Annotated in this window: 171 protein-coding genes, 15 tRNA genes and 2 pseudogenes (1 of these 188 running past the window's edge); 87 read left to right on the plus strand and 101 right to left on the minus strand. The window is 71.2% G+C overall.

Translation table 11 applies throughout. The annotated features are described in order from the left end of the window. A protein-coding gene (locus tag WMF45_RS30925; RefSeq protein WP_437708637.1) for a zinc-dependent alcohol dehydrogenase crosses the window boundary here: on the plus strand, positions 1-48 show its end. The gene continues 1,122 nt to the left of window position 1, outside the view; only the last 48 of its 1,170 coding nucleotides appear in the window; its start codon lies off the left edge, out of view; it ends in the stop codon at positions 46-48. A gap of 33 nt (positions 49-81) precedes the next feature. Here the strand turns inward: WMF45_RS30925 and WMF45_RS30930 are convergent, their stop codons facing one another. Next, positions 82-717, minus strand: a complete 636-nt coding sequence (locus tag WMF45_RS30930; RefSeq protein ID WP_437708639.1) for a DUF4142 domain-containing protein — start codon at positions 715-717, stop codon at positions 82-84. A 471-nt stretch (positions 718-1,188) separates the two neighbouring features. Here WMF45_RS30930 and WMF45_RS30935 point away from each other — a divergent pair, with 471 nt between their 5' ends. Continuing rightward, positions 1,189-3,543 (plus strand): DNA polymerase II, encoded by a 2,355-nt coding sequence (locus tag WMF45_RS30935; RefSeq protein ID WP_437708641.1) that lies wholly within the window; start codon positions 1,189-1,191, stop codon positions 3,541-3,543. A 98-nt stretch (positions 3,544-3,641) separates the two neighbouring features. On the opposite strand, the gene pgm is transcribed toward WMF45_RS30935, so the two are convergent. Next, positions 3,642-5,288: a phosphoglucomutase (alpha-D-glucose-1,6-bisphosphate-dependent) gene (pgm, locus tag WMF45_RS30940; RefSeq protein WP_437708643.1), complete on the minus strand. Its 1,647-nt coding sequence runs from the start codon at positions 5,286-5,288 to the stop codon at positions 3,642-3,644. Between the two features lie 197 nt (positions 5,289-5,485). Between pgm and WMF45_RS30945 the strand changes: the two genes are divergently transcribed. Then, complete coding sequence (locus WMF45_RS30945) at positions 5,486-6,487, plus strand: alpha/beta hydrolase fold domain-containing protein (RefSeq protein ID WP_437708645.1); 1,002 nt, start codon at positions 5,486-5,488, stop codon at positions 6,485-6,487. 6 nt (positions 6,488-6,493) lie between these two features. Continuing rightward, positions 6,494-7,222 (plus strand): alpha/beta fold hydrolase, encoded by a 729-nt coding sequence (locus WMF45_RS30950; RefSeq protein ID WP_437708647.1) that lies wholly within the window; start codon positions 6,494-6,496, stop codon positions 7,220-7,222. Positions 7,223-7,306: 84 nt separating this feature from the next. On the opposite strand, the gene WMF45_RS30955 is transcribed toward WMF45_RS30950, so the two are convergent. The 5 genes from WMF45_RS30955 to WMF45_RS30975 form a co-directional block, all read right to left on the minus strand. Beyond that, positions 7,307-8,209: a hypothetical protein gene (locus WMF45_RS30955; protein ID WP_437708649.1), complete on the minus strand. Its 903-nt coding sequence runs from the start codon at positions 8,207-8,209 to the stop codon at positions 7,307-7,309. Between the two features lie 113 nt (positions 8,210-8,322). Then, positions 8,323-9,519, minus strand: a complete 1,197-nt coding sequence (locus WMF45_RS30960; RefSeq protein ID WP_437708650.1) for an oxygenase MpaB family protein — start codon at positions 9,517-9,519, stop codon at positions 8,323-8,325. Positions 9,520-9,596: 77 nt separating this feature from the next. Beyond that, the gene (locus WMF45_RS30965; protein WP_437708651.1) at positions 9,597-10,220 is read right to left on the minus strand and encodes an STAS domain-containing protein; all 624 of its coding nucleotides are present in this window, start codon (positions 10,218-10,220) and stop codon (positions 9,597-9,599) included. 325 nt (positions 10,221-10,545) lie between these two features. Next, complete coding sequence (locus WMF45_RS30970) at positions 10,546-12,504, minus strand: bifunctional serine/threonine-protein kinase/formylglycine-generating enzyme family protein (protein ID WP_437708652.1); 1,959 nt, start codon at positions 12,502-12,504, stop codon at positions 10,546-10,548. A 142-nt stretch (positions 12,505-12,646) separates the two neighbouring features. Further along, positions 12,647-13,924 carry a patatin-like phospholipase family protein gene (locus WMF45_RS30975; protein ID WP_437708653.1) on the minus strand — a complete coding sequence of 426 codons (1,278 nt, stop codon included), beginning with the start codon at positions 13,922-13,924 and terminating at the stop codon, positions 12,647-12,649. A 127-nt stretch (positions 13,925-14,051) separates the two neighbouring features. On the opposite strand from WMF45_RS30975, the gene plsY reads away from it, so the two are divergent. After that, positions 14,052-14,699: a glycerol-3-phosphate 1-O-acyltransferase PlsY gene (plsY, locus tag WMF45_RS30980; protein WP_437708654.1), complete on the plus strand. Its 648-nt coding sequence runs from the start codon at positions 14,052-14,054 to the stop codon at positions 14,697-14,699. Between the two features lie 39 nt (positions 14,700-14,738). Here plsY and WMF45_RS30985 read toward each other — a convergent pair whose 3' ends face one another. The 6 genes from WMF45_RS30985 to WMF45_RS31010 form a co-directional block, all read right to left on the minus strand. Then, the gene (locus WMF45_RS30985; RefSeq protein WP_437708655.1) at positions 14,739-15,881 is read right to left on the minus strand and encodes a purple acid phosphatase family protein; all 1,143 of its coding nucleotides are present in this window, start codon (positions 15,879-15,881) and stop codon (positions 14,739-14,741) included. 443 nt (positions 15,882-16,324) lie between these two features. Further along, the gene (locus WMF45_RS30990) at positions 16,325-17,596 is read right to left on the minus strand and encodes a glycosyl hydrolase family 8 (RefSeq protein ID WP_437708656.1); all 1,272 of its coding nucleotides are present in this window, start codon (positions 17,594-17,596) and stop codon (positions 16,325-16,327) included. Between the two features lie 10 nt (positions 17,597-17,606). Further along, positions 17,607-18,371, minus strand: a complete 765-nt coding sequence (locus tag WMF45_RS30995; RefSeq protein ID WP_437708657.1) for a hypothetical protein — start codon at positions 18,369-18,371, stop codon at positions 17,607-17,609. Further along, positions 18,368-18,895: an RNA polymerase sigma factor gene (locus tag WMF45_RS31000; protein WP_437708658.1), complete on the minus strand. Its 528-nt coding sequence runs from the start codon at positions 18,893-18,895 to the stop codon at positions 18,368-18,370. Before WMF45_RS31000 ends, WMF45_RS30995 begins: the two co-directional genes overlap by 4 nt. Before the next feature lie 258 nt (positions 18,896-19,153). Then, a complete protein-coding gene (locus tag WMF45_RS31005; protein WP_437708659.1) occupies positions 19,154-20,122 on the minus strand; it encodes a hypothetical protein in 969 nt (322 codons plus the stop codon). A gap of 156 nt (positions 20,123-20,278) precedes the next feature. After that, on the minus strand, positions 20,279-20,920 hold the full coding sequence (locus WMF45_RS31010) for an HAD family hydrolase (RefSeq protein WP_437708660.1): 642 nt from the start codon (positions 20,918-20,920) through the stop codon (positions 20,279-20,281). 389 nt (positions 20,921-21,309) lie between these two features. Between WMF45_RS31010 and WMF45_RS31015 the strand changes: the two genes are divergently transcribed. From WMF45_RS31015 to WMF45_RS31035, 5 genes are all read left to right on the plus strand, one after another. Next, complete coding sequence (locus tag WMF45_RS31015; RefSeq protein ID WP_269454198.1) at positions 21,310-21,441, plus strand: hypothetical protein; 132 nt, start codon at positions 21,310-21,312, stop codon at positions 21,439-21,441. 180 nt (positions 21,442-21,621) lie between these two features. Then, on the plus strand, positions 21,622-22,404 hold the full coding sequence (locus WMF45_RS31020) for an ABC transporter permease (protein ID WP_437708661.1): 783 nt from the start codon (positions 21,622-21,624) through the stop codon (positions 22,402-22,404). Continuing rightward, positions 22,404-23,486, plus strand: a complete 1,083-nt coding sequence (locus WMF45_RS31025; protein WP_437708662.1) for an ABC transporter substrate-binding protein — start codon at positions 22,404-22,406, stop codon at positions 23,484-23,486. The genes WMF45_RS31020 and WMF45_RS31025 overlap by 1 nt, the downstream gene beginning before the upstream one ends. A gap of 132 nt (positions 23,487-23,618) precedes the next feature. Beyond that, positions 23,619-25,172: a hypothetical protein gene (locus WMF45_RS31030; RefSeq protein WP_437708663.1), complete on the plus strand. Its 1,554-nt coding sequence runs from the start codon at positions 23,619-23,621 to the stop codon at positions 25,170-25,172. Positions 25,173-25,986: 814 nt separating this feature from the next. Further along, positions 25,987-27,072, plus strand: a complete 1,086-nt coding sequence (locus WMF45_RS31035; protein ID WP_437708664.1) for an SMP-30/gluconolactonase/LRE family protein — start codon at positions 25,987-25,989, stop codon at positions 27,070-27,072. Between the two features lie 33 nt (positions 27,073-27,105). Here the strand turns inward: WMF45_RS31035 and WMF45_RS31040 are convergent, their stop codons facing one another. Next, positions 27,106-29,481 (minus strand): glutamine amidotransferase, encoded by a 2,376-nt coding sequence (locus WMF45_RS31040; protein WP_437708665.1) that lies wholly within the window; start codon positions 29,479-29,481, stop codon positions 27,106-27,108. 247 nt (positions 29,482-29,728) lie between these two features. Between WMF45_RS31040 and WMF45_RS31045 the strand changes: the two genes are divergently transcribed. After that, positions 29,729-31,042 carry a PAS domain-containing protein gene (locus tag WMF45_RS31045; RefSeq protein ID WP_437708666.1) on the plus strand — a complete coding sequence of 438 codons (1,314 nt, stop codon included), beginning with the start codon at positions 29,729-29,731 and terminating at the stop codon, positions 31,040-31,042. Between the two features lie 34 nt (positions 31,043-31,076). On the opposite strand, the gene WMF45_RS31050 is transcribed toward WMF45_RS31045, so the two are convergent. The 3 genes from WMF45_RS31050 to WMF45_RS31060 are packed head-to-tail and all read right to left on the minus strand — an operon-like array spanning position 31,077 to position 33,097. Then, positions 31,077-31,499: a hypothetical protein gene (locus tag WMF45_RS31050; RefSeq protein WP_437708667.1), complete on the minus strand. Its 423-nt coding sequence runs from the start codon at positions 31,497-31,499 to the stop codon at positions 31,077-31,079. A 6-nt stretch (positions 31,500-31,505) separates the two neighbouring features. Further along, positions 31,506-32,396: a DUF4159 domain-containing protein gene (locus tag WMF45_RS31055; RefSeq protein WP_437708668.1), complete on the minus strand. Its 891-nt coding sequence runs from the start codon at positions 32,394-32,396 to the stop codon at positions 31,506-31,508. Then, entirely contained in the window at positions 32,393-33,097 is a 705-nt protein-coding gene (locus tag WMF45_RS31060) for a hypothetical protein (RefSeq protein ID WP_437708669.1), read from the minus strand. The genes WMF45_RS31055 and WMF45_RS31060 overlap by 4 nt, the downstream gene beginning before the upstream one ends. A 143-nt stretch (positions 33,098-33,240) precedes the next feature. Here WMF45_RS31060 and WMF45_RS31065 point away from each other — a divergent pair, with 143 nt between their 5' ends. The 4 genes from WMF45_RS31065 (at position 33,241) to WMF45_RS31080 (ending at position 39,855) form a co-directional block, all read left to right on the plus strand. Further along, positions 33,241-34,704 (plus strand): N-6 DNA methylase, encoded by a 1,464-nt coding sequence (locus WMF45_RS31065; RefSeq protein WP_437708670.1) that lies wholly within the window; start codon positions 33,241-33,243, stop codon positions 34,702-34,704. Continuing rightward, positions 34,701-36,023: a restriction endonuclease subunit S gene (locus tag WMF45_RS31070; protein ID WP_437708671.1), complete on the plus strand. Its 1,323-nt coding sequence runs from the start codon at positions 34,701-34,703 to the stop codon at positions 36,021-36,023. Before WMF45_RS31065 ends, WMF45_RS31070 begins: the two co-directional genes overlap by 4 nt. A gap of 124 nt (positions 36,024-36,147) precedes the next feature. Next, positions 36,148-38,172, plus strand: a complete 2,025-nt coding sequence (locus WMF45_RS31075; protein WP_437708672.1) for a CocE/NonD family hydrolase — start codon at positions 36,148-36,150, stop codon at positions 38,170-38,172. 252 nt (positions 38,173-38,424) lie between these two features. Next, entirely contained in the window at positions 38,425-39,855 is a 1,431-nt protein-coding gene (locus tag WMF45_RS31080; RefSeq protein WP_437708673.1) for a B12-binding domain-containing radical SAM protein, read from the plus strand. Positions 39,856-40,013: 158 nt separating this feature from the next. On the opposite strand, the gene WMF45_RS31085 is transcribed toward WMF45_RS31080, so the two are convergent. Then, positions 40,014-40,631 (minus strand): hypothetical protein, encoded by a 618-nt coding sequence (locus WMF45_RS31085; protein ID WP_437708674.1) that lies wholly within the window; start codon positions 40,629-40,631, stop codon positions 40,014-40,016. Between the two features lie 300 nt (positions 40,632-40,931). After that, positions 40,932-42,122, minus strand: a complete 1,191-nt coding sequence (locus tag WMF45_RS31090) for a hypothetical protein (protein ID WP_437708675.1) — start codon at positions 42,120-42,122, stop codon at positions 40,932-40,934. A 354-nt stretch (positions 42,123-42,476) separates the two neighbouring features. On the opposite strand from WMF45_RS31090, the gene WMF45_RS31095 reads away from it, so the two are divergent. The 6 genes from WMF45_RS31095 (at position 42,477) to WMF45_RS31120 (ending at position 53,750) form a co-directional block, all read left to right on the plus strand. Next, positions 42,477-43,934, plus strand: a complete 1,458-nt coding sequence (locus WMF45_RS31095; protein ID WP_437708676.1) for a hypothetical protein — start codon at positions 42,477-42,479, stop codon at positions 43,932-43,934. Between the two features lie 532 nt (positions 43,935-44,466). After that, the gene (locus tag WMF45_RS31100; RefSeq protein ID WP_437708677.1) at positions 44,467-45,906 is read left to right on the plus strand and encodes a S1 family peptidase; all 1,440 of its coding nucleotides are present in this window, start codon (positions 44,467-44,469) and stop codon (positions 45,904-45,906) included. A gap of 2 nt (positions 45,907-45,908) precedes the next feature. Then, complete coding sequence (locus tag WMF45_RS31105) at positions 45,909-46,814, plus strand: AAA family ATPase (protein ID WP_437708678.1); 906 nt, start codon at positions 45,909-45,911, stop codon at positions 46,812-46,814. Continuing rightward, on the plus strand, positions 46,798-50,424 hold the full coding sequence (locus tag WMF45_RS31110) for a hypothetical protein (RefSeq protein ID WP_437708679.1): 3,627 nt from the start codon (positions 46,798-46,800) through the stop codon (positions 50,422-50,424). Before WMF45_RS31105 ends, WMF45_RS31110 begins: the two co-directional genes overlap by 17 nt. A 13-nt stretch (positions 50,425-50,437) precedes the next feature. Then, entirely contained in the window at positions 50,438-51,958 is a 1,521-nt protein-coding gene (locus WMF45_RS31115; RefSeq protein ID WP_437708680.1) for a hypothetical protein, read from the plus strand. 412 nt (positions 51,959-52,370) lie between these two features. Then, a complete protein-coding gene (locus WMF45_RS31120) occupies positions 52,371-53,750 on the plus strand; it encodes a cytochrome P450 (RefSeq protein ID WP_437708681.1) in 1,380 nt (459 codons plus the stop codon). A gap of 400 nt (positions 53,751-54,150) precedes the next feature. On the opposite strand, the gene WMF45_RS31125 is transcribed toward WMF45_RS31120, so the two are convergent. Beyond that, a complete protein-coding gene (locus tag WMF45_RS31125) occupies positions 54,151-56,304 on the minus strand; it encodes a DUF2169 domain-containing protein (RefSeq protein ID WP_437708682.1) in 2,154 nt (717 codons plus the stop codon). A gap of 256 nt (positions 56,305-56,560) precedes the next feature. On the opposite strand from WMF45_RS31125, the gene WMF45_RS31130 reads away from it, so the two are divergent. From WMF45_RS31130 to WMF45_RS31145, 4 genes are all read left to right on the plus strand, one after another. After that, on the plus strand, positions 56,561-58,471 hold the full coding sequence (locus WMF45_RS31130; RefSeq protein WP_437708683.1) for a type VI secretion system Vgr family protein: 1,911 nt from the start codon (positions 56,561-56,563) through the stop codon (positions 58,469-58,471). Positions 58,472-58,567: 96 nt separating this feature from the next. Then, positions 58,568-59,641, plus strand: a complete 1,074-nt coding sequence (locus WMF45_RS31135; protein ID WP_437708684.1) for a DUF2169 family type VI secretion system accessory protein — start codon at positions 58,568-58,570, stop codon at positions 59,639-59,641. After that, complete coding sequence (locus WMF45_RS31140) at positions 59,638-61,047, plus strand: DUF4150 domain-containing protein (RefSeq protein ID WP_437708685.1); 1,410 nt, start codon at positions 59,638-59,640, stop codon at positions 61,045-61,047. Before WMF45_RS31135 ends, WMF45_RS31140 begins: the two co-directional genes overlap by 4 nt. 19 nt (positions 61,048-61,066) lie before the next feature. Further along, positions 61,067-62,077 carry a hypothetical protein gene (locus WMF45_RS31145; RefSeq protein ID WP_437708686.1) on the plus strand — a complete coding sequence of 337 codons (1,011 nt, stop codon included), beginning with the start codon at positions 61,067-61,069 and terminating at the stop codon, positions 62,075-62,077. Positions 62,078-62,239: 162 nt separating this feature from the next. Here WMF45_RS31145 and WMF45_RS31150 read toward each other — a convergent pair whose 3' ends face one another. Together WMF45_RS31150 and WMF45_RS31155 are read right to left on the minus strand one after the other, a co-directional pair. Beyond that, entirely contained in the window at positions 62,240-63,826 is a 1,587-nt protein-coding gene (locus WMF45_RS31150) for an SNF2-related protein (RefSeq protein WP_437708687.1), read from the minus strand. A gap of 140 nt (positions 63,827-63,966) precedes the next feature. Beyond that, positions 63,967-64,599, minus strand: a complete 633-nt coding sequence (locus WMF45_RS31155) for a hypothetical protein (RefSeq protein ID WP_437708688.1) — start codon at positions 64,597-64,599, stop codon at positions 63,967-63,969. A 119-nt stretch (positions 64,600-64,718) separates the two neighbouring features. Here WMF45_RS31155 and WMF45_RS31160 point away from each other — a divergent pair, with 119 nt between their 5' ends. After that, positions 64,719-66,089: a TolB family protein gene (locus WMF45_RS31160; RefSeq protein WP_437708689.1), complete on the plus strand. Its 1,371-nt coding sequence runs from the start codon at positions 64,719-64,721 to the stop codon at positions 66,087-66,089. 80 nt (positions 66,090-66,169) lie between these two features. On the opposite strand, the gene WMF45_RS31165 is transcribed toward WMF45_RS31160, so the two are convergent. Beyond that, positions 66,170-67,045 carry a hypothetical protein gene (locus tag WMF45_RS31165; RefSeq protein ID WP_437708690.1) on the minus strand — a complete coding sequence of 292 codons (876 nt, stop codon included), beginning with the start codon at positions 67,043-67,045 and terminating at the stop codon, positions 66,170-66,172. A 194-nt stretch (positions 67,046-67,239) separates the two neighbouring features. After that, positions 67,240-71,223 carry a protein kinase domain-containing protein gene (locus WMF45_RS31170; RefSeq protein WP_437708691.1) on the minus strand — a complete coding sequence of 1,328 codons (3,984 nt, stop codon included), beginning with the start codon at positions 71,221-71,223 and terminating at the stop codon, positions 67,240-67,242. 115 nt (positions 71,224-71,338) lie between these two features. Between WMF45_RS31170 and WMF45_RS31175 the strand changes: the two genes are divergently transcribed. Next, a complete protein-coding gene (locus WMF45_RS31175) occupies positions 71,339-72,832 on the plus strand; it encodes a serine/threonine-protein kinase (RefSeq protein ID WP_437708692.1) in 1,494 nt (497 codons plus the stop codon). A gap of 73 nt (positions 72,833-72,905) precedes the next feature. Here the strand turns inward: WMF45_RS31175 and WMF45_RS31180 are convergent, their stop codons facing one another. The 6 genes from WMF45_RS31180 to WMF45_RS31205 form a co-directional block, all read right to left on the minus strand. After that, the gene (locus WMF45_RS31180) at positions 72,906-73,853 is read right to left on the minus strand and encodes a hypothetical protein (RefSeq protein WP_437708693.1); all 948 of its coding nucleotides are present in this window, start codon (positions 73,851-73,853) and stop codon (positions 72,906-72,908) included. A 397-nt stretch (positions 73,854-74,250) separates the two neighbouring features. Then, complete coding sequence (locus WMF45_RS31185; RefSeq protein WP_437708694.1) at positions 74,251-74,907, minus strand: FMN-binding negative transcriptional regulator; 657 nt, start codon at positions 74,905-74,907, stop codon at positions 74,251-74,253. Positions 74,908-75,052: 145 nt separating this feature from the next. Continuing rightward, positions 75,053-75,730, minus strand: coding sequence for a hypothetical protein (locus WMF45_RS31190; protein WP_437708695.1), 678 nt, complete (start codon positions 75,728-75,730; stop codon positions 75,053-75,055). 70 nt (positions 75,731-75,800) lie between these two features. Then, positions 75,801-76,343 (minus strand): hypothetical protein, encoded by a 543-nt coding sequence (locus tag WMF45_RS31195; RefSeq protein WP_437708696.1) that lies wholly within the window; start codon positions 76,341-76,343, stop codon positions 75,801-75,803. Then, the gene (locus WMF45_RS31200; RefSeq protein WP_437708697.1) at positions 76,340-77,035 is read right to left on the minus strand and encodes a hypothetical protein; all 696 of its coding nucleotides are present in this window, start codon (positions 77,033-77,035) and stop codon (positions 76,340-76,342) included. The genes WMF45_RS31195 and WMF45_RS31200 overlap by 4 nt, the downstream gene beginning before the upstream one ends. 109 nt (positions 77,036-77,144) lie before the next feature. Continuing rightward, positions 77,145-77,468, minus strand: coding sequence for a 4Fe-4S dicluster domain-containing protein (locus WMF45_RS31205; protein WP_437708698.1), 324 nt, complete (start codon positions 77,466-77,468; stop codon positions 77,145-77,147). A 188-nt stretch (positions 77,469-77,656) separates the two neighbouring features. On the opposite strand from WMF45_RS31205, the gene WMF45_RS31210 reads away from it, so the two are divergent. The 4 genes and pseudogenes from WMF45_RS31210 (at position 77,657) to WMF45_RS31225 (ending at position 82,377) form a co-directional block, all read left to right on the plus strand. Next, positions 77,657-79,024 carry a sigma-54 interaction domain-containing protein gene (locus WMF45_RS31210; protein WP_437708699.1) on the plus strand — a complete coding sequence of 456 codons (1,368 nt, stop codon included), beginning with the start codon at positions 77,657-77,659 and terminating at the stop codon, positions 79,022-79,024. A 27-nt stretch (positions 79,025-79,051) separates the two neighbouring features. Beyond that, a pseudogene (locus tag WMF45_RS31215) lies at positions 79,052-79,198 on the plus strand (hypothetical protein); the annotation flags it as partial. A gap of 674 nt (positions 79,199-79,872) precedes the next feature. Beyond that, positions 79,873-81,078 (plus strand): glycoside hydrolase family 11 protein, encoded by a 1,206-nt coding sequence (locus WMF45_RS31220; RefSeq protein ID WP_437708700.1) that lies wholly within the window; start codon positions 79,873-79,875, stop codon positions 81,076-81,078. A 525-nt stretch (positions 81,079-81,603) separates the two neighbouring features. After that, positions 81,604-82,377 carry a hypothetical protein gene (locus WMF45_RS31225; RefSeq protein WP_437708701.1) on the plus strand — a complete coding sequence of 258 codons (774 nt, stop codon included), beginning with the start codon at positions 81,604-81,606 and terminating at the stop codon, positions 82,375-82,377. Between the two features lie 328 nt (positions 82,378-82,705). Here the strand turns inward: WMF45_RS31225 and WMF45_RS31230 are convergent, their stop codons facing one another. Then, entirely contained in the window at positions 82,706-83,197 is a 492-nt protein-coding gene (locus WMF45_RS31230) for a hypothetical protein (protein WP_437708702.1), read from the minus strand. Here WMF45_RS31230 and WMF45_RS31235 point away from each other — a divergent pair. The 4 genes from WMF45_RS31235 (at position 83,196) to lysA (ending at position 87,314) form a co-directional block, all read left to right on the plus strand. Next, complete coding sequence (locus WMF45_RS31235; protein WP_437708703.1) at positions 83,196-83,738, plus strand: hypothetical protein; 543 nt, start codon at positions 83,196-83,198, stop codon at positions 83,736-83,738. The two genes, WMF45_RS31230 and WMF45_RS31235, sit on opposite strands and share 2 nt — an antisense overlap. Positions 83,739-84,015: 277 nt before the next feature. Continuing rightward, positions 84,016-84,237: a hypothetical protein gene (locus tag WMF45_RS31240; protein ID WP_437708704.1), complete on the plus strand. Its 222-nt coding sequence runs from the start codon at positions 84,016-84,018 to the stop codon at positions 84,235-84,237. A gap of 13 nt (positions 84,238-84,250) precedes the next feature. Continuing rightward, positions 84,251-85,807 carry a phospholipase D-like domain-containing protein gene (locus WMF45_RS31245; protein ID WP_437708705.1) on the plus strand — a complete coding sequence of 519 codons (1,557 nt, stop codon included), beginning with the start codon at positions 84,251-84,253 and terminating at the stop codon, positions 85,805-85,807. A 199-nt stretch (positions 85,808-86,006) separates the two neighbouring features. Further along, the gene (lysA, locus tag WMF45_RS31250) at positions 86,007-87,314 is read left to right on the plus strand and encodes a diaminopimelate decarboxylase (protein ID WP_437708706.1); all 1,308 of its coding nucleotides are present in this window, start codon (positions 86,007-86,009) and stop codon (positions 87,312-87,314) included. Between the two features lie 54 nt (positions 87,315-87,368). Here the strand turns inward: lysA and WMF45_RS31255 are convergent, their stop codons facing one another. Both WMF45_RS31255 and WMF45_RS31260 read right to left on the minus strand, forming a co-directional pair. Beyond that, entirely contained in the window at positions 87,369-88,637 is a 1,269-nt protein-coding gene (locus WMF45_RS31255) for an AAA family ATPase (protein ID WP_437708707.1), read from the minus strand. A gap of 139 nt (positions 88,638-88,776) precedes the next feature. Further along, positions 88,777-89,658 carry a CPBP family intramembrane glutamic endopeptidase gene (locus WMF45_RS31260; RefSeq protein WP_437708708.1) on the minus strand — a complete coding sequence of 294 codons (882 nt, stop codon included), beginning with the start codon at positions 89,656-89,658 and terminating at the stop codon, positions 88,777-88,779. A 47-nt stretch (positions 89,659-89,705) separates the two neighbouring features. Here WMF45_RS31260 and WMF45_RS31265 point away from each other — a divergent pair, with 47 nt between their 5' ends. Further along, positions 89,706-90,365 carry a TetR family transcriptional regulator gene (locus tag WMF45_RS31265; RefSeq protein ID WP_437708709.1) on the plus strand — a complete coding sequence of 220 codons (660 nt, stop codon included), beginning with the start codon at positions 89,706-89,708 and terminating at the stop codon, positions 90,363-90,365. Positions 90,366-90,422: 57 nt separating this feature from the next. On the opposite strand, the gene WMF45_RS31270 is transcribed toward WMF45_RS31265, so the two are convergent. The 7 genes and pseudogenes from WMF45_RS31270 to WMF45_RS31300 all read right to left on the minus strand — a co-directional run. Further along, complete coding sequence (locus WMF45_RS31270) at positions 90,423-91,781, minus strand: LLM class flavin-dependent oxidoreductase (protein WP_437708710.1); 1,359 nt, start codon at positions 91,779-91,781, stop codon at positions 90,423-90,425. A gap of 281 nt (positions 91,782-92,062) precedes the next feature. Beyond that, positions 92,063-94,822, minus strand: coding sequence for a beta-propeller fold lactonase family protein (locus WMF45_RS31275; RefSeq protein WP_437708711.1), 2,760 nt, complete (start codon positions 94,820-94,822; stop codon positions 92,063-92,065). Between the two features lie 276 nt (positions 94,823-95,098). Continuing rightward, complete coding sequence (locus WMF45_RS31280; protein ID WP_437708712.1) at positions 95,099-96,166, minus strand: response regulator; 1,068 nt, start codon at positions 96,164-96,166, stop codon at positions 95,099-95,101. Between the two features lie 90 nt (positions 96,167-96,256). Further along, positions 96,257-99,124, minus strand: coding sequence for an ATP-binding protein (locus tag WMF45_RS31285; protein WP_437708713.1), 2,868 nt, complete (start codon positions 99,122-99,124; stop codon positions 96,257-96,259). 222 nt (positions 99,125-99,346) lie between these two features. Continuing rightward, positions 99,347-100,405 carry an ABC transporter permease gene (locus WMF45_RS31290; protein ID WP_437708714.1) on the minus strand — a complete coding sequence of 353 codons (1,059 nt, stop codon included), beginning with the start codon at positions 100,403-100,405 and terminating at the stop codon, positions 99,347-99,349. Further along, positions 100,405-100,623 carry a hypothetical protein gene (locus WMF45_RS31295; protein ID WP_437708715.1) on the minus strand — a complete coding sequence of 73 codons (219 nt, stop codon included), beginning with the start codon at positions 100,621-100,623 and terminating at the stop codon, positions 100,405-100,407. Before WMF45_RS31295 ends, WMF45_RS31290 begins: the two co-directional genes overlap by 1 nt. Before the next feature lie 50 nt (positions 100,624-100,673). Next, positions 100,674-100,940: pseudogene (locus WMF45_RS31300) on the minus strand (ATP-binding cassette domain-containing protein); the annotation flags it as partial. 343 nt (positions 100,941-101,283) lie between these two features. On the opposite strand from WMF45_RS31300, the gene WMF45_RS31305 reads away from it, so the two are divergent. The 3 genes from WMF45_RS31305 to WMF45_RS31315 are packed head-to-tail and all read left to right on the plus strand — an operon-like array spanning position 101,284 to position 105,876. Further along, positions 101,284-102,930 carry a protein kinase domain-containing protein gene (locus tag WMF45_RS31305; protein WP_437708716.1) on the plus strand — a complete coding sequence of 549 codons (1,647 nt, stop codon included), beginning with the start codon at positions 101,284-101,286 and terminating at the stop codon, positions 102,928-102,930. A 5-nt stretch (positions 102,931-102,935) separates the two neighbouring features. After that, entirely contained in the window at positions 102,936-104,063 is a 1,128-nt protein-coding gene (locus WMF45_RS31310) for a tetratricopeptide repeat protein (protein ID WP_437708717.1), read from the plus strand. Between the two features lies 1 nt (position 104,064). Next, the gene (locus tag WMF45_RS31315; protein WP_437708718.1) at positions 104,065-105,876 is read left to right on the plus strand and encodes a hypothetical protein; all 1,812 of its coding nucleotides are present in this window, start codon (positions 104,065-104,067) and stop codon (positions 105,874-105,876) included. A gap of 206 nt (positions 105,877-106,082) precedes the next feature. On the opposite strand, the gene WMF45_RS31320 is transcribed toward WMF45_RS31315, so the two are convergent. Together WMF45_RS31320 and WMF45_RS31325 are read right to left on the minus strand one after the other, a co-directional pair. Next, on the minus strand, positions 106,083-106,613 hold the full coding sequence (locus tag WMF45_RS31320) for a hypothetical protein (RefSeq protein ID WP_437708719.1): 531 nt from the start codon (positions 106,611-106,613) through the stop codon (positions 106,083-106,085). 491 nt (positions 106,614-107,104) lie between these two features. Further along, positions 107,105-107,878, minus strand: a complete 774-nt coding sequence (locus WMF45_RS31325; RefSeq protein ID WP_437708720.1) for a hypothetical protein — start codon at positions 107,876-107,878, stop codon at positions 107,105-107,107. Between the two features lie 771 nt (positions 107,879-108,649). Here WMF45_RS31325 and urtA point away from each other — a divergent pair. The 5 genes from urtA (at position 108,650) to urtE (ending at position 113,673) form a co-directional block, all read left to right on the plus strand. Continuing rightward, positions 108,650-109,879: an urea ABC transporter substrate-binding protein gene (urtA, locus tag WMF45_RS31330; RefSeq protein ID WP_437708721.1), complete on the plus strand. Its 1,230-nt coding sequence runs from the start codon at positions 108,650-108,652 to the stop codon at positions 109,877-109,879. 134 nt (positions 109,880-110,013) lie between these two features. Next, positions 110,014-110,910 (plus strand): urea ABC transporter permease subunit UrtB, encoded by an 897-nt coding sequence (gene urtB / locus WMF45_RS31335; RefSeq protein WP_437708722.1) that lies wholly within the window; start codon positions 110,014-110,016, stop codon positions 110,908-110,910. Between the two features lie 14 nt (positions 110,911-110,924). Further along, a complete protein-coding gene (gene urtC / locus WMF45_RS31340; protein ID WP_437708723.1) occupies positions 110,925-112,058 on the plus strand; it encodes an urea ABC transporter permease subunit UrtC in 1,134 nt (377 codons plus the stop codon). Positions 112,059-112,139: 81 nt separating this feature from the next. Continuing rightward, positions 112,140-112,967: an urea ABC transporter ATP-binding protein UrtD gene (urtD, locus tag WMF45_RS31345; protein ID WP_437708724.1), complete on the plus strand. Its 828-nt coding sequence runs from the start codon at positions 112,140-112,142 to the stop codon at positions 112,965-112,967. A gap of 4 nt (positions 112,968-112,971) precedes the next feature. Then, complete coding sequence (gene urtE, locus WMF45_RS31350; protein WP_437708725.1) at positions 112,972-113,673, plus strand: urea ABC transporter ATP-binding subunit UrtE; 702 nt, start codon at positions 112,972-112,974, stop codon at positions 113,671-113,673. A 59-nt stretch (positions 113,674-113,732) separates the two neighbouring features. Here the strand turns inward: urtE and WMF45_RS31355 are convergent, their stop codons facing one another. Continuing rightward, entirely contained in the window at positions 113,733-114,083 is a 351-nt protein-coding gene (locus tag WMF45_RS31355) for a hypothetical protein (RefSeq protein WP_437708726.1), read from the minus strand. Positions 114,084-114,286: 203 nt separating this feature from the next. On the opposite strand from WMF45_RS31355, the gene WMF45_RS31360 reads away from it, so the two are divergent. Continuing rightward, complete coding sequence (locus WMF45_RS31360) at positions 114,287-114,574, plus strand: hypothetical protein (protein WP_437708727.1); 288 nt, start codon at positions 114,287-114,289, stop codon at positions 114,572-114,574. A gap of 422 nt (positions 114,575-114,996) precedes the next feature. On the opposite strand, the gene WMF45_RS31365 is transcribed toward WMF45_RS31360, so the two are convergent. Continuing rightward, on the minus strand, positions 114,997-115,845 hold the full coding sequence (locus WMF45_RS31365; protein ID WP_437708728.1) for a DUF4351 domain-containing protein: 849 nt from the start codon (positions 115,843-115,845) through the stop codon (positions 114,997-114,999). A 966-nt stretch (positions 115,846-116,811) separates the two neighbouring features. On the opposite strand from WMF45_RS31365, the gene WMF45_RS31370 reads away from it, so the two are divergent. The 4 genes from WMF45_RS31370 (at position 116,812) to WMF45_RS31385 (ending at position 120,867) form a co-directional block, all read left to right on the plus strand. Further along, positions 116,812-117,684 (plus strand): formylglycine-generating enzyme family protein, encoded by an 873-nt coding sequence (locus WMF45_RS31370; RefSeq protein ID WP_437708729.1) that lies wholly within the window; start codon positions 116,812-116,814, stop codon positions 117,682-117,684. An 84-nt stretch (positions 117,685-117,768) separates the two neighbouring features. Then, entirely contained in the window at positions 117,769-118,005 is a 237-nt protein-coding gene (locus WMF45_RS31375) for a hypothetical protein (RefSeq protein WP_437708730.1), read from the plus strand. 31 nt (positions 118,006-118,036) lie between these two features. Continuing rightward, the gene (locus tag WMF45_RS31380) at positions 118,037-119,581 is read left to right on the plus strand and encodes a protein kinase domain-containing protein (protein WP_437708731.1); all 1,545 of its coding nucleotides are present in this window, start codon (positions 118,037-118,039) and stop codon (positions 119,579-119,581) included. A gap of 221 nt (positions 119,582-119,802) precedes the next feature. Beyond that, positions 119,803-120,867, plus strand: coding sequence for a hypothetical protein (locus WMF45_RS31385; RefSeq protein WP_437708732.1), 1,065 nt, complete (start codon positions 119,803-119,805; stop codon positions 120,865-120,867). Positions 120,868-121,085: 218 nt separating this feature from the next. Here the strand turns inward: WMF45_RS31385 and WMF45_RS31390 are convergent, their stop codons facing one another. After that, a complete protein-coding gene (locus WMF45_RS31390; RefSeq protein ID WP_437708733.1) occupies positions 121,086-121,529 on the minus strand; it encodes a hypothetical protein in 444 nt (147 codons plus the stop codon). Positions 121,530-121,590: 61 nt separating this feature from the next. Between WMF45_RS31390 and WMF45_RS31395 the strand changes: the two genes are divergently transcribed. The 6 genes from WMF45_RS31395 (at position 121,591) to WMF45_RS31420 (ending at position 129,827) form a co-directional block, all read left to right on the plus strand. Then, positions 121,591-122,475: a formylglycine-generating enzyme family protein gene (locus tag WMF45_RS31395; RefSeq protein WP_437708734.1), complete on the plus strand. Its 885-nt coding sequence runs from the start codon at positions 121,591-121,593 to the stop codon at positions 122,473-122,475. Positions 122,476-122,672: 197 nt separating this feature from the next. Then, the gene (locus WMF45_RS31400; protein WP_437708735.1) at positions 122,673-123,761 is read left to right on the plus strand and encodes a hypothetical protein; all 1,089 of its coding nucleotides are present in this window, start codon (positions 122,673-122,675) and stop codon (positions 123,759-123,761) included. A 228-nt stretch (positions 123,762-123,989) separates the two neighbouring features. Beyond that, positions 123,990-125,642, plus strand: coding sequence for a serine/threonine-protein kinase (locus WMF45_RS31405; protein ID WP_437708736.1), 1,653 nt, complete (start codon positions 123,990-123,992; stop codon positions 125,640-125,642). A 378-nt stretch (positions 125,643-126,020) separates the two neighbouring features. Beyond that, entirely contained in the window at positions 126,021-127,241 is a 1,221-nt protein-coding gene (locus tag WMF45_RS31410; RefSeq protein ID WP_437708737.1) for a formylglycine-generating enzyme family protein, read from the plus strand. Between the two features lie 216 nt (positions 127,242-127,457). After that, the gene (locus tag WMF45_RS31415) at positions 127,458-128,510 is read left to right on the plus strand and encodes a hypothetical protein (protein ID WP_437708738.1); all 1,053 of its coding nucleotides are present in this window, start codon (positions 127,458-127,460) and stop codon (positions 128,508-128,510) included. A 741-nt stretch (positions 128,511-129,251) separates the two neighbouring features. Continuing rightward, on the plus strand, positions 129,252-129,827 hold the full coding sequence (locus WMF45_RS31420; RefSeq protein WP_437708739.1) for an HPF/RaiA family ribosome-associated protein: 576 nt from the start codon (positions 129,252-129,254) through the stop codon (positions 129,825-129,827). 69 nt (positions 129,828-129,896) lie between these two features. Here the strand turns inward: WMF45_RS31420 and WMF45_RS31425 are convergent, their stop codons facing one another. The 21 genes from WMF45_RS31425 to WMF45_RS31525 all read right to left on the minus strand — a co-directional run bounded on the left by WMF45_RS31425 (position 129,897) and on the right by WMF45_RS31525 (position 140,135). After that, complete coding sequence (locus WMF45_RS31425) at positions 129,897-132,113, minus strand: protein kinase domain-containing protein (protein WP_437708740.1); 2,217 nt, start codon at positions 132,111-132,113, stop codon at positions 129,897-129,899. 113 nt (positions 132,114-132,226) lie between these two features. After that, a complete protein-coding gene (locus tag WMF45_RS31430; RefSeq protein WP_437708741.1) occupies positions 132,227-132,745 on the minus strand; it encodes an HNH endonuclease in 519 nt (172 codons plus the stop codon). Positions 132,746-132,805: 60 nt separating this feature from the next. Then, positions 132,806-132,878, minus strand: a tRNA-Leu gene (locus WMF45_RS31435). A 4-nt stretch (positions 132,879-132,882) separates the two neighbouring features. After that, positions 132,883-132,964, minus strand: a tRNA-Leu gene (locus WMF45_RS31440). Positions 132,965-132,979: 15 nt separating this feature from the next. Next, a tRNA-Pro gene (locus tag WMF45_RS31445) sits at positions 132,980-133,053 on the minus strand. A gap of 45 nt (positions 133,054-133,098) precedes the next feature. Further along, positions 133,099-133,172, minus strand: a tRNA-Pro gene (locus tag WMF45_RS31450). Between the two features lie 86 nt (positions 133,173-133,258). Further along, positions 133,259-133,332, minus strand: a tRNA-Glu gene (locus WMF45_RS31455). Positions 133,333-133,432: 100 nt separating this feature from the next. Next, positions 133,433-133,503 (minus strand) — tRNA-Gly (locus WMF45_RS31460). A 177-nt stretch (positions 133,504-133,680) separates the two neighbouring features. Continuing rightward, positions 133,681-133,752 (minus strand) — tRNA-Ala (locus tag WMF45_RS31465). A 159-nt stretch (positions 133,753-133,911) separates the two neighbouring features. After that, positions 133,912-133,981 (minus strand) — tRNA-Trp (locus tag WMF45_RS31470). Between the two features lie 4 nt (positions 133,982-133,985). Beyond that, positions 133,986-134,057: transfer RNA gene (locus WMF45_RS31475), tRNA-Asp, on the minus strand. Positions 134,058-134,064: 7 nt separating this feature from the next. Continuing rightward, positions 134,065-134,187: transfer RNA gene (locus WMF45_RS31480), tRNA-OTHER, on the minus strand. 75 nt (positions 134,188-134,262) lie between these two features. Then, a tRNA-Arg gene (locus tag WMF45_RS31485) sits at positions 134,263-134,334 on the minus strand. 184 nt (positions 134,335-134,518) lie between these two features. Next, positions 134,519-136,198 carry a TROVE domain-containing protein gene (locus WMF45_RS31490; RefSeq protein ID WP_437708742.1) on the minus strand — a complete coding sequence of 560 codons (1,680 nt, stop codon included), beginning with the start codon at positions 136,196-136,198 and terminating at the stop codon, positions 134,519-134,521. 98 nt (positions 136,199-136,296) lie between these two features. After that, positions 136,297-136,371 (minus strand) — tRNA-His (locus WMF45_RS31495). Positions 136,372-136,383: 12 nt separating this feature from the next. Next, positions 136,384-136,456 (minus strand) — tRNA-Pro (locus tag WMF45_RS31500). Between the two features lie 99 nt (positions 136,457-136,555). Further along, positions 136,556-136,627: transfer RNA gene (locus WMF45_RS31505), tRNA-Asn, on the minus strand. 95 nt (positions 136,628-136,722) lie between these two features. Beyond that, positions 136,723-136,796 (minus strand) — tRNA-Lys (locus WMF45_RS31510). A gap of 441 nt (positions 136,797-137,237) precedes the next feature. Beyond that, positions 137,238-137,420: a hypothetical protein gene (locus WMF45_RS31515; RefSeq protein WP_437708743.1), complete on the minus strand. Its 183-nt coding sequence runs from the start codon at positions 137,418-137,420 to the stop codon at positions 137,238-137,240. A 304-nt stretch (positions 137,421-137,724) separates the two neighbouring features. Then, positions 137,725-138,975 carry a tetratricopeptide repeat protein gene (locus tag WMF45_RS31520; RefSeq protein WP_437708744.1) on the minus strand — a complete coding sequence of 417 codons (1,251 nt, stop codon included), beginning with the start codon at positions 138,973-138,975 and terminating at the stop codon, positions 137,725-137,727. Between the two features lie 92 nt (positions 138,976-139,067). Next, positions 139,068-140,135 (minus strand): protoporphyrinogen/coproporphyrinogen oxidase, encoded by a 1,068-nt coding sequence (locus WMF45_RS31525; protein ID WP_437708745.1) that lies wholly within the window; start codon positions 140,133-140,135, stop codon positions 139,068-139,070. Positions 140,136-140,331: 196 nt separating this feature from the next. Here WMF45_RS31525 and WMF45_RS31530 point away from each other — a divergent pair, with 196 nt between their 5' ends. Beyond that, positions 140,332-142,050, plus strand: a complete 1,719-nt coding sequence (locus WMF45_RS31530) for an NAD-dependent malic enzyme (protein WP_437719599.1) — start codon at positions 140,332-140,334, stop codon at positions 142,048-142,050. 53 nt (positions 142,051-142,103) lie between these two features. Here the strand turns inward: WMF45_RS31530 and WMF45_RS31535 are convergent, their stop codons facing one another. From WMF45_RS31535 to WMF45_RS31545, 3 genes are all read right to left on the minus strand, one after another. After that, positions 142,104-142,517, minus strand: coding sequence for a hypothetical protein (locus WMF45_RS31535; RefSeq protein WP_437708746.1), 414 nt, complete (start codon positions 142,515-142,517; stop codon positions 142,104-142,106). 153 nt (positions 142,518-142,670) lie between these two features. Further along, positions 142,671-144,149 carry a hypothetical protein gene (locus tag WMF45_RS31540; RefSeq protein ID WP_437708747.1) on the minus strand — a complete coding sequence of 493 codons (1,479 nt, stop codon included), beginning with the start codon at positions 144,147-144,149 and terminating at the stop codon, positions 142,671-142,673. 214 nt (positions 144,150-144,363) lie between these two features. Next, complete coding sequence (locus tag WMF45_RS31545) at positions 144,364-146,025, minus strand: Ppx/GppA phosphatase family protein (protein ID WP_437708748.1); 1,662 nt, start codon at positions 146,023-146,025, stop codon at positions 144,364-144,366. 50 nt (positions 146,026-146,075) lie between these two features. Between WMF45_RS31545 and WMF45_RS31550 the strand changes: the two genes are divergently transcribed. The 8 genes from WMF45_RS31550 to WMF45_RS31585 all read left to right on the plus strand — a co-directional run bounded on the left by WMF45_RS31550 (position 146,076) and on the right by WMF45_RS31585 (position 154,835). Continuing rightward, the gene (locus WMF45_RS31550) at positions 146,076-146,696 is read left to right on the plus strand and encodes a hypothetical protein (protein ID WP_437708749.1); all 621 of its coding nucleotides are present in this window, start codon (positions 146,076-146,078) and stop codon (positions 146,694-146,696) included. After that, complete coding sequence (locus WMF45_RS31555; RefSeq protein ID WP_437708750.1) at positions 146,693-146,959, plus strand: hypothetical protein; 267 nt, start codon at positions 146,693-146,695, stop codon at positions 146,957-146,959. Before WMF45_RS31550 ends, WMF45_RS31555 begins: the two co-directional genes overlap by 4 nt. 40 nt (positions 146,960-146,999) lie before the next feature. Then, positions 147,000-147,176, plus strand: a complete 177-nt coding sequence (locus tag WMF45_RS31560; protein ID WP_437542522.1) for a hypothetical protein — start codon at positions 147,000-147,002, stop codon at positions 147,174-147,176. A gap of 420 nt (positions 147,177-147,596) precedes the next feature. Beyond that, the gene (locus WMF45_RS31565; RefSeq protein WP_437708751.1) at positions 147,597-149,966 is read left to right on the plus strand and encodes a hypothetical protein; all 2,370 of its coding nucleotides are present in this window, start codon (positions 147,597-147,599) and stop codon (positions 149,964-149,966) included. Between the two features lie 176 nt (positions 149,967-150,142). Next, on the plus strand, positions 150,143-152,209 hold the full coding sequence (locus tag WMF45_RS31570; RefSeq protein ID WP_437708752.1) for a toxin-antitoxin system YwqK family antitoxin: 2,067 nt from the start codon (positions 150,143-150,145) through the stop codon (positions 152,207-152,209). Positions 152,210-152,365: 156 nt separating this feature from the next. Beyond that, entirely contained in the window at positions 152,366-153,775 is a 1,410-nt protein-coding gene (locus tag WMF45_RS31575) for an MBL fold metallo-hydrolase (protein WP_437708753.1), read from the plus strand. Next, complete coding sequence (locus tag WMF45_RS31580; protein WP_437708754.1) at positions 153,772-154,296, plus strand: YeeE/YedE thiosulfate transporter family protein; 525 nt, start codon at positions 153,772-153,774, stop codon at positions 154,294-154,296. Before WMF45_RS31575 ends, WMF45_RS31580 begins: the two co-directional genes overlap by 4 nt. After that, positions 154,293-154,835 carry a DUF6691 family protein gene (locus WMF45_RS31585; protein ID WP_437708755.1) on the plus strand — a complete coding sequence of 181 codons (543 nt, stop codon included), beginning with the start codon at positions 154,293-154,295 and terminating at the stop codon, positions 154,833-154,835. The genes WMF45_RS31580 and WMF45_RS31585 overlap by 4 nt, the downstream gene beginning before the upstream one ends. Positions 154,836-154,857: 22 nt before the next feature. On the opposite strand, the gene WMF45_RS31590 is transcribed toward WMF45_RS31585, so the two are convergent. The 17 genes from WMF45_RS31590 to WMF45_RS31670 form a co-directional block, all read right to left on the minus strand. After that, the gene (locus WMF45_RS31590) at positions 154,858-155,802 is read right to left on the minus strand and encodes a hypothetical protein (protein ID WP_437708756.1); all 945 of its coding nucleotides are present in this window, start codon (positions 155,800-155,802) and stop codon (positions 154,858-154,860) included. 343 nt (positions 155,803-156,145) lie between these two features. Then, positions 156,146-157,198: a class I SAM-dependent methyltransferase gene (locus WMF45_RS31595; protein WP_437708757.1), complete on the minus strand. Its 1,053-nt coding sequence runs from the start codon at positions 157,196-157,198 to the stop codon at positions 156,146-156,148. A 50-nt stretch (positions 157,199-157,248) separates the two neighbouring features. Further along, on the minus strand, positions 157,249-159,276 hold the full coding sequence (locus tag WMF45_RS31600; RefSeq protein ID WP_437708758.1) for a hypothetical protein: 2,028 nt from the start codon (positions 159,274-159,276) through the stop codon (positions 157,249-157,251). A 76-nt stretch (positions 159,277-159,352) separates the two neighbouring features. Continuing rightward, complete coding sequence (locus WMF45_RS31605) at positions 159,353-159,727, minus strand: PAAR-like domain-containing protein (protein ID WP_437708759.1); 375 nt, start codon at positions 159,725-159,727, stop codon at positions 159,353-159,355. Next, positions 159,724-160,764 (minus strand): beta-ketoacyl synthase N-terminal-like domain-containing protein, encoded by a 1,041-nt coding sequence (locus WMF45_RS31610; protein ID WP_437708760.1) that lies wholly within the window; start codon positions 160,762-160,764, stop codon positions 159,724-159,726. The genes WMF45_RS31605 and WMF45_RS31610 overlap by 4 nt, the downstream gene beginning before the upstream one ends. Further along, positions 160,761-161,789 carry a DUF2169 family type VI secretion system accessory protein gene (locus WMF45_RS31615; RefSeq protein WP_437708761.1) on the minus strand — a complete coding sequence of 343 codons (1,029 nt, stop codon included), beginning with the start codon at positions 161,787-161,789 and terminating at the stop codon, positions 160,761-160,763. The genes WMF45_RS31610 and WMF45_RS31615 overlap by 4 nt, the downstream gene beginning before the upstream one ends. 7 nt (positions 161,790-161,796) lie before the next feature. Further along, positions 161,797-164,484 (minus strand): type VI secretion system Vgr family protein, encoded by a 2,688-nt coding sequence (locus WMF45_RS31620; protein WP_437708762.1) that lies wholly within the window; start codon positions 164,482-164,484, stop codon positions 161,797-161,799. A gap of 3 nt (positions 164,485-164,487) precedes the next feature. After that, entirely contained in the window at positions 164,488-166,728 is a 2,241-nt protein-coding gene (locus tag WMF45_RS31625) for a type VI secretion system Vgr family protein (RefSeq protein WP_437708763.1), read from the minus strand. Between the two features lie 12 nt (positions 166,729-166,740). Then, positions 166,741-168,945 (minus strand): type VI secretion system Vgr family protein, encoded by a 2,205-nt coding sequence (locus WMF45_RS31630; RefSeq protein ID WP_437719600.1) that lies wholly within the window; start codon positions 168,943-168,945, stop codon positions 166,741-166,743. A 118-nt stretch (positions 168,946-169,063) separates the two neighbouring features. Next, positions 169,064-169,645, minus strand: coding sequence for a hypothetical protein (locus tag WMF45_RS31635; protein WP_437708764.1), 582 nt, complete (start codon positions 169,643-169,645; stop codon positions 169,064-169,066). A 182-nt stretch (positions 169,646-169,827) separates the two neighbouring features. After that, a complete protein-coding gene (locus tag WMF45_RS31640) occupies positions 169,828-170,283 on the minus strand; it encodes a hypothetical protein (protein ID WP_437708765.1) in 456 nt (151 codons plus the stop codon). A gap of 17 nt (positions 170,284-170,300) precedes the next feature. Then, positions 170,301-174,188 carry an RHS repeat-associated core domain-containing protein gene (locus tag WMF45_RS31645; protein ID WP_437708766.1) on the minus strand — a complete coding sequence of 1,296 codons (3,888 nt, stop codon included), beginning with the start codon at positions 174,186-174,188 and terminating at the stop codon, positions 170,301-170,303. A 3-nt stretch (positions 174,189-174,191) separates the two neighbouring features. After that, positions 174,192-174,647: a hypothetical protein gene (locus WMF45_RS31650; protein WP_437708767.1), complete on the minus strand. Its 456-nt coding sequence runs from the start codon at positions 174,645-174,647 to the stop codon at positions 174,192-174,194. Positions 174,648-174,724: 77 nt separating this feature from the next. Beyond that, positions 174,725-175,333 carry a hypothetical protein gene (locus tag WMF45_RS31655; RefSeq protein WP_437708768.1) on the minus strand — a complete coding sequence of 203 codons (609 nt, stop codon included), beginning with the start codon at positions 175,331-175,333 and terminating at the stop codon, positions 174,725-174,727. Beyond that, on the minus strand, positions 175,330-175,626 hold the full coding sequence (locus WMF45_RS31660; protein WP_437708769.1) for a hypothetical protein: 297 nt from the start codon (positions 175,624-175,626) through the stop codon (positions 175,330-175,332). Before WMF45_RS31660 ends, WMF45_RS31655 begins: the two co-directional genes overlap by 4 nt. Next, the gene (locus tag WMF45_RS31665) at positions 175,613-176,182 is read right to left on the minus strand and encodes a hypothetical protein (RefSeq protein WP_437708770.1); all 570 of its coding nucleotides are present in this window, start codon (positions 176,180-176,182) and stop codon (positions 175,613-175,615) included. Before WMF45_RS31665 ends, WMF45_RS31660 begins: the two co-directional genes overlap by 14 nt. Positions 176,183-176,232: 50 nt before the next feature. After that, the gene (locus WMF45_RS31670; protein WP_437708771.1) at positions 176,233-180,033 is read right to left on the minus strand and encodes an RHS repeat-associated core domain-containing protein; all 3,801 of its coding nucleotides are present in this window, start codon (positions 180,031-180,033) and stop codon (positions 176,233-176,235) included. 265 nt (positions 180,034-180,298) lie between these two features. Between WMF45_RS31670 and WMF45_RS31675 the strand changes: the two genes are divergently transcribed. The 3 genes from WMF45_RS31675 to WMF45_RS31685 all read left to right on the plus strand — a co-directional run bounded on the left by WMF45_RS31675 (position 180,299) and on the right by WMF45_RS31685 (position 183,040). After that, positions 180,299-181,249 carry a hypothetical protein gene (locus WMF45_RS31675; RefSeq protein ID WP_437708772.1) on the plus strand — a complete coding sequence of 317 codons (951 nt, stop codon included), beginning with the start codon at positions 180,299-180,301 and terminating at the stop codon, positions 181,247-181,249. A gap of 262 nt (positions 181,250-181,511) precedes the next feature. Then, complete coding sequence (locus WMF45_RS31680) at positions 181,512-182,042, plus strand: Lrp/AsnC family transcriptional regulator (RefSeq protein ID WP_437708773.1); 531 nt, start codon at positions 181,512-181,514, stop codon at positions 182,040-182,042. Further along, positions 182,039-183,040 (plus strand): N-acetyltransferase family protein, encoded by a 1,002-nt coding sequence (locus WMF45_RS31685; protein ID WP_437708774.1) that lies wholly within the window; start codon positions 182,039-182,041, stop codon positions 183,038-183,040. Before WMF45_RS31680 ends, WMF45_RS31685 begins: the two co-directional genes overlap by 4 nt. A gap of 60 nt (positions 183,041-183,100) precedes the next feature. On the opposite strand, the gene WMF45_RS31690 is transcribed toward WMF45_RS31685, so the two are convergent. Further along, entirely contained in the window at positions 183,101-184,720 is a 1,620-nt protein-coding gene (locus tag WMF45_RS31690) for an ABC-F family ATP-binding cassette domain-containing protein (RefSeq protein WP_437708775.1), read from the minus strand. 81 nt (positions 184,721-184,801) lie between these two features. Then, positions 184,802-185,467: an FmdE family protein gene (locus tag WMF45_RS31695; RefSeq protein ID WP_437708776.1), complete on the minus strand. Its 666-nt coding sequence runs from the start codon at positions 185,465-185,467 to the stop codon at positions 184,802-184,804. A 312-nt stretch (positions 185,468-185,779) separates the two neighbouring features. Here WMF45_RS31695 and WMF45_RS31700 point away from each other — a divergent pair, with 312 nt between their 5' ends. The 9 genes from WMF45_RS31700 to WMF45_RS31740 all read left to right on the plus strand — a co-directional run bounded on the left by WMF45_RS31700 (position 185,780) and on the right by WMF45_RS31740 (position 199,046). After that, a complete protein-coding gene (locus WMF45_RS31700) occupies positions 185,780-187,393 on the plus strand; it encodes a protein kinase domain-containing protein (RefSeq protein WP_437708777.1) in 1,614 nt (537 codons plus the stop codon). 70 nt (positions 187,394-187,463) lie between these two features. Next, positions 187,464-188,387 carry a tetratricopeptide repeat protein gene (locus tag WMF45_RS31705; RefSeq protein ID WP_437708778.1) on the plus strand — a complete coding sequence of 308 codons (924 nt, stop codon included), beginning with the start codon at positions 187,464-187,466 and terminating at the stop codon, positions 188,385-188,387. A gap of 38 nt (positions 188,388-188,425) precedes the next feature. Then, positions 188,426-190,054, plus strand: a complete 1,629-nt coding sequence (locus WMF45_RS31710; RefSeq protein WP_437708779.1) for a hypothetical protein — start codon at positions 188,426-188,428, stop codon at positions 190,052-190,054. 240 nt (positions 190,055-190,294) lie between these two features. Next, positions 190,295-191,962 carry a hypothetical protein gene (locus WMF45_RS31715; RefSeq protein WP_437708780.1) on the plus strand — a complete coding sequence of 556 codons (1,668 nt, stop codon included), beginning with the start codon at positions 190,295-190,297 and terminating at the stop codon, positions 191,960-191,962. Positions 191,963-192,102: 140 nt separating this feature from the next. After that, positions 192,103-192,864: a hypothetical protein gene (locus WMF45_RS31720; RefSeq protein WP_437708781.1), complete on the plus strand. Its 762-nt coding sequence runs from the start codon at positions 192,103-192,105 to the stop codon at positions 192,862-192,864. A gap of 56 nt (positions 192,865-192,920) precedes the next feature. Further along, entirely contained in the window at positions 192,921-194,648 is a 1,728-nt protein-coding gene (locus WMF45_RS31725; RefSeq protein ID WP_437708782.1) for a hypothetical protein, read from the plus strand. Between the two features lie 50 nt (positions 194,649-194,698). Further along, positions 194,699-195,310, plus strand: a complete 612-nt coding sequence (locus WMF45_RS31730; protein ID WP_437708783.1) for a TetR/AcrR family transcriptional regulator — start codon at positions 194,699-194,701, stop codon at positions 195,308-195,310. Beyond that, positions 195,304-197,037: an ABC transporter ATP-binding protein gene (locus WMF45_RS31735; RefSeq protein WP_437708784.1), complete on the plus strand. Its 1,734-nt coding sequence runs from the start codon at positions 195,304-195,306 to the stop codon at positions 197,035-197,037. Before WMF45_RS31730 ends, WMF45_RS31735 begins: the two co-directional genes overlap by 7 nt. Next, positions 197,034-199,046 carry an ABC transporter ATP-binding protein gene (locus WMF45_RS31740; protein WP_437708785.1) on the plus strand — a complete coding sequence of 671 codons (2,013 nt, stop codon included), beginning with the start codon at positions 197,034-197,036 and terminating at the stop codon, positions 199,044-199,046. The genes WMF45_RS31735 and WMF45_RS31740 overlap by 4 nt, the downstream gene beginning before the upstream one ends. Here the strand turns inward: WMF45_RS31740 and WMF45_RS31745 are convergent. Further along, a complete protein-coding gene (locus WMF45_RS31745) occupies positions 199,036-199,443 on the minus strand; it encodes a RidA family protein (protein ID WP_437708786.1) in 408 nt (135 codons plus the stop codon). The two genes, WMF45_RS31740 and WMF45_RS31745, sit on opposite strands and share 11 nt — an antisense overlap. A 134-nt stretch (positions 199,444-199,577) precedes the next feature. Here WMF45_RS31745 and WMF45_RS31750 point away from each other — a divergent pair, with 134 nt between their 5' ends. Continuing rightward, on the plus strand, positions 199,578-200,519 hold the full coding sequence (locus WMF45_RS31750; RefSeq protein WP_437708787.1) for a LysR family transcriptional regulator: 942 nt from the start codon (positions 199,578-199,580) through the stop codon (positions 200,517-200,519). Positions 200,520-200,552: 33 nt separating this feature from the next. Here the strand turns inward: WMF45_RS31750 and WMF45_RS31755 are convergent, their stop codons facing one another. From WMF45_RS31755 to WMF45_RS31770, 4 genes are all read right to left on the minus strand, one after another. Continuing rightward, the gene (locus WMF45_RS31755; protein WP_437708788.1) at positions 200,553-201,722 is read right to left on the minus strand and encodes a pyridoxal phosphate-dependent aminotransferase; all 1,170 of its coding nucleotides are present in this window, start codon (positions 201,720-201,722) and stop codon (positions 200,553-200,555) included. Between the two features lie 176 nt (positions 201,723-201,898). Further along, on the minus strand, positions 201,899-203,953 hold the full coding sequence (locus WMF45_RS31760) for a sodium-translocating pyrophosphatase (RefSeq protein WP_437708789.1): 2,055 nt from the start codon (positions 203,951-203,953) through the stop codon (positions 201,899-201,901). Between the two features lie 300 nt (positions 203,954-204,253). Further along, positions 204,254-204,676 (minus strand): DUF1810 domain-containing protein, encoded by a 423-nt coding sequence (locus WMF45_RS31765; RefSeq protein WP_437708790.1) that lies wholly within the window; start codon positions 204,674-204,676, stop codon positions 204,254-204,256. A 145-nt stretch (positions 204,677-204,821) separates the two neighbouring features. Further along, entirely contained in the window at positions 204,822-205,502 is a 681-nt protein-coding gene (locus WMF45_RS31770) for a hypothetical protein (RefSeq protein ID WP_437708791.1), read from the minus strand. 480 nt (positions 205,503-205,982) lie between these two features. On the opposite strand from WMF45_RS31770, the gene WMF45_RS31775 reads away from it, so the two are divergent. Further along, on the plus strand, positions 205,983-207,092 hold the full coding sequence (locus WMF45_RS31775; RefSeq protein WP_437708792.1) for a hypothetical protein: 1,110 nt from the start codon (positions 205,983-205,985) through the stop codon (positions 207,090-207,092). Continuing rightward, positions 207,089-207,343 (plus strand): hypothetical protein, encoded by a 255-nt coding sequence (locus WMF45_RS31780; protein WP_437708793.1) that lies wholly within the window; start codon positions 207,089-207,091, stop codon positions 207,341-207,343. Before WMF45_RS31775 ends, WMF45_RS31780 begins: the two co-directional genes overlap by 4 nt. 107 nt (positions 207,344-207,450) lie before the next feature. Here WMF45_RS31780 and WMF45_RS31785 read toward each other — a convergent pair whose 3' ends face one another. Continuing rightward, complete coding sequence (locus WMF45_RS31785) at positions 207,451-208,953, minus strand: DUF5050 domain-containing protein (RefSeq protein WP_437708794.1); 1,503 nt, start codon at positions 208,951-208,953, stop codon at positions 207,451-207,453. Positions 208,954-209,634: 681 nt separating this feature from the next. Between WMF45_RS31785 and WMF45_RS31790 the strand changes: the two genes are divergently transcribed. Further along, the gene (locus WMF45_RS31790; RefSeq protein ID WP_437708795.1) at positions 209,635-210,492 is read left to right on the plus strand and encodes a hypothetical protein; all 858 of its coding nucleotides are present in this window, start codon (positions 209,635-209,637) and stop codon (positions 210,490-210,492) included. Positions 210,493-210,538: 46 nt separating this feature from the next. Beyond that, the gene (locus WMF45_RS31795; protein ID WP_437708796.1) at positions 210,539-211,282 is read left to right on the plus strand and encodes a hypothetical protein; all 744 of its coding nucleotides are present in this window, start codon (positions 210,539-210,541) and stop codon (positions 211,280-211,282) included. A gap of 57 nt (positions 211,283-211,339) precedes the next feature. On the opposite strand, the gene WMF45_RS31800 is transcribed toward WMF45_RS31795, so the two are convergent. Beyond that, positions 211,340-213,010, minus strand: coding sequence for a hypothetical protein (locus WMF45_RS31800; protein ID WP_437708797.1), 1,671 nt, complete (start codon positions 213,008-213,010; stop codon positions 211,340-211,342). A 528-nt stretch (positions 213,011-213,538) separates the two neighbouring features. After that, positions 213,539-215,176, minus strand: a complete 1,638-nt coding sequence (locus tag WMF45_RS31805; protein ID WP_437708798.1) for a glucose-6-phosphate isomerase — start codon at positions 215,174-215,176, stop codon at positions 213,539-213,541. A gap of 143 nt (positions 215,177-215,319) precedes the next feature. On the opposite strand from WMF45_RS31805, the gene WMF45_RS31810 reads away from it, so the two are divergent. The 3 genes from WMF45_RS31810 to WMF45_RS31820 all read left to right on the plus strand — a co-directional run bounded on the left by WMF45_RS31810 (position 215,320) and on the right by WMF45_RS31820 (position 219,180). Beyond that, positions 215,320-218,259, plus strand: coding sequence for a 2-oxoglutarate dehydrogenase E1 component (locus WMF45_RS31810; RefSeq protein WP_437708799.1), 2,940 nt, complete (start codon positions 215,320-215,322; stop codon positions 218,257-218,259). Then, positions 218,256-218,726: a PaaI family thioesterase gene (locus tag WMF45_RS31815; RefSeq protein WP_437708800.1), complete on the plus strand. Its 471-nt coding sequence runs from the start codon at positions 218,256-218,258 to the stop codon at positions 218,724-218,726. The genes WMF45_RS31810 and WMF45_RS31815 overlap by 4 nt, the downstream gene beginning before the upstream one ends. Before the next feature lie 94 nt (positions 218,727-218,820). After that, positions 218,821-219,180: an S-adenosylmethionine decarboxylase family protein gene (locus WMF45_RS31820; RefSeq protein ID WP_437708801.1), complete on the plus strand. Its 360-nt coding sequence runs from the start codon at positions 218,821-218,823 to the stop codon at positions 219,178-219,180. 55 nt (positions 219,181-219,235) lie between these two features. On the opposite strand, the gene WMF45_RS31825 is transcribed toward WMF45_RS31820, so the two are convergent. Continuing rightward, a complete protein-coding gene (locus tag WMF45_RS31825; protein WP_437708802.1) occupies positions 219,236-220,660 on the minus strand; it encodes a peptide MFS transporter in 1,425 nt (474 codons plus the stop codon). 489 nt (positions 220,661-221,149) lie between these two features. On the opposite strand from WMF45_RS31825, the gene WMF45_RS31830 reads away from it, so the two are divergent. Further along, a complete protein-coding gene (locus WMF45_RS31830; protein WP_437708803.1) occupies positions 221,150-222,283 on the plus strand; it encodes a hypothetical protein in 1,134 nt (377 codons plus the stop codon). A gap of 245 nt (positions 222,284-222,528) precedes the next feature. After that, positions 222,529-223,953: a proteinase inhibitor gene (locus WMF45_RS31835; protein WP_437708804.1), complete on the plus strand. Its 1,425-nt coding sequence runs from the start codon at positions 222,529-222,531 to the stop codon at positions 223,951-223,953. A gap of 46 nt (positions 223,954-223,999) precedes the next feature. Here WMF45_RS31835 and WMF45_RS31840 read toward each other — a convergent pair whose 3' ends face one another. The 4 genes from WMF45_RS31840 to WMF45_RS31855 all read right to left on the minus strand — a co-directional run bounded on the left by WMF45_RS31840 (position 224,000) and on the right by WMF45_RS31855 (position 230,060). Then, positions 224,000-225,775: a CotH kinase family protein gene (locus WMF45_RS31840; protein WP_437708805.1), complete on the minus strand. Its 1,776-nt coding sequence runs from the start codon at positions 225,773-225,775 to the stop codon at positions 224,000-224,002. A gap of 1,047 nt (positions 225,776-226,822) precedes the next feature. Further along, a complete protein-coding gene (locus WMF45_RS31845) occupies positions 226,823-227,149 on the minus strand; it encodes a hypothetical protein (RefSeq protein ID WP_437708806.1) in 327 nt (108 codons plus the stop codon). Between the two features lie 254 nt (positions 227,150-227,403). After that, complete coding sequence (locus WMF45_RS31850; protein ID WP_437708807.1) at positions 227,404-228,897, minus strand: hypothetical protein; 1,494 nt, start codon at positions 228,895-228,897, stop codon at positions 227,404-227,406. Positions 228,898-228,905: 8 nt separating this feature from the next. Further along, positions 228,906-230,060 (minus strand): multiheme c-type cytochrome, encoded by a 1,155-nt coding sequence (locus WMF45_RS31855; protein WP_437708808.1) that lies wholly within the window; start codon positions 230,058-230,060, stop codon positions 228,906-228,908. A 104-nt stretch (positions 230,061-230,164) separates the two neighbouring features. Here WMF45_RS31855 and WMF45_RS31860 point away from each other — a divergent pair, with 104 nt between their 5' ends. Then, on the plus strand, positions 230,165-230,668 hold the full coding sequence (locus WMF45_RS31860) for a DUF6368 family protein (protein ID WP_437708809.1): 504 nt from the start codon (positions 230,165-230,167) through the stop codon (positions 230,666-230,668). The last annotated feature ends 18 nt before the right edge of the window (positions 230,669-230,686 follow it).

Genomic DNA, 230,686 nt, shown 5'->3' on the forward strand with positions numbered 1-230,686 from the left:
TTCGAGGCGCGCGCGGAGGCGTGCGTGCGCGCGGTGTTCGCCCCCTGACCCGGGCGAGGCCGCCGCCCCCGACCGCGAGCGCTAGCGCTCCTGCCCCTTCTCCAGCGTCGCCTGGATGGCCTGCGCCCGCTTCAGGTGGCTCGCCGTCTCGTCGCGAATGCGCTGGAGCTCCTGCTTCAGCTCCTGGCTCTTCACCCTCGGGATGGCCTTCTCGTCCAGCATCCGCAGGGCATGGGCATGCATCCTCACCTGGACGGCGATGTACGTCTGGTCGAACTTCTCGGCCGGCAGCTTCTGGAGGTACGCCGCGATGATGGCCGAGTGCCCGGCGATCATCGCGCTCGCCCGCGTCGGCTCCGCCTTGATCCGGAGACGCCGGAGGAGCGCGCTCAGGCGGATGTCCCCCTGGGTGTGGGCCTCGAGCATCTCCCCAGCGAAATCCTTCACCTCGCGCGACCGCGCCTGTTTGCGGGCGATCATCGCAAGGGAGATCTCAACGTGGTTGGCCACGGAGATCACCTTGACGAGGGCGCCGTCCGAGACCTGTGTCTCCTCGGACCGCGGGCTCACCTCCTCCAGCCCCTGCTGCTGCTGGGAGATCTGCGCGCCCTGATGGACGTAACCGCCTCGCCCCCCCGCGTGCGCGGAGCTGCCGATGACGCTCGCGGCGAGCGCGGCGATCACCGCGACGCGATGCTTGAAATGATGGCGCATCATGGTGGATTCCCTTCCTGGATTTCCGCGGCGCGCTTCACCGGCCGATCCGTGGATGCCCGCGGCTCACGACGTCTCGAACGTCAAGCAAGCGGCGGACCCGCTCTCGACGTAATCCGAGGGACTGCCCTGCTCATGGCGCTGCGCGCGGGCGCGCTCGCGGGGCGATCGACGCACACCCGGGGAGTCGTCCTCGCCGCATCTCGGGATTCCACGTCAAACCCATCAAGCTGGCCATCCCCCGTCGAATCGAGCGTGCAACCCCACAAAGGCGCTCGCCTCCTCGAAAGGCGCCCTCTCCGGCGTAGGCCCGGCTTCCTCGGCAATCGCGCTCCTCCGGGAAATCCCCTGCGCCCGGGGTGAGAGGGGCTTGCGGGGCGCCGGTCCCGGTGGTCAAGTGAAGCGTGGAGCGGCCCCCGGGCCGCCTCGCGCGCTGGCGAAGAGCTCGCCCGGGGGGCCTCCGCGAATTCGCACATGCCTGACCGCGGCTTCATCCTCACGCCCACGACCCGGGTCGTCGCCGGGTGCCCGGAGATCCATCTCCACGCGGTGATGGAGGACGGCGCGCCGGCGCTCCTCATCGAGGACAGGTTCAGGCCCTACTTCTTCGTGCGCGCCCGCGACGAGGACGTCGCGCGGCGGCTCGCGGACCGCCGCGTCTCTCCGCAAGCGCTCGAGACGCTCGACGGAGAGCCGGTCCTGCGCGTCGAGGCCGCGCTCCCGCGGGACGTCGCGGCGCTGCGCGACAGGCTGGCCGAGGCCGGCGCCGACGCCCTCGAGGCGGACGTGCGCTTTCCCTACCGCTTTCTCATCGATCGCGGCATCCGCGGGGCGTTCGCGGTCTCCGGGCCTTTCGAGCTCCACCCGGGCGTCGGGCGCGTGTACCGCAATCCCACGCTCGTCCCCGCGAGCTTCGTCCCCCGCCTCCGCGTGCTCTCGCTCGATATCGAGACGAGCCTCGACGGCGAGCACCTCTATGCGATCAGCCTCGCGGGGGCGGGCGCCGTGGCGGGCGCGGGCGGCGAGCGCTGCCTCCTCGTCCGCGACGAGCCGGTGCCCGGCGGGCTCCCCGCCTTCGTCGAGCGCTTCCCTGACGAGCGGACGCTCCTCGAGCGCTTCCTCGAGCTCGTCGCGCAGGCGGACCCCGACGTCCTCACCGGCTGGAACATCCCGGATTTCGATCTGCCCGCGCTCCAGCGTTATTGCCGGCGCGCCGGGCTCCTGTGCGCGCTCGGGAGGGGCGATGACGAGATCGCGATCCTGCGCGATCCGGGCTTCTCGCGCGAGGCGCGCGCCGTCCTGCCGGGGCGGGTGGTGCTCGACGGCCTCGCGCTCCTCCGCGGCGCCTTCCTGCGGCTCGACGATTACCGTCTGGAGACCGCCGCTCGGACGATCCTCGGGCGCGGCAAGCTGTTCGGGCCAGACGACCGGGGCGAGCAGATCGAGGCGTCGTACCGCGACGACCCGGCGCGGCTCGCGGAGTACAACCTCGAGGACGCGCGCCTCGTCCGGGATCTGCTGGAGAAGACGGGGCTCATCGAGCTCTCGGTGCGGAGGAGCCTGCTCACCGGCATGCAGGTCGACCGGGTGGGGGCGCAGATCGCCGCGATCGACTCGCTCTACCTTCCCGCGCTCCGCGCCCGCGGCAAGGTCGCGCCCTCGGTGTCGAGGGAGGGGCCGGAGGGAGAGACGGAGATCGCCGGCGGCCTGGTGCTCGATTCGCTCCCGGGGCTCTACCGCAACATCGTTGTGTACGATTACAAGAGCCTCTATCCGAGCCTCATTCGCACCTTCAACATCGACCCGCTGACGTTCGTCGCCGGGGGCGCCGGGCCGCCCGAGGCGCTCATCGTGACGCCGGGCGGCGCGGCCTTCCGGCGCGGAGAGCCGGGCATCTTGCCCGAGCTCGTCGCGCGCCTCTGGGACGAGCGGACCGAGGCGCGGCGGGCGGGCGACGAGCGGGGCGCGATGGCCATCAAGATCCTCATGAACTCGCTCTTCGGCGTGCTCGGCTCCCCCGCGTCGCGCCTGTTCTCCCCGGAGGTCGCGAACGCCATCACGCGCGCCGGGCAGCACGTCATCAGGCTCACGGCCGAGGCGGTGCGGAGGGCCGGGCACAGGGTGCTTTACGGGGACACCGACTCTCTCTTCGTCGACATCGGCGAGCCGGACGCGGCGCGCGCCGTCGCCCGGGCCGAGGAGCTCCGCGACGCCATCTCCGGGTCGGTCGCCGCCGAGATCGCGAGGACGTTCGGCTGCGAGAGCCGGCTGGAGCTCGAGTTCGAGAAGGTCTATGCCCGCTTCCTCCTGCCCGAGCTGCGCGGCGCCGCGCAGGGCAGCAAGAAGCGCTATGCCGGCCTCGTCGCCGGGGAGGGCGGCGACAAGCTCGAGATCGTCGGGCTCGAGGCGGTCCGGCGGGACGCGAGCGCGGTCGCGCGGCGCTTCCAGCGGGAGCTGCTCGAGCTGGTCTTCCACGATCGCCCGGTGGAGGGCTTCGTGCGGAGCTTCGTGACGGACCTCCGCGCGGGGCGGTTCGACGCGGAGCTCGTCTACAAGAAGGCGCTGAGGAAGCCGCTCGGCGCTTACACGAAGACGACGCCGCCGCACGTGAAGGCGGCCCGCAAGCTGGGCGGGGACGCGGGGCGGATCGTGGCCTATGTGATCACGCGCGCTGGCCCCGAGCCGGCGGGCCGGACGACGGCGCCGCCGGACTACGATCATTACGTGTCGCAGCAGCTCAAGCCGATCGCGGACTCGGTGCTGCGGTGGCTGGGCGGGGCCGATTTCGATGAGATGACGGGCGCGCGGCGGCAGCTCTCGCTGTTCTGACCCGGCGCTTGTCGCGCGAGGCGAACCCGGGGGCGGGCGGCCGCGAGGTCCCGGGGGCGCCCCGGGAGATCAAGAGCTCTCGGGCGCGCCCGGAAAGCTCACTTGGCCGACAGCGCGTCGGAGACCATCGCGCGCGCCTCGTCGAGCACGCGATCGAGGTGCGCCTGGTCCTTGAAGCTCTCCGCGTAGATCTTGTAGACGTCCTCGGTGCCCGAGGGCCGCGCGGCGAACCAGCCGTTCTCCGCGACGACCTTGAGCCCGCCGATCTCGCCGCCGTTGCCGGGCGCGCGCGTGAGCTTGGCGGTGATCGGCTCGCCCGCGAGGGTCTCGGCGCGCACCGCGTCGGGGGAGAGCTTCTTGAGCACGCTCTTCTGGCTCGGCGTGGCCGGCGCGTCGATGCGCGTGTAGATCGGCGCGCCGAACCGCGCGGTGAGGTCGCGGTAGTGCTCGGCCGGGTCGCGCCCGGTGCGGGCGAGGATCTCGGCGGCGAGCAGGTCGAGGAGGATACCGTCCTTGTCCGTCGACCACACCTGCCCGTTCTTCCGCAGGAACGAGGCGCCCGCGCTCTCCTCGCCGCCGAAGCCGAGCGAGCCGTCGAGCAGCCCGTCGACGAACCACTTGAAGCCGACCGGCACCTCGCGGAGCGGGCGGCCGAGGTCCTTCGCCACCCGATCGATCATGCTGCTCGAGACGAGCGTCTTGCCCACGGCCGCGTCGGACCGCCAGAGCGGGCGGTTCCGGAAGAGGTAGGACACCGCCACGGCGAGGTAATGGTTCGGGTTCATCAGCCCGGCGCTGCGGGTGACGATGCCGTGGCGATCCGAGTCGGCGTCGTTGCCGAACGCGAGATCGTAGTCGTCCTTGAGCGCGATGAGGTTCGCCATCGCGTGCGGCGACGAGCAATCCATGCGGATCTTGCCGTCGTGATCGAGGGGCATGAAGCTGAAGGTGGGGTCGACGGCCTGGTTCACCACCGTGATATCCAGCCCGAATTTCTCGGCGATCGGCGCCCAGTACGCGATGTTCGAGCCGCCGAGCGGGTCGACGCCGATGCGCAGCTTCGCGCCGCGGACGGCCTCGAGATCGACGACGTTGCCGAGATCGGCGACGTAGGGGCCGATGAAATCGTACGGGTGGGTCGTCGGCGCGCGCAGCGCGGCCTCGTAGGGCGTGCGCTTCACGCCCGCGTTGTCGGCGCGGAGCAGCTCGTTGGCGCGCGCCTCGATCCAGCCGGTGACGGCGGTGTCGGCCGGCCCGCCGTTCGGCGGGTTGTACTTGATGCCGCCGTCGTCGGGCGGGTTGTGCGACGGCGTGATCACCACGCCGTCCGCGAGCCCCGAGGTGCGCCCGCGGTTGGCGGTGAGGATCGCGTGCGAGATGGCCGGCGTCGGCGTGACGCCGTTCCGCTCGGCGATGAGGACGTCGACGCCGTTGGCCGCGAAGACCTCGATCACGCTGCGCTGCGCCGGCTCCGAGAGCGCGTGCGTGTCCATGCCGAGGTAGAGCGAGCCCGTCGTTCCCTCCTTCGCGCGGTAGTCGCAGATGGCCTGCGCGACCGCGAGGACGTGCGCCTCGTTGAAGCTGCGCCGCGCGGCCGAGCCGCGGTGGCCGGAGGTGCCGAAGGCGACGCGCTGCTGCGGATCGCCCATGTCGGGGCGCTCGCTGTAGTACTGCGCGCGCAGCGCGTCGGGATCGATCAGCACATCGGGAGGGGCCTTGCGGCCTGCGAGCGGGTGGAGCGGCATGAGCCTCCGCATAGTCGAGCGCGCGGGACGAACAAAGCCCTCCGCAGCGCGCGGCGGGTGCTCCGCGCCTTTCCGCTCGCGGGTGCGCGGCGCCTCGGAGTCCCTTCCTTCCTGCTGCTGCGCCTCCTGTGCCACGGTATGCTCGCCTGGCAGATGACGGGGGACAGCCGATGACACGGGGTAACGGAGACCGCACGATGCGCCTGCGCGGCCGCGCCGTCGCTGCCGCGCTGGTGCTCCTCGCGTCGCTCTCCGGCTGCGCCGGCGCGCAGGCCGCCGCCGGCGCGCCGGCCCCGCGGAAGCCCGCCTCGACCGCTGCGCGCCGGAGCTCCGTCGTCGTCGAGCGCGGCGTCGAGTACAGCCTCGCCGGCGGCCAGCGGCTCCTGGCCGACGTCCTCCGGCCCGATCCGCCGCGCGCGGCCCGCCTGCCGGCCGTCGTGTACCTCCACGGCGGGAGCTGGAGGCGGGGCTCGCGGGAGCAAGGCCACGAGCTCCTCCCGCAGCTCGTCGCGACGGGCCGGTACGTCGGGATCACCATCGACTACCGCTTCACGCCGGCCTTCCCCTGGCCCGCGCAGCTCCGCGACGCGGAGGCCGCCGTCCGCTGGGCGCGCGCGGCGGCGGACCGCTATGGCATCGATCCGGAGCGAATCGCCGTCTGGGGAGAGTCCTCCGGCGGCCAGATCGCGAGCGTGCTCGGCACGACGGCCGGCGATGCTGCGATCGAGGGAGAGCCTCCTCCGGGCGGCCCCCGGCCGCCGACGAGCCGTGTCGAGGCCGTCATCAACTTCTGCGGACCGACGGACATGGCGGCTTTCTTCGCCTCGGCGACGACGCCCGACGCGATCGCCGAGATGCACGGCCGGCTCGATCCGCTCTTCGACGGCCCTCCGCCGGAGCGCGCGGACCTCGTGCGCTCGGCCTCCGCGATCCACCACGTCGACGCGCAGGATCCCCCGTTCCTGTTGATGCACGGCACGCGCGACGAGGTGGTCCCGTTCCGCCTCTCCGTCGCCATGCACGGCGCGCTCTTGAGCGCGGACGTGCCGAGCGTGCTCGTCCCCGTCGCCGCGTGGGGGCACGGCTTCCGCGGCGCCGAGATCGACCGGCGCGTGCTGGCGTTCCTCGACAGGGTCCTCTGGCGCGCGCCCATCGTCGTCTCCAGCGAGCCCGTGCGCGCCGAGCGGCCCCCCGACTGACGGCCCATGGCGACCCGCGACGCGCCGCTCCGGCTGCTGCTCCTCCCCGGTCTCGACGGCACTGGCGCGCTCTTCGAGCCCTTTCTCTCGACGCTGTCCGCCGACATCGCGCCGGAGGTCGTCTCCTACCCCGCGGACAGGGCGCTCGATTACGGCGCGCTCGAGGAGCTGGTCGCGGCGCGCCTGCCCGCGGACGGGCCGTATGCGCTGCTCGGCGAGTCGTTCTCGGGGCCGCTCGCGCTCCGCCTGGCCTGCCGGAGCGCCGGCCAGCTCGTCGGCGTGGTGCTCGTGGCCACCTTCGTCACGAACCCGGTGTGGCTCGTGCCGTCGCTGGCGCGGCACCTCGTCGGCCCGTGGCTCTTCCGGCGCCGCGCGCCGGAGCTCGTGTCGCGCCGCTACCTCGTCGGCGCGCGCGCCTCCGCCGCGTGGCTGGAGCGCGTGGCCGCGAACGTCGAGACCGTCGATCCCGCGGTGATGGCGGCGCGCGTGCGCGAGGTGCTCTCGGTGGACGCGCGCGCGGCGCTCCAGGGCTGCGCCGCGCCGCTGCTCTACCTGGGCGCCGCGGGCGACGCGCTGGTGCCACCGCGCGTGCTGCGCGAGCTCCGCCGCATGCGGCCCGACCTGGAGTACGTCACGGTCGACGCTCCGCACCTCGTGCTGCAGCTCGCGCCGGAGGCGTCGGCGCGCGCGATCGAGGGCTTCCTGAGGCGCGCGGCCGACAAGGTGGAGACCTGAGCGCCGCCCGCCTCGCCGTCCCCCGCGGGAGGCCGTGGCGGTGGCGAGGAGGGCCCCGCCCCCCTCGCGCTCAGGATCGGCGGTTCACAGCGGCCTGTCCTTCGCCGTCGCCTCGAGCCAGTCCGCGCACGCGCCTTCCTCGGCGGGCGGCTGAGCGCCCTTGAGGAGATACCACGCCTCCCGGTGCTCCGCGCGGGCGCCGGGCGAAACGCGCTGCAGCGGGCCGAGCGACTCGATCTCGAGCATGTCCGCGTTCGTGAACGTCTCGAAGTTGCACCCCATGTCCGGGTACGTGGCGCCCTCGACGAACGGGAACCGCTTCAGGAACACGTTCCCGTGGTTCGCGTACGCCGCGTAGCCCTGGGTCACGAGCGCACCCACCTTCTGCGGCCCCTTGCCCGCGACCTGCCGCAGGCGGATCACGCGCTTGCCCCAGGTCCACCGGGGCTCGGCCATGTCGGTGTACGACCACAGCACGAGCGGCCGCGCCGGCAGGACGCGATCGGGGTGCGGGACGAACGGCGCCTGCGGGAACAGGCACTCGCCGCCGCCCGCCATCACGGAGAGCGACCACGGGGCGAACTCGACCGCATAGGCGCTGTGGTTCTCGATCGCATGATCGATGACGAACCTGCCCGCCGCCGCGTCCGCCGCGATGCGGACCTCCTTCTGCATTCCGTACCTGTCCGGCGCGGTCCGGAGCACGAGCGCGCCGTTCTCCTCCCGGTGGTCGACCGGATCGTTGTCGGGCTGCAACGTCCGCTGCTCGTCCTCGGGGCCGATCCAGAGCCGGTGACCGCCGTAGAACCTGTACTTGGTCCCGCCTGTCGCGCCCTGGTCCTCGGGGATCTCGGAGAACTCGTTCGGACCGCCGATGACGCCGTACCGGATGATGCGCGGGCCGATGTCGAGCGTGACGATGAGCTCCGTGTCGCCGCAGACGAGGCGCGCGGCACGCTTCCAACCACCGTAAGGGATGATCTCCATGCCGGCGGTCTCGTACCGCAGAACCGGAGGGCGGTTCAACCCCGACTGCCGCGCCCGCTCCCGCGCCATCGCCCTGGACATCCGGCGCCGGGGCCGCCTGGCCCCGCGACCGCTCAGGTGCCGCTGCCGGCGAGGCGCTCCGGAGGCGCGAAGTCGGCCGGGCGGCCGCCGAGGCCCATCGAGATGACGCGCCGCCAGCGGAGGTCGCCGAGGTCGAGCGCGAGATCCTGCAGGTGCGGCAGCGCGTGCGCGCGGCTCGACGCGGCGGCGACGGCGCGGAGCAGCGGCACGACGAGGTGCGAGCGCTGCCGGGGCACGCCGAGCTGCTCGGCAAGCTCGTCGCCCAGCACGGCCCGGGAGAGGCCGCAGGAGATGGCCATGAACCGCTCGGCGCTCCGGCGCTCGCCGTCGGTCCGCGCGCTGCGCACCCTGCGGGTGAGCAGCGCGTCCACGAGCATGCGCGAGTCGTGGTCCGGCGCGCCCTGCGTCGCGAAGATCATCTCGGCCAGCCGTCGCGCCTGGACATAGGAGCCGGGGATGAGCTCCGGCTCGACGCCGATGACGTGGGCCACGTAGCGCCAGAGGTGGACGAGGTCCTCCCTCTGGTCGGGCGCGAAGCGGTAAGCGAGCTTGTCGAGGCCGTCGATGACCGCGACCGAGAAGAGCAGCGCCGTCGCCACCATGTCGTGCTGGTTGATCGGCTCGCCCCAGAGGGCCGCCTGCCACCGGCCGCTCGCGCGGATGAGGCGCCGCACCTGCGCGTGCATGACACGCACCTTGACGGTGATCGCGAAGCCCTCGCCGGAGCGGCGCATTCCGTTCGCCTGGCTCACCGCATAGACGAACCGGCTCGTCTCGGCGAGGCGGCGCTCGGCCTGCTCGCGGAGCCTCCCCGAGAAGACGAGCGGCTTGTTCCCGCCGGGCGACGCGTACCCGAGGATGAGCGACTGCATCGCGAGCAAGATCCCGCCGAGGACGCCCGTTCGCAGGAACGCCGCCCCGCCGCGGTTCACCGCCTCCCAGTCGACCCAGAGGGGCACGTGATCGACCGACGCGAAGAGCGCCCGCAGCTCGGCCGGGGCCTCTTTCGCCGTGCGGTCATCGTCCATGCCGCGCATGCCGCGCGCGAGGGCAGCCTCCAGGAGGCGAAAGCCCTGGCCCGGCGGCATCGACGCGAACGCGTCCACGAGGGCGTCGGCGACCGGATCGACGCGGAGCAGGAAGGGCCCCAGGCGATCGAGCTGGTCGCCGAAGCGACGGCGGGCGTCTGCGGTGTCCTGGAAGCGAGCGGGGATCGTCGCGTTCTCCATGGGCTGCAACAGGATACCCCTTGGCACATCGGCCGCGCTCCGCAAAGGCGACGCCGCACGAAGCGGAGCTCCGCGGATCACCGCGGTGAGATCGCGCGCCCCCGCTGCGCAAGGCAGAACCTGAGCCCCTCCCGCAGGCTGCGCATCGGGTTCAGCTCATCGAACGCGACGCCGATCGCGACGAGCGTCTCCGCGACATGACCGCCCAGGCCGGTGAGGACGCAGCGCGCGCCGAGGAGCTGCACCGCCTGAGCCAGCTTGATGAGGTGCTGGGCGGTCATGGAGTCGATGAGCGTGACGCCGGTCAGATCGAGGATCACCCACTCGACGTCGCTGTCTTCCGCCACGCGCACGAGGAGCCGCTCGGTCACCTCGACCGCGCGCACCGAGTCGAACAGCCCGACGAGCGGGAGCGTGAGGATGCCGTGCCATATGTCGATGATCGGCACCGAGAGCTCCCGGATCGCGCACTCCTGGCGCTGGATGGTGTCCAGCTGATGCTCGAGCTCGCGCTTCGAGGCGGCGAGCGCGGCGAGCGCCTGGCTCTTCTGCTGCGTGGTCGCGGAGAGCTCGGAGAGAAAGACGCGCAGAGCCTCCTCGATCACCCCGAAGGCGTCGTGTTCGACCGCCGCCAGCTGCTTCAGCGCGAGCTCGACCTCTCCCGTGGACGCGAGCGCAACCGCATCGATGACGCGTTGCATCCGGCTTTCCTCGATGGAGATCAACTTCTCGGATTCTTGCATGGGCTCCTGTGGGCGCAGCAGGGATGGATCGGTGAGGAAGCGGGGTCACCGGGCTCATGCGCGGGGTGGACCTCGCCGGCCCGCATGGGAGGACGTGCTGGCGGTGACCTGGTCTTGTGCGCCCGATCGCACGGCTCTACGTGTCCCAACATCCTACCTCGCGTTCGGGCATGTGAACCGACGTTCGACCAAGATGGGATAGATAGCCTATCCCCGGCGCGGCTGAAATGAGCCTGGCCGGCTGATGCGCGCTTCCCCGCTGCCCGCTCTCGGGACCTCGTGTTCAATCGACCGAGCGAACGCAACGAAACCCGGTGGAGACGTCACCTGCCTCACGATCATACGCGAGCCGGAAGGTCGCTTTTGCCGTGCTGGCGGAGAAGTCCCACGATCCCCCCCGGAGCACGCCCCTGCTCCCGGTCGCCGGCACCTGGGGATCTGTCTGGGCGCCTCTGGCATACACACCTGGGTCCCAGCCGTCAGCCACCCACTCCCAGACGTTGCCCGCCATGTCGAGCGCGCCCGATGAGCTCGCTCCGGCCTTGGCCGAGCCGACCTCCTGGGTGCCCCGGCCGCGCCCGCCGCAGCCCTGCCCGGGAGGCCGAGACACGACCGCGTGCGCGCACCCCGGAGGCTCGTTGCCCCACGGATACTCGCGCCCGTCGGCGCCGCGCGCGGCGTATTCCCACTCGGCCTCGGTCGGGAGCCGCTTGCCAGCGAAGGCGCAGTACGCGGCCGCCTGCGCCTGGTCGACGCACGAGATCGGGTGTTGCGACTTCGCGGGATCCGCCGCGGTGCAGAGCGCGCCGCGCTGCTCGACGTCGGCGTCGGTCGTGCGGGGGCCGTGCAGGCCGCTGGGCGTGCACCGGCCCGCCTCGACGCAGCGCTGGTAGGCCGCGACCGTCACCTCGGTGCGATCGACGTCGAACGCGCGGGTCAGCGTCACCTCGTGGGGCGGGCGCTCGGATTTGCCGCCCTTCGCGCTGCCCATCGTGAAGCGGCCTGCCGGCATCCGGACCATGTCCGGCGCGGGCGGCGCCTTCATCGGGGGCGCGGTCAGGCCGCCGAGCGCACGTGCCGGTCGCGCGCCGTCGGGGGCGCGGTGGCGGACGAACGCGACGGCCCCTGCGCCGGCCACGGCCAGCGCGGCCGCCGAGACCAGCGCGGGCAACAGGCGCCGCCGCGGAGCGGCCCTGGTGGCCTGGGGCGTGGGAGGGGGCGACGCCGGTTGCGGGGCTGCCTGCGGCGGCGCGCTCGTCGCCAGGCCACGCATCGTCGTGAGGGATGGCTCGGGCGGCGCGCCGGCGGGCGCGGCCGTCGCCATCGCGGCCTCGAGCGCTCCCCAGAGCTCGCCTGCCGTGCGGTAGCGCTCCCGCGGGTCGATCGCGAGCGCGCGGCGCACCACCGCCTCGACGGCGTCGGGCGCGCTCACGCCCGCGCCGCCCAGGCTCGGGCGGAACGCCGGATCGGTCGCGGCGATGTACAGCTGCGTGACGTCGCTGCCGAGGAGGGCGCGGTTGCCCGAGGCCACCTCGATGAGCACCAGGGCGAGCGCGAAGACGTCGGTCCACGGCCCGGTCGCGCCGAAGCGGTGGTGAAACTGCTCCGGCGCGCCGTAATGGACGGTGAAGGCCCGGAGCGCGCTCCCTGTCTCGGCCATCGCCTGCGTCATGCTCGAGAGCTCGCCGAGCACCTTGGCGATGCCGAAGTCCAGCACCTTCAGCGTGCGCCGGCCGCCGATCTCCGCGAGGAACAGGTTGGCCGGCTTGACGTCGCGGTGGGCGACGCCCTGCGCGTGCGCGACATCGAGCGCGTACGCCGCGGGCGCGAGCAGGGCGACCGCCTCGGCGAGCGGGCGCGCCGCCTCGCCGCGAGCGCGCCGCTCGGCGATCTCGCGGTCGAGCGGCACGCCATGGAGCCACTCGAGCACGAGATAAGGCGTCCACTCGCCCGACGGCGAGACCGCGGCGCCGGTGTCGAGGGCCTGCACGATGCCGGCGCTCGCCCGGGAGAGGCGGTGGAGGAGCCGCCCCTCGTCGAGGAGCATCCGCTGGAACGACGCGCGCTCCGCCGGGGCCAGCGATCCGAGCAGCTTCAGGCACTTGACCGCGACCGGCTCGTCGAACCCGAGGTGCTGGCCGCGGTAGACGACGCCGAACCCGCCCTCGCCGACCACGGCGTCGAGCCGGTACTTGCCGCCGATCGTCGCGCCCACCCAGCCGAAGGGATCCGAAGGTGCCATCTCGCGGCGCGAGTCTACACCGGGCGCCGCGGCCGCGCGGAGCTCGCGCCGAGAGTGGCGCCGAGCGCCCCGACGCCGTCTGAGCCCCAGCGCCCGAGAGGATCCGGACGGATCCAGAGCGTGCCTGTGTCTCCAGGCCCCCTCAGGGCGCCCGCTCCTCGAACCCGCCCGGCCTCAGCGCCCGCTCGAAGAACGCGCACAGCTCCTCGTGCCGCGCGCGCGCGTCCGCGCGGCCTATCTCGATGAGCCGCCCCGCGAACTCCCCCTCGAACAGCAGGTAGGACAGGAAGTCGGCCTCGCGCTGCTCGTCTCCCTCGGCGAGGCGCCGCATCACGCGGCCGAGCACGCTCGTGGCCCGCGCGCGGAACGCCGGGGATCGCACGAACTCCGCCGCCAGGCTGCCGATGTCCTTGGAGGCGCGGATGAGCAGCGACCGCATCGGCCGGAGCGCGCGCCCCGGCGGCAGCCCGAGCTCGTCGTTGAGCTCGCCGATGAAGCCCTCGCCATAGCGCCGCCGCCCCGCCTCCAGGATCCCGTTGATGCTCTCGAGGCGCGCCAGGTCGTTGTCGATCCGGTCGAGCATCAGCGCGTTCAGCGTCTTGCCGAGCAGGAAGAGGGGCCCGGGGAAGCCCGGCGCGTCGCGCTCGGCCGCGCTCGACGCGGGCTCGATGTACCGCGGATTGACCACGATCACGCCGTCGGCCCCGAGGCGCCGCGCGGGCGACAGCGGGACGTTCTGGCGCAGCCCGCCATCGCAGTAGAGCTCTCCGTCGATGTTCACCGGGCGGAACAGGATGGGGAGCGCGGACGAGGCGAGCGCGTGCTGCGCGCGGATCGCGGTGGCGCGGGGGGAGATCGTCGGGTCGTGGCTCCAGGGCGGCAGGCCGGGCTCGCGGCGGTGGACGAAGACGACGGTGCGGCCGCTCTTGACCAGCGTCGTCGACACGGTCAGCGCCGACAGGAGCCCCCTCTCGAGGTGGCCGTCGATCCGCTCGAAGGGCACGGCCTCCGCGATCTGCCGCTCGAGGCCCGACGTGTCGAGGAGCGCGGCGCGTCCGCCGCTCGCGGGCGCGCTCGCGGCGCCCCCGCGGAGCAGATCGTGCCCGACCGCGAGCACGCCGCGCACGTCGAGGCGCACGAGATCGTCGATGCGCAGGCGCGTCCACACCCCGGCGAGCCGCCGCGCGCGGCTCCGCGCCTCGTCCGCGAACGCGGCGAGCCCACAGACGTTGATGGCGCCGACCGAGGTGCCGCACAGGATATCGAGCGGCGCCTCGCGGCCGAGATCGCGAGAGACGTCCTCGAGGATGTGCTGCACCACGCCGACCTCGTAAGCGCCGCGCGCGGCGCCGCCGGCCAGGACGAGCGCGATCTTGGGGGCGCGGCCACTCCGGGTCGAGACGGGCGCCAGGTCAGCCATGTTCGCAGAATACCATGATCGCCACCGTGACATGGTCTCTTTGGCGCGCGCTCAAGCCCGGCGCGCGTGCCGGCGCGCGTGCTACACCCGCCGTGAGCGCGGGCATGGAGGCGCGCGGTGACGGCAGATGACGGCAATCTACCTGGCCCTTGCCTACCTCCTCGGAGCGATCCCGACAGGCTACCTCTTCGGCCGGTTCGTCAAAGGGGTCGACCTCCGCGAGGTCGGCTCGGGGAACATCGGCGCGACGAACGTCCTGCGCGCCTTCGGCTGGGGGCCTGGCCTGGCCGTCCTCGCCGCGGATGTGGCGAAGGGCGCGCTCGTCGCCGGGCCCCTCGCGTCGTGGCTCTCCGTCGCGCCGGGCGGGTGGGTCGCCGCGGCGGGCGGCCTCACCGCGGTGCTGGGCCACGACTACACGGTCTTCCTCGGGATGCGGGGCGGCAAGGGCGTCGCGACGTCCTGCGGTGTCCTGCTGGTGCTGGCGCCGCGGTCCACGCTCGCCACGCTGGCCGTCTTCGCGGTCATCGTGCGGGTGACCCGCATGGTCTCGGCGGGCTCCCTCGCCGGGGCCCTCGCCCTGCCCCTCTTCCTCTGGCTCCTCGGCGAGCGGGGCGCCCCGGCCCTCTCCCTCTCGCTGCTCCTCGCCGCGCTCGTCTGGCTCAAGCACATCCCGAACATCCGGCGGATGCTCGCGGGCACCGAGAGCACGATCTCGTTCGGGAGGCGGCGCCACGACGAGCACGACGGCCCGCCGCGCGACGGCGAGCGCCGCTGACGGCCGCGGCGTCGCTCGGCCGCCGAGCGCGGCGCTCGCTCACTTGGTCATGGTCTTCGTGAAGATCACCACGCCTTGTTTGTCGATGAACTCGAACAGCAGGTTCCTCCCCTCGAACCGCAGGTAGGCGAAGCCCTCGGTCTTGTCCGTGAAGAAGAGCTGCCCCGGCTCGGTCGGGATCGAGGAGGAGACCGGGCGGATCTTCGAGCCGGCCCCGCTGACGGCGAAATAGGTGTTCGGGCAGCCCTCGTCTCGCCCCTTGTCGATGAACTCGAGGTTGTGGTCGTGGCCGGCCATGTACATGTCGGTCCCGCAGTAGATGGCCTGCTGCATGGCGAACATCCCGCTCATCCCGAGCGACGGGTTGTCCGAGGCGTGAGCTCCGGACGTGTAGCGGGGGTGATGGCCAAAGGCGATCTTCCACGTGGCGTCCGAGGCGGCGACCCGCGCGCTCATGTAGCGCGCCTGGTCATCGGAGGTGAAGTCGACGGTATCGATCCCGAAGAGATGGACGTCGCCGACGCGAACGTCGTAATACGAGGCGGGCATGTGCCACTTGTCGGTCAGCCGCATGCCGGACCCGTCGCCCACGGGCAGCCGCGAGTAGTCGATCTGCGCTTGCCGCACGCCGCTGCTGCTGGGGCCGTAGTCGTGGTTCCCCAGCACCGCGTAGAACGGGAGGCCGTTCAGCCCCGGTCTGTCGTAGGGCTGCTCGAACTTGGGGCCCCACTGCGTATCGATCGTGTCGACCACGCCGTGATCGTAGAAATTGTCGCCGTTCATCATGACGGCGTGACAGCCCCCGACCTCGATGCACTTCTCGCTCATCCGATCGGCGACCTGGTTCTGCGCGAGGTTTCCCTCGCCGGTGTCGCCGATCGCGAGGATCCTGACGACATCATGGCGAGAGACGACGGTCCCGATGGCCTGTTCGCGCCCCGCGCCCGAGCCCGCTCCGGGGTCCCCGGCGCTCCCGCCGCTCGGCCCGGCGCCGATGCTCGCGGCGCCCGTGCTGGTCAGCTCATCGCCTGTCCCGTCGTGCGCTCCGGCGATCGGGATCGGCACGCTGTCCGCCACGCCGCAGCCCGCGCCGACCGCGACGGCCGGCGACGCGGAGAGGACGAGGGCAACAACGGACTTCGTGGAGATCGCGAGAGGACGAGCTGCGCGGAGAGGCTTCATCTGGCGCTCATTGTAACCAACGCCGGTCTCCGAGGATCACCCGCCCAAAGCTTTGTTCGCCCCGGCGCGCCAGCAGCCCCGAGCACGCAAGCGCTTCCACCCAGACCGGACACAGGCGTCAACACGGTATCCGCGCCGCGGCCCGGCCGGAACCACCGCCACGACGGGCGCTGAGCCCGATCCGCCCCCCCAGCATCAACCTCCCCTTCCGACAGACCACATATAGAATTTGAATATCATTTTCAAATTTGACAACGGAGCCAACATGATCCGAGAGACGCCTCCTGCCCCGAGCCTGTACCGATGCGCAGCGCTCGCCGCTTTCCTCTGGCCGACGCTCGCCAGGGAGAAGCCTCGTGCGCTCTCGCACGCCGCCTTCTGTCGTCCGCCCGCTCCATCGAGAAGAGCCCCCGCGCGCCGCGCGGAGACGCCCGCGCGCCGGCTCAGTACACGCGAAACTGCCCGCTCAGCACCAGCAGCGAGAGCATGTGGAGCAACCTCGAGAAGTAGCGGGTCTCCCCGGTCGCCGGCGGCGTCGTCCACACCGCCTCGATGTAGTCGGCGCGATCGTCGTTCGTCGCGATCAGCCCGGTGACCCCGTTCATGAAGATGAGCGCCGACTCCGGCGTGGCGTTGAGCATCGCGCCGTTGATCTTGAAGACCGCGCCGTACTTGTCGATGCCCAGCTTCGAGAAGAACCCGAGCAGCCGGTCCGCCTCCTCCACTTGCCACGGGTCGACGCCGAACCAGACGTGGTCGAGCGCGAGGCTCAGCTGCGTGCGGTAGGCCTCGGAGCCGAAGTAGTCCCAGTTGAGCACCGGCGTGCCGTCGAAGTGGGCGCGCACCGGGATGAGCCCGGTGCTCGGGTGCGCGGCCCCCTGCCAGTGGATGCGCGCGCTGGCGGCGGCCTCGGACCAGAAGGGGTCGCGCATGGCCTGCGCCCAGAGCTCGTAATAGGCGGGCATCTCGATGGAGGGACGGGTGACGTCCGCCACCGAGACGTGCGGGTAGTCGTAGACGAGCTTCGTCGTCGAATCGAACGTGTTGGTAAACCCCGAGACGACCCCCCCGTTCAGGGCCTCCTTGTGGCGCATCACCTCGAGCAGGCCGATCGCGTCCAGCCCGTAGTCGATGGTCCCGGTGTCGCTCCCCCAGCGGCCGTGGGCGAAGAACAGCGCCATCGCGACCTGCTGGAGGCCAAAGGGATCGAAGCACGCCACCGCCATGCCCCCCGGGACGTCGCACCAGGACACGAGATATCCCTGGCCGGGACCGGACTTGAGCTGGAGAGTGGACTTGGCGTATCTCCAGATCCGGTCGAACTCGTCTCGCTTGTCGAGCTCGACGGTGATGATCATCCCGAGGCCGATGCCCTCGGAGCGCACGCTATTGTGGTAGTCGTCCCAGATGTAGGCCTGTTCGGTGCCGGGCACCGGGTAGTAGACGGTCTCTTCGTCGCGATCGCCGTAGAAGAGCTGATCGAAGCTGTCCTCGATCTTGGCCGCGATCTCCTCGTCCGTCTTGCCGAGCACGTCGCGGAACGCGTTGGGGTACTCGGAGGGGCCCGTCAGCGGACCGAGCTCATCGCTGCTCATCCGGTCGTAGCCGAGCGAATCCACCGTGGTCACACACCCAGGCAGCACACACACCGCCATCCAGGCACCGGCGACGCCGGAAGCTGCGCGGAACGAACGGAGGAGGGCAGGGCGACGCATGACCCAGAGTTTAGTTGTTTACATAGCGCCGTACCCGGGAAGCAAGCACGCTGTTCGGATGCCGGCGAAGAAACGCCGCGGCGCGCTGCGAGGCAGCGTCGGAGCGGCCGCTCTTCGCGAGCGCGTCGATCCGCAGGACCTCGGCCTCGAGGCTCAGCCGCCCGCGCGGATGCGCCCTGGAGTAGGCGTCCAGGAGCGAGAGCGCGCCTCGCGCGTTCCCGCTCGCGAGCATCGTGCGCGCCGCGTCCAGCGCGCCGAGCTCCGCCTCCAGGGCGCGGGGACCGGACGGCTTCGGATCGAGCTTCGTGGCCGCAGCGCTGCTGCCACCCGCGAGCGCCGGGGCCATCGTGTCCTCCGCGAGAGCCTCCTCCGGCGCCGGCGCCTGTGCAGGCGGCCGCGCCCCCGTCTGCGCGGCAGGATCGGCGAGCGCGGGGCCGAAGCGGTGCGCCGCGGCGACGTCCGGCGCGTCTTGCCCGCGCCAGGCGAGGTAGCCCGCCGGGATGCCGGCGAGCATGCCCACCGTCGAGAGCGCGACGAGGATCTTGGTCCAGCCGAGCTTCACGGCGAGCGACGAGGACGTCGCGGACACCCCTGCCGCAGAGAGCGCCGCAGGCGCCGCCACGCTGGCCGACAGGGCTGCAGCGCCGGCGAGTCCCAGCGCGGCCAGCGTCTTCGCGCGCGTCTCCGGTGACGTGGGATACGACGCGCCTGCGCTCAGCAGCGCGCGTTCGAGCGGGTTGTCGCTCTCCTCCAGTAGGCGACGTGGTTCCATCATCGTCTCACCTCGCTCGTCGAAACGAGCTCCAGCGCGCGGACGCGCTCACGAAAATCGGCCCTGGCCCTTCGCAGCCGAGAGGCCACGGTGCCCTGCGGGATCCCCAGCACGCCGGCGATCTCCACCATGCTCATCTCCTCGAACTCGTACAGCACGAACACGGTCCGCAGATCGGACTCCATCTGGTCGAGGACCTGATCGAGCATCTGTCGCGCGTGTTTCTGGCTGGTGAGCTGCTCGGGTGTCGCAGCGTCCACTACCTCCGGCGGCTCGGCCGCGGGGAACTCTCGCCGGCGCGCGGCGCTGCGGCGCGCGTGGGCGGCTACGTGAAGCGCGGTCTGGAGAAGAAAACTCTTCTCGGCGCCCGGCCGGACGTCGTCCAGCCGCTGCGCGGCGGCGATGAAGGTGCGCTGCACCGCATCGTCGATCTCGGCAGCAGGGGTCCCCGCGTTGCGGAGCACCCGCCCGATGAAGTCAAGATGAGCGTCCACCATCCGTCGCAGGCGCGCGTCCCGCTGCTTCACGTTTGCCGCCGATGGAGCAACGCTCGCCGGCTCGCTGTCAGGCAAAGCAGGCGATGTCATGACGTCGGCAACCATGCTCACCGCGAGGCGAGGCATGAGACCAGTGAAGAACGGACTCTACCCGGAAGCAACGGGCGACAGCCAGAGCGGAACATTGTCCTCGGGTCGGGGGGGGCAGCGCGCCTGCGGCCCAGCTTCCGGATGCCGTGCATGGGTCATAATTCCCAGCGCGAGTCGGAGTGATCACAGAATCCTGGCTTAGAAGTTGTGCACGATTCCAACGCCAACGAGCGGCGAGATCACCGGCGTCTCGCCGACCGTTTCTGCAGACCACCCCATCGTGAACCGCCGGTGAACGAGCGGCACGAGGACGCCGGCCTCGAGCTCGAGGGCGGTCCCCCCGCCGAGGAGCGCAGCGGCGCGCGCGAAGCCTCCCACGCTCCACCACGATCGCACGACGGACTCCGGGTTCGAGATACCTCGTCCCGCCGCCGCGAGCCAGCCGCCGGCGGCCACGACGCACGGCTCTGCGCTGACGACAGGGCCGAGCTGCCAGCGCACCGGGCACGCGGAGAGGGCCGCGGCCGCCCACTGGATGAGGACGCTGTCGCCGCCCGACAGCAGGTCGTTCCGCGCGTACATCAGCGAGAGGCCGAACGAGGGGCTCAACGGGCCCTCGACGTGCGGGGTCACCCGGGCACCGACGGCGCCGCCCAGGCTCGCATGAGGTGCGACGACCTGGGTCACCACCACGTGCGCGCCGAGCGCGAACTTGAGCGGCGGCGCCTCTCGCGGGGCGACCGGTGGCGCCGGGGGGGCAGCGGGCGGCGGCGGCGCAGGGGGAGCGAGGGGCGCGGTCACCTCGACCACCTCGTCGAGCGAGAGCGCCGCGGTGAGCGAGAGCGCCTGGACCACGACGTCGCACGATGTGGCATCGACGATCCGCGTGTCGGTCTCGCCGCCTGCGTGAACGACGCGCAGCTCGCCGTGGACCCCGGCCCCGCCGCGGCTCAGCCGGACGCGGACCCCCCAGCCGTCCTCTCCGTCCGCCGCGAGGCGCACGCGGTCCGACCGGGCACGGAGGCCCTCGTAGAACTGGTCGGCGGTCGAGCAGTCCGCCGGGGCATCGAAGTCGATGCGAATAGGGATCGGCGCCGGCGCCGCGGTGGCCGAGGACCAACCGAGGACGACGAGCTCGATGAGCGAGATGCCGTCACCGGAAGCCACGGGCCCGAAGGTGCCACGAACTGTTCGCGAACCGCCAGATGGTCATGCACCCAGCCGATGTGCAGCGTGCAAAAATCCAGGGGGCGACGCGGCGCGGCGGCGGCGCGCACACACAGGCGCTGTGAGCTACCTCATCGCGCGAGCGTGAGGTCGCGCTCACGCTCCTCGGAGGCGAGCGAGCACCTCGCGCAGCGATCCGAGCTCCGCGTCCGCGCCGGTGAAGTCCGACGACGCCGTGAGCGGCGACGGGACGACCCAGCACGTCAGGCCCGCGGCCCTGGCCGACCGGAGGCCGCGCTCGGAGTCCTCGATCACGAGGACATCGCGCGCGGCGAGCCCCAGCCGCTCGCAGGCGATCCGGTACGGCTCGGGATCCGGCTTGGCGCGCGCGTACTGATCCCGCGTGAGCGCGAACTCGAACCACCGCAGGAGGCCCGTCGCCGCGTGCGCTCGGTGGAACGGCTCGGGCTTGCTGCTCGTGACGATCGCCATGCGGAAGCGCGCGGCGAGCTCCGTGACGACCTCCCGCACGCCCGGCAACAGCGTGTCTCCGCCCGCGACGAGCTCGAGGTACCGCCGATCCCGCTCGTCGGCCAGCCGCCGCACGCCCGCCTCGTCGACCCCGCGAGCGCTGGCGAGGTGCCAGGCGCCGCGCGCCTCGACGAGGAACAGCTGGCGATAGTCGTCGAGGGTGAGATCGACGCCGACCGACGCAATCGTCTCGCGCGTTGCCTGGAAGTAAAGCCCTTCGGTGTCGACGAGGACTCCATCGTTGTCCCAGAGGATGGCCTTGAACACGCGGGGCCTTCGTAGCGCCGCTCCTCGATGCCGGCAAGCGAGCCCGGCGGCAGCGGGCGCCACGCCTCGGCCTCTCACCGTTCGGAAGGACGCGCGCACGCGAGCGCCAGGCCGGCGCGATTCACGTCGTGGACGCCCGCGGCGGCCACCCATCCGCCGGAACCAGCAAGGGTCCCAGCCGAACGCATCGACGGTTTCCCTGCCGCCTGACGGTGGGCGAGGCAACCCAGAGACACACCGACAAGGCGGCGAGACGGGGCGAGACGAGACGCGGAGAAGCCGAGACATAAGCGCTCGCGAAGTACAAAGTTCGTGACTGCGCCACGAGAGATGGTGCTAGCCTCGGCCAAGGCGGATAACACCAACACATCCACCGAGGCGGTGCTCCCATGGGTGACAAATCTCCGAAGGCCAAAGAGCGACAGAAGAAGCAGGACACGGCGGAGAAGAACCAGAAGAAGGCAGCCGCGACCGCCAAGGCGTCGCCTGCTCCGGCCGCGCCCGCCAAGAAGGGCAAGTAGCCGGACCGAGCGGGGCCGCGCTCGGCGCGGTGCATACCCCGCTTCGACAGAGCTCTCCACCCCACCTCGCCTCTCCCGGGGCTCGGCGCGCGCGTCGCTCGGCGCCGGGCCACGGACGAGCCTGATTTCTTCCACCGCATCTTCCTGGCGCGGCGGCCTCGCGCTAGAGAGGGCCGAGCCGTGCGACTCACCCCGCTCCAAGCCGTCGCGCCGCCGCTCGCCGCGCTCGTGATCCTGCTGGCGCTCTGGGAGGCGCTCGCCCGAGCGCTCAGCATCCCCGCCTACCTCCTGCCGCCCCCTTCGGACGTGGCGCGGGCGGGCGCGGTGAACGCCGCCACCCTGCTCGCCGGCGCCGTCACGACGGCGAAGGCCGCGCTCGCCGGCTTCTTCCTCAGCGCCGCGGTCGGCGTGCTCGCCGCCATCGCGCTCGCCTCGTCGCGCCCGCTCGAGAGGGCGCTCTATCCCTATACCGTCTTCCTGCAGACCGTCCCGATCGTCGCCATCGCCCCGCTGCTCGTGCTCTGGTGCGGCCCCGGCCTGCGCGCGGTCGCGGTCTCGGCGTTCATCGTCTCGGTGTTCCCTGTCATCGCGAACACGCTCACGGGCCTGCGCTCCGTCGAGCCCGCGCTGCGGGATCTCTTCCGGCTCTACGGGGCGGGCCGCTTCGCCACGCTCCGCAAGCTCGAGCTGCCCTCGGCGCTCCCCCACCTCGTGACGGGGCTCCGGATCGCGGCGGGCCTCGCCGTCATCGGCGCGATCGTCGGGGAGTTCGTCGCCGGCTTCTCGGAGGACGCCGCCGGCCTGGGCATCCTGGTCCTCTCCGCCTACCGCCAGCTGCGCACGGATCTGCTCTTCGCCGCCGTGCTGCTCGCCTCCGGGCTCGGCCTCGCGCTGTTCGGCGCCGTCGACCTCGCCGGCAGGCGGCTCTTGCGGCGCTGGCATCCTTCGGAGATCAATCGCTGATGGACTTCCCCGACAGCCGCCGGTCGTTCCTTCGACAGCTCGCCTCCCTCGCCGCCGTCCCCCTCCTCGCCCCCGCCTGCTCGCGCTCGCAGTCGACGGAAGGCGACGGGCGCGCCTCGTCCGCGTCCCCGCAAGGAAGCGCGCCGGCCGCGCCTTCGCAGAGCGCGCCGGGCGCGGCCGGCGCGGCTGCCCCCGCTGCGCCGGCCGCGAAGGTGAAGCTCGCCCTCAACTGGGTCCCGGAGCCCGAGTTCGGCGGGTTCTACGCCGCGCGCGAGTCGGGCGCGTTCGCCAAGGAGGGGCTCGATGTCGAGATCCTCGGCGGCGGCGCCGGCGTGCCGGTCGTCCAGATGGTGGCCGGCGGGCAGGTGGATTTCGGCATCTCCGGCGCCGACGAGGTGCTCACCGCCCGCGCCCGCGGCGCGGACGTGCTCCCCCTCTTCGCCGTGTTCCAGACCTCGCCGCAGGCCATCATGACCCACGAGAGCCGCGGCGCGAAGAGCATCGCCGACATCCTCAAGTCGGGCACGCTCGCGATCGAGCCGGGGCTGCCTTACGCCGCGTACCTCAAGAAGAAGTACGGGTTCAACAAGGTGAAGGTCGTGCCGTACGACGGCGGCGTCGCCCGCTTCGTCGCCGACAAGGACTTCTCCCAGCAGTGCTTCATCACCGCCGAGCCGATCGCGGCCAAGCGCAAGGGGAGCGATCCCGCCGCGTTCCTGGTGGCCAGCGAGGGGTTCAACCCGTACGTCGTGGTCGTGATCACGCGCGCAGCCCTCTGGAAGGAGAACCCGGAGCGCGTCCGCGCGTTCGTCCGCGCGACGCGCGAGGGCTGGCGCACATACCTCCAGGATCCGACGCGGTCCAACGAGATCATGGCCAAGCTCAACACCTCGATGGACGCGGAGACCTTCGTCTCCGCGGCCGAGGCGCAGCGGCCGCTGATCGAGACCACCGAGACCAAGGAGAAGGGCCTCGGCGTGATGACCAGCGAGCGCTGGGAGACGCTCGCGAAGCAGCTCGTGGACCTCGGCGTGCTCGAGAAGGCGCCGCCGATCGACGAGGTGCTCGTCGCGACGCGCTGATCGGCGCGACAGGCGCGCGGCGCGACAGGCGCGGCGCGCGGCGAGAGATCCCGGCCCGCGACTTCGTCTAGAATGTCGCACGCCGCGCCTCGTGGCGCAGCCGCGCCTCAACGCAAGGGAAGAACGCCCTCCATGGCTTCCACGCATCGACCTCGGGCCAGCCGGCTCCCGTTCGCCTCGCTGCCCCTCGCGGCGGCGTACGTGCCTGCCGCCGTCGCCGCCGCCGCCATCGCTTTTGCCGCGTGCGGCGACGAGTTCACGGCGCGCCCGCCCGACGCGTCGACGAGCTCGAGCACCGGCGGCGGGAGCGGCGGGAGCGGCGGGAGCGGCGGCGGGTGTCCTGGGGGCGGCATGGTCTGCGGCGACGCATGCGTCGACCCGATGACGGACGCGCAGCACTGCGGCGAGTGCGACGTCGCCTGCCCGGCCTTCGGCGGCGAGCCGACCTGCCTGGACGGGGTCTGCCAGTCGCCGGCGTGCGAGGAGAACCGCGGCAACTGCGACAAGGACCCCGAGAACGCCTGCGAGGTGGACCTCCTCACGAGCACCGCGCACTGCGGCAGGTGCGACAAGCCCTGCGGCGGCCAGTGCGTGCGGGGCGCCTGCGTCGTGCCCACGCACATCGCGGCCGGCACGGATTACACGTGCGCGGTGCTCAGCGACAGCTCGGTCTGGTGCTGGGGCAGGAACACCTGGGGCAACCTCGGCGACGGGACGCTGCAGCAGGATCGACCGATCCCGAGGCCGGTCACGGGCCTCAGCGGCGCCACCAGGGTCGCGGCGAGCGTCTCGTCGGGGCGCGCGCACACCTGCGCGGTGCTGACCGACGGCGCTGTGGCGTGCTGGGGCGCGGGCAACAGCGGGCAGCTCGGCGACGGCGAGGCGACGAACTCCCCTTCCCCCGTGCGCGCGAAGGAGCTCGCGGGCGCGACCCAGGTCGCCGTCGGCGGGACCCATACCTGCGCGGTGACGGCGTCGCACGAGCTCTATTGCTGGGGCGAGGGCAGCTCCGGCCAGCTGGGCTACGGCGACGAGGTCGATCGGGTCGAGCCCACCGTGATGCTGGACGGCGTGGACTCGGTGAGCGCCGGACTCTCGCACACCTGCGCGGGCATGATGGAGCGGATGGGCGAGCGCACGATGAACTGCTGGGGCCACAACGAGAGCGGCCAGCTCGGCCTCGGCAACTTCAACCAGCAGAACACCCCGCAGCCCGTCGCGGGCCTCACCAGCGTCGCGCTCACGGCCGCGGGCGCCTTGCACACGTGCGCCGCGCCGGCGCGCGGCGTGGCCTCCTGCTGGGGCAAGGGGGAGCAGTTCCGCCTGGGGACTGGCCTCGTGAACCCTGAGGCGGTTCCCCGGAAGATCCCGGACCTCGTGGACGTGACCCGGATCTCGCTCGGCGCGAGGCACTCCGGCGCGGTGCTGGCGGGCGGCGAGGTGCTCCTGTGGGGCGACAACGCGAAGGGTCAGCTCGGCAACGGCACGCAGGATCCGGGGCTCCTTCCGGAGACGATCGGGCTGACCGACGTGGTCGAGCTGGCCCTCGGCGATGACCACAGCTGCGCGCTCAAGCGCACGGGCGAGATGCTCTGCTGGGGTGACAACAGGAACGGGGAGCTGGGCGACGGGACCGTCGAGCCCCGGCTCGTGCCGACGCGCGTCGCCTGGCCGACGCAGCCCTAGGACGCCGATCACGTTGATCGAGCAAGAAATTAGCCGCCAAGGCGCCAAGGACGCCAAGAACAAAACAGAATCTTGGCGTCCTTGGCGCGCTTGGCGGTTCAAATTCCTGTTCTTTTCCGGGGTTTCAACCCGTTTGTCGCTCTAGCGCGACGCCTCGACCGCGCGGCCCCCCCCCGCGCGCCAGATGCTGCGCAGTCCCACCGAGCCGTCGAGTCGACGGCGACGCCCTCGCGCCGCCGTCTCGCGGACGAACCGACGCGCGCGTTCCCGCCGGTGCCCCCGCGGCGGGCCGGCAGGGCATCGCCCGACGCGCATCAACGGCCTTCGGGAACATTCGGCAGCATTCACCAACACGCCACCAGGACGCGATCTCCGCCCGTTGCACACATTCGTCGCCACGTGCACTACGTAACTAACGTGGACTGACGTGGATTGACGTGGACTGACGTGGACTGACGTGGACTGACGTGACCGCGCTGTGCAGTCAGGGCGCAAGCGCGCAACCACGCGGACACACATGTGAAACATGACGCGCGCGACACGGGCGACGCGGGAGACGCGGGCGACGCAACGCAGCTCAGCAGCCTCCCCGATATTTCATGAACCGAAGAATTTCGACTCGACAGCCAATCAGGTCAACCGCATATACTCCAGCTATCTTGGCCGCATCGTCAGCCTGACGAAGCCAGGCAATTTTCACTTTGGCTTCTCGACGCGGCCTATTTCGACAACTCCGGTCCCGCAACCATGGACCCCTGGAGGGCACATGCCGCATCCCGTCACGTCAAAATCATCGCATTCCAACGGAAAATGGTTGGCTTGCGGCGCGCTGGCGCTCCTCTCCGCGGTGTCGCCGCTGATCCCGGGTCCGGCGCTGGCGCAGGGGGGATGCTACGGCGAGATCAAGACGTTCGCGACGGTTCCGGCGGCTCCGGGGTTCCCCGAAGGCATCGCGGTCCATGGGAATCGGGTCTACGTCTCCGGCCCGGCGACGTTCGGCACCGCAGGTCAAGGCCCGTCGAAGATCGTCGTATTCGACAGGGACACCAAAATCCTGAAGAACACGATCGTGGTGGCGGGCGAAACGCTCGCCGCCGAGCATGCGCTGAGCTGCATCGCCGTCGACGATGACGGCCGCGTCTACGCGCTCAGCACGCAGCTCGGCCTTCTGCGCTTCACGAAGACTGGACACGGATATGTCCAGGAGAGCTACGGCGACCCGCTGCCGGATCTGCCGGCGTGCGTGATGGCCGCGCCGGGAGAGGCGTGCTCGCCGACGCCCTTCCCGACGCCGCCGATACCGAACGATATCGCCTTCGACGAGGAGGGTTACGCGTATGTGACCGACTCGCTGCAGGCGACGATCTTCCGCTACCCGCCCGGGGGCGGCGCGCCGGAGATCTGGTTCCAGAGCGCCGCGCTCGTCGGCAGCGGCGACCTGCCGATCGGCGTGAACGGCATCCGGCTCGATCCGGAGCGGGAGCACGTCTATTTCTCGGTGTCGTTCTCCCCGTCGGACCCGAGCCTGGGGTCCATCTACCGGCTCCCCCTCGTCGACGCCCCCGAAGAGGCCGATCTGGAGCTGGTCCACGACTACGATGCTGGCGAGGCGCCCGACGGGTTCGCGTTCGGCAAGTCGGGGAAGCTCTATGTCACGCTCGCGGCGGCCAACGCGATCTCGGTGCTCGACGAGGACGGGGTCGAGGAATCGCGCATCGAGAGCGCACCAGGGGACGACATTCCCCTCGACGCCCCCGCCAACGTGGCGTTCAACGACCCGGCGCAGACGCTGCTCATCGTGAATCACGCGAGCTTCACCAGGAACGCCGCGCACTTCGGGGTGCTGAGGGTCTGGGTCGGCGACAAGGCCGATCCGCTCGAGAAGCCGTCGCTCCCTTGAGATGAGGCGAGGGCTCCGGCCGGCGCCCTCGCCTCAGGCGAGGCCCCCGCGCCGGCGCACGATCCAGTGCGCGCCGAGCGCCGCGGCCGCCGCCAGCGTCCAGGCCCAGGGGGGCAGGAGCGGCGCGACGTGGCGCTCGGCCGCCACCTGCGTCGCGGCAGGCAGCGACAGCGAGCCGGCGCCCGACGGGAGCACCGACGCGCCGCCCGTCGCGCGGGCGATCTCCTCCAGGCGGGCGACGTCGGGGCGGGGATCGGCCCACTCGTCGCCGCCGCGCTCGCACGCGAAGTCGCGCCGCGTCGTCGCCCGCTTCTGGTCGCCTCCGTCGCCGGCGGCGCCTTCCGGGACGATCTCCACCGTGGCCGAATACCCCCCGGGCTCGAGGCGACCGGCGGCGAGCTCGACCGGCTCGCCGCCCTCGCCGATCGGCGCGGTCAACGTCTTCACGACCGCGCCGCTGCCGAGGCGCGCGATGGTCACCCTGGCCTCGCCGCGCTGCCCGGCGAGGGGGCGCAGCACGAGCGCCGTCTCCTCGCCCGCGAGGCACCCGCCGCGCGGCTCGATCGCGGCAGGCTCGAAGCGCGGATCGCGCATGAGCCAGCCGAGCAGGGCGTCCCAGAACGCGCCGTGCGCGCGGCCCGCGGAGCTCGAGGCGAACGCGCTGAAGAGCAGGCGGTGGCTGCCGTCGAGCGTCAGCGCGATCGTCCGGCCGCTCTCGTGCTCGCCCAGCGAGAGCACCGGCATCGGCGCGCCCGAGGCCGTCGTGCGGGTCGGGTGCGTCATGAGCACCGTCGCCCCGGGGAGCGGATCGCCGACGACGTTGGTCCCCGGCATCTCCGGCATCTCGTCGCCGATCAGCGCGAGCAGCGGCGCGAGCACCGGCGCCGCGCGGCCGGCGGCGGTGATGCGCGGCACGAAGGCGCCGAGATCCACCTTGGGCGCGCGGCCGATGTCGAGATCCACCGGCAGGACGCGGGCGAGCCGCGTGCGCGCATAGTTGCCCGACACGAAGGCGTTCGGGCCGCCCACCATGATGAGCCCGCCGCCCTTGTCGACATACTGGGCCAGCGCCGGGAGGTGCTTGGTCAGGCCGTACGGCGCGGCGTCGAAGTCCTGCAGGACGACCGCATCGAAGCTCGAGAGGTGGACGCTGAAGAGCTCGTCGACCGGGAACGGGATCAGCGCGAGCTCGTCCGACGACGCGTTCACCTCGTCGCCGGGGGTGCGCAGGATGAAGAAGGCCACGACGTCGACCGAGGCGTCGGCCTTGAGCCACATCCGGAGCGCGCGCACGTCGTACGTCGGTCGGCCCGCCACGTGGAGCACCCGGATGCGGTCGCGCGCGACGTCGAGCGTGATGTACCGGACGTCGTTCTCGGGGAGCTCGTCGCCGTCCGGCGCCTTGATCGACACCTCCAGGATGCGGGTGCCGGCGCGGTCGAGCGTCACGCCGAGCTCGACCGTGCCGACGCCGCCCTCGACGTGCGCCGTGCCCGTGGCGAGCGTCGTGGGCGCGCCCTGCTCGCGCAGCTCGCGGGCCACGACAGGGACGGCGTCGCACGCGAGGCCGCCGCTGCAGCCGATGTCGATGCGGAGCGAGAGCGGCTGGTGGGCGACCGCGGCGCCGGAGGTCCGGACCGCGCGGACGCCGGCGTCGCGCACGGACTCGGTCGCCACCGCGACCGTGTGCACCGGGACGTCGAGCCCCTCCAGCGCGGCCCGCGTCGCCGCGGCGGTGTCGTCGGGGCCCGGGCGGTCGAGCCGGCCATCGGAGACGACGACGAACGCCGACGGCCGCTCGTCGGCGGCGCGGGCGAGCGCCTCGAGCGCGGCGCTGAGATCCGAGCGGCGCTGCGGCCGGCCTCGCGCGGGCGACGCGGGCGCCGCGGCCGAACCGGGCGCTGCGGCCGGCGCCCCCGCGTCCCTGTCGGGCGCCGTCGCGGCGCCAGCGCTCGCGCCCGGCGCGGCGCCGCCGCCTTCGCCTGCCTGCCCGTCGGCCGGCAGCGGCGCCCCTTCGCCGAACACGTAGCGGGAGAGCCGGACGTCGGCGCGCTTCCCGAGCTCCGCGAGCGCGCGCTCGGCGCTCTCGCGGCGGGTCCCCGCGACGCCCGGCAGGTCCATGGATCGGGAGCCGTCGACGAGCACCACGACCTTGGGGCCGACGAGGCTCCCGCGCGACGTGACCGCGACCGGGCGGAGGATGGCGGCGAGCAGGCCGAGCACGGCGAGCGCGCCCGTGAGCGCCGTGCCGAGCGCCGCGCGCGCGGGCGCGGCGCTCGGCACGGCGGCGCGTCCGCGCGCGCGGACGAGCTCGAGCACGAGCAGGCCGAAGCTCAGGGCCGCGATGACGCAGGCGACGGCGACGACCGGCGACGAGAGGTCGCCCGAGGGCGCGAAGCTCCGGGTCACGGCCGCTCCGGGAGCGAGAGGAGCGCGGGAAGCGCGCGAGAAGAGGGGGTCCCGCTCGCAGCGCCGGCGTGGGAGAGCGACAGCGCGGGCAGCGAGTCGAGGGCGCGTGGCACGCGCGGAGCCTAGTACATCGGAGCGGAGTGTCCCAGCCCGGCGCCGTTGCTGCGACCTCTCGGGCGACCTCGAACAACGGTGAGCCACCTTGAAACGCCGGGTACGCCGCGCGTAGGCTCGAACCCTCGTGACGATGCGCGAAGAGCTGGACGAGGCCGGGCGGCTCAGGGCAGAGAACGCAGCGCTGCGCGCGCGGGTCGAGGCGCTGGAGAAGGCGCAGGCGGAGCGCTCCAACGGTCATGCACAGAACGGAGCCGCGCCGGAAGGCACGGCAGACGTGGAGGCCCTCGACGCGCTCGAGGGGCTGCCCACGGCGGTGCCGGCGGTGATCCACTGGCGCCTGGACGGCGCGGTGACGCACTGGAACGACAGCGCCGAGCGCCTCTTCGGCTGGAGCGCGAGCGAGGCCATCGGCCGCCAGCTGACCGACCTCGTGGGCGTGGCCCCCGTGTCCGCCGGCGCGGCGCAGGCGTTCAACTTCGCCCGGGAGGAGAGCCGCTTCGCCGCGACCACGAGCGAGTGCACGACGAAGGGAGGTCACGCGCTCCTCTGCCGGTGGACCTACGCCGTGCTGCGCGACGGCCAAGGCGACGCGCACGAGATCGCGGCGCTCGTCGACGACATCGGCGACCGGCAGCGGAGGGAGAAGACGGTGCAGGGGCGGTACCAGCTGCTCCTGCAGCTGGTGGACAACGCGCGCAGCTCCATCTTCGTCAAGGACACCGCGGGGCGCTACGTCCTCGCCAACCGTCTGCATGCGCAAATGATGCAGAGGCACGTCCTCGAGGTCATCGGCCGGGATGAGTTCGAGCTGGCCGCCGTGGACCCCGCGGCCACCGAGATGATCGTGGGTAAGGAGCGCGAGGTGATGACCGGCGGGCAGGTCATGCAGTTCGAGGAGGTGGTGCCGATAGACGGCGCTCAACACCATTTCTTCACGGTCAAATTCCCGATCCACGACGAGCGCGGGACGCCGATAGGCATGGGCGGCATCGTGACCGAGATCACGTCGCTGAAGCGCGCGGAGGCGGAGCGGGCCTCGCTGCAGGAGGAGATCATCTTCGCGCAGCAGACCGCCCTCCGGGAGCTGTCGACGCCGCTCATCCCGCTCGCCGACCGGGTGGTCGCGATGCCGCTCGTCGGGACGATCGACAGCGGGCGCGCGGAGCAGATCATGGAGACGTTGCTCTCCGGCATCAGCAGCCAGGGCGCCCACACGGCGATCCTGGACATCACCGGCGTGCGCGCCGTCGACACGCACGTCGCGGACGCGCTGACGCGCACCGCGCGCGCCGCCCAGCTGCTCGGCACCCGCGTGGTGCTCACCGGCGTCCGCCCGGAGGTGGCGCAGACGCTCGTCACACTCGGCGTGGATCTCTCCGGGATCACGACGCTGAGCACGCTGCAGAGCGGCATCGCGCACGCCCTCCGCCACGCCAGACGGTAGCGGCGCGCGGCCAGACACCGGAGCTCCTGGCCGCTCAGCCCTCCTGCGTGAGGTACTGGAGGAGCGCGGCCTCATCGCTCGAGATCAGCCGCTCGATGCCGTCCTCCCGCGCGAAGCGCTGGATCTGGAGCGCGCCGACGACGCTCTGCACGAGCACGCCGACCCGCCGGAAGCCCCGCAGCCAGTGCGGCCGGAGGCGCTTCATCGTCGCCTCGAACGACGGATCGTTCCTGCCGGGGACGGCGCGGACGTCGACGAAGAGGGCGTGATGGGAGCGGCCCAGCCGGTCGAGGACGCGGATGAGCTCTCCCATCACGGCCTCGATCTCCTCCGGCGACACGAACGGCCTGGAGCTGCGGACGGTCCAGACGACGCGCAGGGACGCGTCGAACAGCACGGTGAAGTGGTCGTCCTGCCAGACCAGCTTCGGCGCAACGGCGAGGCGACCCGAGGTCATCGCGCCTCACGGCCGCGCAGGCGCGGAGCGGGGTCGATTGTCGTCGACGGCGCGGCGGCGCATCAGGAACGGCGCGTGCACCTGATCGTCCTTGTAGTTCGAGCAGAGCACGTACATCGCGATGTTCACGGCCAGGCGGAACGCGCGCTCCCGCTGCGCCTCGCCCCCGGGCGTGACCTCGACGCTCGGCCCTCCGCCCTCCGAGCGCGCCAGGGCGCCGGCGAGGTCGTGGTCGGAGAAGATCACCTGCGGCATGCCGCCGCGCACGATCGCCGAGAGCTTCGGCGGGCCCTCGACGCGGCCGACGGCGCGCGGGAGGAGATAGAAGGAGCGGAAGACGACGTTCTCCGTGCCGATCGGGATGGGAGAGCCCTCCGGCAGGACGCGGGCGAGCTCGCGCCGCGCGGCGCGGCCGAACGCGCCGCTGCCCGGGGCGAAGTCGTCGACGAGGAGCACGCCGCCGAGCGCGAGGAAGCGGCGCAGGCCGAAGACCTCGCGCTCGGTGAGCGGCGGGAGGTCGGCCTCGCCGCCCCAGAGCGCGAACGGCTCGGCGAGCAGCGCCGGGTCGTCGGCGCGGACCGTGGTCGGGTTGCGGCGCGCCGGCGCGCTCGTCCGCCGCTCCAGCTCGAACGACCAGCGCGCGGGGGCGGTGGCGCGCACCCCCTCCCATCGGGCGTCGCCCGTCAGCAGCGGCCGCGGGTTCCACGCCCCCTCCTCGCCGAAGGCGCGCACCGGGCGCGGCACCGCGAGGAGGAGCAGCGCGGAGACGAGCACCAGCGCCAAGACCGCGAGGCGCCGCGGCCGCGCCGGGGCCGTGGGGCGCGAGGGCGGCGGCGCCGCCTCACCGCCCCGGCCGCGCGGCCGGCGAGCGCCGAGCCGGCCGAGCCATCGTCTCAATCGAAGTCCTCGACCCGCCATACGCCCGCCTCGCGCCGGAGCTTCACCTCGTGCCCACCCGGGATCTGCACCGTCGCGGAGTCGCCGGCAATCCGGACCTCGAGCCCCTCGGGCTGAGCGAGCCCCTCGACGAGCGAGCGGAGGTCGCTCTCGATGGCGGCGCGCGTGGCCGGCGTGAGGACGCGCAGCAGGCCGGCGTAGCTGCGGCGCGCGAGGACGCGGCGGAGCTGCTCGAGGGCCTGCTCGGGGGTGCGGCCGCCCGCGGGAAGCGCGTCGGCGGCCGAGATCCGGAAGGCGCGCTCGCGCTCGTCGAGCTCGAGGGTCGCGATCTCGCCGTCCGGGTAGCGGACGCGGGCGCGGGTCTTGACCACGACCCCGGGCGCCGTGACGCTCCGCGCCTGCTCCGCGAGCTCGGCGCGCGCCTCGGCGACGCGCCGCCGCACCTCGTCGCGCGACATCGCGGTGCGGCTCTTGTCGCTCAGCATGCCGTAGATGGCGTCGGCGTCGCCGCGCGCCGCCGCGTCGGCGTAGACCTGCACCGCCTCCTTGGGATCGGGGAGCGAGGACGACGCGCAGGCGAGGCCGGACAGCGGCAAGAGCGACAGGAGCGGCAGCGGCAGCCGCGGCGGCAGCGACGGCAGCGACGATCGGGGCGATCGCGGCAAGAACAGCGCGAGCAGCGAGGTGAGGGCGCGCGGCACGGGACGAGCCTAGTACATCGGCGGCGGCGCGTCCCAGCGCCATGGACGAGCGCGGCGGCCGCCGTGAGGCGCCCGGCCGTGGTAAGCCGGCTCCTCCCGCGCCTCGCCTTCCCGCTCCACGACCCGAACGAAGCCGCCGCCGCATGATCGACGTTGTTGGAAAGCTCTGGGGGTTCTGCCACACGCTCCGCCACGACGGCATCGATCACGGGGACTACATCGAGCAGATCACCTACCTGCTCTTCCTGAAGATGGCCGCCGAGCGAGGCATCGATCTCTCGCGCGTCGAGCACAGGACGCCCCGCGGCGAGGTCGACGCGACCGACTGCTCCTGGCCCGCGCTGCGCGCGCGCAGCGGGCAGGCGCTGCTCGACCGCTACGCCGATGTCCTCCGATCCCTCGACGGGGCCGCCGGCGTCCTCGGGGAGATCTACGCGGGCTCGCAGCCGCGCTTCAAGAGCCCCGCGAGCCTCGGGAAGCTCGTCGACCTCATCGACGAGATCGCGTGGACGCGCCTCGGCGTGGACATCCAGGCCGCGGCGTACGAGGGCCTCCTGGAGAAGGCCGCCGCCGAGGGGAAGAAGGGCGCGGGGCAGTACTTCACGCCCCGCGCCCTGATCCAGTCGATCGTGCGGTGCATCAGGCCCGATCCGCAGGGGAAGCCGGGCTTCGCCCTGTGCGACCCGGCGTGCGGCACCGGCGGCTTCCTCGTCGCCGCCTGGGAGTGGATCGAGGCCGAGGCGCGGGGAGCGCTCGACCGGGAGGCGGCGCGCCGGATCAAGGCCGGGGCGTTCTTCGGCCAGGAGCTCGTCGCGCGCCCCCGCCGGCTCGCCCTGATGAACCTGTACCTCCACGGGATCGAGCCGAGGATCACCCTCGGCGACTCGCTCGACGCCCCGCCGCCGGACGAGCGGTTCGACGTGATCCTGACGAACCCGCCGTTCGGCACGAAGGGGGCCTACGAGACGCCGCGCCGCGAGGATTTCGCGATCGCGACAGCGAACAAGCAGCTCAACTTCATCCAGCACGTGCTGACGATCCTGAGGCCGGGCGGCCGGGCGGCGATGGTCCTGCCGGACCATTGCCTGTTCGCCGACCAGGCAGGCGCGGTGCTCGAGATCCTCGCCAGGGGCTGCGACCTGCACACGGTGCTCCGCCTGCCGCACGGGACCTTCACGCCGTACAGCGCCGGGGTGAAGGCCAACGTCGTCTTCTTCACGAAGGGCCGCGCGACGGAGAGGGTCTGGATCTACGACGCCCGGACGGGCGTCCCGTCGATCACCAAGAAGGGCCGGCCGCTCTCCCCGGCGCACTTCGCGGAGTTCGAGCGGTGCTACGGCGACGACCCCGACGGGCGCGGCGCGCGCGAGGCGGCGAGCTCCGGCGAGGGGCGATTCCGCGGCTTCGAGCTCCGCGAGGTGAAGGAGCGAGAGTTCAAGCTCGACGGGCTGAGGTGGCTCAAGGAAGAGTCGCTCGACGAGGCCGGCGAGATGCCCGAGCCGGAGGAGCTGGCGACCGACGCCCTCCAGGAGCTGACGGAGGCGGTCGCCGCGCTGAACCGCGTGCTCGCGCTGCTCGAGGGCGGGGCGAAGGCGGCGGAGGGGTGAGCGGGCCGCTGCCCGAGGGGTGGGCCGAGACGACGCTCGCGTCGATCTGCTCGCACCGGAGCGGGAGCTCGAAGCTCATCAAGGGGAAGCTCCACGCCGAGCAGCGGCCAGGGCGCTACCAGGGGTTCAGCGCGGCCGGCCCCGACGTGTGGTGCGACGGCTGGGAGCACGAGGGCGAGGCGATCGTGGTCTCCGCCGTGGGCACGCGGTGCGGGAAGGCGTTCAAGGCCCGCGGGCGGTGGTCGGCGATCGCGAACACCCATGTGGTCTGGCCGGATGAGCGGGCCATCGACGTCGGTTACCTGTTCCTCCACCTCAACGACGAGGGATTCTGGGTGAAGGGCGGCTCCGCGCAGCCGTTCGTGAAGGTGCGCGAGACGCTCGAGCGGCCCTTCGCGCTGCCTCCCCTCCCCGAGCAGCGCCGCATCGTCGCGAAGGCCGAGGCCCTGCTCGGCGAGGTGGACGCGGCGAAGGCCCGGCTGGCGAGGTCGTCGCTGCTCCTCCGGCGGCTCCGGCAGGCCGTGCTGGCGGCGGCGTGCTCGGGGAGGCTCACCGAGGACCTGCGCGCGCCGGGCGCCGCCGCGCCGGCCGCGGGACCGGCGGAGCCCCCGCCGCGCTGCTCGACGTCGGCGCCGGCCGCGCCCGCGGCGAGCAGCGAGGGTCCGGAGCGTCCCCTGCCGCCGTCCTGGGTCCGCTGCCCGTTCGGCGCCCTGGTGGACAACCACGATGGCCGACGCGTCCCCGTGAGCTCCGCGGTTCGAGCGAGGCGCCGGGGGCCGTATCCGTATTACGGCGCGTCGGGGGTCATCGACTCGATCGATGGCTACCTGTTCGACGGCGACTACCTGCTGATCGCCGAGGACGGCGCGAACCTCCTGTCGAGGAATACCCGGGTGGCGTTCGCCGCGAGCGGGAGGTTCTGGGTGAACAACCATGCGCATGTGGTCCAGCCGAAGGCCGGCGTGGTCCTCGGGTACCTCGAGCTGCTCCTGAACTCGCTCGATCTGCAGCACCACGTGACCGGCTCGGCCCAGCCGAAGCTCACGCAGGCGGCGCTCAACGGCATCCCCGTGCCGGTGCCGCCGGCGGAGGAGCAGGCGGAGATCGTCCGCCGCGCACAGGCGCTCTTCGCGCTCGCCAGCGAGGTCGAGGAGCGCGTGGCCCGCGCCGCGGCCCGGGCCGACAGGCTCCCACACACGATCCTCGCCAGGGCGTTCGCCGGAGAGCTCGTCCCCACCGAGGCGGCGCTGGCCCGCGCGGAGGGGCGCGGCTACGAGCCGGCGGAGGCGCTGCTGCGCCGCGTCCGGGGGATGGGGTGAGCGGCTAGCTGCGCCCCCGTATCCCGCCTATCCTGAACTCCTGTTGTTGTCGGTCCGGAGTTGGATCCCGACTGGCGGATGAACCTCCTTGCCAAGAGGAGGGTCGCGAACCAGTGAGTGACACATGGCGACCGCGGTCGAAACGCCCCTGAAGGTCGAGATGACCGAGCATCTCTGGATCACCTTGAGGGATGGCTGCCGTCTCGCGGCGCGCCTATGGCTGCCAGAAGAAGCGCAAAGAAAGCCGGCGCCGGCCATCCTGGAGTACATCCCCTATCGCAAGCGGGACGGAACCCGCGCCCGTGACGAGCCGATGCATGGATATTTCGCCGGCCACGGTTATGCCGTGCTGCGGGTCGACATGCGCGGATCCGGCGAGAGCGACGGGCTGCTGCGGGACGAGTACCTGAAGCAGGAGCAGGACGATGCCCTCGAGGTGATCGCCTGGATGGCGGCACAACCCTGGTGCAACGGCCATGTCGGCATGATGGGCAAGTCCTGGGGCGGGTTCAACTGCCTGCAGGTGGCGGCGCTCAGGCCGCCGGCCTTGAAGGCGGTGCTCTCGGTTTGCTCGACCGACGACCGCTACGTCGACGACATCCATTACATGGGCGGGTGCCTGCTCAACGACAACCTGTGGTGGGGCACCATCATGCTGGTTTATCAGTCCCGCCCCGCCGACCCGGAGCTCTTCGGCGAGAGCTGGCGCGACAACTGGCGGGAAAGGCTGGAGCGGATGCCGTTCTGGCCGGCGCTTGCGATGGCCCATCCGCGGCGCGACGATTACTGGCGGCACGGGTCGATCTGCGAGGATTGGAGCGCTGTCCAGGTGCCGGTCTGCCTGATCGGCGGCTGGGTCGATGCCTATACCAACACGGTGCCGAGGATGCTGGAGCACCTCAAGGTGCCGCGGAAGGGCATCATCGGGCCCTGGGCCCACGTCTACCCGCACGACGGAACGCCGGGCCCGGCGATCGGCTTTCTGCAGGATGCCATCGCCTGGTGGGATCGCTGGCTGAACGGCGTCGAGAACGGCGTCGACGAGGAGCCGATGCTGCGCGCCTGGCTGCAGGACTACACGGCGCCGGAGACGACACGAAGTCACCATCCGGGACGCTGGGTGGCCGAGCAGAGCTGGCCGTCGCCGGACATCCAACCCTGTATTCTCTATCTCGACAGGGACGGCCTCGCCCCGGTGAGCGGCGCCGAGGAGATCTTGGCGCTGCGCTCGCCCCAGCATGTCGGCCTTCAGGGCGGGGAGTGGATGGCGGCCGGCTGCGTCGGGGAGCTGCCGGGCGACCAGCGGATCGACGATCTCGGCTCGCTCACCTTCGACACCGCGCCGCTCGAGGAGGCGATGCAGGTCGTCGGCGCCCCGGAGCTGGAGCTGGAGTTCACCAGCGATAAGCCGGTGGCGCAGCTCTGTGCCAGGCTGTGCGACGTGGCGCCCGATGGCGAGGCGCTGCGGGTCAGCTTCCAGGTCATCAACCTCACCCACCGCGACAGCCACGCGGAGCCGACCCCGCTCGAGCCCGGCAAGCGCTACAAGCTGAAACTGGTATTGAATGCCTGCGCGCATCGCTTTGCAGCCGGCCATCGCCTGCGGATATCGCTCTCCAGCGCCTACTGGCCGCTGATCTGGCCGGCTCCCGAGCGGGCGACGCTCGGCGTCGTCACCGGCACCAGCCGCCTCATGCTGCCGCACCGAAGGCCGCAAGCGACCGACGGCGGCGAACCGTTCCTGCAGCCGGAAGCGGCGCGAGCGACGCCGATCACCCGGGTGAACGGGGGCAGCGTCACGCGCTCGGTGACCTTCGACGTCACCTCGGGTGCGGTCACGACCGTGACGGATACAGTGGGCGTCTTCGGAGAAGGGCGCCAGCGCCTCGACGAGATCGGCACCGAGGTGCTGCACCAACTCCGCCGCGAGCTCCGCATCGCGCCGGACGATCCGCTCCGCGCTTCCTTCACCTGCCGGCAGACGTATGTGCAGTCGCGCCCGGGGTGGGACATCCGCATCGAGGTGACGACCAGGCTCCACGCCGACCGCGACCATTTCTATATCAGCGGCGAGCTCGACGCCTTCGAGGACGACATCCGCTTCGCAAGCCGTGAATGGCGGGAGAAGATCAAGCGGGATCTGATCTGAGGCTCAACCGGGAGCAAATGCGGAAGCGGCGGCGGCGGCGCGGCCGGCAGCGGGCCCCATGAGGCTCTCGCTTCCTCCACCCCCGCACGCATCCACCACCGTCCCTCCACGGTAGCTCCTCTCCCTTCTGGAATCGACGCCGGCCGCCTTCCGTTATTCTCGGCGTCTCTCATCGGATCGCCTTCCGCCCTCGGATCCGCGCCGTCATCGCGGGTCCGATCCGATGAGACCCATGATCCCGAGGAGGCGCTGATGAAGGTGAGGATCGTCGTGAGTTACGTCCCCCGCTATCGCCGGGGCCACCGCTTCCATTTCGTCCCGCCGGTCACCGGGATCCACCTCGCGGCGATCACCCCGCCGGAGCACGAGGTCGAGCTCTTCCACGAGCAGGTGCGCCCCGTCCCCATCGACGCCTCGCCGGACGTCGTCGCGCTCTCGTTCTTCTCCGGCTTCGCGCGCCGCGCCTACGCGCTCGCCGATCGCTACCGCGCCCTCGGCGTGCGCGTCGTCGCCGGCGGTCCGCATGTCTCGTACTGGATCGAGGAGGCGCTCCAGCACGTGGACGTGGTGGTCACCGGGGAGGCCGAGGCGGTCTGGCCCTCGGTCCTGCGCGATCTCGCGCGAGGCACGCAGCGCCGCGTCTATCACGGCGAACCGGCGTCGCTCTCCGGGCTGCCGACCCCTCGCTACGATCTGCTCGAAGAGCGCTTCCTGGTCCCCCGCGTGCTCCAGGCGACGCGCGGCTGCCCGTTCACGTGCAGCTTCTGCACGGTGCCCGACCTCAACCCCGGCTTCCGCGTGCGCCCCGTCGACGAGGTGATCCGCGACATCGCCACCACGCATTTCCCCCGCTTCTGGCAGGAGAAGATCGCGTGGTTCTGGGACGACAACCTGCTCGTCCAGCGCCGCTGGGCCAAGGAGCTCCTGCGCGAGCTCGCCGGGCTCGATCGCTGGTGGCTCACGCAGGCATCCATCGATATCGTCAAGGACCGGGAGCTCCTCGACGCGATGGAGCGGTCCGGCTGTATCGGCATCTTCCTCGGCATCGAGAGCCTCGACGAGGCCGATCTCAAGAGCGTCGACAAGCGCCAGAACCGCGCGCGCGAGTACCGCGAGGCCATCCGCAAGCTGCACGATCGCGGGATCTGCGTGATGGCGGGCTTCATCTCGGGCTTCGACGATCAGACGCCGGAGGTCATCGCCTCCACGGCCGATCGGCTGAACGAGATCGGCGTCGACGTCCCGTTCCTGAGCATCCTCACGCCGTTCCGGGGCACGCCGCTGTACGACGAGCACCGGCGAGACGGGCGCATCCTGGAGGAGCGTGACTGGCCCCATTACAGCGGCTACGGCGTCGCCTTCCGGCCGGCGCGCATGTCCCCCGAGCAGCTCCTCGCCGCCCACCGCCAGATGTGGAATCGCGCCTTCGGCCCCGCGGCGGTGCTCGAGCGCCTCGCGCGCGGCGCGCGGTCGCTGAGCCGCGGCGCCATGATGCTCTCGGCGGCGATGAACGGCTTTTACGGCCTCAAGCAGATCACCGGCAACGAGCCGGCCGCGCCTCCGCTCGAGCCGGAAGGGACGATCCGGCACCCCGCGCCCGGGGACGCCCCGGCCCGGCTCTCGCGCCTCGGCCTGAAGCGGTCCGCGAGCGCGGCCGACGGCTCGGTGGAACGCACGGCGTAGCGGCGCGCGGGCGAACGCGCACCAAGCGTCTCGCCGTCGAGCCACTCCATCGCGAGGCAGGGGCACCCCGCGGCGGTCGCGGCGGTCGCGATGTACCGCGCGACACCCGGGCTCTGGAGTGACGCCAGCACCTCGTGTCCCCGCGAACGAAGGTCGAGCTAGGGCAGATCTCTGATCTCCGACATGCAGGCGCCCTCATCGCAGCGCACCGCGACCGCCTGCTCGCTCTCTCTCTCGAGCCGCCGGCCGTCCTCCGCGAGAGACGGACGCGACGGGCAATCGCACAGCGGCGAGCCTGCGAGGCACGCCGCCTCGGCGGCCTCGAACGCTTCCTTGTCGTCCGCGTCGACGCCGACGAACAGGATGTCTCCGCAGCAGGTCGTGACGTGCGGCAGCACGACGCAGTCGCTCGCCTGTTCGCAGGCCTTGCTGAACGCCGGAAAGCTCGACTCGCGGCACGTCAGGCCATGGCTGCTCCCGCCCTCGGAGCCGCCGGCCCCGCCGCTGGCGGCGCTGCCGCCGCCGCCCCCGGAGCCGCCGGCGCTCGCGGCGCCGCCGCCCCCGCCCCCGGAGCCGCCGGCTCCACCGCTCACGGCGCTGCCGCCCCCGCCCCCGGAGCCGCCAGCGCCGGCGCTGCCGCTCGCGCCCGCTCCGCTGGTGCTGGTGGATTCCGCGCTCGCAGGTCCATGGTCCTCTTCGCCGCACGCCGCGCCGCCCAGCGTCGCCCACGCAAGGAAAGAACCACGAGCCAACCAGAGAAAGCACTTGTGTGTCATCGCCGCCGCGTCGAGCACGGGACATGCCCGCTCCGGCACGAGAGAAACACGCTGGTTTTCTGTGCCATGGCGAGCCACGACGTCGCAGCGCACGGCAGGGCGATCAGGCCGAGTTCACGCGCGGCGGTCATGCGTGCCGGCGTCCATGAACATGCGATTACTACGATTGCAACAGACTTGGAGTGCAACGACTGCCTCGCCTCTGCGGCCGCCGAGGTGGAGGGCGAGTGTGCGCCGGAGGTCGCCGCGTGCGAGTTCGACACGGGCGAGTGATCTCGGCCCCCCGGTATCAGCGCTCGCTCAGCAGGGCGTGAACATCTCGGCGCCGAGATACGTACTCGTGAACTGGCTGTTGACCGGGTTGCCGAGATAGTCGTAGCACTGCACGTTCACCTGGGTGTCCGCGCCGACGCCGGTCCAGTACGAGACCTTGCAATACTGATTGCTGTAGCCGTACGCCGTCACCATCGTGGTCGAGTTGTACGACAGCAGGTTCGGGTACCGGACGAAATGCGAGCCGACGGGCGCGTTGTGCCCCGCGCTGATGCCCGGGCCGAAGTAGCAAGGATGCAGCGTGTTGTACAGACCCGTGTAGCTCGCGGGCGGGGTGTACGACGACGACACCGGGTCGCTCGCCCAAGCGAAGCCGCCCACGCGGCCGGTGCTCGGCATGCCGAGGTGATAGCTGAGGCTGAACAGGCTGTCGGCGGACGCGCCCGCCGCGCCCCAGCAGCCCACGTCGATGACGGTGTCGGCGCCGCTCTGGTTCCAGCCCGAGACGTTGCAGTACTCCATCCCGCCGCCGTACGCGGTGACATGCACGGTGCCGCCGGTGGCGGACATGCCCGGGACGCGGACGGTGTACCGGCCCGTGTTCACGTGGGTGACGGTGCTGTACTGGCTGCCGCTCGTGTACTGGTACGTCGTCGAGGGCGTGTACGGCGCGTTGAGCGGGGCGGACGCCTGGTCGTTCCAGAGGTACGCGCCGCCATGGCTGTTGTTCTCGCGCGAATAGAGGGCGACGAAATACGTGTTCACCGGGGCGCCGCCCGCCGTGTGGCAGCGGACGTTCACGCGGAGCGTGGTGGCGAGGGCGCCGGTGCCCCACGACGCCACCTTGCAGCGGTCGCTGCCGCTGCCGTAGCTCGTGACTTGCACGTTGCCGCCGGCGCCGGCGAGGTTCGGGAAATCGACGGAATAGACGCCCGTGCTCGTGCTGGTGATCGTGTTGGTGCCGCCCGCCGAATTGTAGGAATACGAGCTGTTGGCGTTGAGGGTGCCCGCGCCGAGCAGGGTCGACCATACCCAGCCGAAGCCCTGGGTGGACGAGCTGGAGAGCATCGCCGCCTCGGCGCTGCCGGTGTCCTCTCCGGAGAGGTCCGCGACCTCGGGATCCTGCGTGTCCGCGACACAGCCGGCCCCGACCGTGACGGCGAGCGAGGCGAAGGAGGACACGAGCACAGCCAAGATGCCGTTCTTGAGCGTCGACATGGGGAGACCTCTCGGGGTGAAATAGGGACTGGAGTGCGCGCCCTCTCTGGCGGCGCGCAGCCTCGTGGCGGCGCGGGGGGCTCATTGCAGCGCGCGGGCCAGACGCCGGGCGCGCGAGCTGCAGCGGATCTTCGAGGGTTCTCTCGTGGAGAAGGGGGCCGCCGGTGGTCTGGGCGTCACACGCGGCGACGGGACTGTCGCCTGGCAGAGGACAAGGGCCTGTCAGGAAGGACCCCGGCGCGCGCTCGTCATCGGCTCCGGCGGACGACAAGCGACGAGCTCCAGTCGTCCTCGCGCCGGGCGCATGACCTCATGGCTTGTGGCGCGGCGACCACGAGGGCATGAAGCCCGCTCATGCCCCTTCGAGAGCTCCTCCCCATCGTCCTCCTCGGCGCAGGAATCGCGCTCGGGGCGGGGAGCGCGGCCTGCGCCGCGCGACAAGGCTCGACCGGCGCGAGCCCGTCGAGCGCCGCCGCGCAGCCGGCGCGGCCAGGCGCACCGGCGGGCGCCTCCACAGCGGCACCGGCGCAAGCGGCGGCGGGCGACCCGGCCGCGCCCGGGGGAGCTACGCCCGAGCCGCCATCCGCGTCGGCCGAGCAGATCGCGCGCCTCCCGCCGGGCGCCGCGATCTACGCCTCGCTTCGCAACAGCGCCCTCGACGTCGCCGTCCAGTACGTGCCCCAGATCGCCGAGGTCCTGATCGAGGCGAACCGCGCGCTCGGCAGCCAGGACCCGCCGGACGTGACGCTCGCGAAGGCCGGCGTCGATCCGCGACGGCCGATCCTGGGCGCCGTGGTCCCCGCGTCCGAGAAGAGCGCGCGCGCGGTCGTCGACGCCATGGCCAAGGGGGCCTCGGGCAAGGCGCTCGAGAAGGTCGTCCTCGGGCACGCGGGGGACGTGACGCGGGTGCGGCTCCTCGTTCCGCTCGTGAGCGGGGCGGACCCGCGGCGCGCCCTGGCGGGCGTGGTGGACGTCCTCGCGGGCGGCGCCCCGCTGGAGGCGTGCCCGGGCGCAGCGCGCTGCGCCGGCTTCGGCGCCCGCGCGCCGCTCGGCGTGGCGCAGGGCGGGATCGCCGCCGTCGCGATCTACGCGGACGGCGCCGACCTCCGGCTCGACGTCGTGATGTCGCTCTTCGGGTCCGGCGCCGATCCGGCCGCCCTGAAGGAGCTCGTCGCGTTCGGCGAAGAGGTCGGGGGCCCGGAGGGCCGGTGCTCCAGGTTCGACGCGAGCCCCGTTGTGTCGGTGTGCCTCGATCCCGAGCGGATGGGCGAGCTGGGCGCGACGGACGGCTACGGCAAGATCGCGAGGGCGCTCTCCGGAGGCCACGTCGATCCAAGGGTGATCCCGACGATCGCCGCCCAGGGCTTCGCCGAGGCCCGGCAGAACCTCTGGCTCGCCGCGCCGGCGCGCAGGCTCGCCGGCGACGGCACCCTCGGGGTCACCGTGCAGGGCAAGCGGAGCCGCTTCGTCGCGTCGTGGGCCCTGACGGACGCCTCGCGCGCCGGCGTCGAGAGGGCGTTCGCCGCCGAGCGATGCGCCGCCGGCGATGCGGCGGTCACGGAGCTCTTGCCGGCGCTCCGCGCGGCGGTCGGCGATCCGGGGAAGGGCTTCGACGACCGGAAGAAGGTCGTCACCGCGTTCGAGGAGGCAGGCTGGTCTGCCTATCTGATCGCCGCCGCCGGCACATGGCCAAACCTGCTCGGCGTGATCGCAAGTGTGCTCGAGCAGGGCCCCGGGACCGACCCCGACTACCATGTGTGCGCCAGCTACGAAGACGGGCGGCTCGTCCTCGTGTCCGAGATCCGCAGATGACAGCGGGGTGGTGAGGTCATTTGCTTGGAGAGGTCCCACATGAAGGCAGGAAATCATTCAGGTTTTCTTCCCGCCTTCACGTTCAAATGACCCCACCGCCCAAGCGCACGCAGGCCCTGTTCGCCAAGGGGTTGGGCGGTGCCCCAATTGGCCCCTTTCTCTTCCAATTCGCCATGCGCAACCTCGCGAAACTACTCGGGTCCGGAGACCGTCGAGTGCCCTAATCAGGATACCACCAGGGGTTGAGGCCCGCGAGGGTCGCCTCCTTCGACCCATTGACTTCGCGGGCCTGCCGCGCCCGACGGCGGCACCCACGAGGGCTGCCTCCTCACCGAGGACCGCGGCACGTGCGTCTTCGGGCGCCAGAGCGTCGTCGTCGGCGGCGATCCCTCCGTCATGGCATCGGGGAACCGGCTCGTTCCTCCCAACCGCGAGGTCCACATCGCGTTCAACAACGCGAAAGACGCTGTGCCGACGGCTCCCCGATCCTGGTATTCTCCGCGTGCTCAAACGGCGGACATCCAGATCGGTGATGGAACCAAAGCAGAAGGCATCGATCGCGCGCATCCTCGTGGGCGGCGAGCGCGGGACGGGGTTCCTCGTCAGCCGGGAAGGGCTCGTCCTCACGGCGCTTCACTGCGTGGCATTCGCGGACTCGTTCAAGACCGGCAAGCCCGAGTTCCTTCCGGGCATCATCAAGGTCCGGTTCGGCGATCCCCTCGACCCGGCAGTCGGGCCTCCCGGTGCGGACGGCAAGCTGTTCGCCACCACGGCGACGGTCGTCCAGCACTCGGTGGAGCACGACATCGCGCTCCTCGAATGCAACGAGACACCGGACGTCGAGCCGCTCGTGCTCGCTCCCAGCCCGTTCGGCGTCGCGCGCTGGTCGACGTTCGGCTTTCCAGAAGCGTCGGGCGCGGTCGCGGACGGGTCGCGGGAAGTGAACGGACAGCCCTTGGACGGCCGCATCACGTCGATGTCGACGCGGATCGCGCTCGCGCTGAACCAGGTCGGGGCGATGGACCTGCGCGGGATCTCGGGCGCGCCGATCCTCGTGGGCGGGGTGGTCGTTGGCGTGGTGCAGCAGACGCTCACGAAGGACGGCGTGGTCACCCAGAACTCGCTGTTCGGGGTCCACGTCGCGACCTTCGCTTCGGCCCTCACGCCGAGCAGCCCTACGCCGAACGGCTCGCCCCCGAAGAAGCTGCCGTGGAAGGCGCAGCCACTCCCCGAACAGGCCCACCTGCTGGCGACGCTCAGCGAGCTCAAGGCAGCGCAGCTCGTCCTCGCGGCAAAGAAGCTCCGGCTGTCGACAGAGCTCGACGGGCTGGACGAGCGGACGACGATCGGCCTGCTCACGTGTCCGCTCATGGACGCGCTCAACGCGCTCAAGGGCACCCTCGGGACGTTCCTCCCCACGAAGCCGCCGCGCGAGGTGTTCGGGCTCATGCTCTGCTCGTCGCGCCTCCCGGTGCACGTCGCGGAGACCGCGGCGCCCGCGCTCGATGGAGATCAGCCGCCCGGGAAATCGGTCTGGGTCGGGGCCAGGGAGGCGGCGACCGCACGATCGCTCGCCTTCCGCTTCGCGGTCCAAGCCGGGCTCGGCGAGGTCCACGAGGCGCTCGCGGATCTCGGCGCCCTCGCCGGCGCCGAGGATGGCGAGGCCGAAGCAAAGAAGGTCTTCAAGAGCGAGCTCATGGGACGGATGGCGTGCGAGGAGGCTGGGTTCGAGGCGACGCGAGCGCGTTGGGTGAAGCGCAACCGCGACATCTACGTGCTGGCCGAGATCGGCTCTCCTCCGAACCTCGCGGAGATCCTGAAGGAGATCTACCCGCGGGTGAGGGTCGTCTTGCGGGGCCCGCCGCCGATCGAGAGCACGGAAGCTCTGCCGTCCGACGTCATCACCATTCCCGAGTGTGCCCCCGCAGAGCTCGAAAGCGACTTCCAGACGATCCTGGATGACCTGAGGTGATCATGCAGAACGAGGACAAGGCCGAGTCGCCGTTTCGGACGCTGGAGGCGCGCGTCGCGAAGAACGACAAGCTTCCACCCTATGTCTACGAGCCGCACGTCCTCCGCGCCGTGAAGGTGGCGGGTGCCATCGGACGCGTACTGCTCCTGCGCGGCGATCCCGGGACGGGCAAGTCCACGCTCGCGCGGAATGTCGCGAACGCGCTCGGCTGGGATTACTTCGAGTCCGTCATCACATCGCGAAGCCAGGCGCGCGATCTCTTGTGGACCTTCGATCAGGTCGAGCGGCTGAACGACGCATACGACAGCGCCGTCGATCGCTCGAACCGCGTCCGCGAGAAGAGGAACTACGTCGAGCCCCAGGCGCTGTGGTGGGCGTTCCATCCGGCGCTCGCGGCTGAGCTGCGGCCTCCAGCGAGCCCCACGGTTCCTCGCACCGGCGCGGTCGTGCTCATCGACGAGATCGACAAGGCCGATCCCGACTTGCCCAACGATCTGCTCGTCCCGCTCGAAGCGCAGCGCTTCTGGGCCGAGCCCCTCGGGCGCGAGGTGGTGGCGATGCGCCCGGTGTTCGTCGTGGTGTCGACGAACGAGGAGCGCGATCTTCCTCAGGCGTTCTTGCGCCGCGCGATTGTGGTGAAGCTGGAGCGGCCCGTGGATCCTGCGCGACTGAAGCAGATCGTGGGCAAGCACTTCGCCAAGATCCCGGGCGTCTTCGACGCGACGGTGCAGGCGTACCTCGCCGCGGGCGATAGGGCGAAGTCGCAGGACCTCCGCGCTCCCGGGACGGCCGAGCTGCTCGACGCGCTCCGTGCGTGCGAGGAGCTGCACATCGAGCGCAGCGACCACCCGGAATTCGAGCTCGTCGTGGAAGCGGCGCTCTGGAAACACGGTGAGCAGCAGGCCTGATCCTTCGAGCCCGGCGCGCGGTGACCGGCCGCAGCTCTGGCTGGGCGACGCCTTGAGGGCGATCCGCGCGCTCGGGGTCCACGACCCGGAGGAGGCGCGCTCCATCTGCGCGCTGGTGCTCGGCACGGACACCGCGGCGGCGGAGCGGCGGGACGCGGCGCCCCCTTCGTCGATCGAACGTCTCGCGCCTCCGGTCCCCCTTCCGAAGGTGGAGGTAAACGGTGTCGGGGTGATCCCGGAGGCGTCCGGCGCGGCGATCGGCGTGCCGTCGCAGCTCGTCGAGATCCATCGTCCGCCGGCGGACGAGGAGACCGGCGCGGCTCGCAGCGGATCGGTGACGGCGCTCGCTCTGGAGACCGCCGTGGAGTGGCGGAAGGCGCCCGAGCCCCTCTTCCGCACCCCGGTGGAGCGCTCGATCCTGCGCGAGATTGCGGCAGCCCTTCTGCCGTCAGCGAGGATCGACGTCGATCGGCTCGTCGAATCCATGGCGAAGCTCGATCTCCCCCTCGTCGTCCCGTTCCTCGACGAGTCGACGACGCGGAGAGGCGTGCAGTTCCTGGTCGATCGGAGCGCGCGGCTGGACGGCTTCGCGTTCGACATGCGGCAGATCAAGGCGCGGTTCGTCTCGCTCCTCGGCGGGGCGAGCGTCGAGACGCTGCAGTTTCACGAGTTCCCTTCGACCGCGGGACCGGGCCCATCGGACACGTGGACGCGGTACCGCGCGCCTGCGCCGTTCGTGCCCATCGTGGTCGTGACCGCGTTCTCGACGGTGAGCGCGCGGGCCTGGGAGGCGCTGGTGGCGCGCTGGGCTCGCGAGCAGCGATACGTGACGTTCCTGGTTCCGCACGGGGCGGAGCGCGTTCCGCCGAGAGTCGCGGCCGCGGCGCGCGTCGTCCTGTGGGATCGGGCCACGACCGCGCGGAGCGCTCGCCGCTCGAAGCCAGCGCGGCCTGCGATGGCGGCCGTGAAGCGGCCCGGCGCGGAGCGACACGACACGGATCCGCTCGACCGCCTCTGGCGAAGGAACCGCGACGCCGCGAGGCTGGCGCGCTACGCGTCGCTCGCGGCCCACGTCGAGCCGGCGCTGCTCCGCGAGTTGCGCCATCGGCTGCTGCCGGACGCGACGCCGGCCGCCGAGCTCGACCTGTGGACGAGCGATGTCGCTTCCTCGAAGACCCGCGACGGCTTCACGCTGTCCCCGCGCGTCCTCGATCGGCTCCGCCGAGAGGCGGCCGCCAGCGGAAAGATGGCCTCAGTGCTCGCCATCGTGAAGCGGCTCCACGCCGGTGCTCCCCCGCTCTTGCAGCTCGAAGAGCGGCTGATCGCACTCTCGCTCGGCCCCTCGGGCCAGCTCATGGAGCAGCGCATCCAGAGCGAGCTGGAGCCCGTGCTCGCCGCGATGGAGCGGTCGTCGGCCCGGACGAAGAACCTCGCTGGGTGGTTCGCGCGCACGGTCGCCCGCCTGCCGCCGGCCGTGGTGAGCTCCGACGTGGGGCGGCTGCTCGGCTTCGTCGCGGCGTCGCACGTGCCAGGGGCTGCGGCGGTGAAGGCGCTGCCGAGCGAGGGCGCGCTCCGGCGGGCCGCGGCGCTCCTGCCGAAGGAGCGGGAGGTGGCGATCGGTGTGCGGTGGCGAACGGCCAGGTCGAGGACCGTACTCGATCTCGTGCGCTTCCCGGAGACCGGGCGCGCCGGCGATGCGTGGCACGTTCTTCACGTGACGAAGTGCGATCCGCTCGTGGTGTGGGTCGACGACAGACCGATCTCTGTCGGCTCCGAGCCTGTGGAGGTCGATCTCTCCGCGCCGGAGGGTGAGCCCATCACGAGGATCCGCGACATCTCGGGAAAGCGGTGGGAGCTCGCGTCGCCGGACGATCGCTCGCACGCCGTCGCCGTCGTGCGCGGCCGCGAAAGGCAAGGGATCGCGTACCTCGTCGACGCCGACCTCTGCATGACGGCGATCTACGCGGTCGACACCGATGAGGTTCATCTGCAGTTCCCGTGGGGGAAGGTGCGGGGGCGCGTGGTCGCGCGGGGCAAGCCGGCGATCCACTGGGCGATGATCCGGCTCGACGCTCCGGTCACGCTGGCGCCGCTCGTGCTCGGCGCCGACCTGCGGCCGGACGACGCGTGGGAGATCGCGGCCTCGGCGTCCCTGCGGATGCACGGCCGCGGCAGCGTGCTTCTTCGAAATGACGTGGGCATGCGGCTGCCCATCGCGCAGCCGATCACGGATCACGCGAAGGCAGAGGCCATGCGGGGCGCGCCGGTGTTCGTCGGGGGCCACGTCGCGGGGCACGTGGCGTTCGTGGATCCTCCCGGCGACGGGCAGGGGATCGTGGTGTGTCCTTCGAGCGCGCTGCGGGCGGGGTGGGCGGCGTCGCGGATCACGAGCGTTCCGGGGGTCGAGCAGCGCCTGGCGGCGGCACAGGACAGCCGAGACGAGCCCGCTCCGGGCATCGCGGTGGGACGGCGGACCTTCCTCTTCGCGGATGTGCTTCCGGACGAGACCGTGGTGAGGCCGCGGTGGCAGTATTTCCGCCAGGCACGCTGCCATTCGTTCGGCGAACACACATGGCTCGCGGTATCCATCACAGAGGATGCGCGGGCTGGCCGGTTCATCGGGTTCGGCCCGGCCGTGGACCTCTGGGCCGGCAGTTCCCGCCCGGACGTCGAGGCCGCGCCTGGCGCGAGAACGCCCCATGTGTTCGTTGACTTCTTGAGAACGAGCTATCGCCCGGCGTTCGTGTGCGTTCCAGCCGATGGCGAGGGGTTCGAGCTCCTGCCCTACCCCCTTCTGCAACGGGACGGCGAAGCGCCGCAGGTCATCAATGTCGATATGCGACGCATCGACGCCGGGCTGCCAGTCTTCGTGAATGGCCATCTGGTGGGTGTGACGCTGCCCGGACACTTCCCACCCCAGCGGAGGCTCGCCCAGCAAGCGCAGGAGCCGCTCGACGTGCCCGAATTCGTGCCCCTTCGCACGATATTCGACGTCGTGAGCGACCTCGCCGTCCGCCTCCTGCAGCCACGCGACTGGACGCGCCTCGCGAGGAGGCTCCGCGAGGATCGCTTGGCGGACGACGTAACCGGCGACCTCACCCAGCCCCACGCGGTGCTCGCCGCGATCCGGCGATCCGGCTCGCGCGACCTCCTTCAGTTCGCGCTCGATCAATCCATCCGGCGCCTCGAAGCGGGCGTGCCGCCCCGCGAGCCGAGCCCGTGGATACGCGCCGAGCTCGATATCGAGAAGCTCCGTTCGGCGGGCAGCACGGCGGAGTTGGCGATCCGGCTCTCCATCGTGGACCTGAGCTCGCACCCGGCGGCCTCGTCGGCCACCTACACGCTGGACACCCCGTTGATGGAGGACATGCCGTCGTTCAGCGTGGATCGCCAGCGCGGGTTCCCGATCGAGGTCGTCGTGCCGGGCGACTGCGATGTGAGCGTCGAGGTCGGCCGCGAGCCGGTACTCGACCTGCGCGCGCGGCTCGGGGATCTCCTTGACGAGAAATACCTGTACTTCCTGCGCGATGAACCTTGGTCCCGCAACTGGGTGAGCGACGAGGACATCGCTCTCATCGAGGACGCGATCGACGATCTGAGGAGACGCTGACAGGAGGCGCTGAATGGCCATCACCCGAAAGGTTTACGTTATCTCCGATCTGCACCTCGGCGGCCGCCCCGCGACGGCGCAGGACCGCGGCTTTCGCATGATGAAGCACCCGGACGAGCTCGCCGCCTTCATCCGCGGGCTCCCGGCCAAACGAACGGCGACGACGGCGGTCGAGCTCGTCATCAACGGCGACTTCGTCGACTTCCTTGCGCACGACCACGGCGGAGCCAAGCCGTGGAAGGCATTCGCGTATGAGAAGGGCGAGGCTCTACGCGCCTTCGAGGCGATCGCGGGCGGCGCCGACAAGCCTGTCTTCGAGGCCTTGGCCGAGCTCACGAAGACGTGCCGGCTCACCGTGATGCTCGGCAACCACGACCTGGAGCTGTCGCTGCCCGAGGTGCGCGAGGCGCTCCTGAAGAAGCTCGGTGACGCGCCTTCGGCCAATGTCCGGTTCCAGTACGACGGCGAGGCGCTCGAGGTGGGTGACGCCCTCATCGAGCACGGAAACGCCCACGATCCGTCGAACGCCGTCGACTTCAACGGCCTGCGCTACCTGCGCGCGATCCGGAGCCGGGGGCACCTCGATCCGGACATGCAGCGGCGCGCGTTCCGGGCGCCTCCGGGCAGCGAGCTCGTCGCGAGCGTCATGAACCCGCTCAAGGAGCGGTATGCGTTCATCGACCTGCTCAAGCCCGAGTCCGAGGCGCTGTTCTCGCTGCTCGTCGCGATCGAGCCCGACGCGCGGGGTGAGCTCGACAAGCTGGCGAAGCTCATCCGGGGCGTGGCGCAGAACCTCATCCCGAAGCCCGGTTTTCCGGTCCACCTCGCGAACGTCAGCGCGTCCGCGGCGGAAGCTATGGCAAAGGAGGCGGCCGAGGAGGGCGCGCTCGACGCGCTCATGGCCAAGGCGGTGCCGCCTGGGGCTGCCGTGCCCGCCGCCGCTGCGCCGCACGCGGGTGTGACGCTCACCGACGTCTCGTTCGCGTCGTGGATGGACTCGAAGATCGGCTTCTGGCGCTCCTTCGTAGAGCGCGGCGAGGCCTCGCTGCCAGAGCGGCTCCCGGCGCTGCGGAGGGCGTTCCGCGCGCTGGAAGGCGACCCCACGTGGCGCACGGACGTCGAGTCGGGCAAACGGTACCAGGACGCCGCCTGCGAGCTCGCCAGGAGTTCGGGCAACCGTCGCGGCTATCGTTTCGTCGTCTTCGGGCACACGCACCACGCGAAGCGCCAGGACCTGCCGAACGAAGGCGCTGTGTACCTCAACTCCGGGACCTGGGCGAACCTCCTCCGGTTCCCGGTGCTGCCGGACGACGACGTCGGCGCGCTCGCCACCATCTTGAAGTTCGCCGAGGACGTGAAGGCCAACAACTTCGACACCGAGGACGGGACGATCGATGGCCCCATGCACGGGGCGGACAATCGGCTCCGGCAGATCTTCCACCCCACGTACGTGCGGCTCGACGTGCGCGACGACGACAAGGTCGATGACGGGAAGCTCGGCGTGTATGACTGGAAGGCCGACAAGCTCGAGTAGCCCGAGCGTAGACACGGAGCGTGGGCAACCCGCGGCGCGTGCTGGTCCCACGCAAGCCGTCATGGCAGCTGCCCGCTGACTCCGGCGGATAGCTCTCGAACAGCACATCGGCCTGGTTCAAGGAGGCTGGCTGGCCTGTACTTGATTGCTGCCGCCGGCACGTTGCCGAACCTGCTCGGCATGATCGCGAGCGCGTTCGATCAGGGCCCCGGGACCGACCCCGACGACCATGTCGTGCGCCCGCCATGACGACGAACGGCTCGTCCTCGTGGCCCAGATCCGGAGATGACAGCGCGCGTCTCGCCGCGGCGCCTCGCGGGCGCCCCGGTCGCTCCGGGAAGGACCTCACGATCCCGGCGCCCAGGCCGCGCCGGAGCGATGGTAGATGGTACAAGAGGGGAACGCACCCGCCATGACCACCGCCCTCCCCGCTTCCTTCGCCGATCTCCCGCTCCTTCAGGGCCGCAACCCCCTCGCCCGCCGCATCGAGACCCGGCATGGATTCCCCATCCTCCCCGGCCGCTTCCCGGTCGTGGGCCACATGCCGGCGATCGCCGTCGACGAGCTCGGCCTGCTCCGCGAGGGCCAGCGCCGCTTCGGCTCCCTCTTCTTCTGGGCTCCCGGCGTCGACGCCTGGCAGCTCATCTACGCATCGAACGAGGCCTTCTCGCTCTTCAAGAGCAAGGCCGTCGACTCCTCGTACCTGACCGAGGGCGGCGTCGGCTACCTCTTCGGTCAGACGCTGATGGCCCACGACGGCGCCTCGCACCGCCGCCTCCGGACAGCGATGAACGGGCCCTTCTCGCCGAAGGGCCTCGACGCCGCGGAGGTCGGCGCGATCGTCGCGACCAGCGTCGAGCGCAAGGTCCGCTCGTGGCTCGGCCGTCGCGACGTCCAGCTGCTGCGCGAGACCCGCGAGCTGGCCCTGGAGGTGATGTTCAAGATCACCGGCGTCGAGGACGACGAGCTGCCCGAGTGGCGCCACTATTACGAGGATCTGATGCTCGTGATCCTCAGCCTGCCCTTCGACGTGCCGGGCTCGCCGCGGCGCCGCGGCCTCCGCGCCCGCGCCTGGCTCGACGAGCGCATCGGCCGGATCCTCGCCGGCGTGCGCGCCCGGGGCGACGCGAAGGGCCTCCTGCCGGCGCTGCTGGACGCCCGCGACGAGCAGGGCGAGCCGCTCTCGGAGCAGGATCTCGTGGGCAACCTGCGCCTGCTCCTCCTCGCCGGCCACGAGACCTCGGCCTCGGTCATGGCCTGGTGCGTCGCCCACCTCGCCGAGAGCCCCGCGGTCTGGCGCGCGCTCCGCGAGGAGGCGTCGAGCGCGGCGGATCTCCCGCGCTCGCCCGCGGATCTCCGCCGCTTCCCCTACGCCGAGGCCGTGTTCCGCGAGGCGCTCCGCCTCCATCCGCCGGTGCCGCACGACGCCCGCCGCGCCGTCGCCGATTTCGAGCTCGACGGCCGCGCCATCCCCGCGGGGACCCACGTGGCGATCCCGCTGATCCTGCTCTCCCGCGATCCTGAGCTCTACCCGGATCCGGACAGCTACCGCCCCGAGCGCTGGCTCGGCCGCAACGAGGCGCTCTCGCCGCTCGAGATCGCCCAGTTCGGCGGCGGCGCGCACTTCTGCCTCGGCTATCACCTCGCCTGGATGGAGATCGTCCAGTTCCTCGTCGCGCTCGGGCGGGAGCTCCCGGCCTCGGGTCCCAGGCTCCAGGGCGGATTCCCCGCCTCGCGCTACCTCCCGGTGCTCCGCCCCTCGGGGAGCACGCGCGTCCGATTCGACGGCTGAAGCGCCGCGTCGTGCGACATCGTGACAAGCGGTCTGTCGCGCGGTCGATGGCGCGATTGTATAGCAGCGCTCATCGGACCGTTTCGCCCTTCGATCTGCCGTTCCATGACCAACGCCTCCAGAGCCGGCCGCATGGGCTCACGCAACCCGCTCCAGATGACCTGAAAGTAGACCATCGCGTGCTCCTGGTCGAGGCGGCCAAGCGCAATTTGCGGTGGCGAACCGTCGCGTTCCGTCACTTTCGTCGAGATTTCGGGGGAGCGTGACGACGGATCGCACCCCTCCGCGGAGAGGCATAACGTGCTCTTGATGGGTACGATGGGCTCCGGTCGAGCCGGAGGACCCAGGCCCATGCGGTTGTGCCTATCTTAGAAGCTCCCGCCGCTCAGCGCGCCCGCCTTCAAGCTTCGTCCGCCTTCCGCATGGCAGCCCGCACCGCTGCCGCCGCCTTCTTGTCTTTCACGATCCTCTCCAGCCACACCCGCCGGATCCGCATCATCGACTCATCCGGCAGGCCCAGCTCGGCCAGTGCCGCCTGGCCCTGCCCCTGCTCGGCCGAGATCACAAGCTGTGCGTACTCGCCCGCTGTGATCGGCCCGCGCTCCTTCTCGAGTGCCGCCACGTAGGCCGCGTCGTAAGCTGACAGGAGCTTCTTCTTCCGGCGCGCGATCTCGTCCTGGATCTCGTCAAGCCACTGTTCGTGCAGCGACTGCCAATTCTTCGGCGTGAGCTCCTCCGCTTTGAGGATGGTGTCGCAGTCCGCCGGCCGCTGCGCGAGCTTGGCCGCAATGACTGCGCAACGCTCGATGGGGTAGGCCGCGAGAGGCGGTGCGGGCTCCTCCGGCGCGGGGAGCGGATCAGGCTTTTTCGCCTGGGTGTCAGGCTCGGGCGCCTCCTCTGCCGAGGGCTCCATCACCCCCATGTCTGGCCTCGCCAGTGGGCCGAGCATGGCAGGAGGGGCGGGCTCCTTTGCCGTCAGGGGCGGAGACCTCGCATCGCGCTCAGGCGCAGGCGGCGCGTGCAGCGCAGGCGACAGCGCTGGAGGGATCGCGACAAGCGGCGGACGCAGCACCTCGTCAGGAGCCTCTGCTGGCTCCGCCCCTCGCGGCGAAGACTCTGCTTGGTGACGTAGCGCAGGCTCAGCTCGCTCGCCCTGCACGAATGGCAACGCGGGTTTCGCGGCGACCAGTGAAGCCGCGCTGGTGGCAGTGGGCGCATCGGCGGGCGGCTGCGCCGCGGCTGCCGGAGTGGGTACCGCGGCTGCTCGTGGCGCGGCCTGAACGAACGCAGCGGCCCCGGCCTCGAGGTGCTGTGCCCGACTCGACGGGGGTACCGCGGCCGCCGGCGGCGCGGACAGCACGAAGGGGGGGACTGCGAGGCGCTGCGCCGGGCTCGACGGGGGAGCAGGTTGGCCCGCGGGCACTGTGGGGAACGGTAGGGCCGGCCCGGAGACGGCGAGATCCTGATTCACGTCCAACGGCAGGGTGCAGGCCTCAGGGTCATCCTCGTTGTGCACGGCGCTATCGCCATCGTGCGCCTGGTCGTAGGGCGCTTGGAGCCCGATCTCGCTCATCGCGCCGCCGCCGGCCCGGCCGCTCGCGAGCCCCACTCCAGAACTGCTGGGCACGCCCTCGCTGTCGTTACTTACGAGGGTCTGATAAGGCTCCTCCAGCGCGACCAGGATCTGCCCGGCCTCTTCCGGCTCTCGGAGCGGGACCTGGCCGCGCCAGGTCACCGTGCAGATGCAGCGGTCGGTGTTGATCCAGAGCAGATCGGGCCACATGGCGACGCCCTGCAAGGGCTCGCCGGGGCGGTCGACGTAGGCGCGGGGGTGGAGCCCCGGGAGGCTCGTGACGAGGTGCGGGTGCTCGGGGTGGAGATGCTCGAGGATGAGCCGCTCGTCATTGCGGAGCGCGGTGGTCTGCTGGTCGACCGGCGCGGCGTTGAAGTAGCTGACGTCGAGGTCCGGGGGCAGGGGCTGGCGGTGCCAGTCGTTGCCGGGGAACGTGGCCGCGTAGCGCCCCAGCTTCTGCCGGCGGGTGGGCCATCCGGAGGCAACGGGTCCAAATCCCACGGGCTCGATGACGTCGTCCGGCCCGATGACGACAACGCCTGGACGCTGGAGGTTGGGGAGGTTGCGTCGCCCGTGGATGTCGCGAGCATGGGGGGGCATGCCGACGGGGTTGGAGGTGCCGGGGCCGCCGCCCGCGTACTCCCAGAGCAGCGGCATCCTGGTGAAGCGCGAGCTCTGATCGAGGACGCCGTGCTGCGTGAAGCTGCGAGCTCCATAGACCTCGATGGCCTTGTCGATGTCATTCACGATCACGCGGGCAGTGAGGGATCGGACTGCCGTGCCGTTGGGCGAGAAGGCGTGGCCAACGAGGACGACGTCCGCCCGGGCGCGGTGGGGGACGACGTCGGAGGCCGCATAGAGACTCCAGCACGCGTCGTCGCGCCAGTGGCGGTCGGATAGGTGGAGCGGCTCCTGCTCGGCCGCGAGGGCACACACACCGGGGTACAGCTTGAACGTGCTTTTACAGACGAACGTCTGCATCCAGGCGCCTGGATGGGGTTGCCACACGACCAGGCCAACGGGGAGCTGCGAAAGGGAGACGACCTTCACTCCGCCGGCGATACTGCAACCATCAACACGAGGCGTCAATGTGTGGGCGTTCGACCGTCTGAACGGCCGCACTGGCGGAGCCCTGAGCGTACAACGCGCGCGGGCCCCTCTTGCGGACAGGGATGGCTGCCGGATAGCATCGGCTGTCCGCTCTACAAGCGCAGGGTAGACCGGGCTAGGAATGCCCATGGCCGACACGCACCCGAGCATGCGAAACAAGGGAACCGGACTGAGCTCGGGGGTCTACCGAGTCGAGGCGGAGATCGCGTCGGGCGACATGCTCGATGTGCGTCGCTTCCATGTCACCGAGCGGATGTCCTCGCTCTTCGAGGTCCAGATCGTCGCCGTATCGGACAACCCGGATATCGACTTCGAAGCCGTCATCGGCCAGCCCATGACCTTCACCGCGCACGCGAATCAGACCCGCGTCTGGTCCGGACTGTGCAGTCACCTCCAGCAGGTGGCCGTCGAGGAGCGCGACCTCTCCACCTACGAGCTGACCCTGGTCCCGCGGCTCTGGCTCGCCACCCAGCGCCGCAACTACCGCATGTTCCAGCACAAGTCGGAGGTCGACATCGTGCTGCAGCTCCTCGGCGAGTGGGGCATCTCCCCCACGCGGCGGCTTGCCGGCGAGTACAAGAAGCGCAAGTACCGCGTCCAGTACGGCGAGAGCGACTACACCTTCATCAGCCGCATGCTGGAGGACGCCGGGGTGAGCTTCTACTTCGACAACGGCGGAGAGAGCCGGCTCGTCCTCGACGACCGCCCCCAGGCGAACGTCGCCCGCGTGCCCATCACGTACCGCGATCACCCGACCGACGCCGACCGCGAGCACGTCACCAAGGTCGTCGTCGGCCGCCGCCTGCGACCCGGCAAGTACACGGTGCGCGACCACGACCACCGGAGGCCCGCGAACTACAAGCTCCTGGCCACCGCCTCCGGCGCCGGCCCCGTGGAAGATCAGCTGGAGCGCTTCCATTATGTGCCTGGCGCGTTCCTGTTCGAAAGTCAAAAGGGCGAGAGCTCGCCGACAGCCGACGATCAGGGCAAGTACCGCGCGGACGAGTCCGAGGGCGAGGCGCTCGCTCAGCGTCGGCTGGAGGCGAAGCGCGCCTCGGCACGGGAGATCGTGTTCAAGACCAATGTCATCGATCCCGCACCGGGCGCCGTCCTCTCGTTCCTCGAGCACCCGAAGAGCGAGCTCGGTCCCGACAAGAAGCTGCTCGTCCTCGAGTCCCGGCTCTCCGGCGAGGTACCGGCCGAGTGGGAGCACTCCTGCGTCGCCGTGAGCGCCGACGCGCCCTACCGACCGCCGCTGCGCACGCGCAAGCCCCGCGCGCAGGGCGTCGAGAGCGCCACGGTCGTCGGTCCGCCCGGCGAGGAGATCCACGTCGACGAGTTCGGCCGCGTGCGCGCCCACTTCCACTGGGACCGCGAGAGCAAGATGAACAACGACTCGTCGTGCTGGATCCACGTCAGCCAGCCCTGGGGCGGCGCCGGCTTCGGCGGGACCAACCTGCCGCGCATCGGACAGGAGGTCATCGTGGACTTCCTCGGCGGCGATCCCGACCGGCCCATCATCGTCGGCCGCGTGTACACCAACCTCCAGAAGACGCCCTACTCGCTGCCCATGAACAAGACGCAGAGCGGCTGGAAGAGCAACTCGAGCCCGTCCACGTACGGCTACAACGAGATCATGTTCGAGGACAAGGCCGGTAGCGAGCTCGTCAGGATGCAAGCCGAGAAGGACCTCCACAAGCTGGTCAAGAACGATCAGGAGACGACGATCGGCCGCGACCGGACGACGGGGATCGGCCACAACGAGGACGTCACGGTCGGCAACAACGCCACGAAGAGCGTGCTGAATAGCCTGCGCGAAGCGGTGGGGATGATCCGCGCCCGCGCCGTGGGTGTCGACGAGGTAGTGCAGATTGGCCGGAATCAGACCATCGACGTCGGGGAGAAGATCGAAATCACGTGCGGCAAATCGAAGTTCGTGATGGACAAGGACGGCAATATCACGCTCAAGGGCGTTAGGATCCTGGTCGATGGGAGCGAGCATGTCCAGGTCTTCGGCGATCCGATCGATCTCAACTAGCCCTGAATGCGGTCGCAGAAAGGCCGTGAATCGAACCGCCTTTGCTGCGACGCACCTCATCGACGGCCCCCGCGTCGCCGTCCACCGCCGCTAGCCATGTTGGCCGCCAACGCGACCCCCTTCGCCGCGCTAGGGTTCGAGCAGAAGCACCGTGACGGCGCAGCCATGGCCGTCGTCGCGGCAAGGGGCACGCTTCTACTCTCGCCCGAAGGCCGGCTGTCGATCGCCCCCGATCAATCCTTGATCCTCGTCGACGAGTACGAGGGTGATCCGCATGCGACACCGATGCTCCGGGTCGGCCTGCTCATCCCTTTCAAGCCCGCGGCCGACGTCACCCTCCTCGCTGATGGCCACGCCCCCGGGGGCGTGGCCGCGCACGTCTGGCAGGTGGGCGCGCGCGTCGGGGAATACACGCGCTTCCTGAGGGCGTATGCGCCGCGCGCGTTCGAGCCGAACGCCGGCGGGTTTCGGCTTTCCACGGGAGAGCCGGCGGCCCGCGCGTCCATCGACTACCGATCGGCCGCCGGCGGCGTCGTCATCGGCGATCCCGAGGGCAACGTCGACGCGCGCAACCCCATCGGCCGGGGCGTCCTCGATCGCCGCCACACGCCGGCCGATCGCGCCTACCCCGCGCCCACCATCGACAGCGAGGCCGAGCCTGTGGGCGACCCGGCGGCGCGGCCAGAACCGCAGGGCTTCGGGCCCGTGCCGCCCTGGTGGCAGTTTCGCAGCCGCTTCGCCGGCACCTACGACGACGCCTGGCTGGCGACTCGCCACCCTCAGCTCCCCTCGGATTTCGACTATCGCTTCTACCAGACCGCGCACCCCGGCCTCGTCTTGCCCGGCCATCTCCGCGGCGACGAGCGCGTCGAGCTCCAGGGCCTCACGCCGGGGGGCGGCGCGCTCGCGTTCACGCTGCCCGGCCACTCGCTCTGGGCCTGGTTCAAGTGGGAGCGGGGGCGCCGCGTCCCGGTGCGCCTCCACCTCGATGGCATGCACATCGATGTCCGCGGCGAGCCGCCTTGGTCTGTCCAGCTCACCTGGCGCGCCTGGGTGGCCATGTCGCAGGGCTTCGATCGTATCGATCTCGCTACCGCGAGCCTCGAAGAGGCCGCGGCGCTGCCGTGGTGTGACGAGCGAGGGCTCGTGAGCCCGGGGAGCGACGCATGAGCATCCCGCGCGAGGGCAGCCGCGACATAGGCGAAGGCATCATCGTCTCGACCTGCCCGGATGTCTGCAAGACGCCGGTCGGCCCGGCGCTCGTCCCCATCCCTTATTCGATCTACGCAAGGCAGAACCAGGCGGCCGTGGACACCGCGACCACCGTGCTGCAGACCGGCGATCGGTCGCACAACATGGGATCGAAGGTGACGACGTGCCAGGGTGATGAGCCGGGCAGCGGGCTCGGGGTCAAATCGGGCACGGTGGGCAGCGTCTGCGAGCCCAAGACCTACTCGCCCACCGTGCGCATCGAGGGCAGAAACGCGATCCGCCACGACGACGCCTGGTGGATGAACGACCGCAACACCGAGGGGAAGCTCATCTTCGTGCGGGACACGCGGGTGATGAGCGCCGGCGACCGCCCGGTCCAGGTCGCCTTTCTCGACACGACGGGGGCCTACACGGGCACGGGCACGGCCACGACGCCGGGGAGCGCGCCCGCCGCGGGGCCCATGGGGGCGGCCGCCAGGCTCAACGCGCTGCTCGGCCTCGGTGCGCTGGGAGCAGGCCTCGGGGAGATGGCCGGTCAGTATTACATCGGCGATGAAGGCATGTTCGCCCGGAGCATCGATCAGCACCTTTATGGCCAGATGAGCGCCGACCAGCGGAGTGCCGCCTATGGATCGAGCGGCTGGTACTGGAACCAGGTAGATAGCACCAACAATCAGCTCTCGCTCAAGGCGGGCAACCTCGTCGACTTCCGCCAGATGACGCCCGAGCAGCTCGAGCAGCTCGTGAGGCAGCCGTGGCCCTCGGCCGAGAAGATCCGGCAGAACGCCGAGCGCCTGCGGGCGCAGCGCGCGCGACAGGAGGAAAATGCGCGGCTCGCCGCCGCAGCGGGCAACGTGCGCGTGACGCGCGAGCGAGACCGGCCTTGCAACGTCGGCCCATACAGGGCTATCCGCGGCACGTGCGAACCCGGCTACCAGGCGCACCACATCGTGCCCGACTACACCCTTCGTTATGGCACGAGGGCCGAGGGCGAGGCGGGGATGAAGCGCATCCCCAACTTCCCGTCATTCGGCGACGGGCCCGCCATCTGCCTCCAGGGCAACGCCGGCGACGACGGCTCGGAGCACTGGGAGGCGCACGGCGTGGACGCGAGCATCGCCCAGCTGGGCGTGAACGGCACGCCGCCGGGGACGACCGCCATCGGCAACATCATCGACGTCTCGGAGAATCAGGTCGTCAACCTCCGCCGGGAGTGCGAGGCGCAGATCCGCGCCGCGGTGCAGGCGGGCTTCGCCGGGGTTGACCGCGCGCAGCTCGGCCGCACCACCCTCATGCCGACCGTGGCCGGGAGCCCGCAGTACGAGGCGCTCAGCACCGGCATGCGCCCGGGCGGTCGCTACTGAGGTCGAGGGAGACATCACCATGACGACGCCGCTCACCTTCACCCGCGCCAAGGCCGCTGCCGCGGACTTCCTCTGTGTCGCCGGCGTGCCAGACGGCCAGGAGCCCTTCACGCCGTTCACCCGGCTCTGCCGTTACGATGCCGGCGATCCGGGGCCGGTGAAGTGGTTCTACGGCGACCTCCAGGTCGCGGTCACCTCGATCGCCCGCTTCACCCCCGCGCCCGGCGCGCCGACCTCGTTCTGCGTGCTCTCCGCCGAGGGAGACGTCGTGCTCGTGCGGCCACCGTTCCCGCGCGAGAAGATCCCCGGCGCCGGCATCACCTCGCCCGACGCCGAGCGCTGGGGGCGCCTCGCGCGCCTCCGCCCTGTCGGCGACCACCTCTACGCCTGCGGCGACGGGGGGCAGGTCTATCGCCGTGTCGGCGGAGACTTCGGCGCCGGCCGCTGGGAGCACCTCGATCGCTCGCTCTTGCAAGATCCCGAGGAGCGGGCCCGGGCGCTCCTGCGCGCGCCGAGCTCGCCGGCCGCGGAGCACAAGGTCTTTTACTGCGTCGACGGTCCACGCGAGGACGAGATCTACGTCACCGGGACGCGCGGCACGATCCTCGTCTGGGACGGCGCCACGTTCACCGCTCTCCCGCCCGTCACGGCCGCGGCGCTGGTGAGCATCTTCGTCGAGGACGAGAAGCGCATCTGGATCTGCGGGCGCGAAGGCACGCTCCTCCGCGGCAACCGGCGCGAAGGCTTCCGCGCGGTCGCGGTCTCGGGCCGGCGCCAGATGTTCACGTCGATCACCAGGCACGACGGCCGGATCTACCTGGCAAGCGGCGCCAATCCGCGCGGCCTCTTCACCTACGAGCGCGGCAGCCTCCGGCGAGTCTCGACCGGGCTCGTGCCCGAGATCGAGGACGCGCACACGGTCGACAGCGTCGGCGGCGCGCTCTGGGTCGTCGGCTCGAAGGACATCGTGCGCCTCGAGGGCAGCCGCTGGGAGCGGATCGACCACGTCGACAACGCTCCCATCCGTTGACACGTGACGGTCATCGTCATCGGATGATGTGCGCGTGGTTAGCGCGGGATGCCCCGCGAGCGCTGACGTCTCGGCGCCGGAGAGGTCCTCGCGGAACATCTCGACGCGGGCGTTGTGCTCGAGCGTCGGCATGACGCTCGGCCTCGTGCACCCCCGCGTCTCTCACGCGGCTCCGGCGAGCAAGCGCTCGATCTCGTGCATCGTCTCGACGTCATCGCCGACCATGGCCTTCATCGACCGGATCCTGCGGCTCACGATCGCGGCGATCTTGTCTTCAACGGTATCGTCGGCATACGCCCAGTAGACCTGCGCAAAGCGTCCATCGCGGTGGCAGCGGCCCTCGATCTGCGCCATCTGGATCGCCGACCACCGCAGATCGTGGATCACCGCCGAGCGCGGCACCTCGTTGTGCTCGCCCTGGTGGAGCGAGATCCCCTCTTCCACGGTGAAGAGCACCACGCGCGGCTCGCCGCGCTGGAAGCGGAGGCGCTCGGCCTCCTTCTCGCCGGCCGGCAGCGCGCCGTGGATCAGCGCGCACGGGACGCGCTCCCGGGCCAGCGCGGCCTCCACAGCCTCGAGCGTCTCCATGAAGGCGACGGAGACCGCGACCTGATGCCCGTTGTCGAGCAGCTCATGCACCAGCTCCACGGTGCTGCCCACGCGGATGAGCGAGCTCTTCTGTCGCAGGCGCAGCATCGCGGCGAGCGCCGACCTCGGGTTCGCGCCCTTGGGCAGGAGATCCATCTCCCGGCGGAACGCGGTCCACGCCTGCGCGTAGAGCTCGCGCGCGGAGGCGTCGAGCTCGAGCGGGGTGAGGATGCGGTTGATCTCGGGCCAGCCGGCCACGTCCTCCGGGCGACGCCGCATCCCGACCGCGGGACGGCCGTCGAACAGGAGGGCACGCACCTTCTCGCAGTCCGCCGGATCGCCGCGCCAGTCCCACCTGCCGAACGCGCCGCGCGCAACCCCGAGCCCCTGGCCTTCGCACCACTGCTCGAAGTCCTTCAGATCCGCGGAGCGGCTCCCGGTTGCGCTCGCCAGGAGCGGCGCGAGATACGACAGCTCCAGCGGGTTCTGGCCCGCGGTGGCCGAGAGCCACAGCGCGAACCGTGCGCGTGCGTTGAGCTTGACCGCGAGCTTGGAGCGCGCCGCCGCCGGGTTCTTGCAGCGATGGCTCTCGTCCCAGATCACCACGTCGAACTCCGCGGCGCTGCCGGCGCGCGCGAGGCCCTTCTTCGATCGGATCCTTCGCCGCGCCTCCGGGGTCACCTCGAAGAGCTTGCCCAGCCGATCATAGTTGATGATCACGATCTCTTTGCCTGCGTCGCCCATGGCCTGGACCGTGCGGCGCCAGTGCGCGACGACGGCGAGCGGACAGACGATCAGCACCGTCGTGACGTCCGGCATCTGGAGGACCGCTGCCCAGGCGGTGATCGTCTTGCCGAGGCCGACGTCGTCGGCAAGGAGGAACCCGGCGCGCCTGGCGGCCTTCGCGGCGGCGATGGCCCGCACGCCGTCCAGCTGGTGCGGGCGGAGGATCATCGCCCCGGCGGGGGCGGCCGGCGCGGGCGCAGGGTCGTCGTTGAGCTCGTGCTCGATGCGTCGCTCCCACGAGTACGGCGCGGCGCGGAACGGCGCGAGGGCCGGCGGGAGCGTCTCTGCGCGAACGACGAACACGCCGTGCTCCGCGTCCCAGCGCGCGCCGCTCGCCGACGCGACCGCGCGCATCGCGAACGGGACGTCGAGCACATGGGCTCGCTCCGGCGCCGCACGCGGAGCGGGGGCCGCTGGAGGGGCCGCTCTGGGAGCTCTGCGCGGGGCCGACACCGTTCGCTTGGCACGCATCGTCGTCATGACGCCCCTGATACCAGCGCGGACGCGCGCCCGCGCTAGAAGACGCCGCGCATGGCGGCGCCGAGGTGCAGGATCTGGAGCGGCGTGTCCGAGGGCGTGCGGAGGGGGCGGAGCTGGTATTCGAGGACGAGCGCAGGCTGGGCGTCCTCCTCGGGGAAGAGGACGAAATCGAGGCCAGCGCCCACGTAGAGGTCGGCGCGAAGCGCGTCTTGCTCGCCGCCGACCTCGCCGCCCAGGCTCAGAAAGGGATCGATCCGCTCATAGGCCGTCATCTGGGCGAAGGCGAGCGGCCGGAGCTGCCCGCCGAGCGCGAGCACGCCGCCGCCGCGGCCCTCCACCTGCTCATAGCGGAGCGCGCCGGCGAGCCCGATTCCGCGCACGCTCATCGAGGCGCGCAGGCTCACCCCGCCCGGCTCCTCCCAATCGCTGATCGCGCCAGTGGCGCCTATCTGTGCCTGGCCCCAGAAGCGGAGCTCGTTGAGCGCCTCGACGACGGCGGAGCCCATGCCGGTGAACGCGGGCGCCGAGTCCGAGGCGCTCGCCGCGGCCGGAAACGCGAGCGCGGCGGCCATGGTCGCGGCGCCGAGCGCGCGCCCCGCGGGCGAGCGCGCGCGGACGAGGGGGCGCGGGAGGGCCTCGTCCAGGGTGGGCGGCGCGGCGGCGCTCATCGCGCGAGCCTATCACCGCTCGCGCGGGCGCCAGAAGGAGCCCTGCCCTTCGAGCGGCGCGCGGCGCAGCGCTCCGAGAACGGGATGAGCGCCCCCTGCCGCGGCGTTCTCCCATGATCATGCACGAACGAACGCCGCGCACCGCGATCGCGTGGCTCCTGCTCGCCGCCTGCACGCCCAGACCGGCGGGCGACAGCGACTCCCCTCCCCCGCCCAGCGCCCCGAGCGCGGCGGCCTCGCTCCAGTGCGACGACACGCCTCCGCCCGCCCCCCCTGCCCTCGCGGCGTCGCCGGCGCCGAGCGCGGAGCCTCCGACGGCTCCCTACCAGCCGCCCCCCGACCCAACCGCGGAATCGACGGACCCTGCCCCGCGCAAGACGATCGGCACCTTCGACGACTGGGTGAAGGCCTACGAGGGGCTCGGCGTGCCCGAGGCGGAGAAGAGGCCTCCGCGGCTCCGCCGCGCCAAGGAGCTCGCCCTGGCGTCCGGGCGCATCATCTTCGTGCGCTCGGGCGATGTCTTCACGATGGACCTCGCGACGGGCGTCGAGGCGCAGCTCACGCAAAAGACGCAACGCAACATCGCGCCCACCTTCCTCGGCGACGGCCGGCGGATCGCCTTTCTCAGCAACCGCGACGGGATGGCCTGGCGCGTCTTCCTCATGAACGCGGACGGCACGGAGCAGCGGCCGATCACCGGCAAATTCGCCGCATGGTACGGCGAGCCCTCGTTCGCCGTCTCGCCGGACGGCGCCCGCGTCGCCTACGTCGCCAGGGCGCGACCGCCTGCGGACGAAGGCCTGGAAGAGCTCCACCTCGTCGAGGTCGCGAGCGGCGACGACCAGCGCATCGGCCAGCCGGGGGCGCTGGGCGAATGCACGTTCTCGCCGGGCGGCGACGCGATTCATTGCGTCGCAGGCGAGTTCGACGCGGAGCACCTCCTCTCGGTGGACATCGCCACGAGGCGCGTCAGGCGCTTGCCGGACGCGGGCAACCACATGTTCAGCGCCGCCCGCTTTCTCGGCGATCGCCTGCTCTTCTCGGCGAGCGAGACGGAGGCCTTGTGCTGCCAGCGGTCGCAGCTCTACACGACGGCCCTCGACGGCACCGGGATCAAGGGGCTCGGCTCGTTCTGGGTCTCGGGCTCGATGCACCCGGAGGTCTCGCCGAAGGGCTCGAAGATCGCCGTCGCGTGGTCCGTCCGCGTGGGAGGGTTCGGCGCGGATTACTGGAACGAGATCACGCTGCTCGACGCGAACGGCGGCGCCGACCGCCCGCTCACCAGCGCGTTTCCGCGCCCCTTCTACAGCGCCTACGGGCCTGCCTGGGCGCCCGACGATCACCACCTCGCCTTCACGCTCTCGCTATGCCCTTATTACGGCTGCGAGCCGACGATTCGGAGCGTCGTCGTCGTCGACACCCGGGACGCCAAGGCCGTGCCCGCGTTCATCGCCTACGGCGGCAGCGCGTCGTGGAGCCCCGTTCCCTAGAGAGACGCCCCTGCGTCGACAGCGCTGCACCGGCGGCTCGGGCCGCGGCGATGCCCTTGGTCGACGAGGGGCGCCGGGCCTCATGGCTGGCAGCTCGGGTAGAGGTTGAAGACCCCCTCCGCGTCGAGCTTCGACGAGATCGACTCCAGGTACGACACACCGTCCGCGTGGCACGTCGGATGACCAGCGGCGTTCGTTACGCAGTCCGTCTCGTTCGGGAGCGAGCCCTTGCACGGTCCGAGGGGGGTGAGCTTGCACGTCGGCGACGAGTCGCAGATCCGCAGCTTCGCGAACGTGCTCCACACATCGCCGCACGCGAGCTGCGCACCCTCATCCGCGCAGGCATAAGCGACTTCCTGGCCCGGGACGAAGATGTTGCCGAACATCGTCGCGTCCGGGAACGTGTACTGCGCCGGGTTCATCCACGGCGCGTCCGCGAGGCCCGGGTGCTTGCCCACCATGCGGATCGGCACCTCCTCCAGGAAGGCGTTCAAGGTCTGGAGGAGACACGCCGTCACCCAGCGCTGCGGGGAGGAGAGGGACAGCGCCTGACTCCGCCACGGCGCCGCGAGGCCGAGCGCCCCCTTGTACACATAGGAGGACGCGCCCACCACGCCCGTCACCGTCATGTCCGGGCGGAGCGCGCAGCCCACGACATAGTGGAGGAGCTTGCGGCCCTGCGCTGTCTCCAGGAGCGGCGTGTTCGCGAGCTTGCCAGCGCCGTCCGCGAGCGGCGCCAGGGCGAGCCGCTGGAGCATCTGTATCGTCCGCGGCTCCCAGAAGAACTCCGGATCGTCGCCGTTGGGAAAGACATACGCCTGCTCGACCGACGCCACATCCTCCTCGGCCGCGATGTCCTCCTCGTTGTCGTCGGCCGGCGCCGGCGTCACCACGCATCCAAGGGCGAACAGGCACGTACCGAGAAGCGCTGCAACCGGGGCTCCAAAGCTCGACATAATTTTCTCCTGAGGCGACGCGTGCGACGCGCTCTGACCGGCTATCTCCAGGTTTCGTGCCAGGCGGCCGGCCCCCTCCCGCACGGGACGCCGGCGCGCTCGTTCACGAATAATTTCAAATAATATCCGATACTTACAATCCGGATCCGGCGCGAAGGCGGGCGCCAGGGGGCATCGGATGGAGGCTCTGCCCCTCACCCGCTGATGCCCGGAGCCGCCATCCGATCCAGCTGAGCCGCGAGCCGCGCGAGCCGCGCACGGAAGCCCGGCGCCTCGTCGAGCCGCGCCTCCGCTTCCTGGAGAGCGCAGGCCGCCTCCCGTGGCCGCCCGCCGGCGATCGCCATCTCGGCGCGCATCGAGAGCAGCTCGACGAGCTCGATAGCCAGGAGCCCGCCCTGGCACCGCGACAGCACGTCCTCCCATGGTTCGGCGCTCGCGGAGGGCTCGCGTGCGCGGAGGCCCTGCTCGCAGAGCACCAGGTGGAGCGCGCGGTAGAACGCCCACAGGGAGGGCGCCGAGGGGTCGGGCGGGCAGCTCCGCTCGATCCACGAGAGGTGGCGGCTCGCCTCGTCGTGGCAGCGCCTCGAGACGAGGATGCGCGCAAGGAGCAGGGAGCACTCGGGCGCGGCGTGCTCGAAGAACCGCCGCTCGAGCACGTGCGCGCGGCGGGCCAGCTCCAGCGCCTCGTCCCCGTGGTCGCTCGCGTGGAGCAGCTCCGCCGCGTTCAGCGTCACGTGGCGCTCCAGGACGGGGTTTCCGAGCTCGCGCGCCAGCGCGATGGCGTGGCGCATGTCCGCCATGGCGAGGTCGAGCTCGCGCCGCATGGCCCTCAGCGGGATGCGGCACGTGCAGGCGGCGCAGAGGTGAGGCCAGTCCTCGGCGGACGACGCCAGGGCGAACGTCTCGTCGAAGCGGGCGTTCGAGAGGTCGAGCTCTCCCAGCCACATCAAGGCCGGCGACAGCAGGAGGAGGGCGACGATCCTGGTCCCGTAATCGCCCTCGGCCTCCGCGCTGGCGGCGCCTCGCGTGAGCAGCTCGACGGCCTCGGCGACCCGGCCGCGCCGGAAGCAGGTGCGCCCCTCGGCGACGAGCATGCGGCCCTCGAGAGAGAAAGAGCGCGCGCCGAGCCGGTCGACGAGCGCGCGCGCCTCCTCGACGCGCTCGGCCGAGCGATCGAACTCGCCCGCCCAGTCGAGCGCGGCCGCCTCCTCGAGCAGCACGTCCGCGAGGGAGGCGTCGTCGCCGAGCTCCGCGGCCAGCGCCCGCGCGGCCGCGAGGTCGTCCGTGGCCTCGCGCGTCCGGTCGACGCGGTAGCGGCTCTTGCCCCGCCCCGCCAGCGCGCGCGCCCGCCGGCGGGCGTCGTCCGCCGCCGCGAACGAGAGCGCCGCCGTGTAGTGCCGGTCCGCCTCGACGTGGCGGTGCCGCGCGAACGCGAGATCGGCGAGCGTGAGGCACGCGTCCGCCGCCGCCTCCCGCGCCCCGCACCCGCCGGCGTGCCGCGCGAGCGGCGCGAGGAGCTCCGGGCGAGGCCCCTCCGCCTCCACCCTGGCGGTGAAGTAGGCGAGCGCGCGCCGGTGGATCTGCGCGCGCTCCGCCGGGTCGAGCAGCTCGACCACCGCGTCCTGGAAGACGGCGCTCAGGAACGAATATCGCTCGCCAGCGCCGCGCTCCAGGATCCTGTGCTCGACGAGGGCGCTCAGGCCGTAGCCCGCGTCGATGGGCGTGCCGGCCTCCCCCGCCCGGGCGATCGAGTCGAGGATCTGCTCGAGCTCCGCGCGGGCGAACGAGTCGCCGAGCACCCCGCAGAGCCGGACGCACGCCGCGAGCTCCGGCGAGAGCGCGTCGAGCCGCCGCTCCGCGAGCCATTGCCACGCGGGCGACGGGGGGAGGTTGTCGAGCTCGGCCGTGGCGACGTAGTGGCTGCCGGCGTTCACGCGGCGCTTCACGACGCCGGCCCGCTTGAGCGAGCGCACGAGCTCCACGAGGCACGCCGGGTTGTTGCCCGCCCAGCGCGCGAGCCGGCGCAGCGTCTCGGCAGGGGGGTACTCCGCCGGCCGCAGCAGCTCGGCGGCGAGCGCCATCGCCGCCCCGTCGTCGAGCGGCGCGAGCGCCGCGCGGTCGTGGCGCTGGGTGCGCGCGCCCCAGGCGCGGCGCACCTGCTCGAAGCGGGGGTGCGCGGCGACGAGCACCCACAGCGCGACGCCGGAGCCGTCGAGCGTGGCGTACTCGAGCGCGTCGACAAGCGCGTCGTCGGCCCAGTGCGCGTCGTCGACGATCACCGCGACCGGCCCGCGCTGGGCGCGCCGGCGCAGCGCCTCGCCGAGCGCCTGGACCACGCCGTGGTGGAGCGAAGCGGGCGCGCCGCGCGCGGGCAGCGGCGACCAGCCGAGCGCCGCGGCGACCGACGGCCACGTCGCCTCGCCGAGCGCGGCGCCGAGCCGCTCGCGGCAGAACGCGGCGACGTCCGGCGGCGCCTCCGCGGGCGCGTCGAGGACACGGCCGAGGAGCTCGGCCGCGCCGCGCGCCGCGTCGCCGAGCAGCGGCTGCGCCGCGCGGAGCGAGACAACGAGCGCTCCGGCGTCGCAGCGGAGGGCCGCCGAGGCGGCCTCCGCCGCGAGTCGGCTCTTCCCGAGCCCGGTATCGCCGATCAGCGTGAACAGCCCCGGGCACGTGCCGTCGAAGGCCGCGCGCGCGCTCTCCGCGATCGCCGCGAGGACGTCGTCGCGGCCGGCGAGCGGGACCTCGATCTCGACGGACGGCTCGGCCTCGGCCGAGGCGGGCCGGCCGTCGCTGTCCTCGCGCGCCGGCAGGGCGCGCTCGATCTCGGCGGAGAGGGCGACGCCCGACCACGGCTCCGGCGGCAGCCAGGTCTCGGGTCGCTCGACGGCGGCGCCGTACGCCGAGACGGCGCCGCGCGCCCTGCGGCGGAGGGTGACCGACGCGAGGTGCAGCGCCGCCCGCGCCCCGTGCTTCCCGGCGAGCTCGCGCGCGGCGGCGAGCGCGGACTGCGCCGGATGATCGCTGTCCTTGCCGGAGAAGACCGCCACGTAGCGGCTGCCGCGCTGCCGTGTGATGAACCCCTTGCGGCCGGTCACGGAGGCGATGACGGGCGACGCCGCGGCCGTCGTGTCGGCGACGAGCAGCACGACCGAGCTCCGCCCCCCGGCGATCAGCCTGGCGCTCGTCGAGTCCGCCGGCGCCGCGGCGCGCGCGGGCGGCGCGCCCGGCTCGGCCGGCGCAGCGGCGCGGTTGCGCGGCGCGCCCGGCTCGGCCGGCGCGAAGGTGGCGCGCGCCGCGGCGAGGGCGCGCCGCAGCGAGGGCGCGTCCGCCGGGCGGCGCTCGCGATCCTTGGCGAGGCACGCCAGCGTGAGCTCCTCGAGCGCGGCGGGCACCGGCGCGAGCTCGCCCGGGCGCTCGGGGCGCAGCGTGAGGTGCGCATGCTCGAGCGAGGCGCCGTCGCCCGCGAAGGGCAGCCGCAGGGTGAGCAGCTCGAAGAGGATGACGCCGAACGCGTAGACGTCGGCGCGCACGTCGACCGCCTCGCCGCGGAACTGCTCCGGCGCCATGTACTCGGGCGTCCCCAGGACCACGCCGCTGCGGGTGAGCAGCGCCTCGCGCGCCGCGTCGCCGGGCGTGCGCTCGGCGCGCTTCGTGAGCCCGAAGTCGAGCAGCACGACCCGCTCGTCCGCCGCCCCGGAGCGGCGCTCGATGAAGAGGTTCTCCGGCTTCAGATCCCTGTGGATCGCCCCCCTGGCGTGAGCGGCCTCGAGCGCGGCGAGCACGGCGTCGGCCCGCGCCGCGACCCAGCCCGGATCGGGCGGTGCGGCGAGGGCGGCGAGCTCCGAGGCGAGGGTGCGGCCGCAGAGCCGCTCCATCACGAGGTAGGGGCGACCATCGTCGAGCAGGCCGCACCTGTGGAATCGCGCCACGTGCGGCGGGCCGATGCGCTCGAGCGCGTCGGCCTCCCGGCGGAAGCGCTCGTCCAGCATCGGCGTGGTGGACATGCCGACCTTGACGGCGACCGGGGCGCCGTCCTCGTCCGAGATCCCCGCCCACACGATGGCGAAGCCGCCCTGCCCCAGGCGCTCGCCGAGCGAGACACCGGGGACGCGCGGCGGAGCGGGCGCGGAGGGCTCGCCGGGCGGCGGCGTCCATCCGTCGAAGGGGCACGGCGCCACGCCCTCGCGACGCCGGTGACACAAAGGACAGCGATGCACTCGGCCTCTCTCTGACGCAGGCGCGCCTGCGCGCCTGCGAGCGCGCATCACGCCTATGCTATCGTCGCGGACTAGCATGGTACACGTCGATGACGACACCATCCCCAGCGCGCCGCGCGGGGTGGTGAGCTCCACCGACGAGACGGTCACCCTCTCGGCCGGGGAGGAATCCACCGCGGGTGGCCGGCGCAGCGCCGAGGTGCCCTCGCGCGCCGGCGACTATGTGCTCCAGGGCGTCCTCGGCGAGGGCGGCTTCGGCGTCGTCTACCGCGGCGAGCACGTGACGCGCGGCACGAAGGCGGCGATCAAGGTCCTGCACGCCGAGCTCGCGCTGCACCCTGACGTGTGCCTCCGCTTCGAGCGCGAGGTCGTGGTGATGCAGCGGGTGCGGCACCCGAACGTGGTCGAGGTGCTCGACGTCGGCAGGCTCGAGGATGGCCGCCCCTACTTCGTCATGGAGCTGCTCGACGGCGTCAGCCTGGAGAGTCACCTCGAGGCCCGCGGCCGGCTCCCGCTGGAGGAGGCGCTCGCCCTCCTGGAGCCGCTCTGCAGCGCGCTCGACGCGGCCCACGCGCAGGCGATCGTGCACCGCGACGTGAAGCCGTCCAACGTCTTTTTGTGCTCGGGCGACATGCAGCGACGCGGCCCCCGCGTGGTCCTGCTCGATTTCGGCGTGGCGAAGCTGCTCGACGCGCCGGGGCCCGCGCTGACCACGTCGCGGCACGTCCTGGGCTCGCCCTCCAGCATGTCGCCCGAGCAGCTCACGGGCCGCCCCGTCGACGCGCGGACGGACGTCTACGCGCTCGGCGCGCTGGCGTACGCGATGCTCACGGGAGAGCCGCCGTTCGCCGGCGCGTCGTTCCCGGTCCTGCGCCAGCTCCACCTCTTCGCGAGCCCGCCCCGCCCGAGCGCGCAGGCGCGCGTGAGCCCGTCGCTCGACGACGTGGTGCTGCGGGCGCTCAGCAAGGACCCGGCAGAGCGCCAGCCGTCGGCGGGGCAGCTGCTCACCGAGCTGCGCGCGGCCGTCGCGGCGCCGTGGGCGGCGGGCGGGGCGGCCGCGGCGCCGCGGCGATCGGCCATCGGCATCCACGTGGAGGTGCAGGCCGACCCGGGCGCGCTCGATGAGCCGACGCCGGAGCTGCTCGACGACTTCGAGTCCGTCGTGCCCTTCGCGCTGTCCGAGCTCACGAACGCGGGGTTCTCGACCGCGGTCGAGACGGGCACGACCGCGCTGGTCACGGCCGACCGGCCCCTCGATCCGGCGCGTGACGAGGCCGCGCGCCGCGATGCGCTCGGCGCGGCGCTGTCGCTGAAGCGGCGGATCGAGGTGCGCGCGGGGCGCGACCGGCGGGTGCACGTCCGCCTCTGCGTGCACGTCGGCGAGCTCCAGGCGAGCGGCGAAGGCACGCTGACGGGCGGCGACTTGCTGGAGCTCTCCGGGTGGGTGCCCGAGGGAGCGGCGGAGGGGCTCTTCGCGTCGCCCGCCCTGCTCGACGGGCTCGGCGTCACAGCGCACCCCGCGCCCGTCTCGCCGGGGTCGAGCGCGCTGCTCCGGGTGCTGGACCCTTAGCAGCGGGCGCAGCCTTCGGCGCCCGCGCCGAGGCGGACCCGACAGGGCGCTCCCGGCGGGCGGCGGCGGAAGCTCACCAGCAGTCGCGGGTGCTCCAACCGTTCTGAACCACGGTCGTACATGCCCGACCGATGTTGTTCTCGATGAAGGTACGGTTGCTGTTGATGGGCGCCCAGAGGTTACCCACATTGGCGCCGCTGCACCCTCCCTTGGAGTTGACTCCCAGGAGGACCCCCGAACGAACGGTGCTTTCTGGAGTGGTCGCTGCGCTGGTCAGGAAGCGCAGCGGCCCGCCCGAATCGCCGCCGCACAGGTGCGGGTCGGCCTGCGGGACAGTCTTTGTGTAGGCTCCGCCGCTCAAGGCAATACCAGAGAAATTTCCCCCGCGAAGCCTGCCGTCGCTCGCCGGCGAGTCTGCGTAGCCGTAGGCGGTCGCGACGGTCGAGTCACCGCCCGAGTTCAGATAGGCTGCGTCCTTCTGCACGACGTTCGCGAAGTTCGTGCCAAAGTTCAGCGTGGCGACATCGCGATCCGCGTTGTCACCGGTCCATGCTTGCGTCGCCGTGTGGTACACGCCCAGGTACGTCGACGGCACCGCCCAGCTTGCCTGCAGCTGACAACCCCCGGCAGGATCCGTGATGCACGTCCAGGTGCCGTCTTCGTTCATTCGGTAGGCCGCGAACCACGTGCTCCCGGTATCCGGCGGATTGTAGTTGAGGTTCGGCGGATTGGCCGTATCCGGCGTCAGCCAGCGACGAACACAGTGGGCGGCGAGCACTATCGCATCACGAGACACGACCTGCCCGCTGCAGCCGGACATGATCCACTGACTCCCGTCCCAGAAACCCACATCGACGATGCCGCCTGCCCAGCGATTCGAGACGAGCGTTCCATTCGCCAGCCCTTGTTCCGCTTCATCGAGATCCATCCCGACGACGGCCGGTTCATCACCTGCGACGTGGTCGCCGCAGGACGTAAGTCCGACCGACAACAAGCCCATCCCTGCCAACACCTTGTTCACTCTAAACCTTCTGAACATTCGTATCTCCCGTACCTGGAGAGGAACCGCCCCTCCACGACCGCCACCCGGAGCGCCGAGCAGGTTAGAAATTCCCTGAATCCGATGAGCTGCGAAGCCCGATCGCGCTGCCGGGACGCAAGCTCCAGGGGCAAGGAATGAAGCGCCTCATGACAAGGCCTCCCGCCGCACTATCTCCGGGTTCCGTCTCCGCGATCACAAATTCGTCGCGCGCAGATCCCGGCGCCCGCTTCGATGCGGCCGGCGTGGGGGCTGCCCGGGCGCGCGTCGAGGAAGCGCCGCCTCACGTCGAACGCCGCTCCGCCGTGAGCCCGGCGGGCTGGAAGGGCGGCGCGGAGCGTCTCCGGGAGGAGATCGCTAGCGCGCGAAGCCTGACGGCTCAGCGGGGGCGGGCGCGCTCCATCGCCTCCGCGAGCGCGAGGTCGTCGGGCGTGCCCCGCGCGCGCAGCCCGGCGATGGCGCCGTCGCGATCCTCGGGGCGGCGGTTCTGCGAGAGCTTGAGCTTCGCCTCGGTCCGCGTGATCTCCATCGAGAAGCCGACGATCGCGGGGAGCAGCGCGGCTCCCTTCTCCGGCGAGAGCTCCGCGACGCTCCAGGGCTCGGGCTGCCCGCGCTCGTTGACGTCGGAGAGGCGCGCGAGCAGCGCGAGGAGCGCCTCGTGGTCCTCGATGGCCCGCGGCGCGCCGTGCGCGTGGACGACGGCGTAGTTCCAGGTCGGCACGTCGTCGCGCGAGGCGTACCACCCGGGCGAGATGTACCCGTGCGGCCCGCGGAAGACGGCCAGGACCGGCGTGCTCCCGTCGAGCGCGCGCCGGATCGGGTTGGCCCGCGCGACGTGCGCGAGCAAGGCGCCGTGAGGGCCGCTGTCGCGCTCCAGAAGGAACGGCAGGTGCGCGATCATGGGCACCCCGTCCTCCCCGGGCGCGATGAGCATGCCGAAGGGATGCGCGTCGATGAGATCGTGGAGGTCCGCGAGGTCGGGTGCCTCGAAGGCTCTGGGGAGATAGATGGATCGCGGCGCGGCCGTCGTCGTCATGACGGCAGTGTGTACCACTGCCCGCGCCGGCCGCCCTTGTCGACGCGACCGCGCCGTCGGTGTGAGCACCGGCACGATCAAGGACTGGTTCGCGGAGGGTCTGATGGACAAGCCCGCGTTCCACGGCGAGGAAGGGCGGCGCTGGCTAGCCGCGCGCCTTCTGCGCTCCCAGCGCCATCATCGCGTCCCAGAACATCTTCTCATACGCCTGAAATAGCCTGGTCGTGCGGCGGATCGCCCGGGGCTCCACGCCGCGGTCGAGCCCGTCCTGCACGATGGCGACCGCGGTGTCCTCGAACGATGGCAGGGCCGCGAACGCGTCCAGGAAGGCGGTCTGCTCCGGGCCGAAGCCGTACCGGTCGCGGAGCGCCTTCCCCATCCTGCCGCAGTTGAACCCCCAGGCAGGGAAGTTGATGAGCAGGGCGCACGCGATCTCGGCCGCCGAGGCGTTGGCCGCCGCCCAGGCCATCTGGACGGCATACGCGAACCCCTCCGCGGTGACCTCGTACCGATCCAGGTCGTCCTTCGTCATGCCGAGCTTCCGGCCCATGGCGGCGATCCCGTCCGGCGCCACGAGCTCGCCCTGGAGGACACCGCTCCAGAAATCGCGCCAGGGCGTGTCCCCGAAGCGCTGGAGCATCATCGCCATCGAGCGCAGGTCGCTGAGCACCACGTGGTGCTGGTGGCCCGGGAAGGCCTTCAATCCTTCCACCGTGACCTCTCCCCGTTCGATGGCGTCCGGATAGGGGTGAGCCCTCAGCTGATCGTCGATGCTCCGGAGCTCTTCGTGAATGTCCTTCACCAGCGCGGCCGCGGCCTTCATGAGTGCCTCCTCGTGATCGCGCGCCATCCTACTACCGCCTCGCGGCAGAGATCCGACGACCTGCGGCGCGCTACCCGCGGGCGCGCTGCCCCGCTTGCGACCCCCGCACCCGCGCGATGATCGCGCCGGCGACCTCCTCGGCCGACCTGCCCCTGGGAAGCCAGCGCTGCGGAATATTATGGGAGCGATCGTCCTCGCGGATCACCAGCGTGATCGGCTTGGCCGGCGGCTGCAGCTCCACGGACTCGACGCGATCGAGCGGCACGGTGACCTCCCGCGCGCCACGGAGCGGATGCATCGACGGCAAGGTGATCGATCGAGGGCCAAGGACGATCCGGAACTCCTTGAGCGCCGCGAACCGCGCGGCGGCGAGGACGCCGAGCGCGCAGAAGGCCCCTGACAGGGTCGCCAGCACCGCGTAGAACACGTCGGCGCCTCCGGCCTCGAAATGGAGGATCCCGTTCAGGATCAGGCCGCGGTCGTTCGTCTGGGCCCGGTAGGAGAGGACCGCCGCGCAGACCGCAAAGAAGAAGGCGCTCAGGAGGAGCTCCAGGTAGGGACGGCGGAGCGGGATCTCGAGAGCGTCGTCCGCCGCGTGTTCGCTCGCCTTCATCGATAGTCCCCTCCGCTGGCGGAAGCCGCCTCGTGCAGCCGCACGGCCAGGACCTCCGCGTCGAGCCCCGCCTGGTGCTCGGTCAAAACGAAGGTATCGCCGTCCCGATGGGCGGCGACCCAGGGCAGCGCGCGCGCGTCGCCGATCACCTTGTCCCGGCTGCCGACGAGGACGAAGACGCATCGCCCTTCAAGGCTGGCGCCGAGGCTCACGCCGCGGATCTGGGCGGCGGGGACGGTGACCGGAGCCCCGTTGGCGGTGAGACGAACGGCGTCGGCCGAGATCGACTCCAGGCGGACGGATTGACCGTGACGCGGATCGCGGAAGACGGCGATGTCGCGCCGGAGCGCGAGGGCGACGCCGATCGCGCCGGCGCCATAAAGAAGCCAGGCGAACCAGGCGAGCGACGGCTCGAGCGCGGGCAGCGCAGCGCCCCACAGCGCGCCGGCCGCGACGAGCGCGCCGGCCGCGATACAGAGGCCCACGCCGGCGCGGATGCGCCGGATCCTGCCGAGGTCCTCGATCGACGTCCCCAGCGCCATGAGCGCCAGCGCGGCGACGCCCAGCCCCGCCGGAGACGCGAGGAAGGGAAGCACGCCCTTCGGGCCGGGCGGCGCCATGCACGCGAGCGCCGCACAGCAGAGCCCGATGCACATCGCGCGCGCCTGGAAGCTGACCGGTGGGCGGAGCACGTGGAAGAGAGGCTCATGACATCGCGGCGACTCCGGGCTGTCAACGCCCCGCGGCCACCTCCGCCTCTCCTTGCGTCGATCCTCGATATCGGCCGCTCCCGGGCCGCGCTCAGGTCCCCTCCGGAGCGCGCTCCTTCGCGCGATCGTCGAAGAAGCGCGCGTTGATCTCCCGGTAGCCCTGCCACTCGGGCGGCAGCTCGTCTTCATCGAAGATGGCGCCCACCGGGCACTCGTTCTCGCAGGCGCCGCAGCAGATGCACGACTCGGGATCGATGTAGAGCTGGAGACCGGCGAGGCGTGTCTTCCGCTCTCCCTCGGGGATGCGCGAGATCTCGTCCGCCGCGAGCGGGCCGTGGATGCAGTCCACGGGGCAGACAGGGACACAGGCGGTGTCACACGTGGCGACGCAGGGCTCGGCGATGACGTAGGCCATGAGGGTTCCTTTCCTTCTCCGTGGCGCGCGGTCGTCCGCGCGCTCTCCTCTCCCTCCTCCGGCAGGGAGCAGGGCGCGTGCCCGCGGCCCGAGCGGCTTTTCCCGGGCTTTTCGCCGGCCTTGTGCGGTCCAGGCAACGCCCCTACGGTGCCGCGCAACGCCATTTCGTCGGCCTCGCTCCGCGCACGATGACCGCCTCCGCCGATCACGCCCTCCTCCTGCTCGCCGACCTCGGCGAGGCCTCGGCCCGCGCGCACACCGAGGCGACGCTCGTCCCCGCGGTGAGCGCCGCGCTCTCGCGCCACCTGCCGCTGCTGCGGCTCGATCTGCGCCGCGGCGCGGCCGCGCCGGGCGCGCCGGAGGTCCGGCGCGGCGCGGGCGGCGAGACGATCGCCGTCTTCGCGCTCCGCGACGCGGAGGGCGCCGTCGGCTGCGCCACCATGGCGCTCGGCGGCGGCGCGGCGCTCGACGTCTCGCCCGCCCTGCTCGAGGCGGCAGGTCGCCTGCTCGCCGTGGCGCTGCGGCAGGTGCAGGTCCTCGGGCGCGTCGCGGCCATCGCGCGCCGCGCGCAGGGGGAGAAGCGGACGCTCAGGGAGGAGCTCGACCGCGTCGCCCTGCCGAGGGAGGTGGTCGCGGTGGGCCCGGCGATGCGGGCGATCTTCCAGCAGATGGTGCCGCTCGTCGCGCGGCAGGACACGACCGTGCTGGTGCGCGGCGAGACGGGCACGGGCAAGGAGGTGATCGCGCGCCGCATCCACGCGCTGTCGCGCCGCGCGGAGCGGCCGTTCCTCGCGGTCAACTGCGGAGCGCTGCCCGAGGGGCTCGTCGAGAGCGCCCTGTTCGGCCACGAGCGCGGCGCGTTCACGGGCGCCGCGGCGCGGCACCTCGGGCTGTTCGAGCGCGCGAGCGGCGGGACGCTGCTGCTCGACGAGGTCGGCGAGCTGCCCAGGGCGGCGCAGGCGAAGCTCCTGCGCGTGCTCCAGGAGGGCGAGATCGAGCGCGTCGGCGGCGAGGGCGCGGTGCGCGTCTCGGTGCGCGTGATCGCCGCGACGCACCGGCCGCTCGAGGACATGGTGGCGAGCGGGGCGTTCCGCGACGACCTCTATTATCGACTGCAGGTATTCCCCATCATCGTCCCCCCGCTCCGGGAGCGGCCAGAGGACCTGGAGCCGCTCACGCGCGTCATCGTGGAGAAGGTGGCGGCGAGCTTCGGCCGGACGCCGCCGCGGGTGAGCGCCGAGTCGATGGCGCGGCTGCGGGCGCACGGCTGGCCGGGCAACGTGCGGGAGCTGGAGAACGTCATCGAGCGGTCGATGGTGATGTCGACAGGAGACGAGCTCATCCTGTCAGCGCCGCTCTCCGCGACGCCCGGCGCGACAGGGCGCGTGATGACGTACCGAGAGGCGGCTCAGCGCTGCATCGAGGACGCGCTGCGGGCCGCGGGCGGGAAGATCTACGGAGAGGACGGGGCCGCGGCGGCGCTGGGGCTGAAGCCGACGACGCTGCAAAGCAAGATGCGGAAGCTCGGGATCCGGAAGGACGGAGAGAAGGGCTGACGGCCGAGAGGCTCGTCAAACCATGCGACCAGCCCCGGTGTGTGGGGCGTGATCCACATGGTCTCCGGGCGGCTCCGCTATCGCACCGACAGGCCCGGCGATCGAGAGATCGCCGCGCGATCCGGGGCGCCCCGGGAACGTCGTATCAAAGACGCTGCATCAGTTCGACGCTGACGGTCAGACACCGTTCCTCGTGGAGTTTCACCGCAAGACCGGATGACCAAGCTCGGCCGGAGGTCGTTTTTTTCTCGAGAGTTCGTCGCTTTTCCAGGAGAGATGAACAAATCGAGGTTCTATCCTCGGACCTCCACGCGCAACGTGGCTGGATCTTGCTCTTACAAAAACAAAACAAGACAATACAAACAGCGCGCCAAGGCGCTGCCGGGCAAGCCGTGCAAAAGCAAATGCGACTTAGAAAAGAGTCTTGACTTTGACCCCCTGTTTGTGTGAAGATGCCAATCTCCCTTGGCGATCCGGACCGCTCTCGGCCGGGGGCCGCAGACGGTTGCAGGATCGTACAGGGGCTTACTCCGGGTGAATCTGCCGGGGCTACTTGCTTCTTTCGGCTACGCGTTCGAGCAGTTCTTGCTTTTTCCGAGTTGATGCCCGGCCCCCGTCACACCGGGTGTTCGCATGTGAGCATCTGTCCGACAAACATCGTGATTGCCAGGCATGTGGTCGGCGCAGGCCCGCGGGCGCATCCGTGATCTCCGGATCACGAGCACGTTGGCCGGAAATTTTGAACTTTAAACCAATGGCTCGGAGGGCTCGCGTCTGTCTCGATGGTTCATAGATCCATCTCGAACAGAGTCCCGCGACTCCGCCGATCCGATCATGGAGAATCTTAAATGCGCATCGTTCCCTTACTTGGCTACCTATCCGCTTCGATCGCGTGCGGCCTGCTGGCGTGCAGCGTCGAGAACATCGTCGACGAGGACATCGAGGCTCAGGAGGGCGCGCTGGACAGCGCGGACCGCTCGATGTCGGCGAGCGTTGCCGTCACCTCGGACTGGGGAAACGGCTACTGCGCGAACGTGAAGGTGAACAACAACTCCCGCGGCCCGGCGACCACCGGCTGGAACGTCGTCGTCGCGCTCAACGGCTCGACGAGGAGCAACTCGTGGAACGTGAACGTCGCGGAGTCGAACGGCCAGTTCAGCGCCACGAACGTGAGCCATAACGGCGCGATCGCCAAGGGCTCCTCGACGGAGTGGGGGTTCTGCGCGAACGGCAGCGGGCGGCCCACGATCGCCTCGGTCACCGGCTCCGGCGGCACGCTCACCGACTCGAACTCGGCCTCGTCGTCGAGCAGCAGCTCGAGCTCGGCCAGCAGCTCGAGCTCGTCGAGCAGCAGCTCGAGCTCGTCGAGCAGCAGCTCGGGCGCGGGAGGTGCCGGCGGCGGCGGCGGGTCGGGCGGCTCCGGCGGGACGGGCGGCTCCGGCGGCTCCGGCGGCGGCAGCACGTGCACGTCACCCAACCAGCAGGTCTGCGGCAACCAGACGGGCACCCACTGCGGCTACACCTTCGAGTACTGGAAGGACACCGGGAGCGGATGCCAGACCAACACGGCGACTGGCTTCAACGTCGAGTGGAGCAACATCAACAACCTGCTGGGCCGTAAAGGCCTGAGGCCCGGGTCGAAGAACCAGGTCGTGACCTACTCGGCCGACTACAGGCCGAACGGCAACTCGTACCTCGGCGTCTACGGGTGGACGAAGGGCCCGCTCATCGAGTATTACATCATCGACAGCTGGGGCACCTGGCGTCCGCCGGGCGGCCAGGGGTTCATGGGCACCGTCACCAGCGACGGGGGCACCTATGACATCTATCGGACCCAGCGGGTCAACCAGCCGTCGATCGAAGGCAACACGACCTTCTATCAGTTCTGGAGCGTCCGGCAGCAGAAGCGCACGAGCGGGACCATCAGCGTCGCCAACCACTTCAACGCGTGGGATCGCCTGGGGATGAAGCTGGGGAACCTGTACGAGGTCTCGATGCTCGTGGAGGGCTATCAGAGCAGCGGGAGCGCCAGCGTGAACGTGTCGATGAAGTGAGCGCTCGGCCCTGAGCATCGCATGATGACGCGCGCGGGATGATCATCCCGCGCGCCACGTGCCCGGGCTTCTTCTGCCCCAGGCACGACTCCCCACCCCTCTGACAGACACGCGGCGCACGCTCGATCAGCGGGCGGGCGCCCGGCAGCTTCCGGCGCGGATCGAGCCGGCGCTCGGGCTGCGTCCCGCGGCGCGACGAGAACGCAGCGCTCCCGGCGAGGCTCGCGGGCGCGCCGGGCGAGCTGTGCGGCAGCGAGAGCCGGACACCCCGCGTCACCCGAGCGAGATGCGGAGGCACGCAAGGGCCCCTCCCCGCGGCGTCGCAGCTCCGCCATGGCGTTGCCATGCATCTGCGGCGAGAGGGGCGTCGCCCGCGCACGCCCCGGCCCCTTGCCTGCCCGGCAACGGCCTGCCGCTCGCCGGCAACGCTTTCGCGAAGGCCTTCGAGGCGAGGTTCAGGTTCCTTCCGGCCATTCTCGCGGGTATGGTCACGCCGGATGTCTTCATCCGCCACGGGAGCTTCTGATGAGAGAACACGCAGCAGTCCGGACGACGAAGCCTCTCGCGACGGTCACGGCCGCGGCGCTCGCCTTCGTCTGCTGGAGCGCGGCATGCAACGCGATCTCCGGGGTCGACGCTCTCGACTTCTCGGGCACCGCCGGCGCGACGGGCGGCGGCGCCGGTGGCAGCGGCGGTGGCGCAGCCGGCGGTGACGCGGGCGACGGCGGCATGGGCGGCACCGGCGGCGCGGGCGGCACCGGCGGCGTGGGCGGCACCGGCGGCGTGGGCGGCGCTGGCGGCAGCGGCGGCGCTGGCGGCATGGGCGGAGCCGGCGGCGCTGGCGGCGCTGGCGGCACGGGCAGCGACATCTCTTACGACATCGCCTGTGGGAACGGCAACGTGGCTGTCGGCGTCCACGGCCGGAGCGGCGGCTCGATCGATCAGATCGGCCTGATCTGCGCGCCGCTCGCCGGCGACGGCACCCTGGGCACCGCCTTCCAGACCGTGACCGCCGGCGGCAACGGCGGTGGGCCGGGCAGCGTGATCTGCCCTGCGAGCCAGGTCCTGGTCGGGATCAACATCTGGGTCGACACTTACGTTTACCGGGTCGAGCTGCTGTGCCAGACGGTCGAGGCGTGGAAGACGGGCGACGGCAACGTCAATGTCGGCCCCAGCATCGGCAACGTGCACAGCACGGGTTTCGGGGTCAAATGCCCGACGGGGAGCGCCGTCGTTCAGATCACCGGCGACGCCGACGAGTTTGTGCGCTCCGTGAATCCACGCTGTCTCCGGCTGTGACCGGCGCGGTCGCGGTGAGCGCCGCTGTCGCCGCGAGCGCCGTGCGCCAGGGCTGCGCCGGCGAGACGCTCGCCGCGGTGCTGGCGGCCGAGCAGCTGGGTCACGCCCAGGCTCACGCGGTCCGCGCCACGCCGTCCGCGCCCGCCGCTCCGCTGAGAAGTTTACGGTCCATCTGGACCCGGAAGAACACCTCCCGAGCTGCGGCGAATTCTGCTAGAGCTGTGAGCCGCGTCGAGCGCTGGTCGCGCCTCGGCGCTGCGGCAGTTTCTTAAGATCACCGGCAGACGTGCCGCGCTGCGGCAGCGCGCAGCTCCGGCGAACGGGCCTATCACCCTTCGGGCATCAACATGACTTTCGATCGCGAAATCGCACGCTTCACCTGGGTTGGGATCTCCTGTCTGGCCCTGTCCGCCGCGGCGGCGGGCTGCTCAGGCAGCGCAATTGACGCCTCGGAGACGGGGGGCGCGGGCGGCAGCGGCGCGGGGACCGGCGGCGCCTCGAGCGTGAGCTCGGGCACGGGCAATCCCGCCGCGAGCAGCAGCAACGGCAGCACCAGCAACGGCAGCACCAGCAACGGCAGCACCACCAGCAACGGCAGCACCAGCAGCAGCAGCGGCGGCGGCGGCGACACCAGCGGCAGCACCAGCACCACGAGCACCGGGACGCCCGAGACGAGCGCCACGGCGAGCACCGGCAGCGGGACGCCGACCGGCGGGTGCCCGGCGAGCGCAACGTTCTGCTCCGACTTCGAGGGCGCCGGGCTCCCCGACGGCGCGACGTACCGTCCCTCGTACCAGGCGGCAGATGCGCTGAAGAACATGGCGATCGACTCCTCGATCTTCCACGCCGGCACGCGCGCGCTGCGCGTGAACCCGGGGGCCAGCGGCTACGACTGGAGGATGCTCTCCGTCCCGTCGCCCGGCTCGACGTTCTGGGTCCGGCTCTACGTGCGCAGCAGCGTCGATCTCGGCCAGTCCGACCACAACGCCTACTTCCAGGCCATGACGGGCGACGGCGAGCCGAACCTGGGCGACAACATGGAAATCGCCGAGCAGTACTGCCAGATCGTGCTGAACCTGCACGACGACGTCACCCTGTCCACGGGCGGCGAGGCCCGGTGCGGGAGCAACGGTGTGAAGCTCCCCAAGGACCAGTGGCACTGCATGGAGGCCTACTTCGACGGCGCCAAGGGCGGCGTCCAGGTCTACGCCAACGGCACCAAGATCATCGACAAGACCGGCGTGAAGACGCTCAACTACAAGACGTTCAGCTTCGGCTACCTCGGCTTCCACGGCCCCGCGCGGACGATGTGGTACGACGACGTGGCGGTCGCGCCCGAGCGGATCGGCTGCGCCCCCTGATGCGCGGCCGAACGCCGGCGCGCAGGTGATGCCAGCGCGATCGCCTGATCGCCGTCGCGCGCGCCACGCGGCCTCCCTCCTGCTTCTCCCCTGAACGCGCACCGCCCCCCCCACCCCGAGCACGGCCCGCCGGCGAAGCGGCCCCGGACACGCTTGCTCCCTGGCTCCGCCGGCGCCATAGCCGAGGTGGCGAGCGCTCCGCTTACGCGCGCGAGCGCGAGCCGCGGTGACGACGCGATGGCGACGCGACCGCGATCCCGGCACGAAGGTAGATGCAATGCCGTACCTGGTTTTCCGGAATTTCCCCGACAATACACCCATCCCCGATGACTGCTATAGCTGCGACGGTGCGCCGGACTGGGCAGCGTTGCTGGAGTGGATATGCCCCGATCTCTCGCGCGACGAGGCGGAGCGGCTCGCCGTCATCGGCGAAGCGAGCGGGACCCGGCCCGACCTGGCGGGCCTGAAGCGGCTCATCGAGGAGCACCTGAAGCCGTAGGCGCGCGATCGCGATGAGGAGCGCACGGACGATCATCGATCCTCGCCGCCACACGTGGTGCGACACCCCGGTGGACGACATCGGCCTGCTTGTCGACGCCGACGAGTATTACCCCGAGTTCTACCGGGTCGCGTCCAGGGCGCGGCGGTACCTGCTCCTCGCCGGCTGGCAGTTCGACAGCGACGTCGCCCTGCTCCGGGGCGGGAGGGAGGAGCAGGTGTCGAGCCCGATCACGCTGCTCAAGTTCCTGAACCACCTCTGCGAGGCGAGCCCCGATCTCCAGATCTTCATCCTCGCGTGGGACTTCCACCTCGTGTTCGCGCTCGAGCGCGAGTGGCTCCAGCAGCTCGTCTTCGAGTGGACGAACCATCGCCTGCGCTTCCTCTTCGACGCCACCCACGTCGAGCGCGCCTCGCACCACCAGAAGTTCGTGGTGGTGGACGGCGAGCTCTCGTTCCTCGGCGGCCTCGACCTCTGCGATCACCGCTGGGACGACCGCAGCCACGCGAACAAGAACCCGCTCCGCGTCAGCCGAGGAGAGCCGCACAAGCCGTTTCACGACGTGCAGGCCTATCTGCGCAGCCGCTCGGTCGCGCGGGCGCTGACCGAGATCTTCACGGATCGCTGGCGGCGCGCGGGCGGCGTGGACATGACGCTGCCGGACCTCGACGAGGCCGATCCGACGTTCCCCGACTACCGGCCCGAGGGCGGCATCCCGCTCGCGGCGGCGCGCGTCACGCTGAGCCGCACCGATCCGCACGGCGCGCCCACCGGCGCCCCGCACCGCACGGAGATACGCGACCTCTTCCTCGACGCCATCGACGCCGCCGAGCGCTTCATCTACATCGAGACCCAGTACTTCAGCTCTCACGTCATCGCCGAGGCGATCGCGCAGCGGATGCGCGCCGAGGGCCGGCCGCTCCTCGACGTGGTGCTCCTGCTCAACATGGAGGCCGAGACGATGAAGGAGCAGATCGCCGTCGGCCTCTCCCAGGCCAAGGTGCTCGGCGGGCTGCGCGACGTGGCGGCCGAGACCGGCCATCGCCTCGGCGTCTACTACACCCTGCCGGCGTGCGGCGAGGACGAGACCGCCGAGCGCGCCACGTACATCCACTCGAAGGTGATGATCGTCGACGACCGCTTCCTCACCGTGGGCTCCGCCAACCTGACGAACCGCAGCCTCTCGATCGACACGGAGATCAACGCCTCGGTCGAGACCGACGACCCCGACGACGCGCTGGGCCGGTCGATCCGCGCGGTGCGCGCGTCGCTCATCGGCGAGCACCTGGGGGACGCCGACTTCGATCGGGTGGACGACCTCGTCGCCTGCCTCGACGGGCTGGCGAGCCCGGCGACCGGGCCGCGCACGCCCGGGAGCTCGTGCCGGCTCCGGCTCCACCCCTCGCCCACGGCGGACGAGCGCGCCCTGCTCGCGGTGATCGACCCGCAGCAGCTGCCGTTCGACCCCGCCGCGGCCGAGGACATCGACCAGCGCCAGGGCTCGCTCTTCGTGGGCGGGCTCGGCGCGCTCTGGCGGCACCTGTTCATCAGCCGGGACCCGGCGAAGTAGCCGCGCGCGAGGCGCTCCGGGCGAGCGCGCCTGGGAGGCGCGGCGCCGGCGCCGGCGCGGGGACCGCCGGCCTCCCTGGACCCGGAGGCAGGGCGCGCCCCTTCCGGCCGCCAGGGGCGCATGGTAGGCTGTGCCGCGGAATTGCGAACGGTTTCTTCAGGTTGTCTCTCAAAGTTGAAGCGTTGACGCCACGAGGAGTATGCAAGAGGCAGAGATCAAGATCGGGGGCATTTCGGTCCGCGACCTCGCGGAGCAATACGGAACACCGCTCTATGCCTACGATGCCGAGCGCATCCGGGAGAACTTCCGTCGACTCACGCGGGCGCTGCGCGGCAATTACCCGGAGGTGTCCGTCTTCTATGCCATCAAGGCGTGCAACAACCTGGAGATAGCGAAGCTCCTGGTCGACGAGGGCTCGGGCGTGGACGCCGCGAGCCCCAACGAGATCCGCCTGGCGCAGGCGCTCGGGCTGTCGGGCGAGCGGATCATCTACACGGGCAACAGCCTGTCGGACGAGGACCTGGCCGCGGGGCTGCGCGCCGGGGTGAACTTCAACGTGGATGATCACGGCATCCTGAAGCGCCTGTTCTCGCTCGGGAAGCCGCGCTGTATGTCGTTCCGGATCAACCCGAGCGGCGAGGACATCGCGACCCCCGATCTGAAGCCGTTCGCGGGCCCGTCCGCGAAGTTCGGGATCCATCCGCGCCACGTGGAGGAGGCCTATCGCACCGCGCTCGAGAACGGGGTCGAGCGGCTCGGGGTGCACATGATGCCTCACTCGCAGGCGAACAAGCCGGAGAACTTCGCGCACGTCACGGGCAAGCTGCTCGATCTGATCGGCCCGGTGGCCCGGAAGCTCGGCTTCGACCTCGCGTTCGTGGACATCGGCGGCGGGCTCGGCATCCCCTACCGGCGGGAGCAGCCGCCGCTCGACGTGGAGGCCGTCGCCCGCGGGATCGCCGCGATGGTCCGGAAGAAGTGCGCGGAGCACGGCCTGAAGGAGCCGCGCCTCGTCATGGAGCCGGGGCGTTACTTCGTCGGGGACGCGGGCTACGTGCTCGGTCGGGTGATCTCGATCAAGCAGGGATACAAGACGATCATCGGCACGGACATCTCGATGAACACGATGGCGCGCCCGGTGATGTACGGCGCTTACCACGAGGTGCGGATCAACGGCCGCCGCGGCCAGACGGCCCCGATGGCGATGACGGGCCAGGTCTGTGAGAACACGGACATGTGGATCGCGGAGCGCGAGTTCCCCGCGGACGTCGCCGAGGGGGACGTTGTCGTCCTGATGGACGCGGGCGCGTATGGCCACGTGATGAGCTACGACTACAACGGCCGGCTGCGGCCGGCCGAGGTGCTCGTCGACGGCGGGAAGAGCCGGCTGATCCGGCGGCGCGACACGTTCGAGGACATGGTCTCGCGGATGTGCCTGTCCGATGAGATCAAGGAGCGCCTGCGCGCGGCGGCGGGAGAGCCGGCCGGCGCGAGCGGCTGCGGCTGAGCGGTACACCCCTGGGGCGCACGAAGGTGCGTCCCGCTCCCGCGGACCTGAGCTTCACGGCGAGACCGCTACAGGGACGCTCGCTGCACCCGGCTCAACGCACCGCCGAAAGATCGTCGAGTACACGCCACGTACCTCGCGGTTCGGGATCGAGAGCAGGTGTGAAGGCTGCTCCATCGGCCCGCGCGAGCGCTTCTCGGCCCTGAGATACCCCGTGAAGACGAGGAGGCTCCACAGCACCTCGTCGCTCCGGTTTAGATCCTCGAGCGACACGCTCTCGTCGAGCACGCGCTCGATGCTGCCGCCGTCTAGCAGCGTCGCGAACGCCGGCTCGAGCGCGAGCGCGCGCCGCTCGATCTGCTCCCGCACCAGATCGTTCGAGCTCGTGTTCACCCAGTAGGGCTGCGGCGCGCCGTCTTCGCGGGAGAGGAAGTTCAGGACGCTCCACGGGTTGTAGACGACGGTGCCGCCGAAGAGATACCCGTTGTACCAGGCGCGCAGGGACGGGAGCCGCTCGGGCCGGCCGAACCTCGCGAGGAGAGACTCGACCTCGGGCTCGGTGAACCCGAAGCAGGTGTCGAACTCCGGCGCGAGCAGCGAGTAGACAGCCACGTTGTTGAGACCTGAAAAGATGCTCTCCCGGGCCACGCGCAGGACGCCCGTGAGCACCGCCTTGAACAGGTGCGGATTGCCCTTTAGGCCCTCGGTAAGGAACGCGCGGAAGAAGCCGATGACCTGCGCGGCGTAGCCGTGGAGATACCCGGCGTGGAGGGGCTCGTCATACTCGTCGAGGAGGATGACAACACGCTCGCCGTGGAAGCGGTGGAGATAGCTCGACAGGTCGAGCAGCGCTGTCTCGTACGCGATCCTGCCGGCCGTGCCCTCGAGGACTTCGCGGTACCGCCGGGCCTCACGCTCGCTCAGCACGCCGCTCTCGAGCAGGTCACGGTGCTCGTCGAAGAGGCGCGCGATCCTGTCCTGCACACCCTCCCAGAACGCATCGAAGCTCTCGGCCTTCACACCCTTGAAGGTCAGGTGGAGCACCGGGTAGCGCTGGAAGTGCGCGCGGTACTGTTCGCCGGCCTGCCAGATCCGAAGATCACGAAACAGCGGTGAGAGATCCTGTGCGCGCCGCTCGAAGAAGCAGCGCAGCATCGAGAGGTTGAGCGTCTTGCCGAAGCGCCGCGGGCGCGGGAGCAGGACGACCTCGGTGCCCGGCCTGTCGACGAGCTCCTGGATCAGGTGCGACTTGTCGACGTATTCGAGCCCCAGCTCGCGGAGCCGGCGGAAGTCGTCGATGCCGATGGGGACCTGGATGCTCATGGTGCCTCGGGCGGGGCGGCGTGCCCTCACGGACGCTACTCCGCCGCCGGTCAGCGGCAAGGGCTCCGAACGGCCTGAGCAGGCACCCAGGCGTCCTGCTTCTCCGCCGCACCCGCCGGCGGAGCGGCGGAGCCGCGGGTCACCGCGTCCAGGTCAGGAGCAGGGCGAAGATGGTGAGATCGGCGGCGACGTGCGCCACGTACGGCGCGAGGAGGCCGCCCGCGCGGCGCCGGAGCACGCCGAGCATCACGGCGTAAATCGCCGCCAGGCCGACGCCGACGGCCCCGCTCGGGAAGCCGCTCAGGTGGAGGAGCCCGAAGGCGGCCGCCTGGACGAGCACCGCGGTCCAGCCGGAGGTCGTCACGGCGTCCAGCGAGCCGAGGAACACCAGGCGGAAGACCGCCTCCTCGAGGAGCGCGTTGAAGAGCGCGAACCCCAGGCCGCCGAGGAGCAACAGCGGCAGCGAGACGGGCGGGAGCAGGGCCCGCATCTGCGACAGATCGGGCCGCATCAGCCGGACCCAGAGCACGAGCGCGAGCGCGGAGACGAGGACGACCGCCGCGATCCAACCGAGGACCGCGGGCCCGAACGCCCCACGCCGCAGCGGCGGCATCGACGACCGCAGGGCTGGCACGGCGCGCGCGAGCAGCGCGAGCACGACGAGCGGCGCGGCCAGGGAGAGCGGCCAGGGCGCGGCGAGCCCCACCGCGGCAGGCGCGAGCGTGAGCACCGCCAGGAGAGGCGCCTGGAGCGCCGCCCGGTCCGGCGCGCGCGCCACGGCGAGCAGGGAGGCGAGCGCGACGCCGAAGCAGGCGACGCCGATGGCGCGCTCCTCCGCGGCAGACGGGTACGCGGCGTAGGCGAGCGTCGCGGCAGAGACAGCGCAGAGCCCCGGCCAGCCAAGGCGAGGCACCCCCACCCGCCCGGCAGCCTCGCCGACCGGCGTGGCGCCGGCCGGCGCGGCGCCAGACGGTTCGATCTGCCCCAACTGACCGAGCCGCTCCAGAAGTTGAGCTTTCACTCGGATATAGTCGAGCTTTTGCTCAGGTTGTCAAGTACGCTCGGCGCATGGCCACGAAGCGCAAGAAGCCGCCGTCGACCGCGCCCCGCCGGGTGCCGCTGCAGGCGAGGAGCCAGCGGCGCAAGGAGCGGATCCTCGACGCGACGGCGGCGCTGCTCGCGTCGCGCGGGCTCGACGCGGTCACCACGAACGCCATCGCGGCGCGGGCGCGGACGTCCATCGGCTCGGTCTACGAGTTCTTCCCGAACAAGGAGGCCGTGCTCCACGCGCTGACGGGGCGCTACCTGGAGCGGCTGCGGGCGCGGACCGAGGCGGCGCTCGCGGAGTCGCCGCCGGGCTCGTGGCGCGCGCTGACCGAGCGCTGGATGGACGCGCTCGCGGCGTTCTACCGGATGGAGCCCGGCTACCGGGAGCTATGGTTCGGCGTGCAGCTGTCCGGCGCGCTGCTCTCGACGGCCGCGGCGTGGGGAGACGAGTTCTCTGGGCGGGTCGAAGCGCTCCTCTCGCCGCTGACGCCGGCGCTCGCGCCCGCCGAGCGGCGCGTCGTCGCGCGGAGCACGCTGTACATGACCTCGACGCTGCTCGCCCTCGCCACACAGCAGGACGAGCAGCAGGGCGCGCTCTATGTCGAGGAGGCGAAGAAGGCAGTCTGTCGCTACCTCGCGCCGTACATCGAGCCGCCGTTCCGGCCGGGGGAGAGCGCGTGACGCGATGAGGCGCGCCGGCGCGCGCGGCCAGGCGCCCCTCGCACCGGACCGGCGCCTTCAGGCCGCCGACGCCCGCGGCTTCGCGCCGGCCGCGTGGCGGTTTGCCGGTCGCGCCAGCCCGAGGTTCTCGCGCAGCGTGCGCCCCTCGTACTCCGTTCGGAACAACCCGCGTCGGCGCAGCTCCGGGATCACCAGCTCGATGAAGTCGTCCAGCCCGCCCGGGAGCCACGGCGGCATCACGTTGAACCCGTCGGCGCCGCCCTGCGTGAACCACGCCTCCAGCTGATCCGCGACCTGCTCCACCGAGCCCACGATCGTCCAGTGCCCGCGCGCCCCAGCCACCCAGAGGTAGAGCTCCCGGATGGAGAGATTGCGCTTGCGCGCGATGTCGAACATCAGCGCTTGCCGGCTCTTGTTGTTGTTGGTCTCGGGCAGCTCGGGGAGCGGCCCGTCCACCGGATACGCGGACAGATCGACCCCGCCCGACAGGCCCGAGAGCAGCGACAGCCCGACCTCCGGCAAGATGAGGTCCTGCAGCTCCTGGTACTTCGCCCTGGCCTCCGACTCCGTCCTGGCGACGACGGGGAACACCCCCGGCATGATCTTCAGCTGGTCGGGGTGCCGCCCATACTTGGCCATCCGGCCTTTGACGTCGGCGTAGAAGGCCTGCGCGTCTTCCAGCGTTTGCTGCGCGGTGAAGATCACCTCGGCGGTCTCGGCCGCGAGCTCCCTGCCCGCCTCCGACGATCCCGCCTGCACGATCACCGGGTGTCCCTGGGGTGGACGCGGGATGTTGAGCGGCCCTCGAACGGAGAAGAACTTCCCCTTGTGATCGAGCGTGTGCAGCTTTGCCGGGTCGTAGTAAGCCCCCGACGCCTTGTCGCGGAGGAACGCGTCGTCCTCCCAGCTGTCCCAGAGGCCGGTGACCACATCGACGAACTCGCGCGCCCGGACATAGCGCTGCGCGTGGTCGGGGTGGGCGTCGAGCCCGAAGTTCCCCGCCGCCTCGCCCCCGCCGGTGGTGACCACGTTCCAGCCTGCCCGCCCCTGGCTGATATGATCGAGCGAGGCGAACTTGCGGGCCAGCAGATAAGGCTCCTCGTACGTGGTGGACGCGGTGGCGATGAAGCCGATGCGCTCGGTGACGACCGCGAGCGCGGAGAACAACGTGACCGGCTCGAAGCTGGCCCCATAGGCGGTGCGGCCCTGCGCTCCGGGCCGGTTCTGCAAGGCGAGCCCGTCCGCCAGGAACACGGCGTCGAACTTGGCCCGCTCCGCCGCCTGCGCAATGCGCTTGTAATGCGCGAAGTTGATGCCTCCGTCCGCCTGCGCCTGCGGGTGCCGCCAGGCCGCCACGTGGTGGCCTGCGCCAGGCAAAAAGGCGCCCAAACGGATCTTCCGCTGATTGTCGCTCATGGGGTGTCCTCGGTCTCGGTCCTTCACGTGCGCGCGCGGGCACGTCGCCGCACGACCACCGCACGCGCTCACCACGGCCAGAGCGCAAGCGCCGTGCCCGGCGCCGGAGCCACAGGCGCAGCGGCGGAGATCGAAGCGCCGCCCCTCCCCTGCCCCCGCGATGTGCTGCGAGGGCAGCAACGGACCACCAGCGCTGCGGAAGTATTGCTGTCAGGGAAGCACCCGTCCGCGGCAACTCACCGGTCGATGGGCGGGTGGGCGCGCAGGCGCGATCGTTCCGCTCAGTGATGCGGGTGCGGCCACGGGGGCGGCCCGTGCGGTCCCCGCCGCGGAACGCTCTCCGGGTCGGCCGGGTCGCTGCCGGCGTCCCGCTCGTCACCGTCGAGGAAGCCGTCGCCGTCGCGGTCGACGCCGATGCGCTCGCCCGACCCGGGCGGCACGCAGGTATACGTCAGCTCGCTCCCGCCTCTCGTGGCCAGCCAGCGGAGCTCGCTGTCCGACCGCCACTGCGCGCGCGCGCGGTCGGCGTCGAAACGGCCATCGCCGGTGTACAGAAAGCCCAGCTCGTCCCCATGGGACCAGCCCTTGACCACGAGATCGCAGTCGCCGGCGTCGGCGCGCGCCACGAGCAGATCGACGCGCGGGCCGGCCACCGCCGCGTTCGACGGCGTGAGCGTGATCTGCTGGCCCACGATGGGCTTCAGGTTCGACTCCAGCGCCAGCATGTACTCCGCCACCTGGCGCTTCAGGAGCTCCCCCTCGGGGTCGACGGGGAAGCCGCCGGGGTTCTCCGGCGTCTGGACGAAATCGGAGAACGCGTTGAAGCGGACGAGCGTATCGACGGCGCCGTCGTGGAGAAAGCCAAAGCCGCGGACCTGGTCGCCCATGTGCGCGTTGGAGCCGCCGAACGGGAACACGAACGACTCTGCCATGCCGAACATCCCGACCTTCTGGTACTGATTGCGCAGGTGCGGGACCTTGAAGAGCTGGGTCTCGTTGGCGTTGGCCGATCCGCCGTCGCTGCCGAAGAAGCCCGGCGCGAAGTCGTCGGGGTTGGCGTCGGGATCGACGGTGTGGCACCCGATGCACGAGGCGCCGAGGATGCTCGACACGGGCCCCCCGAAGAAGTCGCGCCCCGCGCTCTGATCGGGCGTGAGCGAGTCGTCGAGCGCGCGGATGGGGTTGGGTGGATACGTGACCTGGAGGATGAAGTCCGTGAAATCGTCCATCTCCTCCTCCGGGATCGTCTCGTCTCGCCCGAGCAGATCGACGAACGCCACGCTGAATTTCTTGAACGCCGCCCGCTCATCGAACACCCCGCTGTCCGGCTGCGACGTGGGCGCATCATGGCCGCCCGTGCGGTCGCCGCGCCAGTGCATCGGCCCGTGGTTCGCCATGCCGCGCAGGCTCTGGGTCGTCATCGGCCCCTTCATCGGGTGCAAGCTCGTGTCCTGGCCGAAGAGATCGGTGCAGAACGGTCCCGGGTTCTCCACCGCGGTGCCGTCCGGGTTCCCGAGGTCCCACGAGAGGCTGTCGAAGTCGCCGAAGATATGGCAGCTCGCGCAGGACGAGTCGCCGTGGCTCGAGCTCCGCGACGCGTCGTAGAGGACGCGGCGCCCACGGACGACGCTCGGAGGCTCCGGGTTGTGCATCGGCACGTGCGCGACCTCGCGGCGGGTCCGGGTGTCGATGACCGAGATCGCGTTGTCGAAGCGCGCGAGCACGTAGAGCCGATGCCTGTCTTCATCGAGGACGAGGCCGGTCGGCCCGCCTCCAGGGACGCGGATCTGGTTCGCGGCGCTGGGCACGAACGTGTCGTTCTCGAGCTTCGCTGTGTCGAAGACGCCGATCTTGTCCGAGCCGAGCGCCGCGACATACAGGGTCGCTCCGTTGCGCGTCACGGCCATCTGCGTCGGTTGCGCGAGGCTCTTCTCGCTCTCGTCGTTCGGGACCGGCGCGCAGCAGCTGCTGTAATCGATGTGTTTGTTGAGGTGCCTCGGTGCGACGCCGCTTGGACCGAGGACGGTGATCCTGCTCTCGTGCAGGTGGCCGCGCACGCTGTGGCCGGCGAAGATGCCCGGCCCCTCGAAGCGCTCCTCGTTCCGGGCGTCGGTGTTGGACACATAGACCTTCCCGTTCACCGGGTTCACGACCATGTTGAACAGGATGGTCCCGACGCCCGTGAAGAAGCCGCCTGGCCCGGCCACCTGGCGCGGCGGGTTGGCGAGCGCGTCGATGACGAAGACGTCCTTGTCGGGCAGCGAGAGGCGCACCGCGTCGTCGAAGGGGCGTCCCAGCTCGTCGACCCAGTGGGCCCCGTCGAACTTGAGAATGAGCCCGACCTCCGGCCGGGGGACTCCCTCGAAGTTGGTGTCGGGCCCGGGCAGTCCGCCCGCGGCCTCCCCGCCGTCCGGCACGAGGCTCTCGTCGATGACGGTCGTGCGGTTGCCCGAGTGGAAGGCGGCGGCGTAGACCCGGCTGCCGTCCGGCGTCACCGCGAGCGCGCGCGGCGTATCGCTGAAGAGCGTCACGATGGAGAGCGGCGTCCCGCCGAGCGACGTCCCGGGCCGCCTCGCGTCGAACACCCAGACGTCGGCGCGCCCTATGCCGGGCGTCAGGAGCTGCGGATCGAAGGGGGCGTTCTGCCCGCGGTGGGCCGTGGTGATGAAGGCCCGCGAGCGCTGCGGCCCGGCGAACACGATGTCGCGCGGCTCATCACCCACCAGCAGCGTGCGGACGACGCGCGCTTTGGCGGGGTCTCGAACGTCGACGACGCTCACGCTATCGGAGAGGTGGTTCACCACCCAGACTTCATCGTCGCCCCGGGCAGCCACGGCGACCGGCTCGAGCCCCACGGGCACAGACGCCTTGAGCTGCAGACGATGGGCTTCGACGCGGAAGATCTCCAGCCGGTTGTCGGGCGTGTTCACCGCGAAGAGCAGCTTGCCGTTCGCCGACAGGGCCAGGGGGCGGACCTGGCCCGATTCGAATGTCGTGAACGACGTGGCGGCCGCCGCGGGGAGAGCGGCGGCGAGGGACATGGCCGTAGCACCTACGCTGACAGCCAGGAAACGGCGCAGACAGCATGATGGCAGCATGCTTTCAAGCTATGTAAAACAAATACGTTTAACAACAAAAAAGCGGACGGGCGGTCTCGACGTCTCAACGTCATGGCCAGCTCGCTGGCGGTGTTCTGGGCTACGTGGTCGCACAGGGTGACTGTCATGATATCGAGTCATCGTGTCATCGTGCGCCACCGTCGCCCGCCGTGTGCCGCCTCACCCGCGCGGCCCCGCAGGCGCGCTGGCATCACGGCGTCAGCGGACCTGTCGCAGCGCGTAGTCGATGCCGCTCCGGAGCGTCCCCCGGGTGACCACGGTGCTGAGATCGATCTCGAGCGAGACGAGCGTTTGCGCCAGGTCGGGGCGCAGGCCGGTGATCACCGTCGTCGCGCCGAGCAGCCGGAGCGCCGCCGCCGTGCGCATCAGCGTGGTCGCGACCGCGGTGTCGATGAGCCTCACGCCCGTGACGTCGATGATCACGACGTCCGTCCGGTTCATGTGCACGCAGCTCAGCGCCGCTTCGAGCGCCTGCTGCGCCCGGCTGGCGTCGATCGTCCCGATCAGCGGCATCACCATGATCCGCTCGGTGATCGGAATGAGCGGCGTGGAGAGCTCCGCCAGCCGCTCCTTCTGCGCCCGGATGATCTCCTCCTGCAGCGCCGCGCGCGCCAGCTCCGCGCGCTCGCGCTCGGTGAGCTCCAGCGTCAGCCGCTCGTTCGTCCTGCGGAGCTCCTCGGTCTGGCGCGCGACCTCGGTCTCCAGCTGCTCGTTCGACCCGCGGAGGGCGGCTTGCGCCTGCGTGAGCTCCGAAAGGGCCCGCTCGAGCTCGGCCGTCCGCTCCGCCACGCGTCGCTCCAGCTCGTGCGTGAGCTCCTGCAGCGCCGCCTCGGCGGCGACGCGCTCCTCGACCTGCGCCGCGAGGCTCTTCATCAGCTGCCTGAGCTTCGTTTGCACCCGGACGCGCGCGAGCAGCTCCTCGCTCTGGAACGGCTTGAGGAGGAACTCCACGGCGCCGAGGTTCAGCCCCTTCACCTTGTCCGCGTTCATCTCCGTGCTCGCCGTCATGAAGATGACAGGGATGTCGCTCGTGACCGGGTCCGTCTTGAGCCGCCGGCACGTCTCGAAGCCGTCGATCCCTTCCATCTTCACGTCCAGCAAGATGAGATCCGGCGCCACCTCCTTCGCGAGCTGGATGGCTCGCAGGCCGTTCGTCGCGGCCGCGATCTCGAACCCCCAACCCGAGAGGTTGTCGCGGAGCAACCTCAGGTTTCGCGGCTCGTCGTCGACGATCAGGACCGTTCCGGTATCACTCACGTTCGTCACACTGCCCTCTCCAGCGGATGACCTCACCCTTCGCGCCAGCGACGCTGCATGAGGATGACTGCGCTCACAACAGATCTCAACCCGGCGCGCTCATCGGGCGCCACCGTCGATACGCTCGCCGGCGAGCTCTTCTATCGACTCCAGCCGGAAGTCCTCGGAGAGCTCGCGCAGGTGCTTCGCGAAAGGCGCGAGCCGGGCGTCGCCCAGCTCGAGCTTGTCCGCGTATTTCTGGATGTGATTGACGAGCCCCTTGCGCGCGAGATCGCGCAGGGCCTTGAGGTCCTCGTCCGGGGGCAGGACGACATCGCGGATGCTGGTCACACCCGAGCTGGGGCTCGGCTCCGTCTCCTGGCTGGCGCCGTCCTGCCGCTCGTAGATCCACTCCAGCTCGAGGTGTCGCTGGAGCTTCTCGAGCAGCTCATCCATCTGCAGCGGCTTGGCCACGAAATCGTCCGCGCCCGCCTCCAGGCTCTTGTCCTGGTCGGTGATGAACGCGCTGGCGGAGGACGCGATGATGACCGTCCCCGCGAGCTCCGGCGCCTTTCGCATGCGGCGCATCATCTCCCAGCCGTCGAGCACGGGCATCGCGAGGTCGGTGATGATCAGATCGAACCTCTCGCTCGCCGTCCTGTCCAGGCCCTCCTGGCCGTCGTTCGCCTCCGCCAGCTCGAACCCGAGGGTCGAGAGCATGCTGATGACCACGGCGCGGTTCTCCGGCTTGTCGTCCACCACGAGGAGCCTCCGTCGCGCGCCCTTGTAGCCGACGATCTGCCCCTGCTCGGTGCGCCTCACGGTGTCCGTCCAGTCGGGCGCCTCGGCGAGCGTCAGGTCCATCCAGAAGACGCTGCCCTTCCCGAGCTCGCTCCTGACCTGGATGGAGCTGCCCATCAGCGTGACGATGCGCTGGCTGATCGCCAGCCCGAGCCCGGTGCCCTCGCGGTGGCGACTCTTGTCTCCGACCTGCTTGAAGGGCAGGAATATCTGGTCCAGGTGCTCGGCGTCGATGCCAGTCCCCGTGTCCTCGATCTCGAAGCGTATCCTGTGCGTCCTGGTCCGCGATGCGGGGCTCGCGCCGTCCTCCGGGAGGTCCTTGCGCGCGCCCTGTGACCCGCCGGGCACCTCGACGACCGTGAAGGTGACGCTGCCGTTCTCGGTGAACTTGATGGCGTTGCCGAGCAGATTGAGCAGGATCTGACGCAGGCGCCGCTGGTCGACGCGCACCCCCTCGGGCAGCGCGGGGCCGGGCTTGAACACGAACGCGATCTTCTTCTGCTCCGCGCGGATCCGGCAGATCTCGGCCGTCGCGTTCAAGAACGACGGGAAATGGAAATCGTTGGGGTGAATCTCCATCGTCCGCGACTCGATCTTCGCCAGATCGAGGACGTCGTTGATGAGGGTCAACAGGTGAGAGCCGGACTCGGCGATGACCTCGACGCCGCGCAGATCCTGCTCGCCCAGGCTCCTCGAGCGCCTCAGGATCTGGGCGTACCCGAGGATGCCGTTGAGCGGTGTCCGCAGCTCGTGGCTCATGTTGGCGAGGAAGTCGCTCTTCGCCCTGTTGGCCGCGTCCGCGGCCGCCGTGGCCTCCTTGAGCTCGGCGGTGCGCTGCTCGACACGCTGCTCGAGGTCCTCGTTCGTCTTCGCCAGCGCGGCGAACGTCTCGCGGAGCTGCTGGGCCATGCCGTTCAGCGCGTCGCCGATGTGCACGAACTCCCGGGTGCCTGACGCCTCGAAGCGCTGCTCGAGATCACCGCCCCGGATCCGCTCGGCCGCCGTGACGAGCTGCCGCACGGACGGCAAGGTCACGCGCATGATCACGAGCACGGGCAGCGCCACGAGCGCCAGGATCGAGAACGCCGCGATCAGCCAGTAATCCCAGTACAGCCCCTTCACCGACGAGAGCAGCGCCGCGCGGGGGACGTCGGTGAGCAGGTACCAGTCCGGCGCCGCGATGCGCGCCGCCACGATCACGCGCTGATCCGTGCGGCCGACCACGCGCGCCGCCGCGGCGTCGTCGCGCTTCGCGGCCTCGAACGCGCGCTTGAGATCGTCGTCGCCGATGGAGTCGACCGTCAGCGTGCCTTTGCTCCCGTGGATCTTGTCCTGGTTCACGCTCGAGACGAGCACCGTCCCATCGCCCCTCACGAGGGCGTGCTCCGTCCCCGGATACAGCGAGAGCTCCTCGAAGCTGTTCATCACCGCGTTGACCGTGACATCGTGCCCGGCGCTCCCCGCGAACACCCCGTCGCGGAAGAACGGCACCACGACGCTCACCATCCACTCGCGCGCCCCCGGGTCGTAGCTCGTCGGCGTCCAGCGCGGCTTTCCTTCCGGGTTGTTCGCCGGGAGCGCGAGCGTCGTCCACTCCGAGTTGACGAAATCGACGGTCGTGTCGACCTGTTCGATGTAGCTCGTGTAGCTGGGCCAGTACATCACGAGCCCGTTCCGCCTGGGGATGAGCCAGGTGTTGATGGGCTCCCCCGGCGCCCCCGCCGAGTACAGCTCGGTCATGCGCTTCAGCTGCAGGAGAAAGACCTTCTCCCGGTCGTCGAGCGGGTACCCCGCGGGCAGCCACACGACGGCGTCGCGCCTGGGCTCGAAGCCCGCGTTGCGCGACACCATGCCGCCGTCGCGCGACGGCCCGACGAGGGCGTCGAACTTCTGCGGGGTCTCTCCCTCGACCTCATGCAATGCCGAGGTGAGCATGCGGCCGTACCGCGCGACGCTCGCCTCCGCCTGGATCAGGCGGTCGTTCATGCGGCGGGTCCACTCGTCATGGGTCCGCGCGAGGACGCCCAGCTCATTCTTCAGGATCGCGCCCTCGATGGCCCACGCCGCGATCCACAGCCCCGGCCCCACGAACACGAGCAGCGCGACGGCCAGCGGCCCCGCGACCCAGAAGGACAGACTCGGCGCGGTGCGAGGGCGTCGGCGGCTCCGCTCCCCCCGTTCATTCATGCGGTCATCGTACACGAATACAGGACCGCGCCACTTTGGAAGGTCAATGTCCTGAACAGAAAATATGGACACACGGTAGGATCATGCGAGCCTCACGAGGACTGCGCCGCCACCTCGACGCAGATTGACTGACATGCTCCCGGAGCGAGGATCGATTGGCGCACAGCGTGCGCCGGTGAGCTCACGCACCGCGGCCCTCTGGCGCTGGCCGCGGCGCGGGGGCTACTCCCAGCGGAAGAGCTTGAGGGCGAGCGCGAAGGTGGCGACGCCCCAGACGGCGAGCAGCGCGAGCTCGGGCGCGATCACGGCGAGCGGCGCCCCCTCGAGCATCACGCCGCGGAGCGCGTCGTTCAGGGCGGTGAGGGGCAAGGCCTGGACGAACGGCTGGATCGCGTCGGGGAAGCGATCGGCCGAGAAGAAGACACCGGAGCAGATCCACATCGGGAACGTGATGAGGTTGCCCAGGCCCGAGATGCCCTCGAGGGTCCGCGGCCGCGCCGCGATGAGCAGGCCGACCCCGGCGAACGCCAGCGCGCCGACCACGGCGACCACCGCAAGCGCCGCGAGCGAGCCGGCGATCGGCACGCCGAGCACGAGGGCCGCGAACAGGAGCAGGGCCGCGACCTCGAGCGCCAGGAACACGAGCCGCGCGCCGAGGTGCGACGCGAGGAGCTGCCACCGCGGCATGGGCGCCGCGACGAACAGCTTCAGGAGCTTGCCGATGCGCTGCTGCACGATCGCGACGCCGATCCCCCAGATCCCGGTCAGCATCACGTTCATGCCGAGCAGCCCGGGCACAAGGAAGTCGACGTAACGGGAGCCCCTCTCGGCCTCGGTCACCTCGAGCGCGGCCGGGCGGAAGGCGTCGGCGCGCCCCGCGGCGCGCTGGAGCGCCTGGTCCACCTCGAGCCGGGCGAGGCGACTCTCCGGCCGCGCCGGATCGAACCAGTACGTGGGCGGATCGGTGGCGAGCACGACGAGCGCGACCTTGCCCGTCCGGAGCTCCTGCTGCGCCTGCGCCCGCGGGACCACCCGCGGGACGACCTGCCCCGACGCCTCGAGCGCCGCGCGCCGCGGCTCGGCCCCGGCGCCCTCCTCGACGCTCACCCGCACGGGCTCCGCGGGCTGGTCCCTGAACGCGACGGCCAGCGCCGACGAGAGCAGGATCGGGAACACGAACATCCAGAAGATCGCCTCGGGCTCGCGCAGGAACTCCGCGACCCGCGCCCGGATGAGGAGCGCCAGCGACGAGGCGCGCAGGGAGCGGAGCCACCCCGCCATCACGCGGCCTCGTCGTCCGCTAGCGTCCGCAGCGTCCGCCCGGCGAGCGCCATGAACACGTCTTCCAGGCTCGCGTGGTGCGTCGCGAGCCGCTTCGGCGTGGCCCCGCGCGCCGCGCAGAGCGCGAGCAGCGGCGGGAGCACGCGCGCGACGTCGCGCACCGTCAGCCGGAGCGCCCCCTGCGCGGAGCGCACGGCCTCCACGCCCGGCAGCCCCATGAGCTCCTCCTCGGCGATCTCCGCGTCCACCTCGACCTCCACGACGGGAAGCGCGTCTCCTGGAGCTGGATGCCGAGCCGGGCGCGCAGCGCGATGCCGTCCCCCACCCAGCGCTCGCCCAGCACCTCGACCTCGCCGGCGTCGGGGCGGGTCAGCCCCTCGAGGATCTCCACCGTGGTCGTCTTGCCCGCGCCGTTCGGGCCGAGCAGGCCGAAGCACTCGCCGCGCCGCACCTCGAGGTCGAGCCCGTTCACGGCCACGACGTCCCCATAACGCTTGACCAGGCCGCGACAGACCAGGGCGGGAGAGGCAGACACGGCAGGTCTGTATCGCAGAGGACCGCAGAAAGGAACCGGGACACTTGAATCCAGCGCGGCCTTGCGCGGCCCATCACGGCCTCCGGCGCCCTCCGGCGCGGCGACGCGTGCAGGGCGGAGGCGCCCTCGGATCGCCCTCAGCAGATGAAGCACACCTCCACGCGCCCACAGGAGCGCCGGAAAATTCGACAGACGACGCGACGTATCGCCTCTCCGGAGAATCGAATCTCCCCAGAGACCTGCGGCGAGCGCGTCGAGCGCGGCCCTGCAAGGAACCATCCGGTCCGAGATCGTGGCTGGCCGGTCTGCAATCTCAGAGCGACGGAGTGGGGGGGGGCGCGTGGTGAGCGATGAAGAAGGAGTGGTGCCCGTGCACTGCGGCGAGGTCATCGCAGACCGCTACCGGGTCGAGCGGCCTCTCGGCATCGGCGGGATGGGGGCTGTCGTCGCGGCGCGGCACCTGTCGCTGGGCGAGCTGGTGGCCGTCAAATTCATGCGGCCGGAGCACTGCGGCAACGCGGCGCTGCTGAGGCGGTTCCAGCGCGAGGCGCGCGGGATGTTCCGGATGAAGACGGAGCACGTGCCGCGGATCTACGACCTGGGCGCGCTCGCGCCGAGGCCGGGGATCGCGCTGCCGGTGCCGTACATCGTGATGGAGCACCTGTCGGGCAACGATCTCCGCTCGATCCTCGAGCGCCGCGGGCGGCTGCCGGTCGACGAGGCGGCGGAGTACGTCCGTCAGGCCTGCGTTGCCCTGACGGAGGCGCACGCGCTCGGGATGGTGCACCGGGACCTCAAGCCCGCGAACCTGTTCCTGACGTACCGGACCGACGGCACGCCGCTCCTCAAGGTGCTCGACTTCGGCGTCGCGAAGTTCATGAGCTCGAAGCCGGAGCACGACGGGCTCGAGATGACGACGGCGCGGTCGGTCATGGGGTCCCGCCGCTACATGGCGCCGGAGCAGATGCTGACGCCCAAGGACATCGATCTGCGCGCGGATCTGTGGGCGCTCGGGGTCGTGCTCTACCAGCTCGTGAGCGGCACGCTGCCGTTCGGCGCGGAGACGCTGGAGCAGTTCGTGCTGGTCGTGTCGGAGAAGGCGCCCCGGCCGCTCCGGAGCGTGTGCGCCGATCTGCCCGAGGGGTTCGAGGAGATCGTGATGCGCTGCCTCGAGAAGGACCGGACGCGCCGCCCGGCCTCGGCCCGCGAGCTCGCCGCCGCGCTCGCGCCGTTCGCGCTGCGCGGAGCGCCCGACGCGACGCTGCCCACGGGGGTGCACCGGAGCCAGCCGACGTTCACGTGGCTGGACGACGGGCCGCCCACGACCGCCGCGCGGCCGCCCGCGACCTCCGCTCGGCCGGCCGCGACCTCCGTTCGGCCGCCCACGACGGCCTCCGGGCCGGCCGAGACGAGGCGCGAGGGCCGCCGCCCCAGGCGAACCTGGCTGGCGGCCACGGCGGGCGCGGTCTCCGCGAGCGCCACGCTGGCGGCGATCCTCCTTTCGCCCGGGTGGCCGCGGGCAGCGGGATTGACCTGGGCCGACGGCGCCGGTGCACAGCACCTCGCGGGGGTGCCGCAGGGGCTCGCCGCGGAGCCGAAGGGGAACGCGGTGGCGGCCAGGTCGTTCCAGGGCCCCGATGACGGGGACGAAGGTGCGCTGCACGACGGCGCTGCCAGCGCGTGCGACGCGCCTCAGGTCGACGCCAGAGGCGCGCGCTCGGCCGCGCGCAGCGGAGCCGGCGCCGTCCTGTCCACGAGGACCGCGCCGCCCGCGCGGGCGAACGTGGGGAGTCCGCAGCGCGCGGCGGCGCGCGGGGTGCACGCGTCCGGGTCCTCGGCGGCGCCCGCCGCTGGCGCCGCGGTGCGGACGGCGGCGGATGCGCCGGCGCCCATCCGGGGCGCGGCGGCAGGCGCGCCGTCCCTCGGGGCGACGCCCGGCAGCGGCGCTGAAGCCGCGACGCCGGCGGGCGCGCCGGACAGCCCGTGGTGATCGCCATGCCCCGAGGAGCCCTGCCGAAGATCCCCTGCTGCTCGCGCCCGCGCGGGCTCGCTTCCGCCCTCGCGGCCCTGTCGCTGTCGCTCGCGCCGGCGAGCGGCCAGGCCGGCGAGCCCGGTCCGGCGCAGCGCACCCTGGAGCAGCCCGGACCCAACCCGGGACCGCCGGGCGGAAACAAGGAGCAGGTGCTCGCGCTCTATCAGGCCGCGGCGCGCCTGCTCGAGGCGGGCCGCATCGCCGAGGCGTGTGCCATGCTCGAGCAGGGCCGGACGCTCGATCCGACCGCCCTCAACCTCCTCCTGCGGCTCGGCGAGTGCCTCGCGCGCACGGGCAGGACCGCGGGCGCCTGGAACGTCTTCAGCGAGACCGCGGCCATCGCGAAGAGCGCGGGAGACCCCCGCGCCGCGCGCGCGGCCGCGCTCGCGGCGGCGCTCGAGCCGCGGCTCTCGCGGATGGCGATCACCGTGCCCCCCGGGAGCGCCGCGCCGGGGCTCGAGATCCGCCGCAACGGCGTGCTGCTCCTGCCTTCCCAGTGGGGACAGGCGCTCCCGGTCGACCCGGGGACGCACACGATCGAGGCGCAGGCGCCCGGCAGGAAGCGCTGGTCGGTCGAGCGCGTCGTCCCGCCCGACGGCGCGGGCGTCGTCATCGACGTGCCCCTCCTCCCGGCGCAAGAGCCGCCTCCGCGCGCGCTCGCCGCCGCGCCGAAAGGCCAGAGGACGCAGGCGCCTCCCGTCCCGCCGCTCGACGACCGCGCAGGCGGCGCCGGCGCAGGGCGCGCGCAGCGCGTGATCGCGCTCGTGACCGGCGGCGCCGGCCTCGTCGGGCTCGGCCTTGGCACCGTGTTCGGCGCCGAGGCGATCGCCCGCAGGGACGCCTCGAACCGCGGCCACTGCGACGCGCGGAGCCGCTGCGACGCCGTCGGGGTCTCGCTGCGAGAGGACGCGCAGAAGGCCGGCACCGCCTCGACGATCGCGTTCTCGACCGGCACCGCCGCGCTGCTCGCGGCCGGCCTGCTCCTCTGGACGGCCCCGCCCAGCGCCGCCGGCCCGCCCTCGCGCCGCGCCACGGCGGCGGCCGCCGTCGGCCCCGGCGGCTTCTCCCTCGTCGTGGGCGGGAGGTACTGACGTGGGCGCGCGCGGCTCGGCCGGGCTCGGCCTGCGGTTCACCCTCGTGGCGCTCGGCTGCGCCGGCTGCAACGCGCTGCTCGGGCTCGAGGACGGCATCCTCGTGAAGGATGGCTGCCCGCCGCTCTCGACCATCGCCTGCTACAGCGGGCCGCCGGCGACCGAGGGGGTCGGCGCCTGCCAGACCGGCCTCATGCGGTGCAACGCCGCCGGCGACGGCTACGGCCCCTGCGAGGGCGAGGTGACGCCTGCGCCGGAGCGCTGCGGCAACGCGGCCGACGACGACTGCGACGGCGCCATCGACGAGGCGGCCGGCGACGGCGGCCGGCCCGAGGATCCCGCGGCCGACGGCGGCAGCGCCGTCTGCGCCTGCGCCCCCGGGACCGTCGAGCCCTGCCCGTACGGAGGACCGCCGGGCACCGTGGGCGTCGGCGCCTGCAGCGCCGGCCGGCGGACGTGCGGGCTCGACAGCCGGTGGGGCGCCTGCGCCGGCGAGGTCACGCCGCGGATCGAGGACTGCACGACGCCGGCCGACGAGGACTGCAACGGCGGATGGGACTGCGGCGCGGTGCTCCCCGGCGGACCGCTCGGCGCCCTCCTCGGCGGCGCGGGCCAGGAGCGGGCGCGCGCGCTCGCGGCGGGCCCCGGCGGCTCCGCGATCCTGGGCGGCGAGTTCGCGGGCTCCCTCGATCTCGGCGCGGGGCAGTTCTCGACCAACGCCGAGCAGGACGTCTTCGTCGCGCGGCTCGATCCGGACGGCAGGGTGACGTGGATGCACCAGCTCGTCACCGAGGGGCGAGGCTCGCTGCAGGCGCTCGCGGTGGATACCGAGGGCAACGTCGCGATCACGGGCGAGCTCGTGGGGAAGATGAACGACGTGGGGCTCGCGACCGACGCGCCGCTCGGGTTCGTGATCAAGCTGGACGACTGGGGCGAGCCGCAGTGGAGCGCGGTGCTCCCTGGCAGGCCGCAGGACATCGCGGTCTCGGCGCGGGGCGAGTTCGTGGTCGTGTCGACGCTGATGGATCCCGGCGGGACCGACGTGGCGGTGGCCAAGCTCGACACGTCGGGCGAGCTGCTCTGGAGGCGGGAGTTCCGCGGCGCGGGGAACCAGGAGCCGACCGGTGTGGCGGTGGACCCGCGCGGGGAAGTGGTCATGACAGGGAGCTTCGAGGGCGAGCTCCAGCTCGGCGACAACGCGCCCCGGCTCCTGTCCAGGGGGATGAGCGACGTGTTCCTGGCCAAGCTCGACGAGGGCGGCGAGCACATCGCGTCGCTGGCCTTCGGAGACGGCCGCCAGCAGCGCGGCGGCGACATCGAGATCGGGCCGGGCGGCGAGATCGCGCTGAGCGGGACCTTCGACGGGATCCTCGATCTGGGCGGCCCCGATCTGTTCTCGGAGGGGATGTCGGCGTTCGTGGCCGAGCTCGGGCCTGCGCGAGAGCACCGCTTCAGCCGGGCTTACCCCGCGGAGCGTCCGCCGCGCCTCGCGCTCGAGGCGGACGGCGGGCTCGTCCTGGCGGGCGACGTCGATGGCCCGACCCACCTCGGCGGGGAGCCGCTCTACGGCGCCGGCGGCGGCGGCGACATCGTCGTGGCGCGGTTCGACGCCGGGGGGCGCCACGTCTGGAGCAAGCGGCTCGGCCCGGGCGCCGGGAGCAGCGGCGGGCGCCGGTCCGCGGCGGGGGTCGCGTCGTTCGTGGACCGCGGCCACGTCCTGCTCGCCGGGACCGTGGAGGGCAGCGTGGACCTCGACGGCGCCACGGCGCAGTCGACCTGGTCCGACATCCTGGTGGTGCGGCTCTCGCCGTAGGGCGCCGGCGATCCCTGGCAGGTTCGCATCCGCCAGGACCGCTCATCGCAGGGGGCCGCTCGACGCGCGCCCCTCGATGGTCGCCGGCAGGACGGTATGCGACAAAACAGGACAGGCGATCTCGTCGAGATCGCCTGTCCCGCCCGGCCGGCTCGGATCACCTCAGGATCGATGGCGCACGACGCCGGCTCGGCGCCTGAGAGCCATCACGGGCAGGTGTCCAGGCACTCGAGGTACGGGAGGCACGTCTCATCGTCTTCGCAGGCGGCCGCGGCGACCTCGATGCAGGCATCGTCGTCGGCGAGCTCTTGCAGGCACGCGATGCAGTCCGCGTTGTTCGCCGTATCGTTGATGCTGCCGTCATCATTGCAGACGTCGGTCGTGGCATCGGTGGTATCGCACACGCTGGCGCACGTGGCGTCAGCCGTGCAACCGCACGCCTCGAACCCGTGAATCGTGAGGGCCGCCAGCCCGTCCTCGTACGTCTCATCACAGCAGGTGAAGCACTCGTTCGCGGTCCCGGCGTCGGAGCACTCCTCGGCCCCGCCCGTGCCCGAGCCGCCCTCGCCCGTGCCGCCTGATCCGCCCTCGCCCGTGGAGGTCGACGACGTGGTGGTCGTGGAGCCCGTGCCGCCCGAGCCGCCGTCGCCGCTCGTGTCGCTATTACCGCTCGTGACCGTACAGGCCGCCATCATACCCACGCTGATCAGGATCGCTGCGAAACCGAAAGCTTTCATGAATCCACCTCCAGACGAGTAGGGTCGCGCCGCGCGGCTCGTAACTCGGCACTACACGTCGAGCGACGTCGCCGGGCCACGCTTCCTGTGCACTTCAACGCCACCGTCGGCGCCGGGCGCTGTTCCTACACCAGAATTTTACGTGATGGTATCTGCTTCGTGACTACAGCTGCGCCTCTGCGCCCCGAGCGGTCGCGCGAGGAGCACGCATGTCTCTGCACAATGTGCGCGCAATCCACCGGGACAGATCGGTTGTCAGCAGTTTTGTGCAACAGGAGCAGACCCTAGCACAGGGCAGGTGCGGGAGATCAAGCGGCTCCGCGTGGATAACCTGCTCCAGGGGAACGCGCTGGGCACGCGGGCGACCTCAACGGCAGAAGTGAGACAGGAGGCGCCCACCAGAGCTCGCTGGTGGCCTGTCGCACTCCGAACGATCGAGATCTCGATGGATCAGCGGTGAGCTCTCGGCCCTTTTGCTTGCGGGGGCGGTGTCACGAGCCGCCCGCGGCGCGCCGCATGGCGCAGTCGAGGTCGCCTTTGCAGGGGTCGCCCGCTGTTCGCGCCCCGCCCGGGCTCGCCGGCGGCGCGGCGGTCGCCGGTCCACTGCTCTCCGCGGCGCGCCTCGCCGACGCCTTTCCCCCGGCTGCGGGGGCGGCGGCTGGGGCCTTCGCCCCGCGCTCGCGCGTCTTGTCGCCCTTCTTCTTCTTGGCCGGAGGCGCCTCGGCGGGCGCGGCCGCGGCCTTTGCCTCGACCTTCGGCAGCTGCGCCAGCGCCGCGCTCGCCGCGTGCCGCACGCCGGGCTGCGCAGCCGCCTGGAGCGTCTCGCGCGGGGCGCCGAGCCACACCGCGCCGGCGACGACCGCCGCCCCGAGGACGCCCGCGATTTTGTAGCGCACGCCCGCCACCCGCCGCGCGCGCGGCGGGCGCAGGTCGATCGGGACCTCGGAGGGCACGGGCGTGAGATCCGGCGGCCTGAACGCCGGCAGCTCGGAGGGCACGCCGAACGGAAAGATCTCGAGGTAGCTGCTGCGCTCTCCGTCGCTTGCGGCAGACCCGCGGCCATCCTCCATCCCGGAGCTCCTCGCGCCGCGATCGGCCCGCGCGCCGCTCTTGATGGAGGCGTCCTTCTCCACCGCGAGCAGCGCGCTCAGGGAGATCACCACCGAGTTCTCGTCCCGCGGCCCGGCCGCGACGCCGTCCGGTGCCGCTCCGCCGCTCGTGGATCGGCCATCCGTCTCGCCGGGCAAGTGATTCGTGCTTCTCATAGGCTCCACCCCGCCTGCCCTCCGTGTCGACCGAGCACAGGGCGCAGACAGCATCTATCAGTGTACCCGCCATCTACCGCTCTTGATACAAGTTTTTTACTGCACTGGAGAGCGCACCTGGTCCCTACTGCTCCCAACTGCTCGCCACAGCGCCGGAGCTCTCAGCTCTCGTGCGCGCAGCGGCCAGGGCGCCCCACACCGTGTCGGCTCAAGCGACATCGGGCGTGACGACCCCGGGCGAGGTCGCGCGTGCGCGCGCGCCCAACGGCGCCCCGCGCTCGACGCCTCGCCCCGCGCCCGGCGCCCCGCGTGCGGTGCATCACACCGGAGCCGTAACCGGGGCGAAAACTCGAGCCGAACGAGAACAACGATGGATCGCTCGACGCGCTTTGTGGTCAGAAATCCAGACGGCCTGCGGAAAATGCACGGCGCCTGCCGGCCGGGCGACATTTCACGTCGACGAAACCTCGACGAAACATGGCACTCGGCATAAGGCCTTTCACCACGACGTCGTGTGGCTGGCCCTTGTCCGGGGACCGCGTTCTGCTGCGCAGGGCGGCCATCCGGTGTGTCCAGCCGGGAGTCTTCACTGGCCGGCTCCCGAACTCCCAACGGCTCTTGTGCAGTCGAATCGCCGCGCCGCGTCGATGCAGGGCATTGGACGCGCCCTCGGCACCCAAGGAGGATGCGTTGAATATGTACACGTCTGGGTTGGACGTTGAGGATCGGCCGGCGGCGGGCACCTCTCGGCGTCGTACGCTCTGCGTCGCGATGGCGGCGCTCGCCGGCGCGGCCCTGCTCTCTGGCTGCGGCAAGGCGAACGACGAGGCTCCCGCGCCCGGGGCTGCGGCGCCCGGGGCGCCCGCCTCGGACAGCGGCTCCATCAAGGTCGGCGTGCTCCACTCGCTGAGCGGCACCATGTCGATCAGCGAGGTGGCCGTGAAGGACGCGACGCTGCTCGCCATCGAGGAGATCAACAAGGCGGGCGGCGTGCTCGGCAAGCAGCTCGTGCCCGTGGTCGAGGACGGCGCCAGCGACTGGCCCACGTTCAACGAGAAGGCCAGGAAGCTCGTGCAGCAGGACGCCGTGGCGGTCGTGTTCGGCGGCTGGACCAGCGCCAGCCGCAAGGCGATGCTGCCCTCGTTCGAGGAGCTGAACGGCCTGCTCTTCTACCCGGTCCAGTACGAGGGGCTGGAGCAGTCGCCCAACATCTTCTACACCGGCGCCGAGCCGAGCCAGCAGATCGTCCCCGCGGTCGACTACCTTCTCGAGAAGGGCAAGAAGCGCATTTACCTGCTCGGCTCCGACTACGTCTTTCCGCGCACGGCCAACAAGATCATCAAGGCCCAGCTCGCGGCGAAGGGCGGAGAGCTCGCCGGCGAGGAGTACCTGCCCCTCGGCGGGACCGAGGTCAGCACGATCATCAGCAAGATCAGCGCGGCCAAGCCCGACGCGATCTTCAACACGCTGAACGGCGACAGCAACGTGGCGTTCTTCAAGCAGTTCAAGGACGCCGGCTACACCGCCGACAAGCTGCCGGTCCTCTCGGTGAGCGTCGCCGAGGAGGAGGTGCGCGGCATCGGCGCCGAGAACATCGCCGGACACCTCGTCTCGTGGAACTACTACCAGACAACGGACACCCCCGAGAACAAGAAGTTCGTCGACGCGTACAAGGCCAAGTACGGCGCCACGCGCGTCACGGACGACCCCATCGAGGCGGGCTACTTCGGGGTCTACCTGTGGAAGATGGCCGTCGAGAAGGCGAAGTCGACCGAGGTCGCCAAGGTGAAGGAGGCCGTGAAGGCCGGAGGCATCGAGTACAACGCGCCCGAGGGCCTGGTCCGGCTCGACGGGAAGAACCAGCACACCTGGAAGACGGTCCGCATCGGCGCGGTCCGGAAGGACGGCCTCATCGACGAGGTGTGGAGCTCGGGCAAGCCGGTCCAGCCGGATCCGTACCTGAGCGCGTACCCCTGGGCGAAGGAGCTGGCCGCGAAGTAGCGGAGCGCGAGCGCGAAGCCCGAAGCCCGGATTACAGAGCCACGGAGGGCGCGGGGGCTCGTCAGGATGCCCTCCGCGCCTCCGCGGCTCGAACCTCTCTGTGCGCGGCGTCTCGATCGGTTGGGTGCTCTAGAATGAACGAAGTTCTCCTCCATGCCTTCAATGGCCTGAGCCTGGGCTCGATCCTCCTGCTCATCTCGATGGGCCTCGCGTTCTCCTTCGGGCTCATGAACGTGATCAACATGGCCCACGGCGAGTTCATCATGGCGGGGGCCTACACGACGTACGTCGTCGGGCACCACGTCGCGCCGCTCGTCGGGGGGACCGAGGCCGGGCTCTGGTTCCTGCTCGCGCTGCCGGCCTCGTTCCTCGTGGCCGGCGTGCTCGGGCTCGTGCTCGAGCTCACGATCGTTCGCTTCCTCTACGGCAGGCCGCTCGACACGCTGCTCGCCACGTGGGGGGTCGGGCTCGTGCTGCAGCAGGCCGCGCGGAGCCTGTTCGGCGCGTCCAACGTGCAGGTCTCGAGCCCCTCGTGGCTGAGCGGCGGCGTGGCGCTGTCGGGCGGCGTGCAGCTGCCTTACAAGCGGGTCTTCCTCATCGCGCTCGTGGTCGCGTGCATCGCCGCGGTCTACACGTACCTCCACCGCTCCGCGGGCGGCAGGCGGCTGCGGGCCGTCATGCAGAACCGCGAGATGGCCTCGTGCCTCGGCGTCCGCGCGCGCCGGGTCGACGCCGCGACGTTCGCGCTCGGCGCCGGGCTCGCCGGGATCGCGGGGTGCGCGCTGACGCAGCTCGGCTCGATCGGGCCGTCGCTCGGGACGAACTACATCGTCGACGCCTTCATGGTGGTCATCCTCGGGGGCCTCGGGCGGCTGCCTGGCACGGTGGTGGCCGCGCTCGTGATCGGCGTCGCGAACACGCTGCTCGAGCTCTCGACGACGGCGTCGCTCGGCAAGGCGCTCGTGTTCGCGCTGGTGATCGCCTTCTTGCAGTGGCGTCCGACAGGCCTGCTCGCCCTGCGCACACGATAGGAGAGGACACGGACATGGCCCCTCGAGACTCTGCCCTTCGCAATTTCGTCTGGACCTGGGGAGCGCCGCTCGCCGTGGCGTTGCCGCTCCTCGTCGCGCCGCTCGTGCTCTCCGATTTCCGCCTGAACCTGCTCGGCAAGTTCCTCACGTACGCCATCGTCGCCCTGGGGCTCGATCTCATCTGGGGCTACGGCGGGATGCTGAGCCTCGGGCAGGGGCTCTTCTTCGGCCTCGGCGGCTACGCGATGGCGATGTACCTGAAGCTGGAGACGTCCGGCTCGCGCCTGCCCGATTTCATGAGCTGGAGCGGCCTCGAGGCGCTGCCGATCTTCTGGGAGCCGTTCCGCTCGCCGGTCGTGGCCCTCTGCGCCGTCGTCCTCCTGCCGATGGCGATCGCGTCCGCGGTGGGTTATCTCGTCTTCCGGAGCCGCGTCCAGGGGGTCTATTTCTCGCTGATCACCCAGGGGCTCACGCTGATCGCGTCGATCCTCTTCATCGGCCAGCAGGCGGTGACGGGCGGCACGAACGGGATCACGAACCTGAAGACGATCTTCGGCTTCGCGCGGGGGGCGGCCGGGACGCAGACGGTGCTCTATTTCGTGACGCTCTTCTGCCTCGGGGCGCTCTATCTCCTGTGCCGGAAGCTCACCCAGTCGCGCTTCGGGCGCCTGCTCGTGGCGATGCGGGACGACGAGAACCGGGTGCGCTTCCTCGGCTACAACCCGGTCACGCTGAAGACGCTGGTGTTCGCGCTGTCGGCGGGCATGGCGGGCATCGCGGGCGCGCTGTTCGTCTGCCAGGTCGGCCTCATCTCGCCCTCCTCGATGGGCGTGATCCCGTCGGTCGAGATGGTGACCTGGGTGGCTGTCGGCGGGCGCGGCACGCTGATCGGCGCGGCCGTCGGGGCGATCCTTGTCAGCCTGGGCAAGAGCGCGCTGAGCGAGTCGTACCCCGAGGTGTGGCAGCTCGGCTTCGGCGCGCTCTTCGCGGCGTCCGTCATGCTGCTCCCGAAGGGCGTGTCGGGCTTCCTGCAGCGGCACGCCGCGAAGCTCTCGCGCCGCGCCACGGGCGGCGCGGCGGGGCCGGCGAGCGGGGATGAGGTCGATCCGGCGGCGGGCCCAGAGGCGCCGGCGACGACCGGTCGCTGAGGGGGAGGCGCGGAGATGAGCGGGAGCGAGCACGGAAACGAGCGCGGAAACGAACGCGGAGACGAGGAGAGGAGCAGCGCGATGAGCCGCGGCAACATCGTCGAGGTCCAGCGGGTGACGGTGAGCTTCGACGGCTTCAAGGTGCTGGACGAGCTCGACTTTTCCATCCAGCGCGGGGAGCTCCGGTTCCTGATCGGGCCGAACGGCGCGGGGAAGACGACGCTGCTCGACATCCTGACCGGCAAGACGAAGCCGTCGAGCGGACGAGTGGTGTTCCACGGAGGTGGGGAGTCCGGACAGGAGGCCGTCGAGGTGAATCGCCTGCCGGAGCACGCCCTCGTGCGGCTCGGGATCGGGCGGAAGTTCCAGACGCCGGCGGTGTTCGGGAGCCTCACGGTGCTCGAGAACCTGGAGGCGGCGATGGGCTTCCGGGAGAGCGCGCCGGGGCTGCTCCGCGGGCTGTCAGCGCCGCAAGAGAGGGAGATCGCCGACACGCTCGATCGGGTCGGGCTCCGGCGGCGCGCGGACGTGCGGGCCGCGGTGCTCGCGCACGGGGAGCGGCAATGGCTGGAGATCGGTATGCTGCTCGTGCAGCAGCCGAAGCTGCTCCTGCTCGACGAACCGGTGGCGGGGATGACCCGGCGCGAGCGCGACCGCACGGGGGAGCTCGTCCAGGAGATCGCGAAGCAGCGGTCGGTGCTGGTGGTGGAGCACGACATGGAGTTCGTGCGGCGCTACGCGAGCACGGTGACGGTGCTGCACGCCGGCAGGCGGCTGTGCGAGGGGCCGGTCGAGGAGGTCCAGGGGAATTCAAAGGTGATCGAGGTCTATCTCGGGCGGGCGCACGACGCGGGGCACGCGCGCGGCGGGGCCAAGGCGCCGGCCGAGGCTCGGGCGGAGGAGCGGTAGCAGCATGCTGGTTGTCGAGGATCTCGCGGTCTATTACGAGGAGAGCTGCATCCTGTCGCAGGTCAGCCTGGACGTCGCGCCAGGGCGGGTGTCGTGCCTGCTGGGCCGCAACGGGGTCGGCAAGACGACGTTGCTCAAGGCGATCATGGGCGTGCTGAAGCCGCGGCGCGGCAAGGTGACGCTCGACGGGGCGGACCTCACGGCGAGGTCGCCGAGCGACAGGGCGCGCGCGGGGATAGGTTATGTGCCGCAGGGGCGAGGGATCTTCCCCTACCTGACGGTGCGAGAGAACCTGCTCATGGGCTTCGAGGCGAAGAGCGATTCGACGCCTAGCCCGGCGGCGCTGGAAGAGATGATGGAGATGTTCCCCATCCTCAAGAAGTTTCACGCGCGGGCGGCCGGGACGCTGAGCGGCGGGCAGCAACAGCAGCTCTCCCTCGCGCGCGTGCTGCTGAGGAAGCCGAAGCTGCTCTTGCTCGACGAGCCGACGGAGGGGATCCAGCCGTCGATCATGCAGGAGATCGGGGAGGTGATCAAGGGGCTCGGGAAGAAGGGGGATATGGCGATCTTGCTCGTGGAGCAGTTCCTGGACTTCGCGCTCTCGACGGCGAGCGAGTACCTCATCATGGATAACGGGGGGATCGTGCGGCGGGGGAGCGTGGCGGAGTTCGACGACGAGATCGCGAGGGAGTTTTTGGCGGTGTGACGGGATTGCCAAACGGCCCGGCCCAGGGAGAGGGAGTTCGCGGCGGGGCGCACCCAGATCTACACCAATGCGTCGTCTGCCCTCGTCGCCGTCACCGCCTGGTCGAGCCATCGCTCGAGCGTGGCCAGCTCGGAACAGGCGTCAATCTGAGCCTCGAGCGGCGCGCTGAGCGCAAGCCCACGCCGCGCCAAGACCCTGCGCAGCGCCGCGCGCGCTCCGATAAGCTGGCCCCTCTCGATCGCATGCTCGATGAGCAACTTCTTGCCCTCCGGGCTGTGGGCGAGCAGGAACCGGAGAATCCACCGCCTGCGCGCCTCGATCTCCGGGTCGTCGGAGCGAGCGAACCGCCGAAGCAAGTCGTCGCTCACCCCCGCTGATATCGGCATATGTTGTACGTGCGGATCACCCATTTCACATCCCGCCGCGGTGCCACCCACCGGGCGAGCTCGTCGAGGGCCTGTCCTGAGCGAGCGATCAGGAACGGCACCAGCTCGTCGCGCAGCGGCAGCTCGTTGGCCGCGATCCAGAGGAACTGAAAACGGCGAGGGTCCGACCCGGTAACAGCCCGGGGCGAACTTCTCCAGCGTCCGGACGGAGTGCTGCACGACGGCAGGTGGGGAGCGACGACCCAGATCGGCTCCTCGCCATCCAGGGCGGCTCGCGCTCCTCGATGCGCTCGATCTCGCGCGCCAGCCTGCGCAGCGTCGCGCGCTTGATCTCCCCGATGCCGACGTGGTCGCCGGCCATCTTGATCTCGACGAGCACCGGGCGGCCGGTGCCATGCGGCGGAGCCGGCGGTGACGCGCGGGGTGTCCTCGGCGAAGGTCAGCTTCGCGAACCCGTCAAGCTTGCCCACGGCGGTCTTGATATCAACTCACCGACGGCGACGCACTTCAAATAAGCGATCTGCACGGCAGATAAAGAGAGATGAATTCGCACCCCTGTGCGCAAGAGCGTGAGAGAGGGTGCCCCGACCCCGGCGCCGCGGACGACACGTCACGCTCGGTCGGAGCGGCCGCGGAGCGACAGCGCCCGAGCGCAGCGCGACGGTAGGCCTCGATGAGGCGCGCGCCGTCGAGCCGGCCAAGGCACTGCGCAGCAGCCTGGGTGTGCCGTCCCTGCTCTCGTCCGTTCTCAGCTGCGGGATCCCATCGGATCATGCAAACGGCGTCGGGGTCCGGTGCGCGAGGACGCCGGCGCCACCCGACAGGGCGATCGCTACGCGCGACACGCTCGGCCCTCGCGGCGCGCCGCTCGCTCCCCTGGACCGAGACGGCGCGCCGGCCCCATCGCCTTGTCGGGCGATATTCCCAGCAGCGATCCTCAGCTCGGCACGTCGAGCACGTCGGCGAGGGTCTTCGCGCTGAGCACCCGCTCGGCCCACTGCTCGAGCACGGCGATCTCGGCCCCCTCGACTCGGGCGACGGCGGCTTCCGGCAGCTCACCGAAGCGAGCCCGCAGCTGCCGCAGCAGGATGGCACGCTCTCCTTCGTGGCGTCCCTGCGCGACGTACTTCTTGGCGAAATCGCTCTGGTATTCGTAGCCCTTCACCATCGCCTCCAGGGCCCGCCGGGCCGCATCGTCCAGGGAATTTAGCACGAGATCGCCGTAGAACCTGGCCCTGTCCTCGTCGAGCTCTCGGATGGCGGGCAGGACGGCGGCGGCGATGTTCGCGCCCTGCTCGCCCGCGCCGTGCGCGAGGGCGGAGAGCACGCCCAGCTCGGGGCGTCGGGCCGCCTCGGCCGTGTCCGTCACGATCGGAACCGCCTCATGCCCGAGCACGGGCGGTCGCAGGACGAAGCCCGGGATGCCGGTCTCGATGGGCTGTGCGCACCAGGCGGCGACGTCGGGGTCGGGAGCGACGACGAGCAGGCCGGCCGGGCATCGGTGAATGGCGCGGGCGCCCATGGTGTACTCGGGCCAGGTGAAGCGCTTTCGAGGATCGATGGCGAGCTGGACCTCGACGACGAGCACCGAGACGGGGAGTTCGTCGCCGAGCAAGAGGACGACGACGTCGGCGCGGTACTCGGCAGGCTGGATCTGGGTGAGATCGATCGAGGTGGTGCGCGCTCCGGAATGTGGCGGCAGCGGGACGCCCAGCACCTCGACGAGGAGCTCAGCGGCGAGCGACGGGCGGTTCTTGAAGAGATCGACGAGGATCTCGTGGTCCATGGACGGCATCGTGCGGTGGCTCGCAGGTGCTTGAGTTCCGGGAGCGCGCGGGGCCTCGCCGGCGAAGGTCTCGCTTCGCAAACCGCATCCCGATGGCGCGCGGAGGAGTTGATATCAGCGCTCCGGGAGGAGCGCACTCGAAATATCGACGTTGAGCAGAAGAAATAGAGACATCATGATGGCGACCTGCGCGTAATGCCGTGAGTCTGCGCGCCCTGCTGCCCCCTCTCATCGAGGCCGCGGAGGGCGGGCGGCACGGCTGCGGCGATCGCAGCGCCCTGCTCGCCAGCGCCGTGCGCGAGGGCGGATAGGACAGCGAACTCGGGGCGTCGTGCCGCCGCGTCGGTGTCCGTCACGCTCGAAACCGCCTGCCGCCCCAGCACGGGCGTGCGCGGGTCGAGCGTGCGGCGGCGCAGCAGGGCAAGAGGGGGAGGACGCGCGTGGGTGGACAGCGGAAGCGTGTCAGCAGTAGGACGAGGCATGGCGAAGCGGACGGGCGCGACATGGCTTTGGGCGGCGTGGGCGGCGACGGCGGGCGGCTGTGCGCTGGTGGCGGGGCTGGAGGACGGATATTACATCCAGAAAGAAGGCAGTGGCGGGAGCGGAACCGGAGGCGAAGCCGGCGCCGGAGGGGAGGCTGGAGGCGGGATGGGAGGCGCCGGGGGAGCTGGAAGCGGGATGGGAGGCGCCGGGGGAACTGGAGGCGCCGGGGGAACTGGAGGCGCCGGGGGAGCTGGAGGCGGGATGGGAGGCGCCGGGGGAACTGGAGGCGGGGACCAGTGTACGCCGGCCGGGAAGGAGTGCGTCAGGCAGACCTGCGTCGACGGGAAGTGCGTTGGGGAGTGCGGCCCGGAGGACGTGCGTTGCTCGGAGGAGAATCGCCCGCAGCGGTGCGGAGAGCGCGGGGCGTGGGAGGACGCCGAGCCGTGTGGTGCGGCGGCGCCCGTCTGCAGTCGAGGGGCATGCGTGACGCCGCCGAGCTGTGTCGGCCTGGCCCAGACGTGCGGTCGTGACAGCGACGAGAGCTGTTGCGCGACGGGGGAGGCGGTGCCCACGGGCAAGTTCAACCGGAGCAACGACACCGCGTATCCAGCGACGGTTAGCGGATTCCTCCTGGATCGGTTCGAGGTGACGGTGGGTCGCTTCCGGAAGTTCGTGGAGGCGTATCCCGGGAGCAAGCCTGGGGCGGGAGCGGGAGCGCACCCGAAGAACATCGCAGGGAGCGGGTGGGACGCGGCGTGGGACAGCAGCCTGCCCGCGGATGCTGCGGCATTGAAGGCCGCGGTGAAGTGCAACTCGACCTACCGGACCTGGACGGATGTAGCAGCGGAGAACGAGCATCTTCCGATGAACTGCCTGAGCTGGTACGTGGCGTTCGCGTTCTGCGCGTGGGACGGAGGCCGACTGCCGACGGAGGCGGAGTGGAACTACGCGGCAGCGGGAGGCGGAGGAGCAGACGGTCAGCGGGAGTATCCGTGGTCGAAGCCGCCGAGCTCGACGACGATCGACAGCATGTACGCGGGGTATGAGTGCGGGCCTGACGGCTCGTGCGCATTCAGCGACATCCAAGCGGTGGGGTCGAAGTCGCCGAAAGGGGATGGCAAGTGGGGTCAGGCGGACCTGTCCGGGAGCCTGTGGGAGTGGGTCTTGGATTGGTACAAGGACCCGTACGACTCGCAATGCGACGATTGTGCCAATTTAGCATCTACCTCGTCCCGGGTGCTCCGGGGCGGGAGCTGGGGCTACGGTGCGTCGTACCTGCTCTCTTCCCGCCGCGGCTACGACGTCCCGTCGGGCCGCGGCGGCGGCGTCGGGGTCAGGTGCACGAGGACACCGTAGCAACATGGCACAAGTATCGCTTACATGTATCATTTCCCTTGAAACTTGATCCTTGAACCCTTGTTCAAACAAGGCTCCCCACCGATGTCGGGCGATAGCAGCCGCAACGCAGGGAGCCGGGGGTCCGGGGACGGAGCCCCCGGCCCCGCCGCAGCGCCGGTGATCGCCGTCCGCATGGAAGCGCTGCTCGCCTGGGTCGCCGAGCGGGTCGCCAGGTTCCCCCGCGAGCACCGCTTCACGGTCGGCGACCGCCTCCTCCATGCCTGCGTCGACGTCACCGAGCACCTCGTCGAGGCCTCGTACCGGCTCCCGTCCCCTTGACGCCGCCCGCCCGGCGCGTGAGCCTCGGCTCGTGTCGGTCATCCTTGCGGAGGGGACGGTCTTCGCGCGCCGCTACCGCGTCGAGCGCCTCATCGCCGCCGGCGCGATGGGGGCCGTCCACGAGGTGATTCACCTCGAGACCGAGCGCCGCCGCGCGCTCAAGGTCATGCACGCTCACCTCTTCCAGAGCGAGCAGATGCGCGCCCGCTTCAAGCAAGAGGCGCGCATCGCGGCGAAGATCGAGAGCGAGCACATCGTCGATGTGTTCGACGCGGGCATCGACGAGGCGACCGGCATGCCCTTCCTGGTCATGGAGCTGCTCCGCGGCGAGGAGCTCGGCGAGCGCATCAAGCGCGCCGGCCGCCTGCAGCCCGCCGAGGCCGTCACCTACCTCCACCAGACCGCGCTGGCCCTCGACCGTACCCACGCGGCGAACATCGTGCACCGCGACCTCAAGCCCGCGAACCTCTTCCTGTCGCAGCGCGAGGACGGCTCGGTCCGCGTGAAGATCCTCGACTTCGGCATCGCCAAGCTCGTCGCCGACGGCGCGACCGCGGCGGGCACCACGAGCAGCCTCGGCACGCCGCTCTACATGCCCCCCGAGCAGTTCCACGGCCGCGCGAGGCTCACCGGCGCCGCGGACGTCTTCGCGCTCGGCATGATGGCCTATACGCTGCTCGTGGGCACCTCGTACTGGGATCCCGAGGCGAGCAGCGTCGACGGCGTGTTCGCGTTCGCGATGATCGCCGTCTTTGGCCCGCAAGAGCCGCCGGTGCAGCGGGCGCGCTCGATGGGCGTGACGCTGCCGCCGGCCTTCGACGCGTGGTTCGCCCGGGCCACGGCCGTCGATCCCGCGGCGCGGTTCCAGCGGGCCACGGAGGCGGTGCGGGCCCTCGGCGAGGCGCTCGGCGTCCCGGCGGTCGGCAGCCGGGCGACGTTCCCGAGCGCGCCGTCCTGGCCCGGAACCGCCCCCGCCACCGCGGTGGTGGCCCCCGCCCTCTTCACGGCCGAGCCGGCCCCGGCGGCGGCGAGGAGCGCGGGCCCGGAGCGCGACGCGAGCTCGTCCGGTCCGGCGCACGTGGGGAGCTCGACCGGCGCCGCGGTGTCCGGCATGCTGTCCATGCCGTCGAGACCGAGCCGCGCCCCGCTCGCCGTCGGGCTTTCGGGGCTGGGGCTCCTCGTGCTGCTGGGCGGCGGCTGGCTCGCGCTGCGCGCCAGCCGCGGCGGCGAGCCAGCGGCGGCTGCCGTCACGACGGCCGCTTCGACGCCGGAGACGACGTCGGCAGCGCCCGAGCCGACCCTCGCGCAGGCGCCCGTGCCGGCCCCCACGGCGCCGGAACCGACCGCCGCAGCGACGCCTCCTCCCCCCTCGGCGACGGCGCTGCACGCGCCGTCCAGGGCGGTGGCGCAAGCCTCCACGGCCCCCGCGCCGACAACGCTCCGCGCGGGCGCGCCGCCACGGGAGCCCGCGGCCAAGCCATCGGCATCGGGCTCCAGGCCGCCCCCGGGCAACAAGAAGCCGCCCGCGCCGCAGCAAACGACGTCCACCTCCCCCTCCCCGTACGGCCGGTATTGAGCTGCACCTCGGTGGCAGCGCCGGCTCGCCCCCTGCGCGCCGAGCGTGTCCTCGTCTGCCTCCGAGCGGTTGAAGCGCCGTCATGAAGGCACGGCTCAGCGCCCCGTTCCCCTCCCCTTCCCCTCCTTCCCACCTCTCCGCCATCGTGCTCCAATCCGCCCGCCCGCCGTGCTCGTGATGGCGCGTCTCCCGCTCTCACCTCACCTGCCGAGTGCCAGCGCATGCCCCCTCGTCTCCGCCGCTCCGCCCCTCTCCTCGCCGCCCTCGGCGTGCTCTCCCTCTCGGCTCCTGCGGCGGCGCAGGACGTCGCCGCCGCCGAGGCGCTCTTCGAGCGGGGGCTCGCCGACATGCAGGCAGGCCGTTACGAGACGGGCTGCAAGGCCCTCGCCGAGAGCGAGCGCATGGACCCTCAGCCCGGCACGCTCTTCACGCTGGCGTCGTGCGAGGCCCGATGGGGCCGCATCGCCACGGCGGTCGCGCGCTTCAAGGACTACCTGGCCCGTTTCGATCGGATGACGCCGGCCGAGCAGGCCCGCCAAGGCCAGCGGCCGAAGCTCGCGGGGGAGGAGCGCGACCGGCTCTCGCCCCAGATTCCGAGGCTCGCGCTCTCCCTGCCGCCGGATGCGCCGGCAGGCACCGTGGTCCGGCGCGACGGCTCCGTGCTGGGCGAGGCCGCGCTGGGCGTCGCGCTGCCCGTCGACCCCGGAGATCACCGGGTGTCGATCCAGGCGCCGGGAGCGCCCGTCCGGGAACAACACGTCACGATCGCGGCGGGCGAGACGAAAGAGCTCACGCTGGCGCTGAAGGACGCGCCGGCCGCCGAGGCCCCCGCGCCCCCTCCGACGTCCCCGGCCCCCGCGATCGTGCCGGCGCCCGCGCCGGCCCCACCGGACGCGCCGGAGGTTCCCGCAGGCCGCCGAACGGCTCTCTATCTGACGGGCGGGCTCGGCGCGGCGGGCCTCGTGCTGGGCAGCATCACCGGCGCGCTCGTGCTCGACGAGAAGGGCACCATCGACGAGCACTGCGGCAGCGGGATCCAGGCCACGGACCCGAAGGCATGCGACACGACAGGGCGCGACGCCGGGGACAGCGCGAACATGCTGGCCACGGTGAGCACGATCGGGTTCGCGGTGGCCCTGGCCGGGGCCGGGGCGGCGCTCGTCCTGTACTTCACCGAGCCGAAGACGGCGGCACCGGCGGTCACCGCGAGCCCGAGGTGGATCAGCGCAGGCGTGCTGGAGGCAGGGCCCAAAGGAGCCGTGTTGGGCGCGCGAGGGCGCTTCTGACGCGGACTACAGCGCCTTCGTAAGAGCAGTTCCCGGGGGCTGGACGGCCTCTTCGTCCACAGGCCAGCGCCCACGCAGCGCCGGTACCGGCGCTATGGACAGCACCCGCGCAGCGGCTGTAGAGGAGTAGGCATGGTTGGCAGGCGCACGGGATGGTGGTGGGCTACCTCGGTCTTCGTCGCCAGCGGGTGCGGCCTGATCGCCGATTTCGACGGCTACTACCTCGACGACCGAAGCGCCGCCGGCACCGGCGGGCAAGGCGGCAGCGGCGGCTCGGCCACCGGCACGACGAGCAGCGGCGGAGCAGGCGGCGACGGCTCGGGCGCCAGCACGGCGACGACGGGCGCCGGCGGGGAGGGCGGCAGCGGCGGCCCCGCCTCGACGAGCGCAGGCTCCGGCGGCGACGCCAGCGGCGGCGGCCCCGCCTCGACGAGCGCAGGCTCCGGCGGCGACGCCAGCGGCGGCGACCCCGCCTCGACGAGCGCAGGCTCCGGCGGCGACGCCAGCGGCGGCGGCCCGACCTCCACCAGCAGCACCACAACGACGAGCTCCACCACAACGACGACCGCCTCCACGACCGCGGCGACCACCTCGACGACCACCGCCAGCACCGGCGGAGGCGGCGATTGCGCGACGGAGGAGAGGCGGTGTCTGAACAACACGCCGCAGCAGTGCTTCAACGGCGGATGGGAGAGCAGCCCGCCGTGCGGAGGGACGACGCCCGTGTGCGTCGCGGGGACGTGCGTGAACCGCCCGAGCTGCGGCGGGCTGTCCGTGACGTGCGGTCCGGGAGGCGACGAGAGCTGCTGCACGGCATGGCCGGTCCTCGGAGGCACCTTCAACCGGGACAACAATCCCGCGTTCCCCGCCACGGTGGACGACTTCGAGATGGATCGGTTCGAGGTGACGGTGGGCAGGTTCCGGAGGTTCGTGGACGCCTATCCAGGCAGCCGCCCGCCGCGCGACGCGGGAGCCCACCCGGACATCGAGGGGAGCGGGTGGAGCCCGGACTGGGACTCGGCCCTCCCTCTCGACGCAGCGGCGCTGAGGACGATGATCCGGTGCAGCGGGAGCTACAGCACGTGGACCGACACGCCCGGCGCCAACGAGCACCTCGCGATGAACTGCGTCCGCTGGCCCATCGCCTTCGCGTTCTGCGCGTGGGACGGGGGAAGGCTGCCCACAGAAGCAGAGTGGAACTACGCAGCCGCCGGAGGGGACGAACAGCGTCACTATCCGTGGTCGCAACCCCCGACCTCGACGACGCTCAATACCACCTACACGACCTACGCTTGTCTCCTCGGCTCGCCCGCCGCCTGCGAGTTCGATGACATGGTGCCCGTCGGGTCGAGATCCCCGAGAGGAGACGGGCGGTGGGGGCACGCCGATCTGGCAGGGAGCATGGGGGAGTGGACGCTGGACTCGTTCCTGGGCGACTACCTGAACCCCTGCGTCAACTGCGCCCAGCTGGCGACGGCCGCGGACCGGTCCCTCCGGGGCGGGGGATGGAACGAGGATTCCTCCAGGCTGCGAACGCAGAACCGCGGCCATCATCCCGAGAATGACTTCACCCGGTCGACCGGCATCCGCTGCGTGAGGTCGCTGTAGATGCTCGCGGGCCACGCGCGTGTCGCGCCCTGGCTGCCCTGGCGGCCACGCTCTCCGAGGTCCCCTCTCCTGCCGGGTGTGCGCGCCTCGCGCCCTGACCACGCTCTCCGAGGTCCCCTCTCCCGCCGGGTGCGCGCGCCTCGCGCCCTGGCGGCCACGCTCTCCGAGGTCCCCTCTCCTGCCGGGTGTGACAGAACATGACGCCTTGGTTCCGCCGGTCCGCACACGTGCTCGTCGCCCTCGCCTCGCTCTCGCTCGCCGCGCCCGCCGCGGCGCAGGACGCCGCGGCCGCGGAGGAGCTCTTCAATCGAGGGCTCGCCGACATGCAGGCAGGCCGCTACGAGCCGGGCTGCAAGATGCTCGCGGAGAGCGAGCAGCTCGATCCTCAGCCGGGTACGCTCTTCACGCTCGCCATGTGCGAGTCGCAGTGGGGCCGGATCGCCACGGCCGTGACGCAGCTCGGGAACTACCTGGCCTGGGTGGAGCGGATGACGCCGGCGGTGCGGGCCCGTCAAGGGGACCGGCCGAAGGCGGCGCGGGAGGAGCGCGATCGGCTCGCGCCGCGCGTGCCGCGGCTCTCGCTCTCGCTGCAGGACGGCGCCCCGCCTGGCACGGTGGTGAAGCGCGACGGCAGCGCGATGGGACCGGCCGCGCTCGGCGTCGCGCTCCCGGTGAACCCCGGGGTACACCTAGTGTCGACCCAGGCGCCGGGAGGACCGCTGTGGGAAGAGACCGTCGCGATCGCCGAGGGCGAGACCAAGGCGCTGACGCTCGAGGTCAAGGAAGCGACGGCTCCCAGCGTCCCCGCGCCGCCGGCGCCCGCCCCCGCGCAGCCCCCGGCCGCCGAGGCGCGGCCGCCGCGCGACGCCCCGCGGCCGCTCGCAGTCCCGGACGAGGCGGCAGCCCCGGGAGGCCGGCGGGCGCTGGTCTACGTGGCCGGCGGGGTGGGCGCCGCAGGGCTCCTGGCGGGCGGGATCCTGGGCGCGCTCGCGCTCGACAAGAAGTCGGTCGTCGACGAGCACTGCGGCAGCCGGATCCAGGCCAGCGACGAGAAGGCCTGTGATGCGACAGGGAACAAAGCCGCGCAGAGCGGGGGCACGATGGCGCTGATGAGCACCCTTGGCTTCGGGGTGGGGCTGGCCGGGCTAGGCGCAGCCGCGGTGCTGTACTGGACGGAGCCGAAGCCGGCCGGCCCGGCGACGGGCGCCGCCCCGCGATGGCTCCGCGCGAGCGTGCTGCAGGCCGGGCCGACGGGCGCGGTCCTCGGCGCCCAGGGCACCTTCTGACCCGCGGCGGCGCCTTCCGGAGGATTCCGGAGGACGAGCGACCCTTTGCAACCGCGCAACTGTGCAACTGTGCAACTGTGCAACTACGTAACTACGTAACTACGTAACTACGTAACTGCGCAACTGCGCAACATCATGACAGGACGGGCGCGCCGCCAGCAGGGGCCGTCGCGGCAAGCCCCGAGGAGGCCTTGACGCCGGGGGCGCCCGACGGGATCCTCTTGGCTCGTGTCGACTGCACTCGCGGACGGGTCTGTCTTTGCGCGCCGCTACCGTGTGGTCCGCCTCATCGCCTCGGGCGCCATGGGCGCCGTCCACGAGGTCGTCCACCTCGAGACCGAGCGACACCGAGCTCTCAAGGTGATGCACGCGCACCTCTTCGAGAGCGAGGAGATGCGCGAGCGCTTCAAGCGAGAGGCGCGTATCGCGGCGAACATCGAGAGCGAGCACATCGTCGATGTGTTCGACGCGGGCGTCGACGAGGCGACCGGCATGCCCTTCCTGGTCATGGAGCTGCTGCGCGGCGAGGAGCTCGGCGAGCGCCTCAAGCGCGTCGGCCGCCTGCAGCCCGACGAGGCCGTGACCTACCTCTACCAGGCCGCGCTGGCCCTCGACCGCACCCACGCGGCGAACATCGTCCACCGGGACCTCAAGCCCGCGAACCTCTTCCTGTCGCAGTGCGAGGACGGCTCGATCCGCGTGAAGATCCTGGATTTCGGCGTCGCGAAGCTGGTCGCCGACGGCGCCACCGCGGCCGGCGCCACCCGCAGCCTCGGCACGCCGCTCTACATGGCGCCCGAGCAGTTCCATGTCGGCAAGAAGCTCACCGGCGCTGCAGACATCTACGCGCTGGGCATGATGGCGTACGCGCTGCTGGTGGGTCTCCCGTACTGGGACCCCGAGGCCAACGAGGCAGGTGATGTGATCGCCTTCGCGATGCTGGCCGTCCGCGGCCCGCAGGAGCCGCCGGTGCAGCGTGCGCGCTCCGCCGGCGTGATGTTGCCGCCGGGCTTCGATGCGTGGTTCGCCCGGGCCACGGCGGTCGACCCCGCGGCGCGGTTCCGCAAGGCCACGGAGGCGGTGCACGCCCTGGGCGAGGTGTTCGGCATGCCGGTGGGCGGTGGCCGCCGCCCGAGCTTCCCGAGCGCGCCGTCCTACGCCGGCATGCTCCAGGGCCCGTCGTCGTCACCGGCGCGGCTCTCGAGCCCGCCGTCCTCGCCCGGAGCGCGCCCGAGCTCGCCGTCGTCACCCGGAGCGCGCCCGAGCTCGCCGTCGTCACCCGAGCTATCGCCGGCCCTCATGAGAACGGAATCCGCGCTGGGGACGACCCCGTCCCCGGAGCACCTCTCCGGCTCGCACCGCGTGCGCCTGACAGACGCCTCGGCCGGCGCGGCCACCGCCTCGCTGCCGCCGAAGCCGCGCCGGGCGCCAATCGCCGCCGGGATGGCCTTGCTGGGGGTCGCGATGCTCGTGGTCGCAGCCCTCTGGATCGCGCAGCGCGCGGAGAGCGAGGGGGAACCGGCGGTGCCGGACGTGGTCGCCGCGAGCCCGCTGAGCCCGAGCCAGGGCACGGCGCCGCCCGCGGGCAACGCGACGGCGCTCGAGCCGAGCGCGGCAGCGCCCCAGCCGAGCGCTGCGGCGCCGGAGCCGGCCGCAGCGACGCCCGAGCCGAGCGCAGTGGTGGCGCCCGCGCCGGCCTCGGCGCCCCCTCCGACGGTGACGCCGTCCGCCGAGGCACGCGTCCAGACGGCGCCCCCCAGGAGCGCGACTGCGCCGGTGCGCCCGAACAAACCGACGACGACCGCGCCCAAGGCGGTCGCGAGCGGCAAGGCGCCAACACCGATCAAGCCGGCCTCCAGCACGCTGTTCGGGCGCTACTGAGGTCGCCAGCCGGAGCCCTCCTCCACCGAGACGGCGCGCCCGCACCGCTGCAAGGAGCAGTGTTTTCCCGGGCTTCATCGGGGGCGACGGGCTCGGTCGACGATGCCCATGGGGTCGAGCGCTACAACCGGAAGGCTCGGGAGGCTCACGCTCTCGCTGCCGGCGGGAGCACCGGCGGGCACCGTGGTGCGGCGCGACGCGCTATGTGCTGGGTGAGGTCAGGAGTGGACGCAGCCGCTCTTCTCGCATCGTCGGGATGTCGTCGTGCCCGTAGGCCCGGCCATCCCGCTGGAGGCGGCGCAACCGCGCGCGTCGCCGGGTAAGATCGCGGGCGCGTGCCGCGGTGGACAGCGCGGGGAGAGTGGGCAAAGAGGAGATATGAAGAGCAAGCGCACGCGTCGGTGGTGGTGGGCGGCATCGGCCTTCATGGCAAGCGGCTGCACGGCGATACTGGGGCTGGACAAGGACTATCACCCGTTCGAAGGCGCAGGCGGCGACACCGTATCCGGCGGAGGCGACGCGAGCTCGGGCCGCGGCGGAGCCGGCAATGGCAGCGGCGCCGGCAATGGCGGCGGCGCCGGCGCCGACGTCGGCGAGTGCACGCGCGGCGACGCGCGGTGCTCGGACAACCGGCTAGAGCGGTGCAACGACCGCGGTCAGTGGGACGCCCCGGAGCCGTGTCCTGCGGAGGCGCCCGTGTGCAGCGGAAGCGCGTGCACGACGCCCCCGAGCTGCGAAGGGCTGCCATCGACGTGCGGGCCGGGCGAGAGCGAGAGCTGCTGCGCGAGCGCGGTGGTGCCCGGGGGGACCTTCGACCGCGGCAACGATGCTGCATATCCAGCGACGGTGAGCGACTTCCGGCTGGATCGCTTCGAGGTGACGGTGGGGAGGTTCCGGAGGTTCTTCGAGGCGTACCCCGGCAGCCAGCCCGCGGCCGACACGGGAGCGCACCCGGGCATCCAGGGGAGCGGGTGGAACCCGGCCTGGAACAGCGAGCTGCCCCCGGACGCGGCGGCGCTGCGAGCAGCGGTGATGTGCAATCCGGACAACGCCGACATGCGGACGTGGACGGACGAGGCGGGCGCCCAGGAGCACCTGCCGATGAACTGCGTGAGCTGGTATGTCGCCTTTGCGTTCTGCGCGTGGGACGGTGGCCGGCTCCCGACAGAAGCCGAGTGGAACTACGCGGCGGCCGGCGGGGACGAGCAGCGGCAGTATCCGTGGTCGAATCCGCCGGAGTCGACGACCATCGACGCGAGCTACGCCTCCTACGATTGCAGGGAGAGCACGGCGCCCGGCTGCACGTTCCAGAGCGACTTCAGCGACATCGTGCACGTCGGGTCCCGCTCGCCGAAGGGCGACGGGCGGTGGACGCAGGCGGATCTCGGCGGGAGCATGCGGGAGTGGATGCTGGATGGGTACGGGACCTATCCGGCGGAATGCGTCGACTGCGCCAACCTGGCGGACACCTCGAACCGCGTGGTCCGCAGCGGGAGCAGCTTCGGCACGCCGAGCTATCTGCGGACGTCCGAGCGAGTCAGCGTCGCGCCGTCGGCGCCCTACTACAGCCTCGGCGTGCGGTGCGCGAGGACGCCGTAGCGGCCGCGATCAGCCGAAGAAGTCGAACGCCGTCCCGGCGCCCCGCTCGCGCGCGGGGCGCCTGCGCGCGCGGCGACGGCCGCCTTCATCTTCGTCGAGCCGTACAACACGCAGGACGCCGGCCCCTACACGCTCAACCTCTCCTTCACGCCCTCGGGCTGAGCTCCCGCGCCTCGGAGCGCCCTCTCGCCGGGGCGGATGCGGTACGCTGCCCGCGTGCTCTCCGCCCCGCCTCCCCCTCAGCCACTTCGCCCCGCGCGCTGGCTCGCCGCCGCGTTGCTCGCCGTATGCGCGTGCCAGCCGGCTTCGGCGCCGCCGGCCCGCGCCTCCCAGGACGCCGCGACGCCCCCCGGCGCGACCGGCGCCGCGACGCCGGCGCCTCACGACGGCGCCCCGCCGCCGCAGCCCGCGCCGCCCCCCCGCGGCGGCAACGGGAAGCCGGCGCTGGTGGCCGCGAGCGACGGCGCGGCGCTCGATAGCCGGTCTCCGGTGAGGCTCCCGCCGCCGCCGTTCGGCGCGGCGCTCGTCCGGCGCGCGCCGGCCGGAAGCTCCGCCGCGCCGCGCCTCGTGAAGATCGCCGAGAAGAAGAACCAGATCACGGACGAGGCGGCATGGTTCACCACGAACGGCCTCGCGGTGCCGATGATCACGCCGGCGCCTGGCGCGGACGCGGACGGGGCGAGCTACACCTCGCCCTCCTTCGCTCCCGAGCGCTACCGCAATCGAGCGCTCGTCAAGGTGATCGGCCACGGGGACCACAGCGCGCTGCTCTACGGCCCGAACTTCGCCGAGGCGCGCTTCGTCGCGATCCTCGACGCGGCGTACACGATCGTCGCCTTCTTCGACTTCGAGAGCTTCCTCATGCCGCCTGCGTTCGAGCCCAAGGAAGCCGGCTTCGTGAAGGGCAGCATCGGCTGGGCCGCGGTCGAGGACGGCGTCCTCTACGTCTCGTCGGGGCACAGGACGTATGCGGCCTCGTCGAAGGGCAAGAACGCCTACCTGTCGGCCATCGAGCTCGCCTCGGGACAGCTGCTCTGGCAGAGCGCGCCGCTCGTCTGCAACGCCGAGAACTTCGTCTTGCATGGAGATCACCTCCTCTGCGGATACGGCTTCACGGCCGAGCCGGATTTCCTCTATGTCCTCGAGCGCGCCACCGGCAAGGTGGTCTCCAGGCTGCCGCTGAAGAGCGGCCCCGAGTTCCTCGTCGAGAAGGACGGCAAGCTCTTCGTCCGCACCTACGACACGGATTACGTCTTCGAGATCCGCTGAAGCGGCGCGCCGGCGCGCCGAGGAGCGAGATCGATCCAAGGGCCACGGCGAGCACGGGGGCGAGCTCGGGCGCACGGCGCAGCGCGGAGGGCAGGTCGAGCGGAGGAGCGCGATCCGGCGGCGCGGCGACGTTCGCGGCGCGGGCGCTCGCCCTCGTGCACGCCGTCCTGTCGCTGCTCCTGCGCCGCACGACGACACGACGACACGACGACGCGCCGTGCGCACGTGCTCCCGATCGGCACGGCGGGCGGGCCTTCGCGTCGCTCCGCGCACCGTGAGGGCCCGCCGTGGCCGCCGCCCCCTCGCGGCGCCCTCTGATGGCAGAGCTCGTCAGGGCCGGGCGGCACCGCTCCCGGACTCGACACGCCTCGAGCACCGACGAGACGCCCTGGAACGACGTGAAGCGCGCCTCGCGTCGCAAACTGCCCCAGGAGAGGGCGCCCCGTCGCTTCGTGCCACACCGCCGCGCCACCCTGGAGATCCACGAGGGACGCAAGAAATGGCTCACCCCGCGCAGAGCCTGCGCCCGCGCGCGCGCGCCTGGCGCGCTCGACCGTGAAGGAACGCGCCGCGCGGCCGGTGCGCGGTTGAGCGGCCATGGCAGCGAACTTGCTACCTGATCACGCAGAGCACACGCGAGGTGTTCACGGTCGCAGCGCCGATCCCGAGCCTGCGCCTCCGGCGAAGCAGACGCATACCGACGATGCTACAGCGTGATTTGAAGCGATGAAAGGAGAGAGCATGCAAGTGGAGCTCACCTTCCGACACATCGGCAAAAGCCCCTCGCTCGAGGAGCTGATCCAGGAGCAAGCGAACAAGATCGAGCGCTTCAACGACCACATCAACAGCTGCGCGGTGGTGGTCGAGCGCGACCACGCGAGCATGGGCACGGGCGGAGAGTACCGCGTGCGCGTCGACCTCCACGTGGCCGGCAAGCACGAGATCGTGAGCGAGGAGCGGGCCGCGAGGAACCTGCTGCCGGCGGCGGTGCGCGACGTGTTCCAGCGCGCCGGTCGCCAGCTCAAGAGGCTCTCTGACGAGCAACGGAGCGAGGTGAAGGCACACCCGGCGCAGGACACGGCCGGCGTCATCGCGAAGCTGTTCAACGACTACGGGTTCATCACGACGATCGATGGTCGGGAGATCTATTTCCACGAGCGAAGCATCGTATCGGCTCCGTTCTCCGATCTGAGGGTCGGCATGGGCGTCGCCTACACCGAGGAGGACGGCAACGAGGGGCCTCAGGCGAGCAGCGTGCGCGTCGTGGACGCGCGCGGCGGCAACCGTGGCCGCGAGGAGACACCTACGCTCAGCTAGCTGGGATGCGCAGGGCGCGCGGGGATCGAGCGCGCGGCGCGAGCCCCGCTTCCCCGCTGTCCGCCGAGGCTATATCGTCGTATCGCGTCGCCACCGCCAGCGGGGCGCCGGCCGAGGCCTCGAGTCCACCGGCGGCTCTGCCGGCGGCGTCGCGATCTCCTCTCTCTCTTCCTTCGCAGGGGGCATGTCCCCGTCCGCGGGAGGCTCCGGCTGCGGCTGCGCCCTGCGCTGCCGCAGGGCGCACTCCTCGTTCTGCCTCTCCAGCGCGTCGATCTGCGCGGAGGCCTCGTCGAGCCTGCGCTCGAGCAAGCCCGCGCGCGTGGACTCGCGCCTTAGCTCCGACAGGACCGCCCTGAGCTCTTGCTCTCTCGAGCGGAGGGCGGTCCTCACCCTCTCGCGCTCGTCCTCGGCCTGTCCGAGCCGCGCCGACAGGCGCTCGCGGTCGCCCTCGAGCCCGGCGATCTCGCGCTCCATGGCGCTCCTCGACTGCTCGTAGCGCTCGTCGGCCTCCGCCTTCGCGGCGGCCGCGGCCTGGGCCGCGCGCCTCGCGCGGAGCTCGGCGCCCTCGGCCAGGCGCTTCGCCTCGGTCATCGAGTCCCTGGCGGAGTTGGCGCTCTTCGCGTCGTCGCTCGCCTTCATCGCAAATGCGAGCGCCTCCTCGGTGGCGCGCTGCGCCTCGGTCATCTTCGCGAGGGCCTCCTGCGCGGAGGAGTTCGCGGCCGCCTCGAGGCGGCTGTGCTCCCGCGCGGCGCGCTCGGCGGCCTCGGCCGTCGCCCGCGCCCGCGTCGCGTGCACCCAGAACACCGTGGTCGTCGCGACCATGCCCATCAGGAAGACAACGCCGAGCCCAAGGAGCACCCTTGTGAGCCGCTCGCGGCGGGCCTCCGCGCCGAGGGCCGCGTCGAGGAAGCTGCGCTCCAGGCCCGAGAGGTCGTCGATGTCCCGGGCCCACGCGGACAGCTCGTGCAGCGCCTTGCCGCGCGGCAGGAGCCTCGGCGCCCTGCCGCTCGCGACCCACCTCGAGAGCGCCTCGTCGAGCTCCTTCTTCGCCCGGCCGAGCCGGTGCAGCGCCGTCGCCACCTCCGCCATGCGCGGCCGCGCATCGGGGTCGAACGACAGCACCCGGTGGACGAGGGCGACGAGATCGGGCGGCGTGGCCGCGCTCATCGGGGGCGGCCACGCGCCGCGCGGCGCGTCGGGCGTCTGCCCCTCGAGCAGCTCGTAGAGGATGACGCCGAGGGAATAGACGTCCGCCTTGACGTCGACGCTCCCGGAGTGGCGCTCCTGCTCCGGCGCCATGTAGCTCCTCGTCCCGAGGCCCCACGCGCCTTCCTGCGTGAACGGCATCGTGGGCTGTCCCGCGCCCCCGCCGCTCGACGCGGGCCCGGCGGGCTCGATGGACACGCGCCCCGCAGCAGAGGAGACCACCCCGGGCGCGATCTCGACCGGCGCGGGGAAGATCTGGATCGCAGGCCTCTCGAGGCTCACGCGAGGAAGGCTCCGGAGCGCGTCGTCCTCGCGCGGGTCGCTCTCCGCTGTCGAGCTCCCTTCGCTGTCCGCCGTCGTGCGCGCGTCGCTCGCAGGGCCGCTCGCGATCCCCGCCCAGCCGGCGGCGCTCTCGGGGTCGGGCGCCATCCCCACCGTCGGCGCGGTCGGCGCCGAGAGCTCGGTGCGGAGCGTGGGCGCGGACGCAGGCGCGAGGGAGCCCCTCGCGTCCAGCTCCAGCACCTCGGGGAGCCCGCCCCAGAGGACCTTCGCGATGCCGAAATCGAGGATCTTGACGCGGCTGCCCCCGGGGGCGAGCTCGTCGTCGATCACCATGATGTTCTCCGGCTTCAGATCGCGATGGACGACCTTGGACGCGTGGGCCGCGGCCATGGCCGACGCGATCTGGTAGCCGAGCCGCACGACCTGCCGCGGCCGATCCGCGACCGGCACGGCCTGCACCCAGTCGCGCAGCCCCCGCCCGTCCAGGTACTCCATCACGATGTAGGGAGAGCCGTCGTCGAGCTCACCGGAGTCGAAGACACGGACGATGCCGGGGTGGTTGATGATGTTGACGGCGATCGCCTCCTGCCGGAAGCGCGCCACGACGTCCGGCCGGCGGGCGTAGTCGCCGAGCAGCACCTTGATCGCCGCCCGCGCCCGCGTCTTCGGGTGCCGCGCCCGGAAGACGCGCCCCATCCCGCCGCGGCCGAGCTCTCCCTCGATGAGCCAGCCCCGCAGGATCGCGGGGAACGGCGCGTCCTCGTCCTCCGCGCGGCCTCCGGCCTGACGCGTCTCCATGCCTGCCCATCCTGCACCCGCGAGGCCGCCGGCGGAAGCCCCGACGCGCGCTGGCGCGCCCGACCCGCCGTCTGCACGACGGGCCCCGGGCGCGCCGGCGCGAGGGGCTCAGCTCACCCCGAGCTCGCGCAGTAGCCTGCCCACAGCTCCGGGATGCGCCGCTCGCTCAGGCCCATGACGGGCGCAGGCGGCAGCCACTTCGGCTTCACCGGGGCGCGGAGCAGCTTCATGCCGGCCTGCTCCGGCGTACGCCCCCGCTTCGTCGAGTTGCACGCGTAGCAGGAAGCGACGATGTTGTCCCAGACGGTCTTGCCACCCTGCACACGCGGGATGACGTGATCGTAGTTGAGCTCACGGGCCACCTTCTGCACGCCGCAGTACTGGCAGCGGAATCCGTCGCGCAGCAGGACGTTGAGCCGCGAGAACTTCACGCCGCGCTTCATCCCCAGCGTCGGCCGCTTCAGCCGCACCACCGCGGGCGCGTTGATGGAGAGCGACGGCGACCGGATGACGTCGTCGTACACCTCGATGACCTCCACCTTGCCCAGGAAGCTCATCGTGACGGCGGTCTGCCAGGGGATGACCTTATGGGGCACCATCCATGGCGTCAAAAGCAGCGTCTGCGCGGTCATGGCCCACCTCTCTATCGTCTCTTTCTCTTCATGACGTCACTCCAGGTTAGACGCAATCGGTGCCCGGGGAGGGAGTCGAACCCCCAGATGGCTGGGTCTAAGCCAGCAGCGTTTGCCGTTTCGCCACCCGGGCAGGGTGTCACCGGTGGGACTCGAACCCACATACCCCGAAGGGCGCAGGATCTCAGCCTGCCACGTATGCCGTTCCGTCACGGTGACGTCTGCGCGACGCGGTCTGAGTGGGAGGATTCGAACCTCCAGCCCCCGGCTCCCCCAGCCGGTGCTCTACCAGGTTGAGCCACACCCAGAGGGTCTTCGTCGCGCGTCGCGGCGGAGCTGTCGCTCCTCCGCGGTCTGGGTGGGGGGATTCGAACCCCCAGTCCCCGGCTCCCGAAGCCGGTGCTCTACCAGGTTGAGCCACACCCAGAAAACTCTCATCAAGATGGAATTGGCAGGCTCGCCCGCTCGGGCGCGGGCTCCCTACGGAGCACGCTGGCGAGCGGAGCGGCCCGGTGTCCCCAGCGGGATTCGAACCCGCGCCTCCGGAGCGAAAATCCGGCCGCCTGAGCCTCTAGCGAGATGGGGACAGGGACACATGATAAACACATGATCAGGAGAGCCGACCTGCGGCCCCGGCGCCGCGACGTCGCTGGCGCAGAGCGCCGCGAGGCGCGGCCCCCTGACAGGAGCGGTGGAGGAGAATCGAACTCCTATCGCGAGCCTGGCACGCTCGCACTCTACCGTTGAGCTACCACCGCGGTTTCATCGAAAAAAGAGGCGGGCCGCCGGGCGCCGCGCGCCCGCACATCGTGTGGGCCGCCGGACGGCGGCCCGCCTCGGCAACGAGACGAACGAACGGGCAAAGGGCGCCGTGGGGAGGCCCCAAGGGGGAACTGCCAAGCGGCATGGTAACCCACGAGCATTGGCCCGTCCGGTGGAGCGACGAGGGGTCGAACCTCGATCCCTGCCGTGCGAAGGCAGTGTTCTCCCGGTTGAACTATCACCCCGAGCCAGCGGTCCTGGCGTCAGATCTTCATCATCGAACATCCATCTCCTTGTCTCCCCACGTCCTTTACCTTCTTTACCTCATTTGCCTTCTTTACCTCCTTGCCCATTGGACGATCACGCATCGATCTTATTGGGATCATCGCGCTCTTTTTTTGCGGCGGGGCGTGAAGGAATCGAACCTTCTCGCAGGAGTTTTGGAGGCTCCGCCGTCTCCATGACGCACACCCCAAGGCGCCCCCGAGGAGGATCGAACTCCCCTCACCTGATCGACAATCAGGCTGCCTCACCAGATGCATACAAGGGCAAACCAGCGCCGCCGACGGGATTCGAACCCGCGTCATCCAGATTAACGGTAACCGTCCTCCTTCGGCCCGGATCGGGCAATGGATGGAGAGCGGAATGTCAGGTGCTCTACCAGGCTGAGCTACGGCGGCATGGTCGGGATCCGAGAACCGTCGTCCTTCGGCCCGGATCGGGCGAGAGAGCGGGCGACGGAGAGGGGATCCCGGCGCCCCCGGCGGGACTCGAACCCGCATCGACCGGCTTCGTAGGCCGGCCCCTATCCATTCGGGCTCGGGGGCTTTTGCTGAGAGCGGGACGCTGGAGTCGAACCACGAGAACTGTCCCTCGGAGGCCCGGGAGATCCCGGGCAAAGGGTGAAGGACAGGTGCCATCCATCATGGCGGCGCCCCGCAAAAGGAGGGCGCTCGTGAGGCGCCCTCGTCGGACGGACGGGCCGGCGGAGCCCGTCCGTCACGCTGCCTGTCACGAGACACCCCGGGTGAAATCCGCCATCACCTGGGGGGCCGCCCCGTCGAACCCCACGACATCGAGCATGCCGGGGTCCGTGGGATCGGCGATCGAGAAGCCGGTCGACGTCATGCCGACGACGAGCAGCCGGGCCGGTCGGCCCATCGCCTGCCTGTATTCCCTGAGCGCCTGGAACGGGTGAACGCCGCCCGCCCAGGTCTCGTTGTCCGTGTAGATGACGAACGCGTCGACCTCTACCCGGTTCCGCTTCGCCCAGACCATCGGCAACGCGCAGTCGGTGCCGCCGAAGGGCAGGCCATTCACCGCGCGCAGCACGTCGTCGAGGCGCTGCTCCGGCGATATCGACAGCGGCGTGAGGCCGGAGACGCCCCCGCCCCACTTGCCGCCGTACCCGCCCGGCGCCGCCGAGAAGCCGACGATGCCGTACTCGCGCTCGATCCTCGCCGTCGCCATGGCCATGGCTGCGCTCGCCACGCGCGGCGTCAAGCCGGGGACGCCGGCGATGGAGCCGCTGGTCATGGACCCGGAGATGTCGAGCGCCAGGAGGTGCTTCTTCCCCGTCGGCTCGACCGCCCGGAACGCCAGGTAGAACGCCTCGTTCAGCGCGTCGACGACCTCGCGGACCGGGGTCCACGAGAGCGCGTTGGCGCGCCGGCGAGCGCGCTCGCCTTGGCCCTGCCCGTAGACCTTGAGGGCCGAGAGCACGGCGATGGGGTGGACCCGGGCCGCGCGCAGGCGCTCGGCGTCGGTGAGCTGTCGCGCCACCCTGCGGGACGCGTCGCTCATCGGCGAGAGCAGGCCGATCGCGGTCATCTTCCCCAGGTTCCGGAGGAGCGCTGTCTGAGGCATGTGCTCGAGCAGCGCTTCCCAGACCGCGGGGTCGTTCTTCCACTCGGTCAGGAGCATCTCGTGCGTGAAGCGATGCTGCCTGATCAGCGCGGTGACCTGCTTGCGGTTGGTCGCCGCGCGGAGCGACTCGAACGCGCGCACCGCGTCCGGCAGATCGGTCATGGGCAGCGCCTTGCCGCGCGCCGACTCCTTGCCGAGCGCCTCGATGCCGCCGACGATCCAGCGGTACAGGGCGTCGTGCTGCGGGGTCGGCGCGACGGGGTGCGCGAGACGCAGGAGATCGCGGTGGCTGAAGCCGTCGCGCTGCTGGTACTTCATCGCCTGGTACGCGACCCTGTCGACGGGCTTGCCGTTGTACCAGGCGGCGACGGCGGACCGCAGCCCGCGCCCCCACTTGCGGAACCCCTGCACATCGCGGACGAAGTGGAAGAGATCCGTCCCCGTGCGGCACACCTCGGGCAAGGCCGCGAGGGCGGCCTGCCGGGTCTCGATCTTCGCGTCGGCGGCGGCGATCGCGAGCGCGAAGATCGCGGGCGCGTTCTTCGGCGCTCGCCCCGAGCCGCTGATGTCGACGATGCGCTGCACGGCGCGGGGCCCGTCCGCGGCGAGGCACGCCTCGACGGCGCGGGCGTTCTCCACCGTGAGCTTCCGCTCGGTCGCGTAGTAGGTACCCCCCTCGGCGCCGAGGATCAGCCAGCGGTCGAGCCTCGCCCACTCGTCGAGGGCGAAGGCGAAGCCGCCGGCGCTGTTCCTCGCCTGATCGGCGCGGGCCTTCTGCCGCTGCGGGGTGACCAGCGCGGCGAAGTGCTTCAGATAATCGGCCATCACACCACCTCCGGCCCGGGCCCCGGGCAATAGAGGACGGATAAAAGAGCGTGCTCGGGTTGATCTCCCAAAGATAACCGAGCCCGTTCGACCCGTCCTGGGTGGGCGTACGGGGATCGAACCCGCCTCCGCAGGGTCACAACCTGCCCTCTTCACCAGAAGAGAAACACCCACGCAAACCATCGTCGGGATGGCCGGAATCGAACCGGCGGATCTCCTCACCCCAGATGAGGCGCCTTTCCACTAGGCTACATCCCGCAGCGCCCGCTCGAACGAGGCGCCGACGCGCCCCCGGCCGGCGGCGAGCCGGCGCCCCGCGTGAGCGAAACGGGCCTGCCTCCCGCGATGGGGGCGCGGCTCCGGCGGGAGGAATCGAACCTCCAACCACCCGCTTAACAGGCGGGCGCTCTACCATTGAGCTACACCGGAACATGGAGGCGCAGCGCGCCTCCATCTACATCATCCTGGAATGTCACAGATCAGGTGTCCCTCACCGCCGGCGCGGCTGCGCCGGCGAGGACAGGTGGACCCGAGAGGAATCGAACCTCCAACCGTCCGCTTAAGAGGCGGCTGCTCTATCCAGCTGAGCTACGGGTCCGCGCGGAGGGCACACCTCCGCATGGCCTGCCATGTCAGCAAGCCAAACCACGTCGACCATTCCGCGAAAACATCACCCGGCGCCGTGAACGCGCGCCGCGGCGCTCATCCTCGAATCGAATGCTCCCAACGCATTCTCTGCCGCGCCTCCTTTCTCCGGGCGCAACTCCCCCACCGCGGCGCGCGACGACGTCGCGCGCTGGACGCAAGACAACTCATCTCCTCGACTCGCCGGCAGCCGGCGATCCACAGCAGGCCGACAGCCCACAACAGATCGAAAGCCCACCGGCAGGCCGACAGCCCACGGCAGATCGAAAGCCCACGAGCGGACCGATAGCCGCAACGAGCCGACAGCCCCCAACCCCCCAGAACGCCGAAGGCCGCCTGGGTTTCCCGAGGCGGCCTTCGCGAACGTCGTCGATCGACGCGTGCTTAGCTGCCTCTAGGCGCTATTCTCCGGGTTACCGAGCTTCCGCGACAAACGGAGGCTGCAAGGGTAGCCTGGATTATGCGCCCAATGTTCACCGCCACCGCCCAGCAGGCGATCCCATGCCATGGCCGCATCGGGCGTTCCCGATTTGGACAGGATGGTGACGAACTGCAGGTTGTCGCGGCGGCTAAACATGGCGAATCCTCGTGTTCGGATTAAGTACTCCCCTTGGACGGGTTGCGCAACAGAAAAGTTCCTCGAGTCGATTCTTTTTTCGGCGCCTTCAACGCCTTCAACGCCTTCAACATTGGCGCTCTCCCTGGGCGCTCGCCGGTCCGAGCGCGGTCGGTGCAATCGAAGAACCGCGCCATCTTCCCTTTGCCGGCGCCCGCCCTGGACCTGATATGCCGCGGGCGTCAGGCGCGACCCGCGACGACGCTCAGGCCCCCTGAGCACGGGGCGACAGCAGCAGGCGACCGCGCGCAGCGCACCTCGTGGCCTATTTCGTGCCGACGTTGGCGTTCGCGCTGGCGCTGGCGTCGAGCCGGACTCGCTCGTCGCAGCCGCCGCCGGAGACGACCAGCTGACCGCCCTGCACCTTCACGTCAGCCTCGCTCCCAGCCGGCCAGCGCAGCGCCACGATCGCCCGGCCGGTGTGCACGTCATAGAACGTCCGCTCGCGGTAGCTCGCGCCGTCCCGACAGCGCATCTCGCCATCGACCTCTCCGTCATAGACGGCGCCCCCGCCGTCGAAGGTGCTCTCGACCACGAGCAGCCCCCCCTCGACCGAGCCGCTCACGCTGCGTGTCCCATGGCAGTGCGCGGGCCAGCCCCCCGAATGACCGCCGTTCACGACCAGGAACCCGTCCGGCCTGCGGGGGAAGACCACGTGGTTGCTGTGATGCACGTACATCATGTAGTCGCGAGGGAAGACCCACGGCGGATCGCCGGTGCACGGGCTGTCGGCCCACCTCGAGTCGGGCCTGCACAGGCGCTCTCGCGCCGCGGCCTCGCTCGTCGCCTCGCCGGACGACTGCTCGGCGGTGCCGATCCGCGCGAGGAGCTCGGTCCACCCCTTCACGAGCCCGGCGCCCTCGAGATCGGCCTTGCGGACCTCCACAGTGCACGTCGATCTGCCGGCGAGCTTGCCGCGCGTCGCCGCCGAGGGCTTGAGCAGGTGCGCGTTGGCATAAGCGACCCGGGCCGCCTCGGCGTCACCCGCCCTGTCGCGGAGGAGCCCGAGGTTGAACCAGATCTGGGAGCGCAGCTCGGGATCGCCCGCTCCCGCGAGCGCCGCGTCGAAATCGTTGTCCGCCGCTTCGCTGTCGCCCGCGGTCAGGTACGCGAAGCCTCGCTCCGCGAGCGCCCGCGCGTCGCTCGGGTCCGCGGCGATCGCCTCGGAGAACGCCTGGATGGCCGCGTTGAAGTCCTGCTTCTTCGTCGCGAGCCGGCCTCTCGCCAGCGCGGCCTTGTACGTGGCGAGGGCCTGCTTCTCCTTCTCGGTGAGCGGGCGCGCGCTCGGCGCGGGCAGGGCCGGCGACGCGGGCAACGCCGACGGCGCCGGCGGCGCACCGCTGCTCGCCGACGCGACGGCGGCAGGTGAGCTCGCCGAGACGGGCGGCGCGCTCTCGGCGGTCGGCCGCGGCGGCTGATCACGGCAGCCCGCGGCCACGCACACCGCGATGAAGCCGATCGCAAGGCGCCCTTCGACGTCGCGCGCGCAGCGACGGCCGGTGACTTCCGTGGTCATGGTGTGCATCCTCGCCCGTCCGGGTCGAGCCTGTCACTGCAGATCGATGCCGGCAGGCCGCGCTGCTCGCAGCGCCGGAGCGCGACAGCGCGCTACAGGGCCCCGACGCGCTCCGAGGCCGCCTCGGCGGAGCGCACGGCGGCGTCGATCCCGGAGCCGTGGAACGCCGATCCGGCGAGGAGCACGCCGCTGCCGGCGAGCGCCTGCTCGACCTCTCTGACCCGCGCCGCGTGCGCAGGGGTGGAGACCGGGAGCGCGCTCGACCAGCGCGAGACCCACGCGCGCTCGGAGGGCCCGTGCACGCGCAGCACGCGGGCGAGCGAGGCCTCGGCGCGCGCCGTCCAGGCGTCGTCGCCCATCTGCTCGAGATCCGCCGGATCCGGGCGGAAAAAGAGGCGAAGCGTGACGTGGCCGGCGGGGGCGCGCTCGGCGAACTTCGAGGTCGTGAACGTGCACGCGCGGAAGCCGTGCGCCTGGTGCCCCGCGGCGACGACGAAGCCGGTGCCGTCGAGCGGGTGCTCGATCGCGGCGCGCGGGTACGCCAGCGAGACCGTCACGCTGGAGAGCGTCTCGGCGTCGCGGAGCGCCCGCCCCGCCTCGCCGAGCAGCGCGGCCGCGCCGGCGGCGTGGGTGGCGAGGACGACCGCGTCGGCGTCGATCTCGGCCCCTCCGGCGAGCGCGAGGCGGAAGCCGCCGGCCCCCTTCGCGAGCGAGGCGACCGCCGCGGAGGAGCGCACCTCGACGCGCCCGGCGATCGCGAGCGCGAGCGTCTCGGTCAGCTGCGCCATCCCGAGGCGGAAGGTCCGGATCCCCTTGCCGAGCTCGTCGCGCGGCACCTGGAAGCCGAGGAACTCCGCCGCCTCGCCCGGCGCGAGCTCCCGCAGCGCGACGCCGTCGAAGCCGAACGACCGGTGCGTCTCCTGACCGACGAGATCGCCGGCGATCCCGAGCGCGCTCGCCAGCCCAGGGACGGCCTCGCTCCGCGCGATGAACCCCTCGGCGCCGAGCTCGACGACGAAGCCCGAGGCCCGCTCCGTCCAGAGCTGTCCGCCGACCCGCGGAGCCGCCTCGACGAGCGTCACCTGATCGCCCGCCGTCGCCCGCCGGAACGCAACGATGCACCCGGCCAGACCGCCTCCAATGACGGCAATGCGTCGCATCGCGCCTCTATACCACGAGGCGATAACAATGTGAGAAACACTGCATCCGGCGAGCAGGATCCGCCCGGGCTCGCCCGCCGGCGATACCCCTGTGAGAAACACTCCATTCACCGACCGGGAACAACCCGAGTTCGCCCGCTCGCGAGCTCAAGGAATGCTCGCCGGCGCGCGCGCGTCGGTCTACGATGCCTCCATGGTGAGGATCTCAAAGTATTTCGACGTCAAGAGAGACGCCTATGGCCGCGAGTACATGGAGGTGTACTTCGACGGAATCGCCCTCCTCAGGCTCGTCATGACCAACAAGGGGACGGCCTTCACGCCGGAAGAGCGCGTGAACCTCGGGCTCGACGGGCTGCTCCCGCCGCAGGTCAACACCATGGAACAGCAGCTCGCCCGCGTCTATGGCGGGTTTCGCCGCGAGCCGACGCCGATCGCCAAGTATCAGTATCTGCGGGCGCTCCAGGAGCGCAACGAGATCCTCTACTATGCGCTGCTCAATCGCCACCTCGGCGAGATGCTGCCCATCGTCTACACGCCGACCGTGGGCGAGGCCGTGCAGCAGTTCAACTTCCTCTATCAGAGCGCGCGCGGCGTCTCGTTCTCTCCCGTGAACATCGATCGCGCCCAGCGCGTGCTCGCGAGCTTCCCGTGGGAGGACGTGCGCATGATCGTGGCGACCGACTCCTCCGCGATCCTCGGCATCGGCGACCAGGGTTACGGCGGGCTCGCCATCCCGATCGGCAAGCTCGCGCTCTACACAGCGGGCGGCGGCGTGAGCCCGTTCCACACGATGCCCGTGGTCCTCGACGTGGGGACCGACCGGACCGATCTCATCGAGGATCCGTTCTACCTCGGTGTTCGCCAGCGCCGCCTGCGCGGCGACGCCTACTTCGACTTCTTCGACAGGTTCGTCGACGCCGTGAAGAGCAGCTGCCCCCGCGCCGTCATCCAGTGGGAGGACCTCTCCAAGGAGGCCGCCTTCTCCGTGCTGGATCGGTACCGGAAGGTGATCCCCTCCTTCAACGACGACATCCAGGGGACAGGGGCGGTCACCCTCGCGGGCGTGGTCGCCGCGTGCAGGCTGCGCGGCGAGCGGCTCAGGGATCAATCGGTGGTCATCCACGGCGCGGGCGCGGGCGGCGTCGGCGTCGCCTGGGCCATCTGCCAGGGGATGCTCCGCGAGGGGCTCACCGAGGACGAGGCGCTCGCCCGCATCTTCGTCCTCGACTCCAAGGGCCTGCTCGCGAAGGACCGCCCGATGGAGGAATACAAGCGCAAGTTCGCGCAGGATCCGGGGAAGATCGCCGCATGGAAGAAGGCCGGGGCCGTGCCGACGCTGGTCGAGACCCTCGAGAACACGCGCGCGACCGTGCTCCTCGGGCTGTCCGGGCAGCCGCGCTCGTTCAGCGAGCCCGTGATCAAGGCGATGGCCGCCAACACCCCGCGGCCGGTCATCTTCGCCCTCTCCAACCCGACGAGCGCCTGCGAGGCGCTCCCCGAGGAGATCCTCGCCCTGACCGAGGGCCGCGCGCTCGTCGCGACCGGCAGCCCGTTCCCGCCCGTGGAGCGCGACGGCAAGACCATCCCCATCGGCCAGGGGAACAACGCCTTCATCTTCCCGGGGCTCGGGTTCGGGTCCATCCTGTCCGACGCGCGCGAGATCACGGACGGCATGGTGCTCGCGGCGGCGTATGCGCTCGTCGACTACACGGCGGAGAAGCACCTCGACAACGGGCTCATCTACCCGCCCGTGGAGGAGCTCCAGGAGGTCTCCACGCGCGTCGCCATCGCGGTCATCCGGGCGGCGCTCGAGGACGGCGTCGCGAGGAGCGAGAAGGTCGACCCCGGGAACGTCGAGGCCTATGTGAAGGCGCGGTTCTGGCAGCCGAAGTACCTGCCGTTCGTCCGCGGCTAGCGCCTGGCGCGGTGGGGCGCCCGCGGCGCGGGCCGCGGGCGGCGCGCTCCACCTCAGCCGAGCTGGGACAGGAACTTCCGGAGCTGCTGCGCCTCCACCATCGTCATCACCGGGACGAGCCAGGCCTCGAGCGAGGTGGTGTCGCGAAATGCCTTTCGGCTCGAGTTATGCGCGTCCCGGATGAGGCGCTCGACCTGGAGCCCCAGGATCGCGTTCGACACCGGCAGCAGGTAGGCCGTCCGGTGCACCGTGGCGTTCTGGACCCGCATCATCTCCAGGAACTTCTCCGCGCTCTCGGGCGCGAGCACGTCGACCTGGAGCAGCTCGATGCAGACAACAGCGCCATGCCGGTTCTGGGTCACGACGCCCTGGATCCGGGCGATGCACGCGTCGACCTCGCCAGCCGGGAGCGGTGATGCGAGCCTCACCTCGATGAGACGACCGGCCCTGTTGTCAACGGAGTACATGAGTGAAATTCACCCTAACGTAGACGTCCGGACCAGAGCGCGTCAATGAACGGCGCTTCCATGCGGTGCGGCTCCGTGCGCGCGCACACGCCATCGACGGTTTTTGTCAGCGCCCTCATCAAGCACCACAGAAAAAACCGTCTGCGACGGCGCTCACGCGTCGGAAGAGAAGATCACCTTCCCGGCGCGCGCCTCTTCCTCGGAGGCCGCCTCCCGCTCGGCCTCGAGGGCCTTCGCCTCGGTCTCCAGATCGGGAAAGCGGTACCGGATCCCCTCGCCTGCCTCGAGGTCGACGTCGCCCCCGAGGGCGACGACCTCGCGGGTGATCTCCTCCGAGCGCGGCGGCTCCCCCGCCGCCTCCTGCCACGCCCGCTGGAGCACCGCCTCCGTGATCGGCTCCCGTCCCTGCCGCGCGCCGACGCGGGTAAGGATCGCCCGTAGCACGGCCCGCCGGCCGTTCCGCCGGGCGAGCCTCCGCTGCTTCAGCGGGCGCAGGATCGCCCGGCCGAGCGGCAGCGCGAAGAGCGCGAGCGAGAAGACGAGCGGCACCACCCCGAGCGCGACCGCCGTCCCCGTGGGGGGCAGCTCCGCCATCGGGACGCCCCGCGCCAGGAGCCCGAGGTTCTCCACCGTCAGGTGGGCCCCGAGCGCGTAGAGGCTCATCAGCAGGTTGAACCCGTTGAGCGCCACGATGAGCGCGTTCATCCCCGGCCCGTTCCCGGTCAGCGGAGGCAGCTCCTCGCGCTTGGCCCAGACCGGCGCGGGCGCCCGCGCCGGCGCCTCCGCCGCCGTCCGCCGGATCGCCTCGAACCGGTAGACGATGCCCCCCTCCTCGGAGACGTCGACCGTGCCGTCGTAGTCGAGCATCAGCCGCGCCATCAACGGGTCCGCCTCGTCGCGCGGGAGCCCCGTCACGCGCATCACGTCGGCGAGCCCGATCCGGCCCCGCTGCGCGCGGATCTCGGCCAGGATGAGCTTTTCGGCCTCGAGCGGATCCCGCGGCGCCGGCGTCGGGCCGAAGAAGAACCGGTTCACCTTCTCGTAGAAGGGCGTCTCGTCGCGTCGCTGCCCGAACGCCCCGCGGCGGCCATGCGACGAGGACCACGCCGGCTCGGCCGTCCACACGAACGGCGAGAACGGGTGGAACGTCCAGAAGATCGCGTCGAGGACCAGCCGGAAGAGGAAGTAGCCGGCGAACGATCCGGGGACGTCGTCGTGGTTGCGCGAGTCGCTGCTCGAGCGGGCGAACAGCTGGGCGATCAGGATCCCGACGAAGATCACGACGTACGCGATCAGCACGATCGCGATCCACGCCCGCACGACGAAGCGAGCCACGCCGGCGGCGGCCCGGAGGACGGCCTCTAGCGCGCGCGCGAGGCGCGTGCGGGTCTCCCACGGCTTGGTGAAGCCGTACGGGAAGCGGAAGAGCAGCTCACCTTCGGACGTCGCCTTGAGGTGCCCGCGGTGCTCGCTGACGAGCAGGTGCAGGCCGCTCTCCGCGTCGCGCAGCGGCAGGCCGCTCTTCGCCGACGCGTCGGCGAGCGTCAGATCGCCCGTGTGCCCGCGCAGGGCGGACCTCAGGATGCCGGCGGCGCGGCGGGCCTCCATCAGCTTCGGAGATTTCAGCGTCAACGGTCGCTCGCCCCTGTTCCGCGGCGGCGCGGCCGCGCCCGTCGGTACGGCATCGCCGCGCTCCTCCACGGGGGCAGAACCTCCCCCGTGCCGAGCTTCATGGTGGCCCGCAGGGCTCCACGCAAAGGCCACGGCGCCTTTTTCGGGCGTCGATCCCGCCCGCGCGCGCAGCGGCGCCGCGCGTCAGCCCCCGTGAGCCCGGCGGTGCCTCGCGTCATCCGCCCGCGCTCGCGGCCGGAGGCGGGCGCGATCTCGGCGTGGCGTCGACCATCCGCACCTCCAGGCCGAGCGCGTCGCGCAGCATCCCCGCCTTCGCGACGACCGTCCACTCCTCGAGCGCCCGGTCCTCCGCGCCCTGCACCTCGATCACCAGCGTGTCGCCCTCGATGCGGCCGCTCACCTCCGCGACCTTGGCCCGGTGCTCGCGATCGAGCGCGTCGGCGATGCGGAGGATCGACGCCATGGCCTTCACCTTGGCGCGCGCGTCGCGCGAGAGCGCGCGGAAGTTGTCGTGGTCCATGCTGGGCGGCGACTTCCTGTGGTAGCGCGCGATGTTCGCGACGATCGCGCGCTCCTCCGGGGTCAGGCCCATGAGGTCGCTGTGGGCGATCACGTAATAGCTGTGCTTGTGGTGCCCCTCGTAGCGGACGAAGTCGCCGATGTCGTGGAGCAGGGCCGCCGCGCGCAGGAGGATCCGGTCGCGCTGGCCGAGGCGATGGCGCGGCGCGAGGTCGTCGAACAGCCGCTCGGCGAAGCGGGCCACGAGCGCGCCGTGCTTCTCGTCGAAGTGGTAGCGGCGGCCGAGCCGGACGCAGGCGTCGCTGACCGCGGCGGCCTCTCCCCGGAAGTCGGGGCCGAGGAAGTGGGCGTGGGCGAGATCGACGAGCACGCCCTCCTTGAGCCCGACCCCGGGAGCGACGATGACCCGCTGCACGAACGCCCGGGCGATGCGGCCCAGGATCGTCGCCGCGGGGACGATGGTGTCGGCGCGGTCCGGGCGCAGGCCGTAGATCTGCGCGCGCTCCTCGGGCGTCTTCGACGCCATCTCGTCGAGCAGGCGGGACATCGCGGCCACGTCGATCGCCCGCCCCTCCGGGGACCCGGCCGGCGCGGGGCAGAGCTCCGCGAGCGTCTCGATGTTGCCGCCCGTGCCGACGAGCAGATCGATCCCCGAGCCCGACCCCTCGCCGAGCAGCTCCACGATCTCGCGCGTGGCCTCGACCATGACGCGATCGATGTACTCCTCGACGAGCCGCCGGTGCCCGGCGTCGACCGGGCGGCGATCCTCGAGGAAGGCCTCGACCATCCGCACCGTCCCCACGGGGAGCGAGCGCGAGAAGACGGCCCCGCGGCCGCGGAGCAGCGTGAGCTCGGTGGAGCCGCCGCCGATGTCGACGAGGAGCGCGGTCCGCTCGCCGAGCGCGACGCGCTCGCGGACGGCGAGCTGGACGAGGCGCGCCTCCTCGATCCCCTCGATGACCTCGATGTGGACGCCGGCCTCCCGCGCGGCGCGCTCGACGAAGAGGTCGCCGTTCTGGGCCTCGCGCGCGGCGCTCGTCGCCACGGCGCGGTAGCGGTCGACCTTGGCCGCATCCATCGCCGTGCGGAAGCGCCGGAGCGCCTCGCAGGCGGCGCCGATGACCCCCGACTCGAGCCGGCCCTTCGTGAACACGTCGTGCCCGAGACGCACCGACGCGCGATCCGCATGGACATCGCGGAACGGGTGGAAGCGCGGCGCGTCGGGCGCCCCGGTCGCGGCCCCGGCGAGCGCCGGATCCCAGCCGGCCCCGAACGCCCCGAGCGCCGGCGGATCCACGTCGACGATGCGAAGCCGGATGGCGTTGGATCCGATGTCGATCGCAGCGAGCCGCGCCATGTCGGGAGAAGTAGCGAAGCTCCCGGCGGTTGGCTACTCTCATGCCGCTCATGTCGAGGAAGCTTCATCAAGGCTCGGGGGCTCCCCATCTCTGTCCCCTTCCGCATCGGCCTTCAGCGCTCGCGCCCGCGCCCGGGCAGGCTCGGGACGCGCGCCGTCTCCTCGGCGGCGCGCGAGGGGCGGCGCGCCTCGCGCTGGGGATCGCGACCGCCGCGCTCGCGCTGGCGGCGTGCAGCGGCGGCGAGGCGCGCGCGCCGAACCCGATGCGCGCCCTCGACGAGCGCAGGGCGATCGAGGTGATCCGCCGGGCGATGGCGCACGAGGGCGCGCAGCCGGCGCGCGGGCGCGAGATCGAGCTGACGAGCGGGAAGAAGGTGCGCGTCGATGTCGGCGTGCAGAGCCGCGCGTACGGCGTCGTCTACGTGACCGAGGAGGACGCCCAGGCGCTCGGCGCCGCGATCCCGCCGCCGAACGGCCGGGACGAGAAGCTGCGCATCGTCCGCGGCGGGCCGGACGGGGCCGTCCGCCTCGTGCTCCTCTACCAGCAGAACTACCTCTACGACGACCTCGTCGGCGAGTCGCACGAGCGCACGACGATCACCGCCGAGCGCGAGCTCACGCGCGACGTGCAGGACTTCATCACCTACGCGCGGACGCAGAAGTTCCAGTGAGCGCGCGCGAGGAGGGCGGGCCGGCGCGCCGCCGGGGGCACAGGAGAGAGCGAGACGCCGAGGAGCGCGCGCGACGCGCGCTCGGCGGCGGGGGGTTGCTCCTCGTCGCCGGGCTCGCGCTGGTCGGCGTCGGGCCGTCGGACGCGGGCATGGGGCTCACGGTGCTCGCGCTCCTGGTGCTCATCTACGGCATCCACAGCTTCGGCCGGCTGGGGACGGAGCGGGACGGACAGAGCGAGCAGGCGCGGGCTCCGTCGCGTTGAGGCTTGCGGAGCGGGGCGCGTTCGAGCAGCATCCGCCGCCATGCAACGCCCTACGCGCCAGCACCAGCACCTCACCCTCAAGGTCACCCAGAAGCAGGAGCGGAGCACCCAGAGCTCCCGGAAGCCCGGCCGCAAGCACAAGCGCTGGAGCAAGTTCCTCGCGCAGTACGCGCCGCTCGTCGCCGGCGCCGAGACGGCCGCCTCCGCCGAGAGCTGAGCTCCGGCCGCTGGCCGAGGATGCCATGGCGCCCGGCCTTCACGATTCCTTCCTAAACGTAATTTTTCAATAACATTGCATACCGGCGCAGGCCGCCTCCGCTTCCGACGAGGCGGCGGCGCCTCCGCCCGCGATCGCCGCGGTGACGCCCGTGCCGTGACGGCGGCGCCTCCGCCCGCGATGGCGGCTGTGCCGCCACTGTGCGACGCAGCCGCCGCGCCGCTGTCTCTCCATGGTTCGTGGATTTTCGTGATGGGGTCGCGCTCATCTCGCCACGTAGCCAAGAGAACACCCCCTCTCGGCGTCTGATACGCGATAGCCAGGCGGCCTGTCACCCACTCCGCGCGAGACGGGCGCGCCGGCTCCGCGCGCGCATGGCGCGCGAAAGGGCCACTCCATCTCTCGCGCAAGGAAGGATCCATGCTCACTCGTCCTCCGTCCCGCGCTGCCCGCGCTGCAGCGTCGCTTTTGTGCTCCCTCGTCGTCGGCGGCACATCGCTCCTCCCGGGGTGCCTGAGCCGCCCGATAGCCCATCAGGACACGCGCACGACTGGCACCGTCGTCGAGCGGCTCCCGCGGCGCGTCGACAAGATCGATCTCCTGTTGACCATCGACAACTCGTCGTCGATGAAGGACAAGCAGGACATCCTCGCGCTGGCCGTTCCCGACCTCGTGAGGCGCCTGGTCGACCCCCGGTGCATCGATCCGCTGAACCCCCTGGATTCGTCCCCGCCGGGGGTGAACGGCCGCTGCCCGGGCGGCAAGGAGCGCGAGTTCGAGCCCGTCGTCGACATCCACATCGGGATCATCAGCACGAGCCTCGGTAGCCATGGCGCGGACTCGTGCCCCGCGGGACCGCTCGTCTTCAACAACGACAAGGGACACCTCATCGCCCGGAGCGACAGGGACGACCACGACGACGCGGACAACGACCCGCCGACCTACCAGAACCTGGGGTTCCTCGCCTGGGATCCAGAGCAGAAGCTCAGCCCCGCGGGCGAGCCGATCCTCGACGACGGCGCGGGGCGCGGCCTGGTGCCGGCGCTGACGAACATGGTCCGAGGGGTGGCCGACAACGGCTGCGGCTTCGAGTCGCAGCTGGAGAGCTGGTACCGCTTCCTCGTGGACCCCGCGCCCTACGAGACCCTCGAGGTGGTGAACGGCAAGGCGGAGCGGCGCGGCGTGGACAAGAAGCTCCTGGATCAGCGCAAGGCGTTCCTGCGGCCCGACTCGCTCCTCGCGATCGTCATGCTGTCGGACGAGAATGACTGTTCCATCAAGGAGGGAGGGAACGCCTTCTGGGTCGCGAGGCAGAAGGACGACGACGGCGACGTTTTTCGGATGTTCGCGCCGCGCAGGGAGTGCGCGGAGAAGGGCGTGGACGACCCGTGCTGCAAGTCCTGCGGGTCGGACAGGGGCGAGTGCCCGCTGGACGAGGAGACCTGCGGACCGGATGGACAGCCCAAGACGCTCTCCCCGAAGGAGGACCCGCACAACCTGCGCTGCTTCGATCAGAAGCGCCGGTTCGGCATCGATCTGCTCTACCCGATCGACCGCTACACGGACGCGCTCACGCTGGCGCGGATCGAGGATCACCAGGGCAATCTCGTCGACAACCCGCTCTTCTCGGATCTCGACCCGGAGGACGAGAACAGCGCGGTCCGTCCGCCGGAGTACGTGTTCTTCGCGGGCCTCGTGGGCGTCCCGTGGCAGGACATCGCGCGCCAGGACGACGCGGGCCAGCCCGATCTCCGGGAAGGCAGGGACCAGGAGGGCAACCGCGTCGGCGGCTTCAAGAGCGCCAAGGAGCTGAGCGCCCCAAACGCGAGCTTCGCGAGCACCTGGGACATCATCCTCGGAGACCCGGAGTCGCGCCGGAGCCCCGGCGATCCCCACATGATCGAGTCGCCGGTCCCCCGCGAGGGCCAGAACCCGATCACCGGGACGCGCATCGCCGGCCCGGACTCGCCGGACGACGCCAACACCATCAACGGCCATGAATGGAACCCCAACCCGGGTTTCGGCGACCTCCAGTACGCTTGCACGTTTCGGTTGCTCGAGTCCGTGACGGGCGATGACTGCAAGGGCACGGAAGACCGAAACAGCCCCCTGTGCAAGGACAACCCCGACGGCACCGACAGCAACCTCCAGGTCAGCGCGAAGGCCTATCCGGGCCTGCGGCAGCTCGAGCTCATCCGGAACCTCGGGGAGCAGGGCATCGTCGGCTCCGTGTGCCCGGCGCAGCTCGAGTTCACGGAAGAGGACCGGCTCGACTTCGGCTATCGGCCGGCGATCGGCGCGATCGTCGATCGCCTGAAGACGAAGCTCGGCGGGCAGTGCCTGCCCCGCGCGCTCCAGCCGAACGAGAGCGGACAGGTCAGCTGTCTCGTCCTCGAGGCGCGGAGCACAGCCGAGGGGAAGTGCGGCTGCGACGGGCTCACGGCGCGGCGGGAGGTGCTCGACGAGAACCTCGCCGCGAAGCGGATGGTGCTCGAGGATCCGGTGGCGGCGGTGAACGGCTGGAACTGCGTCTGCGAGGTCGAGCAGCTGAAAACGCAGGACGAGCTCGCGGCGTGCCAGAACACGGTGCCTCCTGCGCCTGTCGAGGTCGGCGGCGAGAAGGTGCACGGGTGGTGTTATGTCGACCCGCGGCTCGGCTTCGGCCGAGACGAAGTCGTCGCCAAGTGCCCGTCCACAGAGCGCCGCCAGGTCCGGTTCACCGGCGACGGCGCAGCCCTGGACGGCGCGACGCAGTTCGTCATCTGCACCGGCGACACCGCCAACCAGTAGCGCGGCGCAGACTGCAGCGATCCGCTGCGCTGGCCGCGGTCGTCGAGAGGGTCGAGCTTCCGTGGTCCGGAGCGGCGCTCGGGCAGGCGCCGCTCGCCCCGAACCCCGCTTCGTGGATCTTTGCAATCAGCGCGAAGGGCCGCCTTCTCGGCGCGAAAGCCGATAGACTGCGATGCGTGGACTCCACGGCACACCCGGGCGCGGAGCGGCCTCCGTCGATTCCTCCTTCAGCCAGGTACGACCCCGAGCACGGCACGTTCGAGCTCGTGGAGACCGACGCCGAAGGCCGTCGCTCGGGCGAGTGCCACGTCTACCGCGCGAGCGACGGCTCGTTGCTCTCGCGGTGCTGGTACGCGGGCGGGGTGAAGGACGGACCGTTCACCTTGTTCCACCCGAACGGTCAACCCGGGCAGCGCGGGCGCTACAGGGGCGGCGAGCTCGACGGCGAGGTGGTGGTGTACGGCAGCGACGCCCCGACGGAGCTCAGGCTACGACCGTGCTGTGTGCCGCCCGGCGCCTGGGAGCTGCGAACGCGCTATCGGCAAGGGAGCATCCTGCGCCAGGTCTTTCATGACCGCGACGGGTACCCGATCTCCTCGGACGGCTCCCGCTGGCCCGACCAACCCGCCGGCGTCGCCGGAGAGGCCGACTACGACCACGGCTCGCAACGATGGCTGGTCCGCGAGGAGGACGAAGCTTCGGCCTCGCTCATCGACCGTTACTTCACGCGCGAGGGCAAGCCCTCTCAGGAGATCGAGATTCGGGCCGGCGCGCGTCATCGCGAGCTAGGGTACGACGCGCTGGGCCGCCCTTCCGAGGAGCGGCACTTCGATCCCCAGGGGCGCTTCCACGGCCCGTCCGTCCGCTGGTTCCCCGATGCGGACACGAGCCCTTACCTCGACCGGCGCGTGCGCGAGGAGCGCGGCCAGTATGCCCACGGTCACCCGGTCGGAGCGTTCACGGGGCTCGACGCGGACGGGGCGCCGGTGGTTCGACGCGAGCTCGGCGCGGCCCTCGACGAGGCGAGCCTCGGCGCGTCGCCCGCGCTCGCCGAAGAGGTCGCGGCGTGGGACGCCGAGCGCGTCTGGGCGCTCGCGCGAGAGCTCTTGCAGGAGGGCCGCGCGCGCGAGGCCTGCTGCGCGGCGGCCCGCGCGGCGGCCCGCGGGGGCGAGCGAGAGCGGCTCGCCGAGTTCCTGCGCGGCGCGACGCTGCAGCCGAAACCCGAGGTCGTGGAGCAACGCGGGCGAGCGCTGCTCGAGGCGTCCGACGCGACCGCGCTCGGCGTCCTGGACGAGCTCTTGCTCGGCGCCGAGCCGAGCGCGGCGTATCGCATGTTCGCCGCCGTCTTCCGGGGCTCGCGTCGCGTTGCGCTCTCGCTCGTCGAGGCGGCGCTGCTGCTCGTGCCCGAGTGCCGCTCGACCTGCATCACGCGCGCGCTCCTGCGGCTCGATCTCGGCGACACGCGCGGGGCGCTCGAGGACGCCGACCGCGTCGAGGCCGAGGCCCCCGCCGTGGCCGAGCACCTCAGGACCTTCGTGCGGCTGCTGTACCCGGAGTTTGCTTTCTGGCCGGCGCGCCAGGCCATCGATCCGGTGCCCGGCGACGCATCGGTCACGGTCGAGCTCGATCAGCCGATCGAGCAGGTTCAGCAGAAGGTCCGGCTCTACGCCACCCGCCTCCTGCGCCTGCGCGAAGCCGTGCAGCGCGGCCTGCCGGGCACGGAGCCCTGTCCGTGGCTCCCGCCCGACCTGTCGCACCTCTTGCCGGACGGGCCGGTGGAGCTCGCGCGGACAGAGACGACCTTGACCGAGGAGACCGAGAATGGCGTCGAGACCGTCGAGCTCACCGTGGACGAGGCGCTCGACCCGGGAGCCCTGTCCATCGCTCTCCTGATGCGCAGGGCCCGAGCCGAGTGGGCCGCCCTCTGCTGGCTTTGCTGGTCGGCCGGCCTCGACCAGGTCGCGTTGCCGGAGCGCATCGCGCACCGGCCCGACTTCACGGCGGCGGTCAACATGTCGCTCACCCGCTGGTTTCGCGCGCGCGACCAGCTGCAGACCGGCGGGCTCGTCAGCCGGGTGCGCGGCGTACCGGGCTTCCTCTGGGAAGGGCACGACATCGGAGGGCTCGACCCCACGCTCGCGGGCATCGCGGCCGACGAGTACTTCGAGGTGCGCTGCCTCTTCGTGTGGCTCATGTTCCGGGAGAACGTCTCCCCGTTCCAGAGCGATATCCGCGCGGAGTGAGCGCCGAGTCAGGCACCATCTCGCCACAGCCGACAGGTCGAGGCGTGGCGGTCCTGCGCGCGACGGTGCCCCCTTGAGCTCGCGTCGCGCCGATCGCTCTCAACGGTAGGCCTGGCGCCTCGCTTGCATCGGCTCCCACGCATGCATCTACACCGGATGAAGACTCCAGGTCTCGCTCACATCGCCTACCTGCTCGGCAACAAGGGTGAGGCGATCGTCGTGGACCCGCGGAGGGACATCGACGAGGTCCTCGCGGCGGCCCGGGAGAGAGACCTCGTGATCAAGTTCATCCTAGAGACGCACCGCCACGAGGACTTCGTCATCGGATCTGGCGCCCTCGCGAAGGCGACGGGCGCGAAGATAGTGAGCGGAGATCATCCGCTCTTCGGACAGAGCGACATCCGGATGCGGGACGGCGAGGAGCTCGACCTGATCGGGCTGCGCATCCGCGCGCTCCATACGCCGGGACACACGCCGGAGAGCACCTGCTATGCGGTGTTCCTCCCGGACGCGCCCGGGCGCGCCTTTGGCGTCTTCACCGGCGATACGCTGTTCATCGGGGAGGCGGGCCGGACCGACCTGCCCGACCGCGAGAAGACAAGCGACAACGCGCGACTCCTCTACGCCTCGGTGCACGAGAAGCTCCTCCCGCTCGGGGATCAGGCGCTCGTCTGGCCCGCCCACGGCTCCGGCTCGGTCTGCGGGGGCAACATCGCGGAGCGCGATGATTCCACGCTCGGCCTCGAGCGCGCCTACAATCCCGTCTTCGTGAGGTCGGCCGACGACTTCGCCCGCGCCAAGGTCGCGGAGCGCATCCCGCGCCCACCCTATTTCAGCTTGATGGAGAAGCTGAACCTCGAAGGGGGCAAGCCGCTCTCCGTGAAGCCCGGCGAAGTGCCCTTCCTGCCCCCAAACAAGTTCGCGTCGGAGTCCAAGCAGGGGCTGGTGCTCGACGCGCGCGACCCCGAGGCGTTCGCGTCGGGCCATCTGCCCGGCTCGCTGAACCTCTGGTTCGCCGGGCTCCCGGTGTTCGGCGGGTGGGTCGCGGACGAGACGACCCGGGTGTACCTTGTCGTCTCGCGCGCCGCGGACGTGGAGGCGGCGGTCCTGCACCTCGCGCGCGTCGGCGTCGATCACGTGTCCGGCGTGCTCGCCGGAGGGTTCGACGCATGGCGGGACGCCGGCATGCCCATCGAGAAGACGGGCACGACGACCCCGCGCGAGCTCCACGACGCGGGCGACGACGTCACCGTGCTCGACGTCCGCGATGATCAGGAGTTCGAGGCGGAGGGGCACATCGAAGGCGCGCGGCACATGTACGTGGGATATCTCGACGAGCACTTCGAGAAGATCCAGCCCGCGCTGCCGCGTCATGGCCGCATCGCGCTCGTCTGCAGCGTCGGGCACCGCGCCGGGCTCGCGACGAGCATCCTCCGTCGTCGCGGCTTCACGGAGGTCACCAACGTCCTCGGCGGGATGACGGCGTGGGAGAAGCTCGGTTTGCCGAGGAAGCAGGGCCCCGAGCGCACGGTGACCACCCTGGATATCGAAGGAGCGCGACGATGAGCTCGCAGGGAGGCACGCGCTGGGCACCGGAGCTCGCCGGACTCGCGATCGGAGCGCTGGAGACGTTCGCGATGGGGACCGCGAAGCGGCCTCTCGGCGTGACGTCCGCGTTCGAGACGGCGGCGAGCGCGCTGGCGCGGCGGCTCGCGCCGCAGGCCAGCCGGGTGAACGAGTTCGTGGCCAGGCGGGAGACGACGCCGAAGATCGACTGGGAGGTGCTGCTGGCCCCGGGCATCGTCCTTGGCGCGTTCCTGGCCTCGCGCGCCTCGGGCACGCGAGGCACCACGCTGCCGGACGCGTGGCGGGCGCGGTTCGGGGAGAGCCGCGGAAAGCGCTACGCCGCCGCGTTTTGCGGGGGTGCCCTGATGATGTTCGGCGCGCGGCTCGGCAAGGGATGCACGAGCGGGCACGGCATCAGCGGCACGATGCAGCTCGCGGCGGCGAGCCTCGCGTTCGACGTCGCGATCAGCGTGAGCTCCGTCTTGACGGCGAAGCTCCTGTTTCGAGGAGGTGCGCGATGAAGCGGGATCCGCTCGGAAGACTGGTGCTCGGCCTCGCGACCGGGACCGCGTTCGGGGCCTTTCTCCAGCGAGGAGGGGCCTCGGATGCCGACCTCATCATGAAGCAGCTCCTGCTGCGCGACAGCAGCATTGCGCGGATCATGTCGACCGCGGCGGCCGCCGGCTCGATGGGCACGCACGGCCTGCGCGCGGCCGGCGCGACCGAGCTCGACGTGAAGCCGTTCCAGGTACGTTCGGTGATCCTGGGCGGTGTGGCCTTCGGCGCTGGGATGGCCATCCTCGGGTATTGCCCCGGCACGACCCTCGCCGCCGTCGGCGAAGGCCGGCGCGACGCGATGTTCGGGCTGCTCGGGATGGTCGCTGGAGCGCTCGCCTTCATCCGCGTGTACCCGCACATCAAGGAGGTGGTCGAAGAGACGGACCTCGGCAAGGTCACCCTCCCTTCGGCGACGAAGACGTCCCCTTGGCCCTGGGTGGCTGGCCTCGCCGGGCTCGCGGGCGCAGCGGCGCTCGTCAGCCGCGTGCGGGCGGCGGGATGAACTTGAACGCAACGAGGACGCGTCAATCGAGGCTCATCACCGCGGTCTCGCCCCCGATGTCCAGGCGCGAAAGAAAAGATTCTACAGCCTCCATGGACAGGGGGGGCCCCCTCACCGCCAACGCAGATTCACGAACGCTGGTGAGCGCCGGGAGCCAGTCGAAGCTCGTGAGCTGACGCAAGCTCAGGAGTCTGAGCTCACCCACCTCCGCGAGGGCGTCGAACCCGTCGAGGCCCGGGCCTTCCAGCAGATGCATCTGAAAATTCGCGCCGACGCGGCGCAGGTTGCGCAGCGCGGTGAAATCGTCCGTGTGGTTGCGGAAGAGGGTCAGCGAGCCGTCGATGTGGACGAGGGAGGAGAGCGGCTCCAAAACGCCTGCCGTCGTGTCGCTCAGGTGGATCGAGCCCCGGAAGCGGGTGCATCCGGCCACGCTCGTGTAGGGCTCGATCACCAGATCGTCCGGCTGACCACACACGACCGCCTCGGCATCGGGGTCCGGCGGCTCCTTGGGAACGGCGTTCGTGAGGGACACCAGCGCGCCGCTGCGCACGTGCGACGTCGCGAAGGACTCCAGCGCTTCAGCGGTCAGCTGCGCGTTGCGCCGAGCGATCATGGAGGCGCCGATCTCCGCGAGAGCAGGAAGCCATGAGAAGTCGGCAAAGCCGCTCTGGTAGAGCCACAGCCCGGAGACGTACTGGATCGACGCCAGGCCGCGCAAGGATTCCGGCGCTCCCACGACCAGCAACCGGCCTTCGATCCGCGTCAGGTTGGACAGGGGTCCGAGATCTTCAGGAGGCGAATAGAGCAGCAAGGACCCCGCTATTTCCCTGAGATCCGTGAGCGCGTCGATCGCCTCGGGCCCGTCCAAGGCCAGCAGATGAAGCGTGCCGAGGAAGCGCGTACAGCCACGCAAGCGCTCCAGCTCGGGCGCGGGCCCGGTCGCCTCGTCAAGGACGTTCGCGCCCACCGCGATCACCTCCCCCGCCGTCCCGCAGTCATGCCCCTCGGGAGATCCCGCTTGCCCGCCCCCGGATGGCCCGGCGGCCCCGGAGCCGCCGCTGCCAGCTGTCGCGCCTCCTCCGCCGCCCGCGGCGGCGCTCGAAGCTCCCGCGGAAGCGCCGCCTGTCGCTCCGCTCGGGCCGTCGGGGGTGGTGCCACAGGCCGTAGCACCGAGGAGCAGCAACCCCACTGCACCGCTCAGCCCGCGCCGCAGCATATGCCTTTCCCCTCTTCCCCTCGCATGGTCGCTCGATTCTAACAGAGCTCTCACGCGCGAGGCACGCTGGACCGAGGCGGCGCCGGCGGGCGGGCTAGTTGCCCGCCGTGTGAGCGATCGCGAAGATGAGGTTGCGCTCGAGCCGGATCCCCTGCGGCGTGCGGAACGCCTCGATCTCCTTCGCGAGCCGCGCTCGTACCTCGCGCTTCTCCTCGGGGCTCAGGTGCGAGAGGTGGTTGCCGAACGAGCTCGACCCGCTGTGCCTCAAGATCTCGTCGACGTCGGCGGCGTGGTCGACGAAGGTGAGGATCTCCACCGTGTCGGCGATGAAGCCGGCGCGCTCGAGCAGCGCCCGGACCTCGTCGACCGTCAGCTTGTGCGGGCGATTGTCCTGGGCGTCTCTCCCGAGCTCGGCCAGCACCTTGCGCTGGATCGGCTCGAGCTGGTGCGGCTTCTCCCGCGATCCCGTGCTGAACCCGAGCTTGCCGCCGGGCTTCAACACGCGCGTCGCCTCGGCGATGGCGCGCTCCTTCTGGGCTTCGTTCAGCCAGTGAAGGACGCTGTTCAGGTACACGACGTCAAAGCTCTTGGAGGCGAAGGCGGAGAGGTCCTCGGCGCGGCCGACCGCGGTCGCGAGGTTCGCGCGGGCCTTCTGCCGGGCGATGTCGACGCGGAGCGGCAGGGGATCGATGGCCGTCACGCTGCCCTCGGGGCCGACGATCTCTGCCACGTGAGCGGCGAGCCGGCCGGTGCCCGCGCCGACGTCGAGCACACGCTGGCCGCGCCGCACGCCCAGCGTTTCGATGAGGAGCTTGCCGTGGTTGAACTGCCGGTCGCTGCCGTGCTCGTAGGCCTGGGCGAGCTCAGGGGTGTCGAGAGAAAGGCTGATGGTGGTCATGCTGGCCGCCCGAGCAGGGCCCGTGCCGACGCCCGGCGCCGCGCTGGCAGGGCCCGCGCGCCGGAGCGCCGCGCCGCCGGCGAGGACCCGGGCGCGGCAGATGGCGCTCGCCGCTGCCCGCGGGCCAGCAGGGATGCTGCTCTGGTGCTGCGCCGCGAGCAGCGTGGCCGCGCGGAGAAAGGCGGCGGGCAGGGACGGCGGCGGGTCCGGCGCGCCGGCGGAGCACCCGATGGCGCATCGGTCGGACATCGACGCGACGCGAAGACGGAGCTTGGCGGTGCGCCGGGCTGACCTCGTATCTATCTTCTATGTTGCTGCCCCCAGGTCCCCGGAGCTTCGTTCGCAGCCTGGAGGATCGCCTGCCACAAACCCAAGCACCGCTCCTGATCCGCCACGAAATCGTGCGGATCGAAGTGTGACCATCTCCCTGTCTGCACCGCCAGCTCCCGCGACAACCGCCTCCGATCCTCGACCGGGAGCGCGAGCCTCGACAGCTCTTGAAGCGACACCGATGGCGCGTACTTCTGCCCGCGCCGCAACCGATGTTTCAGGTCAAAGCTCGCCCGGTGCTCCGACCAGTACGCCCGCCAGCGCGCAGGATCCGTGGACGGCACACCCAGCGTCTCCTTCGATCCGACCGGCGCGCGATCGCGCGGATCACCCACCAGCTCTCCGAGCGGCCGACGTCCACGAAACGGATCCGGATCGACCACCACCACGTCCTGCAGCTCCGCCGCGTCGACCTCCGTCTCCTCGACGAGGTCCGCGCCGAGCAGCCGATCGAGCGCGGCGCCGGCGGCGAGCGCGACCTCCTTCGCTGCGCACTCCAGCAGATCCAGCAGGCTCGGGATCGCCTCCACGAGCCCAGCCCACCCGACCGCCTCGACCGCCGATGGCGTTGGAGAGCGCTGCATTCGCTCGAGCAGCCACCAGGCGTCCTCCTCGCCGGCGACCAGCGCCAGCGGCACCAGCGCCCGGTCCCCGAGCGCTCCTTGGGCAGCCCTGCGCGCGGCCTCGGCCGCTCGCCCGTGCGCCGCGATCAACATGGCATCGAGCCCCGTCTCCTGGACGTCGAGGCTCGCGTGCGCAAGCGCCCGCTCCAGCGCCCGGTCGAAGCCCGGATGTCTCACCGCAGCGAGCGCAGACAACCCGTGCGCGAAGATGCGGGTGTCCTCTTCATCGCTCAGCGCTTCGAGCTCCGTGGGCGTGAGCCAGCCGCGGTAGGCCAGCAGCTCCACGGCGATCGCCCGGCACCCGCGCTCGGACGACGCGGTCAACGCCCGCAGGCTGCTCGGCAGGCACGGGCTCCGCGCGAGCTTCATGGCCGATACGAACGCCCCGGCGACGACCGGATCACCTGGGCCGAACCGGAAGAGCACCCGCTCGGCACAGGCGAGCGTGTCACGCCCCTCGATGCACCCTCCGATCATCGCGGCGGCAAAGACGCGCATCGGATCGGCGGTCGGCGCATCCATCGCCAACGGCTCGATATGCGCGATCGCCGTCGGACCGAGCGCGGCCAGCGCGTCGATGGCAGCAACCATGCGTTGCTCCAGAGCTCGGCATGAACGCCAGTCGTCCCCAGGGAGCGGCGCCCGCTGGATTCCGAGCATCCCGATCTCCTCGAAGCACACCCGCGACCAGCGGCGAACGAAGTCCCCCTCCGACTCCGCGGCCGGCGGCGCGAACGCGAACCCGGGAGGAGCCGCTTCTCCAGCCGAGACCGGCTTGACCGGCCTCGGTGCTGGCCTGGCAGGACGAACGAGCGCCATCCTCCGCTCCGTCGCCAGGCGGCGCATCGCCTCGGCCATGGTCGCGAGCTCCTCGAAGGTCCTCGGCTCCGCCGGCGCGGGCTCGGGCTCTTCAGCCGCAGGCTCAGGCACCTTCGGCGCGCGAAACGACGGCACGAGCGAAGCCCGCCCGACGACGTGCAGCGGCGGACGATCGACGCCCGCGCGAAGCAAGGGAGCGCTCGGTCCGGCGAGCGACGCAGTGGAGAGCCGCTCCTCGGCGGCGACGAGCGCCGCGCAGGCGTCCCGGAGCGAAGCGAGCATCCGAGGCAGACCCGCCTGCGCCAGGAGAACAGCCGCCGCCCATACATGCCCGTGCGCGCGCCCCACGGCCGTTCCACGATCAGCACGACCGTCAAACGCATCGTACAGCGCGCCGAGGCCGCTCTCGAGCTTGCGCGCGGCCGGCGTGAGGTGGGCGCTCGGCTCACGCTGTCCTTCGATGAAGCGCGCGACCGCGTGAATCAGTGAATGCGCGCGCTCCCAATGCATGACCCAGGGCGCATCGGCGTCGCAGGCGGCGAGATCGTCGGACATGCGCGGCCGCCTTACCTGAACCGTTCCCTGCTCACGTTCCCTGCGAGAGCGGCGCGTCTGCCGCGGATCGACATGGTCAAAGTCCTCCCTTGTTCAAGAATCCTGGGCTCCCGGTGGTCCCCACCATCCCGAGCTCCACGAGCACGATCGGCGCCCCCATCACGATGAACGACGGTCCGCCCGTGTTGAGGCTGACCACCTCCTTCATCGTCCCTGGCTCGTTGCCGTGACATGCCTTGAAGCTCGAGCCCACCGTCAGGATCTTCGCTCCGCCCATCTTCGTTCGTACCGGCGCGTTCTTGATGCCTTCGGCCGAGCTCGCGAACACCGGATAGGGCACCGGGATCGGGCTCGGCGCGGCCGGCGTCGTGCACACGCTGACCGCCAGCGGGACCATCTGGTGCCCTGATTTGGCCGTGATGCAATCCATCATGCAAGCTGTGATGCTCATGCTGCCCCCTCTCCCTCCGATGTTCGCGCTGCGCTCGCGAGCACCACCGCGGCCCGCGCCCCGCCGTCGTTCCCGGCAGCCGCGATCGCCACAGGCGACGGCGCAACCCCGTGCTCCCACGCGGTGGCTGCGATCGCGACGAACAGCGGCATCGCCGCGGCGCCCAGATAACCGATCCGCTGCGCTGGAGACTCGATGACATACGGGCGGCCGAGCACATCCTGTAGCCTCACGAACGCCGCCTGCCACTCGCGGAGCCGCCGCATCTCGCCCGTGAGATCGGTCAACATCCACCCCGCCGTCTGCCCAGCCCGCGCCAGCGGCTCGGCCGCCTGCCGCGTCGCGCTGGTCAGCCCGAACGCCTCGTAGGCGGGCGCGTCGTCGTGGGGCCCGGCGCGCTCATGCCCGGTCCCCACGCCGACCACGCGCGCGACGGTGCGGAGCCTCCGCCGGTCCGCGTCCGCGTCGCGCATCAGCGCGAAGAACGCCGCCCCCTCCCCCGGGATGCGCGCGTCCAGGTTGTCGGGAGAGAAGAGCCGCCCGCTCTCCTCGAGCGCTGCAATCGCACGCGGGTCGTAATCGCTGTGGACGCCGCCCAGGATCACCGCGTCGACCTGCGTCGAGGAGAGCGCGTTCAGCGCCTCGAGCAGGAGCGGCCCCTGCGCCGCCTCCCCGCCTGCGACGATCTCCACCGTCGCCGGCGTCAAGCGCTTCACCGCCGCCGCGAGGAGCTTCGTCGCCGTGGGCGCGTCCGGAACTCCTTCATCCAGCGCGAGCCGGACCATGATCTTGCCGTCGCCGATCCGCGAGGCGACCTCGTCGAACGCGGGCGCCGCGAGCAGGACGAGCCGCTCCGGCCCCACGATGCGTGGATCGATCGCCGGCACGAATCCCATCGTGATCGCCTCGCCCGCCGAGCTCGCGAGCGGCGCCTCGGCGACGGCCGGGAAGCCCGCGCGCAGCAAGAACCCCGTCTGCCGGGCGTTCAGCCCGATCGGCGTGCGTGCCCCGACCGCGACGACCCCGACCGCGCTCACTCGGCCTCCATCTCGGTCACGACGATCTCGACGTCCCTCATGCGCCGCGGCGCCTGGAACGACGCGCGCCACACGAGCTCGACGACCACGCCTGGAGGAGCGAGCGCGTCGATCAGGACCGTATCGAGCTCAGGTAAAAGCATCTCAGGCGCGCGCCCCCTGGTCTTCATGGCGACCGCCACGGCGGTCCTGGGCAGTCGAAATACCATCGTTCCCTGACCCGGCATAAGGTTGAGCAGGACCACCTCTTCTCCACCACGCACCGCCGGCGTCGCGACGAGCCCCGGTGAGGCGCACGAATTGGCGCGATCGTCGTGGTCCAGGGGCAAGAGAGGCGCGCGCTGCCTTTGCCAGGCAGCATCATAGGTCCCCAGATATCGCCGCCGTGGCTGCCAGTGACGACCAATCGCGCCGAGCCCTGCAGGCGCCGGGCGCGTGCTCACCGAGCGGATGAGATCGGCCGGGTCCTCGATGAACGGTGCGGGCTTGTGCGTGAGCGCTTCCGGGTCGCGCGCGATCCCCATCCCCACCGGATTCCTGGGCTCCTCCACAGGGCGCGACGGATCGCTCCGATCGAGCCCGCCCCACGCGTAGTCGTACCGCACCTCGATACCGGTCGTGGGGCGCGGCTTCGAGAGCCCGGCGCCGTTCGCCTCCCAGACACGTAATCCGAAGATCCGGACGACCTTCTCCAGGCTGCCGAGCCGCACGCCGGCGTCGAAGAAGGGAACGGCCCGTCCGTCGGGCGCGTGCGCCGCCGCCACCACGAGGACGTCCGTGCCCGGCTTGGCGACGCACAGATCCGCAGGATACTTGATGCTGCTCTTCTCCGGATCACCCCACGGCACGTCGGCGCTGCGGATCCGGCGCTGCTCCGCTCTGTCCGAGATCTCGAGCTCGCGCTGCCCCTCGGCCGAGACGAACGTCGCCTTCACCACGACGACGAGGCGCTCGCCTTCCTTGCCGACGAGCAGGAACGGCGCGGCGACGAAATCGGTCCTGTTGTCCACACGCGGCGCATCCATGGCTGCCTCACAGCAACGATACGTTGCGCTTCAACCTCACGTTCGGCGCCGTGATCGTGACGAGCCCAGCCTTGATTGTGACCCCTCCGCCGTCGATGACCACCTCGCTCGGGCCGCATTTGAACACGATGGCCCCCGCGGCGTCCACCTTGTGAAAAGCCCCGATGAACATGCCCTTGCCGCCCGCCATCACGGCGTGGGAGCCGCCGATCCTGTCGACCACGGCGCCGCCCACCATCGTGGTCCGACTACCGCCGACCGTCTCCGCCTCCGCCGCGCCGCTCACGACGACAAGGCCGGCCGCCTGCTCCGTCTTGTCGGCCAGGCACGTCTCGGCCCGCGTACCGGCGACGAGCTCGATCCGCGCAGCGCCGATCCGCTGCGACCGCGCGCCCCCGACCGTCGTGTGAATGCCGGCTGCCGCGATCGTGGCCTTCATGCCCCCGACGGTCTCGTCGTGCGTCGAAGCGCACACGTTCACGGAGTGCCCCGGTCCGGCAGCGCTGTCCGATGCCGAGCTGCTCGCCGATGCGCCCGCATCCGTCGCCCCGGGGGTGCCCGAGGGGCCAGCGCCGCCGTCCGCGCCAGCGCCCGACGCATTGCCAGGACGCGCCGAACCGGCGCTCATCGCCCCTCCGAGCAGCGCGTCGAACCAGCCGGATCCGTCGCCCGAAGCCGCTGGCCCGCCGGCGGCTGCCCCGAGGGACGCGCCGAACGCAGCGGGCGAGGGCAGGCTCGCCACCGCGTCGAGCGCCTTCGTCGTGGCGGCCATGTCCCCGACGTTCATGGCGTCCATCGCAGCTCCCAGCTCCCCGAGCTGTCTCTCCAGCGCGTGTACTGGCACCATCATCTGGTTGACCTTCGCCACGGCGGTCCGGTCGAGCGCCGCGAGCGCGCGGCGCGCCTCCGCCTTTGCCGCCTCGGTCGGCGCGTTCGCGGCGAGAGCCAGGAGCGCGCTCACCGGATTGCCGGTCATCTCCTTCTGCGCGCCGCCCACCGTCGTCACGCTCGCCCCCGCCGCGGTTAGCCCATAGACGGCGTTCACCTGCACCGACCGATTGCCGGCCACGCTCGTCGTCTGCGCGCCGTCGACGGTGGCCAGGTAGCCGTTGGTCACCTGGATCTTCTGATCTGCGCCCACGGTGAGCCGCGCGTCGACCTTGACGCTCTTCGACTCGTTGACGCCGGTGGAGCGCGTCTTGTTGTTCGCCGTCGCGAGCGTCGTGTTGCGCTGGGACCTGATGCTGATCTCCTCGTGTCCAGCCCTGTCCTCCAGGCGGATCTCGTTCGCGCCCGAACCGCCCGGCGACGAGCTCGTCCGCAGCGCGCTGCGCGACTTCGCGTCGGGCAGCGCGTAGGGGGGCCTGAATCGGCCGTTGAAGACGCGCCCCGTCACGACGGGTCTGTCGGGGTTTCCTTCGAGAAACTCGACGATGACCTCCCACCCCACCCGTGGCAGGAGGATCGCCCCGCTCGCCTGCGGCTGCGCCACGCGGATCCAGCACGACGCCGTATCATCGCTCTCGCCGTGGCGATCCCAGTGAAATTTGACCTTGCACCGGCCGTGCGCGTCCGTGTGGATGTCCTCGACAGGCGCGCCTTTCGGCGCGACGACGACGGCCGTCTGCGGGCCCTCGATGATCGGCGCCGGCGTCCGCTGCGGGCTGCGATAACGGACGTTCCTCGGAACGCTCGTGGCGCGGACGAGGTACATCCCGTCGCGCAGCTCGTGCACAGCCGCGGTGATGAAATGGTCACCGTCGAGCTCGTCGGGGGCGTCGACGAGCGTGAACCACCGGCCCGCGGTGAGCCGCGCGCAGTCGGAATCCAGCGTGAAGCAGGCGCGCTCGGCCTGGAGCGCCTCCAGCCGAACCCGGGCGAGCCGCTCCCCCTCGCGTCGCTCGGTGTACCGCCCCGGAACATCGTACACCTCGAGCTCGGCGTCCGTGTCCGCCGCCGCGGTCACCGTCTGGTCGATGTCCGGCGCCTCGAAGTCGTAGTCACGCAGGACCACCTTGCCCGTCGCCGTGCGGCATCGCCGGACGAGGACGCAGATCGCGTCCTCGACGCCGTCGAGCCCAGCGTCGAGGCGGTAGGGTACCTCCTTGTTCCCGTCGATCGGGTCGCTCGCCGTGCTGTCGTCCTCGAAGACGACGATCTCGCCAGCGTCGCCGGCTTCAGCGTGAAAGGTGATGCCCTCCTCCTCGAGGAGCCGCGAGACGAACGCCAGCGAGCTCTCGTTGTACTGCACGCAGTACGCGCGCTTCGGATAGCTGCTCACGAGGCGCCACGACTGGCGCTGTTCGTCGATACCAGCGCCTCGCAGCACCGCAGAGACGATCTCCTTCACGTCCTGGTCCTGGAAGATGCGGCAGTCCACCTCGCGCTCGAGCAGCCCCATCCACGAGGTGAGGTGGATCCGGTACGAGGTGCCCCGAACGCCGTCGTTCGCGGGCGTCGCGGCGATCTCGACATCGGTCACCACCCCGTGCATCTCGTGCTCCGGGCCTCCCCGACCGAAGGCGAGGTACGCGGGGCTGCCGAGCAGCTCGTCCGGATCGACGTAGATCGCGGAGCGAAGCTCGACCTCCGCCGTGGTGACGAGGCCGAGCCGGCGCTCGACCCGGAACCCGATGACGTCCCGCGACTCGATCGCCTCGGCCCGGAAGAGCGTGATCAGCGTCCGCGGTGCCATGGCTCAGTTCTCCTTGATGACGCCCAGCTCGTCGCAGTCGCCGTCGAACGTGATCGTGACACCGGCGAGCGACACCGACGCTGGGGTCAGGGTGATCGTGGACGCCCCCATGACGACGCTGAGCGAGGTCTGGGCCTCGAACACGACGTTCGCCGCCTTGACGATCTGCGCGCCTCCCGCGACTTCGAGGAGATCCGCCTCGCTCACGTCCTGACGGTCCCCGGCGACGACGTTCAGGATCGCGCCGGCGGCCTTCTGGCTCAAGCTGGTCCCGATCTCGACGGCGCGGCCGCCGCCGGCGAGGATCACCTTGGCCGCTCCCGCGGCCTCGGTCCGGCTCCCCTTCACCGTCACGGTCCGGTCCGAGGCGGTCATCTCGATCAGCGCCGCGCCGACCGTGTCCTCCATCGTGGCCATGGTCGCCTCGTCGACAGAGCCAGCCGCGAGATCGATCTGCGCCCCGCCGATGGCCAGCGTCGAGCTCCCCGTGACGGTGCGCTTGTGATCCCCGCCCGCCTTGACATCGCGGCTGCCACCGACGGTGAGCGAATGGCTGCCGACGTCATCCACCATGAACGTCGAGGCGCGCACCTTCTGATCGCCGCCGATCGCGAGCTCCTGGTTCGCTCCGACAGCGGCGGACATGCAGTCGGTCACCGCCAGCGAATGGTTGGCAGCGATGGAACGCGACTCGCTGTTCCCGATGCTCTCCATCACGTTATTTCCCGCATGGACCGAGCCGTCCCGGGACGCGTTCATGAACATCTCCTCGGCGCCCGCCCGGTCGTCCATGCGGATCTCGTTGGCCGACCCGCCGCCCGGGGAGGTGGCGGTCTGCAAGGCCATCCGGGTCTTGTGAGCCGGCAGCGGATACGGGGGCGGAGACGCGGCGTTGTACAACCGCCCTCCCACGAGCGGCTGATCGGGGTCGCCGTCGATGAAATCGAGGCACACCTCCCAGCCCACGCGCGGCGTCAGCATGCCGCCACCGAGCGGGAGCTGGCTCGTCCGGATCCACGCGCTCGATGAATCGTCGGGCTTGCCACGCCGATCCCAAGGCATCAAGACCTTCACCCGACCGTGCTGATCGGGGTGGATCTCCCGGCCCGGCGGTCCCGTCGTCACGGCCGACTGCGCGCCAGGGACCCTTGCCGCCCGCGGGGCTCGCGGGGGACGATAAGCGATCTTCGACGTAGGGATCGCGCGGAACGCGATGCGTCCCCCGCGCCGGCTCGCGCCTCCGTGCGCGTGGGTAGTGGGGCGCGCCTCCAGGGCGATATCGACCTCCACGAGCAGGTACTCCTGATTGAGTGGCTCGTAAGGATGGTCCGTCAGCGAGAACCTGCGCCCGGGGCGCACCCGAAGGGTGTTCGTCGTGCCGCTCGCGAGGACGCGCCGGGCGCGGAGCGACTCCAGGAGCACCCTGGCACGACGGTCGCCCACAGCCGGCTCGGTGAACCTGCCAGGGTGCACGTACACTTCCAGCGCTCTCTCCTGGTCGTCGTCCCCTTCGGCCGTGGCGTCCAGCTTGACCCTGGGTCGCTCGAAATCATGGTCTCGCAGGTGCACGCGCCCCGGCGCCATCGTCCTGTCGCAGGCGATGGTGGTTATCGCATCGCGCGTCGTATCGAGCCCGTCTGCCGGACGGAACACCAGCTGATTCCCCCCATCGATGTGCTCGGGCTCGGTGTCGAGGAAGGTGACCGTGTCGGCCCCGGTGCTCGAATCGACGAGAAAGGAGATCCCCTCTTCCGCGAGCAGCCGCCTTGCAAAGTCGAGATCCGTCTCACGGTACTGCGCCGTCGTCCGTCGGTCCGGGTAGCTCTGCGTGAGCTGCCAGCGCTGCGCCGACGCGGGGATGCCCGCGCCAGCGAGGACCTCCTTCACGATGTCGGGAGCCGACATGTGCTGGAAGATCCGGCAGTCGGCGCGCTGGGTGAGCCGGAAGAGCCTGGGACGCGCGACGAGCCGCGTCCCGGTCTCCTCCGTGCCCCGCGCCGTGGCGCGCTCTGCCTCGACGACATAGCCGGCCAGCTTGTGCTCCTCCCGGCCCTCGCGGCGCGACAGCGTGATCAGGAGCGGCTTCCCCAGCAAGGTGGCCGGCTCAGGCCCCCCGGCGCGGTCGGTGATCTCGCACCGGAGCGAGCCGACGTCATCGAGCGCCTCGTGCGCTTCGAGCCAGAGGAGGGGGAACCGGACGCCGTCTATCGTGAGCTCGTGCTCGATGTCGATGGTGTCTGCCACGGTGTCCGTCCCTCACCCGATCTTGAGGCTCGCCGCCTGCCGGACGATGAGCGCCGCGTTGATGGCGATCTTCGCGCCCTGGAGCGTCATCGGGCCCCCGTCGAGCTTGATCGCGCTCCCGCCGCCGTGGAACCTCCCCACGCCACCCGCGAGGACGATCTGCGGCGCCTCGACGATGTAGTCGCCGCCCGCGTCGCGCAGGTGGAGCCCTCCAATCAGCTGCTTCACGGAGCCGGCCTGCGTCGAGAGCGCGCCCACGCTGTGTATCTCTCCCGCGGACGACGTCTGATCCTTGCTCGTCGCGACGCTCTCGACGCTCGTGCCGGCGACGAGCTGCGCGATGAGCGCCCCTGCCGTCTCATCGTAGGTCGAGAGCATGTTGTCATCGATCGAGGCGAGCGAGACGCTGGTCTGGACCGAGCCGACGTCGCGGGTGAAGGCGCCGGTGATCTGCTGGCGGACGCCGCACGAGAGGGTGATGTGGTCCCCGCCCACGGCGTAGTCGCGCGCCCCGCCGACCTTCTCGACGAGATCGGCGCTCGCGTGGACCTGGTCGTCGCCGCTCACGGAGACCGTCTGCGCGCCGGCCACCTTGATCTGGAGCGCATTGCCGACGTCGATCGACTGGTTCGCGCCCACCGTGACGGACTCGTTCGCGCCGATGGATACCGCGTAGTTGCTCCCGACGCTGTGCTCCTCGTCGCCCCCCACGGTCTCGTCCTTGTCGTGGCCGGTGGCGATGGCGAGGTCCTTCTTGGCGGAGATGGAGAGCCCCTGGCTCCCGGCGGTGTCGCTCATCGTGATCTCGTTGTGCCCGGCGCCGCCCGGCGTGGACATGCTCTTCAGCGCGCTCCTGGCGGCCGCGCCGGGCAGGGCGTAGGGCGGCGTGTCCTCCGCGTTGAACGTGCGCCCGAGCACGAGGGGGCGATCCGGGTCGCCGTCGAGAAAGCCCACCGAGACCTCCCAGCCGACGCGAGGCAGGATCATCGAGCCGCCGAGGCCGAGCTGCGATACGCGCAGCCAGGCGCTCGACGTATCGTCCTGCTTGCCCGAGCGATCCCACAGGAAGCGCACCTTGACGCGGCCGTACGTGTCGACGTGGACGGCCTGGGGCTCGCTCGACGGCCCGGTGACGATCGCTGTCTGGACGCCGCCGACCCGCGGCTTCTTCGTGCGGCGAGCCGGGGCGAACGGCGCGTCCTTCGGTATGGCGGCGAACTCGTTCTCGCACGCCTCTGCGCCGAGGCGGCCTCGCGATCGGAGCTCGGCGACGACGAACTCTCCGTCCAGGAACGGCTCCGCCGCCCCCTCGATCGCCATCGGTGTACCACACAGGAGCCCCGCTGCGTGTGTCTTGCCGCGGGAAACGTCCATGTCGCCCCGGAGAGAGCTCAGCCGCCGCGCCGCCTTCCGTGCGCCTTCGGTGCCTGTGGTGAACCCGCCGGGGTACTCGACGTGGTGAATGGCTCGGTTGCCGGGCGCCGCTGCCGAGGCAGCGGGAAAGACGTCAGGCTTCTCGAAATCGTAGTCGCGCAGCGCGACGCCCGTTGTCCTCAGGGCCTTTCTCCGGCGCAGATCGAGCACCGGCCGGGCCTGCGCGCGCGCGCCCTGCCGGACGGAGAGCAGCACCTCGGGCACCCCGTCCTGCGGCGCGAAGGCCGCCGGGTCGTCACCGAGGACGAGCCTGTGCCCGTCCGGGCCGTGGAGGAAGAAGTAGAATACGCCCTCCTCTTCGAGGAGCCGGTGAACGAAGTCCAGCTCTGTCTCGCGGTACTGGCACAGGAACTCGCGAGGCGCGTAGCTCTGCCGGAGCCGCCATTCGACGCCGCTGTCGACGCCGGCGTCGGCGAAAACGGTCTTGACGACATCGATCGGGCTCATGTCCTGGAAGATGCGCGAGCCCTCGCGGTGCTCGAGCGCGGCAAGGGCGGGCCGGAGCCGGAGGTGAAAGCGGTACTCGCCAGCCTGGTACTGGAGGAAGCCGACCCGGTCCGGCAGGCCGTCGTAATACCGGACGCCCCCGTGACCATCATCGACCTCGAGCAGCATCCGGCGCTGGAGGCACGCATCGACACGAAACGATGGATCGCTTGTCGAGATCTCGACGCGGACGGCGTACGGCAGCGAGATCGCCTCGTGCGCTTCGTAGGAGAGGACCCGGACGTCGCCGGGCAGACCGCCGCTCCTGAGAATGATGTGGCCGAGCGTCCCCTCCATCAAACGCGCCCTCCAGCTCCCGGAACCCCCATGTGTACCCTGACTCGCGGTCGCAGGCAACGCACCTCACGCGCGGCCGGCGGGACTCCCTGAGAGCGCAGGGGGCGACAGCGCGGGATCAATTGAGCCTCAAGATGCGCCCCACGAGGCGGAAGAGCCCTCGAGAGGCGGCGCTGATGCGGCTGCCGATCACCTCGATGTCCCCGTCCTGACGGATGCGGACCGCGCCGTGCCCCGAGCGCAGGAGCACTTCCTCCTCCGCCTCGATGCTGATCGAGGTCGCCTGCAGCCGGATCTCGCGAGGCTTGCGCGTCGTGAGCGCCGCGACGACGAGAGGCGCTTCCCCTTCGCAGCACTCGACCAGCACCAGGTCGCCGTTGGCCTGAGCGTCGGCGATCACCTCGGGATCCACCTCGAGCGCGAGCTCCGCCTCGAGCGGCGCGGTCGCGCCGCGGAGCACGATCGTCGCGCAGCGGCCCGCCACGTCGAGGACGCGCGCGGTGCGGGTGCCGGCCGCCGGTGCGCGAGCTGGCGCGCTATCCGCGCTGCGCGGCGCCGGCTCCGGGGAGGTGGATTGCGGCAGGAGATCGTCGATCGAGAGTCCCGAGGCCGCCTCTGCGACCGGAGCGGAGTCCGCGTCCTCCAGCTCGAGGGTCGCGCTGTCGAGAGTGTCGGCGCTCTTGTCGTGAATGCCCATCATGCCTCCGATACCTCTACCTCACGCGACGGCATCATTCGACCGCAGCGACCTCGATGTGCGAGATGGCTCTCCAAGACGACCTTGCAGCGAGCGGCGCCGGAGCCGAGCGGAGCCCCCTCGCCAGACTGATCCTTGGTCGTGATGTACGCGAACGCATCGGTTCGGTCAGGCTACTCGGCACGCTAGTAATAATTAGGGGCGACCAGTCTCCAGAGCTCGTCGCACCTCTTACGATAGGCCGGATCCTTGGGGTCGACCTTCCGCATGGCGATGAGAAAATTCTTCGGCGGCTGGTAACCGTGTGTATCGATGTAATGGAGAATCGCATCCGGGAATATATAAATTCGAGATTTACCGGGCACGCATACTTGCGCTCCCCCCAGGCGCCTGTACTGCCCAGCGACGATACGCTCGGGAGGTTCCACGTCCGGATCGCCGAAGCAGAAGGTGCACGCGTGGGCGCCCTCCATCTCCTCGGGCGTCCAGCCGTGGACGATGAGCTGCTCCAACCTGGCGAAGTCCTCCGGATCCACAGTTCCCTGAGGAATCGGGTGGGGCGCATCCATCCAGCCGATCGTGCTCAGCTTGGAGTGCCTGACACTCTCCCACCGGTGGCTCCCATCAGGGTAGTACGACATGACACAAAACTCCTTTGCTATTTCGACGATCTACGCTTCTTCTTGCTACCGCGGCCCTTGCCTTCGAAAAATTCATCGTCCAGCTCCCTGGTCGAGGGGCGGTAGCCCGCCGGACTCGGGGCCACGTTCGACGTCCCACCCTCACGCCAGAAACCAGGCTCATAGCGCCAATCATTCCGCGCGTTCTGAGTAAACACAGTATTGTGGCTCCCCCGAACACGTAGGTTCTCCGTAGGAGCATACACCTTGCTGCCATCTTTCGCCATCTCTCTGGCGAGGCGGTCAGCGATGCTGTTCTCCCCTTTGGCCGTCTTGCAGCTCGCCAGCCGGATCGTCATTCCAGGCCTGTAATCCGGGTGATTTCGGATATAGTCGGCGAGCTCCTTCTCGTCGGAGAGCATGTAATACCTTGCGTCTTGACGAGCACTATTATCGAACGGCCTGTTCATGCCACTCGCGTTGCCGTGCCCTCGCAGGATGAATTCGTCGGGATTGTCAGGAAAATCAACCTCTCTCACACCAGCCAAGATGATGACCAGTCCGAAGGGGTCCACCCATCGGAAGGGGTTGCGCGCATATCGATACGCATTCAACCCGCCGAGGAGCCCCGTCGGGTCGGGGCTGATGTAGCGCCCCGTGTCCGGATCGTAATACCGGAACCGGTTGTAGAAGAGCCCCGTCTCCAGATCTTCGTACTGCCCCTGAAACCGGATCGGGGTCTCCGCTTCCGCGCTGCCGCGCGGCCTCACACGACCCCAGACGCTCCGCTCGATGCTCCCCGCGATCGTCCCGTCCAGGTCCGCGAGCGCGTCCGGCGCGCCCGCCGGGTCGGTCAGGTAGCAGCGCCAGCGTCCATCGCCGTCGCGCTGATAGTGCGCCATCGGGACGAACTCGTCATCCTCGTACACGTAGGTCCGGGCTCGCTCGGAATCCCCCGCGCGCGTCACCTCGTGGACGAGCCTGTGCCGATCCCAGACGTAGCGCGTCGTCGCTGCCTCGATCCACCGCTCACCCTGGCCTCTCCTCGATACACGTTTACCGATCCGCCTCGCCAGCGGGTCGTACGTGAACTCCACGCGAAGGCCCTCGGGCGTCAGGACGCATTCGAGCAGATCCCGATCGCTCCACTGGAAGCGCGTCACGAGCTCCCCGCCCGACGGCGCACGGACGCGCCGCTCGCTCAGGCGCCCGAGGGCGTCCCACACGTAATCGATATCTCCGCGGCGAGCCAGCCGCCCACCCGGTCCGTAGGACCAGGCGCCGCTGCCGCTCGCCTCGGCGATGTTGCCGGAAGGATCGTAACGGAAGCGCTCCTCCCGCTCCACCGCCCCCCACGCCGCGATGACCTGGCCTCGCGCGTCGTGATCGTACCGCGTCACCCCGGCGTCGCGATCCCAGATCTCGAGGAGCTCCTGCCGCGCGTCGTACCGGTATGCCCGGCCCCACACCGCGTCGGGCAGCGGCCCGACCCAGTCCGGCTCTCCTCGCCCGATCCTCGGCGCACGAGCAGGGGACGTGAGCCACCGTGCGGCGATCTGACCGGCAGGCGTGTACGCGGTCGTGACAGCGCCGCCGTCGGGCGAGAACACACGCCGCACCTCGCGGCCCAGGGGATCGTTCGCGTGGTCGATCAGGAGCCCTGCCGCCGCACTCGTACGCGTCCGCAGGCCGCGAGCATCCCGGACGATGGCCTCCTCGTGGCCCCACGATGTCCGGCGCGCGACCGCGCCCCCGATCGCGCCCCATGTCGTCTCGATCGCGTACGATACACCCCCGACCGTCTGCTCCTCGCGCGTGATCCTCCCGCGCGCGTCGCGCTCGAACGTGAAGCGCCCCGCCCCGCTCGACGCCGCGATCACCGCCCCGTTCGCGTCGTGCTCGTACGTCTCGGTTCCGCCGCCCGGTCGCGCGATGGAGATGATGTTGCCGGTGAGATCGTAGGAGAGCTGCATTCGCCCGCGCTCCCCGTTCTCGATCGACTGGAGCCTCCCGGCCTCGTCGAAGCGGTACCTGAACGTCCGCCCGTCGAACGTCGTCTCCTTCACGAGGCGGTGCCACGCGTCGTAGTCGAGCCGGTGCACCTCGCCCATTTCGTTGTGCACCTCGACGAGCTCGCCGTCCCGATCGTACGCGAGCCGCACGGTATTGCCGTTCTGGTCCTTCGCCGCGCAGAGCTGCCTGTAGCCACCCCACACGAGCTCGCGCACGTTGCCAGCCGGATCCTCGACGCGCACGAGATAGCCCTCCGCGTCGTACGCATACCGCGTGACGCCCTCGGGAGCTTGCGTCGCGAGCAAGTTCCCGAGCGGCGAGTACTCGTGGCGGACGGTCCGCCCCATCGGGTCGGTCCTTGCGACCATTCGCCCGAGAGCGTCATAGCGCCACGACCAGCGCGCGCCGTCAGGGGCGACGGCGCCGACCTGATTGCCATGTACGTCCCGCTCGACGCGCCATGAGCCTCCTCCCGGAGACGCGACCTCCACGACCTGACCTCGGCCGTCGCGCCGGTAGAGCGTCGCCGCGCCAACACCGTCGCGGTGGACGACCACGTTCCCGCGCCCGTCCCGATCGAGCTCGACCGTGTCTCCCCGCCGGTCCGTGATGCGCACCGGATTGCCGCGAGCGTCCCGCTCGATTCGCGTGACGCGGCCCAGCGGGTCGGTGATCGCGAGGAGTCGGCCGCGCTCGTCGCGCTCGAACGTGGTCGTCGCCCCCAGGCCGTCGGTCCGCGACAGGAGATGTCCGTGCTCATCATACGTCCGCGTGACGACCCCGCGCCCGTCGACGCTCCTGTCGAGCGTCCCCATCCGGTTGCCGAAGAACCGGCGGATGGTGGTGGAGTCGGTCACCTCGCTGTAGCCGCCGGAGCCGTAGACGAACCTGCAATGATAGATGCCCTTGGCCACCGTGGTCCCGTCACGGAGCCGCGGGGGCAACCCCTCGGCGAGGCAGGGATCCGCCTTGCCGGCGTGGTCGAGCCAGACCTCCACACAGCGGCGCTGCGAATCGTAAACGTAGTGAGACGTGAGCCCGACGCGATCGGTGGACGACACGAGGAGATGACCCCCCTCGTACGTGTAACGAGACGCGTGGCCCTCGGCGTCGGTCACGCGGACGAGGTCACCTTCATCGCCATGGGTGTAGCTCGCGATCCGCAGGGAACGATCGTGCGTGGGTGAGGTCAGCACGTCGATCGCGGCGATCCTGCCGCCGGCGTTCTGCGTGACGCGCAGCACCCTCCCCACGCTGTCGACGACGCGAACGAGCGCGCCGTCATGATACGTGAGCTCGATCCGGTTTCCGTTTCCATCCTCGATCGAGCTCAACCGGAGCAGGCGCTCCTCGGGGCCAGCGCTCGCAAAGACGCGATCGAGCCCGTCGCCGATGTCGAGCACGAAGCTTTTTGCATCGCGGCGCAGCAGGTAGCCCCAGGGCCCGATCGTCTCCTCTCCAACGGCGAGCGGTTGATCGAAATCGACGGAGATACCCTCCTCGGTCCACACCACGATGGAGCGCCGCCGCACCTCGATCGTCCATCCCCAGCTGTGCCCCCAACCCCAACCGAGCCCGAAGTCGCGCGCGGCCGCGTGCGAGCTGTAAGAGCGCGTGAACTCGAGCGGGATGGGCCCGGGGAGGCGCAGATCGGTGACCGGGGGCGTGAAGACTCGCCCGGTGACGACGTCGACCGGGTCACTGGCGCTCTCGGTATCGGATGTACCGCTCGGCGCGCACTTCTGATCACCGCGCGCGCCCGCGCCTTCGCCGCCACGACCGTCGCCGCCACCGTCACCACCGCCGCTGCCGCCGCCACCACTTCCGCCCGCGCCCCCTCCTCCGCCCTTCACGGCGATTCCCGGGCACATGCCCGGCGGAGCAGCTGCGTCCGGCGCGGGTGCTGTCGACATCGCTCAACCCTCTCCTTGACGGCCCGGGTTCCCCCCTGGCTCGCCGCGGAGCGCCGCGTGAAACCGCCTCTCCGCACCGGGATCCTCGGCCATCCGCGGGCTCCAGTGCTCGCTCCCGCGGACATAGTCGGCCAGGGTCACGCCCACCCTGGCGAGCGCCGCCTGCACGTCCCCCGTCTCGTGCAGCAGCGATGTCACCTGAGCGAACTGCTCCAGCGAGATCGGCGGTGCCGCCGGACGTGATACCGCCTGGTAGGCCGCAGCACACGTTGAGAGCAGCGACGAGATGCCTTCATCTTCGTTCGCCAGAGCGCCCGAGAGGAGCGCCTGCCAGTGCGCGTCGGCGGCGTTCCATCGCGCCTCGTCGAGCCCGTGTCGAGCGAGCACCTCCGCCTGCGCGTCGCCGGATGCTGCAAGCTGGGCCATGACGGTCACGTACGTCTCCAGATCGAGCACCATGATTGAGCGGGTCGAGCGTAGGCGATGCGGATGTGCTGTTCCAGAACGAAAAGCGACGGATTCCGGCGCAAGGGCGCTCAAGGAGCGGAGTCGCGGCCCGAGGTGCCCCGGCCCTCCTCGTGCAGCACGATGGCGCGATCGAGCGCCTCCCTCGCCCCTCGCTTCTCCCGGGGGAATGCCTCCACGTGATCACAACGAGTCCACACCAGCGCTCGTGCGATGTCCGACAGCGCCGCCGCCGGCTCGTTCGGGTCGACATGGCGGTGCACCTGAAAGAGCACCGGCACCTGCTCCGGCTGCCGTCCCGCCGCGATCAGGTCGGCGCGCAGCGTCCTCGCGCGGTGCGCGCCGAGGGCGAGCCAGCGCGCCCGGCCGTCCACCGGGAGCACGACGACGTGTGCGCGCTTCAGGGCCTCGAGCTCGGCGCGCACCTCGTCGCTCTCGGCCGCGAGGCCCTCGATGGGCTCGTGCCAGGCGACTCCGCGCGTCACGACCAACGAGAGGCGCAACGGGAGGGCGGCGGCGCCGCGCGGCCAGAGCAGCTGGGCGCCCGCCGGCGTCGGGCCGGCCTCGATCGACGCCGAGCGGGCGAGGCCGGCCAGGTGTCGGAGGAGCCGGTAGGGGCTCCCGGTGGGGCCTGCGTAGTAGACGACGTGAAGCGGCTGTGGCTGGGCGGGGGTGCTCACCAGTCGAGATCCTCCTGCTCGACGACCACACGCGCGTTGTCGAACAGCGCTGCGACGAGCTGCCGGCGATCGTCGAAGACGAGGCCCTGGGCGTAGTCCACGATGCGGCCGCCGGGCTCCTCGTTGACGCAGTGGACGCCCCAGAGCACCGGCTCGCCCGTGGCGTCGTCGCAGGTGCGAAGCGGCTCGGGCGAGCCGTCAGACCCGTAGGCCGCGATGACGAGCGGCGTGCCGCCGCCCTTCGCGGCCGCGCTGGCGGCGAGCTGGCGGCAGAGGAGGTTACTTGGCTTCATGGTCGGCCCTCATCTCCTCGTAGAGCGCGATGGCACGGTCGAGCGCTTCCTTCGCGCCGCGCTTCTCCTTGGGGAAGGCTTCGACGTGATCGCAGCGCGCCCAGGTGAGTCCGGGGATGATGTCGGATGCCGGCGTCGTGGGCACGCCTTCCTGACACGGATGATTGATCTGGAACACCACCGGGATGTCGTCCGGGTTCCTCCCTGCGGCGATGAGGTCGGCGCGGAGCATCTTGGTGAAGTGCCGGCCGCGCCAGATGCGATGCGTCTGATCATCCACCAGGAGAATGATGGTCTGAGCGCGTTTCAGCGCGGCGAGCTCGCGGGCGAAGGTGGTACTCCCGTGATGCTCGGCAGCCTCCGTGGCCACCAAATTCTCGATGGCATGCGCCCACGAGCTGCCACGCACCCAGACGAAGAACAGGTGGAGCGAGTACACAACGTCGCCGCGTGTCCAGAGCACGCGGCCCTCCCTCGGACCCCCTGGCTCGTCGATCACGACGCTATCGCTGCCATACGAGCCGACGTGTCGGAGGAGCTTTTCGGGATCGCCCATGGTGGACTTGTAGTAGACCACCTCCAATGGGATTTGCGACAATTGGAAAGTTACCATTCGCCGTAGTCCGTTTGATAGCTGACTCGGGGGTTCTCGAACATCGCTGTCGCATACTGCTGGCGATTGTCGAAGACCATTCCTTGATCGTAGTCGACGATCCTTCCGTCGGGATCCTGGTTCACCCAGTGGTCCTCCCACTGCTTGGGTTTGTCCGTACTGTCGTCCCATGTCTGGAGCGGGTCGTTGCGGTGTTCGTCTCGTTCTGGGCCCATGATCTGAGTCTGGTGGCCGGCGCCGAGACGCCTCGCATCCTTGGCGACCTCGGCACATCGGCTTGCGTTCTTCTTTACCTCGATCGCCGCCTGTCGCGCCTTCAGCTCCGGATCGGCGTCGAACCTCGCCCGCGCCGCGTCGCGCATCGCCTTCTTCTCGGCGGCGCTGATCGGCTGGGGCTCTATCCAGCTGACGAACTTGCCATAAACGTCGGCCTCCGCCGTCGGGTCCACCCCTCTCGCATAGAGGTTCATCCCCCCTTCCAGCCCGATCGGATCCGGGCTGATGAACCTCCCCACCTCCGGGTCGTAGTACCGGTGCCGGTTGTAGACGAGCCCCGTCTCCTCGTCCGCGTATTGCCCCAGGAAGCGGATCGGCGTCGTGACGCTTCCCTCCCCGCTCCCCTCGATCCTCTTGCCCCAGGCCGATAACCGCAGCTCCCCCGCCACGTCGCCGCGCTCGTCCAGGAGACGCTCGGGCGTCCCCAGGGGATCGTTCACGTAGTGGTACCAGCGCGACACCACGTCGCCGCCCACCCGGCGCGTCTCGCCATGGGCGAGCGGGACAGCGCTCCCGCCGTCGAAGACATAGGTCCGTTCCTCGACGACCGCGTCGCCCTCGCGCGTGCGCACCTCGTGCACCGGCACGTGCCGATCCCAGTAGAAGCGCGTGCGCGACACGAGCCGCGCCCCCGCGCCGTCCAGCGTCGAGACGCGCTTCTCGATCCGCCGCGCGAAGGCGTCGTACGAGAACTCCACCCGGCGCCCCTCCGGCGTCTCCACCCGGCGCAGGAGCCCGCGCCCGTCCCACGCGTAGCGCGTGACCCGCGCAGCGCCCTCGCGCTTCTCCACGAGCCGACCCAGGTCGTCGTAGCGGTACGCCACGTCGCCGCGCCGGATCAGCCGGTCGCCGGGCCCGTGCTCGCGCGCCGGCGCTCCGGGGCCCGCGTCGACCAGGTTCCCCGTCGGATCGAAGGCGAAGACCTCGGACAGGCCCGCCTCCGCGACAACCTCCAGCAGCCGCGCGGCCGGATCACGATGGTAGACCGTCCGACCGCGGGTGAGATCCTCGACGGCCTCGAGGCGCCCCGTGGGGTCGTAGCTGTAGCGTGCGTCCACGACCGTCCCCGCCGGGCGCGAGCCCACCCAGTCGGGCTCGCCCGCGCCGACGCCCGGGCCCATCGCGGCGCGGCGCACGACGCGGCGCGAGAGGCGCCCGACCGCATCGAAGGCGCTGTGCACCTCGCCCCCACCGGGCAACACGCGCGCGATCTCCCGGCCGAGCGGATCGAAGTGCCGGCGCACCACCTGCCGGCCGTCGAGCGTCACCCGGGCCGCGCGGCCGTCCGGCGCGCGCTCCCACGACAGCGCGTGGCCGAGCGACGTCCTCCGCCCGATCGGGCGCCCCTCGGCGTCGTGGTTCACCTCGACGGTGAACGCCGGGCCCCCCGGAGCCTGCTGCGTCTCGCGCACGATCCGCCCCATCGCGTCGCGCTCGAACGCGACGGTCCCGTCCGGGCCCGACACCGATGCCAGGAAGCCGCGCGCGTCGTACGCATACGCTTCGCGCTTGCCCTCCACCTCGCGGGCCACGAGCTGGCCGGCGAGATCGTAGACGAAATGGGTGGGCGCGCCGATCCCCGGCTCGACCCGCGTCTGCTGCCCGGCCGGATCATACCGGTAGCGCAGCACGCGCCCGTCGAAGGTGCGCTCCTTCACCCGGCGCAGGGCGACGTCGTACTCGAACGCGTGCTTTTCACCGCGCGCGTTCTCGGCCTCCAGCACCTCCCCCTCGCGCCCGTAGCGCATCCGCGCGGATCGGCCTGTCGCGTCGGTGACCTCGTGAAGCCAGTGATAGCCGCACCACGCGATGCGCGACACGCGCCCTGCGCGGTCGGCGACGGAGACAAGCCGGCCCTCGCCATCGTAGGAGTAGCGCGCCGTGGCGCCCGCAGGATCCGTGGTCGCCGCGAGGTCCCCGCGCGGCGAGTAATGGAAGCGGCTCACCGCGCCTGTCGGGTCGGTCATCGACAGCGTCCGGCCGAAGAAATCGTAGGTCCACTGCCACCTTCCGCCGCGCCGATCGAGGAGGGAGACCACGTTGCCGTGCGCGTCGTGGCCGATGCGCACGACGCCGCCGGTCGCGTCCTCGGCCTCGACCATCTGGCCCCGCCGGTCGTACGCGAAGCGCCGCGCCGCGCCGGTGGGATCCGTCGTCCGCACCGGCAGGCCGGCGGCGTCGCGCTCGATCGTCGTCGCGAGCCCCGCGGGATCGATCACGCGCACGACATCGCCCCGCGCGTCGCGCTCGTAGCGCACGACGCGGCCGAGGGGATCGGTCTGGGCCAGCAGCCGGCCGCGGGCGTCACGCTCGTAACGCGTGACGGCCTGGAGCTGATCCGTCTCCGAGAGCAGGTGTCCGGCGTCGTCGTAGGTCGCCGACACCGCGTGCCCGCCGTCCACCTCGAGATCGAGCAGGCCATGGCGGTTGCCGAAGAAGCGCTTCACCTGCCGGGAATTGGCGACCTCGCGGTAGCCGTCCGGCAGGTACGCGAAGCGGCAATGGTAGATGCCTCTGGCCCGCGTCGTGCCGTCGGCGAGCAGCGGCGGCAGCCCGTCGGCGAGGCCCGGATCAGGCCGGCCGTCACGATCGCCCCAGGTCTCGACGCAGCGCCGCTCGCCGTCGTAGCGGTAGTGGAACGTGAGCCCGGCGCGATCGGTGTGCTCGGTGAGGAGGTTGCGCTCGTCGTAGGCGTAACGCGAGGTGAAGCCCTCGGCATCGACCGCGGCGACGAGGCGGCCGATCTCGTCGTGCTCGTAGCGCGCGAAGGTGATCCAGCGCCCCTGGGAGGTTGCGTTGTAGACGCTGATGGAGGCGATCCGCCCCTCGGGGCTCGACCCCAAGCGGACGCGCCGGCCGGCGCTGTCCAGCACCTCCGCGATCCTCGACCCCTCGTAGGAGATCGAGATCCGGTTCCCGGAGCGGTCCTCGATCGCCGTGAGCAGCCACTCCCGCTCACCCTCGAGCGGCAGCGCAAAGGCGTGGTAGAGGCCGTCGCCCCTGTCGAGACGGTAGCCGCCGCGCTCGCGCCGCAGCAGCCAGCCCCAGGGCCCGAGCGCCTCGCCGCCCTCGGGCAGCACGGGGAAGTCGACCGAGATGCCCTCGTCGGTCCAGACGCGCGTCGCGCGCCGGGTGAGGGTGACACGCCAGCCGAGGCTGTGCGTCCAGCCGTGGCCGAGGCCGACGTCGCGCTCGGCCACGGCCGAGGAGTAACGGCGGACGAAGGAGAACGGGAGCGGGCCGGGCAGCGAGAGATCGGTCCGCGGCACGGTGTACACGCGTCCGGTGACGACATCGACCGGCTCGCCTTCGGACCGCTGCCTCCCCTGCCCGGAGGGCGCGTGTTTCTGATCGCCGCCCCCGCCCTCTCCGCTCCCGCTGCCCCCACCGCCGTTGCCGCCGCCGTCGCCGCTGCCGCCGCCGCCGCTGCCGCCGGATCCACCGCCGCCCCCCAGCACGGCGACGCCAGGACACATCCCCGGGGGAGCAGCGGCATCGGGCGCCGGTGCGGTCGACATGGCTCAGCGTGCCCTCCAGGCGGGTGCTTCGGTCGCGTGATTCGCCGGATCGCGGCGCAGAACGACGCGAAGATATCGCCTCGGCGCAGCGCGGAGCAACCCCCGCTCGCCAGGGCGATCACCGATCGAGGCGCCGAGATCGCCAGCGGACATGTGCAGGCGGGAGCGGCTTGCAGGACCTGAGCCTGCAGCGAGCAGGCGGGCTCGATCCCGCGGCTCGATGCGGCGCAGCGCAGGAGCGATGCTTCAGGCTAGGATGCGCGCGATGGGTACCGCGCTGACGGTGGAGCGCTACGCGGAGATGCGCGCGCAGATGGAAGCCGGGAGGCTCCGCGACGAGGTGCTCGCGCGCGCCGGGCTCACGGCGGACGAGTGGACGGCCGCGCAGCGCGAATGGCTCGAGCGGATGGGCGCGGAGCTCGAGCGCGGCTGCTTCGAGCTGACCAACCGCTACACGCAAGCCTTCCTCGATCACCTGCGGGTGTTCGTCGCGGCCTCGCCGCCGGTGAGCGCGCCATCCGGTCGAGCGCCGGCCGCGCCGCTGCCCGCCGCGCCAGCGCCGCGCCCCGCCGCGCCAGCGCCGCGCCCCGCCGCGCCAGCGCCGCGCCCCGCGGCGCCGGCCGCGCCCGCAGCGCTGGCCGCGCCCGCAGCGCGGGCCGCGCCCGCAGCGCTTGCCGCGCCCGCCGGCACAGCCCCGCTCCCAGACATGCCTGCGCTCGTCGCCGCCCTGCCCTTCGTGCCGAACGCGCCGCCCGGTCGAGCGCCGGCCGCACGGCCGCCCGCCGCGCCAGCGCCGCGCCCCGCGGCGCCGGCCACGCCCGTGGCGCCGGCCACGCCCGCGGCACCGGCCACACCCACGGCGCTGGCCGCGCCCGCCGGCACAGCCCCGCTCCCAGACATGGCTGCGCTCATCACCGCCCTGCCCTTCACCCCCGCATCGGAAAAGCGGGGCGCCCCCGCGCCCCCGCCCCCGCCCAGCGCCACGGCCCACACGGCGCCCGCCCTCTCGCTGGAGCAGTACGCCGCGCTCTGCGCGGAGCTCTCGCTGCACCCGCGGAGCGCCGCGGCGCTCTACCCGCGCTACGGCCTCCGCGACGCGGCCGCGTGGCAGGCCACGGACGCCGCGTGGCAGGCCCGGATGCGCAGCGACGCCGTCCTCGAGGCACGCTGGCAGCAGCTCATCGCCCATTACCGAGCCCACTACAGGGTCCGCTGAGGCGACCCGCTCGCCCGGCCCGCGCGCAGCGACGCCGCAGCTCACACGGCTCCGCTGCCGACCCGCCGCGCCGTCACCCGCTGTCGAGACCGGCTCTACCCCCGACCGACGACGCGAAGACCGGCGAAGCATGCCTCCCGGCCCAGGGCCGCAGCGCCCCGCGGGCCATCGCCCCTCCTCGGCGACGCGACGCTTCGTTGCGCCTCACTTGCAAATCGAAAATTTTCATTCAATTCTGCATTCACTTCCAATGACAACAACCATGGATGCCATCGATCTGAAAGCGATCCACCTCCTCTCCCGCGACGCCCGCCGGTCGTGGGCGGACCTCGGCGAGGCGGTCGGCCTCTCCGCGCCCGCCGTGGCCGAGCGGGTGCGGCGGCTCGAGGAGCGCGGCGTCATCACGGGGTGGGAGGCGCGCCTGGACGCCCGGGCCGTGGGCGCCGGGCTCACGGCGTTCATCTCGGTCTCGATCGCGAACCGGCGCGGTCGCGGCGAGTTCCTGCGCGCCGTCGAGCGCGCGGCCGAGATCCAGGAGTGCCACCACGTCGCCGGCGACGAGGACTACCTGCTCAAGGTGCGCTGCCGCGACACCGAGGCGCTCGAGCGCCTGCTCACGCAGGAGCTCAAGGCCCACGACGGCGTGGTGCGCACGCGCACGACGATCGTCCTGTCCACCGCCAAGGAGACAGCGCTCCCGCCCCTGCCGCTGCCGTCCGACGAGACGCGCGACGGCGAAGCGCGCCCCCGCAAGGCGCCCGGCCGCGGAGCCGCCCGGAAGGAGGCGCCGTGAGCGGCGCCGACGGACTGCCGCCTTTCGGCGATCGCCGCGAACGTCGCGAACGTCGCGAACGTCGCGAACGTCGCGAACGTCGCGAACGTCAGATCGACGAACGCGACCTCGCGGCGCTCGCGGCCGCCGTCGAGGACGCAGCGTTCCCGCAGCGCGATTTCTCGCACGCGCGCCACCTGCTCCTCGCCCTGCACTATGTGCGCGCCCACGGGCCCGAGGGGGCGCTCGCGCGCATGCGCTCGGCCCTGCAGGCCTTCAACGCGCGGCACCCGCCGACCAACGGTTACCACGAGACGATCACGGTCGCCTGGCTCACGCTCGTGGCCCACCACGCCGCCGAGCACCGAGGCGCCGCGGTCCACGAGCTCGCGGAGGGCCTCCTCGACCGCCACCGCAGCAGCAAGGCCCTCTTCGCCCACTACTCTCGCGCGCGGCTGCTCTCCGACGACGCCCGCGCCGCGTTCGTCGCGCCCGACCTCGCGCCGCTCCCGGCGCCCGGCGACGGCGTGCGCATCCGCCTGGCGACCGAGGCCGATCTCCCGGCGATCGAGGAGATCTATGCGTTCTACGTCGAGCGCTCGACCTGCACCTTCGCCACCACCGTCCCGACCCCGGCGGAGCGCCGCGCCTGGCTCGCGGCGCACGGCCCCCTGCACCCCGCCACCGTGGCCGTCGAGGGCGACGGGGCCGTGGTCGGCTGGGGCTCGCTCTCCCTGTGGAACCCGCGCGAGGCCTACGCCCGCTCCGTCGAGAACTCGGTCTACGTGCGCGACGGCCTCCACCGGCGGGGGCTCGGGCGCCGCCTCCTCGCCGATCTCGTGAGCCGCGCGATCTCGCTCGGCCACCGCACGATCATCGCGCAGATCGCGGGAGACCAGGCGGCGAGCGTCGCGCTGCACCGCGCGCTCGGGTTCGAGGACGCCGGGCTGCTCCGCGACGTCGGGCACAAGTTCGACCGCTGGCTCGACGTGATCCTGATGCAGCGTGCGATTCCTTAGCCTGCAAGCGACGGCCAGCAGCCGTGAGCTCGCGCGCCCCGGGGGGCTCCGGCGGGCGCGCTACGAGGCCTTGGCGTTCTTCAGCGCTTCCGGGTTCCCGGGCCCCTCGAGGTACTCGTCGTACGTGCCGTTGAAGATGCGCGGATCCTTCGACGACAGATCGAGCACGCGGGTGCCGAGCTTGCCCACGAAGTGCCGGTCGTGGCTCGTCACGACGACCGTCCCCTTGTACTCGACGAGCGCCTGGAGGAGCGCGTCGATGCTCTCGACGTCGAGGTGGTTCGTCGGCTCGTCGAGCACCACGATGTTGTTCTTCACCAGGATGAGCTTCGCGAGGAACAGGCGCGCCGCCTCGCCGCCGGAGAGGTTCTCCGTCTTCTTGAGCCCGGCCTCGCCGCTGAAGAGCAGCTTCCCGAGCACCGAGCGCACATGCTCCTTCGGGGCGCTCGGGTCGAAGCGGTACAGCCAGTCGTAGGCCGTGAACCCCGCCTCGATCGCCTCGTGGTGATCCTGCGCGAAGTAGCCGACGTTCGTGTCGTGGCCCCACGTGACGGCCCCGGCGTCGGGCGTGTACTCGCCGACGAGGAGCTTGAGCAGCGTCGACTTGCCGATGCCGCTCGGCCCGATCACCGCGAGCTTGTCGCCGCGGTTCAGGTTGAAATCGAGCTTCTGGATCACGCGCTTGTCGCCGAAGCCCTTGGAGAGGCCCTCGACGCGCAGCACGTCGCGGCCGGAGGGCTTCTCGATCTCGAACTTGATGTACGGGCGCACGACGCTCGAGCGCCGCACCTGGATGCCCGCCTCGAGCTTCTCGATCTCCTTCACGCGCGACTGCGCCTGGCTCGACCGGCTCGCGCTCGCGCCGAAGCGGGCCACGAAGTCCTTGAGCTCGGCGATCTTCTTCTTCTTCTGCGCGGCGTCGGCCTCCGACTGGCGCTTGCCGGTCGTCTTCTGCTCGATGAAGTCGTCGTAGTCGCCCGTGTAGAGCGTGACCGTCTGGTAGTCGACGTCGGCGACGTGCGTCGCGATCGCGTTCATGAAGTGCCGGTCGTGGCTGACGACGAGGAGCGTGCCGCGGAAGGTGTCGGTCAGGTACGCCTCGAGCCAGCGGATCGAGTCGAGGTCGAGGTGGTTCGTCGGCTCGTCGAGGAGCAGGACGTCCGCGCCCCCGAAGAGCGTCTGGGCGATGAGGACGCGGAGTTTGTACCCGCCCGCGAGCGTGCTCACCGTGCTCGTGTGCCGGGCGGTCGCGATCCCGAGCCCCTCGAGCATCTCGGCGGCGCGCGACTCGGCGGTGTAGCCGTCCTCCTCGCCGATCGTCCCCTCGAGCTCGGCCAGCCGCATGCCGACCTCGTCGGTCATCTCGACCTCGTACAGCCGATCGCGCTCCTGCATCGCGTCCCAGAGCGCCCGGTTCCCCATCAGGACCGTGTCGAGGATGCGGGAGGACTCGTAGGCGAAATGGTCCTGCTTGAGCACCCCGACGCGGAGCTGCCTCGGGATCTCGACCGAGCCCTGATCCGACTCCTCCTCGCCGGAGATGACCTTGAGGAGCGTCGATTTCCCCGCTCCGTTCGCGCCGACGAGCACGTAGCGCTTGCCGGGGTCGAAGCGCATCGTGACGTTCTCGAAGAGAATTTTGGGACCGTACCGCTTGGTGAGCTTTTCGAGCGTGATCATCTCAGCGGCGCCGGGCGTAGCACGTGTGCGCCTGCGGTTCCGGTGAATTCCGGAGGCAGCGCGCCCCCCGGGGCAGGCGCGTCACCTCGGCGCGTCACCTCGGCGCGGCGGGCTGGCGACGCGCGCCGGCGCCTCCTCGAATACCTGGGCGTCTGGCAAGGAGAGGACCTCCCTGCCGGCCGATTCCAGCTTCTCTCTCGGCACATCGCGGAAGCGCGCGCGGAAGGCCGCAGACGGGCGGAGGGTCACGGCCTGCCCGGTCGACCTGCGCCTGTACGTGGTCTCCACGCCATCCTCGCTCGCCTCGATCAGGCTGAGATTCAGCTTCCCGAGGCTGGCCCCCGTCGCGGCGGCGGCGCCGTCGGCGATGCAGGAGAACTGCACGTTCCGTGGGCTGTGGTGGATCACCTCGAGGTCGAAGCTCCTCGCGGGCAGCCCGAGCCTCGCGAGCGCAAAGCGCCCCATGCGGTAGCCGGCGACGGCCCACGGCCCCGCCCCGCCGTGGATCGCGGCGACGGCGCGGAGCTCGTCGTCCGGGGCCTCCGCGGCCGGGCGGCCCTGCGCGGGCGGGTGGCCGTGGTGGTGGGCCGCGTGCCGGTGCCCGCGGCCCTGATGGGCAGGCGCATGCGGCCGGCCGGCGGTCGCCTGCGCCGGGCCCTCGGGCGGATGGGCGCCCGCGCCGCCGCACCGGATCGAGGAAATGGCGGCGAGGAGGATCAACGCCGCCTGGCTCATCGTCTTGCGCATGATCGCTCGATCCGCTGGGAGGCCCCTGCCTGGGAGGCCGGCGGAGTGTCCCCGTTCGCGCGCGACGTCAAGGGCGCCGGGCCCCGCGCCGCTGCCCGCGACGCCCGGGATCCGCCCGATCCGGCGAGCGCGCGGGCGTACCCTGGACGGTTTCACGCACCGCGGCGTCAGACCGGGGTAACATGCGCCTGTCATGCCTCGCGCGCCCGCCAGCCGTCCCCGTCGCTCCAGCCGCGCCGGCCTCGCTGGCTCCGCTGGCCTCGCCGGCGAGGCGACGCCCGACGTGGCCCGCGCCGGGGGTGATGCTCGCCGATGACCCGCGTCCCCCCTGAAGGCTTCCGGCCCGAAGCGCTCGTAGGCCAGGTCCTGCGCGGCAAGTGGCGGCTGGAGCGCCTGCTGGGCTTCGGCGGGATGGCCATGGTCTACGCGGCCACGCACCGCAACGGGATGCGCGGCGCGGTGAAGATCCTCCGCCGCGAGCTGTCCGAGGACGAGGAGGCGCGCTCGCGCTTCCTGCGCGAGGGCTACGTCGCCAACCGCGTCGAGCACCCGGGCATCGTCCGGGTGCTCGACGACGACGCCACCGACGACGGCTCGGTGTTCCTGGTGATGGAGCTGCTCGAGGGCGAGACCGTCGAGGCGCGCCGCGCGCGCGAGCCGGGCGGCGTGCTCGGCGTGAACGAGGTGCTCGCCATCGCCGACGACCTGCTCGACGTGCTCGCCGTCGCGCACGAGCGCGGGATCGTGCACCGCGACCTCAAGCCGGACAACCTGTTCCTCACGCGCCAGGGGCAGCTGAAGGTGCTCGACTTCGGCATCGCGCGGCTGCGCGAGCTCTCCTCCCCGACGAACGCCTCCACGCGCGCCGGCACGCTGATGGGGACGCCGCAGTTCATGCCGCCGGAGCAGGCGCGGGGGCAGTGGGACAGGGTCGACGCGCGCAGTGATCTATGGGCCGTCGGGAGCACGATGTACCAGCTCCTCTCGGGGCGGTACGTGCACCAGGCCGAGACGCTCCCGCTGCTGCTCCTCGCGGCGATGACGCAGCCGGCGCCGCCGGTGGGCAGCGTCCTGCCGGCCCTGCCCCCGCCGATCGCCGGCGCGATGGACGTGGCGCTCGCGTTCGACCCCGACCGCCGCTGGCCGAACGCCCGCGCGATGCAGCGCGCGCTCCGCCAGGCGCGGGGCGGCGCGGCGCTCGAGCTGGCCCCGGGCGCGCCCCCGGATACCGGACGCGCGCCCTTGCACTCGGAGCACGGGCGCAGGCTCCCGCACTCGGATCCTCCCGGACGCCCGTCGGCGCAGGCGCGAGGTCCCGGGAGCGGGCCGCGCGGAACGGAGTTCGCCGCGGCGGGCACGGCCAGCGGCGTCGCGGCCGGCGGCGGCGCGGCCAGCACCGGCACGGTCTCGCCGGTCGTGGAGCGCTCGGCCAGCGCGGAGCGCTCCGCGCCGCGCGCGGCGGCCACGGGCGCGCTCCTCGCCGGCGCCGGCATGATGGCCGTGGGTGCCCTGGTCGCGCTCGTGTGGTGGCAACGCGCGGGCGAAAGGGGCGCGGCGGATCCGTCGCACGGCTCCACGGTGGAGGCCGAGCCGCGCCCCACCGCGGGCGCCGGGGCGGCGACGGCGCCGCCCGACAGCGCAGGCTCGCCCGGGGCCGGCGTGCAGCCTGCGCCGTCCGGCGATGCGGTCCCCGCGATCGCGCCGTCCGCGCCCGCGACAACGCCGGCGCCCGAGGCCGCGCCAGCGCTCATCGGCGCCGCGAGCGCGTCCGCGAACGCCGCGCCGTCGAGCGCGAGCGCGTCCACGCCGAGGCCCGCCGCCGGGGGCAGGGCGCGATCCCCCGCGACCGCGACGAAGGCGCCCGCCGCCACGACGCCGGCCCCCGCGCCGACGCCGGCGGAGGACCCGTACAACCGGAGACGTTGAGGCCGCACGGATGCGTAGATCGAGCTCGCGTAGACGATTCCCGGCGGAGGTGCTCGCCCTGGGAGGAGCCGTGCTCCTCGCCTGCCCCGACGCCTCCGCGCAGGGGCGCGATCCTGCGGCCGCGGAGGCGCTGTTCGACGCCGGCAGGGCGGCGCTGCAGGCGAAGGACTACGACGCCGCGTGCCCGAAATTCCGGGAGAGCTACGAGCTCGATCCGGCGCCCGGGGCGCTGCTCAACCTCGGCGACTGCGAGGAGAAGCGCGGCAGGGTCGCGACCGCGTGGTCGATCTTCCGGCAGCTCGCGCGCGATCTGCCCGCGAACGACGACCGCCGCCCCATCGCCCAGTCGCGCGCGGCGGCGCTCGAGGCCCGCGTGCCGAGGCTCACGATCCGGCTCGCGCCGGGGGCGCCCGCGGACACGGCGGTGCAGCGCGCGGGGGTCCCGGTCGGCGCGGGCTCGCTGGGCTCGCCGCTCCCGGTGGACCCGGGCGAGGTCCAGGTGACGGCGGCGGCGCCGGGCCGGAAGCAGAAGGTCTTCACGGTGCAGCTCGCGGAGGGCGCGCAGGTCGAGCTGCTCGTGGCGCCGGAGGAGGCCGCGGCCGCCGCGGGCGCGGGGCCTGCGCTCCCCCCGAAGACCGCCCCGCAGGAGGCGGGGGGCTCGCCCCGGCGAACGGCCGGCTGGATCAGCGCCGGCGTCGGCGCGGTCGGGATCGGCGTCGGCGCCGTGTTCGGCGCGCGCGCGATCGGGAAGAAGGGCGACGCCGAGGCGTACTGCGACGAGGACAACGTCTGCCTGGATCAGGGGATCAAGCTGCAGAAGCAGGGCGTGACCGCGGGGACGATCTCGACGGTCGCGTTCCTCGTCGGGGCGGCGGCGCTGGGCACGGGCGCGGTGCTCGTCTTCACGGCGCCCTCCTCGGGGCAAGGGTCGCCGGCGCCCCGAGCTACGATCGGCGTGGTGCCGGGAGGCGCCGTGGCGACTGTCGTGTTTTGACGGGAGCTGCGCGGCGTCGCCGCGAGGGAGGGGCCCTGGTGGTGAAGCGCGATCAGAAGAGGAGCATCCGAGCGGTGGTCTCCGGCGTCCTGCTCGTCGCCGCGGGCGTGGGAGGCTGTAATGCGCTCATCGGCCTCGAGGTCGGCCAGCTGGACGCATCGACGGGCGGCACGGGCGGCGCGGGCACGGGCACGGGCGGAGGGGCCGAGGGCGGCGGTGGCAGCGACAGCGGCGGCGCTGGCACCGGCGGCAGCGGCGGAGGCGACGGCGGCGGCGCTGGCACCGGCGGCAGCGGCGGGGGCGGCGGCGAGGCGCCGTTCTGCGGCGAGGATCGCAAGGACGCCATCCGCGGGCCGCAGGCGCGCTGGGGCACGACCGTCGGGCTCGACGTCGCCGACGTCGCGGCGCACGGCGACGGGGTGACCGCCATCGTCAACGAGAAGGGCACCATCTCCGTCGCGCGGTGGACGCGCGGCGGCACCCGCGATGCCGGGTATGGGCTGACGGCGACCGATCTGCTGGAAGGCGACATCAAGGCCACGCACCTCTCCATCGGCCAGGGGCTCGCCTATGTGGCCGGGTGGTCGGACAGCGGCCCCCAGCTGCCCGGCTCGTCCACCACCGGGTGCGTGATCACCGGGCGCGCGCTCGCTCACCCGAGCTTCCTCGCCGCGCTCGACGAGAAGGGCCAGTGCCGGTGGGCGTGGTCGCCGGACGGCGGCGCCACCTCCACCCCGCTCGGCCTCGCGGCGGCGCCCGGCGCGGTGGTGATCGCCGCCTCGGTGAAGGGGCCGAGCGTGAACGACGGCGCGTGCACCCTCGCGACGGGCGGCGCGGAGACGTCCGTGGGGGTGGCCGCGCTCGATCCGGCGGCAGGCGGTTGCCTGTGGGGGATGCCCATCGGCCCGTCGCCGGCCGTGACCGTGGGAGATCTCCTCGTCGACGAGGCGCGCGGCGAGGTGCTGGCGGTCGGCCGCTACGAGGGCGAGGAGGGCTACGTCGTCGGGGGAGCGCTGCTCCCTCCCTCGCAGGATCGCGATGTGTTCGTGGCGCGCTTCGCGCTGACCGGGGGGTCGCTCAAGGGCATCGACCCGTTCCCCCTCCCCGGGCGTCAGGAGGTGGACCAGCGCGGGGCCGCGCTGCTCCCGGACGGCGACATCGTGATCGTCGGCTCCTACGCCGGCTCGCTCGATTTCGGCGAGGGCTGCCCGCCGGCGCCCGAAGAGGACGCGCCGGACATGGAGAACTTCTTCGTCATGCGCGTCTCCGGCCCGTCCGTGGTCTGGGGCCGCGGGTTCGGCGACGCGGGGCACCGGCAGTGGGTCACCAGCGTGGCGGCGGCGCCCGATGGGCTGATCTACGTGACGGGGAGCTACCAGGGCGAGATCGACCTCGGGAACGGCGGGAAGCTCGTCGCTCCCGCGACGGACGCCGATCCGATGGTCGGGTTTCTGATCGTGCTCGACGCCCGCGGCAATGTCGTCTCCGCCTCCGAGCTGAAGGGGAAGGGCGACGCGTACGTGTGGGCCGCCGCGCCCGGCCCGGCGCCTGACGACGCGCTCTATCTCGGCGGGGAGCTGGGCAGCACCCTCGATATCGGGCGCGATCCGCCGCTCACCGACGCGATGGGGCGCGGGTTCATCGCCGAGCTCCCGGGCGTGCGGTGATCCCCGCGGTCCGGCGCGCCGGGCCGTGAGCGAGCGACGCCCCGCCCCCGCATCGGCCGCTGCGACCGGATCGCGGCGGGCCGCGCTCCGGCGGACGGCGGAGAGCGCGCCTTTCGGCGGGGGACGCGCCGGAACCCTCTCGACTCCTGGAGCGACGCTCGCCATGAAGTCGATGGTGGCGAGCGAGGCGAGAGCTCTCGCTGGCGGCCGCGGCGGCGCCGCGCCACCAGGAGACGGGAGATGAAGCGCGATCTCAGGAGCACTCGACCCATGTTCTGCGCCGGGCTGCTCATCACGGCGGCCGCGGCGGGTTGCAACGCGATCATCGGGCTCGAGGTCGGCGAGCTCGACGCCTCGGCGGGCGGCGCGGGCGCGACCGCTTCGAGCGTGTCGGCCGGCGGCGGGGGCGCCACCGCTTCGAGCGTGTCGGCCGGCGGCGGGAGCGCCACCGCTTCGAGCGTGTCGGCCGGCGGCGCAGGAGGCGAAGGCGGCACCGGCGAGGGCGGCACCGGTGGCGGGAACGAGGCGCTCTGCAGCTCCGCCCGCGAGGGAGCCGTCCGGCCGCCGTCGGGAGTGTGGGGCACGCTGTCCGGCCTGGCGGTCGTCGGCCTCGCGGCGCGAGACGGCGAGGTGACGGCCCTGGTCAAGGAGAGCCGGGTGCTCGTCAGCGAGCCCACCAAGCCCAGGACGGGGTTCTCTGTCGCGAGGTGGAGCCCGTCCGGGGTCCGCGAGAGCGCGTACGGGATGACGACCGGCGACATGCTCGGCAGCATCTCGGCCGAGCACCTGGCCGTCGTCTCGGACCTCGCTTATGTGGCCGGCTGGTCGGAAGCTCCCCTCACCTTGCTCGCGTCGGGCGGCAGCGGCAGGTGCACCGCCAGCGCGGGCGCGGACACCGGCCTCAAGCCGAGCTTCCTGCTGGCGCTCGACCAGCTGGGCAAGTGCAGGTGGGCCTGGAGCGTGGACGCCGAGTCCAACGCCTACCCGCTCGGGCTCGCGGCGACGACCGACCGGGTCGCCTTCGCCGTCTCGCGAGCACGGGCGAAGAGCGCGACCACCGACGAGTGCGTCCTCGGGGCCGCCGACCAGCGCGGGGTGACGGATCTCGTGATCTTCAACGCGGGCGGCAAGTGCCGGTGGAGCCGCGCGCTCGGATCCTCCGCGGCCGTGCACGTCGCGGAGGTCATCGCCGCGCCAGAGGCCGGCGAGGTGCTCGTCGTCGGCGACTACGATGCGCCGGACGGGCCGCTCGACATCCAGGGGAGAACGCTCCCCCGCGCGCCGGATCGCGATCTGTTCGTGGCGCGCTTCCGGCTCGATGACGGCGCCCTGACGGGCCTCATCCCGCTCACCGCCGCCGGGAGCCAGGCGGCGGCGCGGCACGGGTCCGCGCTGCTCCCGGACGGCGACATCGTGGTCGCCGGGACCTACACCGGGCCGTCCTTCAGCTTCGAGGACGATTGTCCGCTCCTGCCTCCCACGGGAGACACGGAGAACTCGTTCGTCGCGCGCGTCTCGAAGCAGGGAGTGGTCTGGAGCCGCGGGTTCGGCGACGAGAAGCGAGATCAGATGGTCGTCAGTCTGGCGGTGGACGGAGCAGGCGCGATCTACATGGCCGGGACGCTCGAGGGCGAGATCGCCCTGGGGAACGGCGAGAGCCTCACGGCCCGGACGGACGAATTGCAGAGCTTCCTGATCGTGCTCAATCCCAGCGGCAACGTCCTCTCGGCGACCGCGTTCGCGGGCACAGGCACCGTCGGCGTGTGGGCGGTCGCGCCGGGCGCGACGATCGGCGATCCCTTCACCATCGGCGGTGAGCTGACGGAGACGTTCTCTCTCGTCCCCAGCGACCATCCCAGCGGGGCGCCGGGCGAAGGGTTCATCGCCCGGGTGAAGGGGTTGCCGTGAGCGCCGCGCGCGGACGCCAGCGCACCACGAGAGCAGTCCATGACATTTCCGCACGACGACACGCAGCCTGCGACCGGACCGCAGCGGCGCGCATTCCAGCCCGGGTTGACGAAGGGGGGACTGGCAGCTTCCATGAGAGGATGCGCTCGCTTCACCGCCTCTTCTGTCTCTGCCTGGTCCTCCCTGCCGGACTCAACTGTGGATTCCCCGACGCCACCTTCACGGAACGCTCCAGCACGGGCGTGGGCGGCGCGAGCGGCGCCACGGAGTCGGCGAGCTCAGGCGCCGCGTCCTCGGGCGCGGCGGGCTCCGGCGGCGGCGCGGAGGCCTCCAGCGCCGGCGGGAGCGGCGAGGGCGCGACGGGCTCCGGCGGCTCCGCCGGCTCCGTCGGCTCCGGCGGCGGCTCCGCCGGCTCCGGCGGCGGCTCGACGACCTCCAGCGCGGGCGCCGGCGGCGGTTCGGCGATCTCCGGTGCGAGCGCCAGCGCGGCGACCTCCGGCGCCGGCGGCGGCTCGACGACCTCCAGCACGAGCGCTGGCCCGGCGACCTCCAGCTCCGGCGGCGGCACCGTCGACTGCGACGCCGACAAGGACGGCTATCTGTCGATCGCGTGCGAGGGCGGCGACGATTGCAACGACGACAACCCCTCGGTCCACCCCAACCAGCCCAGCACCTTCTATGACACGCCGATCCCTCCGGGACGCAGCTTCGATTACGACTGCAGCGGCGTGGAGGAGACGGAGTTCGGATCGGTCAAATGCACTGGCCTGCTCGTCTGTGCCGCGACGAGCAGCGTGTTTCTGAGCGACGTCCCGTGTGGAAGCCGGGGCCCTTTCGGCTCCTGCGACCTCACCTGCAAGTCGACAATCACCTTTCCCAATTACATGAGGGAATGCCATTGAGCCCGCGCCGCCCCGGTGGCGCCATCGAGGATGCCACGCAACGGAGAGCCGCCCCGATGAGACCCGAACCTCGTGCCATCCGCTCCGTCGTGTCCTGCGCCTTCCTGATCGCCGCGGCGGCGGGGGGCTGCAACGCGCTCATCGGGCTGGAGGTCGGTGAGCTGGATTCGTCTCAGTCCGGCGCGGATGCGGCCTCCTCCTCGGGAGGTCCTGGCACCGGAGGCTCGGGCGCCGGTGGTGCAGGCACCGGTGGTCCAGGCGGTGGAGGAGGCAGCGGCGACGGCGGCGGTGGAGGCAGCGGCGGCGGGGGCAGCGGCGGTGGAGGCAGCGGCGGCGGGGGCAGCGGCGGTGGAGGCAGCGGCGGCGGGGGCAGCGGCGGCGGGGGCAGCGGCGGCGGGGGTCCGCTGTGCAGCGACGCCGAGGGGATCCTCGTCGAGCCGTCGGCCAGCTGGGGAGCGACGCTCGGCTTCGACGTCGGCGACCTCGCGGCGTCGGACGGCGCGCTGACGGCGGTCACCACGGAGGTCCTCGACAGCGGGGCGTTTCGCTTCTCGGTCGCGAAGTGGACCTCCGGCGGGGCAAACGATTCGCGGTACGGGCTGTCGGCGAACGATGTCTGGGGCTTGCACCTGGCTGCGGGCGGCGGCGCCACCTACGTCGCCGGGGAGGCCGCGGGGGCGACCAATCTCCCCGGCGGGCTCCTCGACGCGTGCCGCGTCGGCCCTGCGCTTGTCGCCACCAGCTACACGACGAGCTTCGTCGCGGCGCTCGACGCGAACGGCCGTTGCGGGTGGGCATGGAGCCTCGACGCGCAGCACAACACGACGGCGCGCGCCATGGCGGCGAGCTCCGAGGCGGTCGTCTTCGCCGTCGACGTGACGGACGCCGGCCGGAGCTTCGGCCCGTGCGAGCTGAAGAGCGTCCCGGCGGAGTCGGCGCTGCTCGCCGCGCTTTACCCGGCGGACGGCGCGTGCAAGTGGCAACGCCGCCTCGGGCCGCGGGCGGCCGTGACCGTCAAGGCGCTCCCCGTCAACCCGAAGGCGAGCGGCAACCTCGTGACCGTCGTGGGCGACTACGAGTCGCTCGGCGGAGCGGTCACGTTCGGCGGGCAGACCCCCTTCGCCTCGGAGCAGCGCGACGTCTTCGTCGCGCGCTACACGGCGATCGACGGCGCTCTGGTGGACTTGACCCCGCTGAACCTCGAGGGAGATCAGCAGGTGGCGCAGCACGGCGCCGCGCTGCTCCCGGGCGGCGACGTCGTGATCGCCGGCTCGTACCGGGGGGTCGTCGACTTCGGCGGCGGCTGCCCGGCGTTGCCCGACGCGGGGGACACGGAGAGCTTCTTCGTCGCGCGCGTCTCGAGGAAGGGCGTCGTGTGGAGCCGCGGGTTCGGCAACGACAAGGAGAGCCAGGTCGCGGCCGGCGTGGCGGTGGACGGCGCCGGCGCGATCTACGTCACCGGGGAGTTCACGGGCACGATCCCGCTGGGGAGCGCCGGGAGCCTCACGACGTCCCGGAAGCGGGCGGGGTTTCTGATGCGGCTCGACGCGCAGGGCAACCTGATCTCCGCAACCAAGGTCGAAGGCGCCGGCACCGTCGCCCTCCGCGTCGTCGCGGTGGACGGGGCGCTCGGCGGGCCCGTCTACGTCGCCGGCGCCGTGACGGGCGCGCTCCGCCTCGACGGCCTCGCCGCGCCGCTCGGGAGCGAGAGCGATAACGAGTCCCGCGGGTTCATCGCGAGGCTCTCCGGCGCGGGCCCAACCGGCCGCCCTCAGACCGAGTGAGTGAGCGCTCACTCTTGACGAGTGAGCGCTCACTCCGGTACACGGGACGCATGGCACCACCTAGCCGGCGAGCTCCTCCCCTGCGTCCGGAGGAGCGTCGCGCGAGCATCATCGCGGCGACGATCCCGCTGCTGCGTTTGTACGGCCGCAACGTGACGACGGCGCAGATCGCGATGGCCGCCGGTACCGCGGAAGGGACGTTGTTCCGCGTGTTCCCCGACAAGGAGTCGCTGATCCAGGCCGCGATCGCGACCCTGTTCGATCCGACGCCGACGCTGCGAGAGCTGGAGCGCATCGATCTCGCGGCGCCGCTGCGCGATCGCTTGATCCACGCGGTCGAGATCCTGCAGCGCCGCGTCGAGGGCATCTGGCAGCTCATCTCGATGCTCGGCATGACGATGCCGCCCCCCATGCGCCCCGAGTCCGGGTGCGCTCAGACGCCGCGCCAGGATGAGCAGGTTCACGCGCAGCTCGAGCGCCTGTTCGAGGCGTCGCGCGACGAGCTGCGCTGCGATCCGGCGTATGGAGCGCGGCTGCTGCGCATGATGACGTTCGCGGGCACCCACCCGCGGATCACCGACGGCATGCCCCTGACCGCCGCGGAGGTCGTGGCGGTCCTGCTCGATGGTATCCGCCGCTCCGAAGAGGAGGAGCCTTGCTGAGGCAGCTATTGGGCCGTTTCCTGCGCCCACAGGCGCGCTTGCTCGCGCTCGTCGTCGCGCTCCAGCTCGTGGCGACGCTCGCTTCGCTGTACCTGCCGAGCCTGAACGCCGACATCATCGATCAGGGCATCGCGCTCGGTGACACGCCGCGGATCCTGGAGCTCGGCGCCATCATGCTCGCGATCACCGGCGTCCAGATCGTGTGTTCGGTCGCCGCGAACTACGCCGGCGCGCGCGTCGCGATGAGCTTCGGTCGCGACCTGCGCGCGGCGGTGTTCCACCGCGTCGGCGAGTTCTCCGCGCGCGAGCTGTCGCGGTTCGGAGCGCCGTCGCTCATCACGCGCACGACCAACGACGTCCAGCAGGTGCAGACGGTGGTGATGATGGGCTGTACGATGCTCGTCCTCTCGCCGATCATGTGCGTCGGCGGCATCGTGATGGCGCTGCGCGAGGACGGGTCGCTCGCCTGGCTGCTCGCGATCGCGGTGCCGCTGCTCGCGGGCGCCGTCGTCGCGATCATGTCGCGGATGGTGCCGCAGTTCCGGCGGATGCAGCCCCTCATCGACACGGTGAACCGCGTGCTGCGCGAGCAGATCACCGGCGTGCGCGTGATCCGCGCCTTCGTGCGCGAGCGCGCCGAGGCGGCGCGCTTCGAGCACGCGAACGGCGATCTCACCGAGACCGCGCTGCGCATCGGGCGCCTGCAGGCGCTGATGTTCCCGACCGTGATGTTCGTCTTCAACGCTTCGAGCGTCGCCGTCCTGTGGTTCGGCGCGCACCGGATCGCGGACGGCACGCTCGCGATCGGCTCGATGACGGCGTTCCTCGCCTACCTGGTGCAGATCCTGATGGCCGTGATGATGGTGACGTTCGTGGCCGTCATGCTGCCGCGCGCGGCCGCGTGCTCGGAGCGCATCGTCGAGGTGCTGGACACCGAGCCGTCCGTGCGCGCCCCCGACCAGCCCGTGACGCTCGTCGAGCCGGCCGGCCTCGTCGAGCTGCGAGACGTCGAATACCGCTACCCGGGCGCCGAGCTGCCCGTCCTGCGCGGCATCTCGTTCGTGGCGCGCCCCGGGCAGGTCACCGCGATCATCGGCAGCACCGGCTCGGGCAAGACAACGCTGCTCGACCTGATCGCGCGGCTCATCGATCCGACGAAGGGCGAGGTCCGGCTCGACGGCGTCGACGCGCGCATGCTCGCCCTCGACGCGGTGTGGTCGTGCATCGGGCTCGTCCAGCAGCGAGCCTTCCTGTTCTCCGGCACGGTGGCGTCAAACCTGCGCTACGGCGACCCCGCGGCGACCGACGAGCAGCTCTGGGCGGCGCTCGCCGCCGCGCAAGCGCGCGACTTCGTCGAGGCGATGCCGCGGAAGCTCGACACGCCGATCGGGCAGGGCGGCACGAACGTCTCCGGCGGCCAGCGCCAGCGGCTGTCGATCGCCCGCGCCCTGCTGCGCCGGCCGCGCGTGTTCCTGTTCGACGACGCCTTCTCCGCGCTCGACGTCGCGACCGAGGCCCGGCTCCGGGCCGCGCTCGCCGAGCGCACGCGCGCCGCCACGGTGATCGTCGTCGCGCAGCGCGTGTCGAGCATCGTCGACGCGGACCAGATCCTCGTGCTCGACAACGGCGAGATCGTCGGCCAGGGCAAGCATGGCGAGCTGCTCGCGTCGTGCCCGACGTACGCCGAGATCGTGGCCTCGCAGCGCGACGCGGCGGTGGCCGCATGAGCGGGCGTCACGCTGGTCCCCCGCCCGCCGCCCCCGCGGGGGCGCGCTCCCCGATCGCGCCGCGCGGCCCCTTCGGCATGGGCGCCGCGCCGCCGCAGAAGGCGAAGCAGTTCGCCCCCTCCGCGCGGCGCCTCCTCGGCCGCCTCGCCCCCGAGCGCGCGCGCCTCGCGGTCGTGCTCGCTTGCTCGCTGCTCAGCGTGGGGCTCGGCCTGGCCGGTCCGAAGCTGCTCGGCCGCGCGACGGACATCATCTTCTCCGGCGTGATGGGCGCTCGCCTCCCGGCGGCCTCCACGAAGGCCGAGGCCGTCGCGGAGCTCCAGCGCTCCGGCCAGGCGCGGCTCGCCGAGCTCGTGGGCCACATGGACGTCGTTCCCGGCCGCGGCATCCAGCTCCGCGAGCTCGCCGAGCTGCTCCTGCTCGTGATGGCGCTCTACGCCGGCGCGTCGCTGTTCGCCTGGCTGCAGGGCTACCTGCTCAACGACGTCGTGCAGAGCACCGTGCGACAGCTCCGCGCCGAGGCGCAGGACAAGCTCGCCCGCTTGCCGCTCGCCTACTTCGACGGCCGCCCGCACGGCGAGCTCTTGAGCCGCGTCACGAACGACATCGACAACGTCGGGCAGGGCCTGCAGCAGACGCTGACGCAGATCATGAACGGCGCGCTGACGCTCCTCGGCATCGTCGTCATGCTCGTCGTGATCTCGCCGGTGCTCGCGGTGATCACGCTCTTCACCGTGCCGCTCTCGGTGCTCACGACCGCGGCGGTCGCGAAGCGCGCGCAGGCGAAATTCGTCGCGCAGTGGGCGCAGGTCGGCGTGCTCAACGGCCAGATCGAGGAGGCGTTCACCGGGCACGCGCTCGTCAACGTGCTCGGGCGGCGCCGCGACGTCGAGGCGCGCTTCCAGTCCACGAACCAGGAGCTGTTCGAGACCAGCTTCCGCGCGCAGTTCATGTCCAGCACCATCATGCCGGCGGTCAATTTCGTCGGGAACCTGACCTACGTCGCGATCGCCGTACTCGGCGGCCTGCGCGTCGCGTCGGGCGCGATGCTGCTCGGCAGCGTACAAGCGTTCATCCAGTACTCGCGCCAGTTCTCTCAGCAGCTCGGCCAGCTCGCCTCCGTCACGAACGTCCTGCAATCGGGTGTTGCCTCCGCAGAGCGGGTGTTCGAGCTGCTCGACGAACAAGGCCAGTCACCCGACGCCACCCCGCCCGCGGCCCTGCCGAAGGTGAGCGGCGAGGTCCGGTTCGAGCACGTCACGTTCCGCTACAAGCCCGACGAGCCACTCATCGAGGACCTCGACCTCACGATCCGGCCAGGCCAGACGGTCGCGATCGTCGGCCCGACAGGCGCCGGCAAGACAACGCTCGTGAACCTCCTGATGCGATTTTACGAGCTCGACGGCGGTCGGATCCTGATCGACGGCGTCGATATCGCGCGTTTGCCTCGCCACGAGCTGCGCGCGAAGCTCGGTATCGTGCTGCAGGATACATGGCTGTTCTCCGGCACGATCCGCGACAACATCGCGTTCGGCAACGCGGCCGCGACCGAGGCCGATATCCAGGAGGCCGCGCGCGCGGCGCACGTCGACCGCTTCGTGCGCGCGCTGCCCGCCGGTTACGACACGGTGATCAACGAGGACTCGGGCAACCTGAGCGCCGGAGAGAAGCAGCTCATCACGATCGCCCGCGCGTTCCTCGCGAACCCGGCGATCCTGATCCTCGACGAGGCGACCTCCTCGGTCGACACCCGGACCGAGGTGCTCGTCCAGCGCGCGATGGCCGCCTTGCGCGCCCAGCGCACGAGCTTCGTCATTGCGCATCGCCTCTCGACGATCCGCGACGCCGACATGCTCCTCGTGATGAACGCGGGCCGCATCGTCGAGCGCGGCACGCACGCGGAGCTCCTCGCCGCGGGCGGCGCCTATCACGCGTTGTACCAGACCCAGCTCGCCGGCAACGGCGGGAGCGGCGCGAAGCTCGAGGGCCACGCTGCCGCGCTCAGTCGATGACCGCGGTGGCCTCGACCTCGACCAGGTGATCGGGGTCGGAGAGCGCGCTGATGCCCAGCAGCGTGCCCGGCGGGACCGGGGTGACTCCCAGCTTCGCGGCCGCCCGACCGATCCCCTCCAGCAGCAGGGGCATCTTGTCGGGAGTCCAGTCGACAGCGTAGATGGTCAGCTTCGCAACGTCGTTGAAGGAGCCGCCGACCCCGGCCAGGGCGGTGGCCACGTTGAGGTAACACTGCTCGACCTGAGCGGCGAAGTCGCCCTTGCCGATCGTCCTCCCATCGGCATCCCAGGCGACCTGGCCTGCGATGAACACGAGCTTCGACCCGGTGGCGATCGACACCTGTCGGTACGCCTCGATCTTCGGCAACCCGCCGGGGTTCACCAGGGTGATGGCCATGCTGTCTCCTCCGTCCTCTCCCTGCGCGCAGGGCGGCATGCCCCGCCGCGCGCTGGTTAGATGCGCCCTCCCCGCCGCGACCGGTAGACCCACGGCGCGAAACGAGCCGATAAGCGCTGCTATACAATCGCGCCATGAACCGCGCGACGGACCGCTTCGAGGGTCTGACCGTCTTCCTCACCGTGGCGAGGCACCGGAGCTTCCGCGCCGCCGCCGCGGAGCTCGGCGTGACCACGGGCGCCGTGAGCCAGGCGATCCGCGCCCTCGAGCGCCGCGTCGGCCTCCCGCTCCTCTCGCGCACGACGCGCCGCGTGGGGCTCACCGAGGCCGGCGAGCGGCTGCACGAGCGCCTCGCGCCCGCGGCCGGTGAGATCAGCGCCGCGCTCGAGGCGCTCGACGAGCTCCGCGGCCAGCCGGCGGGGCTGCTCCGCCTCACCGTCGCCCGGACCGCCGTGCCCTTCGTGATCGAGCCGGTGCTCCCACGCTTCCGCCGCGCTTACCCCGACGTGGCCGTCGAGATCTCGGTGGACGACACCCTGGTCGATCTCGCCGGGACCGGCTTCGACGCCGGTGTGCGGCTCGGCGAGGACCTCGCCCAGGACATGACCGCCGTGCGCCTCACGCCGGATCTCCGCTGGCTCGTGGTCGGCGCGCCGGCGTACTTCGCCGCCCACGGCCGCCCGGAGGAGCCCGAAGATCTGCTCGCCCACACGTGCATCCGGTACCGATTCCAGAGCGCCGCGCTCTATCGCTGGGAGTTCGTGCGCGATCACCGCGAGATCACCGTGCACGCCCCCGGCACGCTCACGGTGAACGACGCCGATCTGGCGGTGTCCCTCGCGCGCGATGGGCTCGGGCTCGCGTACATGTTCGATCTGGCCGTCGCCGAGGATCTGGCGAGCGGGGCGCTCGCGACGGCGCTCGAGCGCCATGCGCCGACGGGGCCCGGCTTCTTCCTCTACTTCCCCGCCCGCGCGCAGGCGCAGGCGAAGCTGCGCGCGTTCATCGACACGGCGCTCGCCGTGCTCATGCCAGAGGGCCCGCGGAACCCGAAGGAGACGCGCGCCGCCTCGTGAGCTCCCCGGGCGCCTCCAGCGACCACCCGCCGGTCACCGCGCGCGCTGGCGCTGCCAGGCGACGATCCGCGTGACCGCCTCGTCGACCTGATCGACCGGGGCCGCGAAGGACAGCCGGACGTACCGCGCGCCGCCTTCGCCGTCGAAGTCCGTGCCCGGCGTGAGCGCCACGCCCGTGTCGGCGAGCAGCCGCTCACACCACGCGACCGAGTCGTCCGTGCCGACGTCGGCATACAGATAGAAGGCGCCGTCGGGCGGGGCGACCTTCCAGCCGAGCTCGGGCAGCCGCCGCAGCAGCAGATCGCGCGCGGCCGCGTAGCCCTCCACCAGCCGGTCCGCCTCGGCGTACGCCTCCGGGGTCAGGGCCGCGAGCGCCGCGTGTTGCGCCAGGGCGGGCGGGCACAGCGCGAGGTTCCCCGCCAGCGCGTCGACCGTCGGGACGAGCTCCGGCGGGAGCACGAGCCACCCCAGGCGCCAGCCCGTCATGGCCCAGTACTTCGAGAAGCTCGACACGACGACGGCGCCCGCGTCGACGTGGCGCGCCGCCGTCGCCTGGCGCCCGGCCCACGGGCCGTACGTGAGGCCGTGATAGATCTCGTCGCTCACCAGCCGGACGCCGTGCTCCGCGCACCAGCGCGCCATCGCGTCGAGCTCCGCGGCGTCGACCATCGTGCCCGTCGGGTTCGCCGGGCTCGCCAGGATCACGCCGTCGAGCTTTCCACCGTCGCGCGCGGCCATGAGCTGCGCCGTTGTCAGCTGGAAGCGGCTCTCCGGGCCGCACGGCAGCTCGACCACCTCGACCCCGAGGGAGCGAAGGATGTTCCGGTACGCCGGGTAGCCCGGGCGAGCGAGCGCCACGCGGTCACCCGCCTCGAACGCCGCGAGGAACGCGAGCAGGAACCCGCCCGACGACCCCGTGGTGAGCGCGACGCGCGACGGGTCGAGGTCCACGCCGTACCAGCGGCCGTAGTGCTCCGCGAGCGCGCGGCGCAGCGCCGGGATGCCGAGCGCCTCGGTGTACCCGAGGTCGCCCTCCGCGAGGAGCGCGGCCGCCCGCGCGCGCACAACGGCGGGCGCCCCTGAGCCCGGCTGGCCCGCGCACAGGCTGATGACCGGCTCCCCCGCCGCGCGCCGCGCGTTGGCGGCGGCGAGCACCTCCATGACCGCGAACGGCGGCACCTGCGAGCGGCGGCTGATCCTCACCCGGCCATCCTTCTCCCCCGCCGAAGACAGGCCATTTACAGCACGAAAGCTCCGCTGTCAGCAGAGGAAATCCGATGGCTGCGGCAGGACGAGCGCCGTGCGTGGACCCACAAAAGCGAGAACGCGGCCGGTGAGGGCCGCGTTCTCCGTGTTGCTCGCCGCGACGGCGCGTCCGCTCAGGCGATGAGCGGGGCGATGAGGAGCGACACGACGCCCATCACCTTGATGAGGATCGAGATGCCGGGGCCCGACGTGTCCTTGAAGGGATCGCCGACGGTGTCGCCGACGACGGCGGCCTTGTGGGCGTCGGAGCCCTTCGCGTGGCCGTCGAGGCCGCCCTTCTCGATGTGCTTCTTGGCGTTGTCCCAGGCGCCGCCGCCGTTCGCCATCATCAGCGAGAGCACCGCGCCGACGACGAGCGCGCCGGCCAGCGTGCCCGCGAGGACCTCGGGGCCTGCCACGAAGCCGACGACGACCGGCGCGAGCACCGCGATGGCGCCGGGCGCGATCATCTCTCGGATGGCGGCCGCCGTGGCGATGTCGACGATGACCTTCGGCTGCGGCTCGACGCCCGGCTTGCCCTCGAGCAGGCCGGGGATCTCGCGGAACTGACGGCGGATCTCCTCGACGATCGCGCCGGCCGCGCGGCCGACGGCGGTCATCGTGAGCGCGCCGACGAGGCACGGGAGGAGCGCGCCGAAGAGCAGCCCCATGAGGACCTTCGCGTCGGTCAGGTACAGCACGAGCTCCGGGAGGCCCTTCGCGCGGCGGACCGCGTCGACCTCCATGTTGAAGGCGGCGAACAGCGCGACGACGGTGAGCACCGCCGAGCCGATCGCGAAGCCCTTGCCGACGGCCGCGGTGGTGTTGCCGACCGCGTCGAGCTCGTCGGTGATCGCGCGGACCTCCTTGCCGAGGCCGGCCATCTCGGAGATGCCGCCGCCGTTGTCGGCGATCGGGCCGTACGCGTCGACGGTCATGACGATCGCGGTGCCGGCGAGCATGCCGACCGCGGCGAGCGCGATGCCATAGAGGCCGAGGTAGTGGTTCGAGATCCAGCCCACGGCGACGAGGGTCATGAGGGGGATGGCGACGCTCTCGAGGCCGACCGCGATGCCGCGGATGACGTTGGTGCCGGGGCCGGTGAGCGAGCTCTGGGCCACCTTGTGGATGGGGCCCATCGACGTGTAGTAGTCGGTCACGAGGCCGACGATGGCGCCGCCCGCGGCGCCGGCCGCGAGGGTGATGACGGTGCCGGAGCTGAAGCCGAGCCCCGGGAGGATGCCGGCCGCCGCGAGCACGACGAGGAACGGCGGGACGATGAGCGCGAGGCGCAGCACCCGGGCCGGCGGCAGGTTCTTGAGCGCGCGCGTGATGAAGATGCCGACGACCGAGACCGCGAGGCCGATCGTCGCGAGGAGCAGCGGCAGCGACACGGCCATCGCGCGGAGCTCCTGCTCGCTCACCGACGGCGCGAGCTGCTGCAGCTTGGCGATCGGCAGCGTGAGGCCGAGCGCGATCGCGGCGACGACCGCGGCCACGTAGCTCTCGTAGATGTCGGCGCCCATGCCCGCGATGTCGCCGACGTTGTCGCCGACGTTGTCTGCGATGACGCCCGGGTTGCGCGGGTCGTCCTCGGGGATGTTCGCCTCGACCTTGCCGACGATGTCGGCGCCGACGTCCGCGGCCTTCGTGTAGATGCCGCCGCCGATGCGGGCGAAGAGCGCGATCGAGCTCGCGCCGACGGCGAACGAGTGGACGATCGTCGCGAGGTGCTCGTGGCTGCGGAACAGGGCGTAGATGCCGCCCAGGCCGATGAGGCCGAGCCCCGCGACGCAGAGGCCCATGACGGCGCCGCCGTCGAGCGCGGTGACGAGCGCGGTGGGCTTGCCGTGCGCGCGCGCGGCCTCGGCCGTGCGAACGTTGGCGTACGTCGCGGCCTTCATGCCGAAGAAGCCGGCGATGAGCGACAGGAACGCGCCGGCGGCGAAGGCGCCCGCGGACAGGAGCCCGAGCGTCGCGGCCAGGAGCGCAAAGACGGCGGCGGCGTAGACGGCGAGCACCTTGTACTCGCGCGCGAGGAAGGCCATCGCCCCCTCGCGGACGTAGCGCGCGATGCGCGCCATCGTCTCATTGCCTTCAGGGGCCTTCTTGACACGCACGTAGAAGGTGCGTGCGACCAAGAGCGCGACGGCGCCCGTTAAGAGCGACTGGTACGACAATGCATCCACGGGTGATGGTCCTCTCGCCCGCCCCCGGCCGGAGCGAGCGCCGGCTCACTCGTCCGTCCACGACGGCGGATCAAGTAGGAAATTGCGTTGCCTCGGTTCCAGGCGGCCGCCCAGGGCGAAATCTTGACCTGGCGCCAGGGACGTGGCGTCCGCAACGTCGGTCGTGCTGGTCCCCGCGCGAGCCAACAGCAACCGTGACATCGGAATGTTACAGGCAAGAAGGGCGCGTGCGACGCGAACGAGCGCATCGACGATCCACCCACGGGGGCGATCCAGCGGCGCGTCCGGCGACGGCCGGCGCTACTCGAGCAGCGCGAGGGTCCGCGGATCGGGCTCGCCGTCGCAGTGCTTGTCGAGCGCCGCGAGGAACGCCCCCTCGCCGGGGGCCGCGCGGGAGAACAGGGTCATCGACGAGCAAAACTTCATGTCATCGGGGCTATCGAAGATGTCGACCAGCGAGCGCCCCTCGATCTGGTTCACGAGGCGAGTGCACTCCAGCAGCCTCGGACCGAGCGTCGGGTGCTGCAGATACGCTTCGGCTTCGGCCTTCGAAGCGATGCCGTACCTCTGCGCCATGGCGCTGTGGCCCAGGCCCTTCAGCTGCGGAAAGATGAACCACATCCAGTGGCTGGTCTTCTCTCCTCGGCGCAGCTCGGCCAGGACGCGGGCATAGACCGGAGCCTGCGCGTCCACGAATCGCTTCAGGTCGTACGGATCGGGCATGGGCGCTCCTCGACCGCCAGAGTAGCATTCGCTCCGTCGCCGGCCCTCCAGCTGCGATGAGGATCCGAGGGAATTCAAGGTGCTTCGCGCGAACAGCTGATCGCTGCTCGCGCCAGCCCGCCCGGATGGAGCGATGGGCAGGGGGCTACAGGCCCGTGTGCGCCCCCGTGATCCAGACGGTCGCGTGGGAGCCGTCGGGCTGCGTGGCCCAGGTGCGGACGCGGTACTTGCTCGTGGCGACCTGCTGCGCGGTCCCGTAGTTCTCGTGGAAGTAGACGAACGCCGGCGTCGAGCAGTGCCCGCGGCCGGCCAGCGGGTTGTCCCAGAGCCACGTGCCCGCCTGCTCCTTGTACGTGAGCTGCACGAACTGGCTCGTGGCCGCGTCCCAGCGCTGGACGCGCGTGGCCATCTTGGTGTTCGCGCAGTCGCTCATCGCCTGCGACGCGTCGCTCCACGAGGTGGACGAGGAGCCCCAGAAGGTAGGCTGCACGTCGAAGCGGTAGGTCTCCGGGGTCTGGTGCTGGTAATAGCCGGGCACGGGGAAATCCACGATCGTCGTCGCTCGATCCTGCCCGATGTCCGGACAGATGCCGTCGATCCACTGGTAGGCGCGGACGTAGGTCTCGGTTGCTCCGACCGTGGTGAGCTGCGGGGTGGTGAAGTTCGGGTCGGTCCCCATCGCGCAGGGATCGGGGTTTCCCCCGAGCGCCTCGGCGCTCTCCGCCGTGTCTTCCTCATCGAAGCTGCCGTCATCGGCCGCCACGCAGCCCGTGACCATCGAGAAGGTGATGAGACCGAGACCGAGATGATATGCAGCAATCTTCATGGTGTGACTCCCCTTGGTATGCCGGCCTCTCAGGCCGCGCCCACGCCCGCCCCCGCCCCCGCCCCCGCCCCCAGCCGGAGAGCACGGAGCGTGCCTGCGACGATCCCCCGAGCGCTCCTGTGCCCTCGATGAGCTCGCAGCGCAGGATCGCGAGGCAGATCGTGGGGCAGAGCGCCGCTCGACCCGGCAATGGAGGCGGCAGCCTCCTCCATCGCCGGGCCGATGGAGGTTCGCGCCTCCACCTCGACCCGCGAGCTGATGAAGGCCCACGAGCTGAAGCCGCCCCCCGGAGCTCGCGACGCGGCCGTCGTGGCGTCCACCTGGCGCACAAATATCGAGCGCGAAGCGACGGAGCGTGGCCCGCGGTCTGGCCACTTGCGCAGGCGGCGGACGCGAAGATGCTCACTCCTTGAATCGCGGCCAACGCTCGACGATCGGTTGTGCATGGGGAACACGGAGCACCTGGGTATCCTTTGTGTCATGGCGCTTGAACGGAGGGCGGCGCGGCTCGTGGCAGCGGGCGCCACGATGCTCGCCATGGGCTGCAGCGGGATATGGACGGCGCAGGAGAGCGGCGCAGAGATGGCCGGCGGCGCGGGCGGGAGCGCCGGCACGGCGCAGGGCGGCGATCCGGGGAGCGCGGAGGCCTGCGCGGCCGGGGAGGCGCGCTGCAACGCGAGCGGCCTGCGCGAGACGTGCACGAGCGACGGCGCCTGGAGCGTCTCGGATTTCGTGTGCGCGCGAAACGTCGCGGTCGACGACGAGGTCGGCAGCACCTGTGTGACGAAGACCGACGGCAGCTATCGTTGCTGGGGCGACGATCCGGGCGGCGCGCTGCCCGCCGAGCGCTACCGGCGTGTCCAGCTCGCGCGACAGGGGCTGATCGGGCTCACCGAGGACGGTCGGCTGCTCGCGGCGGGCACGGTCCTGCCAGACGGGCTGCCACCTGCCTCCACCTTTCGAGCGACGAACATGTGGGACTACAAGGGCGTGTGCCCGCTGTTCGTGGACGGGTCGTTCGCGGTGGTGCTCGATCGCACGTCGACCAACCGCCCTCACGACCCGGACGAGGATGCGGTGAGAAGGATGGAGGGCTCGTTCACGCAAGCGTTCTGCGTCTTCGAGGGGCTCGCCGTCGGCGTGCGCTCCGACGGCAGCCTGTGGCAGTCCCACCGCACGGAGACGCCCCCCGGTGAGTTCACCCAGGTGGCGTTCAGCAACCGCGTCTTCTGCGCGCTCACGAAGGCCGGCGGCATCCAGTGCTTCGAGCCGAACTTCGCTTGCGGCCACACCGGCATCATTGACTGCGCCGGGCCGGAGTATCCCGAGTTTTCGGGCGGACCGTACCGTTCCATCACCGCCACTGACGGAGCGGTGTGCGCGATCGACGCCGAGGGGGCCCTCACGTGCAGGCGCTATGATGGCGCCGACATGCCGATCGACGCCGGTCGCTTCACGTTCATCGAAGGCGGGAACAGCGTCCTTTGCGGCGTGCGCACCGACGGCTCGGCCGCCTGTTTCCGCCACGGCGGCTGGAGCCTTGATGAGGTCGGTCAGTTCGTGCCCGCGGCGCTCGATCCCGGCTGGTGAGCGACGGGGGCGGAGGCTATGTCGACTCGCTGGATGTCGGCTCGGGGCCGATCCCCAGCGCCGGGCTGAGCGACATCTACCTCATGAGGACGGACCCGGCAGGGGACCCCGCTTGGGTTCGCCATTTCGGCGATCCGGCCTATCAAGACGTCTATGGCCTGTCGGTCGACGGCGAGGACAACGTGGTCGTCCTCGGCTCGTTCGAGGGCACTGGTTCACGGGCACCCTCGACCTCGGCTCCGGCCCGCTGACAGGGGACGAGGACGTCTTCGTCGCGGCGTTCGGCCCCTGACCCACGGCGACCACGAGGGCGAGCCAGGCGGGCGCGCCCTCGCGGTCACAGCCGGGCCACGGAGGATCAAGGAGCGTTGTAGGACGCGACTTGCCCCTGGTAGCGGTAGTCGCCGGCGTTGGACCAGAACACGCCCTGCCCTTCGGGGGCGATGACGCGCCAGGGGACGGGCTGTTCGAACGCCAGCAGGACGGTCCTGCTGCTCTCGAGATCGTGCGCGTTGACGCTGCGGTTCCCCCGTGTGTCCGTCGAGAACAGCGTCGAGCCCCGGAGGGCCAGCCCCGCCATCGAGCCCCCCCTGAAGATCAAGGTCTTCTGTCCTCCGGTGATGGGCGCCTTGAACACGCCGCCGTCGCCGGCGTTGGCCCAGTAGACGAACGCCGCGTCCACCGCGATCCCGGCCGGCTCGACCTCGTTGTCGGCGATGACGGTGACCTCCCCGCCCGCCTTCGCCACCTTGTAGACCTTGTTGGTCGCCGCGCCGCCGGTCCAGTAGAGGTTCTGCGCGTCCTGCGCGAGGTACGCGGGCCTCCCGGCGCCGGACGCGAGGACGACCGGCTCGCCGCCGTCGAGCTGCATCGTGTAGATGTTCTCTCCATCGCCGTCGCCGAAGTAGATGGCCGACGCGTCGCCGATGACGCTCACGACATAGCCGATCTGGGCCAGCGTCTCCACCTCCAGGGTCGCCTTGTCGACGCGCCGGAGCGCCGAGGGGATCACCGGGTCATCATCACCGCCGCTCGCCCAGTACACGTGCGAGTCGTTGACCCACAGCGCCTTGGGATCGGGATCGGCGGGGATCATCGCCTCTGCCTCGGCGGTGCCCAGCCTCACGCGGTAGATGAATCCGTCGTTGTTGTCCCCGGTCGCGACGTCCTCGGTGCCGCCGCTCGCGAAGTAGAGGAAGGACTCGTCGGCGGCCAGCGCGCTCGGATAGCGGTGCAGGCTCGCCATCGGGGTCGCCAGGATCATGCCTGGATAGATCCTCGAGAGGCGGTCGGTCTCCGTGACGACGCTGTCCCTCGAGACGTCGTGCCGTGCGAGCGGCGCGAAATCGTCCGAGCCCTCCTGCGCGGTGAAGCCATAGGCGCCGAGGACCGTGCTTTCGCCCAGCTCCGCCCTGAGCTCGACCGTGATCGGCAGCGTGAGCGTGATCGGCCTCTCGAACGTCAGGCCCTCCGGGCCGAGGACGTACATGGGCCCCACCGCGCCCTCGGGGGCCTCCTTGACGCGCTCGATGGTGATCACCGTGTTTTCGCTCACCGCGCCTGGCGGCACCTCGATGGTGAAGCCGTCGTCCGCGGTGAAGGTCCCGCCCTGCGCGTCGACGGAGAACTGCTCGCCGGCCCCTGGCTGCGGGCCGGTCCCTGGCGTGGCGCCTCCGCCCGTATCGCCGCCGCTCGCATCGCCGCTGCCGGTGGTGCCGCTGCCCGTATCGCCGCCGCCGGTAGCGCCGCTGCCCGAATCGCCGCCGCCCGTGGCCCGATTGCCCTTGTCCGTCCCTCCGCACGACGCGCTGCTCAGCGCGGCAGCCGCGCACGCCAACACCACGAATAAGGTCCTTGTCATCGTTTCGCTCCTCCGCGGGCGGTCGTCGCCGCCATGTCATGGAAGGCCATGGTTCTGCCGAGCTCGCCATGGGGGCGGCCGCGACATCACCCTTGATCAGACAACAGCGTAGCGCCCGATGGGGCGGTGGCGAGCTGAGCCAGAGCAGGTGAGAGACATACGGTCTTTGCCTGTCAGGGTTATCCCAAGCGTCCATTCACCATGCCCCTTACGCATCGTGGTTGTCCCAGGGGGCCACTCTTTACAGTCCTTACCCGTCAGGGTTGTCCCAGGTGCACGGCTCGACCGCGCGTCGCCGGCGGCTCATGACTCGTGGCGGCGGGGGGACGGCGCCGCGCGGGCGCGCAGACAACGCTCGGCGAGGGCGGGTATCGCGCTGGTGAGCGAGGGCGCGAGGGCACGGCGCCCGGGGAGCGGCAGCCCAGCATGCCCCGAGGGGCGGGGCATCGCGGGCTTCGCGACGACGAGCGCCTCCTCGGGCGTGCAGCACATGGCCGAGAGGTGGCCCATCGTGCGGCCGGAGCGGGCGACCGGCTCGCCAGCGTCGGGGCTAGCAGCGCGGCGCCCGCCCGCACTGTGCGGGCGGATTGAGTTCGTGAACAGTCTGCGTATCCTGGCCTCGCTGCACCGAAGCCACCCGCAGTTCCTCGGAGTCGTCGCGCGAGCGCGACGGGAGCCAGCATGCCGATCGGGCAAACGAAAGGGAGTATCGTACCGCTGCGCCGCGACGCAGCGCCGCGCGTTCGCGGCGTGCAGGCCGCCGCGGTGCTCGCGGCGCTGCTGGAGCTCACCGCGCCGGCGGCCGCGCAGGCGCAGGCCGCGCCGCCGAAGCCGGCGCGCGGCGACGCGGCGAGGCCCGCCGCGCCAGGCACGGCGCCCGCGGGAGTGGGTGCCCCGATCGCTCCGGCGCCCGCCCCTGTCGCTCCGGCACCCGCCCCGATCGCTCCAGTGCCCGCCCCTGTCGCTCCGGCACCCGCCCCTGTCGCTCCGGCGCTCGCCCCTGTCGCTCCGGCACCCGCCCCGATCGCTCCGGCGGGCGGCGCGCTGGTGCCCATCCCGCAGGGTTACTATCTGCCGGCGCCGCCGCTCCCGCCGTGGGCCAACCCACGGACCATCGAGTACGAAGAGGGGGACCCGATCCCGCGCGGCTACGCGCTCCGGACCAGGGCGGACCGCAAGCTCGCCACGGCGGGGCTGCTCACGTTCGGCATCCCGTACGCGCTCACGTTCACGGTCGCAGGCATCGCGTCGTTCGACGACGACGATTTCGATGAGTTCGGGCCGCTGCTCATCCCGTTCGCCGGCCCGATGATCGCGATCGGGACCCTGGAAGCGGAGGGCGCCGGCATCTTCTGGCTCACGATGGACGCCGTGACCCAGGTGGGCGGGCTCATCCTGTACGCCGCCGGTCTCGCGAACGAGGACGTCTACCTCGAGCGCCAGTTCACGGTGAGCTCACGCGACCCTGGGCACGCTGCGTTCCGCTGGCCCGAGGTCTCGATCGGCGGGTCCTCCGCCAGCCTCCGATGGAGATTCTGAGCTGGTGCCCCTGCGCCGACAGCCCTCACCCCGAAGGGAGACGCACGTGACCGCGATCCGCACCGTCCTCTCGATGGCCGCGCTGCTTGGCGCGCTCGCGCTCGCAACGCCGGCCACGGCGGAGAGCGACGCCCCCCCGTCCGCGCAGAGCACGGCGCCGTCTGGCTACGCGCCGTCCCCTGCCGGCGTGCCGCCCGGCTATGCGCCGCCCGGCTATGCGCCGCCCGGCCATGGGCCGCCCGGCCATGCGCCGCCCGGCTACGCGCTGCCGCCTGGATACCCACCGCCACCTGACCACGTGCCGCCCGGCTACGTGCCGTATGCGCCGTCCGTCATCCTCGGCATGCCGCGAACGTTGACCTTCACGGAAGGCGGGATCCGGCCGGCGGGCTATCGCGTCGAGACGCAGATGAACCGCCGGCTGGTGGTCGCGGGGTCGATCGTCCTCGCCAGCGCGTGGGCGCTCTCGGCGCTGACGGCGGGGAGCATCCTCAGCGAGGGAGGCAGCGACGCCGTCAGCTACTCGCCGATGCTCGTGCCCGTGGGCGGCCCGTTCATCACGCTCGGCACGGGCGAGGACGTCGACGTCGACCGCGACGACGGCCGGCTCGCCGCCGCCCTCCTCCTCTTCGACGGGGCCACGCAGGTGACCGGCTTCGCGCTGCTCGTCGCGGGCCTCGTCGGCAACCAGCGGGTCTGGGTGCGCGACGACATCCCGAGCAAGGTGTCGGTCCAGGCCCCCGAGCTCACCGTCGGCCCGACGGGCGCGACCCTGCGCATGAGCTTCTGAGGATCCCGCTCGCGTGAGCTAGCGAAACGGGCGCTCTCGTTCGGCGTCGTGGTCAGCTCAGAGCGCCTCAAGGAGCGATGCGTACGTCTCCACTTTGCCCCGCAAATAATCCCGTAGACCTCGCATATCCGCCTGAAGGTGCGCCGTGAACTCGATCACATGACAGGTCCGGCGGATCGCTTCCTCGATTGCTTTCAGATTGCCAGACTTAGACCTGGTCACCGCGCATGCCTTGTAGTCACCAACGGTAAGATCCGGCTTTACACTACCGTACGCAGCGAGTCCTTGACCGAATGCGATGCTCTTGAACCTCTTCGCGATGGCGCTCTCATAGCTTCGACTCCTCCCTTGACCGGCGTCCTTGAACGCGGCGATGAACCTGTCGATCTCGTCGATGTTGGCTAGCGCGTCGAGATTGTCATCGAGTTTGCTGGCCGCTGCCTCCGCGGCTCGCTTCGCATCCCTGGGATCCCCGATTCTCGGCGCGAGCTGGATGAAGTCCTCCAGTGACGGAGAGAGTGAGTCATTACAAAGACACCATGTGGCTCGCGCGTCGAGCGCCACCCATCGGAGCGCAAATTCCGACTCGACGAGGCTGGCCTTGCGTGCATAGCCATCGTTGCGATCATCGCCCAAGACGGATGCCCACGATTCTCGAAACAGCCACGAACCCACATGCCTGCAACGCAAACTCTCGCTCGCCGTAAATTCATTGTCCGCAATGAAGCTGTCCACCACCAGCGGCTCTGCCCCCAAAGTCACCAGCGTCAGCAGGTTCTTGTTGGCAGGTCGCCCCGACCGACGCGCTGCGCCGGCGCTGAGCGCCCGATCGATCGCCTGAAAAGAATCGATGAACCCTCCAGGGCCGGTGAGGATCTTGTACGCGTCCACCTTTTCGTCCGGACCGCCTTGATCAAGGCAATACCAGTAGCTCCTCGGATTGAGGCTATTGGTGTTAGTACGCACGATCTCTTCCTTGAGCGGCGCATCTGGAAGGGGCAGGTCGATGACCCTGGCGAGACCTGCATGAGACTGCTCCAGGTGGCCATGGATCTGTTCGAGAAAGGATCGATTGTTCGAGAGCAGCACGAAGAGAGAGCGCGCGAATCGGCCTCGTACATTCTCAACGATCCGTTGCGCGACCGACTCCAGCGCGACATCTGATTTTCCTTCCGCTTTGAGCCGCAGGTACTCCCCCTGAGTGAGCTCTGCGAGCTCGCGGATGAAGACATCTTTATGAGCATCGTCGATGATGAACACGCGCATGGCATGCACGTCCGACGACGCAAATGCAGTTTCTTTCTTCAGCCAATCGCTCTCTGCTGAGATGCGCCGGACGACGGTACGCGCCGTCACCTCGCGGACCTTCGAAAAATCGATCGGATCACCGCCCGAGAGCAAATGCCAGAGGTTGTGCGGATCAGAGCTCGTCAGCTTCGTGGATGCTGCGTTGAAACCATCCTCGAGCTCACGGGTAAACAACGTCTTGCCGGTGCCCTGGGGACCGTGGACAAGTAAGACCGACCCGCTCTTGCGCTCGTATACGGCCTGGAAGGCGCTTCGAAACTCTCTCGACAGCTCTCGCCAGTGATCGAGACGAGTGCGATAGTCCCGGTACTGTGCCTGAGTTAGATATTCTGCGCGCTCAGGGAAAAGGAGGAGCTGCTGATAGACGGGGCCGAGCCCACCAGCAAATTTTGTGCCGCCGCCACCTTTCCGGGATGCCATTCGCGACCCTACCACGGACCTACCGATGCCTCCATGCAAGATACTCTGCTGACGTGCGTCGATGTCATGGCCGCATCCCCGGAAATCGCTCCAAAGCCCGCATGTCCTCGGTGATGCGCTGAGGTCTTCTTCGGGGAACACCCCACCGCCTCGACCGCCGAGTCCGTGCGCGATTGGGCTCTGTGGCCGGTCGCCGCCCTCGTTGTCACTGCCGACTGGGCCCGCTCGCCGCCGCCGAGGCCTGGCGCAGCCAGCGGTGGCAGTTGATGAGGCCGACGAGCTCGCGGACGGCAGGCAGACTACGGTCGACTTCCGGCCAAGGCCTACAGCCCAGGAGCTGGCTGCGATCATCTCAACCACGCAGAGGGGGCAAGCGCGACCTCTACCCCTCTGCGAGGTCCCGGCCCATGTCGCGACGTGCCCGCCGCTTGCTCCGCGACGCCCCCGCCCATGTCGCGACATGCCCGCCGCCTGCTCCGCGACGCCCCCGCCCATGTCGCGACATGCCCGCCGCCTGCTCCGCGACGCTCAGCGCGCCAGGCGGTAGGTCGCGTCGAACGGCGAGCCGCCCTGCGGAACCTCCCGCGCGACGCCGCGCTCCGGGTTCGCCGCCAGGTGGCGCAGGATCCAGAAGACCGTCTCCACGTCGTCCGCGCCCGCCGCCTTCGCGACCTCGGCGAGCGACTGCGCGCGGCCCGCGCTCGCGCCGAGCGCCGCGAGCACCTTGGCCTGCAGGTCGAGCACCTCCTGCGCCGCCTTCTTGCCGGCCTCGACGCCGGGCTGGTGGTACGCGTTGATGCCCACGAGCGACGCGTACAGGCCCACCGCGCGCTCGTAGAGCGCGATCAGCATGCCGACGGCGCGCGCGTCGACCGTGTCGATCGTGAGCGTGATCGACTCGCGCCCGCTCTCCGTCAGCGCCTTGCGCGTCCCCTGGAGGAAGCCGTCGAGGTAGTCGCCGGTCGTGACGCCGGGGTCGACCTCGAGCACGCCGCGCGACGGCGCGCGATCCCGCAGCACCTCGATGAACGTGACGAAGAAGTTGTCGAGCCCGTCACGGAGCTGCTGCACGTACGCGTGCTGATCCGTCGAGCCCTTGTTGCCGTACACGGCGATGCCCTGGAAGACCTCCTTGCCCTGCCGATCGAGCCGCTTGCCGAGCGACTCCATCACGAGCTGCTGGAGGTAGCGCGAGAAGAGCTCGAGCCTGTCCTTGTACGGCAAGAGCACCATGTCCTTCCGGCCCACGCCGCCCGTCGCCGAGTACCAGGCGAGCGCGAGCAGCGCCGCGGGGTTCCGGGGGACCTCCTTCGAGCGCGTGACCTCGTCCGTCTCGCGCGCGCCCTGCAGCATCTCGACGATCGACAGCCCCTGGAGCGCCGCGGGCAGCAGGCCGACCGCCGACAGCTCGCTCGTGCGACCGCCGACCCAGTCCCACATCGGGAAGCGGGCCAGGAAGCCGTGCTTCGTCGCATACCGGTCGAGCTCGCTGCCCTCCCCCGTCACCGCGACCGCATGCGCGCCGAGCGAGAGGCCGAGCCGACGGTACGCCGCCTCGAGCTCGAGCATCCCGTTGCGCGTCTCCTTCGTCCCGCCCGACTTCGAGATGATCACCGCGAGCGTCGCGCCGAGATCGTCCCCGATGGCGTCCAGCGTGCGATCGATCCCGTCAGGATCCGTGTTGTCGAAGAAATGGATCTGCATCCGATCGGCCGGCGTCCCCAGCGCCGAGGCGACGAACTGAGGCCCGAGCGCCGAGCCGCCGATCCCGACGACGAGCACCCTGCTGAACCGGGCCGCCCGCTCCGGCCGGACCCGCGCCGCGTGAACGTCCGCGGCGAAGCTCAGGATGCGCGCGTTCGTCTCCTCGATCGCCGCGCGCAGCGCCGCCTCGGGCGCGAGCTCCGGCGCGCGCAGCCAGTAGTGGCCGACCCGGCGGCCCTCGTCGGGATTCGCGATGCTCCCGCCCTCGAGCGCCGCCATCTCCGCGAGCGCCGCCTGAATCCGCGGTTCCATCGTGGTAAAAAAGTCGCTCCCGAAGCGGATCCGGCTCACGTCCAGCCAGAGACCGAGGCTGGGATCGTGGAAGAGGTGGTCCCGGAAGCGATCGAAGGGGAGGACGGCGGGCGCCGGTCCTCGACCCGGGGTTCTGCGATCTTGATCCATGGCCCCCTTCTACCGCTTCTCCCTACCGTTTCTCCAGGCGCTCGAACCCCTTGCCCGGACGATGTTCCGGCCCACGAGGCGGAGTCATCGGAAAACGACTCTAGCGTGCCGGCCCGACACGCGTTATTTGCAGCCCGACCACGATGCAGCTTGATTTCGGAATCAATGCAGGGCTCGTCGAGGAGCTCTATGCCCAGTACCTCGAGAACCCGGAGTCGGTAGACCCCGGCTGGCGCTCGTTCTTCGAGGGAAAGAACGGCGGAGCGACGCCGAGCAGGCTGCCCGCTCCGGCGGCGCCGCCGACCCTCCCGCACCAGGTCCTGCGGCCCGGGAACGGGCACGGCTACGGGAACGGGAACGGCAAGACGAACACGAACGGCGAGGCCGCGAAGACGCTGGAGGCCGCGTTCGCGCGGACGCTCAGCGAGCACCCGAGCTCGCCCGAGTCCTCGCGCGATCTCAAGGTGCTCGCGGAGGCCGCGATCAAGGCGCGCGTCTACGCCCTCGTGAACGCCTACCGCGTGCGCGGCCACCTCTTCGCGCACGTCGACCCGCTCGGCCTGCCGCCCGCCACGCCGCCCGAGCTCGACCTCACGAACTTCGGGCTCCGGGTCGAGGACCTCGAGCTGCCCTTCCCGACGACCGACCTCGCCGGCGTGCCGCCCGTCCTCACGCTGCGCGAGATCATCCGCCGGCTCGAGGAGACGTACTGTCGCTCGATCGGCGTCGAGTTCACGTTCATCGAGGAGCCCGAGGCGCGCCAGTGGCTCCAGCAGCAGATGGAGTCGACGCGCAACCGGCTCACGCTCGACCGCCAGAAGCAGCTCCGGATCCTCACGAAGCTCTCCGACGCCGAGATCTTCGAGCAGTTCATCCACAAGTCCTACGAGGCGGGGACGAAGCGCTTCTCGCTCGAGGGCGCCGAGAGCCTCATCCCGCTGCTCGACCTCATCATCGAGCGCGCGGGGGCGCACGAGGTCGACGAGATCGTGGTCGGCATGGCGCACCGCGGCCGGCTGAACGTCCTCGCGAACATCATGGACAAGAGCCTGCGCGAGATCTTCGCGGCCTTCGAGGACAAGAACGCGGAGCGCCACCTCGGCAGCGGCGACGTCAAGTACCACCTCGGCTACTCGACCGATCGCACGCTCGAGAACGGGCGCAACGTCCACCTCACGCTCACGTTCAACCCGAGCCACCTCGAGTTCGTGAACCCCGTCGTGCAGGGGCGCGTCCGCGCGAAGCAGGACCGCCGGCTCGCCGACGGCACGACCGACGCGCGCCGCCGCGTGATGCCGCTGCTCATCCACGGCGACGCGGCGTTCATCGGGCAGGGCGTCGTCGCCGAGACGCTCAACATGATGAACCTGCAGGGCTACACGACGGCCGGCACGGTCCACGTCATCGTGAACAACCAGGTCGGGTTCACGACCGATCCGATGGAAGGGCGCTCGACCCGCTACGCGTCCGACATCACCCGGATGCTGAAGGTCCCGGTCTTCCACGTGAACGGCGAGGACCCGGAGGCGGTCGCGCACGTCGCGCAGCTCGCGATCGACTACCGCACGCGCTTCGGCTCCGACGTGATCATCGACATGTACTGCTACCGGCGGTACGGCCACAACGAGGGCGACGAGCCGCGCTACACGCAGCCGCGGATGTACGCCGCGATCGACAAGAAGCCGACGGTCCGGCAGGTGTACGTCCGGCGCCTCATGGAGCTCGGGCAGGTCACCGAGGAGAAGGCCGACGAGATCGTCGTGCGGCGCCGCGAGGCGCTCGCCGCCGCGCTCGACGAGGTGAAGCAGAAGGGCTTCGCGCCGGTGCTGTACTCGATGGGCGGCGTGTGGTCGCACTACCGCGGCGGCGCCGACAACGCGACGCCGGAGGTGCCGACGAGCGTGCCGGCCGAGAGGCTCATCGCGCTGTCGGAGAAGCTCCTCGAGCTGCCCGAGGGCTTCAAGGCGCACCCGAAGGTGCTGCCGACGCTCCAGCAGCGGCACGACAAGCTCGTCGCCGGCGAGCCGTTCGACTGGGGCACGGGCGAGATGCTCGCCTACGCGTCGCTGCTCGCCGAGAAGACGCCGGTGCGGCTCTCCGGTCAGGACGTGCAGCGCGGCACCTTCAGCCACCGGCACGCGGTGCTGCGCGACGTCGAGACGAGCGCGCGCTACGCGCCGCTGTCGCGCGTGGCCGAGGGGCCGGCGCGCTTCGAGGCGTTCAACAGCCCGCTCAGCGAGGCGGGCGTGCTCGGCTTCGACTTCGGCTACAGCCTCGACTACCCGGACGGGCTCGTCATCTGGGAGGCGCAGTTCGGCGACTTCCTGAACGGCGCGCAGGTCATCGTCGATCAGTTCCTCACGTCGAGCGAGGACAAGTGGCACCGGCTGAGCGGCATCGTGCTCCTCCTGCCGCACGGCTACGAGGGCCAGGGGCCGGAGCACTCGAGCGCGCGCATCGAGCGCTGCCTCCAGAACAGCGCAGAGGACAACATCCAGGTGTGCAACCTGACGACGCCGGCGCAGCTGTTCCACGTGCTGCGGCGGCAGGTGCACAGGCCGTGGCGCAAGCCGCTCATCATCGCGACGCCGAAGAGCCTGCTGCGCGTCCCGGCGACGTCGAAGGGCCCGCACCGGCCCGTGTCGACGATCAAGGATCTCTCCGAGGGCCAGTTCCACCGCGTGCTGCCCGACACGAGCGGGGTCGATCCGGCGGACGTGAAGCGGGTGCTGCTCTGCTCGGGCAAGGTGTACTACGACCTCGCGCTGGCGCGGGAGACGCGCGGGCTCAAGGACGTGGCGATCCTGCGGCTGGAGCAGCTGTTCCCGCTGAACGACGAGATCGTGAACGCGCTCGCGCCCTACAAGGACGGCACGCCGCTCGTGTGGGTGCAGGAGGAGCCGCGCAACTACGGCGCCTGGTACTACATCCTCGCGGTGCTCCGGCAGCGCATCGGCGACCGGCTGCCGCTCTCGTGCGTGAGCCGCGCGCCGAGCGCGAGCCCGGCGACCGGCTCGCGCGCGAGCCACCTCCTCGAGCAGAAGATGCTGATGGACGAGGCGTTCGTCGGGGGCACCCGGTGAGCGGCGACGCGGCGAGCCTGCAGGACAGGTACTCGCCGCAGGGCCGCTGCTTCGGCTGCGGGCCGGCGAACGACAGGGGGCTCCGGCTGAAGAGCCGCGTCGAGGGCGACGCGGTGGTCTGCGACTTCACGCCGGAGCCGCACCACGAGGCGTTCCCCGGGATGCTCAACGGCGGCATCATCGGGGCGCTGCTCGACTGCCACTCCAACTGGACCGCGGCCCACCACCTGATGAAGGTGCGGGGGGCCGACGCGCCGCCGTGCACGGTGACGGCGGACTTCCACGTGAAGCTGAAGAAGCCGACGCCGCTCGGCGGCCCGGTGCACCTGCGGGCGCAGGTCGCCGAGGCGGAGGGCGACCGCGTCGTCGTCGAGGCGACCCTGGAGGCGGGCGGGCGGGTCACGGCGACGTGCCGCGGGACGTTCGTGGCGGTGAAGGAAGGGCACCCGGCCTTCCACCGCTGGTAGGCGCGGCCCTTCCCTTTCCGGCGCCGCGGCGCCCGGCCTCGGCTACGCTACGCGGCCTGCGCGGCGCGGATAGCCGCGCGCGCCTGCCCGATCGATGCAGCTGTTCATCGCGCTCGCACTCTTCGAGGGCTGCCCCTTCGACTTCCTGAACAGCCCGGCCGCGCTGCGCGGCGCGCTGGAGGCGGCGGTCGCCGCCGGGCCGTTCACGCTGCTCGAGATGGCGGTGGTCCCGTTCTCTCCGCAAGGCATCACCGCGTGCGCCGTCGTCGGCGAGTCGCACGTCGCCCTGCACTCCTGGCCCGAGTCGGGGCGGCTCTTCGTCGACGTCGCCTCGTGCAGCACGCTGGAGAGCGTCCGCCGCGCCGTCGCCGCCATCGGGAGCGCGCTGCCCGAGGGGCGGCTCGCGACCCTCGACGAGCGCATCGTCGACCCCGGCGGCGCGCGAGCGCCCTGACGCGGCGCCGCGCCCTCGCGGAGAGGGCGCGCGGCCGCGCCGGGCGCGGTGTGGCTCAGTGGTGGCCGAGCACGCGGCGGAGCGGCTTGTTGAACGCGAACATCGCGGCGCCCGCGCCCACGCCGAGCACGGTGAGCATCAGGAAGAACATGTCCTTCGACCAGCGCGTGTAGAAGATGCCGATGTAGCCGCTCAGCGTGTTGCCGAGGAAGCTCGAGACGAACCACATGCCCATCATCATCGACACGATCCGCACCGGCGAGACCTTGGTCACGAGCGACAGGCCGATGGGCGACAGGTAGAGCTCGCCGATCGTGAGCAGCAGCGTGCAGAAGACCGGCCAGAACAGGCTGCCCTTGCCGTCGCCGACGGCCTGCGCGCCGAGGATCATCACGATGAACGACAGCCCGAGGATGGTGCAGCCGATCGCCATCTTCGAGACGCTCGTCGGCTCGGAGCCCCGCTTCGCCTGCCAGCGCCAGAAGACGTCGAGCAGGGGGGCGAACAGGATGATGCAGAGCGGGTTCACCGACTGGAACCACGTCGACGGGATCTGGAAGCCGAGGACGCTCGGCCACACCGTCTTCTCGTCGGCCCAGGTCTGCATCGTGTTGCCCTGCTGCTCGTAGACCGCCCAGAAGACGATGTTGAGGGCGCAGAGCGCCACGAGCGCGCCGACGCGCTTCCACTCGTCGCTGGAGAGCGGCTGCTTCTGCTCGCCGGCGCCCTCCGCCGTCTTCATCAGGTTGTCCTTGGCGAGGTACTTCTGCCCCGCCAGGTAGACGACGAGCCCAAGGCACATCCCGACGCCCGCGGCGGCGAAGCCGTAGTGCCACCCGTAGACGGCGGCCAGGGTGCCGCACACGAAGTTGCAGATGAAGGCGCCGAGGTTGATGCCCATGTAGAAGATGGTGAAGGCGCCGTCGCGGCGCGGATCACCCTTCGGGTACAGGCTGCCGACCTGGGTCGAGATGTTGGGCTTGAACGCGCCGTTGCCGAGGATGAGCAGGAGCAGCGCGATGAAGAACGAGTTCTCGAGCGCCATCACGAAGTGCCCGGCGGCCATCAAGACACCGCCGATCACCACCGTCTTGCGCTGCCCCCACACCTTGTCGGCGAGGATGCCGCCGAAGAACGGCGTGAGGTACACGAGGCCCGTGTACAGCCCGTAGAGCATGGACGCCTGCTCGTTGGGCGCGCTCGGGAGGAGGCCCTTGATGAACTGCCAGGCGAACACCGTGGTCGGATCACCGGCGACGAGATCGCATGGCTGCGCGTGCTGCCGGCACCCCTGATAGGCCTCTCGCGCGGTGACGAACAGGTAGTTCGCCATATACAGCTTGAGCAGGCCGCGCATGCCGTAATAGGAAAAGCGCTCCCACATCTCCGCGAAGAAGAGGATCACGAGCCCCGGCGGGTGCTTGAAGCGCCTCTCGAAAGCGGTGACGGGGAGGGCCGGCTCGATTGCTTGCTCGCTCAATGCTGTCTTCTCCACGAGCTGGGACCACGCTGCGTGGTGGTCGGGCGATGCGGGGGATCGTGGGGCGCGCTGCCCCTCGGCACGGGGATGCTAGACGATCCGCGACGACCACGTCACCCCCTTGTTGCGCACAGCGTTGAGCCGGGTGAACAGGGTGTCCACGTAGGCGGCCCTTCGGCCACGGCCGGAGGACAGGTGGGCGGGACGCTCCGGTGGGCTCTGCGCTGGGCGAAGCGGCCGCGTGCCGGCGAGCGGCCGCTGCTGCTGGCGGAGCGAGCGCCGGTGGTGGCGGACCAGCCGCCGCGCCGACCGCCGCCCGTCGACGGCAGCCGCGGATGGACCGCATCAGCCCGCGCCGTCCTCGGTTGTGCCGGGAGCGTCCTCTTCGCCGCGGGCTCCGCCCTGGCCGCGCGAGGGCGCCCTCCCTCTGAAGGGGAGATCCACAGTCGAGGCTTCCGGTGAGAGGCTGTCGGCCGCAGATGCTTTGTGATGCAACATCCCAAAACTCGCTATGTCCCGAGGGACAGCGCACGTTCGACGGGTCTCCTGTGGATTCTGCTTCTCCCTGCCTGCGCGGGCGTCGAGCCGTCGTCGCCGGAGGCGTGCTCTCCTGGCGAGGAGCGCTTTCGCGGGCGGTGCGTCCAGCCCGCCGCCCGCTACGAGCCTGAAGAGCGGGTTGACCGGGACAACGTGGTCGCCTTCGGCGCCGAGCTCACCCGGCTCGCGCTGCCGGAGCCGCCGCGCAGCGGCTTCAGGATCATCGCCCCGCCGCGGCTCATGGCGCCCGGCGAGGAGGCGACCTTCTGCGTGTCATGGCCTTTCCCCGCGATCGAGAGCACGACCGTCCACGCGGCGCGCGTCTATGCGACGGCCGGGCTGCATCACAGCAACGTGATCGCCAAGCCGGTCAATCCATCGTTCGGGCCGAACCCCTACCCGGGCTGTCATCCCGGCGCCGACGATCCCTTCGGTACGCTGCCGGCGGCCATCCCGGACGTCCTCTTCGCGAGCTCCACGCAGGTCGTCGGCGAGGAGACGCTCGTCTTCCCGGAGGGGATGGGCTTCACACTCAATACGTCCCGCGAGATCGCGGCGAACGTCCACCTGCTCAACACGTCGCCCGAGCCCGCGGTCGTCGAGATCGCCTACGACTTCTTCACCATGCCTCTCTCGGAGCGGACGGAAGAGCTCGCGCCGTTCGTCTTGAGCGTCAACGACTTCCTCGTCCCGCCGCGCGCCACGCGGAGCATCGGCACGACGTGCTCGACGTTCGGCGGGAACATCGTCTCTCTGATGCCGCACACACACCGTTACGCCGATGCCTTCGACGTCGACGTCGTGCGCGCGGACGGCGGCGAGGCGCGCGTGTACGAGGGCGGGGCGTTCGATCTGGAGAGCGACATCGAGGTCTACCGGCCGGCGCTCGCGCTCGGCGAAGGCGACTCCCTCCGGTACGCGTGCAAGTTCCGGAACACGTCGGACCACGATCTCACGTTCGGCTACGGGGACAACGAGATGTGCATGCTGTTCGGGTACATGTACCCGCCCGAGAAGCAGCTGGCGGGGATCTCGCTGCGCGACGGGGAGCCCTGCATCTCGCTCGGCCTCGGCGCGCTCCGGTGAGGAGCCTCGTCGCCGCCTGATCCCCGCACGGGCGCGGTCCAGCGCCCCTGGACACGCCTCCGCCTCCTCCAAGCGAATGGCGCCATGAGCAATAACGTGCTCTTGCACACATAGTTCACACAAAAAGATTGGACGACAGTTGAACAACCATGAACAAACGGTATACCGACGAACGCTCGCCGGGAAGATATGTGGGACAGATCACAATCAACGTCGTCCGAAGGCGACGTTCAGGAGATTCGACCGTGAAGCAAGAGCTCCTCCGTTCACCGCACGTGATGCTGGGCGCAGCGCTCCTCGTCTCGGCCCTGGGAGGGCTGGGCGCCTGCCAGGGGACCGAGGAAGACGCCGCATCGGGGGCTCCAGGGGCCTCCGGGTCGCCCGGTCGTTGCGTCTACACGAGCGCCTTCAGCCAGGCCGAGGAGTGCCGTGAGTACACAGGCGCAGGCTGGACCGCCGAGGCCGCGGAGGCCGACTGCAAGGCGCTCCAGGGCTCCACGTTCACCGGGGGCGAGAGCTGCGTCTATCCAGAGACGCTCGGCCGATGCGTGCTCGGCGGCGGGACCGACGACGAGGTCAGCCTCGTCCTCCCCGGCGGCGACACGAGCCAGTGCGCCTCGACCCAGCGCGGCTGCGAGATGTTCGGCGGGGGCCGGTTCGAGCCCGACGCCTGCGAGGGCGCGGGCGAGGAGCCCGGCGGCGGCGTGGGCACGGGCGGCGCCGTCTTCCAGTGGCCCGAGCAGGTCTGCGTCGACCCGAAGGCCGGCGAGCCGGCAGGGCAGAGCGGCGGGAAGGTCTGCACGTTCGGCGCGATCTCGGGCTGCACCGAGCCCGGCCGCGTGTTCACCGACTACGCCTCGTGCGAGCCGGTCCTCACGCAGCGCCCGTACTGGCCGGCGCCCCCCTCCGATTACAAGACGCCGAGCGACGATCCACGCCTCTCCGATCCAGAATGGCTCGGCGAGCTCGCCTGGGTCACGGAGCAGACCGAGGCGTGCGGGTGCGTGTGCTGCCACTCGGAGAAGGCCGCGCCGGCCTCGGGGCCGTCGAACTGGTACATCGAGGCCGGACCGGTCTGGACCGACAGCTTCTATCCAACGGGCCTCGCGCTGGCGGCTGGATGGGTCTCCTCGGCGGCGCTCGGCGCGTACCCGCAGGACCAGAACAACGGCTTCTCCCGTGACGTCAGCGGGCTGCCCTCCACGGACCCGGCGCGCATGGTCGCGTTCTTCGAGGGCGAGCTCCTGCGACGCGGATTCACGAAGGAGGATTTCGCGGACGAGACGCCGTTCGGCGGGCCGCTCCATGAACAGAGCCTCTACGTGCCAGGCGACTGCGCGGCAGGGGAAGGCGTGGACGCCGCAGGCAAGATCACGTGGAGCGGCGGCGACGCCCGCTACGTCTACGTCCTGTCGGCGAACGCCGAGAACCCGGGCGCTCCGCCCAACCTCGACCTGCCCGAGGGGACGATCTGGCGGCTCGACGTGCCCTCGAGCGCCGCGCCCGTCAAGAGCGGTATCACCTACGGCGAGGTCCCACCGGGCACGAAGCAGGGCTATCCTGCGGAGGGGAGCCCGGAGGAGCTCGTCCCGGGCACGAAATACTACCTGTACGTCTGGGAGGACGTCGGCATCCCGATCACGCGGTGCCTGTTCGAGGCTTCGCCCTGAGAGGGAGCTCCACGGCGGAGCCCCCTCCCTCGGGGTTCAGCCGGCGTCAGTCCGCTGCTTTACCGCCGGCGCCGCCCGCACCCGCGGCGCCGCCGCCCGCTCCGACAGGCGCTTCGCCGCCACCCGCTCCGGCGCCTGCGTCGCCGCCGCCCGCTCCGACAGGCGCTTCGCCGCCGCCCGCTCCGGCGCCCGCGTCTCCGCCGCCCGCTCCGACGCCGCCGCCGCACGCCTTGGGATAGTCGCAGTAGCCGCCGCAATCGACCAGGGGAGGAGGGCAGAAGCCGCACTCCTGGGGAAAGCCGCAGTAGCCGCCGCAATCGATCTGGGGAGGCATGCAGAGCTGCGGCTGCTCGCGGTTCCTCTCCAGCTCCACCGGCAGGACCTCGAGCTGCTGGGTGAGCCAGGCGTCCAGCTCCTTGTATCGCTGCTCGTCGCCCGAGCGGAGCATGCCCTCGTCCGACAGCTGCTCGTAGAGACCCTTCAGCACCGCGTTCGGGTCCAGCGCCGCGAACTCCTCGATCACCTCCTCGCACGCCGCGATCGTGTCGGCCCAGCAGGCCGGCTCGCTCTGGCACCCGCGCGCCAGCGTGTTCGTGCCGGCCAGCGGCACCACCGGATACCAGCTCTGCCCCAGGCTGATGTCGACCGAGTACGGCAGGTACTGGAACAGACCATCGGCCCGCTCGACCAGCACGACGTTGTTGCTGTTGTGGAGCGCGTCGTCGCCGGTGGCGAGCACCCACGACAGGCACTGGAACCGGTGGAACGCCGGCCAGTCGATCCAGCCCTCGAGCGCGGCCTTGAAGCCCTCGCCAGGGGGCGTCGCGGCGATCAGCTCCTCGAGCTCCTTCGCGCGGGTGTTGTCACACTCCTTGAGCTGGCAGTTCTCTGAATCGTCGAAGGCGCTCCCGCCGAACGGCACCACGTCGACGGGGAGCGGGATCCCGCCGCCTCCCGGAATGTTGCCGGCGAAGTCTCCGGCGAACTCCCACATGTTGACGCAGCCGCCGCCGAACTTGCTCTCGAGGCGGGTGCAGAACGACTTCTTGTAGCGCTCGACAACGATGTAGGGGATCGCCACCTCCGCGCCCCAGACGTTGCTCGACAGCCAGGCGTAGTTGGTCAGGGGAGCCGGATAATCGAGGCGGGTATAGAGATCGAGCGTGAGGCGCTCGCGGAAGATGCTGCCGACCTGGCCGTTGTTGAAGCGCACGTGCTCGAAGCCGCCGAGCCGTTGCTTCTCGACGAACTCGTCGGCGTCGATGTTGAGGTTGGGGATGGTGCGCTTCGTCCAGGGCCGCTGCGTCGACTGGCCGGCGACCCCCACCTGGACCTTGCCGTAGTCGGCCGTCTTGCCCTCGTCGCCGGCCGTCGTCACCCACAGATGTTCCGCGAAGGTGGTGTCCTCCCCGCTCGGTGAGTAGATGTCCCCGAATGCGTCCCTCTTGATGGGGCCCCCGATGCCGCCGAGCCCTTCGTTCATCATCTCGAGCTGCTCTTCCGAGACGGCGAACCAGTAGCGGTTGCCGACGGTGCCGAAGACGTCGAGCGCATGCTCGGCCACCTCGGTGTCCACGACCGGCGCCCCCGGGTACGGCACGGGCGCGCCGCCGGCGCCCCCGCCACCAGCACCGGCGTCGCCCGCGCCGCCAGCGCCGCCCTCCCCGTTCGTGTAATAGTAGTTGTAGATGTTGTCCGGCTTGTCAGCGCACCCCGCCGAGAGGACGGCAGACGGGAGGGCAAGCAGGGCGAGCAGCGAGACGGCTCGCGTGCGGGACGACCATGATCGAGCAGAGGAAGACGACGGCAGCTGATTGGACATGAAGCGCAACCTTTCCGCTTCACGCCCATTGCAAATAACGTACCGTTCAAGGCGAAATTGTAACGCGTCGGTGTCGGTGCCCTGGAGACAGGTCGGCCCTTGCGGGTCCGGCGGGTTTGTCGAGGAGCTCGCGCCGTCCGTGCCGCGGTGCGTGGACGCGCCGCCGGAGCCCCTCATGACACGAGGGTCAGAGCCTGGCACACCCGTCGACGAGCTTCGTCCTTGTGTGCCAACGCCGCGACGCGGCGTCGATCCATCGGGGCGAGGATCGCACCGGCGCTCCCACCGCGCGCCGGCGATGGGTCGTGCTCTCCACCGCCGGCGGCCGCGCCGGGCGTCGCCCGTCCGTGAGCGCGCATGCAGACCCGCGGAAATCGGGCGCGAACTGGCTCCCGGAGGTGGCCGACCGGCAAGCGCGCCGGCGTCGGCGTGACACCGGGAAGAAAGCCCTGGTAGCCGCCTGAGCCCTCGGTCGGCGCGAGGTCAGGGTACACGACGCGCCGGCGCGTCGCGCCGCAGGGGCAACACGCGCCCCCCGGTCCTCTACGTCAGGATATACCCGCCGAAGGTAGCCGCCGTTGTTCGGGCCGGCGTCCGCGAACAGGTGGTGTGCGAACACCATGCGGTCACCGATCTGTAGTTCAAGCGTCCCCCCGCGACGCCCTCTGTGGCCGAACCTTGGACATCACCGGCGCCGTCAGGCGTCCGCTCGACGAAGGGGTCAGACACCTTCTCCCCTCGCGGGCCCGTGCGGCGCCTCGAGGTGAAGGCGTCGTATGAGTGACTCCAGCACTTCGAACAGCTCTTCTGAGCTGTGCTCGGTATACGGCGGCTCGAGCCATCCATCGCGACAAGCGCCATATGAGACCCTAACACTACTGCGGGAGGTCGCCCTGAGAAGCGAACCGCCAAGACGCCATAAGACGCCAAGAAAACCGGGGAACAGGGGGGGGGGATGCCCGGACGGCCAGCTTTCCCCTCTCCCCTTGGCGTCCTTGGCGGCTTGGCGGTTTTTCTGCTGATCCGGGGCAACTTCCCGCAGTAGAGTTAGCCGGCATCGTGGTCATCGCGCTGCCCCTCCTGGCGTTCCGTCTTGTCACGCCTGTTACACCATGCGGTTCCTTCCGTCGATGACAACCACGCCTGCCCTTCGCGCGTGAGCAGCCACATTGCGTCGCGCGTTCGGCGGCGAAGCCATAGATCGAGGTGGTCGACGACACCGCCCCATAGAAACCATGCGGGCACGAACGCGACCACGGCCGCAACGGCCGACAAGACCGCGATGCGCGAATAGAGACCCCCTCCGACGGCCCCTGCGGTGCCGCCTGCGAGCAGCGCGGACATCAGAACCCGTAAGGGCTTCGCGATCTTCACCGAGGCACTCCATTCCTAGCCACCAGCACGACCACGTGACGCCCGGGGTCGTCGTTCCAGTATCGGTCGATTGGTCAACCGAAGCGGCGGGACCAGGTCTGTCTAGATCGTCGTCCTGGATGACCTCCCCCATGAAAGTCGCACGGATCGGTCCTGCGCGACAAGGCCCACATGCTGTGCGGCGCCATCGGGTAGACCCTTCCAACCCTGACGGCAGTCGCCGCCGTTCCAGCCGGTCGCGCGCGCTCTCCGCCTCACCGCGCCTTCTTCGACTTCGTCGCGGGCAGCGCGCGCGAGCTCGGCCGGTACATCCCCGTCGTCGCGTCGTAGCGCCACGTGATCTCCACGGCGCGCGGCGCTTCGCCCTCGGCGTCCTGGCGCCACGGCGTACCGCGGATCCCGAAGCGGTCGAAGCGCGTCGAATGGAACTCCTCGACGTCCTTGGCCCAGGGACCATTGTCCGCGGCCCCTTCGAGGAGCTCGGTGTACTCGCCGCTCGGCTTGACGCCGATGACCTGCCAGTCCGCGCTCTCGGCCCAGATGTCCGTCGACGTGTACTGTTCGTAGAAGAACAGGTGAAGCTCCTTGTTGCGCCTCACGATGCCCGTCGGCGCACCGTAGGTCTGGATGGTGTCGACGATCTCGCCCTTGCGCAGGATGGCGAGGGCAGGCTGCCGCATGAAGAGCTCGCCGATCTCGACATCTCCTATCGTGGATATCGGGGTGTAGAGTCCCTGGCGCTCGGGCTCCAGCGCGGTACCGTCCGAGCCCGACGCATAGCGGATGATCTCGAGCTCGAACGGATCTCCCGGCCGGTACGACATGGGGATGGGGCCGAGCGGCTCCGGCGACTGGAACGCCAGGGCGCGGAGGTTTGCGAAGGGCTCGTAGCTCACCGGCTCCGGGATCTCCCGCCAGACCCACTCCTCGTCCGCCGGCGCCGGCGGGCGCGGCGCGTCCGCCGCCCGCGCGAAGAGCCGCATGCTGTCGATGGGCGCCGACGAGGCGCGGGGCAGCGCCGAGGTCGGCAGCGTGGCCTCGATGGTGAGCCTCCCGTCGCCGGCCTTCACCGCCGCCTTCGCGCCCTCGATCGGGCGTCCCTTCCCGTCCTCGCCCATCCCCGAGAGGCCGCCGCGATCCAGCCGGAAGAACCGCACGAAGCGCGCCTCGTAGCCGGCGATGAACGCGTCATGCCGGGCCAGCGTTTCCTGGCAGGCCTTCTGCACGTCGGCCGGGAGCGGCTCGCCGCCCATGTCGGTCTCGCAGTTGAGCGGCATCACCCCGCCCCCGCGCTGGAAATAGCCGATGGGCGGCAGCTCCGGCGCGCCGAAGCCGAGCCCCAGCCAGATCCCGTCCCGTGACCCCTCGTCGAGCTCGGCCGCGAGGGTGACGCCCGCGCTGGAGAGCACCAGGGCGACGTGCGAAGGCGCATCCATCGCGCTGGTCGAGGGCGGCGGAAGCGCGCCCTCCCCTCGCGCGGGCCGCGCAGGACGTGGCGGCGGCGGGACCAGCGAGCCCCACTCCGCCACGTCGCCGTCGAGCACGAACCCTTCAGGCACGCGCGCCTGGGTCTTCACGCTGACGAGCGGCGAAGGCCCGGGCGCGGCCGCCGGGGGCGTGGCCACGACGGGGGGCTTCGGCAGCACGGCGATCTCGGCGCGCGCCGTCGCGGGAGGCGGCGCGGGCCGGCAAGCAGCGGCGAAGAAAGGCGCAAGCAGCAGGAGGGCGGGAAGGCGATGGGTTCGCATGCGGGCGCTCATGGTACCGGAGCGGGCGCTGGTCGGCCGATGACGACCGGGCGCGCGCCCAGCTTGCCCAGCGTGCCCGCGGCGAGGACCACCTCGTCCGCGGCCGGGTCGACGCCGAAGGCCGCGCCCATCGCGGCGCCCATGCGCTGATAGACCACCTCCCAGCGCACCGCGAGCCCGTCGATGGCGGCCGGAAACACGAGCCGCAGGACGCGCGGCGCCCCCGAGGCGGGAAGGCGCGTATCGCCGGCCGGGACGCGCTCGATGCCTCCTTCGATCGGGCGCACGGAGAACCCCCGCTCGAGGATCACAGGCGCGGCGGTGGCCACGGTCGCGCCCTTCGCATCGACGGCCGAGGCGCGGACCTCGAGCCGGCGGAACATATCGCCCGTGGGGACGGCGTGCCCCGCCGCGACAACGCGCGCGCTCACCTCGATGGCGTTCGCGCCGCTCCGCGACGCGCTCGCGTCGATCGCGGAGCGCAGCACGGCCGGATCCCCGACCACGGAGAAGCGATGATCGCGGTGCGGTCTCCCCGAGATGCCCTGAGCGAGCGGCATGTGGCAATCGCGGCACGGTCGCTCAGCGAAGCGCCCGGAGCGGTGCTCGGCCACGGTGTCCTGCATGGCGACGCCGGGCGCTCGCGGAAAATCGAACTGATGGCAGCGGGCGCAGCCCTCATCGGTCGAGAGCCGCGCGTCCCCACGGACCGCGTGCGCGCCGCCGCGCGCGTCCCGGCCGCGCGCGGCGACGACCTCGCCGGCCACGAGGTGGCAGGTGACGCACCCCACGCCCACCGCTTGTGCGTCCGCGCCGGGGTGGTGGGCCGGATCGGCCTCGGGCGCATGGCAGCCACGGCAGAAGGGCAGCGGCTCGATCGCGTAGGACCTCTGGAAGACGCGATCCGTGAACGCCTGCCGGTGCAGCGAGGCGCGCCACTCGGCCGCGATGTCCTCGTGGCAGGCCTCGCAACGCTGGTTCTCGATGCGCGCGGAGAAGCCCTGCGGTCTCCCCTGCGGCGCGGGTCCCGGTAGCGGCGGCAGCGGATCGCCGCGCACGCCGGCCGCGGGCGCGAACAGCAGCGCGGCGAGCGCCACGACGGCGGCGCCCGCGACACGAGGGGTCCTCCGTTCACCGGAGGCCGTCCGGCGCCACCTGCCCATGTTCGACCAAGATAGCACTCCTCAGGACGACGGACGAAGCCTCGAAGCTCGGCGGATGCGACGCCTCGGTGGACCGCCATGGAGCGAGAGCGTACGCTCCGGGAATGGCCGGTCCCGTGGCGTCCGTGTTGCTGCCGTCGAAGATGAGCGTGGAGCGAGTCGCCGCGCTTCGAAGTGGAATCTCGCGCATCGCCGATGAGGTTCGTGGGGACGACTTCTGGGTTGACCGACGCCGGTTCATCCTGACCGTTGGGCCCGAATATCCCGAGGCGATCTCCGAGGTCCTCGAGGCGGGCCTCCCGGAGGTGCTCGGATGGTCGCCAGAAGACGTCGTTTCATTCGCCGCGATGTGCAACGACGACCAGGACCATCGATTGCTTGCCAGGTTGTGCATCGACCTGGTCGAGGCGGAAGGTGGAGTTATCGACTTCGGTGGGCCGCTGGCGATCGGTCCACAGCTGGACGGCCTTGAAGACGACAAGCCCGTCAGGGTCGAGAATCCAGGTGGGGTCACGGGCGTGCTGTTCGTTACGGCGCGCTCCCACTACGGAGACGCGGCGCTCGCGCGCTCCTGGCTACGGCACGCGAGCTTCCGGATGGTGAAGTAGATGCAACTCGGATCGGTC

It is taken from the genome of Sorangium sp. So ce448, from assembly GCF_051520915.1.
In the GTDB taxonomy this organism is placed as follows: domain Bacteria; phylum Myxococcota_A; class Polyangia; order Polyangiales; family Polyangiaceae; genus Sorangium; species Sorangium cellulosum_B.

Excerpts from the sequence above, each read along its gene's own strand:
- WMF45_RS30930 (WP_437708639.1), bottom strand. The coding sequence starts at position 717 with ATGATGCGCCATCATTTCAAGCATCGCGTCGCGGTGATCGCCGCGCTC.
- WMF45_RS30935 (WP_437708641.1), top strand. The coding sequence starts at position 1,189 with ATGCCTGACCGCGGCTTCATCCTCACGCCCACGACCCGGGTCGTCGCC.
- pgm (WP_437708643.1), bottom strand. The coding sequence starts at position 5,288 with ATGCCGCTCCACCCGCTCGCAGGCCGCAAGGCCCCTCCCGATGTGCTG.
- WMF45_RS30945 (WP_437708645.1), top strand. The coding sequence starts at position 5,486 with ATGCGCCTGCGCGGCCGCGCCGTCGCTGCCGCGCTGGTGCTCCTCGCG.
- WMF45_RS30950 (WP_437708647.1), top strand. The coding sequence starts at position 6,494 with ATGGCGACCCGCGACGCGCCGCTCCGGCTGCTGCTCCTCCCCGGTCTC.
- WMF45_RS30955 (WP_437708649.1), bottom strand. The coding sequence starts at position 8,209 with ATGGAGATCATCCCTTACGGTGGTTGGAAGCGTGCCGCGCGCCTCGTC.
- WMF45_RS30960 (WP_437708650.1), bottom strand. The coding sequence starts at position 9,519 with ATGGAGAACGCGACGATCCCCGCTCGCTTCCAGGACACCGCAGACGCC.
- WMF45_RS30965 (WP_437708651.1), bottom strand. The coding sequence starts at position 10,220 with ATGCAACGCGTCATCGATGCGGTTGCGCTCGCGTCCACGGGAGAGGTC.
- WMF45_RS30970 (WP_437708652.1), bottom strand. The coding sequence starts at position 12,504 with ATGGCACCTTCGGATCCCTTCGGCTGGGTGGGCGCGACGATCGGCGGC.
- WMF45_RS30975 (WP_437708653.1), bottom strand. The coding sequence starts at position 13,924 with ATGGCTGACCTGGCGCCCGTCTCGACCCGGAGTGGCCGCGCCCCCAAG.
- plsY (WP_437708654.1), top strand. The coding sequence starts at position 14,052 with ATGACGGCAATCTACCTGGCCCTTGCCTACCTCCTCGGAGCGATCCCG.
- WMF45_RS30985 (WP_437708655.1), bottom strand. The coding sequence starts at position 15,881 with ATGAAGCCTCTCCGCGCAGCTCGTCCTCTCGCGATCTCCACGAAGTCC.
- WMF45_RS30990 (WP_437708656.1), bottom strand. The coding sequence starts at position 17,596 with ATGCGTCGCCCTGCCCTCCTCCGTTCGTTCCGCGCAGCTTCCGGCGTC.
- WMF45_RS30995 (WP_437708657.1), bottom strand. The coding sequence starts at position 18,371 with ATGATGGAACCACGTCGCCTACTGGAGGAGAGCGACAACCCGCTCGAA.
- WMF45_RS31015 (WP_269454198.1), top strand. The coding sequence starts at position 21,310 with ATGGGTGACAAATCTCCGAAGGCCAAAGAGCGACAGAAGAAGCAGGAC.
- WMF45_RS31025 (WP_437708662.1), top strand. The coding sequence starts at position 22,404 with ATGGACTTCCCCGACAGCCGCCGGTCGTTCCTTCGACAGCTCGCCTCC.
- WMF45_RS31030 (WP_437708663.1), top strand. The coding sequence starts at position 23,619 with ATGGCTTCCACGCATCGACCTCGGGCCAGCCGGCTCCCGTTCGCCTCG.
- WMF45_RS31045 (WP_437708666.1), top strand. The coding sequence starts at position 29,729 with ATGCGCGAAGAGCTGGACGAGGCCGGGCGGCTCAGGGCAGAGAACGCA.
- WMF45_RS31050 (WP_437708667.1), bottom strand. The coding sequence starts at position 31,499 with ATGACCTCGGGTCGCCTCGCCGTTGCGCCGAAGCTGGTCTGGCAGGAC.
- WMF45_RS31065 (WP_437708670.1), top strand. The coding sequence starts at position 33,241 with ATGATCGACGTTGTTGGAAAGCTCTGGGGGTTCTGCCACACGCTCCGC.
- WMF45_RS31075 (WP_437708672.1), top strand. The coding sequence starts at position 36,148 with ATGGCGACCGCGGTCGAAACGCCCCTGAAGGTCGAGATGACCGAGCAT.
- WMF45_RS31080 (WP_437708673.1), top strand. The coding sequence starts at position 38,425 with ATGAAGGTGAGGATCGTCGTGAGTTACGTCCCCCGCTATCGCCGGGGC.
- WMF45_RS31085 (WP_437708674.1), bottom strand. The coding sequence starts at position 40,631 with ATGACACACAAGTGCTTTCTCTGGTTGGCTCGTGGTTCTTTCCTTGCG.
- WMF45_RS31090 (WP_437708675.1), bottom strand. The coding sequence starts at position 42,122 with ATGTCGACGCTCAAGAACGGCATCTTGGCTGTGCTCGTGTCCTCCTTC.
- WMF45_RS31095 (WP_437708676.1), top strand. The coding sequence starts at position 42,477 with ATGCCCCTTCGAGAGCTCCTCCCCATCGTCCTCCTCGGCGCAGGAATC.
- WMF45_RS31100 (WP_437708677.1), top strand. The coding sequence starts at position 44,467 with ATGGAACCAAAGCAGAAGGCATCGATCGCGCGCATCCTCGTGGGCGGC.
- WMF45_RS31105 (WP_437708678.1), top strand. The coding sequence starts at position 45,909 with ATGCAGAACGAGGACAAGGCCGAGTCGCCGTTTCGGACGCTGGAGGCG.
- WMF45_RS31115 (WP_437708680.1), top strand. The coding sequence starts at position 50,438 with ATGGCCATCACCCGAAAGGTTTACGTTATCTCCGATCTGCACCTCGGC.
- WMF45_RS31120 (WP_437708681.1), top strand. The coding sequence starts at position 52,371 with ATGACCACCGCCCTCCCCGCTTCCTTCGCCGATCTCCCGCTCCTTCAG.
- WMF45_RS31125 (WP_437708682.1), bottom strand. The coding sequence starts at position 56,304 with ATGCAGACGTTCGTCTGTAAAAGCACGTTCAAGCTGTACCCCGGTGTG.
- WMF45_RS31130 (WP_437708683.1), top strand. The coding sequence starts at position 56,561 with ATGGCCGACACGCACCCGAGCATGCGAAACAAGGGAACCGGACTGAGC.
- WMF45_RS31135 (WP_437708684.1), top strand. The coding sequence starts at position 58,568 with ATGTTGGCCGCCAACGCGACCCCCTTCGCCGCGCTAGGGTTCGAGCAG.
- WMF45_RS31140 (WP_437708685.1), top strand. The coding sequence starts at position 59,638 with ATGAGCATCCCGCGCGAGGGCAGCCGCGACATAGGCGAAGGCATCATC.
- WMF45_RS31145 (WP_437708686.1), top strand. The coding sequence starts at position 61,067 with ATGACGACGCCGCTCACCTTCACCCGCGCCAAGGCCGCTGCCGCGGAC.
- WMF45_RS31155 (WP_437708688.1), bottom strand. The coding sequence starts at position 64,599 with ATGAGCGCCGCCGCGCCGCCCACCCTGGACGAGGCCCTCCCGCGCCCC.
- WMF45_RS31160 (WP_437708689.1), top strand. The coding sequence starts at position 64,719 with ATGCACGAACGAACGCCGCGCACCGCGATCGCGTGGCTCCTGCTCGCC.
- WMF45_RS31165 (WP_437708690.1), bottom strand. The coding sequence starts at position 67,045 with ATGTCGAGCTTTGGAGCCCCGGTTGCAGCGCTTCTCGGTACGTGCCTG.
- WMF45_RS31175 (WP_437708692.1), top strand. The coding sequence starts at position 71,339 with ATGGTACACGTCGATGACGACACCATCCCCAGCGCGCCGCGCGGGGTG.
- WMF45_RS31185 (WP_437708694.1), bottom strand. The coding sequence starts at position 74,907 with ATGACGACGACGGCCGCGCCGCGATCCATCTATCTCCCCAGAGCCTTC.
- WMF45_RS31190 (WP_437708695.1), bottom strand. The coding sequence starts at position 75,730 with ATGAAGGCCGCGGCCGCGCTGGTGAAGGACATTCACGAAGAGCTCCGG.
- WMF45_RS31195 (WP_437708696.1), bottom strand. The coding sequence starts at position 76,343 with ATGAAGGCGAGCGAACACGCGGCGGACGACGCTCTCGAGATCCCGCTC.
- WMF45_RS31205 (WP_437708698.1), bottom strand. The coding sequence starts at position 77,468 with ATGGCCTACGTCATCGCCGAGCCCTGCGTCGCCACGTGTGACACCGCC.
- WMF45_RS31210 (WP_437708699.1), top strand. The coding sequence starts at position 77,657 with ATGACCGCCTCCGCCGATCACGCCCTCCTCCTGCTCGCCGACCTCGGC.
- WMF45_RS31220 (WP_437708700.1), top strand. The coding sequence starts at position 79,873 with ATGCGCATCGTTCCCTTACTTGGCTACCTATCCGCTTCGATCGCGTGC.
- WMF45_RS31225 (WP_437708701.1), top strand. The coding sequence starts at position 81,604 with ATGAGAGAACACGCAGCAGTCCGGACGACGAAGCCTCTCGCGACGGTC.
- WMF45_RS31235 (WP_437708703.1), top strand. The coding sequence starts at position 83,196 with ATGGCGATCGACTCCTCGATCTTCCACGCCGGCACGCGCGCGCTGCGC.
- WMF45_RS31230 (WP_437708702.1), bottom strand. The coding sequence starts at position 83,197 with ATGTTCTTCAGCGCATCTGCCGCCTGGTACGAGGGACGGTACGTCGCG.
- WMF45_RS31240 (WP_437708704.1), top strand. The coding sequence starts at position 84,016 with ATGCCGTACCTGGTTTTCCGGAATTTCCCCGACAATACACCCATCCCC.
- WMF45_RS31245 (WP_437708705.1), top strand. The coding sequence starts at position 84,251 with ATGAGGAGCGCACGGACGATCATCGATCCTCGCCGCCACACGTGGTGC.
- lysA (WP_437708706.1), top strand. The coding sequence starts at position 86,007 with ATGCAAGAGGCAGAGATCAAGATCGGGGGCATTTCGGTCCGCGACCTC.
- WMF45_RS31255 (WP_437708707.1), bottom strand. The coding sequence starts at position 88,637 with ATGAGCATCCAGGTCCCCATCGGCATCGACGACTTCCGCCGGCTCCGC.
- WMF45_RS31265 (WP_437708709.1), top strand. The coding sequence starts at position 89,706 with ATGGCCACGAAGCGCAAGAAGCCGCCGTCGACCGCGCCCCGCCGGGTG.
- WMF45_RS31270 (WP_437708710.1), bottom strand. The coding sequence starts at position 91,781 with ATGAGCGACAATCAGCGGAAGATCCGTTTGGGCGCCTTTTTGCCTGGC.
- WMF45_RS31275 (WP_437708711.1), bottom strand. The coding sequence starts at position 94,822 with ATGTCCCTCGCCGCCGCTCTCCCCGCGGCGGCCGCCACGTCGTTCACG.
- WMF45_RS31285 (WP_437708713.1), bottom strand. The coding sequence starts at position 99,124 with ATGAATGAACGGGGGGAGCGGAGCCGCCGACGCCCTCGCACCGCGCCG.
- WMF45_RS31290 (WP_437708714.1), bottom strand. The coding sequence starts at position 100,405 with ATGGCGGGGTGGCTCCGCTCCCTGCGCGCCTCGTCGCTGGCGCTCCTC.
- WMF45_RS31295 (WP_437708715.1), bottom strand. The coding sequence starts at position 100,623 with ATGGGGCTGCCGGGCGTGGAGGCCGTGCGCTCCGCGCAGGGGGCGCTC.
- WMF45_RS31310 (WP_437708717.1), top strand. The coding sequence starts at position 102,936 with ATGCCCCGAGGAGCCCTGCCGAAGATCCCCTGCTGCTCGCGCCCGCGC.
- WMF45_RS31320 (WP_437708719.1), bottom strand. The coding sequence starts at position 106,613 with ATGAAAGCTTTCGGTTTCGCAGCGATCCTGATCAGCGTGGGTATGATG.
- WMF45_RS31325 (WP_437708720.1), bottom strand. The coding sequence starts at position 107,878 with ATGAGAAGCACGAATCACTTGCCCGGCGAGACGGATGGCCGATCCACG.
- urtA (WP_437708721.1), top strand. The coding sequence starts at position 108,650 with ATGGCGGCGCTCGCCGGCGCGGCCCTGCTCTCTGGCTGCGGCAAGGCG.
- urtB (WP_437708722.1), top strand. The coding sequence starts at position 110,014 with ATGAACGAAGTTCTCCTCCATGCCTTCAATGGCCTGAGCCTGGGCTCG.
- urtC (WP_437708723.1), top strand. The coding sequence starts at position 110,925 with ATGGCCCCTCGAGACTCTGCCCTTCGCAATTTCGTCTGGACCTGGGGA.
- urtD (WP_437708724.1), top strand. The coding sequence starts at position 112,140 with ATGAGCCGCGGCAACATCGTCGAGGTCCAGCGGGTGACGGTGAGCTTC.
- urtE (WP_437708725.1), top strand. The coding sequence starts at position 112,972 with ATGCTGGTTGTCGAGGATCTCGCGGTCTATTACGAGGAGAGCTGCATC.
- WMF45_RS31355 (WP_437708726.1), bottom strand. The coding sequence starts at position 114,083 with ATGGGTGATCCGCACGTACAACATATGCCGATATCAGCGGGGGTGAGC.
- WMF45_RS31365 (WP_437708728.1), bottom strand. The coding sequence starts at position 115,845 with ATGGACCACGAGATCCTCGTCGATCTCTTCAAGAACCGCCCGTCGCTC.
- WMF45_RS31375 (WP_437708730.1), top strand. The coding sequence starts at position 117,769 with ATGTCGGGCGATAGCAGCCGCAACGCAGGGAGCCGGGGGTCCGGGGAC.
- WMF45_RS31385 (WP_437708732.1), top strand. The coding sequence starts at position 119,803 with ATGCCCCCTCGTCTCCGCCGCTCCGCCCCTCTCCTCGCCGCCCTCGGC.
- WMF45_RS31400 (WP_437708735.1), top strand. The coding sequence starts at position 122,673 with ATGACGCCTTGGTTCCGCCGGTCCGCACACGTGCTCGTCGCCCTCGCC.
- WMF45_RS31410 (WP_437708737.1), top strand. The coding sequence starts at position 126,021 with ATGAAGAGCAAGCGCACGCGTCGGTGGTGGTGGGCGGCATCGGCCTTC.
- WMF45_RS31420 (WP_437708739.1), top strand. The coding sequence starts at position 129,252 with ATGCAAGTGGAGCTCACCTTCCGACACATCGGCAAAAGCCCCTCGCTC.
- WMF45_RS31425 (WP_437708740.1), bottom strand. The coding sequence starts at position 132,113 with ATGGAGACGCGTCAGGCCGGAGGCCGCGCGGAGGACGAGGACGCGCCG.
- WMF45_RS31430 (WP_437708741.1), bottom strand. The coding sequence starts at position 132,745 with ATGACCGCGCAGACGCTGCTTTTGACGCCATGGATGGTGCCCCATAAG.
- WMF45_RS31490 (WP_437708742.1), bottom strand. The coding sequence starts at position 136,198 with ATGGCCGATTATCTGAAGCACTTCGCCGCGCTGGTCACCCCGCAGCGG.
- WMF45_RS31515 (WP_437708743.1), bottom strand. The coding sequence starts at position 137,420 with ATGTTTAGCCGCCGCGACAACCTGCAGTTCGTCACCATCCTGTCCAAA.
- WMF45_RS31520 (WP_437708744.1), bottom strand. The coding sequence starts at position 138,975 with ATGACCACGGAAGTCACCGGCCGTCGCTGCGCGCGCGACGTCGAAGGG.
- WMF45_RS31525 (WP_437708745.1), bottom strand. The coding sequence starts at position 140,135 with ATGCGACGCATTGCCGTCATTGGAGGCGGTCTGGCCGGGTGCATCGTT.
- WMF45_RS31535 (WP_437708746.1), bottom strand. The coding sequence starts at position 142,517 with ATGTACTCCGTTGACAACAGGGCCGGTCGTCTCATCGAGGTGAGGCTC.
- WMF45_RS31545 (WP_437708748.1), bottom strand. The coding sequence starts at position 146,025 with ATGGCGCGGCTCGCTGCGATCGACATCGGATCCAACGCCATCCGGCTT.
- WMF45_RS31550 (WP_437708749.1), top strand. The coding sequence starts at position 146,076 with ATGTCGAGGAAGCTTCATCAAGGCTCGGGGGCTCCCCATCTCTGTCCC.
- WMF45_RS31560 (WP_437542522.1), top strand. The coding sequence starts at position 147,000 with ATGCAACGCCCTACGCGCCAGCACCAGCACCTCACCCTCAAGGTCACC.
- WMF45_RS31565 (WP_437708751.1), top strand. The coding sequence starts at position 147,597 with ATGCTCACTCGTCCTCCGTCCCGCGCTGCCCGCGCTGCAGCGTCGCTT.
- WMF45_RS31575 (WP_437708753.1), top strand. The coding sequence starts at position 152,366 with ATGAAGACTCCAGGTCTCGCTCACATCGCCTACCTGCTCGGCAACAAG.
- WMF45_RS31580 (WP_437708754.1), top strand. The coding sequence starts at position 153,772 with ATGAGCTCGCAGGGAGGCACGCGCTGGGCACCGGAGCTCGCCGGACTC.
- WMF45_RS31585 (WP_437708755.1), top strand. The coding sequence starts at position 154,293 with ATGAAGCGGGATCCGCTCGGAAGACTGGTGCTCGGCCTCGCGACCGGG.
- WMF45_RS31595 (WP_437708757.1), bottom strand. The coding sequence starts at position 157,198 with ATGTCCGACCGATGCGCCATCGGGTGCTCCGCCGGCGCGCCGGACCCG.
- WMF45_RS31600 (WP_437708758.1), bottom strand. The coding sequence starts at position 159,276 with ATGTCCGACGATCTCGCCGCCTGCGACGCCGATGCGCCCTGGGTCATG.
- WMF45_RS31605 (WP_437708759.1), bottom strand. The coding sequence starts at position 159,727 with ATGAGCATCACAGCTTGCATGATGGATTGCATCACGGCCAAATCAGGG.
- WMF45_RS31615 (WP_437708761.1), bottom strand. The coding sequence starts at position 161,789 with ATGGATGCGCCGCGTGTGGACAACAGGACCGATTTCGTCGCCGCGCCG.
- WMF45_RS31620 (WP_437708762.1), bottom strand. The coding sequence starts at position 164,484 with ATGGCACCGCGGACGCTGATCACGCTCTTCCGGGCCGAGGCGATCGAG.
- WMF45_RS31630 (WP_437719600.1), bottom strand. The coding sequence starts at position 168,945 with ATGGAGGGGACGCTCGGCCACATCATTCTCAGGAGCGGCGGTCTGCCC.
- WMF45_RS31635 (WP_437708764.1), bottom strand. The coding sequence starts at position 169,645 with ATGATGGGCATTCACGACAAGAGCGCCGACACTCTCGACAGCGCGACC.
- WMF45_RS31640 (WP_437708765.1), bottom strand. The coding sequence starts at position 170,283 with ATGTCGTACTACCCTGATGGGAGCCACCGGTGGGAGAGTGTCAGGCAC.
- WMF45_RS31645 (WP_437708766.1), bottom strand. The coding sequence starts at position 174,188 with ATGTCGACAGCACCCGCGCCGGACGCAGCTGCTCCGCCGGGCATGTGC.
- WMF45_RS31650 (WP_437708767.1), bottom strand. The coding sequence starts at position 174,647 with ATGGTGCTCGATCTGGAGACGTACGTGACCGTCATGGCCCAGCTTGCA.
- WMF45_RS31660 (WP_437708769.1), bottom strand. The coding sequence starts at position 175,626 with ATGAAGCCAAGTAACCTCCTCTGCCGCCAGCTCGCCGCCAGCGCGGCC.
- WMF45_RS31665 (WP_437708770.1), bottom strand. The coding sequence starts at position 176,182 with ATGGGCGATCCCGAAAAGCTCCTCCGACACGTCGGCTCGTATGGCAGC.
- WMF45_RS31670 (WP_437708771.1), bottom strand. The coding sequence starts at position 180,033 with ATGTCGACCGCACCGGCGCCCGATGCCGCTGCTCCCCCGGGGATGTGT.
- WMF45_RS31675 (WP_437708772.1), top strand. The coding sequence starts at position 180,299 with ATGGGTACCGCGCTGACGGTGGAGCGCTACGCGGAGATGCGCGCGCAG.
- WMF45_RS31680 (WP_437708773.1), top strand. The coding sequence starts at position 181,512 with ATGGATGCCATCGATCTGAAAGCGATCCACCTCCTCTCCCGCGACGCC.
- WMF45_RS31690 (WP_437708775.1), bottom strand. The coding sequence starts at position 184,720 with ATGATCACGCTCGAAAAGCTCACCAAGCGGTACGGTCCCAAAATTCTC.
- WMF45_RS31695 (WP_437708776.1), bottom strand. The coding sequence starts at position 185,467 with ATGCGCAAGACGATGAGCCAGGCGGCGTTGATCCTCCTCGCCGCCATT.
- WMF45_RS31700 (WP_437708777.1), top strand. The coding sequence starts at position 185,780 with ATGACCCGCGTCCCCCCTGAAGGCTTCCGGCCCGAAGCGCTCGTAGGC.
- WMF45_RS31715 (WP_437708780.1), top strand. The coding sequence starts at position 190,295 with ATGAAGCGCGATCTCAGGAGCACTCGACCCATGTTCTGCGCCGGGCTG.
- WMF45_RS31720 (WP_437708781.1), top strand. The coding sequence starts at position 192,103 with ATGCGCTCGCTTCACCGCCTCTTCTGTCTCTGCCTGGTCCTCCCTGCC.
- WMF45_RS31725 (WP_437708782.1), top strand. The coding sequence starts at position 192,921 with ATGAGACCCGAACCTCGTGCCATCCGCTCCGTCGTGTCCTGCGCCTTC.
- WMF45_RS31730 (WP_437708783.1), top strand. The coding sequence starts at position 194,699 with ATGGCACCACCTAGCCGGCGAGCTCCTCCCCTGCGTCCGGAGGAGCGT.
- WMF45_RS31740 (WP_437708785.1), top strand. The coding sequence starts at position 197,034 with ATGAGCGGGCGTCACGCTGGTCCCCCGCCCGCCGCCCCCGCGGGGGCG.
- WMF45_RS31745 (WP_437708786.1), bottom strand. The coding sequence starts at position 199,443 with ATGGCCATCACCCTGGTGAACCCCGGCGGGTTGCCGAAGATCGAGGCG.
- WMF45_RS31750 (WP_437708787.1), top strand. The coding sequence starts at position 199,578 with ATGAACCGCGCGACGGACCGCTTCGAGGGTCTGACCGTCTTCCTCACC.
- WMF45_RS31765 (WP_437708790.1), bottom strand. The coding sequence starts at position 204,676 with ATGCCCGATCCGTACGACCTGAAGCGATTCGTGGACGCGCAGGCTCCG.
- WMF45_RS31770 (WP_437708791.1), bottom strand. The coding sequence starts at position 205,502 with ATGAAGATTGCTGCATATCATCTCGGTCTCGGTCTCATCACCTTCTCG.
- WMF45_RS31775 (WP_437708792.1), top strand. The coding sequence starts at position 205,983 with ATGGCGCTTGAACGGAGGGCGGCGCGGCTCGTGGCAGCGGGCGCCACG.
- WMF45_RS31785 (WP_437708794.1), bottom strand. The coding sequence starts at position 208,953 with ATGACAAGGACCTTATTCGTGGTGTTGGCGTGCGCGGCTGCCGCGCTG.
- WMF45_RS31790 (WP_437708795.1), top strand. The coding sequence starts at position 209,635 with ATGCCGATCGGGCAAACGAAAGGGAGTATCGTACCGCTGCGCCGCGAC.
- WMF45_RS31800 (WP_437708797.1), bottom strand. The coding sequence starts at position 213,010 with ATGGCATCCCGGAAAGGTGGCGGCGGCACAAAATTTGCTGGTGGGCTC.
- WMF45_RS31805 (WP_437708798.1), bottom strand. The coding sequence starts at position 215,176 with ATGGATCAAGATCGCAGAACCCCGGGTCGAGGACCGGCGCCCGCCGTC.
- WMF45_RS31810 (WP_437708799.1), top strand. The coding sequence starts at position 215,320 with ATGCAGCTTGATTTCGGAATCAATGCAGGGCTCGTCGAGGAGCTCTAT.
- WMF45_RS31820 (WP_437708801.1), top strand. The coding sequence starts at position 218,821 with ATGCAGCTGTTCATCGCGCTCGCACTCTTCGAGGGCTGCCCCTTCGAC.
- WMF45_RS31830 (WP_437708803.1), top strand. The coding sequence starts at position 221,150 with ATGCAACATCCCAAAACTCGCTATGTCCCGAGGGACAGCGCACGTTCG.
- WMF45_RS31840 (WP_437708805.1), bottom strand. The coding sequence starts at position 225,775 with ATGTCCAATCAGCTGCCGTCGTCTTCCTCTGCTCGATCATGGTCGTCC.
- WMF45_RS31850 (WP_437708807.1), bottom strand. The coding sequence starts at position 228,897 with ATGCGAACCCATCGCCTTCCCGCCCTCCTGCTGCTTGCGCCTTTCTTC.
- WMF45_RS31855 (WP_437708808.1), bottom strand. The coding sequence starts at position 230,060 with ATGGGCAGGTGGCGCCGGACGGCCTCCGGTGAACGGAGGACCCCTCGT.
- WMF45_RS31860 (WP_437708809.1), top strand. The coding sequence starts at position 230,165 with ATGGCCGGTCCCGTGGCGTCCGTGTTGCTGCCGTCGAAGATGAGCGTG.